The organism is Paenibacillus sp. FSL R5-0486, assembly GCF_037975155.1.
GTDB classification, from domain to species: domain Bacteria; phylum Bacillota; class Bacilli; order Paenibacillales; family Paenibacillaceae; genus Paenibacillus; species Paenibacillus amylolyticus.
In genome coordinates, this window is the sequence record NZ_CP150237.1 from 749,726 (window position 1) to 980,411 (window position 230,686).

Here is a 230,686-nt window from a genome sequence, read left to right on the forward strand (position 1 = left end):
TGGTCGAATCAGGCGCAAACTGGTGAGGTTCAGGGTGCTTTTTGCCCGGGAGATTATGATGTCAGTGTAGGTGGCCTAAAATTCTGTGGTATTGCCCAGCGCAGGCAGGCAAAGGCGTATATCATTACGGCTTTTATCATCGTGGAAGGTCAGGGAGATCAACTGGCAGCGGACGTGCGACAATTCTATCAGCATGCAGCAGGTGGGGCGAGTGAAGGATATCCTGATGTTCAGCCTGGCACGATGGCAAGTCTGAAAGAATTGGCAGGTGTACCTTCAGCCGCGGCATATACTGCGGCTTTGGTTCGAACACTACGGGATCGCTATCCACAGGCGGAGACCAGCAGGGTGCTTAGCGTTGGCTCTGAAGAAGTACGCCTGACAGCTGAGCAGATGAAGCTGCGATACGATTAACACTTTTTACTAGGGCTTGGAATTGGTTAATAGAGATGATATGATGTGATTTCGGAAGGAGAGTGTTAGGATGGACACATTGAGATATACGTATTTATATGAGGTTGTATCAACAGGCGAAAAATCCGAGTTCAGCCAAATGGCAACAAGCAAGGAAGAGGCTGCTGCACTGATCGTTGCACGTATAGCCGATCTGGAGTTTACAGACGAGTCTGATATCAAGCTGGGCGATCTGATCTCCATTAGCAAACAGGTTGGCGACAACTATGTGGCTTGCGAGGGCTGTGCTTCTTAAGTGAACATTTAGAAATAGGAAGTCTCTCAAAATACAAGCAAGTCTCTTTTTACAGGAGGCTTGCTTTTTTGTCTACACCAAAAGAGATATCGTTCAGTCATTCGGCTGGAGATATCTCTTTTTTCTCTAATCCATCTAACCCAAAGCTTAATAAGGCGGCCACAACAACTTGCGTGCTGTTTCGTAACGCTCGGCAACAGCGGGCCAGTAGACAACGTTCCACCAATCCTCGATATACTTTTTGCGTTCATTCTGATGTTTCAGATAGTAGGCATGTTCCCACACATCCAGTGGCAGGAGTGGTACGATATCGGACTGGGACAGGTTCTGGTGTTTTTCCGCCTGCAAAATCTCCAAACGATGTGCTCTCGGGCTCCAGACAAGCATCGCCCAGCCACTGCCTTCCACCTTGTTCGCGGCTTCTGTGAATTGATTCTTAAACGCTTCATAACTTCCGAAATCTCGCTTGATCTGCTCTGCGAGCATACCGGAAGGTTTGCCGCCGCCAGCAGGGTTCATAATTGTCCAGAAGATCGTATGCAGGTAGTGGCCTGCCCCGTTGAAGGCAAGTTCACGTTCCCAATGTTTGATGAGTTCAAAGTTATTCTTTTTTCTCGATTCCGCCAGCTTCTTCTCTGCTACATTCAGTCCGTCCACATAAGATTGATGGTGTTTATCATGATGGATACGCATCGTCAGCTCATCAATATGTGGCTCCAGCGCATTGTACGCATAGGGGAGAGGCGGCAGTGTGTGTCCTCCAATGGGAACCGGCTTTTCTTTTACAGGAGGTGCTGTAGAGCTGGGTGTGGCTTGTGTTGTTCCGGTAGAAGGCGTTTGAATGGTTGCGGATTGGATCTGAGCTGAAGCCGCAGGTGCATTTATATTTCCCTCTGGAGAAGTTGGAGCTTCTGAAGCTTGGCGATGGACGCTTCCTGACTCTGACGTATGCAACGCATTTTCCAGAAAAAGTGATGGCTCCGAATCCGTTTCACGCAAGATGCCCGGTTGGCCAAGCGTATCCAAAACGCCCAGAAAATACTCCGATTCGCGGATAAAATGCAGAATGAGTACTTTGGCAAGCGGTACAGCTTGCACAGCAGCACTTTGCTCCAGAAGAACATACAGCTGTTTGATGAACTCCCTCGATTGCTTACGAGCTGCCGCCACAAGTTGATCGATACAACGAACGATGTAGGGGGCTGGTGGATGGGTTGCGGGCAATAGCTGTTTTAAAAGCTGATTGGCTACTCGCTCACTGTTTGCAAAGGTAACCTCCCATTCCTCCAGTAGCTTGACGTATGGGGGCTCCAGATCAGGAACCAGGGCACGAATGACGAGTGTATGTTCTTTCTCCTGCTCTTTCCAGAAACGGATTTCCTCCAATGTCCGCAGAGGCAGCAGGTGACCATATTCATACCAGTTCATCTATGTTGAACCTCCTTCAGATGAAATTCATTGCATGCAGACCCTCTGTTCATGCGTCCCAAGAGTATATTCTCCGAGCTTGTTGTCCTATGAGTGAAAAAAAAAGAGCCCCTGAGGGCTCTGGAATCAACGAAAAGTTCGGTGATTGAAATTTGGTTATTCTCCATTATTCGTGTTTTGCACATCGTCACTGCTTGTTTTCGTTACATGACTGAGGAAAGTTGAGACACGGCGCAGATATTCCTTTGGATGCTCCCGGAAGATCAACTCATGATGCGCATCCTGGACAATCCATACATCCGAGTACGGATTGGTCTGGTTGGCGGCGAGTTGCTCCGCAATTGGATAAGGCGCCTTCTCGTCCTCTGTACCATGGATGAAGAAAATCGGGAACGGATAATCTTCCTTTTTCACTTCCTGGTATGGAATCTGTTGTAATCCGGTACCATTCAGAACAGGGAACAACAGTTTCATGATCTCCAGTGTAGGCTGACGTGGCAGATCGATCTGGTTGTGAATGTTGTGGTACAGCGTATCTGGCTCCAGCAGGAACGCACTGTCCAGAATCATTGCATCCACTTCCTTCGTAATCAGTCCGGTTTGTAACGCTGTACCGGCACCCATCGAGAAGCCCCAGACAACCAGTTCCTGCGCACCACGTTGCTTGGCGAACTGGATCGCACCGAGCAGTTGCTGTGACTCAGCTTTGCCACCTGTGGCTACAGCTTTGTTCACCTGTGAGGCGAAGCCATAATCGAACATGACCACGTTAAACCCAAGTTGATGGGCATAATGTGCCAGGTCATACATGGGTACCCATGTTTCTTCACGATTGGCACCATAGCCGTGACTGAAAATAATCGTTTTGCTTGCAGCATTGTCAGCAGGTATATACCATCCCTGCATCGTGCGGCTGCCATCCGCTGCCGGGAACGTGATGTCTTCATACTTCATGTTCTTGGCTTGCATCGGATTGGAGAAGACAGGCGCTACCGTTGGATTGGATAATACCCATGCGATATAACCATGCAGTGCAATAAAACAAAACAGTAGAAAAAATACAACGGAGAGCAGCAACGCTACGATAATATGTTTGAACCGAATCAGCCTCGGTGATAGGGAAGAGGGCAGATCGGACACTTTTGTTTGCAGCGGGGCTTCGCTCTGGGATGATTGATACATGAATGCCCCTCCTTTGAAGTTCAGTTGAAGATAACAACGACATGAAAAGAGAATTGCGTCGATTTCAGAGCCTGCTTCAGAGCGATATCTTAATGTAATATATCTTTATCGTATGTTCCAATATAGTCAAAGTCAATTGATTGAGGGCATTTGTTACGCAATTGTTATATAGTTCTTAAGATATATGGGTAACATTACCTTAGTGTGTAAATTACAGGGGATTAAGTCTTATAAAAAGGAAAAATTTACACGTTGGCCTATTTTGATTTTGGCTCTTTTTGGTTTACAGATGAGACCGTTTCTCATATAATTTATGTAACCAAGTTTCATGTGATGAAACATGAGGAGGGCATTATGCCATGGAAGATCGCAAGTTAACCGTCCGGGCTGTGGAACGGGCGCTGGATATATTATTATGTTTTACCACACGCAGTGATCTGGGACTCACCGAAATTGCCAGCCAGATTGGCCTGCACAAAAGTACAGTGCACCGTTTGATGGCTACGCTGGAGGATCGAGGGTTCGTGATCCGCGATGCAGCAACAGAGAAGTACCGACTTGGCATCCGAATCTGGGAGCTGTCAGCTCATATGTCCCGCAGTGATGATCCCGCTATTCTGCTGTTGCCTGCGATGGAGCGACTGAGAGATCGATTGGGTGAGACCGTGAGTCTGTACCTGCGTGATGGGAGTGAACGGATTCGGATTCAGGCGGTGCAAAGTGATCAGGCGATCCGCCGAGTTGCTCCCGTTGGTGTTAGACTCCCGCTGTCTGTGGGGGCTTCCAGCAAAGTCCTGATGGCGTTTGCCACGGACGAGGATCGTGAAGAACTGATGAACGGGCCGGAATGGCCGGTGTTTATTGATCCCGCGGTGTATTTAGCGCAGATGGGAGATATCCGGGATAACGGATATGCCACAAGTTACGAGGAACGTGAGCCGGGAGCTGCCGCGGTATCTGTACCTATTATGGATCGCAGAGGCAATATTGCAGCTGCGCTCTCGGTCTCAGGACCTGTCAGCCGACTTTCGCAGGAGACATTGCATGAATACGCACCTGTGTTGAAGGATGCTGCTACGCAAATGGGGCTCATGTTATCCTGATGTTGAGGTAAGTTTTTTCTCCAATAGAGTTTGATCATTTGGAATATAAAGGTTGTTTTTATGTTCCGGTTGCGCTACTCTGTAATGGACGGCCCAGCGGGGCCAGCTTCATTGAATATGAACGGCGGCTTATGTAAGCCGCAACTTATTAACGTTACTGGGGGAGTCCGAATTGTCCGGACTGAGACGGAATCGCATGAGATTCCGGACCCTTTGCACCTGATCTGGATCATACCAGCGTAGGGAAGTAATCGGCGATATGACCACAACCACCACATGATGTGACCCTTGTAGGGCTCCGTTAAGGAGCTGCGTAAAGGTGCATTATTGGTGATGGACATAAAAGTCGGTTCCTTCGGGGACCGGCTTTTTTATATACAGGGAACGGGCGATATAGCGCGGATTTTATGGGCTTCTTTTTCAATAACCTGCGAAAGTGGGCTTGGATAAGGAGAGGAGTCACCATAGATTCATGATTTGTGGCAGCCTCCGTCTGTTGTTAACTGTACATGAAAAGTGTCTCCCCTGGTCTGGTGTAGGATCGCTCTTTCTTCTCTGCATTGCGCATGATTTGGACAGGTACGTAAGCGACCTAATGATGAAACCAACCAAACAAGCGACGAACACTGAGGAGGAGACAAGCGAACATGAGTACAGGAAATCAAACGGGACAACAAGCGATGGAACAGGAACATAACGGTCAGCAGGTGGAAAAGGAAACAGGGGCGGCCGGACGGGTTCAGCCCTTTCCGGGCAGCCGCAAAGTCTACATTCAGGGCTCACGGCCGGACATTGCTGTACCGGAACGTGAGATAGCCCTTCATGACACGAATACTCCCCAAGGGGTGGAGCATAACGAACCGCTGCGTGTCTACGATACGAGCGGCCCGATGACCGATCCCGCATTTCACGCCGATATCCGTGCAGGTCTGCCAGCTCTGCGCACACGTTGGATCACAGAGCGTGGCGATGTCGAAGCTTACCAAGGCCGTACAGTTAAACCGGAGGATAACGGACTGAAGCCCGGAGGGAAGAGAGCTGGCGCTGAAGAGTACCCCGGATTGCGTGGCAAACCGCTGCGAGCACAGCCAGGACGCTGCGTGACTCAGATGCATTATGCGAGGCAGGGAGTCATTACGGCTGAGATGGAATTCGCCGCCATTCGTGAAGGCGTGGAGCCGGAATTTGTGCGGCAGGAGCTGGCGAGTGGACGGGCCATTCTGCCATCCAACATCAATCACCCGGAGAGTGAGCCGATGTTGATCGGTCGTCATTTTCACGTGAAGATCAATGCCAACATAGGTAACTCTGCCGTATCTTCCTCCATCGAGGAAGAGGTCGAGAAGATGACTTGGGCGGTACGATGGGGATCGGATACGGTGATGGATCTGTCCACAGGCAAAAACATTCATACCACCCGGGAATGGATCATCCGTAATTCACCTGTGCCGATTGGTACGGTACCGCTGTATCAGGCGCTGGAGAAGGTGAATGGCGAAGCGGAAGCGCTGACCTGGGAGTTGTACCGTGACACACTCATTGAGCAGGCAGAGCAGGGCGTGGACTACTTTACGATTCATGCAGGTGTACTGTTGCGTTATATCCCCATGACCGCCAAGCGGATGACAGGCATTGTGTCTCGAGGTGGGTCCATTATGGCAGCATGGTGCCTTGCGCATCATCAGGAGAATTTTTTGTACACCCATTTTGAAGAAATCTGCGAGATTATGAAAAGGTATGATGTGGCGTTTTCGCTGGGAGATGGACTTCGTCCAGGCAGTATCTACGATGCGAATGACGAAGCTCAGATGGCGGAACTGGCTACGCTTGGGGAACTGACGCAGATCGCATGGAAGCATGATGTGCAGGTGATGATCGAAGGCCCGGGTCACGTGCCGATGCATAAAATCAAGGAGAATGTGGACTTGCAGATGGAAATCTGTAAAGAAGCACCGTTCTACACACTTGGGCCGCTAACGACCGACATTGCGCCAGGATATGATCACATCACGTCCGCCATTGGGGCAGCCATGATTGGCTGGTTCGGCACGTCCATGCTCTGTTATGTTACGCCAAAAGAACATCTGGGCCTGCCCAACAAGGATGATGTGCGGGAAGGGGTCATCGCCTACAAGATCGCAGCTCACGCCGCCGATCTGGCGAAGGGACATCCGCGTGCTCAGCGCCGGGATGACGCATTGTCCAAAGCACGGTTCGAGTTCCGCTGGAGGGACCAGTTCAACCTGTCACTGGACCCGGAACGGGCATTATCCTACCATGACGAGACGCTGCCAGCAGAAGGGGCCAAGGAAGCTCATTTCTGCTCCATGTGCGGACCAAAGTTCTGTAGCATGCGCATTACGCAGGACATTCGTGCCTTTGCCGCAGATAAAGGATTGTCCGAGAATGAGGCTGTAGCTGCCGGGATGCAGGAAAAGGCCGAAGAATATCGGACACGTTCCTAGGCGCCGGTACAGCGCAAGCTGGGCAGTCTGAAATAGAGATAAAGCCGTTTCTCTCTGTCATTGCAGAGAAGAACGGCTTTTTTTAGTGTTATGTCATGTATGTATTCTTAACCATACTCAGCCTTTATCAGAATTAGCTTTGTGATTAAGTGTGGTCCATATCTTATACAGAATTCCTGCGATAACGAATAAAAGAGCATCACTGAGTTTTGGTGCTCCTCCGTATAGAAATGCGGAACAGGAAAAACCTACTATAAACAGTAAAACAATATAGAGGAATCGCATATTAGTTCACCTCGTTAATTTGTGGTGTTACTAAGTAAGTGAGTTCATAGTTGCATAGTTTCAGATAGAACTTGTTACTTCACTCCAAATCAGCAGCTACTGTCGAGCCAAGCCCAAATCCTTCTCCAAATACGCCGCAAGCAATGCCAGCGGGCTATGGATTGGAATACCGCGATCTATTGTAACCTGTGCAGCAGCGGGAGCCATAGACAGTTGGGCCGCCACTACCGCTTTACCCGGGTACTGCTCAGCAATCTGCTGTAAGCCTTCTCGTACCGCTTCGAGATACCCTTGCTGATCTCCACGCATAATCAACTCAAATGTCCCAGGGATGCACACCGCTTCCGTCTGAGATGTCTTGGCAACGTGTAGTTGCCCATTCTCATCCTCTTGCTGTAATACCCGATTCAACCGTGCCATCGTTCCTTCAATAGTTGCCGGGTTGGTGAATGTTATTATGTAATCTCCTGCTACTCGCCGCATCTCCTGCAATAACGGATCATCTATGCCGATCACAGGCACAGGGACCTGTATGGCTTCCTGCTCCAATGCTGTCGCAAACAGGGTACACGTGACCAGAATGGCATCGGCATGACACTCAGCGATCCATTGGAGCGTCTGGGCTACCTTCTCGTGAATGACAACCTCGGAAAAGTCAGCGTCATGTTTAAGACGGTCCAGACCTGGATCGACGTAATGGACCAATTCAACTTCATAAGGAGCAAGCGTCTCTTCAATTAAGGCGATGTTGGAATAATGAGCGTGAAAACAACCAATGGTGATCATGTGCTAAGTCCCCTTTTACAGTTCGTATATGTCATGGATCTTTTAGATATTTAAACCATTATAGAAACATGCCTGAGAACTGTACAGTCGTTTATTGCTCAACGCCAATAACCGCCCTTCCGCCAAGCTGCGGAAAGACGGTTGATAACCTGACTCGACTAGGGTCGGTCCGGTGTCCATTTTTATCTAAGGGAAGGAGAAGCATTTTTCTTCGCCATTTTTTGTTGCAGAATTTCATGAAAGGATAGACCTTGAGTGTTCTCATTCTCCTTTTTAGGAGCAGTGGTCGCCGTGTTGCGCGGATATTGGTGATGGTACGGGATCATTTGCTGAATAGGCATGCGGATCATCTTGGTTCCTCCTTTGATGCGTTTTTTTGAATTATGTATTTCGACTGGTTACCATGCCAGGTGCGCATATAGGTACATGTGACTTGTTAGACGAAATAGAAGAGTTTAAAGCGTAATTCCAATTGGATTGTAGTGATTTTACCCGGTTTTAAGGAGATGTAAACGTTTTTAGGGAAATTCAGGAGAAAAGGACCTGATATGAAAGGTTTGATATGGGAGGATCGAATCGGTTGTTATGTGAATAGTCCCAATTTTAAGGAAGTCAATGGTACCCGCATATGAGGCATATTATCTGGTTAAATGATGCAAAGCATGCTAACTAACTTGGTACCATGGTCGGGTTGTTTAGGGAGTAATGTAGTTCCGGATATAACAAAAAAACTGCCGAGTGTACTCGGCAGCTTGCATGATATGAAGAAGGATGCGATGAAACTTGTATTCTGTCTGAGGTGGTATCGTGTTGGCTTTATCTACTTTGGCGAACAGCGATGTATATATCCACTTGTACACTTTCGGGATTCAGGCTGCGTTCATCATATAATTCAAAATCCCCGGTGAACGTACGATCGCTTTGTTTGTCCCATGCCCACACGGCTCCCCAGGCTTCGCCAACAACCTCTGCCATCGGTCCTTTTCTGGAAGTGAATATGGCGTAAGTTGCAGGAGGGAGTAAAATGTCGTCCAATCCCTCAGGCAACGATTCGTTCGGACTGACCTCATGCCCTACCAGTATGGTGTATTCTCCGGTTATCCCATCGGTGTAATCCGTGTAACAACCATAGCGAACAACTTCAGGTGCAGGTAGGTGCTCTGAGGTAAAATAATTGTTCCAGAGTCCCTGAATACAACCTTTGCCACTGATTTCAATGGCGTTGGTTGTGCGGGCGGATAAGCCGGCAAGACGTTTGCCGGGGAGCGTGACATAACGAACGGGCTGGGCAGAGAACGAATGCTCTGTTGTTACCTGACCAGGATTAGCGGAAGCAGTAGAGTTTTCAGCCAGAGATTCTGTGTGTTGATCCGTTGTATTCGTGCGCCAACGCTTCAAAAAAGGAAGCTGGTTGCGCAGCATCGAACGAGCGGATTCCTCATCCATGCCTTCGTCCTTCAGAATGGCAGTGCACATCTCCGTCATGCCTTCTAGTGACATACCGGGCTGCTCAAACTTGCCCTCTTTGTAACAATAAATACAGTACTCACGGGTTGTGCTTCCATCTGCTTCCGTTCCGAATTGGGCAGGGGTTGTGAGCGGCATGCCGCAGCTTTGACATACAGTGACGTTCATGATTAATTCCTCCTCATATATGTACAGATTGAATATATCTGAAGTATACGGGTAGGAACTGGACAGCTGTCTGTCAGGTTTGAGTCGGAGGTATATAATTTTGTACAATTTGCTCCGCGATACGGCAGATTTCATCCCGAATATGCTGAGGTTCCAATACTTCAACGTCCGCGCCGAAGCCTAGAATGAATCCATATAACCAGCCATCCTCGGGAAAAGCAACCTGGCTGATATAATACCCAGTCCCATCAGGCATGACGTTCTCGATCCCAAACCATTCTTCCGCAATATGACGGACGCGAGCATGGAATTTCAAGGTTAACCTAGCTTGATTATCCGGACGGCTCCATTCCTGTTGCCAGGGTCTGTCCTGTGGGTTAATGACTTTACGCTCGAAGTGCTCATTAGCAAGTGTAACATCTTGCATGCGCACAAGCTTGAACATGCGAAATTGATTCCGCTCGTGACAAAAAGCATACAGGTACCAGGAATGTTTCTTGAGTACGATGGTATGAGGGTCGGCAGTTCGGTGAGTATGAATACCTTCCGCACTGCAGTAGGTAAAGGTTACGGGGCGTAATTGATCCATACCCTGTTCGATAAGTTCAAGCTTGATTTTCAGCGCTTCGGGATGCGTCCAGGTTGAGTAATCCACGATGAATCGATTGGTATTGGCCTGAAAATCGTCATTTTTGGATTCAGGTACGATACTGCTGAGTTTTTCGACCAGAAGCTCACGCGCCGCATTAGCATGGGAAGTGGATACACTACGCAGTGCAGTGACGATGGAGGCGAGGTCCTTGTCTGTTAATACGTTTCGATCCAGACGGTAGCCTTCTGCCAGACCAATCCCGCCGCTTGCCCCCTGATACGTCACCACAGGGATACCTGCTTGACCCAATGTATCGATGTCCCGATAGATGGTGCGGATTGATACTTCGAACATATCTGCCAAGTCTTTGGCTTGTACCCGTCCACGATTGATTAGCAACACCACGATGGCTAATAAACGCTCCAGTTTCATATGTATGGATTCCTTTCATTGGTTTATCTGTTGGATTCAAATATGTTATATTGTTGAGCATCACACATAGGAGTGGAATAAGCAATGAAGCGAATTACGATTCTGATCGCAGACGATGAAGTTGAGATCGCTGATCTGGTTGCTTTACATTTACAAAAAGAAGGATATCACACCATCAAGGCCTTTGATGGGAAGGCGGCGGTTCAAGCTGTTCAGACCCAAGCGATAGATTTGGCGATTCTGGACATTATGATGCCTGGTATGGACGGGTATGAGGTGACCCGTAAAATTCGGGAGCAGCATCATTTACCGATCATTTTCCTAAGTGCCAAAACGTCAGATATGGATAAAATTACGGGACTCGTAATGGGTGCGGACGATTATATGACCAAACCGTTTAATCCGATGGAGCTTGTTGCCCGGGTTAACTCCCAGTTACGTCGTTCTCTGCAATTCAGCCAGTCTGCGCCTGTGCAGAGGTCCATTCTGGAGAAAGGTGGGCTCATCATCACGCCAGATCAACATCGCGTTACACTCTACGGCAAACCAGTGGAACTAACACCGAAGGAGTTTGACATTTTGTATCTGCTCGCGAGCCACCCCAAGCAGGTGTTCAGTGCAGAAAACATTTTTGAACAGGTCTGGGGAGAAGCCTATTACGAGAGTGGGAATACCGTGATGGTCCACATTCGGACCCTGCGCAAAAAACTGGGGGAAGATGTGAACAAGAACAAGTTTATCAAAACCATCTGGGGTGTGGGGTACACGTTTAATGACTAAACGAAGAAGTTTTCGTACAACCATGATTATGTTGCTAGGGTTAAGCATGCTTGCCTCTGGTGCAATTACCTATGGGATTTATAAGCTTATGCAAGCCTATTATTCGGGTGTCCGTGCAGAAGATCAGCTCGCTGAATATCGTCATTTTATGAGAAGTATCGGGGATATCTATTTCTTCCTGATTTTATTTATCCCACTCGCCATTCTATTTTTCTTCTGGTTTACCAAGCCCTACGCGACGTATTTCAAGGATATTTCTACAGGGATCAGGCATTTGGCCAACGGTGACTTTCAGCATCGTGTGCAGATCTCCTCGAAGGACGAGTTAGGTACGATTGCGGAGGATGTGAATTTGGCAAGTGAGAAGCTAAAGGAAGCAGTAGAACGAGGGGATTTTGCTGAAAATAGTAAGGACCAGCTTGTTGTCAATCTGGCGCATGACCTGCGAACACCGCTGACGTCTGTGCTTGGATATTTGGATCTGCTCATGAAGGATGATCAGTTAACGGAGGAGCAGGTACGGCACTTTACGTCGATTGCATTCACCAAATCACAGCGCCTGGAGAAGTTGATTGATGATTTGTTCGAAATTACCCGTATGAATTATGGCATGTTGCCTATAAACAAGACACAGCTGGATCTTAGCGAACTGCTGAAGCAGATGAACGAAGAGCTCTATCCTGTATTTGAAAAGAACCAACTAGTCGCCCGACTAAAAATAGAGACTGACCTTACGGTCTCCGGTGATGGCGAGCTGCTGGCTCGTGTGTTCGAGAATCTGCTAATTAACGCTGCACGGCATGGCAAGGATGGCATGTACGTAGATATTAATGGATATCGGGATGCAGAACAGGTCATCATTCAGGTAATTAACTATGGTGGACATATTCGTCCAGAGGAATTGCCACATATCTTCGATATGTATTACACCGGAGATCGTGCCAGGACCCCTCAGGAGGGTGGGACAGGTCTTGGACTGTTTATCGCTCGTAATATTGTGGAGCAGCATGACGGTACGATCTCGGCTCAGAGCGACGTGGTACGGACGTTATTCGAAGTTCGTTTACCCGTCTTCCAATAAGATTGACGTCAAATTTAAGAAAAACTTTAAAATTGCCCTGCTTTTTCTTTAACTTGTGTTGTCTATCCTTGATGTATGAGGTAAAAGGAGGAACAAGCATGAAAAAGTGGGGCTTTTTGATATGTATCATTTTGATCGGATATATTGTTACGCAATCACCGGGATGGATTCAGCAGAAGGATGAGTTGCCCATCGAGATTCAGAATACGCGTGAAAATCTCGCAGGTTATACCGTATCCGTCACCGGAAACATTCAGGATCAGATACATAAGGGCAATTTGTTACTGGTTGATAAGCAATACCCCGTACACCCGGAAGGAGTTAAATCCGATATTGTATATGTGGCACATGAGGATGATCTGCTTCGTGGATATGGGATACTGGATCAGAAAATCATGTTATCACGACAGGTGGCGCAGGAGTTTCAGAGGATGGTTGAAGTAGCAGGCGAAGAGGGAGTCAGATATTTTCTCGTCAGTAGCGGTTACAGGGACTTTGCGAAGCAGGACGAGTTATATCGGGAAAAGGGTTCAGACTATGCGCTTCCTGCGGGACACAGTGAGCACAATCTTGGGTTATCCCTGGATATCGGCTCGAGCTTGGCTGCGATGAATGAAGCACCAGAGGGTGCCTGGCTGGAGAAGAATGCATGGAAATACGGATTTATTTTACGTTACCCAAAGGATAAAGTGCGCATCACCGGTATTCAGTATGAACCATGGCACTTTCGATATGTAGGGCTGCCGCACAGTGCTGTCATGTATAAGAATAATCTGGTGCTGGAAGAGTATCTCGATATGCTTAAAGAGAAAGAGAACATTACTGTGGAAGTAGAGGAAGAGCAGTATCATATCCGCTATTATCGGGCCACCCGAGATACAACTGTTTACATACCTGAGCAAGGCCAAACTGAAATATCGGGTGATAACATGGATGGCGTCATCGTCACTGTAAAGAAATAACAGGGCAACACAAAGGAGGAGGAGTAGCATGAAGCACAACAACCAGAAGAAAAGCAAACATTACATCCTTTGGATTGCCGTTTTCATTATCTATGTATATCTACTTACGAAGCTGATCCTGTTTAAAGGAAGCCCGGTCGATTTTGGCATCGTGAAGGATCGACTGATGGCGTTCTTGCAACAACCGGATCTGGTCCATAACCGAACCGTCAACCTGACACCATTTCAGGAAATCTCACGAGACTGGAACAGCCTGTCATTGCATCGTCCGGGTACCGCAATCCATCTAGTAGGCAATATATTGGCCTTTATTCCACTGGGCATCTTCATCCCTGTGTTGACGGGCAACAAGTTATTCTCTGGAGTAAAGGTGCTCCTGCTGTCCCTGCTGCTCAGTCTGGGCTATGAAGTGACACAGTTAGTGACTGGCATGGGCATATTCGATGTGGATGATCTGATGCTTAATACACTCGGCGGCTTGATTGGATATATTGTTTTCACTATGGCTATGGGTCTGAAAAAGGTGTTGGTGGGAGGAGAATCCCACGTGACGACGAAAAAGTTGAATTCTAAGGAAAGTCACGTGTAAGGAGGGGAAGAACTTGATTATAATGGCTGTACTGTTCATTAGCGCAGGGCTAATATTTCTCGTGTATCCACACAAGGTAACGGATGCTTCGGAAAAACAGATTACGGAGCGAGTAATCATGTCTAGATGGGTTGGAGGCTCGTTAATTGCTCTGTCGTGTTTGTTTCTGATCATGGGCACAATTCAACTGTTAGATCAAGCCACACATCACATTGGGCATTAAAAGGCAGTTGGCCTTGAAGCAACGGAGGACACACACATACTGAAACCACAGCTCCCCGTAACGTGCAGAGTGCACTTTACGAGGAGTTTTTTAGTGTTTCATAAGGTCTCAAATTCAGGAGAGGATCAGTGAACTTTGCGAGTAACATCGTAAATGAGGTAGAGTAGAGATGATGCGTTAGTACCTATTTCTTACAAAAAAAGGAGGACATACATTGTATTCATTAGCTATACAACTAGCAGGAACAATGAAAGCCATTATGCAAATTGAAACTGAAATTGCTGAAGCTAAGATTGATCAACAGGCTGAAGAGATCATACTTGGTATGGAACAGAGAAGATCGGCTTTAATAAATAATGTCACACGTGATGAATTAATGGTCATCCAAACAGTGATAAACGTAGGAAGGTCAGAAAGAGGGTATCGTTATCATTTTAATTCGGAAGACGTTGAGATTATTAACCTTCCCATTGAGTTAAACGAGCATGAGTTGATGCAGAAATATTCCTATTATCTTATACATAAAACCAAAGAGGAATTAGCATATGGAATTGAATATCATACGCTTGTCTCATCATTTCTAAAAGAAGGTATAGAGATCTTAAAACTCTAGACCGTTACACGACATACTAATAGGAGGTCTGCAAGATGATAATGAAAATTTCGTATTATACGCCAGATGGATTCTACTATTATGTCCCCGATCAATATGCAGAGAAGATGGAAGAGTGGAGAATTGAATTTTCAGATTTTTTGCAGAGTATAGAGGGGAAACATCCATTCACAGAATACATAGAGTCCATTAATTATGAGGGTGAGCTGGAATATGCCGTTTTTGTAAGATGCTACGGAGGAGATGAGTTTGTAGACTGGATTAACGTAGAGAAATTAAAATGCAGAGGTATATATCGTATAGCTGAGCCACCTGATGATTCGGAAGTTGGCTTGAAGATTGATTTTTAAACATATCCCGAGTATAAAAAGCAAAGCAAAAAAAAGCTCCCCGCCACGTGCTGATTGCACGTGGCAGGGAGCTTTTCTGTATAACTTCATCACATTAATGATTTATATCATTAAGCTTTTTTCATCATTTGACGCAATACAGTTTGCAGGATACCGCCGTTATGGTAGTAATCCACGTCAACCATGCTGTCCAGACGAGCGATGACAGGGAATTCGAACTGTGTACCGTCTTCACGAGTTACGGTAACTTTCAACTCTTGTCCTGGCTTCACATCATTGCTGAGGCCAGTAATGTCATACGTTTCACGTCCGTTCAGACCAAGGCTGGACCAGCCGTGACCTTCCTGGAATTGCAATGGCATTACGCCCATGCCGACCAGGTTACTACGGTGAATACGCTCGAAGCTTTCTGCGATAACGGCTTTGACGCCGAGCAAGAATGTTCCTTTTGCCGCCCAGTCACGGGAGCTTCCTGTACCATACTCTTTACCTGCGATAACGATCAGGTTCTGTCCTTCATCCTGATACTTCATGGAAGCATCGTAGATGGACATTTCCTCGTCCGTTGGCAGGTACTTCGTGATACCGCCTTCTGTACCAGGAGCCACCTGGTTACGAATACGAATGTTGGCAAACGTACCACGCATCATGACTTCATGGTTACCACGGCGTGAACCGTAGGAGTTGAAGTCTTTGCGCTCTACGCCATGTTCTTTCAGGTACAGTCCAGCCGGGCTGGATGGTGCAATATTACCTGCTGGCGAGATGTGATCCGTTGTTACGGAATCCGCAAGCAATGCCATAACGCGTGCAGAACGGATATCTGCGATATCGTTCAACTTGTCGCCAAGCTCCTGGAAGAACGGAGGATTCTGAATGTACGTGGAGTTCGGATCCCACTCGTACAGTTCACCTTCCGGTACAGAAATTGAATTCCAACGCTCATTGGCTGTAAATACATTCTCGTACTTGTTGCGGAACATCTGAGCGTTCAGGGAACTAGCGATGGTATCCTTGATTTCCTCGGAGGTAGGCCAGAGGTCTTTCAGGAATACAGGCTCATTGTTCGTATCATAACCGATTGGATCGGTTTCAAAGTCAATATTTACGGTACCCGCAAGTGCATATGCCACAACGAGTGGTGGTGATGCCAGGTAGTTGGCTTTAACCTGTGCGTGTACACGGCCTTCGAAGTTACGGTTACCGGACAATACAGCCGCTACGGTCATATCGTTCTCAGCAATAGCTTCGCTCACTTCGTCCGGCAGTGGGCCGGAGTTACCGATACATGTTGCACAACCGTAGCCCGCAACGTTGAATCCCAGTTTGTCGAGATACGTGATCAGACCTGCTTTTTCCAGGTACTCGGTAACCACAAGGGAACCTGGTGTCAGACTGCTTTTCACATATCCTGGTTTGGTCAGGCCTCGTTCAACTGCTTTTTTCGCCAGTAGTCCCGCTCCAACCATAACACTTGGATTCGAAGTGTTCGTACAACTTGTGATCGCCGCGATCACAACAGCGCCTGCCTTCAGTTCACTGTTGGAACCGTCCGGATGCTTCACAGGTACGGATTGTTCGATTTTCTCATCGCTCAGACCGTAGCCGCCTTTATCTACAGGTGTGCGAATGATGCTGTTGAAGCTTTCTTTCATTTGTGTCAGCTCGATGCGATCTTGTGGACGTTTTGGTCCTGCAAGACTTGGTACAACAGAGCCGAGATCCAGTTCAATCACATCTGTGAATTCAGGATCAACGGTGCTTGAAGTACGGAACATGCCTTGAGCTTTGTAATAAGCTTCAACCAATTCTACCTGCTCGTCAGGACGGCCAGTGTTACGCAAATAGTTCAACGTCTCACTATCAACAGGGAAGAAACCGATCGTTGCGCCATATTCTGGTGCCATGTTGGCTACTGTTGCACGGTCAGCCAGACCGATGTTGGCAAGACCTGGTCCGTAGAATTCTACGAATTTACCAACAACGCCTTTTTTACGAAGCAATTGGGTAACAGTCAGTGCCAGATCCGTTGCTGTTGCGCCTTCGCTCAGGCTGCCTGTCAGTTTGAAACCGATAACGTCCGGTGTTACAAAATAAAGCGGTTGGCCCAGCATACCTGCTTCAGCCTCAATACCACCAACACCCCAACCAACAACGCCAAGTCCGTTGATCATGGTGGTGTGGGAGTCTGTACCTACGAGGGAGTCCGGGAATACAACGGTTTCGCCGTCCACGGTTTTTGTTGCTGCCACGGAAGCCAGATACTCCAGGTTAACCTGGTGAACGATCCCTGTGGATGGTGGAACTGCACGGAAATTGTTGAATGCCGTTTGCGCCCAACGCAAGAAGCGGTAACGCTCTTCATTACGCTCAAACTCAACTTTGATATTGTAATCAAGTGCATCGTTGGTACCAAAAGCATCAACCATAACGGAGTGGTCGATAACGAGATCGACTGGTACGAGCGGGTTGATCTGTTTTGGATCGCCGCCTGCTTTTTTCACAGTATCACGCATTGCAGCGAGGTCAACGACAACCGGTACACCGGTGAAATCCTGCAGAACGATACGTGCAGGGATGAATGGAATTTCCTTGTTATTGTCACGGCCATCTGCCCAGCCGGTCAGTTGTTTTACGTGTTCTTCGGTGATAGCACGTCCGTCGAATTGACGAATTGCTGCTTCAAGCAACACTTTAATGGAGAAAGGAAGCCTGGAAAGATCGCCGTGGCCGTTTTCCTGAAGAGCATCGAGACTGTAGTAGCGGTAAGACTTGCCTCCAACCTCAAGACTGCGAGCGGCGGAGAAATGATTCTTTGCTGACATACATGTACCTCCTTGGGATGTGTCGGTGAGATGAAGAAAACGTTCATTTAGGTGAAGAACAGGCCTTCATCGTTCCGTGTTCTTGTTCGTTAGTTTCATCAGATGAAACGTAATTTCATAATCATAACTTTAGTTTTAAGTATACCGTTTTCACCTCCGTACGTAAAGGTCTTTTTGCCTGATCAAGCAAGCTTTTGGACCGATGAAGGCGTTTTCGTGAAGCGAGCAGGAATAAGATATCTTGTGTACCTGTATTTGCCGAATTTCGGATCTCTCTCCTGAGCCGTGTACATACAACCGAAGACCCTTTCATATGAATAGTAGGAGTTTATATACGCAATGAAATATTCCAGACAGAACTCATGCCAAAGGGGGACATAGGCTTGGAACGGGAATGGAAGAGTGCCTTATATACTTACGTGAACCAGTACAATCGCTGTGAGATCGACTACCGTCCACAGACCAGCGAACGGATCGTTACCGATCCTGACTTCGTGGTGGAACGGGGAGAGCGTATGGCAAGGCTGGACGAATGGTATCGTAAGCGGCGCGCCGTGCCTCTTCGCAGCGAGACCAGCGCCAAGCTTGTGCGCACGCTTATGGATGGCCAGGAAGAAGCGGTGGTGGATGTACAATTGTATAGCAGACTGTTCTACGAGAAGAGCGGGATCACCCACCGGGAGGACCGGATTGAGCGGGAGCGGTTAACCTTTCTGCGGCAGAGTGGTGGATGGATCATTGGACGGGTCGAGCGAGAAGTGCCGGAGCGTCGCCCTGCTGGGGAAGGACGTCCGTTTCAACAAGCTGATTTTGTACAGGCGATGAATCGGCCGTTGCTGAATCGGGAAGTGTTGGGTCAAGGAAGAAGCTCACGGCAACAGTCATATCGCAGAGATCTGGCGGTTGCCTATGCAGATCGGTGGTGGAATGCGGGGAATCCGGCATTTGAGGAATTTGATGTGGATTGTACCAATTACGTGTCCCAATGTCTCTTTGCAGGGGGCGCACCCATCCACTATACTGGTAGAAGAGAAGCCGGCTGGTGGTATAAAGGGTATGTGAACGGCTCCGAAATGTGGAGTTACAGTTGGGCAGTTTCCAACAGTCTGGAGCGTTATTTGTCAGGCAGCAGCTGGGGTCTGACCGCGACAGAAGTGGAGCGTCCTGAGCAGCTGATGCTCGGCGATGTTATTCTCTACGATTGGGATGGAGATGGACGATTTCAGCACAGCACCGTTGTGACCGCGTTTGATGCAGGCGGTATGCCGCTTGTTAACGCACATACGGTTAGCAGCCGTCACCGCTTTTGGGATTACCGGGATTCTTACGCTTGGACGGAGCGGACGGTATACCGGCTTTTTCATATTGCAGATGAGTTTTGATGACGAAAGATTTTCGGGATGCGGTGACGCAGACATCCAGTTCCGTGTAAAATAAGACCAGATAATGCAAGCAGAATAACAAGGGTGCTGAGCATGCAAGCATGACAGCATCAGGCACAGATAATCGGAGGGTACACATGAGTATGGATAAATTAAAAGTAGGCGTCGTGTACGGCGGAAAATCGGGCGAGCATGAGGTGTCGCTGCAAACGGCGTTTGCTGTAACAAACGCATTTGATTATGAAAAGTATGAACTGGTTCCTTTTTATATCTCCAAGCAGGGTACGTGGAAAAAAGGACCTGTCATGCATGCGCCGTTCGCGCAGATTGAAGACTTGAAGCTGGAGCAATCGGCAGGCGGAACGCAGGATGCGCTGAACGCACTGTTTGGCCGTTTGTATGGCGGAGCAGAAGCGCTGGACGTGATGTTCCCTCTGCTGCATGGTACGTTTGGAGAGGATGGCACCATTCAGGGCATGTTTGAGATGGCGGATATGCCATATGTAGGTGCAGGTGTACTCGCTTCGGCTGGCGGCATGGACAAAGTGGTCATGAAAAAGCTGTTTGCACAGGCTGGCATTGACCAATGTGCCTTTACGTATTTTAACGCGACACAATGGAAGCAGACAGAGCACGAAATGATCGTACAGGTCGAAGATCAGCTGGGGTATCCTTGTTTTATCAAACCGGCAAATCTGGGCTCCAGTGTAGGCATCTCCAAAGCACGTAACCGCGATGAGTTGAAGACAGCTGTCGAGTTTGCACTTCGGTATGACACGAAGGTTGTCATTGAGGAGTTCGTTGAAGCACGCGAGGTTGAAGTCAGCGTCCTCGGCAATGACGAGCCCATGGCTTCCGTTCCAGGTGAGATCGTATCCTCCGGTGAGTATTATGACTATGCAGCCAAGTATATTGATGGTCAATCACAGATGCTGATTCCAGCTCCACTGGACCCAGAGGCCGCAGATCGCATTCGCGAGGCAGCATTGCAGGCGTTCCGTGCGATTGAAGGTAACGGTATTTCACGTGCGGACTTCTTCATTCGGAAAAATGACGGCGCTTTGCTTATTAATGAAGTCAACACCATGCCTGGTTTCACACCATACAGCATGTATCCACTTCTTTGGCGTGAGACAGGTGTATCGTATGCCGAACTGCTGGATCGCATGATTGAACTGGCACTGGAGCGTTACAACCGCAAGCAGGCACTGAATTACGAGAACGGCGTACAGGCGTAGCCTGCGACCACAAGATCAGGAGGGATATGCATGGGATTTCAGACTGAATTCAATTCCGTATGCAAGTTCAAGAATGAGCAGGAGCTGTTCGAACTGCTTGAATACGGACGCGGCAAAATGGTCAAACAGGGCTTCCGGGTATTTCCTACCGGCCAGAAAGTGATTGCATACACACCGGATAACGTGGCTGTAGCCATCGTCAAGATCGTGGTTTCCATTGCGGAGATCAACTTCCAGGGGCAAGAGGTAACTGAGGTGGAGATGCAACTCATCCGCAAATTGACTGAGGAAGAATCACGCATTCAGACTGCCCTTGCAGATGAGATGTTCTTTGGAGAGCAAGCACAGGAATAGTTGTTGACTGTAAGTGCGGGTCGGAAGGACGGATTTGCCAGAATACGATTATGGTCACTCTTTTAGGGTAAAACTTGGTTATATACAGTGACGGTACATCCTGACGGCTGAATATGCCGTGTGGGTTCTCCGCCCTAATAGAGAGGAAGAGATTCATGCTCGTACGCTTTGGTTACGTGGCAATGTCCGTGCTTATAGAGAACGCCTCGCCTTCCCGGACCATGACCATGTCGAGTTTTAACAAAATCGATGACAGGGAAGCGGCGATCCGCAAGCTCGAACGGATTGCAGCCGAGAACCTGCACAATACATTACGTTTGCTCAGGCACAACAAGGGTAGCCATATTCATGTATATCGCTTCTCTTCCAAATTGATTCCACTGGCAACACACGAGGACCTGAATGACTGGGACCCGTTCCCGGCGCTGAAGCAGGACTTTGCGGCCATTGGTGATTTTGTGAAGGAAAATCATATGCGTGTGTCCTTTCATCCGGATCATTTTACCGTACTTAGTACCCCCCGCGAGCAAGTTCTGCGCAACTCGATTCGCGACCTTCGTCATCATGTTCGGATGCTGGATGCCATGGGGCTGAATGCCACTGCCAAGAACAATATACATATTGGTGGTGCATACGGGGACAAGCCTTCGGCGGCGCTTCGTTTTGAAGAAAACTTTTTGAAGCTGGATCGGGACATTCAGGAGCGGCTCACACTCGAAAATGATGATAAAACGTTCAATGCGCCTGAGACACTTGCCGTGTGCCAGCGCTTGGGATTGCCCATGGTACTGGATATCCATCACCATTGGGTGAACAACGAAGGAGAACAGGCATGGGATCTGTGGCCTGATATTCTAAAGACCTGGCAGTCACCGCTTGCCCAGGCAGATTCACCGGCTGATCAGCCATTGCCACCCAAAATCCATGTCTCCAGTCCAAAGAGTGAGAAGGATCTGCGAGGTCATGCCGATGGTGTGGAGGTAGAGCCTATGCTCGATTTCTTGCGTCATATCGCAGCAGACACCCCAAGACTTGACGTGATGATTGAGGCCAAACGGAAGGATGAGGCTCTTGTGCAACTGATGCAGAAGCTGGCATTCTATCACGAAGAGGGTGTGGAGTGGGTGGACGAGTCTACCGTCATCATTCATCCGTAGTGCCAAAAGGGGCCTGGGCAACGAGAAACTTTATGACCTGTGGGGCGTATACTTTTAACAAGTATTTCAACTTTTCGTAGATTGATATAGAAAGTAGAGTGAACGCTTTGAATGAGAAGGAAAAGACACCTTATGTCGTGACAAGCAAAAGCTATACTGCCGTTGCCATTAATGCAGCTTCCAAAGCTGGCGAATGGATCAAAAGCCGTCTTGGGACGGTAGCTGAACTTGGTACCAAATATTCACCCCAAGATCTGGTGACCGAAGTGGATAAAGGAGCGGAGCAGATGATCCGCCGCCTGATTCTCACGCATTTTCCCCACCATGCCATTCTGGGTGAAGAGGGCGTTGAACCGGGACCGGAAGCTTCGGCAAAAGCACTGAAAGAGGCTGAGGAAGAAGAGTTCCTGTGGATTGTTGATCCTGTGGATGGAACGACGAACTTTGTACACGGATTTCCGTTTTATTCGGTGTCCATCGCATTGGCTCACAATGGTGAAGTCATTGTCGGCGTGATCTACGACCCTTCCCGTGATGAGATGTTTGTTGCGGAAAAAGGGAAAGGGGCATATGTTCACGGAAACCGGATGCTTGTATCTGGTGAACAAGAACTGGCTCAGAGCCTGATTGCGGTTGGATTCCCGGCAGACACAACCTTTGCGTTGCCACTGAATATGGCGGCTGTGCAGGCGCTTGCTCCGCAAGTTCGTAACTTGCGTGCAGGCGGATCTGCCGCCCTCCATCTGGCATATGTTGCCGCAGGACGCCTCAGCGCCTACACCGAAGTTGGATTGAAACCGTGGGATATTGCCGCAGGTGCACTGTTGGTTGAAGAATCAGGTGGCAAGGTGACCGATACCATCGGAACGCCTTACCAACTGTCTGTAAACCATGTTGTTGCTAGCAATGGCAAAATCCATGATGCGCTGACGGATGTGCTGAAGGAAGCGAAAGCAACCGGCTTGGAATGAAATTCATTATAAGGAGCGAAAACAATGGATGAATCCAAAGAACTGGAACGACGGCTCAGTGATATGCTGACGGAAGGGGACATGGAAGAGTCCGGCGACACCAATCAGCGTGAACGCCAGCTGATTCCTCCCAAATATGAAGTGCGAATCCAGACAGAACGTGATCCAATTGTCGAGGAAACGTTAAAGTACCGGAAGATGGCACGTGAAGTGGATGATCGTTATGATCGATATCTGGAGCGAGCTACCGGGAACAAACCGGAGAGCGACAAGGGTCATTTGATTGCTGAAGACTCAAATAAGCCGCAATCTTAACTAATCACTGAACGTCATAGCTGAGCTTAACCAGTAACAGACTCCCCTTCAGGGAGTCTGTTATTTCATGTGTGCTCTCAGTGGAGAGGACAACGCCTACTTTAAAATGATAGAATAGAGTAACACCAACCTATGTCATTGGAATGACCAATGTACTATATATTAGTGAGGTTGTTCAAAAAGTCCGCTTTTGATTACGAAGGATGCCTAACGGCATCATCAGCATCGAATATGGAATTCAGCCGAAATAAGTGGGAGGCTTACGAAGTATGTTTCCGAAGGAAACATTTTGGTTGCTCACGTAGTTTTCCTACGCTCCGCTACTCCATTTCTAGCTTCATCCCATCTTCTCGGTACTGAAAACCGCCCTTTTTGAACACGTATATTAGTGTAAATTATTATAGATTTGCGAGAAGGAGTGTTACCTGAATGAAGCGTAAACGTATATGGGAAAATACAGCTGCCGGTTTAACGGTAAGCATGTTGGCAGGAATGCTGCTCTTTACATCATCTGCATTGCCTGCACACGCGGCTGACACCAAAACCGGTGTATTGCCAGCGGGTACAAACGAGACTTCGCTGACAGCGAAGAAAGATGCAGTAGCCGTAACTAAGGAGTTCCGCATCGTCACATTGGGAGATTCCATAACGGTAGGTTATGAGCCCAACACAAAAGAATTGCCTTATGGTTATGTAGAACGTCTCCAGGAGCAAGGTTTGCTGCATGGACGTACACAGGTGGACAACTACGGGATTGCCGGATTGAAAACCAGTGGTCTGAAAAACTTTACTACTGCAATTAAGGATGGCAAAACGCTGACTTCTGAAGCCATTCAACCAAGTCTTCCTGATCCAAGAGCGGGACAGATCGGAGCCAATACTGCTGCAATCCGTGAGAGTGTAGCACAGGCCAATCTGGTTGCAATTACCATTGGGGGAAATGATGTATCTGAGCTTCTCGGTACAGCAGACAAACTGAGTGATCAGGATCTGCAAGCGAAGGTAAAAGAATTACTCGCAACATATACAGCCAATGTAAGTGCAACGATTAATGATATCCATGAAATTAATCCGACAGCTACAATTGTCATCGCCGATCAGTATCAACCGATGCCAGAAGTAGCAGGCAAGGCACTCTATGCTAAACTGATGGAGGCATCCCAAGGTTTCACACAGACCATTGATGGCATTGCAGCACAATTCACTGCTCAGGGTACCGATGTCAAAGTCGCACACGTGGCCAAGGAGTTTGTTGGTGGTGAAGGCACGATGACACATATGATCAAAGATCGTGATTTCCACCCGAACCAATTTGGATATGCGGCCATTGCCGAAGTATTTGCCAAAACGATCTGGGGCGACTACACGAAGCTGACTACACCTGCGACAGGTGAGCCGATGAACATTATTGTGAGTGGCAAAACATTAAATACTCCGTACAAACCGATTATCCGTAACGGCAAAAACTTTGTGGCGATTCAAGACATCGTGAATGCGGTCGGTGCTACTACGGTGTGGGATAACAAAACTTCAACCGCAACCATTACATATGGAGACCGGAAAGTTGCGGTGAAGATTGGTGCCAATGCTGTGAAGGTAAATGGAGCATCGGTTACTGTGGATACACCTGCATTCCTGAATAAGGTAGGCAAAGAGTCCAAAACATATGTACCACTTGCCATGGTGGCTGAAGGTCTTGGCTTTGATGTGCAGTATGTAGCGAAGCTGAAAACTGTTTTTGTGAATCCGTAAATTGTATTTCATACTTTAACATGATGTTATTCAACAGCCAGAATACCTTGATCTGTTCAAGGTATTCTGGCTGTTTTGTGTTCTTTTTGAGTTGCTGACACAGATGTATACCTTCTCTAATGACCTAAAATGTTGCATAAATATATCTTGTCAGATGACCAATGGATGTGTAAATATGAAAATAACTTACAATAAAACCACTAATGCATAGTATGACAGGCACCCCTCGCAAGCCAAAGGAGCGCTTAGGATGAACAAAATTAAGAACGCTTTCACAACACTGCCGATTCATCACAAAACGATTCTTCTCATCGGACTTTTGATGTTGATCAGCTTTACGTTTTATGCGTCCGTACTCCGATATGTGTTCAGCATCTATGACCGTCAGATCTATGAGAAATCCTCGCAGGTCCTCAATATGTCTTCGGTAGGTATTGAGAATCAACTTCGTGAAATTTCTAATCTCTCCTTCAAGGTGATGTCGGACGAGCCGCTTCAGCAATATCTGCTCCAACTGAAAAAGGCCGAAACGGGTTACGAGAAAAATGGATTGCGTAAAAAAATTACCAACAGGTTAGTCGCATATGCCGGTTCCGAAAAATACGTCTATTCCATGCTATTTATCGATAATGATAATAACGTTATGGCCGCAGGCAATCGGGAGGGAATTTCGGAGTCGAAGCAAAAGGAACTGGTTGCACTGGGACAGCAATACTCGGGCTCCAATGCATGGCATACCAGTGGGGATAAACAGTCCCGACTCTTGTCGGTTCGACAGGTGAAATCCTTTATTGGCGGAGCATTTACATTGGAGGACCTCGGCACACTGATCATCCGTGTCCGGCTGGACCGAATTGTACAGGACCAGATGCAAGAACCGGCTGAGGACTCCCAATTACTCATTACGGATGGAAAAGAAGTGATCTATCCAACAGAATCGTCGGTCAGTGAAGCCGAGATTGAGTCTGAACTGAAGCGTACCCAGCCCTATGGAATTGCCATGTTGGAACAGGGGAGACACTTTGTAGCTCGTGCTCATTCTTCCTATACGGATTGGACCTATCTGTACACAACCCCGTTTGACCAGATGTTTAAAAAGATCCAGTTTGTCAAACAGTTGGTTACGGTGATCTTCATCATGATCTTTCTGGCGGCGCTTATCATTGGAGCGAGATTCTCTCGCAGTATTACCCATCCGATTGCGCAGTTGATCAAAAAGATGCGTAATATCGAAAAAGGTGATCTGGATAAGCTGGAGGAGGCAGCCCTTGGCAATGTTCCGATATCTCCACAGAATGAGGTTGGGCTGCTGCATCGCACATTCAAGATGATGCTTCAACGAATACGTGAATTGATTGATGAGAATTATGCCAAGCAACTGGTGATTCGTGAGACCGAGTTGAAAGCGCTTCAGGCGCAGATTAATCCACATTTTCTATACAACACGCTTGAATCCATTAACTGGCTGGCTAAAGTACAGAAGCAACGACAGATCTCGGAAATGGTTGAGGCTCTCGGATTTCTGTTGCGTAGCTCTGTGAACATGTCCGAGAAGTGGATTACGCTGGAAAGAGAGCTGGACATTGTCCGCAGTTACGTGACGATTCAGCGCACGCGTTTTGAGGAAAGACTGGATTTCGACATGGAAATTGCCCCGGAGGTAGGAACGGCACGGATACCGAAGTTAACATTACAGCCGTTGGTGGAGAACGCGATACATTATGCACTCGAACCAAGCATTGACCCTTGCCGGATTCGTATCCGGGCGAGAGCAGAGGGAGATAAGGTGATTATTGAAGTTGAGGACGACGGTCCGGGGATGACACCGGAATTCCTGGAACAGCTACACGAAGGACGTATTCAGACAAGAGGACAGGGCATTGGGTTATCTAACATCCAGGAACGAATCAGACTGACCTTCGGTGATGAAGGTGGAATGGTGATGAGCAGCAAGCCCGGATCAGGAACTGTAGTATCGATCAGCATACCTTGGATCAGAGAGGACGATGACGATGTACAAAGTGATGCTCGTAGATGATGAACGTGTCATTCTGGAGGGGATTTCCCAAGTGGTCGATTGGGCCGCGGCAGGAACGGAATTGGTGGATACGGCGAGGAACGGGATTGAAGCATTGGACAAAATTGGGCAGTCGCGACCCGATATTATTATTACGGATATTTCCATGCCGGGTCTGGATGGTCTCGGACTCATAGAGAAGGCATCTGAAGCATACCCGGGAGTACGTTTTATTATGTTATCCGGCTACAAGGAGTTCGAATATGCCCGCAGAGCGATGCAATATGGTGTGAAGCATTATTTGCTCAAGCCCTGCAACGAGAATCAGATCCATGATGCGTTAACTGAACTGTTGCAGGAACATCAGGATGCCCAGGTGAAGGAGCATGTTGCAGGTGAGATGAAACAGCGATTGCAGCGAGTCCTTCCGCATGTGAAGGAGCAATTTCTGCTGGAGTTCATGACCAACCGCACCTATGGTCCGGTTGATCTGGAGTATTATCAGGAGTTGTTTGATCTGGAGCTTGAAGAGAACGCAGTTCGGTTACTGTTGTTCCGAATTGTAGATGAACATGATTACAGTCACTTATTTGCGATCAAAAACATTGCCAGTGACCTGCTCCCACATGTCCTGTTAAGCACAACCATTGAAGGCAAACTCCTCATTCTGCTCGCGGATTCAGCTGATCCGGCTGGACTGAAAGAAAGTATTGAAGAGGTTAGGGCTGCATTCACCAGACTATATAAATTGGAAGTGACCGCTGCGCTGAGTGAAGCAGATCGAATGATTCAGTCCCGGCGGTTGTTTCGTGAGGCGTTGCAGTATCTGAACCATCGCTTTTTTATCGGTGAAGGCAAGCTGATTACGAAGAATGATCTGGTACTGGCCGGAGAATGCGACGGATTGCATGTAGAACAGGATGCCGAGCAACTGTGTCAGTTGATCAAATCGGGCAATACCGAGGAAACAGCGGTAGAGGTGGATCGTCTGTTTGATCTATTATCGCGTCAGCAACTGGAAATTGAAGTGACCCGCTCTTACGTAGTGCAGCTGTACTCAGCTATGGTTCATGTCTGTCCGCCTGAGGAGGCAACGGAATTCACCCAGCGTATGGCAGAACTGCCGCATATCGATACGTTATCTGGTTTGAAGTCTTTTGTTTCAAGCAGTGCAGCCCGATTAACTTCCGGTTATTACAAAAACCATATCAGTCGCCAGTCTTCTGCCGTGGAGAAGATGATGGATATCGTGGATCGTCATTATGGAGAGGCGGATCTCTCTCTCAATGGAGTTGCCCATCAGATGCTGTATATGAATCCCGATTACCTGGGCAAGATTTTCAAAAAAGTCACAGGTGAGAATTTCTCCAACTACGTGAATCGCCTGCGCATTGAACGCGCATGTGACCATATTCGCAGAGGCGGGGATGTGAAAGTATTTGAGCTTGCTGAATTGTTCGGATTCGGCGGGAATTCACAATATTTCAGTCAGGTGTTCAAAAAGTGGACCGGGATGACACCTACGGAATTCCGCAGGATCGGCATATAACAATGGACTACCAATCATGTGATTCATGTCTGGGGAGGACGAACAGCGCCGAGAGGGGGACTGTTGTCCTCCTCTGTTTTTTGAACCAACAAGACGGTTTTGTGTATTCAACTATGGTCGTACATTTGCGAAAATGACATTAACAAGTTTGTGAAAGCGTTATCAGAAACGAGAAGATAACTCTTTCATACAACCATATCAACATAAAAGGGGAGATTGGCATGGTGAAAAAGGCAATATTCCTGATGATGGCTGCTTTGCTCGTGTTTACAGCGGCATGTAGCTCAGGTGGAGGAACTGAAGGAGCATCTGGAGATGACTCAGTTACCCTGCGGATCGCTTGGTGGGGCTCGGATGCAAGGCATGAATATACACAGAAGGTCATCGACCTGTACAAATCGAAAAACCCGAATGTCAAAATCGACGTGGAATATGCTTCATTTGATGACTACTGGAAAAAGCTCGCACCACAAGCAGCGGCAAATCAGTTGCCTGACATCGTTCAGATGGATATTTCCTACATCAGCCAATATGCACAGAATGGTCAGCTTGAGGATCTAGCGCCTTATCTGGGCAACCAGATCAAAGTGGACGATGTGTCCGAGAATGTTATCAGCACAGGTGTAATTAACGGTAAACAATACGGTGTACCTGCCGGTGTTAACGTTCTGGGCTTCCAATATGATCCGGCATTGCTTAAAAAAGCAGGAGTGGATGCAATCCCTGACAATATGACTTGGGAATCGTACGAAGCACTGGGTAAACAAACCGCAGATAAAGGTCTGTATTTGGATGGAGGGATAGCTCCGGATATTTTCTTCCACTACTTCCTGCGTACCAAAGGATTGTCGCTTTACAATGCGGAAGGAACAGGTCTTGGTTATGATGATGATCAATTGTTTGTGGAGTTCTTCGGACTTATGCGCCGCATGATCGAGCAAGGTGCAGCACCTACGCCGGATGTAGCCAACCAAACCAAAGGCATTATTGAGGAATCAGATCTCGTGAAGGAAAAAGGAATTGGCGTGTGGCAATGGTCCAACCAGTTCGTAGCCTTACAACAGGTAGCGAACCGTCAACTCGAAATCGCCCCAATGCCAGGACCAGATATGGAAAAAGGACTATATATGCAGCCAAGTATGTACTGGGGTGTGACGTCCAACTCCAAAGTGAAGGAAGAAGCGGCTAAATTCATTGATTTCTGGGTGAATGACGTGGAAGCCAACAAACTGATCAAAGGTGAGCGCGGTGTGCCAATTTCAGGAGCAATCAAAGAAGCTATCGCACCTGAGCTGAGTGACGCAACGAAACAAGTCTTTGAATTCGTAGCAGCCATGGAGCCTAAGGCTTCACCAATGAGTTCTCCGCCACCGGTTGGTTCACCTGAAGTAATCTCTTCCCTAGCAGATGTGGTTGAAGAATTGAACTTTGGCAAAATTACACCTGAACAAGCAGCAGAGACATTCCGCAAGAACGCCGAATCTGTACTTGCGAACAATAAATAACAGTTGAATGATGGCTTGCTCGTCCCACTTCAGGGATGGTCGGGAATGGGGCTACTCGCAAATGCGAGGGCCTTTCCCCGTCCAGATGACCGAAGCCAGGATGAGGGAGCAAGCTGATCCATGAAGGAGGTTCGTTCCATTGAGGCAGTATTCGTCGTTACGTAGAAACTTAACTGGATATGCGTTCATAAGCCCGTTTATTATTGGTTTCCTGGGCTTCACACTCATCCCCATGTTTGTGTCCTTATATATGTCGTTCACGAGTTATAACTTGTTCACTTCTCCGCGGTGGATTGGGCTTGATAACTACACCAAAATGTTTTTTGATGACCCGAAATATTGGAACTCGGTCAAAGTGACGTTTCTGTATGTATTCATTGGGGTACCGTTAAGGTTGATCTTTGCCCTCTTCGTAGCGATGGTCCTAAACACTGGCTCTCGTATGATTGGAACGTACCGGACGCTGTATTACCTGCCATCCATAATCGGTGGTAGTGTAGCCGTATCCATTATGTGGCGTAACCTCTTCAGTAATGAGGGTGTTATCAACAGTGCTCTAACGGCAATCGGGATCGGACCTATAAGCTGGTTTGGTGACCCGAATGCGTCCCTCGTTATGCTCATCTCACTGTCTGTGTGGCAGTTTGGTTCGTCCATGCTGATCTTCCTGGCTGGTCTCAAAAATATCCCTACTGAGATGTATGAGGCAGCAGGTGTGGATGGCGCGAATCCTATACGGAAATTTTTCAGCATTACCTTGCCACTGCTTAGCCCGATCGTCCTGTTCAATATGATTATGCAGACGATTGGAGCATTCATGACGTTTGTACCTGCCTATATAATCTCCAAAGGCGAAGGTGGTCCAATGGACGGTACGATGCTGTACTCTCTATATCTGTTCCGTCAGGCATTTATGTTTAACAACATGGGTTATGCTTCGGCCATGGCTTGGATCATGCTGATCATGATCGGTATACTCACGGTAGCTGTGTTCCTGACATCCAAGTACTGGGTGTTCTACGAATCTGAAGGAGGGAAGTAACGATGGTTTGGAGAAATGTGAAATGGCCCATTTATCACCTGTTCGTTGCAGCTCTTGCCCTCCTGATGCTCTATCCCGTCCTATGGATGCTCTTCAGTTCATTCAAGGAAAGCCGTACGATATTCGTCACAGCGGATACCCTGTTTCCTGCGGAGTGGATCTGGAGCAACTATGTAGATGGCTGGAAAGGCACAGCGGGAAGACCGTTCATGGATTACATCACGAACTCACTTGTAATCGTAGTGATATCTACCATCGGTGCTGTGATATCGTCATCGCTGATCGCTTTTGGTTTTGCCAGACTGAATTTCAAGGGACGTACATTCTGGTTCTCCTTGATGATGTTAACGCTGATGCTGCCACATGACGTGGTATTGGTTCCTCAGTACATCATTTTCACGAAGCTCGGCTGGTTGAACACTATCTTGCCAATCGTTGTACCTACATTCTTCGGAATGCCATTCTTCATCTTCCTGATGGTACAGTTCATTCGAACGATTCCGAAGGAGCTGGATGAGGCTGCAACCATCGATGGATGTAACAAATTCAGACTGTATATCCAGATTATTATGCCGCTGATCAAGTCTTCTCTGGCGACTGCAGCCATCTTCTCCTTCTACTGGAGATGGGAGGATCTGCTCGGTCCGGTATTGTACCTAAACTCGCCTGATAAATACACCGTGTCGATGGCGCTGAAAATGTTCCTCGATAGCGAATCTGCTTCCAACTGGGGCGCAATGTTCGCCATGTCCATCGTCAGTCTGGTTCCGGTTGTAGCTGTGTTCTTCATCTTCCAAAAACAAATTGTTCAAGGGATGAGCACCAGCGGATTGAAAGGATAAGCCAGATTACTGTATCTTCGTATCTTCGCCCGAATGAACGTTTACGAAAGTTAACCAAGGAGGTTATCGCTTTTGAATAAAGCTCAGGGTAGTCAGGCCGTTGCCATGGAGGCAGCGGCAGAGGGCCAGGCAGTGTCCGTGACCAGCTGGAAGTTTAACTTTGGACCGGACTCGGGAAGAGCAGATGAGACAGGGGATTATCTGAAAGTAACTGCAACAACCGCATATGAGGAACGCGGAGGGTACGGATTCGAGGCAGGATCTCTGGTGTATGAGAAACAACGCATTCGTGATGACGATGTGTCGGATCCCACGAAACAACATCATAACAATCCGGGGCAGACAACCATGTCTGCCCGATTGCATTCAGGCTTCTGTATTCCGCTCAAAGCATCGTTTATCATGGATGTTCCCGACGGAACCTACCAAGTATTACTTGTTGCAGGGGATGAATTGGCTGAGACAGTGACTCGCGTGAAAGCTGGTGAAGGCAGGCTTGTACTGCCAACCATTCGCACACTTCCCGGACAATACGCAGAGGTTAGATTCTCGGTTGTTGTTCGCGGCGGCAGACTTCGTCTGTCATTCTCCGGTCCTGCACCGAGAATTAATGCTTTGGAGATTACTCTTGCGGATCAGACCATGACCGTATTTCTTGCCGGGGATTCAACCGTAACGGATCAGCCGGAAAGTGGATATCCGTATTGCGGTTGGGGCCAGCTGCTGCCTGCACAGTTCAAACATGATGTGGCAGTAGATAATCACGCCCAGTCAGGGCGCAGTTCCCGCAGCTTTATTAATGAAGGCAGATTAAGCGCCATTCTGGAGCGAATCAAGCCTGAAGATTTTCTGTTTATTCAATTTGGACATAACGATGAGAAGCCGGACCCTGAACGTGGGACGGACCCATTCACAACATATAAGGAATATTTGAAAAAGTATATCGATGCTGCACGCGAAGCCAAGGCTCGTCCGGTGCTCATCACCCCGGTGCATCGTCGCTATTTTGCGGATGATGGCACATTGACCGATACGCACGGCGATTATATCATCGCCGTGCGTGAGCTGGCGGAAGAGGAAGATGTTCCGCTGATCGATCTGGCTGAGCGCAGCCGTCTTCTGTTCGAGCAAGCGGGTGTTGAAGGCACTAAGGACGACTTTATGTGGGTACTGCCAGGCGAGTATGTGAACTTCCCATCAGGCGTGGAGGATAACACGCATTTTCAGGAACGAGGCGCCCGCCGCCTTGCCCAGCAGGTAGCAGAAGCCATCCGCGAGTTGCAATTGCAACCGTTGCAGATGTATCTGCGGTAGGTTCATGCCCTTAATAATTAAGCGAGTTAATTAAATAACGAGCCAGCAAAAGTTGCCCAGCGAATAGCGAAGGCAATAATCTTTTAAAAAACAGCGAGCGTAGCAGCGAAGAAGGGCGGAATCGGGTAGAGGGAGCGAAGCGTCCGCCTTTGGAGCGGGATTTCCCCTGCTGAGGGGGAATTGAATAGAAATCCCGAGCCAACAGCGGCCCACAGCCCGATCCGCCCGCCAAAGCGGCTGCCTTGCGAGCTATTCAGGGTTTAAAAGCTGTAGCGAGTTAAACGAAGTAACGAGCCAGCAAAAGTTGCCCAGCGAATAGCGAAGGCAATAAACTTTTTAAAAATAGGCGAGCGTAGCAGCGGAGGAGGGCGGAATCAGGTAGAGGGAGCGAAGCGTCCGCCTTTGGAGCGGGATTTCCCCTGCTGAGGGGGAATTGAATAGAAATCCCGAGCCAACAGCGGCCCACAGCCCGATCCGCCCTTCGAAGCGACTGCCCCGCGAGCCCGCAGATTTTTAACTTAATATTGCACTCGCAAAAAAAAGGAGGAGGTATTTCAATGACACCTGACCAGACAGAATCAGGCACATCTGCCCGTAAGAATGTTTCAGCAGCTACAGGTCACACCTACTGGGTTATTCCGGATGGTTACATTCCGCCGGAGAGCCGGGGCACATTGGAGAGTCATGAGAGCATCTGTGTACTGAACACCAGTGCCACGGATGCGGAGCTGCACATCACGATTTACTTTGAAGACAGAGAACCACTCGAAGGAATTGTCACCGAAGTGCCAGCAAGAAGAACGAAGCATATTCGCACTGCATCGCTACGAACCGGGGAGCTGTCTATTCCGCCGGGCGTGCCTTATGCGATTACGGTTTCGAGCAATATCCCCATTATCGTCCAGTACAGTCGTTTGGACACGACCCAGCCTGAATTGGCTTTGATGAGTGTCATGGCGTATCCATTAGGATAACTTTCCCAATCGACAGCATGGCTGGAGATGGTAAGAAGCCCCGTAACCTTGCATTCAATGCAGGTACGGGGCTTCTATTTCTTCATTTATTCGCTGTATTTATACGTGCTCGCATTCAGGATATCCACGTGAACCTCCACTTTTCCAAGCTTAAAACGTTGGAGTGGATCCGCCCGGTTATAGACTTCCTGTTTCCATAAGGGAAGGTTGTGACGATATAAGTGTTCCACAAGACCGTATGAATCGATCTTGCGTTCCTTGGTTTTTTCGAACGTATCTCGGATTTGGGATTCGATCTGTTTCTCGGCTTCTTGTTCCATGGCATCTGGAGACCGAGGAGCCCCATGATCTTCGGTGATGGCGCTTTTGACCGTGGTAACCAGATCAAAGGTGATGCCATCACCTTGCTTCTTCGCCTTGATTTTTGTCTTGGGATGATGAAGCAACAAGGTTAAATCAGGAGTTTTTCCACCATTCCCATATACATATAGTGGGTACTGATGTACCCGCTCATAATTTACGTATCGTGTACCATCTGCGTCTGCGCCTGCAACTCTACCCTGACTTGTGCCTTTGGATATCACATAAAATCCATCCATTCTAACAAGGGGGGGCGTTTTATCGCCGTTGAACCAAGTCTCGTTCCTCGTTGACACCGAGGGTAAAAGAACGACAGAAGCGGGTTCCCGTAATCCATCGAGAAGCTGATGGAGCCGGATAGGTTCGTAACCGGAATGCTGTTTATACAACCTCATGGGTTCAAACAGTTCGATTGTTTGAGCAGATTGGTTTAACAATGCAGAGGGAGAGAGTACATCCGGAATGTTATGCTCTGTAGCGTAGATCCAGGGTGTATATCTCAATTGGCCTGAATGAAGAAGTGTATTAAAGATATCCTCCAGTCGACCATCCAAGACTCTTTTGGATAAAACAATAGCTTTAACATGAGTCCAGAGCGTTAGCTGCTGTGACGTTTCATACAAGTCGTTAATAGCCATGTTCAGTGTTGTACCCTCGCCCCGTCCAGTCCAGATATCCCTTGTCTCCCGGGAAGTTGGTGTTTCCTGTTTTGCAATACTGGAGAAGTCAATCAGTTGGGCATAAGCAATATACTGGTTGTCTACATAGTCAATTCCTATCGCCGTAATGAAGTTTATACTTTGCACCTCTTTGGAATCCCAGCACCCCGTTAGCAGGATCAAGCAGCTTATAAGAAGGCCACTTATGGATACCCATCGTTTCACGGACGTTTCCTCCGGCGGGTAGAATCCTGTGTATGAAGTGCTTCTGGGCGCTTGGTTCTTTTCATGGAAGGTGGCATGGATACGGCCTGAGTGAAGTCTCCGGGAATGTAGGGAGATACAGGTGACAGATAGGATACGCCATAACATTCCAAGGATACGAGATGCACCAACAGGGCCAATAGTCCGATCATAAAACCGAATAATCCAAGAATGGAAGAGATGAGTAACATCCCGATCCGGATATGGGCAGTAGCCCCGCTTAGCACAGTGTTCACGAGAATATAGCTAGAGATGACCGAGATCGCTACCGTGACAATAATCGTAGGGGACGTAATCCCGGCTCTAATGGCAGCATCCCCAATAATAAGCCCGCCAACAACGCTGACCGTTTGCCCCAACGCACGTGGCAACCTACGCCCAGCTTCGTTGAATAGCTCGAACATAAAAATCATCAGGAACGCTTCCAGTGTCACCGGCATGGGCAGGCCCATTCGAGTGCCAGCAATCGTTGCCAGAAGAGGCAGGGGAATCTGTTCCACATTGAAGCTGGTCAGGCCAATATAAAAGCCTGGGAAGAAACAGGCGATCAGCAATCCTGAAATACGTAATATCCGTTCAAAAGTAACGATAAAAAAGGGTGTACTTTCGTCCTCCGGAGACTTCAATTGATTGAAAAGTGTAGTTGGTGCGATGACCGCTACAGGAGAACCTTCGATCAAAACGGCAAAACGACCGTTTAACAGGGAATCAACGACAAAATCAGGACGTTCGGTATTATCTGTGAGTGGAAAGATACTCCGAATCCCTCCCATGACAGCTCGCTCCATGATTGAGGTACCCAGAATGCCGTCAATCTCAATCTGATCCAGATTGTGCCGAGCTTCTTTCAGAATGTCTGGATTGATAATATCTTTTACATATAGAAGTCCAATGGCTGTCTGGGTACGACCGCCTTTGACATATTTCTCATAACACATCGAAGATGTTTTCATTCGTTTGCGTATAAGGGCTACGTTAGTAGTGAGTTCTTCGGTGAATCCGTCGCGCGGGCCTTTAACTGATGTTTCAATGGCTGATTCTTCTGGACTGCGTCCAGGGATATCAGCAATATCCACACTGCAGGACTGCACACCGTTACCAAAAATGATCAGTAGTTGTCCACTAAATATCAACATATTAAGCTTGTTAGTATCGGTGAGGTCATCCAACGGATTCAATGTTAATCCCAGTTCTTTAGGATGTGATTCCTCAATGATCAGGGAGTGCTGCTCCAGACGTGGAATAATAAATTGGTTAATTTGTTTACCGTCGACGAGACCGTCGCAATAAAGCAGAATTACGGGTTGATCAGATTCATCTTTGACAGGAAAGGTCTGAATAACGACATCTGCACATGGATTGAACTGCTCTTTCAAAGAGGCAAGCAGTGTTTCATGGGACGTAGTGTCAATCGCTTGATGCTCCATGATGTTTCCTCCTCTGATGGCGTGAATGGATAAAGGCAACCGTCGTCGCGATAATCGCAAGTCCGCTCAGATATACGAGATTGAACGGAAATATGTATTCGACCAGAAGCTTTTCGAAGGTCATATCATCCAGAGGATACAACATGGTTAGAATAAAGAAGACACCTAACGAGATACAACTGATAAGCCTTCTGGTAGAGCTCTTAATATTCCATATTTCTACTACAATATACATGGCGAGACTAATCCGGGTGAACGAGCCTGCGAGCCACTGGTAAATGGAAAAGAAGTCGGTCTGGGCGATATATTTGCCCAAGGAGGCAATTCGCCATTCTTCAAAGGCGGGATATCGCATTTTGGCAGCCTCAAAAGGATCAAATTCCACAATCGCCCCGATGAGCGGGCCGACTGTTAGTCCCACCAGAATGAGTGCGAGCATCAGATACTGCCATACACGTATACGTTTGGTGAGATGAGGCTGGATATACCAGATGAACAGCAGTTCAAACATGCCTGCAAGACTGTAAATCATGCCATTCAGCACCGGATGCCAGCCATGTTCTAACACAGGCAGTAGACGACTGTAATCCTTGTATTGAGTGTTCACAATTGCAACATAGAAGCCCAGCAGTACCACCAGTGGAAGGATCAATCCTGCCGTAAATGCCAGTGAGCGGATACCTTTATATGCCCCATAGGCACAGAGAGACATGAGGGCAATACTGGTTACCAGAATTGGCGTTTCTGTCAGGTAATTTGTTTTGGCCCAAGTCGTGGTTTCGTGCAGGGTGAAATAGATTGCGCTCAGAAAAAAGAGACTGTTACCAACTCGAAATAACATGCCAATAGGCTTGCCGAGACGGGATGTTAACCATTCATGCAGAGTTTGATGCTTGAGGAAACGAGAGACATAAGCGAGCATTAGCGCAAATATCAAAAATGGTCCGGCTGATAGCAGGACGGAAATCCAAGAATCCCTTTTGGCCGCAGCCAAAAGGGCAGGAATAATCAGAACATGGCTGATCAAGCCAACGGACAACATGATCAACATCATAGCTTGTAAAAAAGAAGGCTGTGTTCGTTTCATGCTGAGGGGTCTCCTTTTCCCAATAGACTGTCCTCAGCAGTGTTAACGTGATTGGAGCGCTTCATACCGTCAGTCGAAATAACGAATATCCATGGCTTCTCTTACCTCTAACATCGTTTCCCGGGCCGCTCTCCAGTCAAAATGCAGGGTTTGGGAGGATGGGAGCGTATAACTCGCTGAATCGGGGAACCAACTTCCGCGCTGTCTCAATATGGGGAATCTGACTTGATTCCACTGATCAACCTATGTTTGCGACCGCTCATATTGGTGCCAAGCACACCGGCGATAATCAACAATGCACCAATATAGTGATGGCTACCCACTGGTTCATGCAATATCCATGCACCTCCTACGATGGAGATGAGCGTGGACAGATTGCTGAATACACTCATTTGCGAAGCCTCCAGATGAGTAAGGGCATAGCTCGCAAGCAGGGTAGAGATCATGGTGGAGAGAATTGCCAGATAAGCGAGTGCACCCAGATAGGATGTATCTCCAAGTGGTTTGATATAGTCCATCATGGAGCCGTTGGACGCATGTCGGATCAGGGAAGCGGCGTTAAATACAATACAGCCAACCATCAGTGTGACCCAGGTTAATTCCATCGGTTTATACTTCTGGGTTAATGGTCTTGCAAGCACACCATACCCTGCAAAACAGACCGTGGAGAGTAGCAATAATGCAATACCCTTCAGGTTACTCATAGATACGCCGCTTCCTTGCATCATGAAAATAAAGACCACTCCAGCAACAGATAGAAGCAGGAATAGCTTCTGCATCGTGGATGTACGTTCCTTCAGGAAAACTGAAGCGAGAACGAGTGTGAATACAGGGGCCATGGCCTGAATAATTCCGGCTTCCGATGAGTTGGAAGAGACAAGTCCAAAGGCTTGAAAGGCAAAAAATAAGACGGGAGATAAAAGCCCCAGTGGAATGATGCGCCACAGATCACGAAGGCTCAGTCGGATTTTGATCCAGCCAAAAATGACAGGAATGCTGACAACGATCAGCGACAGCGCGAATCGGTGGGCAAGCACATCAATTGGATGTGCAACAGTGACGGTCATTTTAACAAATAAAAAAGATAGACCGATAATAGCTGCGTACAATACAGCTGCGATATAGGCGTATCCCCGAGTGTGTGTTGTGTTCATGAATGCTCCTCCAATACAGTAGTCATAGCGCTTTATCTTTCATTATCCTGAATTATGTCAGGTTCGAGGCATGTGCTGGCCTTATTCAATATACTGCCAGGTGCATCGTGCTACAATAGATAAAAGGTTAAACTGTATCGGTACAGTTGTTGGAGAGGGATGGGTGCATTGAGAAAATACGAAGTGATTGCCGAAGCGTTAAAGCAATGGATTCAGGAACAGATGCAGAAGCAGGATCGTCGCCAGTGGGCAGATAAGGGCATTCGACTGCCAGCCGTTCGAGTTGTAGCAGAACAATATCAATGCAGTGTAAGCACGGCTATTCGTGCATATGAGTGGCTGGAACAGCGGCATTTGGTGTATGCCATACCTCAATCCGGTTATTATGCCATACAGAACGGGACAGGTGCTCAGGACATGGACTGGCAGGGAGCGTTGGACTTCGCTTCGGCTGCTCCTGATCCACGGGTCTTCCCTTATGCAGACTTTCGTCATTGTGTGGATCAGGCGATGGAGAAGAAGCAAGCAGAGTTATTTATGTATGGCACGGATCAGGGATTACCTTCGCTTATTCTGCTGTTGCAGAAGCAGTTTGCGGATTATCAGGTGTTTGCGAGAACAGAGCAGTTCTTTATCACGTCAGGTGTGCAACAGGCCCTGGCTGTACTTGCATTGATGCCTTTTCCCAATGGAAAGAGAAAAGTACTGCTTGAACTACCTACCTATCACAATATGCCCTCGCTACTGAGTGGATTAAATGTGCCGATTGCCGGTGTGAGACGTGCCCTGGATGGGCTGGACTGGGCATCGCTTGAACGTCAGTTCGCTGAGGAAGATGTCAAGTTTTTCTATGTCATGCCACGCTTTCACAATCCAATTGGCACATCGTTGACTGTTGCTGACAAGAAGAGACTGATCCGGCTTGCACAGCGGTACGATGTCTATCTGGTGGAGGACGATTATCTGGCCGATCTGGAGGACAATACGAAACAGGACCCGCTATGGTCCTATGATACCGAAGGCCGGGTCATCTATCTGAAGAGTTACTCCAAAATTTTGTTTCCAGGTCTGCGCATTGGTGTAGCTGTTCTGCCCTCACCCCTAATTCAATCTTTTGGGGCTTACAAAAAAATGCTCGATATCGACACTTCTGTTCTGTCTCAAGCTGCTCTGGAGATCTATGTCCACAGCGGAATGTTTGCTCATCACAGGAAAGTGATTCGTAACCGCTACGCTGCCCGGATGAACACGGTGCATGAGCAATTGGACACGTATCCAGACTTTGCTCCATTTATGGACGCTCCTCGAACAGGAGGGGAGCATACCGTATTACCTTTGGCGGGTGATATGCCGCTTCGTGTTCTGCTATCCCGGCTTCAAAAGCGCGGAGTCATCGTTGATACGACTGAACGGTATTATCCGGAGGGAACATATCAGGCGCATCAGGATCAGATGCTGCGCTTGAACATCTCCAATGTGCCGAAGCAGCGAATAGAGGAAGGGATACAGAAGATCCGCGAGGAAATTTTGAAACTGCAGATCAGGCAGAGATAAAGACAAAGCTATAACAGCAAGGCCATTACAATAAAACGCATATAGTTGTTACACTCAGCATCTATCTAGTCGTATTGGCCACTCACCACGGTCTGTATATAACAAAAGGCGTCCACACAAGTTGATCACTTGTTGGACGCCTTTTCCTTGAGTTGCTATCTATCAACGAGGCAGCTTGTACGCTACATTGTGAATGGAAATAATTTAATTTATTCCTGAGCCATCGCTTTGAAGGAATCTTCTGCGGCTTCCAATGTAGCCTGAACATCCTCGTCTGTATGAGCCGTGGTCAGGAACCACGCCTCATATTTGGATGGAGCCAGGTTAATGCCACGGTCCAACATGTGACGGAAGAAGGAAGCAAACAGCTCTCCATCCGTGTCTTGGGCATGATCATAATTCGTAACCGGATGGTCACAGAAATGGGTGGAGAATGCACCGCGAATCCTGTTGATCGTCAGAGCAATCCCATGACGGTCAGCAGAAGCTTGCAGACCTGCCGTCAGGTCGATAGCAAGGCGTTCCATCTCTTCGTATACACCCGCGCCTTGCAGGACCTCCAGACATGCGATACCAGCCGAGATGGATGCAGGGTTACCAGCCATCGTTCCCGCCTGATAAGCCGGCCCAAGCGGAGCAACCTGCTCCATAACGTGTTTGCGTCCGCCGTAAGCACCGATTGGCAGGCCGCCACCAATAATTTTACCAAGAGCCGTCAGATCCGGTTCAATCTCCGCATGGTTATCGAGTCCGGCATATGTCTGTGTAGAACCGTAATGGAAACGGAAAGCCGTAATGACTTCGTCATAGATAACCAGGGAGCCGTTGGCCCGTGTCATGGCACAGAGACCTTCCAGGAAGCCAGGCTCCGGCATAACCATACCGAAGTTCCCAACGATCGGCTCAACCATGACCGCGGCAACATCATCACCCCAGCGCTCCAAAGCATCCTTCAGGGCTTCCAGATCATTGTAGGGCACAGTAATGACTTCTTGTGCAATACTGGCTGGAACTCCCGCACTGTCAGGAATTCCGAGCGTGGACGGGCCTGAACCGGCAGCTACAAGCACCAGATCGGAATGACCATGGTAACATCCGGCGAATTTTACGATCTTGTTGCGTTTGGTGTAGGCACGAGCGACCCGAATCGTAGTCATGACCGCCTCCGTACCGGAGTTTACAAAACGAACTTTATCCATGGAAGGGATAGCTTCCTTCAACATTTTGGCGAGCTTGATCTCAAGTTCAGTCGGGGTACCGTACAGCACGCCATTTGCCGCTGCTTCCGTAATGGCCTGTGTAATATGCGGGTGGGCATGTCCTGTAACAATTGGACCGTAAGCGGCCAGATAATCAATATAACGGTTGTCATCGACATCCCAGAAGTGGGCCCCTTGGGCTTTTTTCATAAATACAGGTGCACCGCCACCAACGGCTTTGAACGAGCGTGAAGGGCTGTTAACACCTCCTACAATATGTTCAAGTGCTTCTGCGTATAGAAGTTCGGAACGGGAACGTGATGTATTCATAAGATAACTTCCTTTCGTAATTCAAAATATGATAAAGAAACAAACCACAGAAAGATATGATGATTTTCTCATAATAGTATAGCCGGGCACAACGAGAGGGCAGCGAATGGCTGCCCTCTGCATGTGTAGATTACTGAGCCGGTTGCTCTGACTTCTGATCGTCACCACTGGCTGTTTTATCTTCGGTGCTGGTTGTACTATCATCCGTTGTAGCAGGCGGGTGAATAATATCCTGAATATGCTGCTTCAATTTCTCTTCATTGGTAACCGTCAATACTTGCGCACCGCCTGCTGTACGTTCTTCTTTCAGCAGGTTCATTGGCGGAATCTGCTCACTGCCGTTCATGCTGCTCTGGTATCCGAGTCCACCCAGCTTCCACATATCGGAAAGCGTGAGATTTGTATCTACGTAAGGATTAACCTGTTCCAGAATGGCAGGCAGTTTGGCAATGGTAGTTGTTGACTGCATTTTCGCTGTTACAGCTTTCAGCAACTCACGCTGACGTTCGGACCGAGCGAAATCCGACATGGCATCATGACGGAAACGAACGTACATGAGCGCTGTCTCGCCATCTAGGTGCTGATATCCTTTTTTGAGATCAATATCGTATTCGTTATTGTCTGCTTTACTTGTATAGTGCATGTCTTTCTCCACATCAAAATCAACACCGCCAACGGCATCCACCAATTTGATGAATCCCTGGAAATCCGTATACACATAATACTGTACAGGAATGCCGAGCAGGTCGCCGGCAGCTTGCATCGCTGCATTAGGGCCATGGGTGATAGCGGTGTTGATCCGCTCCTTGCCATATCCGTCAATATTGACGTAAGTGTCGCGCAGAATGGAGAACAGATTGATTTTTTTGGTCAGTGGGTCGAGCGATACAACCATCATGCTGTCGGAGCGAGGAACTTCACCTTTTTTCAATCCACGTGCATCGACACCCATAACGAGAATATTTACCGTTTCTGAGCCTTCCCATTTTGGTGGGTCAGGCGTATTTACTTTCTCCACATTTTCGATGCCTGCGAATGGTGAATCGTCGCCGTCCTTTGCCAAACCGTCCAACTGATTGAGAATAGAACCGAAATAATATGCCGCTGCTCCTCCAATAATTAACACGAAGGCGGCAAGAGAAATCCATATGGTTCTCTTCGTCTTTCTGGGCATGCTAGCTCTCCTTTGTATTTGAGATGAAATAAAAAAACGAGTTCGAGTATTCAAGTAAGAACTAGTCGGAGCTTTCCGAACACGTCTTTTCCCAACATAAGGGCAGGACGCGGCTCCAGACTATTTTAAAGCTTGCTGAATTTTGACTGATACCATTATAATTTCTTTTTGGGCTACAAGCAATTTCAACAAAATCCAAGTGAGGTATAATCATGCTGGCGATTGATGTCAAAGATTTGCGCAAGTCGTTTAGCGTCCAGAAAAGCCGAGGTGGGCTGAAGGGCGCGTTCCAGGACCTGTTTGCACGTCAATACCAAGAGGTATTGGCTGTAAATGATATTTCGTTTCAGATTCCGCAGGGTGAAATATGCGGATATATTGGGGAGAACGGTGCCGGTAAATCAACAACGATCAAGATGTTGACCGGCATTTTGGTGCCTACTTCAGGGAAAATATCGGTTGGTGGATATGTTCCGTATCAGGAACGGGAGAAGTTTGTACAGAATATCGGTGTTGTTTTTGGTCAGCGCAGTCAATTGTGGTGGGATATTGGCGTTATCGAATCCTTCCATTTATTGCGCAAAGTATATCGTGTCGGAGAGGTCGATTTCCGCAAACGGCTGGATGAACTGGTTGAGCGGTTGCAGCTTCAGGACCTGCTAAGCCGTCCGGTACGGAAGCTCAGTCTCGGTCAGCGCATGCGCTGTGAGTTAGTTGCAGCATTATTGCATAACCCGAGTATTGTTTTTCTGGACGAGCCAACTATTGGTTTGGATATTGTGGTGAAGTCGGAAATTCGGGATTTCTTGAAAGACATGAACAAGGAGCATGGAACGACCATTCTGCTCACAACCCACGATTTGCAGGACATTGAGGCACTGTGTTCCCGGGTCATCATGCTTGATGCAGGCAACATCATTTATGATGGAGGTCTGGATCATCTCAAGTCCCAGTGGGGTAAGGAGCGGGAGATCCGCTTCAAGTTTGGTTCAGCTCACAACATCAGTCAGATGCAGGAATGGACTGCTGCGTTGCCTGTACGTTGGACGGTTGAGAATGAATTGTCCGCATCCGTATGGATTCCGCTTGAACTGAATGTTTCGGATGTACTCGGACGTGTCGTTGGACAAGCTGATATTACCGATATTCAGATTATTGAGATTAACACGGATGAGATTGTGCGCAGTATTTACCAATCCGGTTCCGCCGAGCGTCCCGAGATTGTGGGAGCAGGGAAAGAAGCGGTGGGTGTATCCTGAGATGAATAGTGCATTTATTGATTTTATGCGCATCCGTTTTCTAACGATGCTGGCATACCGGGTGAATTATTACTCCGGCATTTTGATATATACGCTGAATATCGGCGTGTATTACTTTACCTGGCAAGCCATTTACGGTAGCAGTGGTGAACTCGGCGGCTTCACGGCAGCGCAGATGACCACTTACATCGCTGTATCCTGGATGGCACGTGCCTTTTACTTTAACAACCTGGACCGGGAGATTGCCGCAGATATACGGGATGGCTCCATTGCGATTCAATTCATCAGGCCGATCAATTACGTTATGGTCAAAATGATGCAGGGTCTTGGGGAAGGTATTTTCCGCTTCCTGCTGCTCATGATTCCGGGGATGCTCATTGCCATTCTGCTGTTCCCGGTTGAATTGCCTACGGCGCCATCGGCGTGGATTGGCTTTCTTGTCATGCTGTTCTTCAGTTTCCTCATTAATTCCCAGATTAATGTGATAACGGGACTGGCGGCATTCTTTGTGGAAAACAATGAAGGCATGATGCGTATGAAACGCGTCGTGGTTGATTTGTTCTCCGGTCTAATCATCCCGATCAGTCTGTATCCAGGCTGGATGTCTGCGGTGATGAAAGTATTGCCTTTTCAGGCCATTACGTATCTGCCCGGTTCCGTGTTCACTGGAAGAGTGGAAGGTACCGCCATCTGGAGTGTACTCGGTATTCAGGTGTTCTGGTTTGCCGTACTGCTGCTTCCGATGGTATTGATCTGGCGTAAGGCGCGCAAGCGTCTGTTCGTGCAAGGGGGATAACAGATATGTACTATATGGGTCTGATCTGGGAATATTTGAAGAATTACATGAAAACACGACTCACGTACCGTGCTGATTTCTGGGTGGAGATCTTGTCGGATCTGCTGTTCCAGGCAACCAACCTGATCTTTATCTTTGTGGTCTTTCGCCATACGGATAACCTTGGCGGCTGGAGTGAGAGTGAAGTGCTCTTTGTTTATGGCTATTTTATGGTGCCCTATGGCATCTTCAGTTGTTTTATCAACCTGTGGGGATTCAGTGAGCGGTACATCGTCAAAGGTGAGATGGATCGGATCCTGACACGTCCAGCACATAACCTGTTCCAGATATTGCTTGAAAATGTGGACCCGCCTGCACTCGTGGGCTCATTTATCGGCTTGATCATCATGATCTTCAGCGGAGCAGAGATGGGTCTGATGCTGGAGTGGTGGCATATCCCTGCCTTAATTATTTTGGCACTCAGCTCAGTCATGATCTATGCCGGCATCTATACCACCCTGACTTCGTTGTCCTTTTATTCGGACGCGCCAACAGGTATCCTGCCGTTGATGTATAACATTCAAGGATATGGACGCTACCCGGTAACGATCTATAACCGTGCTATTCAGGTGCTGTTAACCTGGATCATTCCGTTTGCCTTTGTGGGGATCTATCCCGCAGCGTTGTTCCTGGAGAGGTCCGAGATGCATCGCATGGCGCTGCTTACACCTGTGATGGGATTGGTGTTTGGCTCGATGGGCTTGCTGTTGTGGAATTTTGGCGTGAAGCGGTATCGCGGAGCAGGTTCATAATAACGCCCTATAGCATTTCATGGGGGAGATTAGGGAGGAACTGACATGACGTTAAATGTAGGCGAATTGGCACCGGATTTTGAGCTTCCGTCCAGTACGGGAGAATCAGTAAAGCTTTCGGATTACCGCGGACAGCGGGTACTGCTTTATTTTTACCCCAAGGATATGACCTCGTCCTGTACGCAACAAGCTTGTGATTTCCGGGATCGACATGCTGAATTTGAAGGGCTGAACACGGTCATTCTCGGAATCAGCACCGATCCGATGAAACAACATGACAAGTTTATCGCCAAATATGGACTGCCGTTCACCTTGTTGTCGGATGAAGAGCACGTTGTAGCCGAGCAATACGGTGTATGGCAGCTGAAGAAAATGTATGGCAAGGAGTACATGGGTATGGTTCGCTCCACTTTTCTGATTGATGAAGAGGGGAAATTGATCAAGGACTGGTCCAAAGTTCGGGTCAAAGGACATATCGAGGCTGCGCTTGAGGCTTTGAAGACATTGTAATTAATGAACTAGACATGTGTGAATAAATACATCTTAACCGTTTCATCATTAAAGGCTGTGCTTCGCGGAATTTACCGTGAACACAGCCTTTTTAGGTGGGCAATCGTTTATGATTGGTTGAATTGTTCTTGCTCTTGCCCGAACGAAGCCGATGCACAAGCAGTAGGAATAGCGGAATAATAAAGCTTACCGTGATATCCCAATCCACCCAAGCGGGCATGATCGTATTGGTGTAGAAAATGACATTGGGAGAAATTAGTACAGCTAACGCAAATAATAACATGGCTGATGGCAGGATTAGAGGTTTATATGTCTTTAACCGAAATAGCTGAGCTGTTCCAACGACAAAGGAGAACATATACAGCAGACTCTTGAAATAGGTAGCAATTAACCAAGCGGTTGCCATGAACGCCTCAATTCGCTCGAAAAAATTCCCGATATTAATTTTCTGGGACAGGGTATAGGAGATGTAGATGTCATGTTGGGTCAGAAAGGGGCCAAATATCATCAGTGAAATGACCAACAGTGTGGTTAGCAACAGCCCTCCGCATAAAGTAGCGAGTAACATGTCCCGTTTGATGTGAGGCCCGGACATCACATAAGGAAGAACCATGGTGATCACGATGAGTTCACCAAAGGAAGTGAATGCTCCTCTAATGATAGACTGCATCAGATGAAGCCAAGGGGTGTTCAAGTAAGGCTGTAGATTTGAACTGTCTACTTTGGGCATCAGCCCCATAAATAATAGAATCATAAATGCAACAACGATTGGGGTCAGCATTTCACTGCTTCCTCCTATTGTATGCAAACCATGCATAAGCCCCCAGACCAGAGCGCACATAAGGATAATTAGAATGACTCGGATGGGGGTCTGAAGGTAGATCTGTGTGGTCATAAAGTCACCGACTTCACGGATACATATGACAGCGCCTATGGCGAAATAAAATAGATATGCAGCTGCCAAAACAGACCCTGCCCACCGGCCAAGTATTTTTTGGCAGATTTCAATAAGAGAAAGATCAGGATGCGTCTGATGAAGTTTGTATAGCACCCACATGATGAGCATGCCGATCGGTTGACCGATAAGAGAACAGATCCACGCATCCTGTTGACCCGAAGCAGTAACCACGGAGGGGTAGAGTAGAATCATGTCCCCAATCATGACGAGAAAGGTAAGGACTGCAAATTGCCTAATGGTGATTTTCTCCTTAATTAACATAGACACCGTTCTCCTTCTCTATATTCAGCATGGATGACTTTCATGGAGGAACTCCATTTTTCCATCTATACCAGGCTCCTTCCCTCAAAAAAAGCACTCATTCCTGTGAGGAATTGTTTGGAGTAACCGATGATGTTCTGTAAGACTTAAGCAATTGTATCAGCAGGAGACAACCCGGCAGAATGATCCCCAGTGTGGTATCCCAATCTACCCAATATGGAACAATGGTGATCACGATAAAAGTAATGCTTGGTGAGATCAGATTGGCTAATCCGAACACAAGTATGGACGCAGGGAGTACCAGTATCTGATACTGCTTAAGCTTGAACAGTTCCGCACAACCAACAATAAAGGCGTATAAGTATATCATCGCTTTGAAGTACGTAGAGATCAGCCAAGAAGAGGCCATAATGGCTTCAATACGTTCAAAAAAGTTCCCAATACTGATTTTCTGGGACAAAATAAACGAAGCATATATGTTATGTTGCGTAAGAAAGGCACCCAAGACCAGCAACGATATGGTAACGAGTGTTGCCAATACCAAACTACCTAGGCCAGCTGCAATAATTACGTCCCGTGTTCGATGAGCCTGCTTGGCAACATAGGGCAGTATCATCATGATGGGAACGACTTCACCGATTGGATATATAATGCTTACCAGAATGCCTTGCGAGATAGAGACAACACCCGTATCACTTACTGGCTTCAAATTTCTGATATCAATCTGAGGAAGCAGGCAGACTGCAAGAACGACAATAAACACAATAACGACGGGCATCAGTAGTTCACTACTTCGCCCCATCGCCTCTAATCCATGAGACACTCCCCAGGCAATCACGATGACGAACATCAGAATGATGATGCGAAGGGGAGTGTACGGGAAGATTTGAGTGGTCATGAAATCGCCGACTTCTCTCGTATGTGTGGAAGCGCCAATAATGAAAAAGAACAGGTAGAGGCAGGAAAAGAAAGTACCTGGCCAGAACCCTAGAATGCTTCGTGCCATCTGCACCAGATTTTTTTCTGGGTGCATGCTACATAGCTTCAGGAACATGGCCATCAGTGCCATCCCCAGAGGAACGCCTATAAAAGCGCAAATCCAGGAGTCTTGTTTGGCATAGGACGTGATGACCGAGGGGTAGATCAGCATCATATCCCCGACCACCATCATAAAGATGAGCGTGGTCAATTGTCTTGTTCCAAGGCGCCCCTGTTCCAGCATAATGGTCCTCTCCTTTTTCTAGGTTCCCGTCAGATGTGCCAGGAATTGATTAACAGGTTCATAGATCCACATGATGATATAGAGCGGACTGGGGAAATCCCACAGGTTGGCTGCAATCACACTGAACCCTGTGGCTATGACGAGCATTCCGCTGTACACAACTGTTTCCCTCCATTCCTTACGGCGGATGAGACCTGGAAGATCAACCATACCTACGAGGCCCCCTATGACAATGACAGTAATTGTAATTAACATCCGGTCTCACTCCTTCAAATCCTCCTTGAATGAATCATCCAGTGTACCTACACGTTTGATCTGTGCATTGGCTTCATATTTAACATCCAGATTCTCAAAATATTGATCCCAATCCTTCTCAATTTTTTTGAAAAATTTAGGATCGGCATGATAAACTTCCTGACCGAATCCAAAAATGTCAATATGGAACTTTCGCCGCACTGAATTCACGGATTTTTCCATCAGTTCTATCAATCGCTCCTCACTGTCCTTTTCCAACTCTTTGAGTGTTTTCATCGAACCAATTTTGATTCCACACTCTACTGCACCAATGGAAGATACATTTTTAATTTTGATGTGGATCACAGGTTGGTCATCAATGACCTTTGCTTTTCGTTGAGTCTTGGTGCGAAGGGTTTTAAAAGTCACATTTCCTCCTTTTCGGCAAGGCAGGTGACCTATGGTAGATACGACATTGTCGCGGATATAGTTGTACCCTTTGGATTCATCTTCCGTTAACCAGCCAATCAGTTTGTCTTTTTTGAATACACTCAATCCTGTTGAAACTAGACGAGCTTTGGACTTAATCGTCGCAATATTGTCTTTGCTTCCGCTTCTCTCTGAATTGCCAAAAACCTCTACACCAGTGATTACGGGTTGTATTCCGGAAGTAAGCATATATTCCATCAACTGATCACCGGTTACAGTCGTTGTAGGAGACCAGGTCTTGGCAGACACGTCCAGAGAATTAAATAACTTCTCTGCAGGTAAATTCTCTAATGGAGTAAGTGTGTCCAATACCTTGGAAGCTGTAGTATTTCGAGCAACCATGACGTAATAATCGGGCCGGACAGTAGGTTCTCGCATTAATGCTTCCATAACATCGTAGATGCCCTCTTTACGGGCATATTCTTCACTGAACACCAGTACACGGATATGTGCCATGAATATACGGCGTGGGCTTGTCTCGGTCAGCTTTTGAATTGCTTCAAACAGCGTGGGCGCGGACGCTTCGTACAGCGTGACAGGAGTGCCATTGCCTCCCCCTGACTTGGAGGAAACTTCATTTGGCACAACGACCTGAGCGCTCACTTTAATCAAATCGCCATCCTTGTCTACACCAAGACCCAGCATAATACCAAGTTCATTCAGCTCCTGGCGATCCCAGCATCCGGTAAGGAGAGGGAGTAGGAATGCAATGCATACAATTAATCGGAAGCACTTGTTCATACGTTGTTCTCCTTACCGAATTAACGCTTCGTTTTTTTTGTGGTTTGTCTGGTTTTGTTCGGTGTACCCGTAGAGAGTGGCCGTGTTTTCATACGGGACCAGGGCACACGAAACAGCGTATCCTTCAGATCTTTCTGAATTAGAGGTGCAAAGGGGGACATATATGGTACGCCAAAAGAACGCAAGCTGCACAGGTGTGTAACCGTAATGAGCAGAACAATTAGAATACCGTAGAATCCAAAAGCTGCCGCGAGTATCATCAATACAAATCGCAAAATTCGGACAGAGATAGACAGTCCATTCTCTGGAATGACATAACTGGATATGGCCGTTATGGAAACGATAATAACCATTGCTGCGGAGACAACTCCTGCATCTACGGCGGCTTGGCCAATGACCAGTGTTCCGACAATGGAAACGGCCTGACCGACCGTTTTTGGAATACGTATACCTGCTTCTCGCAAAATTTCATAGGTCAGTTCCATCAGTATGGCTTCAATGAAGGCGGGGAAAGGAACGCCTTCACGCTGGGCTGCCAGACTGATGAGCAGGTTGGTCGGCAGCATTTCCTGGTGAAAGGTGGAAATGGCAATATAGAAGGATGGGGCTAGTAAAGCGATAAAAAAGGACAGATAACGAATCAAGCGAATCAATGTGCTGATATCGGCCCGTTGATAGTAATCCTCCGGCGATTGGAAGAAATGCACGAACAAGGCGGGAACCAGCAACACAAAAGGCGTACCGTCCACGATGATGGCTACTCTACCCTCAAGCAAAGCAGCACAAACCGTATCTGGACGTTCACTATTGTAAACCGTGGGGAATAAAGTTCTGGTTTCGTCTTGTACAAGTTCCTCGATATATCCACTCTCAAGGATACTGTCGATATCGATCTCATCGAGTCTTCGACGCAGTTCTTTTACAATCTCCTGATCCACGATATGTTCCAGATAGAGCACAGCCACTCGGGTTTTGGTAACCTGACCTATTTCTCTTTCTTCGATCCAAAGATGAGGATTACGGATTCGTTTGCGGATCAATGATGTGTTGGTACGCAGGTTTTCGTTGAAGCCCTCCATAGGCCCCCTAACGACGGTTTGGGAGACAGGTTCTCCAACGGATCGATCTTCCCAGCCTGCTGCACCAATCTTCAATCCTCGTACAGATCCTTCAAGCAGTAAGATAGCTGATCCCGAAAGAAGTGCATTCATTACTTCATCCATATCATCAACCAGCAATACATCACTGGCGATCAAGATATCATTCTGGAGGTAGCTGAGATGTTCATCGTCTGCAGAGAATTCAGGGAGATCACGCTTTTGCAATAATGATTCCATAATGGAGTGATTCAGGATCTGCACATCCACTAATCCATCAATGTACAACATGACTGCAGGCCATTTATGTAAACACTGGAGAGGGCGCATCATCAAGTCGTTGCTGTTCCCCATCACTTGCTTGCAGTATTCCATATTTTCGCTTAGATCCGGAGAGATTTGCCTCTGATCTTGGCGTTCCAGCGACGATTCACTCATGCCTTCACCTCCCTATACACCCTATATTTTCAAGTTAGTATGACCTGGATGAATTCGGATTATCACAAAAAAAAGGAGCTGCGATTATTCGCAACTCCTTGCCTGCTTATTATAGATGGACTTTTGTCCGAATTTACTTTTGTCTTTGTCGAACAGGGGCTGGCTTGGATACGGTGGATCTTGCTGCCCATGCTTTGCGGTAACGATAGAACACGGCTGCGATGAGCAATAGGCCGATTCCTCCCACGATATATGCTGCATATTGATGAGCCAGATGGAATACAGCGTTCCACTGAGGGCCAAATATTTTGCCAATGCCCAGAAACAATACAACCCAGAACAGTGCGCCTGAATAGGCGTAGAGAGCGAATTTGCGAAAGGGAACAGCGGCTATGCCCGCGAAATACCCGGTGAAATGCCTTACACCCGGAATGAAATAACCGATGAAGATTAAGGCATTACCATACTTGGCGAACCACTTTTGCGTTTTATCGAGCTTGTCCTGCTTCATCAGAAACCATTTTCCGTATCGTGTTATAAAGGGCAGTCCTGCTTTGGCTCCAATAAAATAAGTGATGGTCATGCCAATCGTTGTTCCCAAAAAAGCCAGTATGGTGAGGATTCCGAAGTCCAGATGCCCCTTGTAGGAGAGAAACCCTGCGTAAGCCATCGTTGTTTCACCAGGAAAGGGAAGTGCGATGAATTCAAGCAACAAGCCAAAAAACAATACGCTGTATCCGTAGGACCCAAACAGATGTTGGATCTTCTCAAGCAATTCCAATAGATTTCACTCTCCTGAATACGGGTGGGAGCATGAATACTCTCCAAGGTGTTTTAATGTGTTCTGCCTGTTCATTATGCTACCTAATCTGAAGCGAAGAATCAATCAGGCTACATAGCAAATTGTGAAAAAATATTAAACAAAATCACGTCTTTTTTCAATGTAGCCTCCATATAATTCTAACAAATCTGCTGAAGTCTATCAGCAAATTACTAGAGACGGTGGAGGTCGATTCATAAATGGTACAGAGACCGGAATTGAGAATCAAGGAAAATGGGGGAAACTCTGCAACAACCATACATATGTTTTTATCTGGACAATGGCATGTCATTCTCATGCGGATTGCGATATTGTTATGTGCATTTGCTGTATATGCAGGCACGGCTTATGCATCTGCTGCTTCCGGCTCAGGTGATCCAATCCCGGAAGATAAGAATACTCAAGACAAGGTAGTTTATCTGAGTTTTGACGATGGACCGGGGAACCATACCCGTGAAGTATTGGATATTTTGCGTAAGGAGAAGGTTTTGGCTACATTTTTTGTACTGGGTGAGCAGGCAGAACGTTATCCCGAGTTAATCCGGGGGCTTGTGGAGGATGGACATGCTTTGGGCAATCATACGTTTAATCATCAATACGAACAGCTGTACAGTGATTTTAAAGTGTTCTGGAAACAGATCAAGCAGACAGAGGAAGTGCTGGAGCGTATTACCGGGTTCCGTCCGAATCTGGTGCGAGCACCAGGCGGTACTTACGGGCATTTTGACCAGAGTTATTTTGATTTGCTCCAACTGGGTGGATACACCGTCATGGACTGGAACGTCGACAGTGGGGATTCCAAGCGTAGAGGTGTTCCGGCCAAAGAGATCCTCAGCAATTCGACCAAAGTACCTGCGGGAGCACGTTCGGTCATTGTCCTGATGCATGACGGTGGTGCACATGCTGAAACGGTAAAAGCACTTCCGGGTATTATCAAATATTATCGTGATCATGGATATCGTTTTGACACCATAAAGAGTACGGATCAACCAGTTCAATTCCGTGTACATCCAGATGGTAAGTATAAGGCCCGCAAGGCGCCAGGAAAGGCCTGGATCGCAGAGCATGTAGAAGCGAACGCGACGTTATGGCTTCCAAGCAAGAAGCTGAAGGTAGAGGTGGGCTTGGCTGCAGCTACCTTGCAACCGGGCGAGTTCCGCATGGAGGGGCAGCGAATCATGGTGCCATTGCGTACTTTCATGAAAAAATTCGGGGGCAGCACTCGCTGGGACTCTGAAACAAGGACGGCCATAGCAGTATGGAAGGAAAGAACGATTCATGCAGACAGTGTGAGCGGAACACTGACAACAACCGGGGCAATTGAAACGGGAGCAGTACAGAGTCAAGGTGGAACCATCTGGGTTCCGTTACGTGAGCTACTGGAGCAGATGGGGTTGAGGGTGAATTCCTTAACCAGTAATGAAGCAGAGTGGACGGTAAAGGCGGGCACTTCCAGATCCATTTCGGCAATGAACAACATATTTATGTATAAAATGATCTGAAGAAAGTCATTCTTGCAGGACTATTCTCTCTACTTCCGGGCAACACTGAATCATAGATTACTATGGTTCAGGAATGCTGATGAACGGAAGGAGATCAGAGAAATGTCTTATATCCGAATGGAACATGAACATGCTGTTGAATTGTTAAACAGGGTCATGAAGCGTGTTGAGAGTGTGATTATTGGCAAAAAAACAGAGATTCGTTATGTCCTTACCGCAATGCTCAGTGGAGGTCATGTACTTCTGGAAGATGTGCCGGGTACCGGGAAAACGATGCTGGTTCGTGCCGTTGCTTCTGCACTGGACTGCTCCATGGGCCGGATTCAATTCACGTCCGATGTCATGCCGGCAGATGTTACGGGCACTTCAATCTATCATCCACATACAGCTGAATTCAAGTTTCGGCCCGGACCCGTCATGTCCAACGTTGTCCTGGCTGATGAAATAAATCGCGCTTCACCACGCACTCAGTCTGCCCTGCTGGAGGCAATGGAGGAACGACGTATTACGGTTGATGGCACAACCTATGCCTTGCCACGCCCGTTCTTTCTGCTGGCGACACAGAACCCGTTACAGTTCGAAGGTACGTACCGTCTGCCTGAAGCGCAGCTGGATCGATTTATCATGAGAATTGGACTGGGGTATCCCGATCCGGAACAGGAATTGGAATTGTTAACCCGCATGCAAGGTAGAGAAGCGATTGATGAACTTCGCCCTGTCCTGCTTGCTGAAGAGGTCGTAGCCATGCAGCGTGAAGTCAAACAGGTACATGTTGATCCGGTCGTCAAACAGTATCTGGTGGCCGTTGCTGTAGCCTCTCGTAGCCTTCCGGCGGTCAGATTGGGCATCAGTCCGCGTGGAACACTGGCCTGGATGGCTGCGGCGCAGTCATTTGCCTATCTTCAAGGGCGCAGTTATGTCATTCCGGATGATGTGAAAGAGGTAGCTGTGCCTGTCCTTTCCCACCGTATTCAATTGAAGGCCCAGAACAGAGCGGAGGTTTGGGGGCAAGTACAAGTCATTGAAGAAGCTTTGTCATCGGTCCCGGTACCTGTACAGATGGCATCACAGGGAAGGGGACGGAGGCAATGACTGCGCTGGGACATCGGATTGTGAGTGCTGTCTTGGTGGTGGGTTTTGCTTCCTTGTATCAGTGGCATGGGGGCAAAGCGGCGTTGTTTCTATCTGTCATAGCTTTCTTGATGTTCACAGGAGGTCTGCTTCTCCATTGGTTCGGACCCCGGCGTATTCACATCCGTCGGAAAATACACACGAACCGGATTGAGGCAGGCGAGCAGGTACGGGTTCTGGTCGAACTGGAATTCAATTGCCGTATTCCATTGTTATGGATCGTTCTGTGTGAGAACACACCTGCAGGTGTTCATCGCAAATTGATTTTCCCGGGAACACGGCGACAATTTTCCTATCAATATGAATGTTCCGGGTTACGCAGAGGAGTCTACAGTTGGGATACGGGCAGATTGTATTGGGGTGATATGTTTGGCTGGAATACCCTCTCCGCAGAGACCGCGGGAGGTACCCCCTTGATTGTTGTTCCTCAAGCAATAGCTTGGGGGAAGGGTGATTCGGTAGAATTCGCAGCGATGATCGAAGGGACTCTGTCAGAGCGAAGAAATAGCCAGGGTAACCGTAGCCCTGAGTTCCGTGAATATCAGCAGGGTGACCCACTGGGACGAGTTCATTGGAAAAGTACAGCCAAAACGGGAAAACTTCAGACCTTTCTGCCTGATACCACGGATCTGGCTTCGCTCGGCATCCTTGTGTATGAAGGCGCGTCAGGTTATGACGTAAAACAACAGGAGAACATGGATGCACCTGCTTTTGAACGAGTGGTTCGTGCAGCTGCCCGCTGGATTCATACCGCTGAACGGGATGACATTCCTTATCATCTGTGGATGGAAGGCGGCGATAAGAACTATGATGCACAAGATCAATGGAAACATGGGCCGTTCCATGCAGATGATGAGAATCATGGACTGGACAAGTTAGCGGGGGCACGAATATCCAAAGCACAATCAGGCTCTGTTTCGCTTCGAACGGAGATGCTGGATGGACTAACGAGCGGGTCGCGAATTGTGGTTCTCACAGGTAAGATGGATCAGGTTCTGGCCGAATGGATCATAACTGCAATCGGGTCGGGTTATCGTGTAGAGGTGCAATTGACTGAAGCAAACCAGGACCAATTAGGATCAACGGATAGATTGATGAATGGATTGGGATATGACAGCTTAAGTTTGGAGCGGCTTCGTCACAGCGGGGTGCCGATCCACGCGGTTACAGACGTTGCGTTATCTTCATTGGGAAAGGTGGAGGTAACGGATGTGGGAGCGTAATGGTAACCAGCAACCCAATTCCACTGTGGCCGACTTAGAGTCAACGGACCGTACGAGAATAGAATCGGCCTATTCTGTATATAAAACTGTGAACCAGAATTCTGTGACGGACATAAAGGATGAGGGATGTGTTAGCGTACCTGTCCTGTACAAAATTTTTATTTCGGCCATTTTACTTATACTGTCTCTGGAGTGGATATATCCTGTTACATCAACAGATCAGCAGGGCAGTGAACGGTTCTTGTCTGTAATGGCGGGATTAACGGGAGCATTGTTGCTCGCGGGGTTAATTCGTACAGGATGGATCACCGGAGTACTGATCCGATTATTCATTGCACTCGCTGCTTTATGTCTGATGTACGGAGGAAGTGATCCTGTCCGTTGGGCGGTTGCATACCCGGGAATACTTTCAGCGGATATGGACACGTTTATAAATAACTGGCGATTCCACTCGATTAGTACAGAAACGAGAGGTTTGTTCATGATGTGCGGCTGGAGCATGCTCATGGCTTCTGTGCAATCCCTTGTATTGTTACGTCGAAGCGTTATGCTGTTTGGCAGTGCAACACTGCTCTATTTGCTTTTGCTTGAATCCTTTGCGGGGCTGGAAGTGTATGCTTCTGTAATACGGTCTGTCCTATGGACTTTTCTTATTCAGGCTCTGCTCCAGCTACTACGTCTCAATGGAGGAGTCACGACTCCGAGTTATCGCGGCAGCCCCTATGGCCGTTGGAGTGCAGTAACTATCGTTGCTTCCGCAGGTATGGTGTTTCTCTCAGCGTTACCTGGCCAGTTTGCTTCCATTCCTCAACCGGAACGCATATCTTTGGAGCAGATGGGTGAACGCCTAGCTCGCTGGGCAGGTTATACACAGCACAGTAGTATCCCTGCTGCAACGGCAGTCACGGGATATAGCACAGCGGACGCGCCTATGGGAGCACCGTTGGTGCAGGGCAACTCCATCTTTTTTATAGCAAAGAGTCCAAAAGTGACGTATTGGCGAGGGGAGACCCGTTCATATTATAACGGTAGTACTTGGAGTGATCCGGGTCAAAGCTTCGAAACGGCAAGTCCATCCGGAATGCTGCGTGCTGATGGTTGGGAGAATCCAACCTATTGGAGTCGTATTCGCCAAACTGTCATGATGCAGCGAGAGTGGAAAGGACCAAATCCTCTCTTTACCGGGGGCATACCGGTTAACGTATCGTTCCAGGATAAGAACAAGGATAATCAGGAAAACATGTTTTCTTTGCTGTCTAATCGCGATTCGGCAACATTGTGGCTCGCGAGCTCAGGGAACGATAAGATGGTTAAACATTATTCGGCAGACGTCATGGTTCCTGTCGCAACACCTGAACAGTTACGTCTTCTTGAGGAAACGAATAAAGGGAAAGATCCGGCAGCCATTCGGAGGGACTATCTGCAATTGCCTGCATCACTCCCTGGTCGAGTGCAGACGCTTGCCAAGGAAATCATTCAAGGCAGTGAGACCCGGTATGACGCTGTGCAGGCCGTCAAGACTTATCTGGCTGCTCATGCCGAGTATACGTTGGATACCCGTATGCCACCGCGTGGAACAGATTTTGTGGACGATTTTTTATTCGTCACCCGGCAGGGGTATTGCAATCATTTCTCCACAGCCATGATTGTGTTGCTGCGTGCAGAGGGCATCCCCGCACGCTGGGTTAAAGGTTTTGGCCCCGGAGTTGCTGACCCGAATGTGCCCAGTCAGTATGTGATTTCACAGGGAGATGCACATTCCTGGGTAGAGGTATATTTTCCAGGTGCAGGCTGGATGCCGTTTGAGGCCACGCCAGGCTTCACCATGGCGCAAGGCGCGGGCGAAAGTGTCGCAGCGCTCGCCGGGCCGCAGTCTGTTGCGGAGACTCCGCCGTATATGAGCGGCGGATTGGCTAACGCGGGCGCATGGCTGCTCGCCCGCGCACGGGCCATTGCCGCGGAGCCATGGCTCGCGGCAGCCCTTGTGACAGCGGCCCTGCTGGGCGCCGCTGCTCTGGTCCGCATGCGGCGGCTACGCCCCGCGCTGCGGTTAGGGCTGCTGCTGGCGTGGCCACGCAGCAGCTTTCCAGACCGCGAGCGGTTGCTGCGCGCCGCCGCTCCGGTCTGGGCCGCGCTCGCGCGCCGGTACGGCCCGCGGCCGCCGGGTATGACGCTGCGTGAATATGCAGCGTCACCGGCTTTGGCCGCAGGCGCGGACGGCGCGGACATCGCGCGGTTTGCAGCCGACTGGGAACGGCTGCTGTACGGGCCAGACCGTCCGCTGCGCGCGGACAGTCTGAACTTCCTGCGCCGGGCACTTCGTTTGGCCCGGCGGTTGCAGGCGTTGTAACACCAGGATGTTACAACGTTACACCAAAGATGCGAAGCAGCTGCCATACAATCGCTATCGCTTTCCAATAGAGCTTGGCCACTTGTGGGCAGATGAAGATCGCCATTGCTGGCGCACTGTTATCTAAATGCAGCGTTTGGTTCATCGCTGAATGCCATACATAAGACGCCTTTCGCGCTGCGCTGCGAATGAGGCGTCTTTCCACGATCATACACTTGAACCAGCATCTTGCTACCAAGCTTTTCTATTCGAAATTTCATATTTAGAGGCATTTGGTAATCCTGTTTTGATATGTCGAAAAAAGGAGTTTCGCCTTTCCTTGACGGTATGTTTTGTCGTTGCGTATAATTAGTTTCATTGAATTGAGGGAGGCACGGTTATGAATAAACAGAATGAAATTGTAGTTGTCCTTGACTTCGGGGGTCAATACAATCAGTTAATCGCCAGAAGAATCCGGGATCTTGGCGTATACAGCGAGCTTTTGCCGTATAACACACCGGCGGAAAAGATCGCAGAAATAGCACCAAAAGGAATCGTATTTTCAGGTGGTCCGTCCAGCGTATACGCTGAGAATGCTCCACACGTGGACCCAGGTGTCTATGACCTGGGCTTGCCAATCTTCGGTATCTGCTACGGAATGCAGCTTATGGCCCAGCAACTCGAAGGTAAAGTAGAGCGTTCCGAGAAGCGAGAGTACGGTAAAGCAGACCTTGAGTTTGCCGCTGGATCTACATTGGCAAAAGGCATTGAAGGCGAACATACGGTATGGATGAGTCACGGTGACCACGTGGTTACACTTCCTCCAGGTTTCAAACTGGATGCAGGCACGGAAAGTGCGCCAATCGCTGCCATGAGCGACGATGAGCGTAAATTGTATGCTGTTCAGTTCCATCCGGAAGTACGTCACTCTGTTCGCGGTAACGACATGATTCGTAACTTCCTGTTCGAAGTTTGTGGTTGCGAAGGCAACTGGACGATGGAGACATTCATCGATGACACGATCAAAGACATTCGTGAAAAAGTTGGCGACAGTAAAGTACTGTGTGCGCTTAGCGGCGGTGTAGATTCTTCCGTTGTAGCTGCATTGCTTCACAAAGCCATTGGTGATCAACTGACATGTATGTTTATCGACCATGGTCTGTTGCGTAAAGGCGAAGCAGAAAGTGTAATGGAGACGTTTGTCGGCAAATTCGACATGAAAGTTGTCAAAATTGATGCTCAGGAGCGCTTCATGTCCAAACTGGCTGGCGTGGATGATCCAGAACAAAAACGTAAAATCATCGGTAACGAGTTTATTTACGTATTTGATGAAGAGTCCAAGCAGTTCGATGATTTTGCATTCCTGGCGCAAGGTACACTGTATACGGACATCGTAGAAAGTGGTACAGCGACTGCACAGACCATCAAATCCCACCACAACGTGGGCGGTCTGCCTGAGGACATGAACTTCAAACTGATCGAGCCACTGAGCACGTTGTTCAAGGATGAAGTACGTAAAGTCGGTACCGAGTGTGGCTTGCCGGACGAAATTGTACACCGTCAGCCGTTCCCTGGTCCAGGTCTTGCAATTCGTGTGCTTGGTGAGGTTACTGAAGAGAAACTTACCATCGTTCGTGATTCAGACTACATCCTGCGTGAAGAGATTGCCAAAGCCGGTCTCGACCGCGAAATCTGGCAGTACTTCACAGCCCTGCCTAACATGAAGAGTGTCGGCGTTATGGGTGATGCGCGTACGTATTCCTACACAGTAGGTATCCGTGCTGTAACATCCATCGACGGTATGACTGCGGACTGGGCACGTATTCCTTGGGATGTGCTGGAGAAAATCTCCGTACGGATCGTTAACGAAGTTGATAACGTAAACCGTATCGTCTATGACGTAACTTCCAAACCACCTGCAACAATCGAGTGGGAATAGGGTATAGACTCTTAACGATAGATTATAAAAAATGCTCTTTTATCTGCGGTATTTCGCAAATAAAAGGGCGTTTTTTTATTAAAAAGAATATTGTGATCAAATTTTTGTAGGGCTACTTTTTTTACAAGTAATAAACTTTCAAAATTAATCCCATTTTAAAGTTGACTTCATGATCCTTTCAGGTCGGGCCTGTACAATAAGTACATACTAAGAGCTATATGGCTACTGAAAGGAGAATTGAATGTATGCGTAAAACCGACTATATGAGCAAATGGAAGATGGGCATTGGAAGTGCGTTTCTGATGGTGATGCTGGCAGGATGCGGTTCAGGTATGCAAGATCTGGCTTCCGGTTCGGGGGACTTTCCATTTGTGAATTTAGAGGCAGCGGATGCTTCTTCCGATCAGACCAGCAACCAGGAGTTATCCTCTGACACAACAACGAACACAAATCAGGAACAACAAGATATACAGGATACTCCGCAGACAGAGATTTAATTAACATAGGACTGATCCGGTAAAAAGTAGTTCCGGCGTATGTCGCAAGTTGCTCCATATACCTAATGAGTATAAGTCTTCGGAATACGAGATATCGTTATTCCTTGATCATCATTCACCTGATTGCTAAAACGCATCAGAAATATAAGCTAGCCTGATTAGAGCGCTTCTCGCCCACTGATCAGGCTAGCTTTTTATGTTATCCTGCGGAACTTTCAGTCTGAAAGAATGGACATATCCCATTGAGATTACACCGAAAAAAGCGTATTCAATTGGGTTGTAAACCGCTGAACTGGTTCAATCTGTTAAATAATACGAACGATATTATAAAAGGGGGATATTAATATTCGTTTTTCTCATTGACAAAAACATACTGCCCTCCTAAAATAGTGATGGGAAACAAACAAATAGCGCATACTTATTCGTATAATCCTGGGGATTGGCCCGGGAGTCTCTACGAGATCACCCTAATGATCTGGCTACGAAGAGGAGAAGGCTAAGCACATGAATTCTACATGATTGCGGGGACATCACGCACATTAGAATTTTTTTTGTTCTTAGTAAAGGCATCGTGCCACTCCTTGTCAGCTGAACCCTGGGTGAAGAATCTTCATCAGGGTCATTTGTCGTTTTTCAATATGGCTTCAACATCTCTAAGGGGGAGTTAGTAATTATGGATCGTTTCTTTAAATTAAAAGAAAACGGAACAAACGTTAGAACGGAGATTGTTGCAGGTCTCACTACGTTTATGACAATGGCTTACATTCTTTTTGTAAATACGTTGTTCTTGGGTCAAGCCGGTGCGGGGATGTCAGATAATGCAGTATTCTTTGCAACAGCCGTCGGCGCCGGATTAATGACTATTATTATGGGATTGTTCGTGAATATTCCGATCGCACTTGCACCAGGTATGGGGCTGAATGCGTACTTCATGACTGTCGTTCTAAGTTCGAATGGAGCGATTACTTGGCAAGCAGCTCTCGGAGCGGTATTCCTTTCCGGTATCGTGTTCATTATTTTGACCGTGACGAAGATTCGTCAAATGTTGCTGGTTGCGGTTCCGCAGTCAATCAAAATGGCCATTACGGTGGGTATCGGTCTCTTTATTACCATTATTGGTTTCAAACTTGCTAATCTCGTTGCTGTAACAGTCAATGTTGCACCAGACGCAGATCTGAGTCAGCCGATTCCAGGTAGTAGTTTTAATCTGTCATTGGGTAACTTTATAACACATCACGATGCGTTGCTGGCCCTGATTGGTTTGCTCCTTATTGCTATTCTGATGGTTATGCGCGTCAAAGGCGCTCTGCTGATCGGGATCGTAGCAACAACGCTGATTGGTATTCCGATGGGCGTTACAAATCTGAGTGGTCTTTCAGGCGCAAGCTGGTTGCCTAATTTCAGTGATCTGGCGGTTGGACAGCTGGATTTGAAAGGTGCCATCAGTCTCGGATTGTTCGAGATCATCTTCATCTTTACCTTCGTTGAATTGTTCGACACGTTTGGTACGATGGTAGGTACTGCAACACGTATGGGGATTATGAAGGATAAGAAAAAAGGCGAGAAAACGATCGGTAAAGCTATGCTCGTCGATGCAGTTGGTGTCAGCGCAGGTGCTGCACTAGGTACAAGTACCATTACGGCATACGTTGAAAGTGCTTCAGGTGTTGAGGCAGGTGGACGTACAGGACTGACTTCGGTAACAACAGGTTTGTTGTTCATTTTGGCCCTGTTTATCGCACCGCTTGCGCTGGTTGTTCCATCCGCTGCGACGGCTCCGGCATTGATCATCGTGGGTGTACTTATGATGAGTCAAGTGCGCAGCATTGAGTGGGATGATTTCCTGCAAGCTTTCCCTGCATTCCTTACCATTGTATTGATGCCTTTCACAGGTGGAATCGCAAACGGGATCTCCGCAGGTATCGTATCTTATGTGATTCTGGCGGTGTTCAGTAACTTGGTTACAGAGCGTAAAGTGAAAATTCACTGGCTTATGTGGATTTTGGCGCTCATTGTAGTTTGCAGATACGTATTTATTGGCGGGGAGTAAGCGTACATTAGGTTTAATGAAGAATACGGAGATAAGTTTGTTACCTTATATATGAAAGAAGCGGAAGCCACGGGATTAGACCCGGAGCTTTCGCTTTTTTTGTATTCTTTTCTTGAGCAAAATGAATTTCAAAAATGTTTTCCTTCTATATAGAAGGAATGAGTATAATGTTCTATGATCTGTTGGTTGTTTAACCGATGAAATCATCGGTTAATAGATTCTATAACGCGATGAGTCTGTACTGTATACAACTTGATTTCTCTATAATTGGATTAGGAATTATATGAAAAACCTTTTTTAATTACTCCGATCATTAAAGTTAGTGCGCAGATGTATCATTTAGCCGGCTATAAGGAGATACTTGTTAAAAGGACTACAGGGTGCTCATTTTATAAGAATTTAATGTTTATCGAAAAAAGACTTGCGTTCCATAACTGTACATGGTATATTCTATTTCCGGCCAAAAAAACACGAGATACACGGTGCGGCAAGTGATTGAAATAAGCTTCGAAAGAAACTTAAAAAAAGAGCTTGCAAAGTTGGTTCGGACATGATATTATATAAGAGTTGCTGAAGAGAACAACATTCGGTAACAAAACGAGTTTGATCTTTGAAAACTGAACAACGAGTGAGTAAACATTCTGCTTGCAGAATGAACGCGAAAGTTTGAGACAAGCCTTGGCTTGAATCGACTGGAGCACAAATGAGATTTTTAATCTCGTCAGATTCAAAATGAGCTTATCGCTCTTTTCAATACTTTATTGGAGAGTTTGATCCTGGCTCAGGACGAACGCTGGCGGCATGCCTAATACATGCAAGTCGAGCGGAGTTGATAGGAAGCTTGCTTTCTTGATACTTAGCGGCGGACGGGTGAGTAACACGTAGGCAACCTGCCCTCAAGTTTGGGACAACTACCGGAAACGGTAGCTAATACCGAATAATTGTTTTCTTCGCCTGAAGGAAACTGGAAAGACGGAGCAATCTGTCACTTGGGGATGGGCCTGCGGCGCATTAGCTAGTTGGTGAGGTAACGGCTCACCAAGGCGACGATGCGTAGCCGACCTGAGAGGGTGATCGGCCACACTGGGACTGAGACACGGCCCAGACTCCTACGGGAGGCAGCAGTAGGGAATCTTCCGCAATGGGCGAAAGCCTGACGGAGCAATGCCGCGTGAGTGATGAAGGTTTTCGGATCGTAAAGCTCTGTTGCCAGGGAAGAACGCTTGGGAGAGTAACTGCTCTCAAGGTGACGGTACCTGAGAAGAAAGCCCCGGCTAACTACGTGCCAGCAGCCGCGGTAATACGTAGGGGGCAAGCGTTGTCCGGAATTATTGGGCGTAAAGCGCGCGCAGGCGGTCATTTAAGTCTGGTGTTTAATCCCGGGGCTCAACCCCGGATCGCACTGGAAACTGGGTGACTTGAGTGCAGAAGAGGAGAGTGGAATTCCACGTGTAGCGGTGAAATGCGTAGATATGTGGAGGAACACCAGTGGCGAAGGCGACTCTCTGGGCTGTAACTGACGCTGAGGCGCGAAAGCGTGGGGAGCAAACAGGATTAGATACCCTGGTAGTCCACGCCGTAAACGATGAGTGCTAGGTGTTAGGGGTTTCGATACCCTTGGTGCCGAAGTTAACACATTAAGCACTCCGCCTGGGGAGTACGGTCGCAAGACTGAAACTCAAAGGAATTGACGGGGACCCGCACAAGCAGTGGAGTATGTGGTTTAATTCGAAGCAACGCGAAGAACCTTACCAGGTCTTGACATCTGAATGACCGGTGCAGAGATGTACCTTTTCTTCGGAACATTCAAGACAGGTGGTGCATGGTTGTCGTCAGCTCGTGTCGTGAGATGTTGGGTTAAGTCCCGCAACGAGCGCAACCCTTATATTTAGTTGCCAGCATTTCGGATGGGCACTCTAGATAGACTGCCGGTGACAAACCGGAGGAAGGTGGGGATGACGTCAAATCATCATGCCCCTTATGACCTGGGCTACACACGTACTACAATGGCCGGTACAACGGGCTGCGAAATCGCGAGATGGAGCCAATCCCAACAAAGCCGGTCTCAGTTCGGATTGCAGGCTGCAACTCGCCTGCATGAAGTCGGAATTGCTAGTAATCGCGGATCAGCATGCCGCGGTGAATACGTTCCCGGGTCTTGTACACACCGCCCGTCACACCACGAGAGTTTATAACACCCGAAGTCGGTGGGGTAACCGCAAGGAGCCAGCCGCCGAAGGTGGGATAGATGATTGGGGTGAAGTCGTAACAAGGTAGCCGTATCGGAAGGTGCGGCTGGATCACCTCCTTTCTATGGAGAATCGTTTCCTGCAACGGAAACATTCAAATACGCAGCTTAGCTGCAAAACACTCACTCGTTGTTCGGTTTTGAGAGCTCAAACTCTCAAAACAGCTTGCTTTTGCATGGAGCTTGTTCTTTGAAAACTAGATATCGAAACGAAACAAACGCGAATTAGAACATTCCTTTTTAGCTGAACTTGTGTTAAACAAGTTTCAATAAAAACGGTAGATTGCACGTACGATGGTATCGAATGGGAGCGACTTTTGGCTTTGCGTAAGCAAAACAAGGGAAGCGAGCAGTCGAAACCGGAGCACGAGGTTAAGCTACTAAGAGCACACGGAGGATGCCTAGGCGCTAGGAGCCGATGAAGGACGTGGCGAACAACGAAACTGCCTCGGGGAGCTGTAAGCAAGCTTTGATCCGGGGGTGTCCGAATGGGGAAACCCAGCTGGGGTAATTTCCAGTTACTCATAACTGAATACATAGGTTATGCAGAGGCATACCAGGGGAACTGAAACATCTAAGTACCCTGAGGAAGAGAAAACAATAGTGATTCCGTCAGTAGCGGCGAGCGAACGCGGAGAAGCCCAAACCAAAGAGCTTGCTCTTTGGGGTTGTGGGACGTCTCACATGGAGTTACAAAGGAACCGGTTAAGCGAAGAGGTCTGGAAAGGCCCGCCAAAGAAGGTAAAAGCCCTGTAGTTGAAAGTCTGTTCCCTCCGAGACGGATCCCGAGTAGTGCGGGGCACGTGAAACCCCGTATGAATCCGGCAGGACCATCTGCCAAGGCTAAATACTTCCTAGCGACCGATAGTGAAGCAGTACCGTGAGGGAAAGGTGAAAAGCACCCCGGAAGGGGAGTGAAATAGAACCTGAAACCGTGTGCTTACAAAAAGTCAGAGCCCGTTTTAGGGGTGATGGCGTGCCTTTTGTAGAATGAACCGGCGAGTTACGTTCCCGTGCAAGGTTAAGGTGAAGAGCCGGAGCCGCAGCGAAAGCGAGTCTGAATAGGGCGACTTAGTACGTGGACGTAGACCCGAAACCGGGTGATCTACCCCTGTCCAGGGTGAAGGTGCGGTAACACGCACTGGAGGCCCGAACCCACGCATGTTGAAAAATGCGGGGATGAGGTGGGGGTAGCGGAGAAATTCCAATCGAACTCGGAGATAGCTGGTTCTCCCCGAAATAGCTTTAGGGCTAGCCTCGGAAAACAGAGTCGTGGAGGTAGAGCACTGATTGGGTGCGGGGCCCGCAAGGGTTACCAAGCTCAGTCAAACTCCGAATGCCATAGACTTACTTCCGGGAGTCAGACAGTGAGTGCTAAGATCCATTGTCAAAAGGGAAACAGCCCAGACCATCAGCTAAGGTCCCCAAGTGTGTGTTAAGTGGGAAAGGATGTGGAGTTGCACAGACAACCAGGATGTTGGCTTAGAAGCAGCCATCATTGAAAGAGTGCGTAATAGCTCACTGGTCGAGTGACTCTGCGCCGAAAATGTAACGGGGCTAAACACACCACCGAAGCTATGGCTTGATGCTTTGCATCAGGGGTAGGGGAGCGTTGTATAAGGGTTGAAGGTGTACCGTAAGGAGCGCTGGACATTATACAAGTGAGAATGCCGGTATGAGTAACGAAAAGATCAGTGAGAATCTGATCCGCCGAAAGCCTAAGGGTTCCTGAGGAAGGCTCGTCCGCTCAGGGTAAGTCGGGACCTAAGGCGAGGCCGAAAGGCGTAGTCGAAGGACAACAGGTCGAAATTCCTGTACCACCGTAAGCCGTTATGAGCAATGGGGGGACGCAGTAGGGTAGTGACGCGGACTGATGGATGTCCGTCTAAGCAGTAAGGCTGATGTGTAGGCAAATCCGCACATTGTAAGGCTGAGCTGTGATGGGGAGCGAAAATTATAGTAGCGAAGGTCATGATCTCACACTGCCAAGAAAAGCCTCTAGCCAGGTGATGGTGCCCGTACCGCAAACCGACACAGGTAGGCGAGAAGAGTATTCTAAGGCGCGCGGAAGAACTCTCGTTAAGGAACTCGGCAAAATGACCCCGTAACTTCGGGAGAAGGGGTGCCCCGGTAGTGTGAATAGCACGAGGGGGCCGCAGTGAAAAGGCCCAAGCGACTGTTTAGCAAAAACACAGGTCTGTGCGAAGCCGTAAGGCGAAGTATACGGGCTGACGCCTGCCCGGTGCTGGAAGGTTAAGGGGAGTGGTTAGGGAGCAATCCCGAAGCTGTGAACCGAAGCCCCAGTAAACGGCGGCCGTAACTATAACGGTCCTAAGGTAGCGAAATTCCTTGTCAGGTAAATTCTGACCCGCACGAATGGCGTAACGACTTGGGCGCTGTCTCAACGAGAGATCCGGTGAAATTTTAATACCTGTGAAGATGCAGGTTACCCGCGACAAGACGGAAAGACCCCATGGAGCTTTACTGCAGCTTGATATTGAATTTGGGTACGATCTGTACAGGATAGGTGGGAGCCTTTGAAGTGTGAGCGCCAGCTTGCATGGAGGCAACGTTGGGATACCACCCTGATCGTATCTAGGTTCTAACCTGGTACCGTAATCCGGTGCGGGGACAGTGTCAGGTGGGCAGTTTGACTGGGGCGGTCGCCTCCTAAAGAGTAACGGAGGCGCCCAAAGGTTCCCTCAGAATGGTTGGAAATCATTCGAAGAGTGCAAAGGCATAAGGGAGCTTGACTGCGAGACCTACAAGTCGAGCAGGGACGAAAGTCGGGCTTAGTGATCCGGTGGTACCGCATGGAAGGGCCATCGCTCAACGGATAAAAGCTACCCTGGGGATAACAGGCTTATCTCCCCCAAGAGTCCACATCGACGGGGAGGTTTGGCACCTCGATGTCGGCTCATCGCATCCTGGGGCTGAAGTAGGTCCCAAGGGTTGGGCTGTTCGCCCATTAAAGCGGTACGCGAGCTGGGTTCAGAACGTCGTGAGACAGTTCGGTCCCTATCTGTCGTGGGCGTAGGAAATTTGAGAGGAGCTGTCCTTAGTACGAGAGGACCGGGATGGACGTACCGCTGGTGTACCAGTTGTTCCGCCAGGAGCACCGCTGGGTAGCTATGTACGGACGGGATAAACGCTGAAAGCATCTAAGCGTGAAGCCCCCCTCAAGATGAGATTTCCCAGTATGTAAGACCCCTTGAAGACGACGAGGTAGATAGGCTGGGGGTGGAAGTGCAGCAATGCATGGAGCTGACCAGTACTAATCGGTCGAGGGCTTATCCAATAGCAAGTGATAATTCGCATGTTTCGTTTCGAATCTAGTTTTCAGAGAGCAACAACTCTGAAATGTAAGCTACGCGTTTGGTGGCGATGGCGGAGGGGTTCCACACGTACCCATCCCGAACACGACCGTTAAGCCCTCTAGCGCCGATGGTACTTGGACCGCAGGGTCCTGGGAGAGTAGGACGCCGCCAAGCAATCTAAAGACACACTTGATGATATCGAGTGTGTCTTTTTTATTTTAATCCTAAATACTTATATAAATCTTAACAGCCCTGGTAAATAACCAAGGCTGTTTACTATTTCAATATTTATGAGAATGTTAAATAACTTTAAAAGGATCATTTCTTCTCTATCATCGATTTAAGTACAACATCTGTCTATACTTTCATTTGGTTGCAAGCCTCCCCAAGGATTGTAAGGGAGTTCTGCAATGCATGCTGGGTTTCCGAATCAATGATGACGCCTTGTTTGTTCATTTTCAATGTAATATGAGGAATGGTTAAACAGCCCTCCTGTAGAACTTGTGCATTAATCATGTTTAGTGTGAGCAATAAGGAAGCATGGGCTTTGTCACCTCCCATGGGGCTTGGGGAAGCAGCAATGACAATGGTGGGTTTATTGAGCCATTCTCCAGAAGATACAACCCAATCTAGTGCGTTTTTTAAGACCCCAGGAACGCCGTTTCCATACTCTGGCGTGCAGATAAGGACACCGTCCGAATGCTTAAGTTGGGCTCTCAAGTTCTGTACGGACACTGGACCCTCCTCGACATCGAGGTCAGGGTTAAAATGTGGCAGATCATTTAATCCATCATATACTTCAAACTTAAGGTTAGTGTGAGCCAGTTTAATCATGGCGTGCATTAGTAACGTATTGGAGGACTGATTGCGCAGACTTCCGGAAATGGCAAGGATATTTAATTCTTTTTTCATGGATATAGATCAACTCTATTCTTTAGTAATGTAGGGCAATTTGTTTATTTTCCTCCTGTTTGAATGAGCTGTCTATAAAAAACGCATATAATTAAGGCATTCTTCATGTTAGTCAGGGAATATCCACAATTCTTCATCGAAAATGCATGCCATCGTTTGTATTACTCTGGGTAATAGAATGAAGAGATCACTTTAAAATAAACAACTAACGAAAGAATCATAATAAATATTTTATAAAATTAGTACCAAGTACTAAGACTTAGTGCTATAATGGTAAAAAACAAGTGAGGTGACTACCGGTATGAAGCATCAATCAAAGGCAACCATCACGGCAATGGGGACATATGTACCGGATCGAATATTAACGAATGCTGATCTGGAGAAATTGGTCGAGACAAGTGACGAATGGATTGTACAGCGTACTGGTATGAGAGAACGGCGAATTGCAGCTGAAGATCAATTTGTATCTGACCTGGCTACGAAGGCTGTAGAAGATATGATACATCGTTATGATGTAAGTGTAGAAGATGTGGATATGATCCTTGTGGCTACAAGTACACCTGAATATGCTTTCCCAAGTACGGCATCCAGAGTACAGGCTAATCTTAAGATCCCACACACGGGTGTACTGGATTTAAATGCTGCATGCGCAGGTTTTACCTACGGATTACAGCTAGCCGACAGTCTGGTGACCAGTGGAATGTACCGCAAAGTACTGGTAGTTGGAGCAGAGACATTATCCAAAATTACGGATTACACAGACCGCACGACTTGTGTACTGTTTGGTGATGGAGCGGGGGCCTTCTTGGTGGAGAGATCATCGGGTGCTGAAGGTGACTTTATGGCAGCCATATCAGGTACACATGGAGAAGGCGGTGTACATCTCTATAAGAGTGGTCTGTCTTCGGAGATGAATGGTGTGCCTTTACAGGGCGAAGGTTGTTTAGTTCAGAATGGGCGAGAGATTTATAAGTGGGCTGTACGGACGATTCCAGAGCAATTGGGTAAACTTATAACGAAAGCTGAATTAAGCCCTGACCAGATTGACTGGTTTGTCCCGCATAGTGCCAACATGAGAATGATTGAAGCTGTTTGCGAACGTGGTCCGGTTCCTTTGGAACGTACTTTAACCAGTGTCGAGTATCGGGGGAACACATCTGCCGCTTCCATTCCGCTGGCGCTACAGCTTGCAGTGGATGAAGGGAAATTGAAAGAAGGACAGAACGTAGCTCTCTTTGGCTTTGGCGGTGGTCTGACGTACGCAGGTCTGGTGCTGAAATGGGGCGTGCCAGACAAGGTTCAGGAATGAGTAACATCCGACGGTATGCAACATAAAAATAAATAGAGAACATAAAAGAGACCACCCAAACTTCATGCTGTCATGAAGAAGGTGGTCTCTTTAGTGGGTTAACTCGTTTCAAAAAAGTGATATGATTGCATCTATTTTTTGTGTTAACCGGAATTGCTTAATCCCATAAATATTTTACGGCGTAAGCTTAGGTGCTTGGCGGTGATGTGTACCTTGTTCGTAGCTGTAAGCCAGCTTGATCAAGGTTCCTTCATCAAAGGCACGACCAAGGAATTCCATGCCTACTGGCAAACCATCAGTTGTGAAACCAGCAGGGACCGTAATCGCCGGGAAGCCGGAGAAAGGACTCAATCGGTTGTTACCACCGGAGTTTTGTCCTTCCCCAATAACACCAGCGGCTTGTGTGGACGTAGGATAGATGATGGCGTCCAGGTTGTTGTCTGCCATAACTTTCAGCAGGGACTCACGTGTAACTTGGGTGCGTTTCAGGACGATGTCCTTGTATTCGGTAGTCTCCAACGTTTGGCGTGCATCCCGAGTCTTCATGGATTGTTCTTGTGACTTATCAAACTCTCCGGAAGCGATGATCTCGGACAGACTGTGATATGGAGCGTCTGCACCCAATGAGTCCAGATAGTCATTCAGTTGGAACTTGAATTCATATCCGCTGAGACTTGGGTATTTGTTGATCTCAGTCAAGTTCGGGATGGAAATGGGAACTGCGGTAGCGCCCAGTGACTTCAATTCTTCCACAGCGGTGTTGATCACGTCAGCAACGGCTTTTTCTTCAGCTTTGGTACTTGGGATGAGTTCTGTGGCCACACCGATGCGTGCACCTTTCAGTCCGTTTACATCCAAGAAGTCTGTATAGCTGGATGGAATTTTGCCAACCGCGTAGGCTGTAGCGACATCCTTTTTATCATAGCCGGCTGTAGCATCCAACATGATTGCAGCGTCACTAACCGTACGAGTCATAGGTCCACCTACATCCTGTGTCAAAGCCAATGGGATAATGCCTTCACGGCTGGACAGTCCGATGGTTGGGCGGATACCCACAAGGCTGTTGAAGCTGGATGGGATTCGGATCGAACCGCCAGTGTCTGTACCCATGCCGGCTGCAGCAAAGTTTGATGCAATGGCTGCACCTGTTCCACCGCTTGATCCACCTGGATAGTGATCCAGGGCGTAAGGGTTCAGTGTTTGTCCACCCAATGAGCTGGATGTCGTTATGCCAAATGCGAATTCATGCAGGTTCGTTTTGCCCAAAATAATGGCGCCAGCTGCTTTGAGTTTCTTCACTTGTTCAGCATCGTGAGCAGGAATGGAATCTTTCAGACAGATACAGCCTGCGGTTGTCGGCATGTCATTGGTATCGAAATTGTCTTTTACCAAAACCGGAACGCCATGCAGAGGCCCGCGGGCACCTTGGGCTGCACGTTCTTCATCCAATTGCTCCGCAATTTGGAGTGCATCCGGGTTCAGCGTTAATACGGCGTTGATGCTTACACCTTGATCATCGTATTTTTCAATGCGGTCCAGATATTTTTGAACCAGTTCTTTTGATGTCAGTTTTCCTTGCGTCATTGCAGTCTGGAGATCCATGATGGTTGCTTCCTCCAGGACAAACGGTTTTATGTAGTTATAAATGCGGTCTTTCAGTATGGAGAGGTCATTCTCGGTAAGTACAGCGTTTGGAAGGAAGAGGGAATCGGTATAACCTTTCATTAGCCCTGCCGTATTCAATGCACCAACAGCACCTGCGAAAGTGGCTTCATCCGGGACATCTTTGAATGATACGGTAGTCGAATCCAGCTTGAGCCATTGTTGCAAGGCGACCGCAGCATCTTTACGTTGTACGGTTGTGCCAGAGAGCTTGTCCATGGTAAAAGGAACACCTGCAAGTGTAGCCGCTTCTTCCATAGCCTGAACAAATGCTACCGGAGTTGCTGGCGCTTTTCCTTTGGATACAGCTGCTACTGTTGTTTTACTCGTAGGCGTTGCCGTTGCGGCTGATGCCGAAGGTACCGTTCCTCCCCATGTTGTGGCAACAACAGCACCTGCCAGTAACAAAGCCCCACTTTTTTTCAATACAGATCCATGATAAGTCATGCATCCACGCTCCCTTCCTGTGTCTCATTGATGTGTGTAGCAGCGATTCTGTTTCTATGCTTTTGACACATTGTATAGTTATGTCAGGTAATCTTACAAGGTTTATATTTATCCAAAAAAACGTATACATCAATACTTTACAGTGTTAATACTTACTGATGCTTCTGATTCCGTGTACTCAGGAAAACTATCAAACGAATTAATGTAATTAAAAGTGACATGAATACGACATATTGTTTAAACATGAGGTTACAGGAGGCGAGTAGTTAGGAAGTAGAGATGACAGAGCATACCTTTAGTGTGAAATGATATAATGAAAAGATAGGGATAAAAGAGACATAACGTTCTACCAGAGAGGAAGAGATATGAAGTGAAGACATTGGTACTCGCAGAAAAACCATCTGTAGCACGCGAAATAGCCAGAGTCATGGGTGCGCGTGATAAACATAAAAGTTATATGGAAGGCCCGAAATATATCGTTACCTGGGCGCTTGGACATTTGGTTGGATTAGCTGAACCCGAGGATTACGACAAAAAGTATGCAACATGGAATCTGGAGGACCTACCCATTCTGCCAGATCGTACGAAATTGAAAGTACTTAAAGAGACCAACCATCAATATAAAGCCGTGCAGCAGTTGATGAAACGTCAGGATGTAGGCGAACTGGTCATTGCGACCGATGCAGCACGTGAGGGAGAATTGCTGGCTCGTTGGATCATGCAGATGGCGGGGTGGAAAAAAACTTTTAAACGCCTGTGGATTTCATCCCAGACAGATAAGGCGATCAAAGACGGATTTGCTTCGCTGAAGCCAGGCAGTCAGTTCGACCGCCTCTATGAATCTGCACGTTGCCGGGCGGAGGCTGACTGGATGATCGGACTTAACGTGACCCGTGCATTAACCGTTCGTTTCAATGCCCAGTTGTCTGCTGGACGTGTACAAACTCCGACCTTGGGCATGATTATGGACAGGGAAAATGAAATTAACGGTTTCCGCTCGCAGGAGTATGAGACGTTAACGGCAGACATGGGAGGTTTTCAGGCTGTGTGGCGGGCAGCTGGAGGAGATTCACGAATTTTCGACCCTCAAGAAACACAAGAATTGAAGAAACGGGTGGATGGGCGCAAGGGCACGATTGCCCAAGTGAAGAAAAGCGAGAAGGTTGAGCCGCATCCACTGGCATATGATCTGACGGAACTACAACGGGATGCCAACCGGAAGTATGGTTTCTCTGCAAAGCAAACATCAAATGTCCTGCAACGTCTGTATGAACAGCACAAGCTTGTGACGTATCCGCGTACGGACAGTCGATACCTCACTTCGGATATGACAGCTACGTTGAAAGAACGGCTGGATAGTGTAGCTATTGGACCTTATGCGTCTTTGGCACGTCCTTTGCTGCGCAAAAATCTGAATATCACCAAACGTATTGTGGATGACAGCAAAGTTACGGATCACCATGCGATTATCCCAACGGAGCAGACGGTACTTTTGAATCAATTGAATCCAGAGGAACGCAAACTGTACGATCTGATCGTACGTCGTTTTATCAGCCTATTCTATCCGGCAGCGAAGTACGATTCGGTTGCGATCACGGTTCAGGTGGGGAATGACTCCTTCCATGTTAAAGGTACAACGGTGAAAGAAAGTGGATGGCGTGAAGTATACGGCGGCGATTACAGCGATGATGACGATGACCGTACTGATGATGCAGCAGACCATGAGCGTGCGCTTTTGCCAGATGTGCAGCAAGGGCAGTCCGTGACGGTTCAGCGTTGCCATATTAAAAGTGGACGGACGATGCCGCCCAAACGGTATACCGAAGCTGCTTTGCTTTCCCAGATGGAAAAGCATGGACTCGGCACTCCAGCTACACGTGCGGATATTATCGAGAAGCTGGTCAGTTCCGATACAATAGATCGTCAAGGCAACAGCATGCATCCAACCGGTAAAGGAAAACAGTTGATTGAACTGGCTGCCCCGCAGCTTCGTTCACCGGATCTGACTGCCCGCTGGGAAGCTGAACTGGAACGCATCGCTCGTGGGCAAGGGAAACCAGGGCCGTTTCTGGATAGTATCCGATCCATGGCGAAAGAGCTGGTGTCTACGGTAAAAGGCAGCAAAGCAGAGTACAAGCCGCATAATGTGTCCAATAGCCATTGCCCGGACTGTAACGCACGGTTGTTGGAGAAGAAAGGCAAGCGCGGCAAGTTTCTTGTATGTCCTACCGAGGACTGCGGGTATCGTCGTTCGGCAGAAAAGAGACTCTCCAATCGTCGTTGTGCGCAGTGCCACAAAAAGATGGAAATCAAAGAAGGTAAGGCGGGGTTATACGTACAATGTCTACCTTGTGGTATTACAGAAACGTTGGATAAGGACAAACAGCATGTGAACAAACGCGATCAGCAAAAGCTGGTGAAACAATATGCTAAGCAGGAGTCCATTGGGTCTAACCTTGGAGATCTGCTGAAGGCGGCTATGGAGAAAAAGGGAGAGTAACACGCTTGAGGGTAGTTGAAGTCGTATAAGATCCTCCGTTTTCAGGCAACGTAAGCCAAGGAGGTGATACCTACATGCCGCATAACAAACCAGAGAAGATCCATAACCAGCAAAACAAAGACAGTATTCGGGAAGAGAGTATCGCTGTGCGCCCGGACAAAGCAGCCAAAAGAGCACCAAGCCTGAACGGTATTCCAAAGCAGGAGTCCTAGGTTAGAGCGAGGTTAGCGTTATTACACAAAATTGCGGTTCCCTATCCGGTGCGTTGAACATGTCTCTGATGAGGACTATAATGGAGACAGGGAGATGTCCCGGGACAGGGGGATCGCTAGAATTATATGCAAACCGGACTTATATTGTGGTTTTTATTTATTAATGTAGTTGGTTATCTGGTGATGTCGGATGATAAGAGGCGTGCGCAACAGCGTCGTGACCGTACACCCGAACGGACGTTATTCTTATTAGCATTTATAGGCGGTGCTTTGGGAGTCTGGATCGCGATGTATCGGAAAAGGCATAAGACTAAACATCCCAGCTTCACCATTGGCATTCCATTGTTGTTATTCTTGAATGCGGTAATCTATGGTTACTTTATTCAATGAACACATGGAACACATGCGTAACCATTCGAACAAGACTTACGCTGAAGTGAAAGGTGTATCATTCATTCGTCTGATATGTAAATTCATTCGTATAAATGGTTCATTGTGGTTCCGGAACGTTTAAGGAGTTATATGGTTCTGTTAGTTTATTACATGTCAGACCGAAGCTTGCTTCGCGTGCTCTACATATAAAGGAAGGGACGGGATTCACATGTTATTTTCCAAAATATTAGTGGCTTATGATGGTTCCAAAGCTTCAAATAAAGCACTTGATCGTGCGATTGAGCTAGCTAAAGTGTCCCCAAATGCAGTACTGGATGTCATTCATGCTTTTGATTTCCCGCGTGTATTCATCGGTGAGGGGTTGGCTCCATTGCCACCTTCACTTAATAATGACTATTACAATCTGGCGGTACAGACAACAGATGAAGCGAAAGAACGAATTCAGGCTGCGGGTGTAACGGCCAATGTGGACCTGATTCAAGGAGCAGCTGCGGAAGTATTGCTTGATTTTGCCAAAGAAAATGATTCTGATATCATTATTATTGGTAGCCGTGGACTGGGTGGTATTCGGGAATTTGTCCTGGGTAGTGTCAGTCACAATGTGGTGCAGCATGCGCGGGTTCCAGTACTGATCGTAAAATAATGGATGAAGTGTGTACGCACTGAAAAGCAGGAAGCCGGTTGTCTTCGAGAGATTGAAGAGGAGCCGGCTTTCTTTTATGGGATGAAATGGATGGTTAAGCGAATTTAAAGAAGCAATTCCCGAACATTATATTTGTCAATATGTTAAATGTTCGTCTTTAAGTTGACATTAGCTGTAGGGGATTGTTAGAATGTTAGATGTGTCGATCAGGTAAGAATAAGGTCGAGTAGGAACGAAATGTGTAATAAGAGATTACAAAAATGAACGATGATAGTTTGATAGATATTTGCTCGTATAACGCCGGGAATAGGGCCCGGAAGTATCTACCCGGGAACCGTAAATTTCCGGACTACGAGGAGATACGGCTGAGAGTCGCATGCAACCAGATGCGGACAGCAAGCCCCCTTTGGCATGCCCAAATGAGGGATACGTATTTCTTGGAGTCCGGTGTCCGGAGAAAATGTGATGTTTTCGCGGGTAGCGGATTTTTTCATTTCACACGTAATAAGAGTCCCTTAATAGTCAGATGTAATCAAAAAAGCTCAGACGGGAGTTGGATGTATTCATGTCACTGCAAGTCGCTGTAATTATGGGCAGCAAGTCGGATTGGGAAACGATGAAACATGCGTGCGAGGTGCTGGACGAACTGGAGATTGGGTATGAGAAAAAGGTGGTCTCCGCCCATCGTACACCGGATCTGATGTTTGAATACGCAGAGCAAGCAATTGATCGAGGATTCAAGGTGATCATTGCAGGGGCGGGCGGGGCAGCACATCTACCCGGTATGGTTGCCGCCAAAACGATGCTTCCAGTCATTGGCGTACCGGTTCAATCCAAAGCGTTGAACGGTCTCGATTCCTTGTTGTCCATTGTTCAGATGCCTGGTGGTATTCCCGTCGCAACTGTGGCGATTGGCAAGGCAGGGGCAACGAATGCAGGATTGCTGGCAGCTCAAATGATCGGTGCTTTTGACCCGGATGTCCAACGTCGCTCTGAAGCTCGCCGAGAGCGCATCAAACAAGAAGTACTCGAAAGTAGTGAAGAACTATGAATAGAGTCGGGGACCAATCCGGTATAACAGGAGAGCTAAAAAAAGTCCTGTTGCCCGGGAAAACAACCATCGGCATTCTTGGAGGCGGACAGCTCGGACGTATGATGACGCTCGCAGGAACGGCAATGGGGTATCGATTCGTTACTCTTGATCCCGCTGCGGATGCGCCTTGTGGTCAAGTTGCTCGTCAGATTGAAGCTGGTTATGACGATGCCAAAGCTGCACTTGAACTGGCTCGGCAATGCGATGTCATTACGTATGAATTCGAAAATGTGGATGCAGAAGTCGCTGGGCTGCTCGAGCGTGAGTCTTACGTTCCACAAGGAAGTGCGTTACTGTACACCACACAACATCGGTTGCGTGAAAAACGTGCGATCGAAGCCGCCGGAGTGAGAGTCGCGCCTTATCGGGAAATCATAAGTGCGGATACGATGCTTGCTGCTGTTAGCGAACTTGGAGTGCCCTGTGTACTGAAGACGGTGACTGGAGGCTACGATGGCAAAGGTCAACGGGTCATCCGGGAAGCAAGTCAGGCTGTTGCGGCATACGAAGAACTTGCGGCTACTGGTGCGGAACTGGTGTTGGAACAATTCATCAAGTTTGAATGCGAAATATCGGTCGTTGTAGCGCGTAGTACAAATGGGGAGATCAAAACGTTCCCGCCAGCGGAGAACATTCATGTGAACAACATTTTGCATGCTTCAATTGTACCGGCTAGAGTTGCCGCAGATATCCAGATTGAAGCGCAAAAGCTGGCAGCAGCGGTGGCAGAATCGATGAAGGCTGTTGGACTGCTGGCTGTGGAACTGTTTGTAGCGGCGGATGGAAGACTGTACGTCAATGAGCTGGCACCAAGACCGCATAATTCTGGTCACTATACGATGGAAGCTTGTGCGACTTCTCAGTTCGAACAACATATCCGTGCCATCTGCGGGTTACCACTTGGGGACACTTCGTTATTGAGTCCGGTTGTTATGGTCAATGTGCTTGGAGAACATCTGGAAGGCATTATCGCCAGAACAGGGCAACCTGATGTAGAAGCGATAGAGCTCGGTGTGATTCCCAAGCTTCACATATATGGTAAAACCGAAGCAAAAACAGGACGTAAGATGGGGCATGTGAATCTGCTCTGTCAGGATGTTGAAGAAGGATTGCAATGGATTGAACAAACTAATCTCTGGAGGAATACAAATTCATGATTGAACGTTATAGCAGACCCGAAATGAGAGCCATCTGGACCGAAGAGAACAAATTCCAATCGTGGCTGGAAGTTGAAATTTGTGCATGTGAGGCGTGGGCCGAACTGGGTGTTATCCCTAAGGAAGAAGCAGCATTGCTTCGTCAGAACGCATCTTTTGACATCGATCGCATCTATGAGATTGAAAAAGAAACACGTCATGACGTTATCGCATTTACACGTACGGTATCTGAAAGTCTGGGTGCGGAGCGGAAATGGGTGCACTACGGACTGACTTCCACGGATGTCGTAGATACGGCTCTAGGTTATGTATTGCGTCAAGCGAATGAGATTCTGGAAAAGGATATCGTGAATTTCATTGAAATTCTTCGTGAAAAAGCATTGGCTTATCAGCACACACCAATGATGGGACGTACGCACGGTGTGCATGCGGAACCAACTACATTTGGACTGAAAATGGCATTGTGGCATGAAGAGATGAAACGGAACCTGGAGCGTTTCCGCCATGCAGCAGACAATGTACAATACGGCAAAATCTCAGGCGCAGTTGGAACATACGCGAACATCGATCCGTTTGTTGAAGAGTTTGTCTGCGAGAAGCTGGGCACGAAACCTGCGCCGATCTCGACTCAAACATTGCAACGTGACCGTCACGCAGAATATATGGCTACACTGGCGTTGATCGCAACGTCCCTGGACAAGTTTGCTACAGAGGTACGTGCGCTACAGAAGAGTGAGTTCCGTGAAGTGGAAGAAGCTTTTGCTAAAGGTCAAAAAGGATCTTCTGCGATGCCACACAAACGTAACCCGATCGGTAGTGAAAACATCTCCGGTCTGTCCCGCGTCATTCGCGGACATATGGTATCCGCATACGAGAACGTAACGCTCTGGCATGAGCGCGACATCTCACATTCTTCTGTAGAACGTATCATTCTACCGGATGCAACGATGCTGCTGAACTACATGCTGAACCGTTTTGGTAACATCGTGAAGAACCTGACGGTATTCCCTGAAAACATGAAACGCAACATGGAGCGCACCTACGGGGTACCATTCTCCGGTCGCATCATGACAAAGCTGATCGACAAAGGTTTCAGCCGCGAGCAAGCATACGATACCGTTCAACCACGTGCGATGCAAGCATGGGAAGAACAACGCCAGTTCCAGGATATCGTGAAATCCACACCGGAAATCACGGAAGTGCTGAACGAAGAAGAAATCGCAGATGCTTTCAACCCATCATGGCACCTGAAGCACGTAGACACCATCTTCAAAAAACTCGGTTTGAACGATTAATATATAAGTCCCATAAGGCTATAGCGCAGAATGATGGTTCAGCAGGGAACGCAGAGGACAGAAATAAGCTGAAGAAGCAAAGCTAAAAACATTATGAAAGAAAGCTACTTCGGAAGCATACGCTGCGCCTTTATCCCCGGATTTTCACTTTGCAAAAGTGGAATCAAAAAATCTGGGGATAACAGCGATCGGAAGGTTGTTCTGCATTCGGAGTGGCCCCGCGTGAAGAGGGGAATTGGACGTATACTTTACATCTCCTGAAAGAAGGTGAGCCCATGGCACTGTCCACTGCGGCAGATCTCGTTAAAGCACCTCTGTTATATAAAGGAAAAGTACGTGAATTGTACGATCTGGGTGAACATTTTCTGATCGTGGTTACGGACCGTATATCGGCATTTGATTACGTGCTGGACCCGGCGGTTCCCGAGAAAGGAAACGTACTGAATAAACTCAGCAGCTTTTGGTTCGAACTGACGGGTGACATGATGGAGAATCACGTCGTTCATACCGATGTGAATCAACTGGGTGATCTCATCACAGACCCTGAATTGCTCAAAGACCGCATCATGGTAACCCGCAAAGCAGAACGCATTGATATTGAATGTGTCGTGCGTGGATACATCACGGGTGGGGGATGGAGACAATACGAGACGAGTGGTGAAGTGAATGGCATTAAACTGCCTGATGGACTTCGCAAAAACGCCAAGCTCGAAGTTCCTATTTTCACACCGGCAGCCAAAAACGATGTTGGTCACGATGAGGACATCCCAATGGATCGCATGAAAGAACTGGTGGGAGACGCACTCGCAGTTGAGCTTCAGGAAAAAAGCTTGCGCCTGTACGAATTCGCCCGTGATTACTGTGATCAGCGTGGCATCATTCTGGCAGATTGCAAATTCGAGTTCGGCATCGTGGATGGCAAGGTCATCCTGATTGACGAAATCTTCACCCCAGATGCTTCACGCTTCTGGGCCAAAGAGAATTATGAACTCGACATCGAGATCGACAGCATGGATAAAGAGCCAGTGCGCACCTATCTCGCCGGAACCGATTGGGACAAGAACAGCAAACCTGATCCACTTCCACAAGAGGTAGTAAAGACAACAACCGCAAGATACGTCGATATTTATAACCGTTTAACGAAATAATAAAGTTTAACGTTTGAGCGAGAGGCTATGGGAAAGTTTGGCTTTCGATCGCTGTTGCCCCCGGAATGTTTTGATTGGAATCCTTTTTTCAAAAGGAAACATTCCGGTTGCAAAGGCGAGCACTTCGTTTCTCTAGCTCAAATCTTTCCCTCCGCCAGTGTTCAAACTGGTGGGTGAGGCAATTAAGAGCGGTGGCTTCCCACAGGTAGGGGAAGCCTGAAAAATTAAGAGAATTAAATTCACTAATTACTAAAGTAACTTAAAGACCATTCGCCATTCACTGTTTTGAAGGAATGGTCAGGCTAGACCATTACACACCGTGCAACGTAAAAGGTTTAGGCCTTTAAAAAACGTCGCATGGACTAGCGGAGGGGCGGAATTGTTCTTAAATGAGCGATAGCGTTCGCCTTTGTCCCCGGGTTTTGACCGCGCAGCGGGCCAAAACAATCAAAAAACCTGGGGACAACAAGCGACCGGAAAGAACAATCCGCCCCGGAGCAAGCTCCACACCCCATTTTTAACAGCATAAAGCATTTATCCCGTTCATTACTGAGGAGGAACATAAGGATCATGATCAAAGCAACCGTATATGTCACTATTAAGCAAAGCGTACTCGACCCGCAAGGCGTAGCTGTTCAAGGAGCCCTGCATTCTATGGGATTCAACGAAGTGGAAAGTGTACGGATCGGTAAAGTCATGGAATTGAACCTGGATACAACAGATCGTGCGGAAGCGGAGAAACGATTGAAAGTCATGTGTGAAAAGTTGCTGGCCAACACCGTTGTTGAAGATTACCGCTACGAATTGGAGGGTTAATCTCATGAAATTTGCAGTTCTTGTGTTCCCTGGCTCCAACTGCGACATCGACTGTTACAAGGCAGTGGAAGATGCGATCGGACAAGAGGTTGATTATGTATGGCACACGGCTACAGATCTTTCGGCTTATGATTGTATTTTAGTTCCGGGTGGTTTCTCTTATGGTGACTACTTGCGTTGCGGAGCGATTTCCCGCTTTGCACCGGTAATGAACGAGGTAGCGAAAGCTGCTGAACAAGGTAAATATATTTTGGGTATTTGCAACGGATTCCAGATCCTGACGGAAGCGGGATTGCTTCCAGGTGCATTGATCCGTAACACTTCCCTGAAATTCCGTTGTCACGATACGGTATTGAAAGTGGCAAACGCAGATACACCATTTACACGTGACTATGCACCCGGCGAAGAGATTATCATCCCGATTGCTCACGGTGAAGGCAACTATTATTGCGATGAGGAGACGCTGGCGAGTCTGCAAGCGAACAACCAGATCGTATTTACGTATGGTACCAACCCGAACGGTTCCCTGGGTGATATTGCAGGAGTCTGTAACGAGGCTGGAAACGTGGTCGGCATGATGCCGCATCCAGAGCGTGCAGTGGATTCACTGTTTGGTTCGGAAGACGGCAAACGTATGTTTACATCTATTTTGAAAGCATGGAGGGATCGGCATGACGCAGCAGCTATCCGCTAAGGAACCGACAGCAGAACAGGTCGCAGAACATAAACTTTACGCACAAATGGGCGTATCTGACAGCGAGTATAAGCTGATCTGTGAGTTCATGGGGCGCAAGCCAAACTACACGGAAATTGGTGTGTTCAGTGTAATGTGGTCCGAGCACTGTGCTTATAAAAACTCCAAGCCATTGCTGCGCCGTTTCCCAACGACTGGACCACGTGTCCTGATGGGACCTGGTGAAGGTGCCGGTATCGTGGATATCGGTGATAATCAGGCCGTTGTATTCAAAATTGAAAGCCATAACCATCCTTCCGCAGTTGAGCCTTATCAAGGTGCGGCAACAGGTGTGGGCGGTATTATCCGTGATATTTTCTCCATGGGTGCAAGACCGGTAGCCATACTGAACTCCCTTCGTTTCGGTAAGCTGGAGAGTGATCGCGTTAAATATTTGTTCGAACATGTGGTAGCGGGTATTGCTGGATACGGTAACTGTATCGGTATTCCTACCGTTGGTGGCGAAGTGATGTTTGATGAGAGCTATGAAGGCAATCCGCTGGTTAACGCGATGTGTGTGGGTCTGATTGATCATGACAAGATTCAGCGCGGCGTAGCTAAAGGTGTAGGAAACCCCGTGTATTATGTTGGGCCACCAACAGGGCGGGATGGTATTCATGGAGCAACCTTTGCATCGGTTGAATTGACGGAAGAATCCGAGTCACAACGGACAGCTGTTCAGGTTGGTGATCCATTTATGGAGAAACTGGTGATGGAATCCTGTCTGGAATTGATCGACACGGGCATCGTGCTCGGAATTCAGGATATGGGTGCTGCGGGTCTGACATGTTCGAGTGCAGAGATGGCAAGTAAAGCGGGTAACGGTCTGGAACTGTATCTGGATCAGGTGCCACAGCGTGAAGAAGGCATGACGCCTTACGAGATGATGTTGTCAGAGTCCCAGGAACGGATGTTGTTCGTTGTTGAGCCGAAGGATGAGGCGCAGGCGATGGAAATCTTTGAACGTTGGGGCGTAATCTGTGCCAAAGTTGGTAAAGTAACGGATGATGGTCGTCTGAAATTGATCCACCACGGCGAAGTGGTCGGAGATATGCCGGTAACGGCTTTGGTTGACGAATGTCCAGTGTATGACAAACCTTCTTCTGTACCTGCCTACTACGAGCAAAGTGCTTCCATCGACACGCTTCGTTATGACGAAGTGTCGGATCTCGGCGGAGCACTGAAACAAGTGCTGGCATCACCAACAGTAGCAAGTAAAAAATGGATTTATGATCAATATGACTACATGGTGCGTACAAGCACTGCCGTTCGCCCGGGTTCGGATGCGGCTGTAGTTACGATTCGTGGCACACGCAAAGGTCTCGCAATGACAACGGACTGTAATGGACGTTATGTGTACCTTGATCCTGAAGTTGGCGGACGGATTGCCGTAAGTGAAGCAGCGCGTAACATTGTATGTTCCGGTGCTGAGCCGCTGGCGATTACGGACAACCTGAACTTCGGTAATCCGGAGAAACCGGATATTTTCTGGCAAATGGAAAAAGCGGTAGACGGTATGGCGGAAGCTTGTCGTGTGCTGGATACACCGGTCATCGGTGGTAACGTAAGTCTGTATAACGAAAACGCCAAAGGCTCCATCTATCCAACGCCAGTTGTCGGTATGGTAGGTCTCGTTCATGACACGGATCATATCACGACGCAAGCATTCAAATCCGAAGGTGATGTTATCATCCTCCTCGGTGAAACAAAAGCTGAACTGGGTGGCAGCGAGCTGCAATACGCGGTTCATGGTCAGACGGAAGGTCGTCCACCAGAACTGAACTTGCAAACAGAAAAAGCGCTGCTCAGCACGGTGCTGGAAGCGATCCAATCCGGACTCGTTCGCTCTGCACATGACTTGTCTGAAGGTGGCTTGGCTGTAGCACTCGCAGAGTCTTGTATCAGTGGTAACGTAGGAGCACAGGTGAATGTGGAGACTGCACTTCGTGCAGATCACGCCCTGTTCAGTGAGAGCCAATCCCGTATCTTGTTGTCGGCTACGCCAGAGCAAGCGGGTAAACTTGAAGCATTTGTACGTGAGCGTGGTGTACCCGTAGCTGTGATTGGACGTGTAGAAGGAAGTAACCTGACGATTGAATTGAACGGAACATCAGCCGTGAGCGAACCTGTAGGAGGTTTGGCTCAGGTCTGGGAGGATGCGATTCCATGTCTCATGAACTGACGACAGGACCGTTGTGGACAGGCGATTATTATAATGAAGGGTCCGGCAAGGAAGGACTCGACAAATTGAAGGAAGAATGCGGCGTGTTTGGGGTGTTCAGACACCCTGACGCGGCTTCACTCTCCTATTATGGTCTGCATGCGCTGCAACATCGGGGCGAAGAAAGTGCAGGCATGTGTGTGAGTGATGGCAGCCAGTTTAACTATCATCGCGGCATGGGTCTGGTGAAGGAAGTATTCACCAAAGACCTGATGCAGACGCTGACCGGGGATATTTCCATTGGACATGTCCGTTATTCAACGAGTGGTGACAGTAAACTGACAAACGCACAGCCATTGGTATTTAAATACCGTGATGGCGATTTGGCGGTAGCGACCAACGGGAACATTGTGAATGCACCAACGATCCGGCGCGAGCTGGAGCAGAGCGGGTCCATTTTCCAAACAACAAGTGATACCGAGGTCATTGCGCATCTAATTGCACGATCCTCCAAAGGGCTTGTGGAAGCGGCAAAAGAGGCGTTCCAGCGCATTGTGGGTGGTTATGCATTTCTGATCATGACCAACGACAAGTTGCTGGTTGCTTCCGATCCGCACGGACTTCGTCCGCTGACGATGGGTAAGCTGGGAGATGCGTATTTGTTTGCATCTGAGACGTGTGCACTGGAAACAATCGGCGCAGAGCTAATCCGTGACATTGAACCGGGTGAACTGCTTGTGCTGGATGCAGATGGTCTGCACGAGGATCGCTTTGATCATCACAAACACCGCAAGGCATTATGCGCGATGGAATATATTTATTTTGCTCGTCCGGATAGTGATATGAATGGTACGAACCAGCATGCGGCCCGTAAACGGATGGGAAGCCGGATGGCGATTGAGTCGTTTGTGGATGCGGACTTGGTTACGGGGGTACCAGATTCCAGCATCTCGGCAGCAATTGGATACGCTGAACAGACAGGTATTCCGTATGAGATGGGTATGATCAAGAACAAATACACCGGACGTACGTTTATCCAGCCAAGCCAGGAATTGCGGGAGCAGGGCGTGAAGATGAAGCTGAGCGCTGTGCGTCGCGTTGTGGAAGGCAAACGTGTGGTCATGATTGACGACTCCATCGTACGGGGAACAACTTCCCGACGGATCGTGAACATGCTGCGTGATGCAGGAGCAACGGAAGTACATGTACGGATTACATCACCGCCGTTTAAAAACCCGTGTTTCTATGGCATTGATACGCCTGACAGCCGTGAATTAATTGCTTCACAGTTGTCGGTGGAAGAAATTTGCCGTGAAATTAATGCGGACTCCCTGGAGTTCCTCAGTCCCGATGGACTGATTGCATCGATTCAGGGAGATAATCAGGATGATCCTAAAGGCGGACTATGTCTCGCATGTTTTGATCATGATTACCCAACCCGCCTCGATTTTGGCGGCGAGGAAAAATTCGGCTGCAGCTGTTAGCCCTTAAGCCCCGCCTTGCGGAGCAATAGGGGCTAGGGTAGCCAAGCGAAGCAGCTGCCCCGGGCCAAGCCCGCGCCCTTAAGCCCCGCCTTGCGGAGCAACAGGGGCTAGGCAGCCAGGCGAAGCAGCTGCCCCCGGGCCAAGCCCGCGCCCTTAAGCCCCGCTTTGCGGAGCAACAGGGGCCAGGCAGCCGAGCGAAGCAGCTGCCCAGCGGGCTTGCCCGCAGCGTAGCTGAGCGGGGCTCGCCGACCGATGGCTTGCAGCCAACGGAATCGGCGAACAATCCCGCGAGATCACGCACGAACCAACCATAGCAAGATCACACCAGCCACCTCTGCACCGCTTTTTTGGCGGGTGTCCAGAGGGCCTGCCAAGGTCCTATGGGGTCCTCCCGGGCGGGAGGATTTAGGTGGGGCGAAAAAAAAGGAGATGATTCCACTTGTCCGAAGCATATAAAAAGGCCGGCGTTGATATCGCGGCAGGTAATGAAGCGGTTGAACGGATGAAAAAACACGTGAAGCGTACCTTCCGTCCGGAAGTGATGACAGATCTGGGTGGATTCGGTGCCCTGTTCGGTTTGAACAAAGATAAATACGATGAGCCGGTGCTTGTATCTGGTACGGATGGCGTAGGCACCAAGCTGAAAATTGCATTTGCCATGGACCGTCACGATACCATCGGAATCGACGCGGTAGCGATGTGTGTGAACGACATTGTGGTACAGGGTGCAGAACCACTCTTCTTCCTTGACTATCTGGCATGTGACAAAGTCATTCCTGAGAAAATTGAAGCTATTGTTGCGGGTATCGCTGAAGGGTGTCATCAGTCAGGCTGTGCGCTGATCGGTGGCGAGACGGCGGAGATGCCGGGCATGTACAGTGAAGGCGAATACGATATTGCCGGATTCACGGTGGGGATCGTGGACAAAGCGAAGATCATCAATGGTACAACCATCGCCCCTGGCGACACAGTGATTGGACTTGCTTCCAGCGGTGTGCATAGTAACGGATTCTCGCTGGTACGCAGACTTTTGTTGGAAGATGCGGGACTTGATCTGCATGATGAAGTAGCGGAACTGGGTGGTAAGCTGGGAGATTCACTGTTGGAACCTACAAAGATCTATGTAAAACCCCTGTTGTCCTTGCTGGAAAAGGTAAAAGTAAAAGGTATGGCTCACATTACAGGTGGTGGTTTCATCGAGAATATCCCACGTATGTTGCCGAGCAACGTGAATGTGGATATTGACTACGGTTCTTGGCCGATCCTGCCGATCTTCAACCTGTTACAGGAAAAGGGTGCTGTCTCGAACCGTGACATGTTCACCACATTTAACATGGGTGTCGGGCTTGTACTGGTCGTTAATGAAGCAGATGCATCGGAAGCGCTGCAACAACTGAAAACATCTGGTGAAGAAGCGTACATCATTGGCCGTGTTACTGAAGGAGATGCGCGAGTAACCTTCACGGGAGCGGATGTTTAATGGCGAACTACCGCATAGCTGTATTTGCCTCGGGTGAAGGGACTAACTTTCAGTCATTGGTCGATGCAGTACGGAATGGTGGGCTGAATGCATCCGTTGATCTGCTCGTGTGTGATAAACCATCTGCACGTGTTGTGCAGCGGGCACAGGACGCAGGCGTGGAATGTCATCTGTTTACTCCGAAAAATTATGCTTCCCGTGAAGCCTATGAGTCAGAGATCGTGGAAGTGCTCGAATCCAAAAAGATCGACCTGGTCGTTCTTGCCGGATATATGAGATTGCTGACTTCCGTTGTGGTGGATCGTTACGCAGGGCGGTTGATTAACATTCATCCGTCCTTGCTACCGGCATTTGCAGGCAAGGATGCGATTGGACAAGCTCTCGAATATGGCGTGAAAGTAACGGGCGTGACCGTGCATTTTGTGGACGGAGGCATGGATACCGGACCGATTATTGCCCAACATCCCGTTCCCATTTTGCCAGAGGATACGCCTGAGTCAATCAGCCGTTCCATTCATGCGGCTGAACAACAGTTATACCCTGAAGTGGTTTCCTGGTTCGCGCAAGGTCTGGTTCAATTAGACGGACGTCACGTGACTGTTAACAAACCGGTTTGATATAAGTTGAAATTTTTTTACACATTAACGGAGAGGACAGAATAAACCTGAAAAAGCGAAGCGTTCGCCTTTATCACCGGATTTTCCCTTTAAGAAAAGGGAATCAAAAAATCTGGGGATAACAGCGATTGGAAGGTTGTTTTGTCATCGGAGTGTCCCGTGTAAACATCTTGGTTCAACTTCTATAACAGAAGTCGAATATTGGTACGCATTTTGTGATATTTCTCGGGAAATAAATCGGCTGTGTTTCGTCAGGAAACGCGAAGCCATGGGACATTAAAGGAGGAGCATATTGTGAGTATCAAAAGAGCGCTGGTTAGCGTATCGGATAAAACGGGCATCGTGGACTTTTGCCGCGAGCTGTCGCAAATGGGTGTGGAGATTATTTCGACAGGAGGTACAAGCAGCCTGTTGTCGAAGGAAGGCGTACCTGTCATCGGAATTTCGGATGTGACCGGATTTCCGGAAATCATGGACGGACGTGTCAAAACATTGCATCCGGCAGTTCATAGTGGGTTGTTGGCTGTGCGTGATAACGAAGAGCACACACGCCAGATGGAAGAACTCGGTCTCGGCTATATCGATCTGGTTGTCGTGAACCTGTATCCATTCCAAGAGACTATTGCGAAACCGGACGTAGCATACGAAGATGCCATCGAGAACATCGATATTGGTGGTCCAACGATGCTTCGCTCGGCAGCCAAAAACCATGCCTTTGTCAGTGTCGTTGTAGACGCATCTGATTACAGCCAAGTGTTGGAGGAAGTGCGCAACGATGGAGATACCACTCTCGAAACTCGCAAACGGCTTGCGGCAAAAGTGTTCCGTCATACGGCGGCTTACGATGCACTCATCTCCGACTACCTGTCCAACGTAAATGGCGATCCACTGCCAGAGCGTCTGACGGTTACTTACGAAAAACTCCAAGATTTGCGTTACGGCGAAAATCCACACCAGCAGGCGGCATTCTACCGCAAACCGCTGGCTGCTCAAGATACGTTGACAACAGCCGAGCAATTGCACGGCAAAGAGTTGTCTTATAATAACATCAACGATGCTAACGCAGCATTGCAGATTGTCAAAGAGTTTGAAGAACCAGCCGTTGTCGCGGTTAAACATATGAACCCATGTGGCGTAGGTATTGGCGCAAGTATCTATGAAGCTTACGGCAAAGCATATGCTGCAGATCCAACGTCTATCTTTGGTGGCATTGTGGCAGCGAACCGCATTATCGACAGCGATACAGCAGGCAAATTAAGCGAGATTTTCCTGGAGATCGTACTTGCTCCTGACTTTACGCAAGAAGCTCTCGATATCCTGACGAAGAAGAAAAACATTCGTTTGCTCAAAACGGGTGAACTGAATGCTGCTCGTAAACGGGAGAGCCAATTCGTGGTAACGTCCATCGACGGTGGTATGATCGTGCAACAGTCCGATGTACACTCCATCGAAGCGAGCGAGCTGAACGTGGTAACCGATCGGGCGCCATCGGAAGAAGAATTGAAACAGCTGTTGTTTGGCTGGAAAGTAGTTAAACACGTGAAATCCAACGCGATTGTACTTGCTGCGAATGACATGACGGTGGGTGTGGGCGCTGGACAAATGAATCGTGTGGGTGCAGCCAAAATTGCGATTGAACAAGCGGGCGAGCAAGCAAAAGGTGCTATTCTGGCATCTGATGCGTTCTTCCCAATGGGTGATACGCTGGAACTGGCAGCAAAAGCCGGAATTACAGCGGTAATTCAACCGGGTGGTTCGATCAAAGATGAAGAATCCATCAAAGTAGCGAATGAATACGGAATTGCCATGGTCTTCACAGGCGTTCGTCACTTCAAACACTAGAACGAAAAAGGTTTAATAAGGGGTGTCGCCTGTCATGCTAATGACTTATGGTACACCCCCTATTTTTTAGTTTTTTCAACACGCAATAGCGTAACAAATTCAGTTATGCACGGAGGGGAACAGAGCGAATGGATATTCTGGTAGTAGGCGGCGGTGGCCGGGAACATGCAATCATCTGGGCACTGGCGAAGAGTCCAAAGGTAGACAAGATTCACTGTGCACCGGGAAATGCAGGCATTGCTCAGCTGGCTGAGTGTCATGCCATTGCGGTGAATGAATTCGATAAACTAACGGCTCTTGCTGTAGAGCTTAAAGTAGGTCTGGTGGTTATTGGTCCGGATGATCCGCTTGCGGATGGGATTGTGGATGCATTTGATTCGACAGGTATTCCGGTATTCGGACCCCGTCGTAATGCAGCAGAGATCGAAGGAAGTAAAACGTTCATGAAGGATCTGCTGCACAAATATAACATTCCAACCGCAGCCTATGAAAAATTCGACAACTACGAACAAGCTCAAGCATACCTGAATGAGCAAGCAATCCCGGTTGTCATCAAGGCAGATGGATTGGCTGCGGGCAAAGGTGTGACGGTAGCTTATTCTCGTGATGAGGCTGATCAGGCTCTGCGTAGCATCATGGTGGAGAAGGTATTTGGTGAAGCGGGAGCCAAAGTAATCATCGAGGAATTCCTCGCAGGGCAGGAAATGTCCATTCTGGCCTTTGTCGATGGAGAGACGGTTCGTCCGATGGCCGCAGCACAGGATCACAAACCTGTATTCGACAATGACCAAGGGCCAAACACAGGCGGTATGGGTACATACTCACCTTTGCCACATATCCCTGTTTCTATTATTGAGGAAGCCGTGGAGACGATCATCAAACCAACTGCCAAAGCGATGGTTTCCGAGGGACGCCCATTCCAGGGTGTATTGTTTGCCGGGCTGATGATTTCACCAGATGGCAAACCCAAAACGATTGAGTTCAACGCACGTTTTGGTGATCCGGAAACACAGGTTGTATTGCCACGTCTGAAAAGCGACTTGTTTGATATCTTCTGGGCAACCGTTCATGGCAAGCTGGCTGATATTGAGATTGAATGGAGTGATGAAGCCGCAGTATGTGTGGTGCTTGCTTCAGGAGGTTATCCGGGTCCTTATGCCAAAGGTGTAGTCATAGAAGGACTGGATCAAGTGCAAGATGCCGTGGTATTCCACGCAGGTACAGCACGTAGTGAAGCAGGAGACTGGGTTACGAATGGTGGACGGATCCTGGGTGTAGTTGGCCTTGGTGCGGATATTGCCGAAGCTAGAAACAAAGCTTATGAACAGGTGGAGCGTATCCATTTTGATGGTAAACATCAGCGAACGGATATTGCTGCCAAAGCACTCGTATAGAATGAATATAAGAGCCCGTAAAGATGTATACCGGAAAGGTATTTGCATCTTGCGGGCTCTTTGCTACGTATATAGATGTATCTTGTGCATACGGCCGGACTTGTTTTATACGGGAAAGAATATGGGGAAGATTCAAAACGGGATTAAATCAGGGAGATCCGGCATGTTTAATGCCCTAAAGTAAGGGGTAGTATTTTTATAAATTGAACTATACTAAACATGTGAACAATATCACATTATGAGGTAATATCAATCATATTATATAAAGTACGTAACATACATAGAGACTAATTTGAGAACATTAAACTGTAAGCTTGTGGCAAACCATAACGTGCAACTGGATGGTTGAGCGGGAAACATGGTATACTTTTCGGAAACAGGAATGAGTACGAGGGGAGGTGGATATCTATTGGGTAGGCGATATTGTAAATTGTCCAAATGGCGAATCTAGGTGGAGTTAAGCGAGGAACAATTGACAGCATGAGGGGTAACCCGATTTGAATGAAGAAGTTTCTGCAAGTCATTGACTTCATCTTGAATTCCTGTTTTGTAATTTTACAAGGTCAAACGTAAGACTTATACAAAAGATATCATTGAAATCAATTTTATATAAGGCAGACGTCGTGTTGAAAGACTAACAGTTGATGAATGGTTAACACAGTTAACGGATCACGCTGTAACTATCTCTGGAGGTGAATCCCTGAGAACCGGGGAAATCATTGGACATAATTACCATATTGAATATCGTTTTACTTATTATCTTGATTGCATTGACTGCATTTTTCGTAGCATCGGAATTTGCTGTAGTCAAAATTCGTACATCAAGAGTGGATCAACTGGTCGCGGAGGGCAATAAAAAGGCTGTACTCGCCAAAAAAGTTGTCTCGGACCTGGATTATTATCTGTCAGCCTGTCAGCTCGGTATTACGGTCACTGCACTGGGACTGGGAGCGCTCGGAAAACCGACGGTTGAGAGATTGTTATATCCGGTATTCAATTATTTAGATGTACCTGCTTCAATCTCGTCGATTGCTTCCTATGCGATCGCCTTTATCCTCGTCACGTTCTTGCACGTGGTAGTTGGTGAGATGGCACCGAAAACGTTGGCGATTCAATTTTCAGAAAAACTGACATTAATGCTCGCCCCATCGCTATACTGGTTTGGTAAAATCATGTATCCGTTCATCTGGGCGCTTAATGGAACATCACGTGTTCTTCTGCGCGGATTCGGTGTGAAGCCTGCCAAACATGATCAAGCCTACTCGGAGGATGAGATCAAAATCATCATGAACCAGAGTTACGAAGGTGACGAGAACAACAGGACCAAGCTTTCATATCTGGAAAATGTATTTGTGTTCGACGAACGTGATGCCAAAGACATCATGGTACCTCGTACAGAACTGGTGACATTAGATCAGGATATGACCTATGACGATATTATTCCTATATTGGATGAACATAACTACTCACGTTACCCTGTCATCGAGGATGGGGACAAGGACCGCATTATCGGCGTTGTGAATGTGAAAAAGATTTTGCCTGACATGGTAGCCGCAAGATCGTATCAACTAAGCGAGTTCGTTCGTGAGATCCCATTTGTTTCCGAAGTTACAAGTATCCAGGATGCGATGATTAAAATGCAACAGGAACGTGTACACATGGCCGTGGTCGTGGATGAATACGGCGGTACCTCGGGTATCATTACGATGGAGGATATTCTGGAGGAACTTGTCGGTGAGATTCGCGATGAATTCGATGCCGATGAGGTGGCCGATATTCAGGAGACCGGAGAGAATCAATATCTCATTAATGGTCGGGTACTTTTGGATGAAGTGGAGCGGCAGTTCGGGCTTAGCTTTGAAGGTAATGAAGAGATGGATACCGTTGCCGGATGGATTCAGTACCAGAAGGGTGTAGGTGTGGAAAAAGGAGACACGGTAGAACACGGCGATTATGTCTGGACCGTTGTGGATACCGAAAATTATCACATCAAACAAGTTCTTCTGGAACGAGTGAGCGGCGCGCAGGTTGAGGAAGCTACTAGCGACCTGGCGTGATGTTGTTTGGTTCGATCTGACTGTAATCTAGGGTTTGACTGCCTATTTGGCTACTGCCCTCAGAATTTAAAACGTTTTGGCAACGTAGCAGTGTAGGGGACGGAATCGATCCTGAAGAAGCGTAGCGTTCGCGTTTGCAAACCAATTTTAAACCTTTGAAAACAATAATCAGGAAAATTTGGAGGCAATGGCGATCGGAAGAACGAGCCGTCACCGGAACGTCACTCGTGCAAACCTTATTTCAAAATTTAATGGAGGTGAATCCCTCAAACCTGAGGGAAATCATTGGACGAAATAATAGCCTTGAATTTATTTTTAGTAGCCGTATTTATAGGTCTGACAGCCTTTTTCGTTGGAGCCGAATTTGCAATTCTTAAAGTACGGATGTCCCGAATCGATCAATTGATCTCGGAAGGGAACAAAAAGGCAGTACTGGCCAAAAAAGTGGCTCACAACCTGGATTATTATCTGTCGGCGTGTCAATTGGGGATTACCATCACGGCGCTGGTATTGGGAGCCTTGGGTGAACCTACTGTTGAGAAAATGCTGCATCCGCTCTTTGAACGAATGGAAGTGCCGGCGGCTTTATCTACCGTACTTTCCTACGGTATCGCTCTGGCGATCATTACGTTCCTGCACGTGGTTATTGGTGAATTGGCACCGAAAACCCTGGCGATTCAGTTTGCAGAGAGAATGACGCTGTTGCTGGCACCACCACTGTACTGGTTCGGTAAAATCATGAATCCATTCATCTACGCGCTAAATGGAGCTGCTCGTCTGTTGCTTGGCATATTTGGTGTAAAACCTGCCGGGCATGATACCGTTCACTCCGAAGAAGAGCTGAAGCTGATTATGGCACAGAGCTACGAGAGTGGCGAGATCAACCAGACGGAGCTGGACTATCTCAAAAACATTTTTGCTTTTGATGAGCGTCTGCTTCAGGAGATTATGATTCCACGAGATAAAATTGTTACTCTGAATAAGGAAATGCCGATTGATCAGATCATTGAGACGCTAAATCGACATGAATACACGCGATACCCTGTTATTGCAAATGGGGATCAGGCTCATTTTGTTGGCTTTATTAATACAAAAGAAATGCTGACGAGTGTGGCTGCGGGTAGAGATTTCAATATGGAGACATTTGTTCACAATACGCCGAGTTTCTCCGAGCGTTCTCCAATCAAGGATGTACTGATCCAGATGCAACAAAGCCGTGTACACATTGCAACCGTGAAAAACGAGGCAGGTGCTACGGTAGGTATGGTTACGATGGAGGATATCCTTGAAGAGATTGTCGGAGATATCAAGGATGAATACGAGCATAAAGATTTGGTGAATCCACCAAAAAGAATGAAACTGGTTTAAGAAGCAGTAATACAAAAGTAATACAGGAATAAGAAGCAACCTAATCAATCGTTATAACGCTAAGCAGGTTCCCGGAGTGTATGGGGGCCTGCTTTTTGTATTAAATCTTAATTTTAAAATAAAAGCTTGCATAATGTAGTCCAATGGATTAATATAAATTTAAAGAATCTTAACTTAAAGATAAATAACAGAAACCAATAAATAAAAGAAGCAAAATAAGTCGAACTAATAACTTACACGTAACGAAGAGGACAGAAAAAACCTGAAAAAGCGAAGCGTTCGCCTTTATCCCCGGATTTTCCCTTAGGAAAAGAAATCAAAAAAATCTGGGGATAACAGCGATTGGAAGGTTATTCTGTCATCGTAGTGTCTGTGTAAATAAACCAAGGGAGTGGAGATTATGTTCAGAACTTCAGGAATTCATCATATTACAGCTTTTGTTGACGATGCGCAGAAAAACGTTGATTTTTATGCAGGTGTGTTGGCGCTCAGACTGGTGAAAAAAACAATAAACTTTGATGCACCGGACGTGTATCACTTGTATTACGGGAATGAGCAGGGTGCACCGGGCACAATCATTACCTTTTTCCCACAGCAGAATTCAAGAAGAGGTGTCATTGGGTCAGGTCAGACTGGAGTTACCGTATATGCGGTTCCTGTAGGAAGCCTGCCTTTCTGGAAAGAACGTCTTACTTCCTTCGATATTCCATATGAAAATAAAACCAGATTTGGTGAGCAGTACATTCGTTTCTTCGACAAAGGCGGTCTGTTGCTTGAACTGGTTGAGCGTGAAGGCGGTCAGCCAAGCAACTGGAGTTTCAACGGTGTGACACCGGAGCATGCCATCAAAGGATTTGGCGGAGCCGTATTGTTCAGCCACGTTCCTGAGAAAACCATGGACGTCTTGGTGAGCAAACTGGGTCTGGAGCAAGTCGGTGAAGAGAACGGACTCCTTCGTCTTCAGGCAAGCGGCGATATTGGTCAGATCATCGATATTCAGTCCACAGGTATCCAGCGCGGGATTGGTGGAGCCGGAACGGTTCACCATATTGCATGGCGTGCCAAAGATTACGTGGAACATGAACAAATTCAGCAGGATCTTGAACAATCCGGATATCATCCAACGCCAGTCATTGACCGTCAATACTTCAACGCTGTGTATTTCCGGGAGCCGGGTGGTATACTGTTCGAACTGGCTACGGATCCTCCGGGATTTGCACGGGATGAACCAGCAGAGAGCATGGGTGAGAAACTGATGTTGCCTGAATGGTATGAACCACAGCGTGAGCAGATTGAACAATTGTTGCCACGAATTGAAGTACGTGAATGGAAAGGAGAGTCCAAATCATGACCACAACCAATACAATGAAACATATCTATAAAGCAGGTGCTCAGCCGGATGCGCCAACAATCCTGTTGCTTCATGGCACAGGCGGAACCGAGAATGATCTGATCGGTCTGGCGGAGATGATCGCACCAGGAGCTGGCATACTTGGGGTGCGGGGTAATATATCGGAGAACGGGATGCCCCGTTTCTTCCGCCGCCTGGCCGAAGGCATTTTTGATGAAGAAGATCTGATTGCTCGTACGGCAGAGCTGGGATCTTTTGTCGATGTAGCTGCGGTGGAATATGGTTTTGATCGGTCCAACGTGTATGCACTGGGTTACTCTAACGGTGCCAACATTGCGGCAAGCTTGATCTTCCATCAAGCAGATGTATTCAAAGGTGCAATTCTGCATCACCCGATGGTACCGTTGCGCGGACTGGAACTGCCGGATCTGAAAGGTCTGCCTGTGTTCATTGGTGCGGGCGAGAACGATCCGATTGTACCAAGACGTGAAACCGAGGAACTTGCTTCGCTGCTCAGCGGTGCAGGTGCCGATGTAAACACGCATTGGGAGCGTCAGGGTCATCAGTTGACTCGTACTGAGGCAGAAGTTGCGGCAGCTTGGTTTAAGACTCAGGCGTAAATTGGGTGGATAGACGGTTATGAAACGTATAGAGACAGCCTGATCGTGAAGATCGGGCTGTTTTTCCTTTTTATTTTGATCATCTTCAGGAAGAAGAAATGATTGACTGGTGTTATGTAACCGTTACTAACCGGGTAAACATTTGAATGTGTGGTAGATAACCTTGTATGCTTAGTGATATAGCTATGTATCAACATCATGAACTGGAGGGGTTAATGTGGAACGTAACATCAAGGAACTGGTACAGCGGATGACACTGGAAGAAAAAGCGGGCATGTGCTCGGGACTGGACTTTTGGCATCTGAAAGGGGTGGAGCGTCTTGGCATTCCATCCATCATGGTGACGGACGGACCTCACGGACTACGCAAGCAGGATGGGAGTGCGGATCATCTTGGACTAACGTCGAGTGTGCCTGCAACCTGTTTCCCGTCCGCGGCAGGATTGGCTAGTTCATGGGACAAGGAGCTGGCGCGTCAGGTCGGGGTGGCTTTGGGAGAGGAATGTCAGGCCGAGGATGTAGCGGTATTACTTGGACCGGGTGTAAATATTAAACGTTCCCCATTGGGTGGACGTAATTTTGAATACTTTTCCGAAGATCCGTTGTTATCTACGCAGATGGCTACCGGTCATATTCAAGGTGTGCAGAGCCAGGGTGTGGGTACGTCTCTCAAACACTTTGCAGTTAATAATCAGGAAGAACGGCGTATGTCGATTGATGCGGTGGTGGATGAACGGACACTGCATGAGATCTATCTGGCAAGCTTCGAAGGTGCGGTGAAGGATGGACAGCCGTGGACGGTGATGTGTTCTTACAATAAGGTGAATGGTACGTATGCAGGTGAGAATGAATGGTTGCTTACGGATATTCTGAAAGACGAATGGGGTCACGAAGGTCTTGTGGTATCAGACTGGGGTGCGGTCAATGAACGTGCAGACGCTCTTGCAGCAGGACTGGAACTGGAGATGCCAACAAGCGGTGGAATCGGTGAGCGTAAAGTGATTGATGCCGTAGAGAGCGGACAACTGCCGCTGGACAAGCTGGATCGGGCGGTGGAGCGTCTGCTTACGCTGATCTTTAATGCTGTTGATCAAAAGCAAGATGGGGCTACATATAACAAGGATGAGCATCACCAACTTGCGCGTAAGGTGGCAGCCGAGAGTATGGTTTTGCTGAAAAATGAAGAAGGTATCCTGCCGCTTGGGCGTGAAGGCGATGTGGCGATAATCGGGGCATTTGCGCGTAAACCTCGCTTCCAGGGCGGGGGAAGTTCCCATATTAATCCGACCAAAGTGGATGATATTGTGGAAGAGATGACACAGGTGGCTGGCGAAAGTGTAACCTTCTCGTATGCCCCAGGTTATCGGATTGAAGCGGATGATGTGGATGAGACATTGATGCATGAGGCTGTTCAGGCAGCACAGTCAGCGGATACCGCTGTTGTGTTTGTTGGATTGCCGGATCGTTATGAATCCGAAGGGTATGATCGTGCCCATTTGCGTCTGCCTGACAATCATATTCGTCTGATTGAAGAGATTGCAAAAGTACAATCACGTGTGGTTGTGGTGCTGAGCAACGGATCTCCAGTGGAGATGCCTTGGTTGCCGCAGGTGCAAGCGGTGCTTGAAGCTTATCTTGGTGGACAGGCCGTTGGTGGAGCGATAGCTGATCTGCTGTATGGAGAGGTGAATCCGTCCGGTAAACTGGCAGAGACATTCCCTGCCAAACTCAGCCATAATCCATCTTATCTGAATTTCCCGGGTGAAGGGGATCGAGTTGATTACCGGGAAGGCATCTTTGTTGGTTACCGCTATTATGATAAAAAAGAGCTGGAGCCACTGTTTCCGTTCGGTTATGGACTAAGTTATACGACATTTGAATATGCTGACCTGAAGGTAGATCGCACAGAATTGACCGATCAGGATGAGGTGAATGTGCAAGTAAGGGTCACCAATACCGGTGACAGAGCGGGCAAGGAGATTGTACAGTTGTATGTCAGTGATGTAGAGAGCACAGTTATTCGTCCTGTAAGAGAATTGAAAGGATTTGCGAAGGTGGCCCTTGAACCTGGAGAGTCCAAAGTGGTGAGCTTCACACTAAACAAACGTTCATTCGCCTATTACAACGTAGATATGAAGGACTGGCATGTGGAGACCGGAGAGTTCGAGATTCAGGTAGGCAGTTCCTCACGGGACATTCATGTGCACACACGTGTGAATGTAGAGTCTACAGCGACATTCCTTCCAACCTATACGCGTAATAGTACATTGGGTGATATCCAGCGTGATCCGGCCCATAAACAGCTACTGGACCAGGCTTTGCAACAATTCCAGGAAGCCAGTGGGTTCGGCGGTGATGATGCCGGGGATCATGCAGATATGATGGATGCGATGATGAAATATATGCCGCTACGAGCACTGGTTGCGTTTAGCGGTGGGGCCATGACGGAAGAAGCGATGAATGAACTTCTGGAGCAGCTGAACAACAAGAATCATGGTATTCGGGGATAAGGGGCTGTGCTCTTAAACCGAGTATTCGTCCATCCTTGGATTAAGTAATTATGCAATATGTGCAGGAACTGCGCACGAAGCAACAAGAAGGTGTATGTGAGGTCCAGCGACACAGTGGCTGGGACAGTTACCCGATCCGATCATGGATCGGGTTTTCTTTTTGCATAAGGAAAAAGGAGGGGGGAAAGGAACGGTGTATGGAGGATGATCCTTGCAACGTGACAGAGGTGACAGGAATGCTGTAACTTGCTGAAGCAACATGGTTGTCGTAAAGCATGGATTATTCTATAATGAAGTAATTGATAATCATTTTCAATTAGATTCGGTGATAGATGATTATGCACGTAATCAGGAGGGGAATATGAATCCTAACCCTAGCTCACATACGTTTGGTTCAAGTGCGTTTGTTCGGACCCGTGATGGTCGCAAACTACATTATATGTCCAGGGGAACAGGAGAGCTGACGGTTGTATTTGAGTCCGGTATGGGCGTCTCCAGATCAAACTGGGGACTGGTTGCACCAGCCATTGCTGAGCATGCACGTGCAGTTGTGTATGACAGGGCAGGGGCGGGACGAAGTGATGTCGACTCGGCTCCCCGCAGCCTTGAACGCATTGCAGGGGATCTTGGAGAACTGCTGACAGCTCTGGGCCCAGGCCCATTCATTCTGGTTGGACATAGCTGGGGTGGTCCGATTGTACGGGCTGCGGCAGCTGCACATCTATCTCGATTACGTGGCATTATTCTGGTAGATCCATCAGACGAGCATTGCGAAATGTATTTTTCCAAGCTTACTAAAAAGAGCTTTGCCATCAATGGTTTCATTATTCCAATCATGGCGCGGACTGGCTTATATAAGATGTTTGGCAGCAAAGCTGGAAGTGTTCAGCCTGACGATGTGGCAGCGGATCACCTCAAGGAGGATTTCACTGTACGGGCAGCCAGCACGATGCTTGCAGAAGGCAAAACATTTCTGGATGACATGGCAGCGCTGCTGGAACATCCTCCGGCTCTGGGTGATCTGGAAGTTAGCGTGATCTCGGGTACGAAACCGGGCAAGGGAGAGGGGAAAATAAGACCTGCCCTCATTACGGCGCATCGTCAGACGGTGAGCCAGCTGTCCAATGCGAGATGGATTGGGGCCGATCAATCGGGACATATGGTTATGTATACAGACCCTCAGGTCATTATTGATGAAATTGTACGAATGATAAATGACGTGAGCTCAGGCGCAAGAACAGAGCAAAAGTGATACAATACAAAGAAAAGCAGTGCGCGACATTGCTAGACAATAAAAGCGGAGTGTGGAGACAACATGAAACCAGTTGAACAAGAACCAACGGGAACCACAAGTCCCGGTCGTGCCAGTGTTGGCATGGAAGATATCGTACGCGCACATCATGTGCTGCGTGAGGTCATTGTAAGAACGCCGTTACAGCGGGATGCTGTATTGTCGGCCAAATATAACTGTAATGTGTATCTGAAAAGGGAAGACCTTCAAGTGGTGCGTTCGTTCAAAATTCGGGGCGCCTATAATATGATTCGCAGTCTGACACCAGCCGAGATGGAGAAGGGTATTGTCTGTGCAAGTGCGGGCAACCATGCTCAGGGTGTTGCTTTTAGCTGTAATGCCCTTGGAATTAACGGCAAAATCTTCATGCCGAGTACAACACCGAACCAGAAGGTGAAGCAGGTGCGTCGCTTTGGTGGAAACAACGTTGAAGTGGTGCTGATCGGGGATACGTATGATGACGCTTATGCTGAAGCGATGCGTGCATGTGACGAACAGGGCATGACGTTTATCCATCCTTTTGATCAACCGAAGATAATTGCAGGTAATGGTACGGTAGCGATGGAAATCATGGAAAGTCTCGATGAGAATGCCGACTATGTGTTCGTGACAATTGGTGGCGGAGGGTTGGCAGCCGGCGTGGGAACCTACATGAAGACCGTGAGTCCAGAGACACGCATCATTGGAGTTGAGCCACTTGGGGCAGCTTCCATGAGTGAGGCGATGTTCCGCAAACAGGTTGTGACGTTGGATGATATTGATAAATTCGTGGATGGTGCAGCGGTGAAACGGGTTGGCGATCTCACCTTTGATATCTGCAACAGTATACTTGATGACATTGTGAAAGTGCCAGAAGGCAAAGCCTGCACAACTATTCTGGAACTCTATAATGAAAATGCGATCGTTGTCGAGCCTGCCGGTTCCTTGGCTGTTGCGGCGCTTGAGCAATATCGTGAGCAAATCGTGGGCAAGACGGTGGTCTGTGTTATTAGTGGCGGGAACAACGATATCGACCGGATGCAGGAGATCAAGGAACGTTCCCTGATCTATGAAGGTCTGAAGTATTATTTCATGGTTAATTTCCCGCAGCGTGCAGGAGCTTTACGTGAATTCCTGGAGGAAGTTCTAGGGAAGAATGATGATATCACCCGGTTTGAATATACGAAAAAGCATGATAAGGAAAATGGCCCTGCCTTGGTGGGCATCGAGCTGATGTACAAGGAAGATTACCACCCGCTCATTGAACGTATGAACCGCAAAGGTATCGCCTATACCGAACTGAACAAAAATCTAAATCTGTTCAACATGTTAATCTGATGAATGATTCCAAGATGCAATTAGATCACCAAGAAACATCTCCTCTGATCAGACCTGCGCGCATAGAAGATGCTGATCAGGTCATTCCTTTGCTGTATCAGGCGATAGGAGACATTGCATACGCGCTTGCGGGTGAGGCGGATCATGAGAAGGCGATGCAGATTTTGCAGGAGTTCTATGTACAGGAAAACAACCGGATTAGCTATCGTCATGTGACAGTGATGGAGCGGGATGGGCTGATTGCGGGGATTCTGGTAGCCTATGATGGCGGAGAAGCAGATCGTCTGGACCAGCCGATTCTGGATCGACCTGGACGAAGCCGGGATGAGAAGTATGCATTGGTCAAAGAGACCCGTCCGGGGGAGTATTATCTGGATACTCTCTCGGTAAGTGAAGCTTATCAGGGGCAGGGCATCGGCCGGGCACTGATGGCTGCTTTTGAGCAGCAGGGCAGAGATCTGGGTCACTCGCAGGTATCCTTGATTGTAGAACGGGACAACGGCCGTGCGCTAATGCTGTACGAACGGCAGGGATATGTCAAAGACGATGTGATTGTCATCGCAGGACATGAGTATAATCATATGGTCAAACCGATTCAATAGTGCAGGGAGCTGACCGGTTGAGTTAGTTTTGATGATAAAAGCATGAAGAAAACCGCCACAGGAGCGAATCCTGTGGCGGTTTTTGTTGTGGTTATCTGTTGGGATTTAGCCTGAATTCGAACAGGATATTAACCATGGAAGCGGATTAACTCAATAATTCGCGTAGTCGCTGACCGGCACATTCTGCTCCAACCATTTCTCGACAGCAGTCGTTTTTTCATACTTAGATTCCTTAACCACGTCCATAAAGGCATCCAGCTTGGTGAGGAATTCACTATCGACGGATGCAAGACGCTGCAAGACGCCGTTGTAGCCTCTTTGGGCGTTCGCAACCATTTTGTTCGTGTCATAATCAAACAGCGGTGTATTGTTCAGTCCATAAAAGGTATACAGGGTATAACTGTTTAACAGATTCTGCACCTGCTTGGCCCGATTTGATTTTGGATGCAGCTCCAGGAATCTTTCCTGGCTCAGTGCTCGAAGGAGAATTTCCTGATAGCCAATGACCAGAGCACCGTCATCCGCAGGCAAGTTTTTTGTTTCCTTTGTCATGATACTGATGTAGCTAGAGATGTCCTCTTTAATTACAGAGGTATATTTCACGAATGCCGCATAATTCATTATGGGATAGAGGGAGCCTTCGAGCATGACGAGGCGGTAGCCGCTGTCACGGGCTTCTTTTAACAGTGCACGCAGATCGGAGTCCTGGGTACGCTCCATGAGTTTGGTGAAGCTATCATTCAACTTGTAAGCCTTGATCATCTTGTCCTGAACGTTAGGAACGAGCAGGCGGTCTGTCATGGCGCTTAGCGCCTTCAGGCGAGCATTCTCCAATTGAAGCACCATCAGGGTGGCGTGATGCTTTGTTACTTTTTTGATATGAGATTCGAGATAAATATCCGCGGCAGGCAAGCCGTTCTTTTTGTAGAGCATAGACTGAAATGTTTTATATATCGTTGTTGAACCGGCAGTTGTGACTTTGGTATCTGTACTGGAAGAAGCGGCAGCAGCGACTCCGGATAAGGGAGCGACAGCTGTTTGGAGCAGCATGAGGATGGCGGTGGCTGTAATGAAGGTGCGCATGCCTTTACGTTTGGCAGATTGGAACGATGATGTCATAGATATGAACCTCCCGTAGTTGAGAAAATGATAGGTGTTGTTCACTAGTCACTATACATTAACCCAATTGGTGCAGGATGTGGTTGCGGAATGGTGACAAATTCTTCTGTTATTTTTAACTTTTGGAGGGTGGAAGATAGAGGAAGATTTCTGAGAAAATATTTTTTGTACAACTGGAAACTTTTGAGCCGATCGGAACGTCTTAGTTGTGCATAGGTAAATACAGGAATTAATGAAAAGAACAGCGAATCTATTTCGATGTTAACTAAATGTGAGAATGGGGATATGGGATATGAGGAAAGCGGGAGGAAAACAAGTGAAGAAGGTAATGTCAGCGCTGGCTGTATCGGCCATGCTGATGTCCGCACTTCCAACGTCGGTTATGGATGCAGCCGCGAGAATCAGCATATACATCAATGATGCAGAGTTATCATCTGCTCAGGCACCTGTCATGAAAGGTGGACGCGTACTCGTTCCGCTTCGGTCGATTTTTGAAGGATTGGATGCGAAGGTACAATACACGAACAGAACCAAAACGATTGTTGCAACTCGCGATGATCAGGAAGTTACTTTGAAACTTGGTTCCAAAACGGCATACATCAACGGGGAAGCGATATCGCTGGATGTACCTGCAAACACGATTAAGGGCAACACGATGGTTCCAATTCGTTTTGTCAGTGAAGCTTTTGGAGAAAAAGTATTCTGGAACTCACGCAATCAGCGTGTAGATATCAAGACAACAGCAACACCTCCAGTAGATGAGACACAATATGCTGCATGGAACATCTATGGTTCGGTATCCGGAAGTAACGGAGATGGTCGTGACTTGACCGTGAGCTTCACACGTCCAACTTCAGAGAAGGCGGTATCTGCTTACCGGATTATGCTGGTAAAAACTCGCGATGTGAATAGCTTCACGGAGTCCTCAGCAACTGCCGTACCTTCTGCGAACTATACATCTGTTACACCAAATGGCAGCAACCCGAAACTGACACTTAACGCGCAGACACGTGACGTGAACGGGGATTTGCTCAATAGTAATGAAACGTATCGTCTGTACGTACTGACTGTTGGTAACAGCAGCAATAATTATAAAAATGCACTGAACTGGTCTTCCCAAGCATTGAAGCTCAATAATGTGAAATCCACAGTACAGGCGGTTGCAAGTCTGCGTGCCGCAGATATTAGTGACTATGGCGATGGCCGCGATCTGGAGATTAACTTCACGCAGCCGAGCACAACATCGAACATTACGTATTATCGTGCTTTTGTAGTCAAAGCGAAGGACTCTTCTGCGTTCAATCTGGCTGCAGCGAATAAAGTGTCCAGTGCAAACTCCACGATCATATACAAAGGAAACAGTACCGCAGTGAAAAGCCAGCTGACTTCTTCGACACGGGATACGTCTGGCGAAATGATTAAAAGTGGCACAGCGTATGTGGTCTACATCTTGTCGGTAAGCACTAATACAACAACAGACAGCAAGCTGTCCGCAGCATCATCTTCACTTACGTTGTCCGTGAACACAGCAACGTCTCCAGTAATTACGCAGGTGAAGGATAACTCGGATTATGGAGATGGTCGTGACATTCAGGTGAGTTTCAACCGTTCATCAGATGAGTCCAAGGTGGCGAATTATCGCGTCTTTGTGGTGCGTAACTCGGTTGCCAGCAGCTTTAATCTGACAACGGCGAGTAACCTGTCCTCCAGTCTGTACTATACGGTGAACAAAACAGGTAACAACATTACAACGACTTTGCCTTCATCCATGAAGGACACAAGTGGTTATAATGTAACGAATCTGCAAGATTATCGCATCTTTGTGATGGCGGTGGGCAATCAGCAAAATGGATACACGAATGCGCTGTCAGCTTCCTCCACAGCTCTGAGACTGACAACGACCGGTAACGCGGGAGTCATTAGCAACTTGGCTGTTGCGGATATTGGTGACAACGGTGATGGGCGTGATCTACGGGTGTCTTTCAACAAGGCCGCGGATGAATCCAGAATCTCTGGATATCGAGTATACGTTGTTCGCTCCGGTAATGCGGGCAACTTCACACTAAGTGCAGCTAATGCGTCGAACTACTATACGCAGGTGAACAAAACGGGTGGTAACTTGTCAGTTACGCTTCCTAATGCAAATGATACAAGCGGTTCCCTTATTTCCAATAACGTTTCCTATCGTGTATTCGTTATGTCAGTAAGCAATAGCGGAAACTCAAGTCAAAATGCGTTGTCTTCATATTCTTCTCAGATCACACTGACTGCGAACACGGCTGTTACCGCTCCCACCAGTGTGACTGCGAAGGACATCGCGGATAACGGAGATGGACGTGATTTGCGTGTGACATTTAATCGATCGTCGAATGAGACGAACGTGTACCATTACCGTGTATTTGTAGTCAAAACTTCCAACTTGAGTGGATTTGATTTGTCGGAAGCTAATCGGAACTCCAACTTTAAGGTGGTAAATAAAGCTGGAGGAAGCGGAGATTACACGGTGACTTTAGACGATACCAAGGCAACAGATAGTACAACTATTCGCAATGATGAGAACTATCGCATATTTGTACTTGCGGTAAGTAATACAGGTAATTCATCCAATGTGCTGTCAACGGCCTATGCAGATGTTAAATTGTCCGTAACTATTGCAGTAGGAGTAGTTACAATTACTAACGTTGAAGTTAAGAAAGAAGAGCAAGCAGCTGGTGATGTAACGGATGTGACTTTGAGATATACGGAACCAGCTTCCAAAGCAGGCATTGGACGTTATGTTGTTATGGTTGCTCCGACAGGAAGCGCATTTGGGCTCAATGTAGCGAAGAATATAGCGAAAGAAAACAATTCCACTACAATAAAATACGTGGAAACATCTGGTGGAAATGCCATACTTCCGGGTGTACTGTCTGATATCAATGGTCAAAAAATTGAAGCAGGCAAATCATACACGGTGTATATTTTATCTGAATCAAACGACAATAATCGTGAATCAAGTTTGGCTTCATCTACATTCACTATTAATGCGAAGAAACAGACAGTAACACCAGTGCAAACGGTAACTGCTTTAGAAGCAAAAGTAACTGATAATTTAATCAATGTAAGTTTCGATAAGCCAAATGAATTAGGGATTACTCGTTACGATGTGTACATTGTTAAAGAAGGAAGCGGTTCAGGAACTGCTGGGAGAGCTTTAAAAACTGTTGATACGGGTGGTACTTCTTCAGGGACAGCAATAGTGGATATTGGAAATTCCGCCAATGATTCAAATAATATGGCTTTTGGAGCGGGTAAATACAAAGTTTTGGTAGTCTCAGTGGTGAGTGAATCGACGAAATATACATCTGTCAGTGCAGAAAGAACATTTGATATTCCGCCAGCTTCTTCTGGCAATGGTCAGGGAACTGACAATAAGGGCGCGGGAACTTCAGGTGGTAATGGCACTCAAGCATCTGCTACAAACGAGCTATCCACTACGCAGGGTTCATGATTTTAAGATAGACAAATGCGGTTGAAACGCATACTGGGTAATTGAATTTTAGGAATTCGAATCCATTAACTCCCTTTCCATACGGAAAGGGAGTCTTTATCATTCCCTCGTAGATAACGTTTAACGTTATCGCGGCAACTTCCATTTTGAAAATCTTGTCGCCAAAAAGGTTCCTTAGACCATTGCTGGAACAGGACAAACGGATGGATAATAGAAGGAATAAGCTAGAAGCCTATGAGCCGAAAGGAATGATGGAATGCTTGCATTTCGTTTGACGGGCCTGCCGGATTCCCGGTTGCCGCTGTACCTGTATTGTGTGGGCACGCAGGAAGAGAAAGTTCTGCATAGACCGGATGGATTTCCGGTGTATCAGTTGTTTTTGTCACGCGGTGGTGAAGGGCAGTTCAAGATAACGGGAAAAGGGACATGGACGATAGGCGCAGGGCAGTTATTCATCGTGGAACCCGAGGTTGCGCATGAGTATGTGCCTCATTCCAAATCCAAAGGGGAACTGGGTTATATCGGTATTGGCGGTGCATCGGCTGGATCGGTACTACAATCCGCGGGTTTGCTTCAGAACGAACCGTGCCATATCTCTGGTTTTGAAATCATCTGGTCACGGATGACCAATCTCTGGCATGCGCTGGATCAAGGAGCAACGGAGATGTGGAACACATCAACCCTGATTTACCAGCTCATTTTGGATATAGCACAATCGAAAATACCATCTGATGTCGGCATAGGAGGTATTGGATCATCTAGGGCACAGGATGGCACTGTAAAACACTCTAATCGGGAGCCCGATCCGAGCAAGGATGCACTCATCCGAGCAGTAGCATTGATGCATACGCACTATCAGGACGATCTGTTATTGAAGCATGTCGCTGACGCAGTGGGCTATTCGGTTCAGCATCTCAATCGATTATTTCATCATCATTATGGCGTGACAGGACATCAATATATGCAACGATTACGTTTGCAGAAGGCTTCGGACTGGATGGACAAGCATCCAGGAGCAAGTGTACGAGAGGCGGCAGAGACCATAGGGATGGAAGTGAACTATTTTATCCGGATGTTCAAGCGGGAGTTTGGAGAGACACCGGGCAAAGGAATCAAACATCGGAACCAGCTCCAAATGGAAAAAGACCTCACGAATTCGTGAGGCCCCTTTATCGCTTATATACGTGTTATACTGTTTTCTTTTGTCCAAATAAAGGTCTTACCGTTGCAAGTCCCACAACTCCGATCACGGCACTCACCCACGGAGCCAGTGCAAATACCGGAAGTTTATCACGTAGTGGATACCCTACAAACAGCACAAGGACCACGATGACGATGTAAATGATGATTCCCTTAAGGTTAACCTTAGGTACGGTGTTCTTGTCCGCTCCTTCATCGTCCGGTCGCTCAGCAAGGCGGCGAAGCATCTCCACCAATGCAATACCGCCAACTGCCGCAACGATCAGAGAGAACAGACTGATGTGTTGGAACGGCTCCGTATCTCCGCCAGTCCAACCCACGAACAATCCCACACATCCTTGAATCAACATGACAAAAGACAAAGCCGCCCAAGCGATCATGGCATACCACTTTGGTGTCCGTTTCACAGGTTCTGGATTCTCAGTTGGCTGTGGTTCTACAGCGTTGGCATTCTTTTTCGATGAAGCTGTTGAACTATTATCACGGGTTGGGCTGGATTTACCCACCTCAACGGCAGTCGTCTTCTCCGGTGCTGTATTTGTAATCCCTAGCTGTGCATGGATGTCTTGTTCCAGATCAGGTCCGTATAACTCGCGAGCGGGTTTGTTATCCCGCTGAGCCTGTACGATTGCTTTTCCTGCGGAGAGTATCCACTCTTCCTGTGTTCTCTCGTCCGCTGGCGCATGACGCGCAATTGTGCTGATCTCGTCATACAGTTTCACATGTTCAGGTGTCATTCGACTCATCTCAGTTATTTGCCGATTCTGTATTTCTTTAAGCTTCTTATAGGAAATCCCCAATGATTGCTCCCCCTGTCTACACACGTTCTGATCTTCCAATGGACTGAAGACCCTGACGGTATTTTAGTATACGGGAAGGGCTCTCGTTTCGCAAAGTCATTCCTTATAAAAAAGTTGCTCATGGTGGACCCATATCCATACACAGGCCAGTATAACACAGGTGCATAACAGCACCAGTTTACCGTGATGTTGAATCCATTCCAGTAGATGTTCCATGAATTCATTCCTTTCGGCCGAAGGATTCCGAGGCATATGCTGCCTATGTTTGTTCGTTTATTTTCCCCTGTTCATGTGAAAAAATACCCTCACGCCTCACAGATCTAACGATTGTGTGAAGTATGCATAAAGAGCAGCCAATTCCATCACAATAGTAGCATTTCCAACAGAAATCCAAGATTGGAGTGTGCTTGTTATGGATAAACAAACAGAATTGACGCGGAAGCTGCTACTGAACAGCAACTCCCGTGGAGTCGTGGACGAGGTTGTATCCTTTGAAGAGAACCTGGAGGATACGGAGTATGCAGAAGAACTGACAGATGGCAATTTGAAGGGAAGAAGTTTCTGGGACAATAGTGATTCGGGTCATGAGCATGAGTGGAATGGACGGGTGGAGACCCACGAGATGTTCCGTAGAAGCTACGAATAACGATCCTGTAACACTTGATTTGAATTCTAAATGATATCCGGGCCAGCTGTCATCAGCGTGGCTCATTTTTTTGTGCTTATTATCCGATAAAATGTAGATTGGTAGTCGACGTAGAAAGGGTTCTTACTTACGTTGACTTGCAGGGTACGGGATGATAATATATGAATAACATCTTAATACACACTAAACTTATCGGATTATATATATTTAATAAATGGAAGTTAACAGGCTAAGGGTGGAAAGGGGAAATCGGTATGGAACGTCAGATCAGTATCCGTCATGGACAGGAAGAATTAACAGCCACGATTCATTATCCGGTCGTGAAAGATATCAAGGAGGAGAAGAGTCAGCAACGGGTCCCTCTGGCGGTCATCTGCCACGGCTTCGTTGGTAGCCGGATCGGCGTGGATCGTTTGTTTGTAAAGACTGCACGGGAGCTGGCTGAAGACGGTTATCTGGTCTTGCGTTTCGATTATATCGGTTGCGGAGAGAGCAGTGGGGAGTACGGAGCAGAGGGACTGGAGTCCATGGTGCTGCAGACCCGTTCGGTGCTGGATTACGCGGTGAATTGCAGTGATGTAGATCCTACGCGTGTTACACTAATTGGTCATAGTCTGGGTGGTGCCGTTGCATTACTAACTGCTGTGCGCGACAAACGTGTCAAGAATCTGGTTATGTGGTCCTCTGTAGGTTATCCATTCAATGATATCGTGAAGATTACGGGGCGGGAAGTATACGATGAAGGCGTGAAACTGGGTGCGGCTGATTATCTGGGATACAAATTCACACCGACCTTTTTCGAATCTCTCGCTGAACAACAGCCATTCCAGGAAGCAGTCAAGTTTAGCGGCGATGTTCTAGTCGTGCACGGCACGTCAGATGAGATTATCCCTGTAGACTATGCATTCCTGTATCAAAAGGTATTCTGGATGCGCCAGGAAGGCCGTTGCGACAAGGAGATCATCTTCCAGGGTGATCACACCTTCTCTTCAGGTAAAGAGCGGGAACAGCTGATTACGCGTACCAGAGAGTGGCTGGGTGAACGTCAGAAGATCGAGCAGGATTGGCAACACTGGATGATATAAGTGGCAGGATTACAACTGTTTGGGGATGTCAGCTTGGAAAAGCGCCTTCTTAAGGGTAAAATAGAGGAGTAAGCATTCTATCCGTGTCTGGAGGTTGGCAGCAATGACATTACCCGCACTTTTCATTGCGCATGGTTCTCCCGCTCTGGCGGTGGAGAGCAATGACTACACTCACTTCTTGAACCAGCTTGGAGACAGGCTGCCGGCTCCGAAAGCCATTGTCGTATTTACGGCGCATTGGGATTGTCCTGAACCGTCCGTGACGATGGATGATACACATCAGACCTTGCATGATTTTTACGGATTTCCTTCTACGATGTATACGATGGAATACCCTGCATCTGGGCAGCCGGATTTAGCGAACGAGATATGTGCTTTGTTCACCCGTAGCAATCTGGCACATCAGCCGATTCGAGGCCGAGGGCTGGATCATGGCGTATGGGTACCGTTGCTCCATATGTATCCCGAGGCTAACATTCCTGTGATTGCTGTATCTGTAGACTCGCTGCGTACGCCGCAGGAACAGTATGATATTGGCCGAATGCTGGAACAGCTACGTCATGATGATGTGTTAATCATTGGCAGCGGTGGAACGGTTCACAATTTGCGATTGCTGGGCAATACGGATGAACCGCAAGAGTGGGCGGTGGAATTTGATAACTGGATCGGGGAGCGCTTGCAGCAGTGGAACACAAGAGAACTGTTTCAATATGAGAAAAAAGCCCCTCATGCACGTACGGCGGTTCCGTCGTATGGTACAGAACACATTGCACCTTTGTTCTACGCCATGGGTACAGCGGATATGTCCCGATCAGCGAAGCGTCTATTCCAGTCTTACCCTTACGGAACGCTCAGTTTGAACTGCTGGCAGTTTGGAGACGGCGTGTAACTTGGAACAGACAACAGCCTGATTATGGTTGAAGCCAGTTTGGTACGGATAACATAACGTGTATTAATGCATATAATTACAATATATAAACAAAAAAAGGTTACTGTACACCCTTGAAGGGCTACAGTAACCTTTTTTCAATATGAGGACTTATTCATGCAATAGATCTTTATTTGCGGATTTCGAACAATTCACAGTCTGTACGCGAATGATAAGCGAGCTCACTGACACTGGATTGTACTACTACGGTGTTGCTGTCAAAACGGATAATGATGCCACCGGAGTCAATCTGGTGATTATCTTTGAAAACTCGAACCTTATACTTCATATTCATGGCTTCCTGGAAGTCCGCATCGGTCTCGAGACGTCGCTGGGTCGGCATATCGTGTACTCCTTTGAAGTTCAACTTTATTTCATCATAATACGATTTTCTGTGGATGGGCAAGTCAGTCAGGCATTCAGGCTGATTTTGAAAAGTAAAAAGCCCTGCTCTCCAGGGGGATTGGGAGCAGGACCGAGAATTCTATGAATGATTGCTTAAGCTGTTTTTTGAGTAGGGCTAATCGTTGGTGTGTCTTTAGGAAGATTTCCTTTGTTGTTACGAGTGAACAATCCGCGAAGGTAAGGCAGTACCCAGTGATCCAGACCGATTTTACCTGCATTTGCACCAGCAACGACAAGGAAGATTTCCATTACAACCAGTTGAGCATTCGTGCTTACTGTTCCCGAGAAGAGGAACGCGAAGTTCATGACCATAGCCATCAGTGCTGCTAGTGTAGTGAAGCAACCGAGGATGAGACCCAAACCTACAAGGAATTCACCCAATGGGATAACGAAGTCGAACAGTCCTGCGTTTGGTACTGCGAATTTCTCAAGGAACGTTCCCCACCATGCTTGAACTGCTGGATGATCACCCGTTGTTTTTTCCAATGCCCCTGCAAGGAACCCGCCAGCTTCGAATCCGCCAGTCAATTTGCTCCATCCATGAGTCATCCAATCATAACCGATATACACCCGAAGTACTGTCAAAATCCACATTGCTACTTTGTTTTCTCTAAGCCATTGGTTTGTGCTGAACATATGAACCACTCCTTCATGGAATCTAGTGTGTGTTGTTTTTGTTTTTCTAAGTGATCACCTTTGATGTCTTTATTGTATAGTTCAAAAGTTGTTTTGTTTGTGATTAAAATCACAATCTAGTTCAAATTTTAAGTAAGGTTTGAGAAGTTCACATTTAGGACATATTTTTCTGGCTATATGCTGTTTCAAATGTGAATTTCAAGCTGTATCAAGGCCTTCTAGGCGCAGACAAATCGGATGGGGTGTGATTAAATGGAAAGAAATACGTGAAATGGTTGCCCACATGAGACATATATCACAACTTAGAACCAGGCCATATCGTTCAGGAGGTCCTCTATTGAAGCTTTTTAAATGGAACAAAGCAGCATCGACTGCATCTCTGTTTATTCTCTCATTAAGTCTTGTTGCCTGCCAAAACCAGGAGGTGGCGCAGATGCCAGTTCAGCCAGAACCGACACCTGCACCTGTACAAGAAGAACACGTGGAGGAAACCAACACGTCTCTCTATACAGCACCTCTGACGGGTCTGCCTGTAGATGAAGCGATTACGCGTCGACCACTCGCCGTAATGATTAATAATGCACCCGCAGCTCGGCCCCAATCGGGTCTAAGTTCAGCCGATATCATTCTTGAAGTTCTCGCTGAGGGAGGCATTACCCGTTTCATAGCCATCTTCCAGAGTGGAGGCGGTGCTGAGACGGTTGGACCCGTTCGCAGTATACGTCCATATCTAATTGAGCTCGGCGAGAGTTATGATGGGGTACTTGTTCACGCCGGAGGCAGTCCGGAGGCGTATTCCATTTTGCAAAGGCAGCAGAAACAGCATATGGATGAAATCTCGAATGGTGGACCTTACTTCTGGCGTTCCTCAGATCGTAAAGCCCCACATAATCTGTATACTTCAGCGGACAAGCTGAGAGAAGGGTCAGACATCAAGGGTTACAGCCATGATTTCAAGTCGCCGGTATACAATTACAACGAAGAAGGCGCGACATCCGTAGGAGAGGCAGTGAAGCAATTTAATATCCATTATTTATTGGATAGTTACCGGGTGACGTATGATTATGATGAAGTTAGCGGACGATATATGAGAATGGTGAATGGCAAGGCAGATCAGGATCTGGATAATGGGACTCAACTTGGTGCAGCAAACATCATTGTGGCAGGTGCAGATCACAAGGTGCTCGATAATGTAGGTCGGTTGTCCGTTAATTTGGAACAGGGCGGGGAAGCCATGCTTTTTCAGAAGGGCAAGATGATTCGTGGGCAGTGGGTGAAGAAGCAGGGGGATATTATACGGTTTGTTCAAGGTGGCAGTGAAGTTGCTCTTGTACCAGGTAAAACCTTTATCAGCATTGTTCCCAATCAACCGGAATTTTCCAGTCATGTGAAGCTGGCTGCGCAGCAATAAAAGGATGTAATGAAAGAAAACAATGAAACTTGTATTCATTTTGTCGTCGAAAAGGCATTATATTTGTCCTAAGCGTGAAAAGTAGAATCGTGTCGATTTTGAATTTTGATGTCGAATTGTAAACGCAGTGTAAAATCTTGACTTGAATTTACCATTATTCCAAATAATTAAGATTCATTTCAGATTAATGTGATAAGAATATAAAAAAGGATCACACCTTTTGTACAAACCATGAAACAAATATGATAAGATATCAAAGGTTGTCATTTCATGTTTCATCGGTTGTCGGCAATTTTTCTCGTAAAGGGGATAGAGCTATGAAGCTTAAGAAGAAGAAGGATATATTTTTTGAGACACTGGAGAATATGGCAGATACGGTTGTTCAAGCGGCAGATTATTTCTCCCAGCATGTTTCCAACCTTCAGGATGTGACTCTTTTTGCTAATGAAATGAAGAAGTACGAGTCGAAATGTGATGATTACGTGCATACGATCATTACAGAACTCAACAAAACATTTATCACGCCGATCGAACGCGATGATATTATGGAGCTGACAACAACACTTGATGACGTATTGGACGGACTCGAAGCAACGGCTTCCCGTTTCTATATGTACCAACTGACAGATCCAGATGATGAGTTCGTCATACAGTTTGCTGAAATTTTGCGCCAATCTGCTTACGAAATTCAGAAGGCGATCCATTTACTGTCCCAGAAAAAATTGCTCGCGATCCGTGAGTACACCATTCGTTTGAATGATCTGGAAAACCAAGGCGACGAAGTGCTGCGCATGTGTATCAAACATCTCTTCGCTACCGTGTCTGATCCGATTGAACTGATCAAGCGTAAGGAAATTTACGAACGTCTTGAGACAACAACGGATGCTTGTGAAGACGTGGCGAACGTGCTTGAATCCATCATTATGCGTAATTCTTAAGGAGCCAGAGAATAATGGAAACAACGATTTGGGTATTGGGTATAGTCGTCTTCCTTGCACTGGCGTTTGACTTCATCAACGGTTTTCACGACACGGCCAATGCCATTGCGACTTCGGTCTCAACCCGAGCACTGACGCCGCGTCGAGCTATTCTTATGGCGGCGGTGATGAACTTTGTCGGTGCGATGATGTTCACAGGTGTTGCGAAGACGATTGGGGGGAGTGTGACCGACCCCACCACGCTGGATAACGGGATAGAGGTCGTCATAGTCACCTTGATATCAGCGATTATCTGGAACCTGGTTACATGGTGGTTTGGTATTCCGTCTTCTTCCTCACATGCACTTATTGGAGCACTTGCAGGTGCCGTGCTCGTTGGCGCAGGTTCTGATAAAGTGAAGTGGAGCGGATTCATTGATATCGTCGGAGGTTTGTTATTATCACCTCTGATCGCGTTTGCCATCGGTTATGTGGTCATGACGATTCTCAAATATATTTTCGCCAAACGCAGTCCGCATAACGTGAACAAAGGTTTCCGTACGGTACAGATTTTCACGGCAGCACTGCAAGCATTCACGCATGGTACGAATGATGCACAGAAAGCGATGGGGATTATTACGTTTGCTTTGGTTGCAGCAGGTGTGCAGGATAATCTGGATGTTCCGCTGTGGGTTAAAATTTCAGCGGCAACTGCGATGGCTCTGGGTACATCCATTGGTGGTTGGAAAATCATCAAAACGATGGGTACCAAAATCTTTAAAATTGAACCGATTAACGGATTTGCCGCGGATCTGTCAGCTGCATCCGTTATTTTCACAGCAACGTTGCTTCACCTTCCAGTGAGTACAACGCATGCGATCACATCAGCTATTCTGGGTGTGGGCTCCGCGAAACGTTTCTCTGCGGTGAAATGGGGACTTGCTGGACGTATCATTATTACGTGGTTCATTACGATTCCGATTACTGGGGCACTGGCAGGATTATTGTACTGGATTATTTTCTAAAAAGAGAAGTTATCCCGAACAAATTCGGAGTTACCAGACAATCTGTTCATAACTGTGTGAATATCGGGATATGTGGATAAATATACAACCAAAATCAAGAGACGCCTGTGCATGAACGTGTGGACAGGCTGGATATGTGGATAGCCATCCGTGGAATGATAAACCAAAAGAAGATATTCCTGTGGATACAGGGAACTGTGGATAGGGAAATGAGAGAAGCCAACAGGGTTGGCTTTTTTTGTTGTCGAGTTTGAAGATACCTGTGTACAATAACGTAAAGATACAGGACAAGGACGTGGTCTAATTTATGATTCGTACACTCGCCATTACACGAGAACATCAAGTCTCCGTTAACGTACCACTTACACAGCTGGATCTGAACGATTACGCCTGGGTATGGGCCGATTTTAACCAGCCAACGGAAGAGGAAAGCCGTTGGCTGGATACATATTTTCATTTTCACCCTTTAGCTATTGAGGACTGTCTGCATGTGTTGCAGCGGCCCAAGCTCGATTATTATGATAATCTGCAGTTTCTTGTGCTGCATGCACTGAACCCGTCCACACTGGAAGCCGAGGAGGTTGACTTGTTTCTCGGATCAAACTTCCTAGTGTCTTTTCATCATGGCGTATTGGAGGAAGTGGATGAAGCGTGGGAACGCTTGTTGCACCATGCTCATGAACGAACCATTTGGGCGCGAGGTCCGGTGGCAGCAGCCTATACGGTGATGGACAAGCTGGTCGATCATTATTTTCCGTCTCTATTTGCGATTGAGGATGAACTGGCCGAACTGGAGAACCGGGGTGGACAGGAGTCAGTTGAAGACTTGATGAACCAGGTGTTTGATCTGCGGACTCGATTGCTGAAGCTCAGACGAACGGTAGTACCGATGCGGGATCTGCTCTATCGGGTGGTCAATTCCCAGCATGTACAACGAACAGGCGAACATACGGCATATTTTACCGATATCTATGACCATTTATTGAAGCTGACGGATATGATTGAAGCCGATCGGGAGATGACCGCTGACCTGCGCGATAGTTATATTTCCCTGAACTCCAACCGGATGAATCAGATCATGAAGACACTCACGGTGATTACGACTGTATTTATGCCGCTCACACTGATCGCGGGCATTTATGGCATGAACTTTGCCTATATGCCTGAGCTTCAATGGAAGTTTGGGTATGGTGCGGTGTTACTGTTGATGTTTGTGCTTGGCGGAAGCATGGTGGCCTGGTTTGTAAAACGGGGCTGGTTTAAGTGAGAACCAGTGTAATCAGATGTTAGTAACATAAACTTGTAATAACGTGTATCCACAGGTAAAATATAACGATATGTGAATAGATTCTGGATGAATTATCCATACATATCATTGTGGAAGGATGGGATACGATGAGATTGGCAGAGGCTCTTGTACTGCGTGCAGATGAGCAGAAGAAGATAGCTCAGCTTAAGCAACGTCTGGAACGCGTAGTTAAAGTTCAGGAAGGTGAACAGCCAGCAGAGGACCCACAGTTGCTTATGATTGACCTGGAGAATACGATCCGGAGCCTGACGGTATTGGTTAAGAAAATTAATAAGACCAATGCACAGACTGACTTCACAGCTGGAGTTACGCTTGCAGATGCCCTTGCAGAGCGGGATGGAATCATGCAAGAAAGAGCATCGTTTAACGAAGTTTTGCAGAATGCGTCCATTCGCCAGGATCGGTACAGTCGTTCTGAAGTGAAGTATGAGCGAACCGTGAACATAGCAGATATTCAACATAAAGTGGATAGCCTTTCGAAATCCTACCGGGAACTGGATTTTAAAATTCAGGAGAAGAACTGGACCATAGACTTAATCGAGGAATAAAACTGCGTCGGTAACCCTATCCAAATGAAGCGAGCATAACCCACCAACGGGAAGTTGGAAACCTGGTAGACGCTGGGCCATGTCTAACCCACATCATTATTTAGCCCAATATTGTTACAAGAATGCGCAGCATGGATGTATCGTGTATCTTTCTAATTGTTACGACCATATGCAGGTCTTTGGATAGCGGTGAGGGTGGGTAAGGGGAATTGCAGTTTGAACTACATATGAAGAAGGCCACTGGGCCATGATCTCGGGCAGTAATAAATGTCGGGAGATGATGTTTGCCAGGTGGCCTTTCTGATTCTTCTATTAGAAGTTTTGAAAAAATGTATCCACATGTGAATAACTATTCCGCTTCAACAAGCTGTGTATAACTTATGATGACTTCCTTTTACTCCATTTCAAGAACAAAAGAAGTTGTAGCTGCTTCTTTGCCATTCACAAGAATGGTAAGCGTATGCAGACCGGCATAATATTTTCTCGTTGTGATGACTTTGAAGGATTGTTTGGTGGCTACCTTGGTTCTGCCTGTCGGGTACATTTTATCGGAGCATTTGAACCGTTTGGGGGCCTGCTTGCCGTTTGCCTTCATATAACCCATCTCATATTCAATTCGCAGCATCTGGGACTCGCCGCTCTCATTAACGACATCGAACGAAAAATGGAGATCCTCGCCAATGCTAATCGTATCCTGGACAAGCTGAAGCTGCTCAATGTGAATCGAATCCTGCTCGTTATAACCAAAAAGACTCAGTGCTTTGTTATGTCCTTTCTTCAGTAATGACCTGCTGGCATGCCGGACAATCCAGTCTGTGTGTGCATGTTGTCCGTACCAGGTCGTGGCCAGATCCATAACCAGTTCAGGGTGGTCCTTGGAGATGTCATTCAGATGATTGGCGACACTTTTGCGAACATAGAGGGACTCGTCCTGTTTCAATGCATGCAGAATCGGAAGTACAGGTGTTGGATCAGTGATAAAGTTCTGGAGTTTCGCACCCCATGGCAAACGTGGCCGGCTGCCCTCACTGGCAAGTCTGCGGATATGCTCGTTGTTGCTCTCTGCCCACGCCATCATATGTTTCATCGTTTGGATTGGATAAAGTTCAATAAACGGGCGTACCGCGAACTCCGAGCTGGAATAAGGTGTGAAGAGGGTCAGATACTTCATGGATAACTCGTAATCCTCTGGGTCAAGTCCGTTCACTTCGATAAAATCCGGTACAAACAGATATTCAACGCCTCTCATCGTAGGGGCGGCTTGTTCGATAATATGTAATGCTTCCTCATAATTGTCCGGCAGTACCTGGGTCAAAGCCAGTGTGATTCTGCGAATGCGCGCTTTGAATTCCAACTGTTCCCAGCCTTCGGCGAAAACCAATTCATGAAATTGCTGTGTATCCAGCTTAGGGTAGAATTGACGCATCTGTTCGCCGGTCCGATCGATTAATGCGGGAGTGTATTTGTCTTTGATAAGTTCCATGGTCCGCCTCCTTTAGTTACTATCCAGTATACCTCAAATTACAGAAATAAGAACGTAAGTTCCTGAAATTTATTTGTATACGGATGAACGGTGTTAAGGCACCCGCCTTCTGTAAGGGGGTGCCTGAATTTTTTTTAACCTTTGCGACTTTTGGGACGGCGCTTTGTGGAATTGGATTTGCGACGGACTGGAGTTGGATTGCGGCGACGTGTAGCATTCGTTGTTTTGTTCCGACGTTTGTTTTTGCGTTTGCGGGACGGCTTATATTCTTCATAGTCTGCATCGGCCGCGCTGCTATCCGTTTTTCCTTTTCCAAAAGGCAGAATGCCCATAACGAGTTTCATCATCGGAGCCATCTGCTGGATCCCACCGACGACCTTTTGCATTTTGCCTATTCCACTCATGATTCCATCAATACCGCCGAAGCGGTCGATCATTCCTTTTAACTCACCGATGTTGGCTAATGAAAAGCCGGAACTGCCAGTAGCAGGCGCCGTTACCGGGGCTGGGGGAACAACCTGAGCTGCACCTCCATAAAAGTTCCCGCCAGCCACACCCTGCCCATAGGGTACGACTGCAGAAGCTTCGACTTCACCAAAGCCCGGGTAGTGTGGTTCTACGCCAGGATACATCGGTTGAATCTGAGTTTCATTTAAAGACCGTGGAACCACACCGGGCGGCATATAGGCAGAAGTATGCGCCTGCCGATGAGCATGAGAAGACGGACGCTGCCTTGGTGCTGGCTGGCGGTGATAATAATGCTGTGGCATGAACGATCACGTTCCTTCTATGTTGGATTTCGGAATTGCGTTCCATGAGTTGCATGACAGATGTACATCATAGACCCTTGTGGAACTCCCTTTTGTTATACTGTATGTCATTCGCGGAGAGACGGCGTAGGCGGGTATCCCGGAAAACGGGATATTTGCGGATTTGGGCGCATGTAAGATGGCAGGTTCACGAAGAGTAAAATGCAGTTTAGACACAAAATTGTAACATTTAGGAGGATTGAAATCCTACATAAGTAATCGGATATATACAGGTGAAAACTGGGAAAAAGCGCGGAAATTTCGCCCGATGTACGCGAGGGGAGGACAATAGTACCTTTTGTAAGCGGTAACATGTATTTTTATTCTGTAGTGCGTGAAATCGGTAACGCTTGAAATACCAACTCAGGGTGAGTACAATGTAGGTACACAGTAACCGCTAGGGGATGATGATGAAATGCAGCTGAAAAAGCTAAATGATAAAAGCATTGAACAACTATTCGAGGCTATTTTGACGCTAAAAGATATTGAAGAGTGTTATGTTTTCTTTGATGACCTCTGCACAGTTAACGAGATCCAATCCATGTCCCAGCGGCTGGAAGTGGCTCGTATGTTGGGTAAAGGCAATACGTATAACCAGATTGAAGCAGAGACAGGTGCGAGTACAGCTACAATTTCACGTGTGAAACGCTGCCTGAATTACGGTAATGATGGTTATAAAATGACGCTGGAACGCCTGGGACGCTAACATGAAGAAGCCGGGTGTACTCATCATCAGTCACGGTTCACAGGAGCAGACCTGGGTGGAATCCGTCGATGACGCGATCTCCCGGTTGAATCTGCCTGTTCCATTACCGGTTGAAGCCGGTTTTCTTGAACTTGTGGAAGGACGCCTGATCCAGGACGGTATCGACCGACTGGAAGCACAAGGCGTAACCGATATTCTGGTCGTACCTCTATTTGTTTCGTCCGGCAGTACACATGTGGATGAAATTGAATATGCCATTGGTGCAAAGGAAACACCTGATCGCGAAACGGATCTGGAACCGTTCGATGTGAAGGCTCGGGTTCACTTCGGTTATCCGGTGGATAACGATCCGGATATTGCCGTGATGGTGTGGGACAAAGTCCGAGTACTGTCGCAGCAACCGGAGGAAGAAACGATTCTGCTGGTTGGCCATGGGAGTATTCATGATGGTTTTCGCGAGCGTTGGGAAGCCGGAATTTCTTCCCTTGCAGAGCGTGTGCAGGAAGTTAGTGATGTAGCCCATACGGATTATGCATTGCTGAATCCGGAGAGTGTGTACGACAAAGTGAAGTATTGGAGCGAAGAGCGGGGGAACCGAGTCATTGTGGCGCCGCTGTTTTTGAGTGCCGGTTATTTCACGAGGAACGTTATCCCGGGTCGGTTGCAAGAACTGAACTATGTGTACAGCGGTGAGACACTGTTGCCACATCCATTGCTTGGGCAGTGGCTGGAGCGCCAGATCCAGATTTTGCTGGAGAGATGTAATGAAGTTAAAGCTTCTTCTTGAAGTGATCGCTTTGGCATAGGTGTGTGATCGCATCGCTCGTAGTAATGCAGTATCAATTGATTTGAACTCCATAGCTTCATAAACAATCAAACCACGTCGAAGGACGTGGTTTTTGTTTGTTGTAGATCACTTGAAAGAGATTGGGTTATCCATTAATGGGTGCGTGCAATTGCAGATGTAGCTCCAGTAAATTTATTAATTGGTCAACGATCTCCTCGGCCGGATAAGGCATGGAATTCATAATCCACCACTCCAGGAGGCCCACAGCAGCGGAAGCAAGAAACTGTATGGTGATCTCTTTTTTCATACCTTCCTGGATGCCACAGGCATCCATCTGTTCCTCCACTCCCTGGACCAACAATGTCATCAACTTACTACGGAACGCTGGAATACCTTTTTTAGTTAGAAGTGTGGTATAGGTAGAGGCATGCTGTTCCAGATAACTGAAGGTTCGGAGCAACGCATCCTTGGCCGTAACGGGTGTTGTAGTAGGGCTTTCGATCATACAGGCATCCAACAACCGCTGCAAATAGGTCTCAATGCATTGATCCAACAGGTCGAACTTGTCAGCGTAATGCAAATAGATGGTTCCTCGGTTTACATTAGCCCGATCAGCAATATCGTTTATCGTAATTTGCTCGAATTCCTGTTCCTCCAGTAACCCCACAAAAGCTTCGATTATCGCCTTTCGTGTCTTAAGTACTCGTCTGTCCATGGCCCCTCCTATGATGGTTTTCAACAATAAGGAATCATTCGTTGATTATTCAACAAAAACGGATATTTTAACGATTGAAGCACAGTAGGTGCTTTGTTACTCTTATTTTATCAACAAATGTTCATAAAACAACGATTATTTATAAACTATGAAATTGAGGGATAACCAATGAAAGTATTAGTGTATGGTGCAGGTGTTTTGGGCAGTCAACTGGCACAGGTTCTGGTGCGCGGCGGCAATGATGTTACTATTCTGGCTAGAGGGAAGCGGGCAGAGGAGCTGGAGAAGGATGGAATCGTCATCCGGCATATTTTTCAATTCAAAACGACAGTTGATCAGGTTCGGGTAGCCAGAACGTTGGAAGTGGATGACCAATATGATCTGATTTTTGTTGTCATGAAATATAACGATTTTCCTTCAGTGTTACCTGTCCTGGCAGACAATCAGAGCAGCAATATTGTGATTGTGGGAAACAACGCAGATGCAAGAAGCATGCAAAACTTTTTGGAGGAAAACAGCAGGGTAGCAAAACAGGTCGCGTTTGGATTCCATGTGAGTGCAGGGAAGCGGGAAAAGGACCGCATGTTATCGGTCGGTGGAGGCAACGGACAAATGGTAATCGGTAGTCTGGACGGAGAGATAGGCTTTAAACCTTTGCTGGACCAAGCTTTCCAACATGTGAAATACAAGTTAAATGTTCTGAGCGATATTGATGCCTGGCTGAAAAGCCATATCATCCCCATTCTGATGCTTAATGCGGTGAGCTTTAATGAGGAGCGTGAGTTGATCAAGTTGGACGGGAATAGAAAGCAAATCCAACATATGATTGGGGCGATGGATGAAGGCTTTAGCGTACTTGAGGCTATGGGCATAACGATTATACCGGAGATTCAGGCTAAAATGATCCGCAAGCATCAACGGATGTTGTACCTTCTGTTGAAGATCTATAGCATGCTTCCGGTTCATAAGCTGGTCGCGGGTTCTTTTGGAGAGATTGAGGCGTTAAATAATGCATTTAACGATTGGAAAAAGACAACAGGCACCCCGACTCCCCATTGGGACGTGCTGAAAAGAGATTTTACTCCCCTTAAATGAAGTGTTGCTCATTAACCCAATACCGACTACAATAAAACCAACTAATAAAATGGGGATAAGGAGATATACAGATGCGGGAAGTACCTATGCGCTATGTGAAAGCAAATCAGGTTGGTATTGTATTGTTTGTTTTGCTCTCGTTTGTGTTCAATCCTCTGGTAGTTCTGGGCGTGCTGTGGGTCATTCAGGTGGTTGGTCTGGCTTCCAGTGGCAAGCTTAATCTGTTTGTGCAGATTGGGAAAGCTGTGTTGACTGCTAAAGGTACAGAGACGCAGGCGGTGGAGCTACAGCGATTCAACAATATTCTGGCCGTGCTCTTCCTGTCTCTGGCACTCATCTCGTTCTCGCTTGGCTGGGTAGCCACAGGTTATGTATTCTCCGTCATGCTTCTCGCGGCTGCAAGCGCGGCGCTGCTGGGTTATTGTGTAGGCTGCACCGTCTATTTCTGGTATAAACAGCTGCGTGCAGGTAGAAAAATTGGATTTTGAAGTTGGCTGAAGAAGTGATACAGGTATCCGGGATACTACGATAACTTCATAACGAAATCCCCCTCAAGTGAGCTGCCACTTGAAGGGGATTTTTTTTATCTGAACCAGGCCTTATTTAAATTGTTGGTAAAATTGTTATCGTTGAAAGGCACGTTGGCGCTACCGAAGTTTGTTGTGTTGAGTGCATTTCGTGCCGCAGAAGTCAGATCGTCCCATCCGATTAATGGTTGTGTTCCCCCAACAGCGTTGGTGACGCCGAGCTCATGGTTCAGCGGCCAGGTACTATTATAGGAAATCAACGGATGGTTACCTTGTGTATTGTTATTGCTCGGTGTAACTTTTGTAAACTGGCCGTGACCGGAATATGCGATAGAGAGGATTTTGGAATTGGCAGCTGCCGGATTATCGACCCACACGACGATTCCTTCCCAATCATGACGATGGCCGAGTCCAGAGGAAGGGGAGTCTTTGGGGAAATACCACGAATACATGATAGCCCAAACCCCATTGTGCCATGCGGAGCGGGAGTAGATCTGCCCTGTATTTGAGCTACAGTTCCCGTTCGATGACCCGGACGTATTCAAGCCAGCGCTGGTATTGCCCTGTTGATCCACTGCGGGAAAAGGGACACAACCATGATAGACCTTCAAAAACGGCTGAAAACGCTTGGCTGCTTGTTGCATCACGGTGACTGGTGAGACTTCCTGGAATCCGACAACCTGATCATGATTGATTTCTGCTGCTTCAACAACGGTGACCCAAGGAATACATGCCATAAGTGAGACCAGGAGCATTAACACGATTTTTTTCATTTACACATCTCCTTCAAGGGTATGATGTAGTGCTAAGTCGAGGGTTCACTAAAACTATATTGGAAAAAGGTTTATGTTATTTATCTTTTCATCTTAAGATTTGTAAATTTGTAGCATATCTATGTCATAATCATATGAAGATCATCGAAATCGAAGACTAATTCCTGTCCAAGCGGGCAGAATGGTTGATTAATGAGACTATTTTACATAAAAGGTAGTGGGGAAGATTCAGGATCGGTGCGTGAGGTTTATTGGGTAATGGATGGTTTAGTAGGTACGTATATGAAAAAATATACTTATAGATTACAGAATTCCCGAACGAGAAAGCCCAATTCTTTAGATGTGGGATGAAAGTGAGGTCGGATACGGAGTATCACTATTGTGATGCTTCAAGTATCCGAAATGTCTGCCTTCTTAATTTTTTTAGTTTGTTTCAATTCATCTATTAAACTGATACAATATAGATATGAATGAATATAGAAGAACAAACACAACCGTATCTTTGTTGAACTATCATTTTGTGTTCTGCCCACGATACAGAAGAAAGATATTTCTCAAATTAGAGGTAGAACAGCGCTTCAAGGAACTGGTGCATGAGGTATGTGCAGAGCTTAAAATTGTGATTGTTGCCATGGAGTGCGACAAAGACCATACACATATGTTTCTCAATGCACTTCCAACATTAAGCCCTGCTGATATCATGGCAAAAATAAAAGGAGTCACATCAAAAAAACTACGAGAAGAGTTTCCACACCTTCTGCATTTGCCCAGTTTGTGGACACGTTCCTATTTTGTTTCTACCGCTGGAAATGTATCAAGTGAGACCATCAAGCGTTATGTTGAACAACAAAAGACAAGGGGGTGAAGTAACTGTCTCAGACCCTAACGGTTAAGGTAAAGCTGCTGCCGACTAAAGAGCAGATCCAACTATTGCAACAAAGTAGTCATGAATATATCCGAGTTGTTAATACACTCGTGGCCGAGATGGTAGAAGAAAAGAAAAGGTTGAAGAAGACAACAAAAGACATTCCTGCTAATCTACCAAGTGCAGTAAAAAATCAAGCGATTAAAGATGCGAATAGTGTCTTCTCTAACAAAGTTAAGAAAAGTAAATACGCAATCATACCGATCCTAAAGAAACCGATTTGCGTATGGAATAACCAAAACTATTCTCTTGACTTCACGCACATTTCCATTCCATTCATGGTAGAAGGAAAATCTAAGCGTTTAAAAATTCGTGCATTGTTCATCGACAAGGACCATCGAAACGTTGACCTTTTGAAGCATAAACTTGGTACGCTCCGTGTCACGAAAAGCTCAGGTAAGTGGATAGCCCAAATTGCTGTCACCATGCCAATAACTGAAAAAACGGGTATGCGGATTTTGGGCATTGATTTAGGGCTGAAAGTCCCTGCCGTAGCCATCACAGATAATGATCACGCTCGATTCTTTGGGAATGGGCGAGAAAACAAATACAAGAAACGGAAGTTTCGTAGTGTTCGTCAAAAACTAGGAAAACAAAAGAAAGTGAACGCTATTCGCAAGTTAGATGATAAAGAACAACGATGGATGAAAGACAAAGACCACAAAGTCAGTCGTGAAATCGTTAATTTCGCAGTCGAAAATAAGACTTCTGTCATTCGCTTAGAGCAACTAACGAATATTAGGCAGACGACAAGAACAAGTCGTAAAAACGAAAAGAATCTACACACATGGTCATTCTACCGTTTGGCACAATTCATTGAATACAAAGCAAACATGGCAGGGATCAAAGTGGAATATGTGAACCCTGCATATTCAAGTCAAACCTGTCCAGAGTGTTCAAAAAAGAACAAGGCGCAAGATAGAAGATATACGTGCCCATGTGGATTCAAGAGACATCGTGATATCGTTGGGGCGATGAATATTCGCTACGCAACTGTGATTGGCGGTAACAGTCAATCAGCCTAAGATGCTATATGCACTGTCTTAGGAGGGGTAATGGCATACCCTAATCTTAGCATCTGTCCAAAGCAGAAATGAAATGAGGACGTTAAGCTTAGCTAAGAATCCCAATCACTTTAGTGATCTTGCCCCTTTAGGGGTGGGAGTGTCAAAGGCTAGGACATCTTTACATTTGATGATATGATAGGAGTTAAAGGCTTTGGCATGAGACGGAATTCCTGATGCATAGATATAGGTAAGACGAAAGATTAGAGCAACATTAACGGAAGTTCATTATTGTGTAAAAAATATGCCCTTTTGTGGACTGATGCAACGTAAGAATATGAGGTCGTTTAGACTCATGGATAATGTGGAATAGGTGGCGTATGAGATGAAAAAAGCTCGCTTAATATATAATCCGACCTCAGGCCGGGAAGAAATGAAGAAACGTCTGGCTGACATTTTGCAGCGTTTGGATCAAGGTGGTATTGAAGCTTCATGTCACGCAACAACGGGCGAAGGTGACGCAACCCGGGAAGCCGAACTCGCGATTGAGCGCGGATATGACATGATTATTGCTGCTGGTGGCGATGGCACGTTGTACGAAGTGATTAATGGTATGGCGGAGCGGGAGAACCGTCCTCCGCTGGGTGTGTTTCCTTTGGGAACGACAAATGATTTTGCACGTGCACTCGGCATTCCGAGACAGTGGGAAGATTACGTGGATCTGGTCATTAACCAGCAGCTTCGTCCGCTCGATCTGGGCAAAGCAAATGATAAATATTTTATCAACATCGCCGGCGGTGGATCACTGACTGAACTGACCTATGAAGTACCGAGTCGTCTGAAAACGATGATTGGGCAACTGGCCTATTATATGAAGGGTATTGAGAAAATGGCGAGCCTGTCTCCCCAGGAGCTGATTATTCGCGCCGACGGTCAGGAAGAAATCCATGATGAATTCATGTTATTCCTCATCGCCAATACCAATTCGGTCGGGGGATTTGAGAAGTTGGCTCCAGGTGCAACCATTGATGATGGTCTGTTCGATGTCATTTGCGTGAGGAAATGTAATTTGGCTGATATGATCCGCCTCGTAACGCTTGCGCTGCGTGGGGAACATCTGAACGACAAGAAAGTGGTTCATTTCCAGACGAGTCATATGGAAGTTACGTCCCCGGGATATGTACAATTGAACCTCGATGGAGAGTTGGGCGGCACGCTGCCTGCTACGTTTACGAATTTGCGTCATCATCTGATGTTGTATCGTTAAACTTGGCACTTGGCGGAGAATGTGGTCGCTTGCGGAAAGCGTTAATGCCGCAGTGGTTGTTGTATAGCATCGCACAAGTGGTGAGGAGAGTTGGATTCAGCTCTGCCGTAAGGCGTGATGGAAGTGCATTTTCCAGTTGCTGTGTACGGTGGGATCGCGTATAATCTCATGTGGTCACTGTGTGTTGAGCTTAACGAACTCAGAAAGCCTTAATGTGGCGAAATCGCTTAAGTTGCGAATCTAACGAATCTCAGCGTTGTTATTTTGGAGAAAATGAACGAAAAAGGTCGGAAAACACCATTCGAAATGATATAACGTTTCTGAAATTCATTAGAAATTCGGAACGTTATTTTTTGATGTGATACCATATAAGAAGAAAGAAGTGAATGTACGTTGTCTAATACGAACCGCAGCGGTCGTGGAAAAAACCGCCGGAATTCGGCTGCCTCTCAGGGGCAAGGGAACGCTTCAGCGTCCCGTCAGCCAAGTCAATCATCTCGTCCATCTACACGTCAGCAGGGAAAAGAGGTGCGGCCACAAGGCGCATCTCTTTCTGCCGTTCGTCCAAAGGGAAGAACGCGTGAATCTGCACCAATCGAAGGACTGCCCGTTAGCAAAAATGAAGAGACCGTCATCGACATCATTGGCATGAACCATGACGGTGAGGGTGTAGGTCGTGCGAATGGATACACGCTCTTTGTGCAGGGTGCGCTTCCAGGTGAAACCGTGCGTGTGCGTGTGATGAAAACCAAGAAGCAGTACGGCTACGCCAAACTGCTGGAAATCGTGAAAGCAAGCCCAGATCGAGTGTCAGCGCCTTGCCCAATCTACGATCAGTGCGGCGGCTGCCAGATCCAGCATATGAGTTATGCCGGACAGCTTGCGTGGAAACGCCAGTTGGTGATCGATAATTTGCAACGGATTGGCAAATTGAACGTGATGGTGGAGGATGCAAAAAATACGGAACAGGGTATTCGCGTCCTTCCTACGATGGGTATGGACGAGCCGTGGCGATATCGGAACAAGGCACAGGTGCCCATTGGTGTGACCGAGGGTGGTCTGGTAGGTGGTTTTTACGCCAAAGGAAGCCATCGCATCATCGATATGGAGAGTTGCCTCATTCAGCATGAGCACAATGACGAAGTGGTCGCAAAGGTTAAAGAGATCGGCAATCATTTTGGAATTAGCGCCTACAACGAAGAGACAGGTCGCGGCTTATTGCGCCATGTGGTTGTGAAGAAGGCATTCCGTACTGGCGAGATGATGCTCGTACTGGTCACGAATGGTCGAGACATTCCGTACAAAGACGAATGGATTGGCAGTATCCGTGAAGCGATTCCGCATGTGGCAAGCATCTGCCAGAACGTGAACAAGAAACAGACCAACGTCATCTTTGGCGATGAGACCCGCGTCCTGTGGGGCCGTGATGTAATCTATGATTATATCGGTGATGTGCAGTTTGCGATCTCTGCGCGTTCGTTCTATCAGGTGAATCCGGTGCAAACGGAAGTACTGTATGGCAAAACGGTAGAGTACGCTGGACTGAGCGGCAAAGAGACAGTAATTGATGCCTATTGCGGCATCGGAACGATTTCTCTTTTTCTCGCGCAACATGCGGATCAGGTGTATGGGGTAGAGATCGTGCCTGAAGCGATCGAGGATGCGCGGAGCAATGCTCTATTGAACGAGATGCGCAACGTCAAGTTCGAAGTTGGTGCCTCTGAGGACGTCATCCCGCGTTGGAAAGAACAAGGCATCGAAGCTGACGTCATCGTTGTCGACCCACCACGAAAAGGCTGCGACCCGCGTTTGCTCGATACCATCCTGGAGATGAAGCCGGAACGCGTGGTTTACGTGAGTTGTAATCCGAGTACGCTGGCACGTGATCTTCGTGTGTTGGAAGATGGCGGCTATCGCACCGTGGAGGTAACGCCGGTGGATATGTTCCCGCATACGGTGCACGTTGAATGCTGTGCGTTGATAGTTAGAAGTAAAGAATAAGCAGAAGGGTTCGAGAATCTGTAAAAGATTCTCGGACTCCCGTCTGCTTTAATTTCGATACGATCGATCAATCTATGAAGGATTTCTGGCGTAAGCTCCTTGAAAGATAGGAACTCCTCAAGGGTTTTCTTCAATTCCGAAAAAGCTAAAGTATCATCTTGAATTTGAAGCGATTCATCGTATTGGCATTTTTTCTGCATCAGTTCGTCTATTTCCAGATTTATAGAAGTAACGTATTCATCATATTCTCTTTTTGGCATATCTCCATCAAAATGCTTATCATGAGCTTGTTTCTTCCGATTTCTCAACTTTTCCATTTGAGTATCTAATGTTCTGAGCACTTTTTCATTCTGTTGCTTTTGCTTTCTTAACTGGTTCTCAAGCTTTTTAATCACAGCATCATTACTTAAATTGGAAACAAGCATTTGAATATCATGTAGAATAACAGAGATCAATTCGGTTTCACGAACGAGATGATCGGTACATTTTTTACTTCCATATTTATTATAACTACCGCACAAGTAGCCTTTGACATTCTTCTTAAAGTGCATGCCACGTCCACAATCGGCACAATATGCGGTATTTGTAAATAGATGTGCCTCTGATTGCGGTCTCGTCCGTTTTCTACTTTCAAGTAATTGCTGAACAACTTCAAAGTCTTTTCTTGTAACAATTGGTTCGTGGGTATCTTGGACGATGATGAAGTCCTTCGGGTCTTTATAGTTCCTATTTTTGTTTGTTACACTTTTAGTTGTTGATCGGCATTGTACCAGATCGCCCACATAATGGGGATTCGTAAGAATTCCACGAACCGTAGATCCTCCCCACATTTCAGAAGCGTTTTTCTTTCCAGCAATTTGTGACGGTGTAGGAATGCCTTCTTCGTACAACTCACGAGCGATACAATCATGTCCTTTTCCCGCCAAATAGCCTCTATATATCCGCCTAACAATATCGGGAGTTGGGTCATTACGAACATATAATCGACCGTCTTTTAGTCCATAACCAAGCGGCGGAATTGAACCTTTAAATTCACCACGTTGGGCTTTAAGTTTGAAAGTCGTTTTTACACGATCACTAATTCGTTGGGACTCCTGTTCATACATCCAAGCATAAAGCCCGAACATATGAACATTACCTTCGGGAGTATTAATGGCATTGTCTAACGTAATAATATCAAGGTTATGATTTAGGATAACATCTCGAATCTCGTAAGATAAACCTCCGTTTCTTGCAAGCCTCGAAAGCTCTTTTGCCAAAATCATATCGAACTTTTTCGCCTTTGCATCGGTTATAAGTCGTTGTAAAACTGGGCGTTTAGAAGTTGTTCCCGATTCAATTTCGACATAAAAGTCGAATACAGTCCAACCTCTTTCCGAAACGTATTTGAGAAATAGATTCTTTTGATTTTCAAGCGAAGTTTTCTGTTCTTCTTTGTCAGTTGAAACTCGTACATATATTGCACATCTCATGCGGCATTCTTCCTTTCGTCATGAGATGTGACCGTATTCACCTGATTATGATCGTAATAGGACCTGATTAAACTGTCAACTTTCTCGTCAATCAAGGTTTGCATGATGTCCTCGAAAGACATTTTGTGTTCAATATTGAAAATTCGCTCAACTTGCATATTAATTCCTCCTCCGATTATTTAGTTTGAGTGCATGCTGGATAGTCGGAAGGATTCGATACACATTTCTTCCACAAACGAGTATGAATCGTATTTCTATCACTTCACCGATGAAATCTGCAGTATTTCGTTTCAGTGATTTGAGTATATGAAAAAAACAAGCCTTTGAGTTTGAAAAACGGTTCGACTAATGTCTTAGCTTTAGTGATATAAAGCGTTTAAGTAATAAACATTAACGCAACCTACTGTTTTAGTCTTATATTATTGGGCTTTTTTTGTTTTATGCTTTAGAGCACTCTTAATCCTTTTTGACATATCTTCACGCATTTTTTGAGTAATATATTCAAGTAATCTGAGTTGAATCTGATCATATTCCCCATGAGTTACTGTTACAAATGGGACATTTGCTTCATTTAATTTATTGGTTAGATTGTATAGATCTCTAACAGATCTGCTTATAGTTTTAATGTCATAGGCTACAACAGCTTGAACATTTCCATTATTAATTTCGCATAAAAGTTGTTGCAATCTATTTCTATTTAAAGACGTTCCACTTACATCGTTATCAATGAATAACTCCACTTCGGCATCTTTTCCAAATTGTTCTTCTACAAAGTTTAAGCATATTGCTCGTTGATGCTCTACTGATTGATATTCACCTTTATTTTGAGCGGCTCTTGCAGTTCGGACATAAATTGCAATTTTTTGATGTTTATTCATTTTCCTCATTCCTCCATTGTTTCGTATTTTTTGAGAACCTATGTTCTAAATTATAATACGTTGATGATCTTGTCTACGGCTTATGTGTTCGAGGTTTTTTGATTTAAAGCGTTAAAGCGAGATATGCTTATATAGAAATATCGCTACCTGCCAATGCATGGAGCCTTTTTTTGTTTTCCTTCGTCAATTGAGTTATATCGCCAACTGAGGAGTCTATAATACAAAAATACGGGAAGAGGGGCTTCGCTCGTCGAGAGACTTCCAACTTCACCTTCTCCCTATGGGAGTATCGGTTCAGTAGGAATCTCTATCACTTCGTTGCATTCGCCTGTGGCGACCGTTCACCCTTCGGGATTCACTATGAAACGAAGTGCGACTCGCTCGCCCCTTGGGAAAACCAGTTGCGCATTCTGGGCAAGCATCTCTTTACGAGACGCACATGTGACCCTATATCCCGCTTGAAGCTTCAAAGGAGGGATACTGTTATGCCGAGAAAAAGCAAGCCTTGTATTACGCAATTTTTTGAGCGTGATCGTTTAGCTTTTACCGCCCTATTCCGTACAGGGCATGTTAGTCTTGAGCACCTACGCCAATGTGGATTGGCTGATTCAAGAATCAAGAATTTGATACGGGATGGTCATTACGAAAAGGTAGTCTATAAGCATTCTGGTAAGATCAAGGAATGTTACAAACTCACTAAATTAGGACGTGCAATGGGATGTCGACTCTGGGGGTTAGAAAGAGCATATCATGCTCAGAATCCAACTCATGATATAGCGATTGCAGAAAAATATTTTAGTATTTCAGTAGAATGTCGTGATCAGTGGGCTACGGAAAGTCAGATTCGTGACAAGTTTCAGGAGAAATTAAATGATCTGCGAAATCAGGGGAAAGAAGAAGTTGCAAAGGTTTACGAGGATATGCTTAACAGAGGTTTAATATCGATGCCTGATGCCTTGTATGTCGACATAAACGGTATGGAGATTGCATTTGAAGTAGTTACAAATACCTACGGACAGGATGAGATGAGGGCGAAAGAGGCACTCGTGGAAATTATGAATTATCGTTACGAAACAACCAGAGTATAGGAGGTGAAATAATGGGGAATTCCAATTCAAATAAGCAGTTTGTTTGTGAACGGTATAGTGAATATTTATATATCATCTACCATTTCGGTAACAAGGTCATCCTAATTAAACAGCTCTATCGATATGCTCAAGAATTCGGCTTAGCAAATAGTTATTCAGCTTTCTACGGACATATTAAGCAACTGATTAATGCTGAAATCATACGAAAAGAAGCGTTTCTTGCTTATGGCAGGAAAACACAGCTTCACATGCTAACCTTAAAAAAATTCGGAATTCGGTTTGTTGAAGGGAAGGTTAGTAGTCAATACGTTGCGGCTGTTCCAAAGGCGAATTCAAATGAGCGTATTCTCGTTTCAATATTCAAGAATTGTTATATTTTAAATAAGATTATTCCTCGAATTTGCAAACGAGGCAGAAATGTTACTTTTGAGCAAATGATCGCCTTGGTTAATCAATACAATAGCAACATATTGAATGCCAGAAACCAAGGCATTGAACTGTTGTACAAAATCCAAGATAGTTCAGCAGCACTGCATCCTTTTTTTAACATCAATGAGATCAATTACGAAATTAACAAATTGAAAGAGATTATGCAGAAGCGTTCGATGGGGTTAAGAAAGGGGTCTATGGCATCGGAAGGTAAAGGTGTTGGGAAAGTATATTCAACTCCTGAGAGGGCTTTAGCGGAGTTTGTAGGTGGTAAAGAAATAAAAATTGAGATGGATAGCCAAATGTATGCTTCATTAAAGTCTCGAAAATTGGATTGCTACTCAATTGATAGCATGTTAAATGCACATATGTATGTTGCTCAAGTGAAAATCATCCAGGGCAGACCTCTAATTACTCTGTTAATGTTCGATATTCACAATAAACAAAATGTTTACAGCATGGCTACAAAAATTGCATGTGCTTATCGTATGTTTGACCGTTATTTCAATGATTTTTCATTGAAAATAGGGATTGTTGGTGTTGATGAAGTAGCTTGCAGGGTATTGGAATCAGATTCAAAAGCGATAGTCAGAAATTTTTATACGAAAGAAATAAAGGGATCAAAATTATCGCAAATATTAACAGACTGGCAGGTTAATTATGTGGGGCAGGAGCGAATCCATTTTCACTTTACGCATCATGACATTACAAATCAGTATTTAGATGGCGTTAAATATGCCAATTTATTGAGAAAATAGAAAGGGCAGATCCATCAAATTGTGGTGGATTTGTCCTTTTATAATTTCGTTACAGTTATCAACTCGACTTGTCTTGTGTATGATATGAGATCTTTCAAAGGATGTGAAAGACAATGTATTACAGATGCACAGATTCAGCTAATAGAATAGTCCGTTTAAGAGATTTCGGATGTGAAAATAAAAAGATCGGCGTTGAAGGTATGATCGCCTAAAAATATAACCGAGGAACTAACTCTTCCTGGCAGTGCCGTTGATGGTGGGCGTTTTTGCCTTGAAAGTTCGGTAAGGCATAGCCTGCCATAGCCGAACTTATAAAGATTTCCTTCTTATATAAAGGATGTGACTGTCCTGGTTCCCGAAAGGGATTGGGGGGCAAACAATAATCGTGGTGATTACGGAGCGTTTGATACCAGACCTTGGCTCCGCTGAGTTTGTCGCTATTTGCGAGGCTGATGATACGGATACCTCGGCGATTATACGCCATATTTCTATCACAGCTCACCCTTGCTATGCCAAAAAATAACTATTTGGTGTAGCAGGGGGGGCATCGAGCCGTTTGCCTAACTCAAACCGCCATATTAAAAATAAACCGATGTTGATGCATCTCCTCAGCGGTTGCATACATAAACATACGGAGGGCGAGATGGTCGGGGAGTCAAAAAATATTACTTATTATGAATATATCAGAATGAATTGCATATAACATAAAATCAATAAATCAGGGGTGTTCTTCAGCACAGTTTAACAGGTGAGAAAATAAAGGCGTAAGAACCATGTAGACCTCTCTACATGGTTCTTATTGTGTACTTACTAATCTTAGATTAATAGCGTTCTACAGTGTAAGAAATTTTATTCCCAATAAGGTATACCATTGAAGAGAAACGATTCATTCTTTACATAGGAATTAATTTCTCTATTGGCTAATTTTCCAATATGCTCTGGTAGCCATTCATTAGAGTCTGGTAGACCCAACCAAAAATTCATTGTTTCAAGTTGTCCAGCAATAAAAAAACCTTCTAATAAGTCAATATGGTTTTCTGGTAACGTGTACTGTTTTGTGTATGATTTAAGTAACTGGTTTCTGAATGAAGGATGAATATATGAAAAAGTCCAGCCAAGATCAAATAAATAAAAACCAAAGCCACAAGCACCAAAATCGATAGGTCTCGCTTCTTTGCCATGAAACACAAAATTACTTGGAATCAAATCCGCATGAATCATCCCCCAATTGCTGGATGTTCTCTCGATAGAGTTCATCATTTTAATTACACGTTGACCTGCATTCTGAAGAATCTCTATATCACCTGCTTTAAGCAATCCTGCGTTAGATTGCTCTTTAAGCTTTTCGAGTGATTGCAATATACGAGAGCCATCAAATGTAGGACGTTCAAATAAACTTGGGGTTTTCCAATCCGATGATTGTCTATGTAATTTACCTATCATTTCGCCTACGTATCCAGCATCATCTAATGTAGTAATGAATGGCTTCTGCTCACCTTCCACCCATTTTACTAAAGTGCATTTTGTGCTGTTTACGTCTGTAATGAATTCCCCGTGGATATTCTTAAATGGTGAAGGTAGGGTTAAATCTGTATCTAAGGCTAAGGAGTGAAGCCATACCATTTCTGAACGAATCACTTCTTGTTCAGTCCAAATACTTTCAAGGGCTTCGCTTTTTGATATATGTAAGCGGAGACTATAGCAGTTGTTTTCCAGGTCAGTTATTTTATAGATAGTATTTGCACTCTGTCCAATAAAGTCAATCGATTTACATGTTATTGAGTAGTTATTTAATGCTTCCTTAGCAATACTCAAATTATTATTCAATCCCCAATCCCACCTTTTACAATTGTATATAGTTATAATAACACACCTATATGTTGAAAATATGTAATGTTTGATTAAATTGGTTTTTAACCGTTTGGTTCTTGTTTAAAAGGTGGATACAGCCACATCTTAGTTTATTCTACCGTCAGCACTCATCCCACGTGGAATCGGTGGCGATGTTAAAATGGAAGGGGCAGGATTAATTCCTACGCCTCTCGTTGTTCCAACTTCCTTATGGATTGATGACGGAAAATATATAATGTATGGCTTTGATTGAACCGTCTTTAATAACTTCAATTTTTTGAATAAGTCTTTGAAGTGCCTGCTTAAAGACTTGTTGACCTTCAATTTGAAGTTCGGTGAAGCGGGATAATTGCTTTATATAGGCACGGAGTTGTTCTTCCGTGTCTTTTTTTGTACCTGTAATAATGAAGTAATTACTGATTTTGTACACACCCTAAACCTAATACAGATAGAGGTGAAATTTCTTGAACTATAGGGGCATCGATCTCATCAAGTAGAAGCTTCTTATCATCACGCTTATAGCCAAATGTGGGTAGAGAAGCCTTGTAGGGCGGTTCGTGAAAATATCATCTTCATGTGGCTCGCCGCTGGCCAGCAGCCAGACTGATTCCAGTTTGAAGTCGAGCCGCTCTCCTTAAATGATTGACGTTCGTTCTTGACAGCCCCACAGCATGCGTTAAATATCTCCTTGGCATCAACGGGCTTTTTCAAAACTGTTGACAATTGGAATATATGTAATTATATTTAATATATCAGGCGCTTGGTGCTGTAAATCTACGTGTAAACGTTACCAAGCAAAACTTTATGCAGTATAATTCGATCCCCTCGAGGAAGAAAATGGAGAGTTGATTGCGGACTTACTCCCAGTTTTATATACACTCTGTCCATTTACGAGTGACATTCATCGTAGTTTTGTAGAGCATTTTCAGCAACGCTTCATTGCTTGGGAAAATGCTTTTTTCTTTGGATTTGAGATGTTGACGATGGTAACCCTCAATTATTTCCGTCGTTGTACTCTTCGCGTCAAGCTTTTTATGTCCTACATCGTGTCATACTCCGCCTCCAGCATGAATTGCAGAATCTCTGCATACAACTATGCAAACAACTCTTTCAGTGCAAATTCACCTTGTACATCGTTATGAACTTATTCTTCTTCACAATACTCTCACTTGCTTATCACATATAGTATCCTCTTTAATCGGCCTTTTTATAAAGATTATCTAACGGGGGAAACATGATGTCTAATTCAATAGAATTGATCTTGAGAAACGAAATTTTTGCTGAGCTGGACATCGAGTATCCGGAAGATCACGATACCCGTTTGTTGGACCAAGGGATCGATTCAGTAGGCTTCGTCAAGCTTATTGTTTTAGTGGAATCGAAGTTTAACATCTCGATCCCTGATGAAGATCTGTTATTTGAGAAGTTCTCCACGGCTGGATTAATCCTTAATTATTTGACTGAGAAAACGCTATGATGACTATCATTCAGCGTCTATTTCTGGAGGCCTCTGATCGCCAAGATCATATTATCCTTGAAGATTTACAGCAGCAATGGAGTTACGCAGAGGTGATGACGGAAGCTTACTTAATTGCTTTATATATCCATAAGAATTTTGAGCTTGAGTCCGGAAGTCATCTTGCATTATACACAAATAATGAGCCCTTATTCATTTTTGCGGCGCTTGGCATTCAATTCTGCGGTTATGTGTTAGTACCGGTTCCTTATTCGGCATCTAATACTGAAATTGAAAATATTTTAAATGCCAGTGACGCCAAATTGGTTATCAGCAAATCTGCACAGCCAGCGCATATCAATTGCGACATTCCTTGGGTTACCGCTCAGGATTTAGCGCAAGAACCAATGCCTTCGTTCGAATCGATCTCGTTAACCAATCAGTCCGATCCCAATCAATGTGCGATTCTCCTTCCTACATCGGGCACAACCGGAAAATCTAAAATCGTTATGTTATCCCATTGGAATGTATTAACGAATGCCTTGGCACATGGCGGAAAGGTGGGGTATACGGATCAAGATTCGTTTCTTGTAACGATGCCCGTTCATTTCAGTTCTACGATTGTCACGCAATTGATTTCTTGTATGTTATATGGAACCCGAATTAAACTTATCAGCTTGCCCTTGCTGCCGCGCACAGCGTTTAAAATGTTTCAGAATAAGGTGGTCACGGCATTCTCAGCGGTGCCTACGCAATTGATGCAATTTGTTTCTGATTTCCATCAGACAAAAAACTGGAGTGCCTTTGATTCAATTGAATTGATTGTAATTAGCGGTGCGGCGATTCCCGCGAGATTAATAGACCATCTTCAGACTGTATTCCCTCACGCGGACATTATCCAAACCTATGGATTGACCGAGGCTTCTCCGCGGGTGAGCATGATGGAACGGGGAGATCGCTGCTTATCCTGTGGATCACCCATAAATGACGTTTCTATTCGTCTTGTTGACGAAGAAGAGAATGAGGTAGAAGGAGTAGCTATTGGAGAAATTTGGGTAAAGGGCCCGAATGTAATGCTCGGTTATTACAAAAACCCGGAGTTAACGAACGCTACCATTGTTGAGGGCTGGTTGAAGACAGGAGATTTGGGATATTGGAATGAATCAGGGTGTCTTATACTCACAGGCCGAAAGAAGAATATCATTATATCCGGCGGTATCAATATCTATCCGGAAGAAATCGAGGAATTTTTGTACGGCTTGAAAGAAGTGGAGGAGGTCATGGTTATTGGTGTACACGATGATCTGTTAGGCGAAGTGCCCATCGCATTTCTGAAAGTCTTTAAAGATTGCCTGGTTGATATAGATGCGCTGACACGACATTGCAAATTGCATTTGTCATCGTATAAAGTGCCTAGACAATGGAGGATTATCGATAACATTCCAAAAACAAAAACAGGAAAACTGGACAGGGCAAGTACAAAGCGCTTATTGCTAAATGAGATATACTGATTCGGAATCCTTAAGCCAATTAACCAGATAACCAGGGGTGAACGAAAGGTTGAAGAATTCAACTCAAACGTTAGGCAGAAAAATATTGCCGGTCAGTTATCCGATGATTACAACCTATACGCAACATGCTCATCTCTTGTCCATACTTACCCATTACGAGTGCGCACACCCATGGATATTTAGCAATTATATCCAATTGTTTATTAACAAAGATTATAAACATCATTGGGGAGATTTTTATTTTCCTGTGACTTATGAGCTACGGCCTTCGGATGCGTGCAAATGGATTACTACTCAAAAGATACATAGAGATACTGTAACAACTAAATGGGACTCTGTTATTCATTTTATTGTAGAAAATATTAATGCTAATAACTATGTCCACACCATGATCAATTATTTCTACGTGCCCCTAAGCGATCGCTACAATAAACTTCAATTGCATCATGACATATTTGTTTACGGCTATGATTTGGATAGAGAGATGTTGTATGTTTCCGATTTTTTTAAGAACGGGGTGTATAGTCAGGCTGAGATATCTTTTAATGATTTCAATCTTGCGTTCGATACAAATCATCTAACAACCAATCATGATTACCTTAGAGAAATGGTTTATCTGTATACATTCAATGATCAAAATCAGGATAAATTCAGTGCAGATACCCTAGTGAATTCGATAAGTAATTATTTCACTAACAAAACGCCGGAGTATTGGGAGATGTTTAACTACGGGGGCGACAGGCATAATCTTGACTTCGGCATGCAAATATACACAACTCTATATAATTATGTGAAAGAGACATCGGAACATAAGGCTATGCTTGATATAAGACCCTTTCATTTACTTTATGATCATAAGAAGATGATGACGCTAAGACTCAAGTACTTGTACGATAATCGGCATTTAATTGAATTAAATCAAGAGCATATAGATGAATTCACAGCCATAGAACTTCAGGCAAGGATACTTGTGAATGTAGCGATTAAATATAATTTGACTAGGGATACGAGTATTTCCGAAAGCTTACAAACGCTGATTACGAATATAGAAAATGAAGAATCCATATTCCTTGAACGATGGCTGAAGAAGGTAGGCATTCAGTAATGTTGAGGGAGCAGATGATGTCAGTTGTGGATATCTCTTCTTGTACCTGAATAGAAGCCTTAGCCCGAAGCCGGTGGTGATCCGGGCATATTTATGGAGGGAGTGATGCCGGGATTATAATCGTTGCGATACAGCGTGTTGATTAAGCCAAACCGTTGCTCTTGTCTTAAAGATCCGTTTGCTGACATCCTATTGCCTTCTTGTCTTTCAACGATCCGCATTGCTTCAAGCGCTTTTTCCGGCACAACCACAGCGAATCCACTCACCTCAAGAATCTCTCCTGTTATTTGACCCGACATCTTGTGATTCATGCATAGAACCATACCTGTTCGATTGAATTAATAGTGGTTTCACAAACCTTAAGTAAGGGTGGGGATCATAATATTCATTGTATTAACAGGAGTCGCAGGCTTCATCGGTTCCAACCTTGCCGAGAGGCTGCTGCGGGAAGGCCATACCGTTATCGGCGTCGATAATTTTCTGACCGGGTCTACTGTCAACATAGACAATCTCTTGCGGTCGCCCAATTTCAAGTTTATCGAGCATGACGTCATTTATCCGCTCGCAATTGAAGGCCCTGTCGATTGGGTGATGCATTTTGCAAGTCCTGCCAGTCCGCCTAAATATTTGTCCTATCCGATCGAAACGATGAGGGTCAACAGCGAAGGGACGATGCATCTGCTGTATCTGGCCAAAGAAAAGCAGGCTGCTTTCTTCTTGGCTTCAACAAGCGAGATCTACGGTAACCCAACTGTTCACCCTCAGCCGGAGACCTACTATGGCAACGTAAATTCGGTTGGAGCAAGAAGCTGCTACAACGAAGCGAAGCGGTATGCAGAGGCGATCACCTACTGGATGAACAGGAAATACGGTATACCGGTAAGGGTCATTCGGATCTTCAATACATTCGGCCCGAAGATGGATTTAAATGACGGACGCGTCATTACCAATTTCATTAATGAAATCATGTCCAAGCAAAACCTTACGATTTATGGCGACGGCAGACAGACGAGAAGCTTTCAGTATATCGACGATTTGCTGGAAGGGATTGTGAGACTGCTGAGCACCACGTATGAACAGCCAGTCAATTTGGGGAATCCGGAGGAAGTCACCATACTTGAAGTCGCCCAAATATTGAAGGAGCTAATGAAGTCCAACGCGCAGTTAGAGTTTCTCCCGCTGCCGGAAGACGATCCAAGGAGAAGGAAGCCAGATATTACCATTTCAAGGACGATTATGGACTGGGAACCGGCGATCAGTTTGCATGATGCACTCGCTAGAACGATCCATTATTACCAGGGTCAATATATCCATTAAACGGGAGGTACCTATGCAAGAACAGATCATAGCGTTGATATGCGAAATCAAGGAAGACGCCCAACTGGCAAACAGTTTGAACGAGCATTCGAACATCATGGAAGACGGGGGATTGGACTCTTTACAGCTAATTACTTTTGTACTACAGGTGGAAGAGCGTTTCGGTATTGAAATCGATTTTGAACAATTCGACTTCAATCTTATGGAGTCGGTCACGACCTTCTGCAATTATATCTCGGAGCTGCAGAAAACAGCGCCTGTATGAACGATAGACGCAAGTTCGAGCTCATTATCGGGACATTTGACGCGGAACGCTTCTGGCGCGACCCTAATCTAGCCAAACTGCCGTCGTTTCACGATCCTGAAATGGAGAATATCGTGATGGCCATGGATGAGCTGCTCTTCCCATTTTGCGAGGCGCAGGATAAGCTCATTACTCGCTATCGAATGAACGTTTGCCATAAAGAGTATTTGCATGAGATCGGATTTAAATTTCTTTCCAATTCAACCGATCTCGAGAGTCCTGATGTAGGAAGCGTAGGCAGAACCGCCAATATATTCGACCTGCTCACATCAGCCGATCGAATAGGTGACATGGATCTCTACTTGCTGGACGGCGCCCGGTTGTCGCCCTTTGCCGTCATTCCGGGGGCGGATCGTACTGCAGCGCGTTACGGGCTGGAACAGGATTTTCCAGCTATCGAAACGGTTCAGACTGTCAATTCGAAGCTGTATTCAACCGAATTGAACCGTCGCCTTGATCTTCGGTGTGACAGCCAGACGGTCTATTCTCCCGAAGAGCTGCTGGCAAGCGGCTTGACTTTGCTGAATCAAGGACCCTTCCTGATCAAAGATGAGTTTGGGGTATCGGGGAAAGGCAATTTGCTGATCGAGTCGGAAGCGATTTTGCGGCGAGTCACATCCTATGTCGCCGATCAGTGCAGCAAGGGAAAAACGGTTCGGTTTATTATTGAGCCGTTCCTCCGCAAGGAATTGGATTTTTCTTGCCAATTCCACATCGATCCGGACGGCACTTACCGACATATCTCAGTGCAGCAGTTGGTCAATCACAATTTCGCTTACCAAGGCTCCTATACAGCAGACGATAGGTTGCTTCATATGCTGCAGGAAGCGAAGTATTTTGATGTAATGAAACGGGCGGCTCGCGAGCTTTATCGGTCGGGTTATCACGGCGACGTATGCGTCGATTCTATGCTGTTGACAGACGGCCGCATCGTTCCGATTGTTGAGGTGAATGCAAGAAGATCGATGAGTCTGATCAAGCATTACGTTGACCGCTACCTGAAGAAGCACGACACGGCCGGGAGCATGACACATGCGACTTTACAGTTTGCATGCGATGTATCATTCGATCAATTGCTTGAATCGCTGGACCGCGAGGGTGTTCTATATAAGCCTGATCGAGGATTCGGTATTTTACCTTTAAGCGCGAATACGCTCTTTATTAACAAAGTCGTCAGCGAGTGCAAGGGGATCCGGAATAAGCAGGTGAAAGGCAGATTATATTATTCGTTGATCGAAGGGGAATGGGATAACGAACGATTGACCACTAAGGTTAATGAGGTGCTGTCGTCGTTATCCTTCAAGATCGCCCGCTGATGCAGTCCGAAGCGCTTGAAGCCATGAATGGAGGAAGAAATTTTATGGGTGAGCGGAAAGTGACGATTCTATGCTCGGGTTTCGGTCTGGGTTTCTATATTCCCGGCCTGTTAGCTGCAAGTGATTTCGAGAAAAGGGATATCGCGACGGAAGTGCTCGTGTTCGAAAGCTATTTGGAGCAAGACAAGATGGATCATATTGTAGACAGCAGAAAGGCTTACCACAATAATTTCGCACTTGCCAATTTATCGGCCCGAATGCCGATGGATATCCGGGGCAGCATTGATTATGCCCAGGTCGAGCTATTGCTGGAGGCGTGGAAAGCGGAAGAGCGGTACGAATTCATATCGTTATCCGGACACTGGATCTATATTCTGGATTTGTATAGGGAGAAGATGCTGCCGAATCAAATTCATGTAGACCTGCTCTACGTCGATTCAGATCTGGCCCCGTCTTGGAAGAGCTTGAAGAAGTTTCATCCTAGCTATGACGAGTATTATTACAATGCTTGTCTCTATGACACCGACAAGATGGAGATTCGATGCGAAATCCCGGTTCTTCATCGTACGGCACTGCCCTTCGACTCAAGGAAGCGGCGGCTTGTTGTTCATGGCGGCGGCTGGGGGATGGGCACTTATCAAAGTACAATTCCAGAGCTTGCCTCCCATAACTATGGGCTTGATATCGTAGCTTACGATTGGAAGGAAGCGAAGCCCGATCCCGATCACCGATATTGGATGAATGATCCGGAATGGTGTGCATGGGTGAAGAGTGCGAACGGCCTGCACGAGTTTCCGCCATACATCGAAATAACGGGAGAAGACACGAAGTCATACGCCGCTGAGGTTGATCATCATTGGTTATTCGATATCGCTTCGGAGGCGATGGCTATCGTGGCCAAGCCGGGAGCGGGCACATTAATCGACTCGCTTGCATCCGAAACCCCTCTTATTCTGCTGGAGCCGTTCGGAAGTCACGAGCTTAGCAATTTGGAATTGTGGGAATCACTGGGGTTCGGAATACGCTACGAGAAGTGGCGGGAGATGGATTTTTCCGTAGAGGTCCTTAGGGAGATGCATCAAGCGATCATGAACAGACCCAGAGAACGGACGAATTATGTGGATCATTATTGTGCGAGAGTCGCGTTAACGAAGGGGTAAGATTTCAATGGCAGAAGGGGTTATGCGATGAGCGTAAACAAATTGAGTATCGCCCAAGATAAGACAAAGACAAGCTATCCGAGATGGATCGTCATGCAGCTGTTGGAGGAGTGTAATTTACGATGCAAGATGTGCTATGAGTGGGGACTCGAAGGTCCCTACAAAAGCAAAAAAACGTTAGCGCATCTGGATCCGGATCTCATTAAAAAGATCATCGTCGAGTGCAGCCCGGGCAAGCCGTATTACGATTTCTTCGGCGGCGAGCCGCTGATGTACCCTTGGCTGAGCGACATTCTCGCCATGATCAATCACTATGGAAGTAAAGCGGACTTCCCCACGAACGGCACATTGCTTGAGCAGCATGCCGAGATGCTTGTCGAGACTGCTCCAAATAAGATCTGGATGTCGCTCGACGGCCCTGAGGAAATCAACGATAAGCAGAGAGGCAAAGGCGTATTCAAGAAAGTAATCAAGGGGATCGAGAAGCTTTATGAGCTTCGGGAAAGCAAGGGCAAGCAATTTCCGAAAATGGGTGTATCCTTTATCATTACGCCCTTGAACTATATGTACGTTGAGGAATTTTTCTTTAAGCATATCGACTTGTCAATGTTGGACCATATCAGCATGGAAGTGCAACTCTATGCAACGGAAGAGCAGTATGCCCAATATGTGGAGGTTCTTAGTGACAAATTCGACGTTCATGAAGCTCCTTATGCCAAGGGGATGGTGTGGCGTGACACCAGTTCGTTCAGCCAGATCGATATTCCGGAATTGACGAGACAGCTCAATAATGTTAAAGCGTATTGCTTGAAAAACAGCATCCATGTGATCACCTATCCGAAGACGATAGATGAACAAAATTTGAGCAACTATTTCTCGGGGCAATTCCATCAGATGGCTGATAAACGGAATCGGTGCTCCCTTCCATGGGTTTATGCGGAGATTACGGCAAGGGGCGACGTTTCTCCCTGCCATGCCTTCTATGATCTGACCTTTGGCAACGTGAACGAAGAGAGTTTGCTGGATATCTGGAGTAGTGACAAGTACAAAGATTATCGCGCGTATATGAAAAAAAATATGCTTCCGATTTGTACGGCTTGTTCAAGGTATTATATCTATTGATTCATGTGAATGACCTAATAGGTTTAAGAAGGGTGGTGTTGATATGAATCCGAAATCAGAGATTAAACGTTCCCCAAAGGATTTGCAAATATTGAAACGTACTATCAAGAATACGGTGGAAACCAAGCGGAACATGGAGAAAATAGCGGGTTACGCGACACCGTTGCCAGAGTCGGTCGGGATTAAACTGACGAACCAATGCAACTTGCGCTGCAAGCATTGCTATCAATGGAACGACACCGGCTATCATCACTTTATGACACCGGAGCAGCAGCGGGAACAGCTCGACTACGGGCTGCTGGAGAAGCTGATCCTCGAGACGGAACCAGCCAAGTCGAGACTCTATATCTGGGGCGGCGAGCCGCTCGTATACAGCCATTTCGACCGTTTGGCCGATTTGCTTGAAGCCCATCCTCGCGAGACGACGATCTGCACGAACGCGATGCTGATCGAGCGAAAGCTGGACGCCTTGCTGAGAATCTCCGACAACCTGGAGCTGCTCATTGCACTTGATGGATTCGAAGAAGAGAATGATGCGCTTCGCGGCAAAGGGGTATTCAACAAGGCGATAGATGCTATTCGGATGCTAGTCGAGCTGCGCAAGGAAAACCGATTCAAGGGCAAAATTACGATCCATACCGTCGTTAACGATGCTATGACCGACAAGCTGTACGATCTGTTGGACTTTCTGGAGGACGTCGGTGTAGATATGGTCATGGTCTGTTTCCCGTGGTACATCTCGGACGAGTGCACGCAGGGAATGGACGATTACTTTGACCAGAAGTTCGACTTCCTTGCGGCGAGCGAGCACAAGGGCGAACGAAGCTGGCACGCCTTTAACTACAAGCTCGATCCGGAGCGTATCCCTGCTTTGATGAGCGAGTTGGACCGGGTGAATAATCGGGTCTGGAAAATGCGTTTACGCTACCAGCCGAATCTGGATTATGACCAGATCGAAGATTTCGTGCTCGGCAAAGAGGTGAAGAGTAAAGGCACGATGAACAAGAAGTGCCTGGCTCTCTCGAACCGGATGGATATTACGCCCGATGGAACGATTGTTGCGTGCAAATTTTTCAAAGAGTTCGAGATCGGCAAATTAAATGAAGCGTCCGTACAGGAATTATGGCACGGCATGACCTACAGAAGGATAAGGGAAATGATGGATGAACGACTGACACCGGCATGTTCCAAGTGCAGTGTCTTGCATTTGCACGGTGTTTAACTATTCTACATGAGCATAAATGAGGTGAATCAGTGAGTATTATCCAAGTGGAACGCTTATCCAAAAGCTTCAATTACTACGAAAAAGAATTGGGGTTCAAAAAATCGCTAAAAAATTTAGTGAAGCGGAAATCACTGATCAAAGAAGCGGTTAGCGAGATATCACTTGTAATCGAGCAAGGCGAGATGGTCGGGTTCTTAGGCCCGAACGGTTCTGGCAAAACAACTACGCTTAAGATGCTGTCCGGCATCTTGTATCCGACAAGCGGGCAAGCGACGGTATTAGGCTATGTCCCTTGGGAGCGAAAAAAAGAATTCAAGATGCAGTTCTCGATCGTGATGGGGCAGAAATCGCAGTTGTGGTGGGATTTACCGGCGAACGAATCGTTGTACCTGAACAAATGCATTTATGAGGTCGAGGATAAGCCCTACAACCTTGTCCTGGATGAGCTTACGGAGATGCTTGATGTTAAAGATCTGCTCAATATTCAGGTACGTAGGCTTTCACTGGGGGAACGGATGAAGATGGAGCTAATTGCGTCGCTCATCCACCGGCCTAAGGTGATTTTTCTGGATGAGCCTACAATCGGACTCGATCTGATTTCGCAGAAGCGCATTCGGGAGTTCCTGAAGTATTATAACCAGCAGACGAAAGCAACGGTCATTCTGACAAGCCACTATATGGCAGATATTGAGGATTTATGCAAACGAACGATCATCATCAATCAAGGGAAGATCGTATACGACGGCGATCTTCGGCGTGTGAACGAGCTGTTTCATGCAAAAAAGATCATCAAGCTGCAATTTACGGACGAAGTGCCGAGGCAAGCGCTAAGCGACTATGGCGCTATCATGCAACATGACGGTATGAATGCCGTCATGGAGATCGATAAGCATGACCTTCAGCGGCTTTCCAAGATGATGCTGGACCGGTTCCCGATCCTTGATTTCACAGTTGAAGATATACCTGTCGAGCGAGGCATCGAAAGCTTGTATCAGAAAGATGGGGTCAGACATGAAAGCCTTACAGAAGTATAAAAGGACGTACATCCTTGCGCTTCAGAATGCGATGGAGTATCGGACCGATTTCTTTATGAGTATCATCAGCGGCGGCTTCATCATTCTCGTCCAATGCTTCCTCTGGACGGCCGTGTTTCGCAGTTCGCCGCAAGAGATTATTAATGGCTATACTTATTCACAGATCATCATTTATTCCGTGTTGTCCGGCGTCGTCTCCAAGCTGGTTTCTGCCGGCTTCGAAGGGGAAATCGCGAATGATATCAAGACGGGTGGACTGAGCAAATTTATCGCTCAGCCCATTCATTATTTCAGCTATCGGATATGCAATTTTTTCGGTGGGAAAACGGTTCAGATCGGGATCGTCCTTGTCTTATTCGTCATACTGATGATCGTTTTTACTCAGATTTGGGGGTTTCAGCTTAGAGGGGTGCAGATCGTTATGTTCCTGGTCAGCATTCTGTTCGGACTGCTCATCAACTTCCTGCTTTTTTATTCGATTAGTGCTCTCGCGTTCATCATTACCGAGGTTTGGGGCGTTTATATCGCGTTCAACCAAGGCGTCTATCTGCTAAGTGGTGCCATCTTTCCGCTTAATATTTTCGGAGATACGTTTGCCAGAATCTCCAGCTATTTACCGTTTCAATATGTCGTATTCTTCCCGGTTAACATCATCAATGGGAGCATGGCGATTCATGAAATCGTACGCGGACTCCTCTTACAAGCGGTCTGGGTAATTGTGCTTATGATGATTTCGAAGTTGTCGTGGGATTCCGGGATGAGGAAATATGTAGCCGTTGGAGGTTAGATCTGTGAGTATCAGCTTGACGGAGTTTCGGAAGCATGTACGTATGTTCTTTATTTTCGCAAAGAACAGCTTGGTCGGTTACATGGAATACAAAGCGAATTTCTACTCCGGTTTGATCATGGAGACCGTATTTCTGTTTTCCAAGCTGATCTATATCTTGTTCGTTTTCCAGCTCGGGATCGAAATCAATGGCATTTCTCCTGACCAGATGTTGATCTTCACGGGGACCTATACGATTATGATCGCAATCTATACAGGACTGTTTATGGATAACTTTTATAGATTCGCCGGCCATATCCGCAACGGGACGCTGGACTTGTATATGACGAAGCCGCTTTCGCTGCAGTTCATGATTTCATTCCGGCATGTTAACTTCGCGTTTCCGATCCCGAACCTGATCGCCGGGATCACGATGATCGTACTGGCCTGGCGGCGTCTTGACATCGAGCCAAGCTTGATCCACGTGGCCGGATATATCGGCGTGATCTTGAGTAGCACAATCGTGACCTATTCGGTACTTCTACTTCCTCAAATCCTTGCCTTCTGGACGGTGAAATCCGGTTCGATCTTCGAAATACTCGACAAATGTTGGGATTTGAACAATATGCCGATGTACATATACCCCAAATGGCTGCGGAGAATTGGGCTGTATGTTGTGCCGATCTTGTTCATCACCAACATGCCGTCGGTTTATTTGATCGATCGATTGGACTTGTTCCTTGGGATATGGATTTTTGTAGCTCCCGTTATATCGCTTCTAGTGGTCAGGCTGTTCTGGAAGCTGGCCGTCAAACGCTATGAAAGCGCCAGCAGTTAGAGAAATGCCCTACAAACAAATTGTTGAGAAGGTGAATTGAATGAGCAAGACGGAGCATGAGCGTCATCCATTGCAGACAGACGCCATTACAAAGAAACGGCTGCACAACGGGATTGAAATCTATCAAAACAACGAAGGAGAGACCGAGTTTCTCTACAACGAGATTTTCCACAAGGAGATGTATTTCAAGCACGGGATTACGCTTCCGGATCATGGCACGGTCCTGGACGTCGGGGCTAATATCGGCATGTTTAGCCTATATGTCAGCAGCAAGAGCGACTGCAGGGTGTATGCCTTTGAGCCACTGCCTCCGACGTTTAAACTCTTGAAGATGAATACGAGCTCGCTGCCTCGCGTAACGACGGTTAACGTCGGGCTTTCCAATGAGATCAAGGAAGCGGAGTTTGCCTATTTTCCTACGATGTCCACGGACTCTGTCCAGATCAAATACAGGGAGAACCACGATCAAGATCTCCGATACGGGTTAATCAACCATTACGAAGATAATTTCGCTGACCGGCGAATGCTAAACCGCTTTGTCGATCATCTTATGTCGCCGAAGCTTCTGAATGAACAAATCTATCGTTGCAAGCTAACTACGATCTCCGAAATGATCCGTTTTTATGATCTGAACCAAATTGATCTTCTCAAAATCGACGTGGAAAAAAGTGAGTTCGAGGTGCTGGAAGGAATCGAACCGGAAGATTGGGGCAAAATCAGGCAAATTGTAATGGAGGTACACGGACTGGACGGAGAGCAGATCAGCAGGCTCGAGAACATCTTTCAAACCAACGGTTTCTATGCCGTGATCGATTACTACGAAGATTTGAATATCCCAAATTACTATAATGTGTACGCGTTGAATCAAATGCATACGTCGGCTGGGTGATAGTCATGCTACAACATCTACCTGCAAGGTTGGTATGCTCCAGCTGCAAGGGCGTGCTGGTCCAGTCGGAGGCATTGCTACAATGCTGTAGCTGCGATGCGGTATATACGAACGATGACCGTTATGTATCGATGCTCGACCGGCGTGAGCAGTTTGTCCACCCTTCCGAATGGAACCGGAAAGAGGCTGAAATTCGAGATTATAGCGAGATTTCGCACTCCCTTGCACTGTCCGGTATAGGACGATTCGCCACCTTTTTAAATTATGGTTACGTCCCGCACGGGAATGAGCAACATGCGGTGATCGAGCCCGACGATGCATGGAATAGAAACTCGGTCAAGCTGCTGCTTGAGACAGTGGGCAGGACGGTGATTCGGGAGCGACAGGTGATCGACATCGGATGCGGCAGGGGAGGGAACATAGCAGCTCTGTCTAAATATTTCAAGCCGCTGTCTATTGTCGGTCTCGACATCTGCCCGGCGAATATTGCCTATTGCAATGCCAAATCCCGAGGGGGTGAATCTTTGTATCTCGTCGGCGATGCGGAGAATATACCGTTTGCAGACGAGAGCTTCGATGTGGTGTTAAATATAGAATCCGCACATGCCTATCCGAACCGATCACGATTCTATGAAGAAGTGTACCGGATAATGAGAGTTGGCGGCGTATTTCTGTATACGGAGCTGATGCTGGGAGATCAGGTAGCGCATAACATCAGGCTGTTAGAGGAAGCAGGCCTGTCTGTAATCCGCAATCAGGATGTGACTTCGAATGTTCTTCTGTCATGTGATGAGAGTGCGAAGCAGCGTACTGGCACACAAGGGATTGCGAGCAACGCCAAAGCGAGCACGAATATTGGAGATATCAATGAATTCATCGCATTGCCCGGCTCGAAGAAATATGAAGAGATGAAGGCTGGAACGCTGCAATACCGTATGATGAACCTTGTTAAGAGGTAATATAGCCGTAATATCAACAATAATTTTAGTATAGGAGAAATATTTTATGGAAGAAATTATTTCCCTGGACACCTTTCAGCCCTTCGACGGCATGACAAAAATGTATCCTCATCATAATTTTCCTTATTTTAATTGCGGCTACAATTTGTTGTTAACGCTTGCCAGATATTTTAAAAAAGATGAGTTGCCGATTTTGAATAATGTTATTAGCATTTATAGATTTGATAAACAAAAAATACAAACAAGAGGATATTTCAAGTTAGAGGTGTTGGATCTTGAGGAGGGAGATCAGATCCTTGAGGAAATGGGGATCTCTATTCGTAAAAAATCCCCTGAACTAGATACGTTACAAGATGAGATCATAAACTCTATTTCAAGTGGTCATCCGATTTCCATATTTATTGATTTATTTTATCAACGCGGGAGAGACTTTTACTATAACAAAAAACATGGACTGCACCCTGTTTTTGTCTATGGCTTCAATCTTACGAACGAGGAAATATATACGGTTGATGATATTACAGAATACAGACAATATTCTCTGCCATTTTCAGAATTTAAATGGTCATGTATGACTTCGGAACACGTAAAGATGCCGGACTACTTTTGGGAATATGCGCTAGTGCCCCCCGGTAATCATGAGAACTTGAACAATAAGAATTTAGCGCACACAACCATCAATACATTCGTAGAAAATATGTGCAGGTATCAAAATGAAATAACGGAAAGTTTGAATAATATACTGTTGTTGGCAGAAAATTACGAGCTCATTATAAAAAATGAAACGATTATCGAAACATTGAGCAGTACTATTTATAGAAAATGTTCTGAGAAATACAGGTTAAATACTCTCTATAAGTACAACATTGATCATATCAATGCAAAACATACGCTTGACCCGTTATTGGACCAAATTATTCATGACTGGAAGACAGTACGGATTTATTCGAATAAAGCCATCATGTCCCAAAAGTTCACTGGGGAAATCATAGACAAGTGCATTGGTCTATTTACAAAAATATATACGAATGAAGTACATTTTAATAATCAATTATTTTTAATGTTAAAGGCTTTCAGGTAAAATCACATCTAATATTGCTAGAAATGAGCCGCATCAACAGGCATACTGTGCCATGTGTCTTTTCATCGTATGAAAATCGCCGCTGTCTGCATCAACACTAGTCATGTGGAGTGTTACTCACTGTTGGTCAGGAAAGACTAATAGTTGAGATGTATTGGCGGAAATAATAAGAGGAGCGAGAGCCCCTCTTTTTTATTATTGTAGTAAAAGAATAAAACCCTCTCGCACCTTTTCCTTTACATGATTACGGAAAAAATAATAAGGAGTTTCATGAGAGTTTTAAATTACCCTTATTATCCTCGACCAGCAAGGATAGTACGTTTGAATACATGGATGTTTTTATCAACACACCGTACAGATTGGTGACAGCACATTCATATAATCAATATATACAGTACGATAAGACGGCATCTATTGATGAAGTTATGAGCTTGATCAACGATGATTCTATTTCATTTACTGCTTATGTGCTGAGAGGAACGGCTAGTATGCTAGCTACCGAATTGATACAGGACGGAAAAGTAATTGAATCATATAAGATTGATAATAATGTGAAAGGAGATATGAAGACTATCTATTTTTCCGTAGATGCTATTGATTTCCGGGAACCCGCTATTCTGAAAATACTCGAAAAAAGCAATCCTTCAAATTACTCTGAATATCAGATTTCTTTTGAGAATTATATTAAATAGAGTTTTATTGGAATAGTATAAACCACTAGTCACTGAGGACGGGAAATGTTGTAATGCATGGCTTTAATTGAAATTTATTACCTTCAATTTTTTGAATAAGTCTTTGAAGTACCTGCTTCAAGACTTGTTCATCGTGGATGTCGTCAAGTTCGGTAAAGTAAGATATTTGTTTTCTAAAGGCACGGAGTTTTTCTTCCGTGTCTTTTTTTGTTTCAAGTAGGCTTTCAATCGTTGCCTATGCTTATCACTGATCGTAGAATGTTCCCAAGTTTGGATATATTATAAATTCTCTTTGAATGTTCATCGTCACCAACTCATTACTATCTATGGCCGTTCTATGGATTTATAAAGGTACGCTCGAAAGATAAAGGGTTTTGGAAGGTTTTGTCGAATAGTTCTACATGCTTACAAACATTCATTGAGGAGGGAATCAAACGAAGTGCAACGTGATAATAGAACTACATACAATCAGCCTAATAGATCATCCGTACAAACTAACAGGGCTGTTAGCGGTCAATCTAGGACGACTAGTCCCCAAGCAAGCAGTACAAAGAGCGTAAATGCAGTTATTTGTCGTAAGTGCAAGTCACAACAAGTGGTAGCCAATAAAAGAGGTTACAGCTTCGCAAACTTGTTCACAACTCTTAGTATTATGATTCTTTTTGGCATACTGACTATTGTATCGAACTACCTTATCAATTTGTATAGAGTGAGCTATGCTTTAGAAAGCTTTATGATATTATTCATGGGATTAGGAGCAATCTCCTTGTTTCTAGCGCTACCAGTAAGTATATTAGTCGGGTTCGTTGGGAGAAGTGAAATTGTTAACGGCTGTATGAACTGTGGTTTCAAATGGAGACCAGCTAAGAGGAAGTGAAATTGATGGGGCAAGTGTAGATCTACCTGAGCTATAAGGGAGTTACAATACTCTTAGGAAATGCAGACTATTCTGTATAATGAATTTTTGAGTGGTTCAGAAGGCTAAAGGTGTTCAAATGTTAGTTAGTGGCCGGCTCACTGTATCAGTACGTATTTTTATACATAATATGTTAATTTTTAGGCGTTTATGAACCCCTAGTTTCTGGTATTGGTGATATGTCTCACATTAGTTATATCGAGACATCAGCAAAAGTGTTCAGCAGTGAACTGATATTACCGGTGAGAAAATAAGGACAGCTGCTGTCAGTTGCCCCTGATTGAGCAAATGCTAATCCTGTAACTTGTTTTAAGTGTCCACACGCACATGTGGAGAGTGTAGCCATATTAGTGAGAAAAGATTAAACTAAATGTTACGGTTTCAGAACCCTTCCAACACGACGGAAGGGTTCTATTTTATATGGGTAATTACGGTGATAGCGATTCATATTAAAAATTGAGCAGTATTTACTTTCCAAACTTCAGGAAGATGTGATTTTAGTGTAGAGAACACAAAAAAGAATATTGAATGTATTAAGCAAAGGGTATATAAGAATGATCCAATAAATTTGAGTGGTATATGTATTACAATTTTTAATGTGAGGGTTGGGCATGTTTGGGTAAGCGAGATGAAAAGGAGTAGCTAATATGAACAGATTTAATTGTCCCTGTTGTGGCTATCCCACACTGGAGGAAAGACAGGGTTGGGAAATTTGTTGTTTATGTAATTGGGAAGATGATCCGCACGCAGATGAAGTTTGGGACGGACCCAATCAAGACTATTCACTTACTGAGGCTCGTGAGAACTTCAAAAAACACTACATCATGTATAGAGATAGACGAACAATCTTAAAACAAACGAATAAAGAAGTACAAACAAAGAAAAGATTAATTCATGCATTTGAAAAGCTTAGAACCGCCGCAAATAATGAATCTGACCAACAAATATGGCAAGAAATCAACTCCTTCGAAAAGGAACTAGATGATATAGTTCACGAAAGAGTAGAACGTTACAGCAACAACATAGAAAAGAATCAAGAGATTATAAACCTGATCAATTCCGATAATCCTGACACAATCGTAAATGGCTTGCTATCTCTAACATTAAATGCGGATGATGGAGAGTTTATACAAGAACTGATGGTCCGATACACTCAGCATAAAAATGAAAATATAAGAGGAATAGCCGTTCTTTGTTTTGGCCATATCGCAAGAATACATGGAGCAGTGAATAAACAGTTGATTCTTCCACTTATCCATGATGCATTAAAAGATGAAAGTTCATTTGTTAGAGGGCATGCTGATTCAGCATTGAATGATATAAATATGTTTTGTGGGTAGTAACTTGAATAGTAGAGAGGGGGGACGAATCCCTATTTTTTTGTTGGGTCTGCTATCGTGCTATGTCGATGTTAGATCAAAAGCCGATTGCCCTGAAATCAGTGCAGTCGGCTTTTCGTATCATGTAATGACTAATCATTGAGATTCATTAGGTGAAAAACTAAAAGAGAGACTTTCGCCTCTCTTAAGTTCATTAATCACAGGAGTTTAAGAATCTCCATTGATCTGTATACTGGCTAATATACGTGCACACCCGCACCAAGCACGGACTTGTTTTGCACGGAATTACCGGATAGATATACCTTTTGCAGATTAGGCAGCTGGCTTAGGGTCTCGATATTGGAAATGGCATTGTTCTCGAGATGAAGCTCTTCTATGGCCTGCCAGTTACTCATGAATTCTAAAGAATCCAAATTGCTATCCTGCATGGTGAAGGAACGTAGAGCGGACATGTTGGCAAAGTAAGGCATCATTTGATCAATTTCAGTAACAGAGGTATTGTTCATGCTAAAATATGACTGGTTTAAGGTCAAATGTTCAAGTACGCTGTTCTCCGCGGCCGCCTTTTGTTCAAAGTTCAGCCTGCACTCGGAGCAAACCAAAGATTTCACCTGCTTCAAACGAAATAAGGCGTCGCTTTCCTTGAACAGTGACGAGTCGTAAATGTTTAAAGTCTCTAGGCGGGACAAGCCGTCCAGGGCGGCAAGACGGGTTATTTCACTGATCTCCCAGAGGGAAAGCTGCTTCAGCTTCGGAAATTTCCCCAGCGCAGCCAAGTTCAATTCCCCACTTCCGCCACGGAGCGTCAGACTGGTTGTAGTCGGGGCCTTTAGCCCGGGGAGAAAGGAGCTTGGAATTTCCACTCGCTCTACTTTAGGCAGTGTCAGCGCTTCTGCATTCTCGTAGTAGCCGGACAACGTTAATTCCCGCAAAGAGGGCAGACTGTTTATGGCCTTTACGGAGCCAAGCTCACTTAGAGAAGCCAGGCGTAGTGTGGTAATAGAGTTTTTGCCGGTCAAGCGCTCCAGACTGGAGAAGTTTACATTTTCAATATCTAACTTTTGTAGAGCAGGCATATTTTGCACAAAGTCGATGGACTTTACATTCGTTAAATAGGACAACTGAAGCTCCTGAAGCTGGGTCAAGGCATATAGCGGCTGCAGGTCTGTGGTTTCACTGTACTGTATAGACAAGGATGATAACCCGGTCATGGACGACAACCATCCGAGTTCATCGACAAAGGTGAGCGACAGGGACTTGATTGGCAATTGGTTTAACAAGTGAAAATTTGTTACGGACTCATCCACATAGGTAATGGATAAAGAGTTCAGATTGGGGAATTCCAGCAACATAGCCAATTCCTGATTGCTACGAAGCTGAGTGGTAAGCTCCGTAATTTTAGACTTGTCGCCAAAGTAGCCCGAAAATGTACTAAAGGATTCGTTAAAAGCGCCACCATAACTTTTTAATCCGGGCATATGGGCCAAAGTGGTTTGGTCCGTCTGGGATATTTCATAGGTATTCGTCAGGTCCAATGCCGTCAGTCCCTTAAAAGCTTCAAAATCTCGCTGATCAATCCGCTGGCTATTCAGTTTCTTGTCCTGAGTAATATAAGTGATCTTCTCGGCCTGTTCGTCGCTGAAGGGATCGGAGAGGCTATATGTAAACTTCCACTGATCATTCTCCGAATGCTCTACGGTTAAATAGCGAATACGAGCCAATTCCTCCTCTGTTGGCAAGGCGGCCCCTTTATCAAAGATATCTCGCAAAAATGAGAGCAGAACCTCGCTTTCAGGCATCTTTCGTACAGGCAGATTGGCTTCTGTTTTTGGATAGGTGGAGCTATTGCTATAATAAAAATATGTACCGATCGCGCCAGTTAGGACTAACATCAGTATCAGCATTACCTTTACGGAGGCAGTCTGCTTCGGTGGTACTTTAGGGGGCGTTCCATGGTAATGATTAATAGTCTGGTCTACGTAATAGACATGATTTTGCTTCAATAAAAGTTCTGTTTCACAATAGGGACACTTTAAAACCTCATCCTTCTTGTATTCAATTCTTCCGTTGCAATTGGGGCAGTTTAGCGGGATAAACGCCACGAATGTCCCCTCCTTCATTATGATGGTCATAAGATCATGCTGAACGGTCATCTGATTTCATTATACCTTTTGAATTTACGTTTGATGAGAGAAAGAAGTTTCACATAACGAAGGAGCAGGGAATCCTGCTCCTTTTTGATCTTTTTTAAGTATGGTCTGGTGGTAGGTCTTATTAAATAAATCATCAAGCAATAGATGTAATCGGGTGTTTAACGTGCAGAGGGTAGAGATGTTCACCATGGGTTCTTACAAATAAACCTTCATTGGTGATCGAACTTTTTAGAACGATATCATCTGTTGCATCTGGAGTGAAATGAAAGGTTACTTTCTCTGTATCTTCATCTGCAATCTTATCCAAGATATCTTTCATATTCATTTCGTTTAAGCTAACAACGTCGAAGAGCTCAATATGATTGTCTTCTTTCTGATAAATAACAATGACGTTTTCGTTTTCCAAGTAATAAATATCATCACTAAAGACATTCAGGCAATAAAACATGAGTATTCCTTGAGCATGATGGGTTGCGAAATGCTGAGAAACAGGCAATCTTTCCGATGCCAATTTTTGAATAAGACGTAAATCCTCCGCGTTAGTTACATTTAGTTTTCGGATGTTCGCAGGCTCGGGTGATTTTTTTGCCGTATAATTTATTGAAAAAAGATGTTCTTCCACAGGTTTAAACCCAAACTTGGGGTAAAAATCGAGCACAGATTCATTGGCAAAAAGGTACATATAATCGTACTTGTTCTCGTATTCCTCTAAAACTTTGTTCATTAAACGTGTAGAGAGTCCTTTCCCCCGATAATCAGGATGTGTCATCACCGTGCCGATTTGAATCGCTTTTTTCTTCTCACCGTGAATGATGAGCTCAAGGATGTTAACAGAAACGTTGGCAATAACCTGGTCTCCATCGACATATGAATAAGGAATGTAACGCTCGCCCCAGTATCCTTGTTGATACCAATCTTCAAAATTGATCTCAAACGTGTTGACAGCAAGCTCGAAAAAACTCTTGCGCAGTACTTCATTGTTTTTATAATTCTTCATAAATATTAATTCTTGCATGGTATTCTCCCCTTAATCCTCAAAAGTGACTGTTTGTAAAGTGGTACGATCCCGTATTTAACTATGTAAAATATGATTACAGGTGACAAAAATCCTCTTTTAACACCGCGTTTTAAACAAACTTGGCGATGTTATTTAAGCAGGAGTTTTAATAAGAGAAAATGGAGTTTGATATGGAAAGAGACGCGAGCGAATTCGCGTCTTCTTTTTTGCATGCTTTATAGGATATGCTTAAATGCAATTGCGTCAGTGAACTGTTTTTCACTATTGAAAATCTTGGTCCATTAATTTACGGCAAAATGCACGATTGCACTATATAACATCTTGTTGCGAAAAGGGTCAAACGTTACTTGATGCTGAACTTGCTTCACGCGTAGCATTAATGCTTTGTTCATTCCGATTCGTTCTTCGATCGCTCGTTCCAGTTCACGGAAGTCATAAGCCTGCAAGCATTCGACTTTGTCTTTGATCATATCCAGTGAAATTTCCATATATCATTCAGGCCTCCTTAAAATCTTGATTTGCAGGTTAAAAGCCTGTCGAGCTTCATTTTAGAGGAGCTTTTCCAGTTCGGCAAGAGCAATCGGGCTGAAAATCTAATAAAGACGTGATAAAATCGGGAAAGGGCAATTTTGAGATCATCGAACTTCCGTTAATCTGAAGATCTAATGGAAGTAATAACAGATACTGCTGTTTGAACGAAGTTACATTTGCATGGTATAAGTGAAGAAGCAAGGACAGCATAATGTGAATTGCAACGAAAACTGTTAATGTTAATTCTAATGTAGATGATAGGCAGGCAGATGCAAAGAGTTACGTTTTATGATTATTAATGAGGACGGAGACTGTCCTGGAATGTATAGAGGAGCTTTTGAGATGACAAAGGAAAACTTTTGGCGTGAATTGCCACGACCATTTTTTATACTGGCACCCATGGAAGATGTGACGGATGTTGTGTTTCGGCATGTCGTAGGTGAGGCAGGCAGACCGGATGTGTTTTTTACCGAATTTGCGAACACAGAGAGTTATTGTCACCCTGAGGGGCACCATAGTGTGCGCGGGCGTTTGACGTTTACAGCGGATGAACAGCCGATTGTGGCTCATATTTGGGGAGATAAACCGGAATTCTTTCGTGAGATGAGTATCGGTATGGCGAAAGAAGGCTTTAAAGGCATCGATATCAATATGGGTTGTCCGGTAGCGAATGTAGCCGAGAATGGAAAAGGAAGCGGCTTGATCTGCCGACCAGGCCTTGCGGCGGAGATTATTCAGGCGGCGAAAGCCGGGGGGCTGCCGGTCAGTGTAAAAACGCGTCTTGGATTTACTGAGGTAGACGAATGGCGTGACTGGTTAACCCATATCTTGCAACAGGACATTGTGAATCTGTCCATTCACCTGCGGACGAGAGAAGAAATGAGCAAAGTAGACGCTCACTGGGAACTGATTCCGGAGATTAAGAAGCTTCGTGATGAGATAGCGCCCAATACTCTTCTGACGATTAACGGGGATATTCCTGACCGTGAGACAGGCCTTAGACTCGTGGAGCAATATGGTGTAGATGGCATTATGATTGGACGCGGTATCTTCCAGAATCCGTTTGCTTTTGAGAAGGAGCCGAGGGAACACAGTAGTGAGGAATTGCTTGATTTACTGCGTCTGCATCTGGATTTGCATGATCAATATTCCGAGCTTGAACCACGTTCGTTCAGTGCGCTTGCCCGTTTCTTTAAAGTCTATGTCCGTGGCTTCCGCGGGGCTAGTGAGCTGAGAAACAGCTTGATGAACGCCAAGTCGACAAGTGAAGTTCGTACGTTGCTTGATGAATATATTACATTTTAGTCTATTCTATATTCTATAACAGGTTGGTTTTGCTTGCGAGGGCCTTTCAGTTAGGGTATTATTGTAAAGAGATAGGTATTTTTTACCTTGTTTTAGATTATGATAATAAAGATACGGAGTTCTCAATGACTGAAAATTTTGAGTTTGAAGGTTATCATGGTACAAGTGAGTCAGCAGCTGTTAAAATTGAAAAGGGTAACTTCAACATTGATTATAACAGAATCGGATGGTTGGGTAACGGAGTATATTTTTTTCAAGAAGATATCGAAATGGCAAATTATTGGGCGACTCGAAAGTTTAAAAATAAAGGGATTTCCGTAGGTCTTTTTAGAGTTGAACTTGCTATGCTTAAAAGACAGGTTTTTGATGTAACAGATCCACTTGGTGAACACAATAAATATTACCAAGGTATAAGAAAGAGATTTGTGGAAAATGAGATTAAAAAGCATGGGATTAACGTTAAGGCTAAAAATCAGGATGATTTAGATGGTAAGGTTTATAATATGATCTGTATAAAAGATCGTTATAAGTTAGTAAGAGGATGCACAATTACACCTGATGATAATGATAGAGAACACAAGTTAATACCTCATACTCCAAATGGAGTAGAATTATGTCTCAGAGATGTACAATTGATTACACTAAAAGAAAAAATAAGTTTTGATGGGAGTGTTTGAAATGTCAGACATTCAAAAAAGTATTGATAATTTCTTTGATGAGATGGATCGGGATGAATTTGTAAACTTGCTCAAAGAAGCTGGGTTTGAAGTTGAAAACGGTGAGGGTCATGTAATCTTTAGTGAAGCCGAGAGTTACTCCTATGAGAATAAAACAACATTTACAATTGGTGGAACATATAAATCAAAATATAGTCCAAAGACAAATCATGTGGCGGGAAGTTTTCCGCTCGCGAGTTAATCTACTAAAATTACAAAAAAATTGATAGAGGGTTATTATGGAAGATGAAATTATAAGTACACTTCGATTTAATGATTATAAAATTGATAGAATGATATTTTCACGCAATCATAATTTCAATGATATCGAGAATGAAGAATTAGAGATTGAATTTAAATTCTCGTCTGAAGTTCATGTTTCTACAGATAAATCCAAAGCAATTGTTGTTTTAACTTGCAGATTATTTGATGAAGATTTTAACGAGAATAACTTTCCATTTTTTTTAGAACTTACTATGCGAGGGTATTTTGATTGTGAAAATGTTGATTTTGAGAATTTTGAGTTGAATTCAATGGCAATATTACTTCCTTATTTGAGGTCGACTATTACAAGTTTTACTGCTCAAGCGGGTATTTCTCCCGTTATCATTCCTACAATTAACGTTTATAATTTATTCCACGAACATGATAGTGACGATTAAAAGTAACCTTATAAAAAAGCTACTGAAAAAACTATTGTAGTTGTGGAAGAAGAGGGCATCCTCTCATGGTGGACAGTGATAAAGAAGTTCATGTTTGAATGAACCTAACACTGAAAACCGGAGGGGATCTTTGTTATGCTTGGCTATTACTGTATAGGGGAATAGCACGATACAATATATCCATTTGCAAGGGTGCTAAAGTCATTAGATAACTGTTCAAGAAGTCTTTTAATAAGACATTTACCTATCACCATATGTAGAATGTTTCAAACCATATATTTCCTAATATACATACATTAATCTAAAGCAAGCATTTCATAATAAAAATGAGGTGAAAGATAATGATACAAATTGAGTGTTCCTTTTTTCTAGCATCGCAGCCTAAATTGGCAATAAATCGTTCACATATCTATAATGTAACTAAATCTGAAATAGGCATTTACGGTAATCTCTATACAGGAAATTTGATTCGTTCGCTTGGTGTTCATTATGATGACTACGTAAACGCAAGTGGAGCTCCGATATGGACGATTAATAATCGATATCAGGGACATTCCATTGGCAGAATCAAACTCCACTCAGAGAAACACAAATCTCAAGCAGTTACAGGGAATATTGGTGAAGCTGTTGTTATGCTAGCTCTGGAATCTTCAATGGGAGTCCGAAATTTACCATTCCATAGGATGAAAGCCCATCAGATTAAATGTCCGGATTTCCGGTTTTACTGTAATTGGTCTAACATAGATGCCTTATGGGGAACAAGCCTCTCTTCTTTAAGCACATTACCAGACAATTTACCACTTGAAGTGAAGACTCATTTAAAAAAAGATAGTGGTTATCTGCTGGATGCATTGGAACAGTTGTTAAAGTATTGGACAGAATGTGATCGCGAGGGCATTTTAAATGCAGTTGGCTATGGCGTAATTGCAAGAATTGATCTAGATGTGGCAAGAAATCCGGGCTCCAACCGACATTTTATACGCTATTTTTTGTTTGTTAAGAAAGCCAACTTCACGTTGAGGAAACTAGAAAGAGTTTTGAAAATACTGAAAAATAAACAGTTTAAGCAAAGGGATAAAGCCACTCGCCAATTACTTCAAGACAAATGGATTGGCAGGTACATGCTATGAATAAGATGGTGCTCATAAAATTGCAGGAAATTAACTCGTTGTTATGGGTTCTAGATCTTGACAAGGCAAAGCCTGTATTGGAAGATTTGGTGATAATGTCAAAAAAAAGTGAAGATCCCTTTTTCAGTAAAATGACTAGAAAATATAAGCGAACATATGATGAACTTAATGCCCAATTAAATCAGGAAAAATTAAATTTCGTTGGTGTTCAAGAGTTGGATCACAGCACTGAGCAGGAATATGGTCACCTCTCACATAGTGATGAGTTTGCATCCTCTTTATTAATAATTAAGAATAGATTTGAATTAGAGATTAGAGTAGTTATGGGAGCTTTAAAGAAGCTTGAGTATGCTAAAGAGAGCATCGTGGTCACGAATTTCCTTAATGCCCGTAAGGTAGAAGAAAGCAAAACAGCTCTTGTCTATTCCATATCATTTACTGATGAGGTTCAAAGGTTCGGAGAAATTACATTCACTCAATCTGGAATCGCTATCGGGAGAGTGTTTTCCAATGAATACCCAATACTAAATGATGAATCTATAGTTACCTATGAGGGTATAACCGTTGCAATAATTGAGTTGGCTAAGAAAATTTATAGCAGAAATGAATTTATTCGAGATTAGTTAAGTTCTCTATGTGTACGAAGTAGGATATTATTTACAAAGCGTGATATTCAAAATGAACTTTTCGCTTTCTTTTCATTTGGCGAATTGTAATACGAAGTGTAAGATAGCTCCCCCCGTTACTTTAAAATGCTCTATAGGTGAAGACGAAACAAGGACAGGAACAGTTTTTTTACTTTCAAAACATCGTGAATCTGTCCATTCATCTGCGGACGAGAGAAGAAATGAGCAAAGTAGACGCTCACTGGGAACTGATTCCTGAGATTAAAAAACTTCGTGACGAGATAGCGCCCAATACTCTTCTGACGATTAACGGGGATATTCCTGACCGTGAGACAGGCCTTAGACTCGTGGAGCAATATGGTGTAGATGGCATTATGATTGGACGCGGTATCTTCCAGAATCTGTTTGCTTTTGAGAAGGAGCCGAGGGAACACACCAGCACGGAATTGCTTGATTTGCTACGGCTGCATTTGGATCTCCATGATCAATATTCAGAGCTTGAAACACGTTCGTTCAGCCCGCTGGCCCGTTTTTTCAAAATATATGTTCGTGGCTTCCGCGGTGCTAGTGAGCTGAGAAACAGCTTGATGAACGCCAAGACCACTTCTAAAGTACGCGAATTGCTCAATGAGTTTGAAAGCAATGAACAGGTAGAGTAGAGTAAGACGTAATCATGGATACGGAGTATGATTCAGGTAGAATAATAGCAAAAAAAGAAGCGGTAACTCTTCCGCTTCTTTTTTTTGCTTTGCTGTTTAACGCGTATACGCAGGCTTTTCCATAGCCACCGGCTGAGGATTGGCAAGCACCCATAACACAGCCAACTCAGATAATCTGGCGGGCGCATCAAAATCGTATCCATTGCGAAGCCTGCTGACTAAGTCTGCTGCCTCTTGGAGAAGTGCGGGGGCGAGTGGCGTACCAGAGCCCAGGTGACGAATCAGTGCATCCAGCATCTTGCGATACTCCGCATCCCAGTTTCCACCGCCATTATCCAATACTTCATGGGACACACGTCCTGTGATGCGGATGACCTCTCCCTGCACCGTTTGAGCGTGGCCTTTGGCTGGAATGAGATATTCCCACAGCTCTTGGTGCTGTTTGGTCCAGGTGGTTGCCTTTACCTGAATGGGAGTAGTCCCATCGTGCATGATCCGATTCGCTACCGGCTCGACATCAAATAACTGGTACAGTTTGATCAGCGCATCTGAAACTTCATCGACCTTGTCCTTATTGAACTTCTCACGGACGAATTCAAAATCCTTACCGATCCGCTTCACCGATTCTTTCATATCGGGGGTGACCGATGCTCCGGCATTCAGCAGAATTGCGGCAATCTCTGCCAGACTGACTATATCGCTATTCCTGCAATTGGCTAACCCCTTAGCTAATGGCGTATTTCCCTGTTTATTTTCTACGTTAATCGTAGCGCCCTGGGTTACCAACTCTTGAACCACTTTGGTTCGATACCCATTGACCGCTGCATGTAACGGTGTTTCATTTTGGTAATCCACAGCGTCCAGATCCGCACCTAATTCAAGGAACAGGGGTACATTTCCTGACCAGTGTGAGGCATGGGCATGTAAAGGCGTGCGTTGATATTTGTCGCGTGCATTAATGTCTGCTCCTTGCGCTACCAGCCAGCGGACCAATTCATCCGAAATATGCCGAAAGCTGAGGGCCGTACCTTTGCTATAACCCCCACGTGCATCCCATTCGCATTGCTCGAAAATTTCTTTTACAGTAGCGATATCATTATCTTTAACGAGTTTTTCCATATGAGCAGGTAAGGTTGCTTCCTTCGTAGCCATTACACTCTTCCTCTCCTTTGTGAATAACAACGTATGTTCCAATGGTAGGCTATGACGATTTAATAGTAAGTAGATAATTTTCTGCAATTTTATCACATAGGGGATTTTAAAACCAATAACTGGGTTTCTTCCATCATCAATTTGGTTTGCTATGTTATAATTTAGATGAATGTTGATACTGGAGACGGATTGAAAAATATTTGAAATGATCGCCGCAATTCATGCGGTAGGCTTTTGATAATAGGAGGATCTATGTCCTGGAGTAAATTGAAGCAACAACTGGAGAGTTTTCTTAGTCCTGCGTTAGTTGGAAGGGTGGAGTACCGTGCCACCAGCTATCGCTATTCACCTGATAAATCAGGCAATTGTTATATTACTGTAGATAAAAAGAATGTACTCAACATGAGTGATACTACAACCCCAATTCGATGGTATCAGTCAGAGCAGGAGATCAAGAGCGACCCGGAAATCATGATTCCTGTGAGCGATGAAGAGATTGAAGCTATCAGAAAAGATTCCAAAGGACCCATTCCCGAGGATCGTCTTCAAGTCATGGCAAGAAGTAGAAAAATCTCCGTACTTGCCAAAGAGCTTTTGTTGGCTCAGACCGCACTTAGTAAATCGAATTTTACCGTTGCAGCTACGACGTATTTATCCACTTCTATAGAGGATAATCTGGAGAGCAAGGATATCTTGTTTAATATTCTGGCTTTAATGGACAGACGAGTTGGCAAAAAGAGAATTCTAAATATGTCGGAGCAGGTCAAATTAAAGCATCCAGCCGTTCAGTATTTTTATGAACTGCGTCGTCGTACGGTGTGAAATTGAATAACTTTTGATATAGCTTTTAACTATAACCAGTTATGGTTTTTTAGTATCCCTTCTAACTGCTCTCAGCGTGATATGATCATTGTATACAACGAGGGGGTTTTTTACATGACTGATAAGTTCCAGATCGTAGGAAGTTTATTGCGGCCGGATGAGCTGCTGAAATATAAAACGCAAATTGAACATAATGATGATATCCAATATCCGTTCTATGAAAACTACGAAGGATATGAGAAGTGTGAGACAGAGGCAATCAAACAAGTTGTCGCAAAGGAAATCGAACATAACTTGTCCGTGGTTACCGATGGCGAATTCTCCAAATCGATGTGGCATCTGGACTTTGTATGGGGATTTGGCGGCGTGAAGCGTTACATCGCGGATCATGGCTATTTTTTCAGAGATGTGGACGGAACTTCGAAGTATGAAACACGCAAAGATATTGGACTGCGCATCACTGATAAATTGAGTGGAAAGAACCATCATTTCATTCAACTGTTCCAACAACTGCAAGACACGGCTGGCGAGCAACAAACGAAACTTTGCGTACCGTCTCCTTCCCATATTTTCGGTGAGCTTTCCTGGTCGGATAACATTGGTGGAACGGATGCTGTATATCAAAACATACAGGAGCTCAAAGAGGGTCTTGTGATCGCGTATAAGGAATTCGTGGAGGAATTCGCTGCAGTGGGCGGTAAAATTTTGCAATTCGATGATTGCTTGTGGGAACTGTTTGCAGACGACAACCCGAACTCTCCGTTTACAGGGGAAAATATTAATCAAGATGAAGTAAAGGGTCTCGCTACCGAATTCATTGATATTAATAATACCGTGATTGACTTTGGTCATAGCCTGGGCTTGAAAATGTGGACACATAACTGCCGCGGCAATTATGATTCCCGCAACATGGGCGGTGGATCGTATGCCAAAATTGCGAATCTATTCCTGAAGCAATTGAAGTATGACCGTTTCTTCCTGGAGTGGGATGATGATCGTGCGGGTTCAATTGAAGCTCTGGAAGTGTTCAAGGACAGACCTGAAACGGAAATTGTACTGGGTCTGTTGTCATCCAAAACGAGTACACTTGATGATGAAGCACGTGTTGTCCGTCTGCTGGACGAAGCTTCCAAAATCATCGATAAGGATCGGCTGTTGTTGTCTCACCAATGCGGCTTTGCATCTTGTGATGGTGGTAACGAATTAAGCGAAGCTCAGCAATGGGCGAAGATTGATCAGGGGCAGAAAATTGCAAAGCAATATTGGGGCAGCACCGTCTAGTATTCAAGTTGAATGTATTGTGACCTTATAAACACATTGCTCGATCAATAGTGTTCTGCACGATAATGAAACGGCGACTTTTCCTCTGGAATCTATCCAGGGAGAAGCCGCCGTATTTGTTGTGGAACGAACGTATGGGTACGTACTCATTTCTATAACTTTTTTTAACTAATGATGAGGCAGGCATGTCTTTCTTTATTTCTGCGATTCACGCTGTGCCAGCCATTCCTTTTTCAACAAAGCATATTGATACGTATTCTCATATTTCGGTGTGCCGTCCTCATTTTTGACAAATGAAATGAACTCCAAAAAAAGACCTTCCCGGCGCATGCCCAGCTTCTCACACAGTTTCTGAGAACGGAAGTTATCATCCTCGACATAGGCGTACAGTCTTCTTATTCCCTGTTCCATAAAGAGATTTTCGATAAAAGCATTGGCGCTCTCACTGGCGTACCCTTTCCCTTCAAATCTGCCATTAAAATTCCAACCAATACTATAGGTATCTGAATTTGAATCTTTATCCGTATCGGAATCCCGATCTTCCCTCATACCAAACAGCTCACCGATCAACTCGTTACTGTCTTTCAGGCAGACCGCGATGTGGGAATCGTCACTGCTTCTTTTTGCGACCTCTGCCGCCGCGTCTTCCAACGTTGAAATTCGTTGATCCATAAAACAATTCACTCTGGGATTTGCTGTGTATTCTAACAGTCCGGCTGCGTCCGTTACGGTGAAATTTCGCAGGATTAATCGATTGGTTTTAAGTATTTGCATAAGATGATATACCTCCGGTTTTCATATCAATAGATTGGCTTTGTTCATGTTGTATCTCTTTTTATTTTACGAGACTCCCTATTCTTACTATAACTTGGTATAGCCTTGGGTTTGGCTTTGGTACTGTCTGACCGGGAGAACAATCCCACCAATTTCTCTCTGTAGATATAGCCAAGAACGAATCCGATCACAGCGATAACAGAAATGATAATGGCGATCGTGTATTGTTGCATATGAATTGTGGACCCCACAGCAGCAGATGCAATAATCCACGGCAGACGACCGACGATAAGGATCGTGAAGAATCTAAACGAACTAATCGATGTAAGTGCGGCGACAAATACAAGCATGTCTTTGGGCAAGCCGGGAATCACGAAAAAGATGAATAAAAAAGCGGAGAACTTCTTCTCATCATGAATTAACGACATCCACTTATTATTTTTCTTTTGCATTAGCCGTGAAATATAAGCGCGACCGATAAAACGAGTGAAATAAAAAGCAATCGCTGAGCCTATAATCAAACCTATTGTAGTATACAAGGACCCAAGTGTAACCCCATAGATATAACCGCCTGCAATCTGTACCACTTCTCCTGGAATGGGTGCAACCACGATCTGAAGAATCTGGAATAAAATAAACATGACCGGACCCCAATGGCCTGTTGAATGAATATACGCTCTGAAGTTGTCCATGGAAGACATGATTTTAATAAGGGCAGGAGAATAATACACCAGTAGACCAATGGACAACATGATGAACAGACCCAACAAGATGTTAATCATTACTTTTTTCGAAGTTTGTGGCATACCTGACGACCCCTTTGTCTAATAACTTCTACATATTTACAGTATAAGACGAAATTATTAAGAGATACCTACATAACTTCTGAAGAATTCTTAAGTCGATTGTATTTGCTGGTAGTCGCTAATAACGCATATTATACTGAAATTAGACGGAGGGATCAGATGAGCAAGAAAATTCTAATTGCTGATGATAACAGTGAAATTCGTGAAATTGTAAGGATTTTGTTAGAGAGTGAGAATTATGAAGTGATTGAAGCGATAGATGGTCAAGATGCGATTGATAAAGTGAACGAAGAGACGGATCTCATTATTTTGGATATGATGATGCCCAATAAATCGGGGCTGAAGGCGTGTCTGGAGATTCGTGAAAAAACAAGCGCACCGATCCTGTTTCTCACAGCGAAAACGCAGGATTCTGACAAACAATTGGCATTTTCCTCAGGCAGTGATGACTTTTTGTCCAAACCCTTTTCCTATACAGAACTTGTTTCGCGGGTGAAGGCCTTACTGCGGAGGTATTATGTTTATCGGGGCAAGGAGAAGACCGAAGAACAGGACCAAATTATCGTTAAGGATCTTACCGTCCATCAGGATTCAAAAACCGTGTTTGTTGGAGACAAGGAGATTGCTCTAACTGAAATTGAATACCAGATTTTGCTGCTGTTGGCTAAGAAGCGACGAAAGGTGTTCTCGGCAGAAAATATATATGAGAGTGTTTGGGGGCAACCCTACTTTTATACGTGTAATAACACAGTGATGGTTCATATTCGTAACTTGAGAGGCAAACTGGAGGATGACCCGCAGAACCCTAAATATGTGAAGACCGTTTGGGGGAAGGGGTACAAAATTGAATAGATTATTAATCGGAAAAAAGCTGAAGATTAAACTGGTTCTGGCGGTTGTCATTTCTTTGGTCATTTCCATAAGTGCACTCGTTATTTTACAAGTTGTTGGCGAGACTGTATTGGATAGTTATTTAAGCAAATCCACTTTTGTAGAGAACAGGCAGCAAGATGCGCTTGATCGATTCGAAGCATTTGTGGATAGCCAGAACGTGTCAACCCGTGATCATGAGCAATTGTCTGCTTGGATAAGACATGAGCGCTACTTAAATCTGTATATTTTTGCAAAAGACAAATTGATATTTTCCTCCAACACGGAGATTGATCCTGCCATTAATGAAGAGCTGTTAACTCAAATCGTGCCATCGAAAATACCCATCACCACCATCCATTTTGCGGATCAGGATGCCCAGATATACTTGGTTAGCTTTTATGAGTATCAATACTACAACCTCATTCTGATTATTGGTGTTTTCATAGCAGCCATTGTGTTCATTGTTTCCTTTCTACTGATGATTAATAAGAAAACATCTTATATTGGCGTGCTTGAACAAGAGATCAAAATACTCGAAGGTGGAAATTTGGACTATTCGATTACGATATCGGGAAAGGATGAACTGTCATCTCTGGCTCAGAGTATTGATGAGATGAGGAAATCATTTGTGGAGCGGCTGGACAGCGAGGAGAGGGTCAGGATGGCTAACCGTGAATTGATCACGGCGATTTCTCATGATTTGCGAACACCACTCACGATTCTATTAGGATATATGGATATCATAGAGCTCAACAAATATAAGACACATGAGGATCTATTGCAGTATATTCATAATAGCCGGGAGAAGGCTTATCAGATCAAAGTGTTGTCGGACAAACTATTTGAATATTTTACGGTATCCTCGGCCGCTGAAGAAGAGGAAGTAGAATTTGAAATGTATGAGGGCAGAGCGCTTATCGATCAACTCATAGATGAGCAATTAGTGGTTTTGGACGATATAGACGTGCAGGTTCAGACAGATGCACATCATGAGGAGTTTTTGCTGGAAATCAATCTGGTCGCCATGCGTCGCGTAATGGATAATATATTTTCAAATATTCGAAAATACGCCGATCCAGGGCATCCCGTTCATATCCAGATTTCTTTGAGGCAACAATGGGTTATTCTTGAGGTGGAGAATAAGATTAAACGTGTTGGCAAAAAGAAAGATAGCAACGAAATTGGACTCGTTAGTTGTCAGAAAATGATCCAGCAGCACAACGGGACGTTGACGGTGTTGCAGGAAAAGGATATCTTTTCACTACAGATTATGCTACCTGTCATCATCAACAAACCAACACAGACTCATATATAACGGATCTCTTGAAATGATGCTGAGTGTTCGTGGGATTCCTTTGGCTGCCTATTCTGTAGTGGGGTAACTTGCTAAATAGGCATGGGCGAATGAACATCGCTCTACCATTCACACTATACAAAAAGAGCCATGCGACAGCATGGCTCTTACATATATCGTGAGAGGGGAAGCCTTATGTTTTAAACAACAGGTGCATTCTGTTTCTTGAAATATTGTTCAATTAAAAACGCGAGCATTGGTCCGGACTCGGCCTTCTGTAATTGAGCTTGATCGCCAAATTCCATGAGATACGGCTGTTCTGTAGTACAAGGAGTCCAATGAGGCATCAGCTTTCCGGTGGAGTCCGAACCGTTTGGGTCACCTGTAGCAATAAAGTTGGATAAGTAATTACACATCTGGCGAGCCAGATCATAATGCTTGCCTGTGAAAGGCCGCCAGCATTTGGCAAGTGTTTCGAAGAATAACCACAGATCAACGGAGTGAAAAGTACCTGGCTGATCCCAGCCCGGAATCTCGGCGTCGAAGTTATAATAGTAGAGAGGCGTTTCAGACGGATGACCGCTGTTCGCGCGGATGGCGAGCAGAATGGCATGTTGGATCATGCGGACCGATGCTTGTTGCAGAGCATGTTCGATTTGGCCGGAATCAGCCTCACATAGCTGCAAAAAGGCAGGAGCATCCTCGCCAAACAGCTCCACAGCCATCTGCTTCAGTTCTTCCAGATTGGCTGCGGCGGGACGGGTCCAAAATTCGGAAGACGTATGCCCCAGCATTACGGGGATCGCCTCGCGCTCCTGCTGAACAAAACGAGTAAACGGATCGCCTGCGCAGAATTGTTCGTCGATGACGGTTCCCCAGAAGCTTTTGTATTCGAGTGCTTTGTCACGGAGATATTCAGCATCCAGTTGTCTCGCCTCAGCCAGGGAAGATACGCCCAGGAAGCCGAAAAATTCAACCCCTGCTTGCTCTGCATCCCTTAGTGTGGAGCGGACAGAAGGCACGCGGACCTTCGGGTACAACTCGGTAGCTATACCGCTCATGATGACGGCTCGCTGGAACAAGCCTTTATTTTGCGGAGAGGTCATCTGGCTGAGTACACTTCCTCCGCCTGCCGACTGTCCGCCGATGGTGATCTGGTCTGGATCACCGCCAAAGGCGGCAATGTTGCGTTTGACCCACTGGGTACCTGCTTGTTGATCAAGATGACCAAAGTTGGCGGGTGCATGTGGGGATTCGGCACTAATCTCAGGATGGCACAGGAAGCCAAAGGCATTCAGTCGATAATTAATCGTCACAACGACAATACCTCTACGAGCGATTCGCTCGCCATCAAATTCCATTTCGGCCGTATGGCCGACTTGCAGGCCCCCGCCAAAATACCAGACAAAAACAGGCAACTTCTCGTCCGTACGCTTGGCGGGTGTCCAGACATTCAGATACAGACAATCCTCGTCCATGGGCAGGTCGGGATCAACGGCCCATTCGCGGGTATAGATATTGTTATCATCGATGACTGTTGGGGCTTGCATGGAGATGGGGGCAAAATCAAAAGCTTGCAGTACACCTTCCCAGTTCGACTGCGGTTGCGGAGCGCGCCAGCGGTTCTCACCTACAGGAGGTGCGGCAAAAGGAATTCCCTTGAAGCTGGTAATCCGCGGGTCCGCCGCGGGCAGTCCTTGCACTTGTCCATGTTCTACCGTAACCATTCTAAGCATACAACATTCTCCTCTCTGGATTTAGCATGTAAGCGTTACCGAGCATCTGATCAACGATATATAAGATAAACCTAACGCCAGAACAGGGCGTCTTAGAAAGGGGGAATCGTGGTTGAATCCGATTTGGCATGAGAGCAGTAGAGCCAGTAATTTGTATTTTATCAGCGGTGGTCACAAGCCGGCCAACGCTCATCAATGGGGGCCAGGTGTACGTGACGTTTATGCGCTGCACTATATTATCCGCGGCCAAGGGACGCTGGAGACGGGCGGCCGCGTTTTTCGGCTCGTTACGGGGGAAAGCTTTATCATATTTCCGCAAAAGGAGATTTACTATTATCCGGACCCGCAAGATCCATGGGAGTACGTCTGGGTGGAGTTTAGTGGTGAGGATGCCGGGCGGTTGCTGGGGCTGACACAGCTCTCAGAGGTACAACCCGTGGTGACGGTCTCGCCGGAGACATTGCAGCCTTTTTTCCACCTTGCCTGGAACGCGGGTGCATCATCCTATGAATTAATGCGGGCGGATGCCCGTTTGCGTCTGCTGCTCTCCTACTATATGGAGCATTATCCGAAAGAGCCGCAGGTGGACGCCAAGGATTATGTCTGGCTGGCGAGAAAGTACATCGAGCAGAACTACTGGAAGCCAACATTGACCGTCACAGAGATCGTAAAGGCAGTGAATCTGGAGCGCAGTTATTTGTTTCGTCTGTTTAAGGCAGCAACCGGCAAGTCTGTTTTGGAGTACATTACATCCTGCCGTATCGGGCGCGCCTGTGAACTGCTGAAGACGTCGGGTCTACCGATTCAATCGGTAGCCTATTCTGTCGGCTATAATGACCCGTTATATTTTTCCAAAGTATTCAAGAAAGCCACTTCACACACGCCAACAGCGTACATGACGCTCCACCGGACGAAGGTATAAAGTTAACGGAACAGGGCGCAGTTCCCGGACTCTCGGAAATAACGGATCAGCTTCTCAATAGGGTCGCGTCCACAGTTCAGCTTCACTCCTATACAATCGATGCACAGAAATTGCTGGGCAGAGCGCGAGATCAATTTGAGGTAGATGCCCACATCGTCTGAAGAGAGCGGAACCTGACAGGAGGTGCACAGGCGATGTTGAGCCATCTATTTCACCAGTTTGGCCCGGACGACGAGGCAATCATGTGCTGCGACAACGGGAGCGAAGCGTTCACGGAACACGCCAAGCTCTTTATGTTCCCAGCAGTCATACAGGGACAGGGCATAACCGGCAGCGTAAGGCAGACCCATATCCCAAAATTGCAAAGACAATTCCCGCTGGCTGTCGCTCAGGTTGAAGAAACCAATAGCTAGATCACCATCTGTGAGTACCTTCACCAGCATAAATACATCGTCTGTATGAAACCATTGTGGTTCTGGTTTGATGCGGTAAGCTCCGCGCGCTTCTACATCCTGATTGATAGCGATCAGGTCAGGATTCAGGAGAATATCCTTTGTGATCTGGTTAGCCTTGCGCACGTCACATCCGATCATTAATGGGGAACCCATGATGGACCAGAGAGAGAAGTGGGTTTTATATTCGATGTCGTTGCATCCGCCGATGCTGCCAATATAATCATTGTTGCTTCCACCGTACATACCTACAATCAGCATATCCATGTCGTTATGGCAGAAGGAGCCGGTGTAGCTTTGTTTGCCCAATTGAGACAGGGCAAGTTCCTTCACTGAATCCCAATTGTCACGGATATCGCCAGTGGAGCGGTACATATGAGCGCCCGATTCCCTAATCCAATCGTATACGTCGTCGGCTCCCCAGTTGCAGGCGGAGAACAGGATATCGCGTCCGCAGTTTTTGAGCGCAAGGCTCATCCGTTTGTACAGCAGCTCTCCTGAGATATGGCGCGGTTTGAAGCAGTAATCATACTTCAAATAATCAACGCCCCATTCGGCAAAAAGGGCAGCATCCTGGAATTCATGCTCGAAGCTGCCTGGATACCCGGCACATGTATGTGTACCTACGCATGAATACATGCCGAACTTTAATCCTTTGCTATGGATATAATCAGAAAGCGCTCTCATTCCACTCGGGAATTTATCCGGGTCAGCCACCAGATTACCGCTCGCATCCCTTTCCTTCAGGCTCCAGCAATCATCAATGACAATATACTCGTAACCAGCAGCCAGATAACCTTCCGATACAAACACATCAGCGACATCCCGAATTAATTGTTCGTTAATATCCCATGTAAAGGTATTCCACGAATTCCAGCCCAGGGCAGGGGCAAAGCCTAACACTTGATTGTTGCTCATGCTCTCGCATCCTTCCTCATCTCGGTTTTGTTAACAACACTAAACTGAACATAAACGATGAGCGACGTATCCCGCCATAGCTTAACGTTGCTTGGACATGGACATATGTTGCTCCGCTTGTGCTGGTGGAATTAGCTCTTTCAATCCGGCTCTCGGCAGGTATTCAGAAGTTACCGGTAGAAACATAAGAAAGGAAAAATGTCTGTCTGCGAAGAAGTTATATCTATCTTTTCAGGGATCTGTGCGAAACAATGGTATAGATGTTATGATCGATGATAATGCTCGAACAGGTTGTCAGAGCCATAGGGAAATTTGAATAGTATTCAGTTTTTTTAGGAAAAATACCCCAGTGGGAAATGTCTCATACGTAAGGTAGTAATCTCGCCGGAATGATTATGCATATGGCAGAATGGTTCGCATTGGATAATGTGCGATTTTCCATCGGTTTTTCGTTAAACATAAGTGTCCGTTTCATTTGATCAGATATATAATTTATAGGATGGGGAGTGTCGCGAAATGAATCTAGATGAAGTGATGCAAGAGCTAGAAGCGCTGGGTAAAGAACGAACGAAAAAAATCTATATCTCCAACGGTGCGCATGAACCGCTATTTGGCGTGGCAACCGGGGCGATGAAACCAATGGCGAAGCGGATCAAAAAGGATCAGCCTTTGGCGGAGGAACTATATGCAACGGGGAATTATGATGCGATGTACTTTGCTGGCGTGATTGCCGATCCTCAAGCGATGACGGAAGCAGATTTTGATCGTTGGATTGACGCTGCTTATTTTTACATGATCTCTGACTTTATCGTTGCTGTGACGTTAGCCGAGACGGATATTGCTCAAGAAGTTTCGGATAAGTGGATCGCCAGCGGAGATGAGCTGAAAATGTCAGCAGGATGGAGCTGTTACTGTTGGTTACTCGGCAGTCGAAAGGATGCTGAATTTTCGGAGAATAAACTAATGGAGATGCTGGAACAGGTGAAAAAGACGATTCACGAATCTCCGGAACGAACAAAATATTCGATGAACAACTTCCTGTATACCGTTGCAACATCCTATCAACCGTTGCACGATCAGGCAGTGGAGATAGCCAAGGCTGTGGGACCTGTCGAAGTGAACAAGGACAAGCCCAAGAGTAAGCTGCTGAATGCCTCTGAGAATATCCAAAAGGCAGTGGGAAAAGGGCGGACGGGCTTCAAGCGTAAATATGTAAGATGTTAATGGGAATCGCTGTAATAGACTAGAACATCAGGAGATATAACACATGCAGGAGGTGCTCGTATGAACGTAGAGAGTGTCTCCCTTTTTGTGTTGTTGTGAATAACACGTACTTGGGTAACTGAAATCTAGTAACCGTCAAGCTACAACTTAGTCAACAAATTTTCTGTCGATCCTTTATACTAATAAAGCCAGAAACATATCTAAGGAGTTGCCAAATACAATATGAATAAAAAAGAAGTCGCGCATATACGCAAGCAGTTTAAACTCGATCACGATCTACTGAATATTTACGATATTCTCAACGTGTATATTACGAAGGAAACGAATGAGGTCTATCACTGGGAGCGTCACCCGTTCGAACTGGTGGACAGAGAGAAGCAGGAGCTGTACATGGGCAATTTCAAAAAATTGCTGACAGGTGATTTGGATCAGAAGTTGTTTGAGTTGAAGTTCCAGGAAGCGGCGGAGGATCCAGCACAAGTATTGCTTCACCAGGCGCTGGTAACAGGTGATCCGGATGAATGGCAGGATCTGATGTTGCTGCTCGTGGATCGAATGTTGGTGGATACGAAGTTTGAGCGGGATATGGTAGCTACGTTCGTGCGTGGACAGTATTATCTGCCGACCAAGGCTAGAAACGAAGCTACGGAAGAGAGTGAGAAGAATGAGGTGTTCGCTCATCCGTTCATTCTGTGCAGCGTAAATTCCACGGAGAAACAGCGGAAGACACTCTTGTTTGATTACGTGGAGAGAGAATTTAAATACAACATTATTGTAGATCCGATTATCAAATTAAGCACGCCAGAGCAAGGATTCTTGTACCCTAGCGTGACGGACAACTACTCCGATGTGAATCGTGTACTGTATTGTACAGGGAAATCCAATTTCCCGGATCCGCATTTTGTTGAAAATGTATTGAATGGAGAAAGATCCGTTACCGCACTGGAAGAACGGGCGATCTTCGAAGATATCGTCAAGGAAGTGGCCGGTGAACAGTTCGATTCAGCCACCATTGCACATGTATACGAGGAGATCAACCGAGTCATCGAAATTAACGAAGAGTCCCATGAGGAAGAACCTCCAAAGCTGGATTATAAAGATCTGGAACGTGTACTGACCGCAAGCGGTATAGAGGATCTGACAACGGAGAAAGTAGAACGTGCCTTCGAAACCATCGTTGATAACAAGAACTATGAGATGAAGGCGACCAGTGTTATGCCGAAGTTTACATCCAAGTCTATTAAGATTGAGACCAAGGTTGCTACGATTTCGGTTAGCCCGCAAGACCTGAGATATGTGAAGCAGGTGAATTATCAAGGCAGACGTTGCATCATGATTGAAGTGGACGAAGATGTTGTGATTGAAGGCTTTACCCTTAATACAGAAAAACTTATAAATGAGTAATTGATTCTAGACAATGGTGATATAAAATAATCCTGCAAGGACGAATGAACGTCCATATATTGCAAAAAGCCCAAGCCAAAAGCAACACTGAACTGCTCCTGTCATAGTAGACCGTAGAAGACTACGATGGGAGCAGTTCATTATCGCCAAGGCATGGGCTTTTTTGCTGTTTCATGACTGTCGCAGCAGTTGTTTGATATCCGCTGCCGGACTGGAGCCAAGCTCCTCTTTGAGCAATTCCTCCAGCACCAGATACTGTCGCTGCGCTTCGGTTCTTCGTCCAAGCGACAGATACAACAGGATGATCTCGCGATGAATATCTTCCCGAATCGAATCAATCTGGAGGATACGTTCAAAATAATACAGCGCCCGTAACGGCTCGCCTGCCTTCGCGTGATAGTGGGCCGCAGTTTCCATCGTCATGATGAAATCCAGTTCCAGCTGTCTGGACCACGCAAAAGCCCACTCATAATGCCTTCCTTTCAGAAGTTCACCCGTATACAACGTATCCATCCGCTCGAAGAGCTCGGGGCGATGTGCCGAGGCCTGACGCATCTGCCGGAACAAAGTCTCGAACTCGTACAGATCACAGTTAATCGCTTCCCGGTCGATACGGATACCGTTTCTGTCCTTGAGAATGATCGGCACGTCACTGTTATCACCGATGGCACGTCGCACGTAGTACAGTGTGGAATTGATGTTGGTCCAGGCTTTCTGCGGACTGAGGTCCTTCCACAACGTATCGGCCAAGGCATCGCGGGTGGTTGATTTGGTATACAGCAAGAATGCAAGTAACTCTTCGGTTTTGGGCGTTCTAAGCTTGATGGGACTGTCTGCTCCGGCACCGCCAAACACGGTGAATTCACCGAACAGACGAACGTTCAGTTTGGGTCCAGGCACCGCTGGTTCAGGTGTTGTCACGGACTTGTGAAGCTTTTCCTGCAACCGTTTGATGCTGCGGTTCAGTCGCTCAGCCGTGACCGGCTTGATGACGTAATCGATGACCTCTTTGTCGAAGGCCTGCACCGCATATTCCTCATAACCGGTCACCAGCACGATTGGAAGCGAAGGATGATGTTTACGCAGTTCACCAATGAGTTGCATACCCGAGATGCGAGGCATCGTAATGTCCAGAAATGCCGCATCGAAGCTATTCTCTGCCGCATATTCACAGGCTTCCTCCGGGTCATGAAACGCACGAGATACCTTGACTTCTCCGCTTTCTGTCAAAATGCGATTCAGTCGCTTCAGCGACAAATCCTCATCGTCCACGATGATGACTTTCATCTTCATGTTTCATAACCTCCGTTCCCATCTGTGCTTAGACGTTGATTTGGAAGATCAAATGTAATCCGCGTTCCCTCGCCGTCCAGACTTTCCATCTGAAGGTGTCTGCCATACAGCAAGTTCAACCGGCTGGAAATATTCCATAGTCCAACGCCGTTACTGCCGTCCGTGGATTGCCGAATTTCGTCCATCCGTTGCTTGGTTATGCCGATTCCGTTGTCCTCGATGGTGAACCGTGTTTCCGTATCATTCAGATTGCGGATAGACAACATGACCCGACCACCGCGAATGCTGGACATCAGCCCATGCCGAATCGCGTTTTCGATCAGGGGCTGTAACGTGAGCGGTGGAATGTCCATATTCCGGTTCACGTCCGCATCCACATCGATAATGACCTCCAACCTTGAGCCAAAACGGGCTTGCTCTATGGCTACATATGCCTCGATCATCTCCAGTTCGTTCATCAGGCTAGTTTTTGAGTCGAGATGTTTAAAGTGCACACTCCGCCGTAAGTAACTCGATAATTGCAAAATCAATTGTTCTGCCCGATTCGGCGCATCCACACACAATTCGGCAATGGCGTTCAGGGCGTTATACAGAAAGTGTGGGTTCATCTGTGATCGCAAAAAAGATATTTCCGCATCTCGCGCAGCTTGCACGGATGTTTTCATCCGAGTCAAACCGCCGATCCGTGCCAGCAGTTCCTCCGATTCGAACGGCTTGGATACAAAATCATTGGCGCCTTTCTCCAAGGCCAGCTTCAATTGATTAGCTTTATTACTCGCCGTCAGCATGAGTACAGGCAACTCGGAAGGAGAGAAGCGCTCCCTGATTCGTTCCAGCAATTCGTAACCGGACATGTCGGGCATCATGATATCAGCAATGACGAGATGTACGGCGGGAAGCTGGTCGAGCAGTTCCAGTACGGAAGGGGAACGTGCAGTTACCGCGTAACTGTATCCTTCCAGCTTCAAGAGATTCACTATTGTCTGCAAATTAGCCGAGTCGTCATCCACAACGATGATCCATTCGTCTTTATTCCCTTGTACAATCGTTGGTTCTGGTAATCGGAGTAGCCGATTACCAGAACCTGTAGGAGCGATGGTAAGTGGCATGACGTTAGATCGTTTCTCACCTTTGCCATCTGCCAGTGGAAAAGTCAGGATGAACGTGGCACCCATGCCGGGTGCTGATTCCGCATGAATGGTTCCCCCATGCAGCTCGACCAGCTTGCGCGTAATGCTTAGTCCCAGACCGGTGCCTCCAGCAACGACTGGTCCCGTATCCGCTTCCTGCTCGAACGGCAGGAAGATGTGCTCCAGTTTGTCCGTACCGATACCACGACCGGTATCCACAATGCGTATTTCCGCTTTGCCTTGCACAACCGCAGCTTTGATGCTTACCGTGCCACGTTCCGTGAACTTAACGGCATTGCCGATCAGATTATGCAAAATCTGAATCAGTCGGTTGCCGTCTGCATAGATCGGCGGGAAATGCGCCGGGATGCGGTTGATAAGCTCCACCTTTTTCGCGCCAAGCAGGAAGGAGTGCATACGCATGACCGATTCGACAAACGAGTACAGATCGGTCGAAGACCGGTGGAGCGGGATGTCGCCATGTTTCATTTTCGAATAATCCAGTAATTCATCGACCAGATAGGTTAATCGTCTGCCACTTCCCGTCACGATCGCCAGATTGTGCGCTTGCTCATCGGTAAGGGGACCTTCTGCGCCTTTAAGCAGGCTTTCACTGATGTTAACAATCGCGTTCAGCGGTGTTTTGAGCTCATGCGAAGTATTGGACAGGAAGTCGTCCTTCACCTTGTCCAGCAAGAGCAACTGATCTTTGAGTGTGCGGACCGTACGATAGGCCTCGAAGAATCGAAGCACCGCTAGAAACAGCATCAGGATGCTGAACAGGACAATGGAAGCCTGCCCGATATTCATATTTTCCTTGAGCGAGATCGAGAAGAGATTAATGTCCAGACAGTACAACATGATGCTTAAGAGAGCTGCGTACCACAGAAAAGTAGACAGCCGTTCGCCTTTCTCACTGGTTAGGAACTGTTTTGCACATTGATACAGCAACCAGAGCAACATCAACGTGTACATAACGACGACGTAAGGCGCAGCCAGCCCGTAGATGGAAATAGGCAGGAGCGTGACCATACATAAGTAAGCTCCGAAGATGATCAGGATCAACGCCGTGAGCATACCGGACAGGATGCCTGTTTTGAATCGGTAGAAGTAAAAGGTTAACAGACCCAGACATGCCACAGAGCAGAAATCTTTTAATTTATAGAGTGTGCTAAAGGAGATTTCCGTGCCCGCCATCGATAACACACGTTCGCTGATCATGCCGTTATAGAGTGCATACAGCAGACAGATTAGACCAATCAGCAGCAGGGAGTCGTCTCTGTTTCGGTAGAGTGCAGACCCCAGGTAACTGATGAGGAATATGATCGAAATGGTACCCAGTACAGCAAGCGTGCCAAATTCGATAGCTGTGTTGAGTTGATGTTTTTTCAGCATGGCTGCTTGTTCGCCGAAAAAGAGTGGACCCGGAATGCCAGAGTCCGTGTAATCGTAATTAGCCACCCGGATCAAAATCTCAATGTCACCGCCATGATAGGGGAAAAAGCCAATCTGGGGGGAGTTGCCTGGTCGGTAACCTGCGGATTTTGCCACGGCATGCCCGTCTTCCAGCAGCTTGTTGCCATTAATGTAGATCTCGCTGGCAAAACGGATGTTCATTTTTTTGATCGCCAGTGTTCCCTCAACAGGTGCATTACGCAGTACCAGTCGATACGTGGCGAAGCCGTGGGTTGGCAGTCGTTCACCATCCACTTTAAGTCGATTCCAGGAGCCGGGAACGGTTGCATAGGTGTCGGGTGCTTTCGTTGGACCAGCCTGATTCGATGTTGCAGATTCGTCAGGAAGCAATCGCTCCCAGTAAAATTCCCACTCCCCGTCCAGCTTGATCCGCTCGTCTTGTTCAGGGTCCCAGGCCGAGAGGTCCAGAACACCTTGACGGGCATGAAGCGCAGCAGATTGTGGTTCTCTGATCGTTGACAGCAGCAGTACTGTAATAGCGAGTAAAACAGTCAGGACAACGCCTGAAATTTTTAATAACACGAAATGCTGCTCCTTTAGAGATTGTTCAATCCTTTGGTAGCTTCGGACAAAATCTCTTGTATTCTATCGGCATTGTAGCGAATATCTCTGGGGGGCGCAATCATATTTCGACAAATTTTTTTCTGTTTATTGCTTGTTTATTGTGATCCATTATAATGCGGAAGCAAGATATGTCGAACGGACGCAGAAAAAGCATCGAAAGACCTATCTTTGCACGACTATGGGCTGATGGAGTTGAGAGAAATGAAGAGGAGCATCACATCATGGGGTTTGCGGCGTCAGATGATTGGCTTGCTGGCTGTACTGATTGCTGTGGCATGTCTGAATGGATATACAGGTGTATCCGTTGCCAAAGCCGCTGGAACCGGACAAGTGGCCGTATCGGGAGCTGAAAAAGTGTATCAGTCCGCGGCGCAAGCTGTCTTTTACTTGAAAGCGTATCGCAAGGACGGAACGCTCAAAACGGTAGGTACCGGTTTTCTCATCGGTAATGGTAGAGCACTTACAGCAGCCCATGTTGTGAAGGACGGGGTTTCTTTCGAAGCTGTATTTGAAGATGGTTCCATTGAAAAGATAACGGTTCTGAGCGCTGACATGGATACCGATGTGGCTATGCTGTCTGTGCAGAATAGTAAAAAACGTCCGGTCCTTACCCTCTCAGCGGACAAGCAGTCTGCAAGATATGGGCAACGATCGTTTGCAATCGGATACCCGCTAAAGGATGGCAAGATCATTACGGAGGGCATCGTGAATGCACCAACCGCCGAGGTGAACGATGTCATTCGCTTGCTGACTTCCGCGCAGGTGTCTGCGGGCATGTCGGGTGGTCCTTTGTTAAATGAAGAGGGTCGCGTGATCGGATTAATCTCCGGTTCGTTTCGGACAATGACTGGCATTCATATCTGTGTAACGATCGAAGATATTCGCAAGCTGATGAAGAAGTCGAATACATAACGGGGAAAAAGGGGAATCTCGCATGTTCAAAAAGTTATCAATCTGCCTGCTTGCTGCCTTGCTGACGTTGACGTCTGTGAGCTGGCCACACCTGCCGACCGTTTCCGCAGCTGCGGAGTACACGGATATTCTTATTCCGAATGGCGGCGGCAAAATCATCAATCGGGAAGACATGTCTTCCTGGAACAACAACGTGAAGAAGGACGAAGCGAACAGCTTTGGAATATTTGCTGGCAAGGCACAGGGCGTATCCACTGATTTGAAGAATGTGAAATCATTGGGACCGAGTTACATGACTTTTGAAAAGGGTTTTGCAATGGATACCCAATTCGTCGGAACGATTAACGTTCAGTCCAATCCTGTTCTAAAGCGATTGGCTGAAAGCGGCCAGGCCAGAATGCTGTTGAAAATCAAACGTCTTACAGGACCCTGGACGATGGCAGCTAGTTTGGATGTTTCCGTTAATGGAGGTTCCAAATATAGGCAAGGTGCAATGCAATCAGGGGCCTCCGCAAATTCGTCATGGATTTCATTTGGCGCTAATGATACCATTCAAATTTCGATTACGGGGTTTACGATAGAGAACATCGACGACATTGAACTCTATTTCGCGGATATCACACCCCCTACATACAACGGCAATACACTGACCCATACCGGGGCAGTTCGATTCAATGCCGATCCTGCGGTACAAAAGAATGAATTATTCCTGAAGCAAGGAAGTAACCTCAACCTGGCGCTGAACTTCAGCGAACCGGTGTTTCCAGATTCTGCAGAGAATGCCTCTGACCGGATTGATAGCAAATTCAGCTTCATGCGTACCGAACTGTTCAGTAATCCGGGTGGAGACGGCTTCGATCCTTCCGTTTATTATCTAACAAGCGCAGATAGCGGATACAGTGACTTTTCGCAGGGTGGACTAGATCGGAACATTCATGCACGCTCCACTTTTAACCTCCGGTATCAGGCTGCGTTAAATGATAGCACAGGCAACATTCCTATTGATCCGAAGCGCCTGATCGCGCCCTCCGAGGAGGACCGTCCAACATTGCTGGAACGGATGAATGCAGCGGGCTTTATTGATGGCGCGGGTAATCCCGTTGCAGCTTTTAACGGCATTGGAACAGTTCCTTTTGCCGATAACGCGAACCCGAGTGGTACGTTCCGTACCATAATCGACGCGCGAGTACCGCAGTACTCAGCATCTCGCAACGGCGTACAGCCTGAAGTACTTACGGGACTTGTGCTGAACAAGGGCGACGTTGTTGATTTTACCGTGTACCTTAACGAACAGGTGATCAGCGCGTTTACTCCGACCGAGGATACACGACTCAAGTTTACCAACGGCTTGACCGCCGCATATGTTGGCGGGCAGAACACAAATACATGGACGTTCCGTATGATGGTGCCAGACGGCAAGAGCATCGAAACGTCATTGCTGGAGACGGCAGCCTTGGAGCATGCCAGTAATCCTGGCGACGGGAAGGCTCTGACGGACTACGCTGGTAACGTGCTTACTGAGCCAGTCAAAAAGATTGATTGGGCTGGATTGTCTGTGGACAACACGGCACCTGAAGTGAATTTTGTTTATGAGAATCAGGACGGAGAAGTCATTCCCGAAGGGCAATACGTGGGAAATGGATCATTCACGATTAATGCGTTCGATCCCGACTTAAACGGCCAGACGAGCAAAGGATTGTTTCGTCCAGGCAGTGGTTCAGGGCTCGTGTATTATGTGCTGAACCAGAGTCCGAATGATCCCTTCGCTGGGCAAAACGACAACTTTGCCGCTGTGAAACGGTATTCCCTGACACAGAAGCAGCCTTCCGATGAACTGTATACATCTGGTTTCCAGGATGTTGTATTGTCTACCGGACAGAATGGCGTGACAGTAGAACTACCTGATGACGGCAAAGATTTGAACGGGAACTGGTACTTGCATACATGGACTGCGGATATGAGTTGGGACTCGGCACGTCAGCGGATGCAATACGACAAAGGTAGCAGTGAACGTGCGGCTTACCTTGTCCAACATCCGGATGCGACACCTGCTGAGCTGGAGGATTATTATCGCTCAAGCATTCTGCCGAATCTGTCCGATTATGGCAATACGACGCAGTGGCCTTTGGCCGATTTCGAACAGGATGATTCCAATTGGTCGTACCATGTCGGCCTGTTGAAAATTGATAATGACGATCCAACCGTCGAAGTTGCAAACATCGTGGACAATAACTCCGACAATGTGAAGATTACGGTTAAGGCCGCTGATCCGACTTCTTCTATTAAAAATAACAAGGTGCAATACCAGTTCGTGGCAACGGGCAAGAGCCCTGTCGCTTCCGGGTGGCAGGATGCCGAGCTGAACGCACAAGGTGAAGCTGAGATATCAACATTGAATGATCCGGCGATCTCCAAAGGCGGACAATACGAGCTGCATGCCAAAGCCGAGGATGTGGCGGGCCATTCAGCCACCGCCGATCCCAAAGCGGTCGATGTGCTTGTTATCTCAACCAAGTTCAAAGCCTATCCGGGTACCTATGCGATTAATGACGGACCCGACTTCACCGTAGCCGGTGTTCCGGTCGATACGATTGAATATCAATACAGTGAAAGCTCTGAACGTCCTGTGGGCAACAGCAAATGGGTTGCTTTTGAGAATGCACCGAAGGAAACAAAGCTTGGGGAAGTACCCGCCGAGCGCTACAGCTTCCCTGCCGACAAAACGTTGAACGGGACCTGGTACGCCCATGTGCGCATCAAGCAGCAGGATACCGGACGTTTTTACTACTATTATCAGGAGTACAAATTCGACCATCTGCCACCTGTTACGAAATTTGGTTCGCAGGGATACTTGTATCCGATGCCAGAGCAGACGGTACAGATTGATGTGTCTGACACGTTGGTGGACTTTAACGGTGTAGCAGCCAAGAACATTCGTTACCAATGGATCAAAGTGGTTGACGGGCAAGACGAGAAGGAACCAGATCCGGAAGGCAAGGGCTGGAGCGTGTCCCCTGCGGATCGTTTGATCACATTGCAGGTAGACAACAAAAAGGACAACGGTAATTACCGTCTGTACGTCCAGGCCAGCGATAGCCTGGGTAACAGTAAGCTTTACCACACAAGTGGTCTGTTCTCCGTGTTTTATCTGAGCAGTGAACCACCTGTTGGTAGCGCGCGTTTGATTCGGACAGAAGGTCCAGGAGATGACGGGTACACCGCCATTATGGAACTGACGGTTGATGTGCCAGCACAGGAAGGGTACTTCTATTCCGTTTCCACCAACGGCGGAGACAATTGGAGCACTTGGCTGCCGTATACGAACTATGTCGGCGTTCCTGTTGATACGAACGATTCGGGACAACTCAAGTCACAGGTTCGTGTTAAATTCAAAGGTTACTACGACAACATCAGCGATATCGTAACACCTGAGATCGAGCTTCAGGATGCCCCTGCATATGGGCTTGCTTCATTGGAGCAGATCATGCCGGTTCGCGGAGGCGAGAAGTTGCAGGATGGTGGGCAGAACGAAGGACAAGAGATCCTGTTCGACCTCGTTGATGGCAAAACCGTGAAGCCAACAAACAGCAACCCGGAAATGCCGGAAACGCTGGAGGCGAATAAACGGTTCAAAATATACCGCAACGGAAGCTACTCCTTCACCGTGAAGGATGGCAACAATACAGCAACCGTGTTCATCGTGGTCTCCAACTTCGATGATACTCCGCCAATGGTGAATGCGAAGTATTCCACGATTGCGGCAACGAATAGCACAGTTAAAGTAAGTCTGCAATCGAGTGAACCGATCCGCATCACGAATCTGCCAACGTCGTCCAAAACGTTCCGCGAGAACGGAGAATTCACGTTTGAGTACGAAGATGCGGTTGGCTTTACAGGCAGTGTGACAGCAACGGTGAGCAACATTGATACCACGCCGCCGGAAGCAGATATTGTCATGCACTACAATCATCCCGATCTCAAAGCGTTGATTCGTTACGGTAGTGGTACTGCTGTCGTGGATAGCGCGGGTGATGGATACAACGCAAACGGAGAATTTACTCATTTCGCAGCACCGACAACAAGTAATGTGATCGTGTCTAATCTGATTGTGGCGCAAGTGCTGCCGAAACAGGGACAAGTTCAGGATTACCAGGTGGTGTCCAATAGCTCGGGGACGAACCAATCTTCATTGGTCATGACTTCGGGCAGTAAAGCACGCTTCTCAATGGCAGATGCCGCAGGGAACAATGCAAAGCTGGAGTCCGATGCGATTACAACACTCGTTGGATCGATCCCGGCTGTAGAAGAGATTACGATGGTTCGAGTAGACAATGACGGACAGACCATCGATGACAGCAAGCTGGTGCAGATCGGCGATCAAGCCTACTCCAAAGGCAAAGTGCGTGTAGGTCTTGTGATGCCATCATCTGTAGTGGAAGGCAATACGATCTATGCGGGGGCAACCCCGGTAGCAAACTTTAGCGCCGACTACGCCAGCAATGGCGAGCATTCGATTTTACTTTCAGACGTACTTGGTAACAAGAAACAGGTCAACTTTACGATTGCGGGTCTGGATAACACGGCACCAACGATCCGTCTGAACAAAGCTTCCACAACGGTTCTGCAAAACAAATCAGGCTTCGATCTGGTCACCGATCTGGGTGGATACACAGTGAGTGACAATCTCACATCTGCGGAGCAGATTCAGGTGACGGCTGCGGAATATGTTCTGGAAGGCGGACAATACGTGGAGAAACCTCTGAACCTGACGGTGACGGGTAAACACACCATTCGTTACACCGCGAAGGACCAGCTCGGCAATGCAGGCTACGCGCTCCAAACGGTGTTTGTTCGTTCGACAGATGGCATGTTTGTTACGGCCAATGGCATTCCGTTGTCGGATACCGAATCCGAAACAGCAATCGTGAATACAGGTACAGTCACGTTCAATGTGAACAACTTCCGTACGATCGAGACCGCTGGCGGAACCAAGCTGGAGAACGAACTCGGCACGTACGACATTTATTATTTCCCGGGTCTGGTGCGCGAAGGACAGATGAAATACATCGCCACCCGAGTGACCTATAAAGAACTGATCAGCAAAGACTTCAAGGTTACACTGCCCAAAGCAGGATGGTACACCATCATTGTGCAAAATCAGGAGCGCGAACGCGTATACTCCACGCTGCTTGTTAATCGGGCCAATTAGAGAAACGGAAGGGGTTCACCCATGCGACGGAACAAAATCATTCGGATAATCGCAACGTTGATGGCCATGGTCATGCTGATCAGCGTCTTGCCGCTTCACATCGCGGTAGCGGCCGTTTCCTCAGCGGGAACGACATCCATTAAGAACGGGTTTATCAAGGTAACAGTGGACAATGCAAGTGGGCGCTTTAGTATTCGTACAGAAGATGGCCAGCCAATCCGCAAAAAGGATAACGGTGTGGATATGATCTTTGGTGGAGATAACCCGGAGACGTCGTTCACGACGTTCCGCATTAACGGAACGGATCTGATCTTTGGTAATCCGTACAAAATGGCACCGAACTGGACCTCGGAGGTTACACCTCCGAAGGTCGTAACGGGTAATGACGGTACTCAAAGTCTCTTGACCGTATGGACCGTTCAAGGTATTCGCATTAGCCAAGTCATCACTTTGCTGTTGAAGGAAGACAAGGATCAGGGCGGAAATGCCCGTGTTCAATATGTGGTGGAGAATACGACAAATGCCAAGGTAGAGATCGGGTCACGTGTATTACTGGACACGTCGGTCGGTGGCAATGACGGCCCGGCCTTCCAGATCGGGCAGAATTATTCCGTTCCACTTACGGTGGAGCGCAAACTGGTTCACGAGCCAGAGAAACTCGGTTACGACAAAAACGTGGACGAGCAGGCATACAATCTGCATAAACTGCCACCTTACTGGGTGATGCGGGACAAGCTTGATCTAAGCAATCCGCTGGCGACAAATGTCATTGCTTATGGATTTAACAACTTGTTCGAGGGCGGTATTAACATCGTTGATGAAATGGTGGTAGGCCATTGGGCCAATCTTGCCGGAACGAAATGGGAATATGAACCGGACGAGAATCTTGATTTTACGCAGGATACAAATGATTACGGTACAGCCGATACGGCCGTGGCTTTCTATTGGGAGCCTGATACGGTTCAGGCTGGCGCCCAACACTCGTATGAACTGGTGTACGGTTTGGGCGAGATTGTATCCCCGGAGAAGGTATTCGATGTTCGTTTCCTGGATCCAACGCAGAAGCTGGAGACCAATGAGGAAGAGACGGGTTACGTGAATGACGGCGTGTTCGAAGTGAACACGGAGATCGAGAACCTGGAGATGTTCAACACAAACCATAGCCAGATTGATGTGACTCTGACACTGGAGAAAGGTCTGAGCTTTGTGGATGAGAATGGGAAGGAACTCAATGCAACAAGCCAGAAGCTTACCTTCCGCAAGGATGTTCCGCCGGAACAAGCTGCACAGGGCATTGAATTCATTCCGTATAAACCGGGCGAGGTCGTCGCAGCCAAATGGCGAGTGAAGGGTACAGGCAAAGCCTGGCCTTCAACGCGCCAGTATATGGTGACGGTGAGCAGCCCGGAGACAGAGAAAAAGCTGGAGACAGCTGCTCAAGAGAGTGAGGGACTTCCGGAATCGGAAATTCGTGCAATCTATGAATCGTCAAGAGCAGGTTTTATTTTCCTGCCACCAGTCGGTGAATTAAGAGAGACGTTGGTCTACGCCATGTCACCGGAGGAAGCGTACAGCAAGGACGAGAAGTACATCACGCTGAACGTGTCCAATATCGCTGCCTACAATGTTGGCAATGAAGCAACGTCAACCGCTGCCAACTTTGACATGTATCTGGTGAACGTGAAGAACGGGGATCGTTACAAAGTGCCGGTGACCCGATCTGTAACATCCCAGCCGCTTGGAAACGGGTTCGCGGGAGATTTGAAGCTGGTATATCGTGGCGGGGAAAAGGTGAATGCGGATGGCACAACGCTCGAAGTGCTGAACGACGCGATCTTGCCACTTGGTGAATATGCCGTGCAAGTGGACTATCGGGACAAGTCAATTCCCGAGATGGCTGAAGCGCTGAGCTTCAAGACAGACCAGACCTTTGCCATAACTGAGAACGAAGAGAACCGGGTTCGCAAAGCCGGCATTCTCGCTGTATATAAAACCAAACTGGACCTAAATGCAGGTGCTAGTGAGAAAGCGACGTTTGCCAGCGTGCTGCCATGGACGTACGGTAACCTGACGGACGCGCAGTTTAAAACGAAGTTGGATCAGGATCGGGCGAGACTAACTGCTGCCAAGCAGGAAATGGTAGCAGCATCACGCAAACTGGACCCTGCTCTGGATGTAGCTGGAGCCATCGATGCATCGGCTTCGCCGGTATATGCGGTCCAGACGTTCGAAAATGAAGCGGCATTCGAAACGTTCAAAAAAGGACTTGATGATGATACCGAGCAGGAGGTTGTTCTGGAAGTGCGCGGTAAGATCGTGCAGTCCGGTACGGGGGCAAACGCCCAGTACACGGTTCAATCGGATACAGAACCTGCGATTCTCAACAAGAGTGTAGCTTACAGCGGGAAAGACCTCACCATTTCAACAGGGAACTTCCCGCTCGCCAAAGATTTGAGAGCCAATACGGACACGCCGTTCTTGCAAACCCTCTTTGTGGGTGGCGACGGTACCCTAAGTGTGGCGAACAGCGGGTTCGTATTCCATTCCGGCGAATGGACCGTTGATTTCTACAACGGATTCGATAAGTCACTCGGAACGGAATCAAAGCTGACGGATGAAGAGCAGGCATGGGAGGAAGGACGCAATCCGGAAGACCCTACCCTGAACGGAACCCTGACTTGGGCTAACGGTATGCTGGGCGATGCGCTCAATCCATATCGCAATCTGCTTGTCTCCTATGTGTACTTTAATAAACACACATTGTTTTCAACACCTACCTTCTCGCTGAATGGCTTTGGGTTGAAACTCAATGACTTTGTGCTGCGGCAGGATGGGGTGTCCTTCGGTGGTGCAATGAAGATGTTTATTGTAAACGGGGAAGTAAGCAACGTTATGTTCAACCAATCGGGCTTTGTAGGTATTGATTCCTCACTGGCGTTTGAACTGGATAATAGAATTGGTTTGTTCAAACCAGACTCTGAGGATAGCGTAAAAGGTGGTATCAATGTTACGCACTATAAAGACCCGAACAAGTACGGCGTCATGAATTCGTACGGCGTTAACTTTGAGGCAAAACTGGAAAACTTGTTCTCCATTAGTGCGGAACTTGCCTTTAAACGCGTTCCCGACGGACGGATTATTCCAGACGTCATTGCTTTTGGATCGGACCTTCCTGATCCGGGCATCATGATCAATCCAGCTACCAAAATCTCAAGTATTCGCGGCGCAATCCGTGAACTTGCGATGACGATTGCGGGTGGTACCGAGCGCTTGCCACTGACGCTGGAGGCAGGCATCGATATGGAGCTGGGACAGAAGCCAGCTGTTTTCTCAGGAAGTGTAGACCTGACACTCAAAGCTACCGGATTCAAAGTGGTGGGCAAACTCGGCTTCGGTGAAGGCAGCAAAGTCATTCCGATGCTGACCGAAGCACTGGTTCAAACCCAATGGGCCAGTCCAATGTTTATCCGTGCGCGGGCACAGATTGATGTTGGTGGTTGGGATATCATTGTGGGCAGTGCCAGCCTGTTTATCGGCGAGAATCTGGAGAAGGGCCGAGTCGATTTTGAAGGCATGGTCAGCTCCAAAATACAAATTCCAAGTTCAGTGCCGGTTGTCGGTGGTTTGGGATTTGGAACCCGTGCAGGCGTTAATAACGATGAACTGTGGGCAGGAATCTCCTTGTTATTCCTCACCCTGGGCATCAAATATTACTGGGGCGGCGGCATCTCATTCTTGACGGATGGATCGGCATTGGACGATGAGGCGCTCGCACATCTGGCAATTAATGATCCGGAGCAGGGACCGCGCCTGTTACAGATCGGAACAGGTATAGAGACGCTTGCGACATCATGGGAAAATGAGGAGCCTGAGCGTTACGAGATTAGATATACCGCCGTTGGGGACGGTATCGATATGATCGAGGATAGTTCGCAAAATCTCGGCATTGGCGGCATTCGCACGTCCAATGGAGGGAAAACACATGTGATCCCGATGAGTGGAGTGACAGGGGATGCGCTCCTTGAATTGGAGTATTTCACAACAACCAGACCTACTCTGACGCTGAAACGTGACGACGGAAGCACGTATGATATCGTGTACGGAGAAGCAACGGATCGTAACGCAACGGCGTTTGAACAGATTATCAAAGCACCTAAAGAGGGTGATCTGAAGAGCGACGGTACAACAGTGACCCAAAAAGAAGAGCTTCAGGGCACCGATATTCGTCGGATCTATGTCGCGATTCCACAGGAAGACGCAAAAACGGGAAGTTGGACGCTGACGTCCAGTCAATCGGTCAAGTCCAAGCTGATGAACATTCCGGTACTTCCGGAACTGTCTTCGACGGAACTTGCGATAGATACACAGGATGCGGACCAATTCACAGCAACCTGGACCGTGGATAACGCTTCGCCTGGAGATACGGTTGATCTGTATCTGTCTTCGGACCGTTTGCAGGCCACACCTACACCGGACGAATCCATTGATCCAGGGATCATGATTGCCAAAGGCATTGAGATCGAAAGTGCCGATATTGGTGCGGACGGTCGTGCATCCGGCGAGATGACCTTTGACGTGAAACAGATTGCGTACCTCGGCGGAGCAGATCTTCGTGGTTTGCTGCAACAAGGCACATATTATCTGCGTACGGAACTGAAAACGGATATGGCATTCTCTGTCTTATCTTCACAGGAAGGTTATACGCTCGTAGATCCGTTTGCTCCGAACGCCGTGCCAGAAGTGGAAACGAGAAGCATAGGTAACGGGCAGTTCGAGGTGGCCTTCCCGGCGATCACCAAAACAGCTGAAGAAGAAGCAGAAGAATTCACTTATATCCTGACCGCATCGGATGAGCAAGGACATCTGTATGATCCGTTCGGCGAAGAAGGATACAGTGAATCCGACTTGAAAGCTACGCTCAAGGATGGCAAGTATCATGTGACTGTAGGTGGATGGAATGCACTAGGAACACCTAAGCTGGGTGCTGACGGCAAAGTGCAGCGCAATGCAGACGGCACCATTGCCATGGAGGATAAAGAGGTACGCCATTCCGGACTGGAGCCGGGCAAATCGTATCGCATCGGCGTTACGGTCGCACGTCAACCGGCTTCCGATGAGCAAGCAAATCTTCGTTTATCCACAACAACGTATAGCGGGTCGAAGCTGCTTCCTGCCCCTACAGGGCCAGTGCTTTCACTCGATAACAAACAAGTGGTCAACAACAAATACGAGGTTGTTACAAGTTCGAATCAGGTGACCGTGAACGTGGCTTCGAATCAGCCAAACGTGGTTGTAGAGGCTTCGACGGACGATGGTTCGCTCGGCACCACTAACCTTGCAACAACAGACAAGCTGAAGTTCAACTTTGAGGTAGATGGTGTATACGCAGTCCAGCTCAAAGCTCGTAATACCAGCACAGGGGATACGTCAGTCACAATGCTGTACGTGACGATGGATACGACGGCTCCGATGATCTATCTGGATTCACCTTCACAAGGCGAACGGGCACAGGGAGGCGTTGCGCTCGTACAGGGTACAACGATGACCGACGCCCAAGTGACGGTAACGGATGCCGATAGTGATCAAGAATTGGCACAGTTCAAACCGGACGAGAACGGAGTCTTTAAACATGAGGTGCCGATTGATGCAAACCGCATGAAGACCCGTCTCCGAATTAAAACCGAGGACGCGGCAGGCAATGTGAACTCTGCCGTTGTTGAGGTGCTGAACGGCGACTTCAAGCTGCCGCGCAGACTGAAACTGGTTATGCCGGAAGAACTTGTTGCTGGTGGAGAACAAGCTGCGGTTCAGACTTATGTGGAGTATACGGATGGAACTCGTGAACTCGCAGACAACGACAGCATCACCTACAGTGTGGTTATGGGTGAAGCGAACGCAGCCGTTCAAGATGATGGCCTTCTCGACGGAAAACGTGTTGGAGTTGCTCTAATCCAGGCCGATTATACATGGCAAGGTACGGAACTCAGCACAACGGATATTGTATCCGTTGTTGCACCGAAGACGGGAGCTGCACCACCGGATTACATGGATACGATTAAAGCATCCACAATCGGGACGGGCAAAAAGGGAGAGACACGTGTCTCGATCAGTGCTGCCGGACACAAAGGCAACATGGTTGGCAGTGAACTGGCATACCGGATTTTCACGGAACAATTGCAAGTGATGCTGCCAACATTTGAACAGGATATCAGTGGATGGAACACGCTGCCTTCCGATAAAGTCATCAAAGCAAAACCAGGCGAGTGGGTTGTTATCGCCAAACGAACAACGAGTGAGCCAAAACTCACGACAGCATCCTCTGCTGCGGTGAAGGTGAATGAGCGGATCTCTTCAAGCGTGGAACCAAGCGAGCCAAGCTCGGGCGTCAGCAAACCACCGGCATCGAATGTGCCTGTTGGTCCGTTGACGGTGGGTGGCGTAGCCATGGATAGTGCCGTTGGAGGTAAAGACATGAAGGTACCTCTGGAACTGGATGCAGTGCAGAAGGATGGATTGTTGCTGGTCGATGTTACGCCAGGCGTAAGTGGCCCAACCGTGGTTGCTCATCCTGTGCGAGAAGCGCTGCTGGATGCAGTCAAGCAAGGTCAGCGAATTCGTTTGCACGTTGCAGGCCAACTGGAGCAACTACGCTTCGAACTGGATGCGGATCTGATTAAACAACTCGCTGCCAAAGACATTTCGATGGATCTGGAAAGCGATTGGGGCAGCTACCGTTTGGATTGGAATGCCATCGATCTGAACGCACTTGAAGCAGCTTTCCCGACGCAAAAGGCCGAGGATATCAAAGTAAGCTTAAATGTAGGTAAACCGGATCAGGCATACGAACGGCTTGCTGCGAAGCTTGCCAGTGAGGGACGTACGATTCCAAGAGGAACCCCGGTTGCCTTCAACATGACGGCAAGTGACGGTACCAAGTCAATCGAGATTGATAAACTTTTGAAAATGACAACCAAAGAACTGTACCTGCCGGTCGGAGAGGACGAGCGCTCCGTATCGACCGTGGTCGTTCTTGAGTCTGACGGCAGCTTGCGGCATGTGCCTACTCGCTTCGAAGTGCGGGAAGGCCGGATGGTTGCCATCGCAAGCAGTCTGACCAACAGCGTATACTTGCCGATTCGATATGACACTGCGTTTAGCGACATGAAGGGCCACTGGGCAAGCGAAGCAGTTCATGATCTGGCATCACGTCTGGTTGTGAATGGCGTGTCGTCTGCTCGTTATGAGCCTTCGCGTAGTATGACTCGGGCAGAGCTTGCTGCACTGATGGTGAGGTCCTTTGGCCTGAAACCAGACACAGGCGTAAGTTCACCATTCGCAGACGTTAAGGCAGCAGATTGGTACAACGATGTGGTGCAAACGGCAACTGACTATGGCCTCATGACGGGCTACAGTGGTAATCGTTTCGGTCCGCAGGATGCCATGACACGTGAGCAAGTGATGGTCATGCTGATCCGTGCATACGAGATGGCAGGACATACTGCACCAGCTGCGAGTAGTACAGCTAGTAGTCTTGACAGCTATACTGATGCATCAACGTTGTCTGATTGGGCCAAAGACAGTGCCGCACAAGCGGTGAAACTGGGTCTGATTCAAGGTAAATCGGCAACGACACTTGAGCCAAAAGCTCCGGTAACTCGTGCCGAGATGGCAACTCTTGTCCGCAGATTACTTGTGGAACTGGATTTGCTGTAAACATGAAGTTGTTGATTTGAACTGGAAAATCCCGAGAGTCATCATGACTTTCGGGATTTTTTGTATCTTTTTTATGAGCAGGGTTATCTCAATATACAAACGTGAATTCATAACCACCCCGTGAATTCCAATATTGAGGCTTTTGCAGACTGTGCTTCTGTATGAGCGCCTTTGCGCCAGGCTTTAGGCGATTCGCCCATCAGTTTGGCGAAGCAGCGGTTAAAGCTGGAGATGGATCGGAAGCCGACCTGCTCAGAGATGGACAGAATGGAGGCCTCGGTGCTTTTTAATCGTTTGCATGCCTCTTCAATCCGGGTACTGTTCAGAAAATCAAGCGGCGTGGTTCCCATAATTTCATGGAACTTGCGGCGAAAATGCGTTGTACTCAGATGACACAGATCAGCGAGGTAATCTATGGTCACAGGCATCATATAGTTTTTGGTGATAAACTCCAGCACGGGTGAGATGACCAAGTCACCTTGGAGGTCTCTTTCCCGTTCGTGATCCTGAGATGACAAGCGTTCGCTGCTCGCATGAATTCGAAGCAGTTCGATATATAGAGACATCAACAAGCCGTACGCGCTCTCCCGATAGTAGGGGGACTGCTGCTTCATTTCTTCAACGATTGAAGTTGCGAGCATATGAATTTTGGGATGCTGTTCCTTATTCAGAATGCAATTGGTTCCCTGAATCGCCCATAGATTCGGTTCAATGTGAGTTTGTGCTGTTTTGAGCGAATGACGGAAGAGTTCTTCCGGTGAAAAAAAGATATAAGCCCACAGGCTGGCGTTATTAGGTGAACTGTATGTGGTATGCGGAAGATATCGGGGAATGAACGAGATGTCGCCTGCTCGAAAAGGCACAGATTCTCCCTTAATCTCCATGATGCCTCCATCTGAATAACAGATGCCAATCTCCATGTGGTTATGGAAATGAAGATGCTCACTCTTGATATCGGATATTCTCCAGCGGTCTCCACTGAGTAACAGGACAGGGAAATCAATGGGCAGGCTATAGTGACGATATTCAATGACAGGTTTCTTCGGTTTGGGCATTTTCGAGGACTCCTATGTATAAATGATTGAAATTGCGCAGTTTTGTTATGAATATGCTTAGATTGAGACTATTTTACTGCGTACAATGGAATAAGTAAAGCGTTTACAAAAATGGACGGACACCTCTCAGGGCGCACTTGGGGGCGTGTGCACAGGGAGAGGGGAATAACAATGCTTCAAGTGAAATATGACAGGGATCAGATTCTACACGTAATCGAGAACGTTACCAAGAAAACACTGGATATGGATCTGACATGGGATTGGCCCGGTGGAGTGGCTTATTATGGTGTATCCAGAGCCTATCAAACGACAGGCAACCAAGAGATTCTGGACAGGCTGGTGAAATGGGCAGACGAATATATCGAGCTGGGTCTGCCAAGTTGGACGGTGAATACATGTGCCATGGGCCATGTGCTCATCACTTTATATGAAGAAACCGGGGATCAGAAATATTGGGACATTGTCCTCAGCAAGGTTGATTATCTCCAGAATCATGCGCTTCGTTTTGGAGACAATGTGCTTCAGCATACGGTATCGGTTTCCAATGATTTTCCGGAACAGGCTTGGGCAGATACCTTGTTTATGGCGGCATTTTTCCTGCTTCGCGTAGGTAGCAAATTAAAAGACGAAGCCATGATTCAGGATGCGCTGAATCAGTATTACTGGCATATCAAATACCTGCAAGATCCGAGCAGCAGTCTGTGGTATCACGGTTATAACAATATCAACAAGGACCACATGTCCGGATTTTATTGGGGCAGAGCGAACGCTTGGGGAGCCTATACGATGTCTCAAGTGAAACCGCAATTGAACGACTGGTACTTGTATCCGCAATGTATGGATGTAGAGTGTGCCCTTCGTGATCAATTGGCGGCTCTCAAGCTGGTACAGACCGAGAATGGCTTGTGGCGTACGGTTCTGGATGACGAAGAATCGTATGAAGAGGTGTCAGCTTCCGCGGGTATTGCAGCAGCGATGATCAACAACGGCAATCCACTGCATACCAAATACGTGCAAAAGGCATTGGAAGGCATCCTGAACAACATTAGCGAAGATGGGCGCGTGCTTGGTGTATCTGGCGGTACGGCGGTAATGAAGGATCGGGATGGCTATCGCAATATTCCAAAAGACTGGATTCAGGGCTGGGGTCAGGGCCTGGCACTCGCTTTTCTGTCCGATATGTTGAGATAGGGAGGGAACCCAAATGTCCAAATTAACCAAAGGCTCCTTTACACTACCGGGAGAATCCGGTTATGAAGCACTGACGCTTGAACTTGCCAACCGCTGGGGTGCCGATGTGATCCGTGACAGTGACGGTACAAAGTTGTCCGATGAGATTATCAATGCCGGATACGGCATCTATTCAACCATTTGCATTATTCGGGATCATAATGAGTGGGCATCCCGTAATCTGGATAAGTTGCAGCAATGTTTTCTCATTACGAATCCGAAGGTTGCTGTGCAAGATTATGTATCCATCTATCTGATGGAGGACTTCTTCGCTGAACAATTCAGGGTGAATGATTCGAAAGAAGCGTTTAAGTATTGGCAGGTGTACGACCGAACGACTGGGGAAGAAGTTCCTAGAGGACAGTGGAATTATGAAAGGGAATCTGGCAATGTTGTCATTACCGGCGTTGCTCCTTGGCATAAATACACGGTGAGTTTCATGGTTTATCGGATATGGGAAGAGATTTCCATGTACAATCACACGACGAATAATTGGGACAAAGAGCATCTGATGCAGATTGACCCGATCTATACAGACACCCAAACCTATTTGCTGGATTGGATGGAAAAGTGGTGCCAAGGCCACCCGGAAACAACCGTTGTACGTTTTACGTCCCTATTTTATAACTTCGCCTGGATCTGGGGCAGTGATGAGCGGAATCGCCATCTGTTCTCGGATTGGGGTTCATACGATTTCACGGTAAGTTCGAGAGCGCTGGATCTGTTTGCTCAAAAATATGGGTATTCACTCTCCGCCGAGGACTTTGTAAATGGCGGTAAATATCAGGTCACTCATATGCCTGCGGATCAGCGCAAACTGGACTGGATGGCATTTATCAATGATTTTGTCATTGAATTCGGTAAAAAGTTAATTGATATTGTACACAAACATGACAAGCTGGCGTATGTCTTTTATGATGACAGCTGGGTGGGCATGGAGCCGTATAATGATCGCTTTGAGGAATTTGGATTCGACGGCATGATCAAATGTGTGTTCTCCGGTTACGAGGCAAGAATGTGCTCCGGCGTTAAGGCTGATACCCATGAGATTCGCTTGCATCCCTACTTGTTCCCAGTTGGCTTAGGCGGGCTTCCTACCTTCAAAGAGGGAGGAGATCCTACCCTGGATGCGAAGAAATACTGGATTAATATCCGGCGTGCGCTGCTGCGTGAGTCGATTGACCGGATTGGACTGGGTGGATATTTGCATCTGGTTGAGCCTTACCCGGACTTTGTGGATTATATCGAGAAAATTGCCCATGAATTCAGAGAAATGAAAGAGCTACATCAGGCTGGAAAGCCTTATCAGATCAAGACAAAGGTAGCCGTGCTGCATAGCTGGGGCAAGTTAAGATCGTGGACCTTGTCTGGTCATTTTCATGAAACGCATATGCATGATCTGATTCATGTGAATGAGGCATTAGCCGGGTTGCCTGTTGACGTGCAGTTTATTGATTTTGATGATATTCGTCAGGGCGCATTGAAGGATATAGATGTCGTCATCAATGCCGGCTCTGCAGGTTCAGCATGGAGCGGTGGAGCGCAATGGAGTGACCACAAGTCTGTGGACTTATTGACACAATGGGTGTATGAGGGTGGTACCTTTATTGGCATTAACCAGCCTTCGGCAATGGACGGGTACGACAGCTATTTTAGAATGGCTCATGTGCTTGGGGTAGATGAGGATACAGGTGCAAGGGTTGTTCATGGAAAATGGTCGTATGAAGTTAATGATGAGTATGGTTTGGTGCCTGAGGGGGCCAGCATACTTCCGAAAGATAACATTTATCTTACTGATGGATCAGCAGCTGTAGTGAATGAAACGGATGGTCAGATCACACTGTCCACACATGCTTTTGGAAAAGGAAAAGGGATCTACCTGCCTTCCTTCGAATTCAGCTGGGAAAATACAAGACTACTTCTGAATTTGATTCGATTTGCGGGCAATGAATTCCATGAAACAAAGTACATCACGGATAACTTGTATACCGAGTGCGCTTACTATCCTGAAAGCAACATATTGGTTGTGATCAATAATAGCGATCAGGTTCAGTCCACGACGATCAATACAGAGCATGGAAAACAGACCGTGGAATTGGACCCGTACGATACGGTGATCACCAAAATTGGTTTAACAAAATCGGTATCCCCATAGAATAATGACTCGATAGACCGTATTCCTTAACCAGGGAGCGGTCTATTTTAGTTATTAGGACGTGTCTGAAAACTCTGAAGAAAGCAGATTTTATCGTACGGATATTACTTTATAGTGTTAACACTATTTAGTAGAATATTTAAATAAGGATAGGGATCATGAGCCCTAATATATTATTGTTTTCATCTTTTTAAAGGAGAGAGTGCCCTAATGTACAGTTATAAATTGTTGGACACAATAAGCATGGAGACACTTCACGAGGCGTTTGTGGATGCGTTCTCCGACTACCAGGTTAAAATGGATTTGCCTTTTTGGAAGTTTCAACAAATGCTCCAACGAAGGGGCTATCACCCCGAAATATCTATGGGAGCCTTTAAAGATGAGAGAATGGTCGGATTTGTTATCAATGGACTTCGAAGCTGGAATGGAAAGAAAACTGCATATGACCTTGGTACAGGCGTTGTAAAAGATTGCAGGCGGCAAGGCATTACAAGCGATCTGCTCTTGAATATTCAAAAGCTGTTAAAAGAAAAAAATGTAGAGCAATATTTGCTGGAAGTCATCCAATCCAACGAATCTGCAGTTCAGCTGTACAGTAAACAAAACTTTAAAATTCAAAGGGAATTTTCATGTTTCCAGTTGCAAAAAGATCAATTCATACCGCAATCAACCTGCACGGTGGAATGTGTGGAGAGAATCGATGTAGAGCAGTTTAAGGAATTTTGGGATGTGGAGCCCTCCTGGCAAAATTCAATTGATTCCATCTACGCTGTACCGGAGGCTTTTATCTATGTGGTAGCACGTCAGGATCACAGCATTGTTGGTTATGGCATTATAGATCAAAAAACAGGTGATGTTCCACAGCTTGCAGTGAACCAAAATTACCGGGGCAAAGGTATTGCAAGCAGCATCCTGACAGAGATGGTCCAACGCACAGAATCGCCTAGAATCAGTGTCCTCAATGTGGAGTCTCATCTGAAACCGATGCAAGATTTCCTCCTGGTCAAATCAGGTTTTGCATATCATGTGGGCCAGTACGAAATGCTCTTGAAATTATAACGAGATACCCGTTTCGACTTAAGATCAGATCGGGTTCATACGAAAATATGTGGGGTGTTAGTGTCTGTCTTGTTGGGCCAGTTGAACGGGAGGTTGATTAAAGGCTTCCCGGAAATCCTGGATTGCAGTATCCAACCCATCCTGTACTCGTTATAATAATGTTGATATATGACATGGTTAGAGGAGACAAAGACATAACATGAGCCGCAAGAAATACTGTAAGCGTATTCAGTTTCTGGATGATTGGAGTCTCAAAACCAAGTTGTACATATTGTTCATTTTTTGTGTGCTGGTCCCGGTCCTGGTCACAAATACCGTGTTTTACCAAAGCATCAAAGGTAACATTGAAGAGAAGGAGCATAGCCGATTCAATGAAATGCAGCAAAGGATCAAGTTTAACCTGCGGAACAGTATAGACAATAGCTTGTATGTGTCCAATTTTCTCTATACCGATGGAACGCTGAACCGGTTCATGGAGTTCAAGTATCGCGATCAGGAAGACTATTACTCTGCCTACTATGATATGCTTAGCAACAACAATCTGGTCAGGTACTATTACAGCTACCAGCAGGTGAATCAAATTACGTTTTATGTTGGCAATGATACCTTCGTCAATGGAGGAAACTTTATTAAGCTGGATGAAGAGGTGAAGAAAAGTGATTGGTATCAAGCGCTGATGAAAACGAGCGACCATATCATGATCTATTCGTATTTTGACAAACAGCAGGCGGAGATGTCGCAAAGTCAGGGAGGACGCAAAGTAAGCATTATTCGTAAGCTGGATTACTTTGGGGAGCAACAGGTTGAAAAGGTGTTAAAAGTTGATCTGGACTACGCTTTCATCAACAAATCGCTTAAAAATGAGGGAGCAAATGGGAAGGTGTATGTCGTTTCGGATGGCAGGGTCATTTTCTCGAACGATTCAAAAATGAATCAGATGCGCAAGCCATTTAATCTGATTGCAAACAGTTCAATTGATCCTGTTCAATCCATGCAATCGATTCCCGTCGTATCCGAGGATTGGCAGATTGTCGTCAGCACGGAGAAATTGGACGTTCTGTCGGAGATTGTTAATTCCAAGCTTAATTTGACTTTACTAATCATTCTTAATCTGTTGGTGCCGACACTGCTAATCTGGTTGATATCCAGATCACTGGTCATCAGAGTTGATCGGATAGCGAAGCACCTGGATCAAGTGAAGCATGAGAAATTTGAGGTGATATCGGGACCTGTGGGCAAAGACGAGATCGGCAGCCTGACCCATAGTTATAACATGATGGTCATCAAGATCAAGAACCTGATTGAGATTGTGTTTAAGGGCCAGGTGGAGCGGCACGCCCTTGAGCTCTCCAAAAAGCAGGCGGAGCTGAAAGCCCTTCAGAGTCAGGTGAATCCCCATTTCATGTTCAACACGCTTGAAACGATCCGTATGCGGAGTTTGATCAAGGACGAGCTTGAAACCTCCGATGTCATTCATAAACTGGCACTGCTGTTACGTCAGACGATCAATTGGGGCGATGATCTGATTACAATTGCAGAGGAAATCAATTTTGTGGAGAGTTATCTGAGTATCCAGCAGTATCGCTTTGGTGAAAAGTTGCAATTTGCAATCCGGATCACAGACGAATCCATTGCTGCCATGATGATACCCAAGCTAACCGTTCTCACCTTTGTGGAGAATGCTTGTATCCATGGTATTGAGGGGACGTCGAATGATGGGGTCGTGGAGGTATTATTCGAAATTCGAAGTAATGAGCTGTACATTTCCATTCGAGATACCGGAGTCGGTATGGATCAGGACAAGCTGGCCTCGCTCCACAAAATGATGCAAGACCCGAGTATGGATCGGATGAGCGAGCTTAGCAGCATTGGTATGATGAATGCATATATTCGGTTGCGGATGTATTTTGATGATTTCGTTCAGGTGCACATATTCAGTGAAAAGGGGAAGGGAACAACGATTGACATTCAAATTCCTCTTATGCAGGCATCTCAAGAATAAGGAGCGAGGATATGATCAACGTGCTGATTGTGGACGATGAGCCATTTATTCGCCAAGGACTTCTATTGTTAATTGATTGGGAGTCATACGGATTTCAGATTTGCGGTCAGGCCTCCAATGGTATGCAGGCATTGGAGTGCATACGCGCTATGCAGCCCGATCTGGTGATTTCCGACATTAAGATGCCGGAAATGGACGGAATGCAGCTTGCCAAAACCTTGTACGAGCAATATAACGGTGACATCAAGCTGATTCTTCTAAGTGGATTCTATGAGTTCGGATATGCCAAGCAGGCGATTAAATACCAGGTGGATGACTACATTCTCAAGCCTATTGTGAAGACCGAACTGGTTCAGGTGCTTGAGGAGTTCAGGGTCGCATTTAATGCGCGGACGGAAGAGAAGCGATATCAGCAAAAAAAAGATCGAATTATTATGGCTCAGCATATGCAGTCAATCTTGCTTGGGGTGGCTGAGGAGGATGCTGTTACGAGTCTGCAGTCCCACTATCAAGATGTCGGCATACTGCGTTGCGTCCTGATTGAGGCGGAAGCCGGTCCAGAACAGGGAACGGATTGGTGCGCTCGGGTTGAGGCATGGGTGGGCAAGCCCTTGCCGGGACAAATTTTGAAGCCCTTCACAGGTGATAAAAATGCGGTTCTGCTTATGGTTACGGACCTGATGGTGAACCGTGAGGCAGTGACCTTGGAGCAATATTTGACCCGATTACATACCGATCTGAGCCATGGTCAAGAGGCGGCTATTGCTTGTTATGTCGGGAAGGAAGTACATGAGTTGGAGGCGCTGCACGAGTCTTATCAATCCTGCGGCATAATGAAAAGCTTACGTTTCTTCACCACTTGCAGGCCCATTTATTATTTCGAACTTATGGATACGACCTTATTTGTTAATCGGCCGGGACAGTTCGAAAAACAATTATTTGATGGGCTAGTCAAGTCTATTGAGGAACAGCAGACGGATGAGTTATACAGTCATGCAAAGGCCATTTTTCAATTTTTTCTGGATGAGCGAATCGAGCCTGGTATTGTCCGCATCCACTTGCATTATTTGGCATACACATTGCTGGATCTCGTGAATAACGATACGGTTACTCCAGATTCGGGGTTGATGGGATCGACTTTTCTGAAGGTGAACTACGCGATGTTATCCATGGAGGAAAACATTGAACATTTATGCGAATTCTCGCTCATATGCGCAGAGAAACTGAAGGAGCAGCAAAAGTCAAATGCGATGGGCGTATTAGCCAAAATTGAGGCCTTCATTCACGAGCATTACAGAGAAAATATCAGCCTGAAATTGCTCGGGGAGCAGTTTTACATGAATAGTGCATATCTGGGTCAGATTTTCAAAAAGCATTTCTCGATCAGCTTCAGTGATTATTTGAATCAATTGCGTATTGAGGAAGCCGCCCGGCTGTTGCGCAGAACAGATCAAAGAGTATACGAAATCGCAACAATGGTGGGATATCGGGATTCCGATTACTTTATTAGCCGGTTCGAGAAACTCATGGGGGAGACTCCTGCACAATATCGTAAAAGTGCCCATGCTGCGTACTCTCTTGATTAACATCCTGCACTCCTTGACGGAGCGGCGGGATATTTTTTTTCGCAGATGCTGGAATTAGTGGGATTCCATCTATAGTTTATCCCGTTGAGAGGGGCATGGAAGCATGATAATTTTAAGTCAGCCTTTGGAAAGCGCTTTCCAAAAAGCTTCTGTCAATATAATCGATGGAGGGGTCATGATGAAAAAGGATGTTAGAAAAAGAATCAAGTATAGTGCTCTGCTCGCTTTAATACTGGTCATCGCACTCACTGGATGTACACCGGGATCGTCCTCGAAAGGGGAAAAGACAGCAGATGGAAGGGAATTGAAACAATTTTCCGCATTTTTTGCCGTACCGGGAAAAATTGCGCCTGACGATAATCGGGTGTTAAAGGCTATTGAGGAGAAAACAGGCGCCAGAGTCACGATGGACTGGCTTACGGGCCAAACAGCCAAAGAGCGGATTGGTGTACTCATTGCAGGCGGCGAATATCCCGATTTTATCGATGGGAGTGATGGTACTCAGCAACTGGTAGCAGCAGGAGCGTTAGTACCTCTTGAGGATTACATCGATAAATATCCAAACATCAAAAATTACCTGGGCGAAGACTGGAAGAAGATGAAAAATACGACGGATGGACATATCTACTTCATTCCTCAATTCGGCAATATACAAGAAAAGTCGATGAAAGTATCCCATGACGGAGAAGCATTCTGGATTCAGAAGGCCGTACTGGAGTGGGATAATTATCCGACAATCAAAACGCTTGACCAATACTTCGACTTGATTGAACGGTATAAAGCAGCTCACCCGACCATTGATGGTCAGCCAACAATTGGATTTGAAATTATCTCCTATGACTGGCGTTATTTCGCACTGGAGAACCCTCCGCTCTTCATGGCTGGTTATCCTAACGAAGGCGCAGCCATCGTTGATAAAGAAACGCTGACGGCCAAAAACTATAATACCATTCCGGAAGCGAAGGCATATTTCAAGAAGATCAATGAGGTATATCATCAAGGTTTGGTCGATAACGAAACCTTTACAGCAAACTATGATCAGTATATCTCCAAAATTTCAACCGGACGTGTGCTGGGCATGGTGGATCAAGGATGGCAATTCCTTGACGCCGAGGCATCACTCGTGAAGCAAAAATTGTATGACAAAACCTATGTACCGTTGTCCATTACACTCTCCGAGGATGTTAAAGGGCGCTATCAGAACAATCCAATCCTTAACGTGAATGGTGGTTTGGCCATTACAAAGAGCTGCGAGGATATCGAGGGAGCACTTCAATATATTAATGATTTGTTGGACCCTGAGATGGAGGTATTGAGAACCTGGGGACAGGAAGGCGTGGATTACCAAGTCGATGACAAAGGTGTGTTCTTCAGGAATGAAGAACAACGTGCGAATTCCAAAGATCCGGACTGGGTGCTGGCAAACACGGGAAGCCCGTTGGTCTATTTCCCGCATCATGAAGGCATGACCGCTGACGGGAAGAATGCCCTTGACCCTAAGGAGCAGCCGGAGGAGTACCTTGCCACATTGAATGACATCGACAAAAAAGTGCTGAAGGCTTATGGATATACGAAGTTTACTGACTTCCTTGAGCCTGCGGAGGAAAATGAACCGTGGTTCCCAATCTATACCTATAATTTTGAACCGAATAAACCGGAGACCATCGCCAGACAGAAAATGGACGATGTAAAACGCAAATGGCTACCCAAAGTGATTATGACCTCACCAGCCGAATTTGATAAGGCTTGGGAAGAATATCAAGCCACGCTCAAGGAAAGTGCAGATATTAAAGCGTATGAAGATGCGCTGACGGAAGAAGTCCGTAGACGTATGGAACTGTGGGGATAAAGGCCTGTCACACAGAAAGGCTATGGGGAACCCCGTAGCCTTTCTTACACGCTAGATTGGGAGATTGAATAGGAATGGAATCGATTCACCCAGACTGGGTGATATAGATAAACTCGTAAGCAAGGAGAGAAAAAACATGGCCAAAAAGGAGTTGCAGCCTTCGTTAAAAACCAGCCATATCCCGGCGGGAACAAGCTGGATCGGGTACAACCTGTCCAGAATGAAAAGTCAGCGACAATTAATGTGGATGTCATTTCCGTTTATTGCGTTTATCGCTATTTTTGCGTATGGACCATTATGGGGCTGGTTGATGGCGTTTCAGAATTATAGACCGGGCATTGGTTTTATGGAGCAGGATTGGGTGGGGGTGGATCATTTTCGAACGTTATTCACGGACCCTACATTTTTACGTGTCATTCGCAATACGCTGGCGATGAGCCTGATCAGTCTGTTTCTGGGATTTGTCGGCTCAATTGGTCTGGCGCTCTTATTGAATGAACTGCGAATGGTATTGTTCAAACGCGTGGTACAGACGGTTTCCTACCTTCCGCATTTCCTGTCGTGGATCATCGTAACAGGTATTGTTGCGAATGTATTATCAACGGAAACAGGAATAGTGAATGTGCTGTTGACGAAATTGGGCCTGATTGATGCACCGATCAATTTTTTTGCCGAACCAAAGTACTTCTGGGGGATTGTAGGTCTGTCCAGCATGTGGAAGGAAATTGGCTGGGGCACGATTATTTATCTGGCGGCCATGGCGTCGATTAATCCGAGCTTGTACGAGGCAGCTTCCATCGACGGAGCCGGACGGTTTCGTAAAATGTTCAATGTCACGCTTCCAAGCATCAAACCAACGATTATTATCCTGCTTATCATCAACGTTGGTAACGTACTGAACGCGGGTTTTGAGATTCAATACTTGCTGGGGAACGGACTTGTGCAGGATGTATCCGAGACGATCGACATTTTTGTTTTGAAATACGGGATTAATCTCGGCAACTACTCACTTGCCACCGCAGCAGGCATTTTCAAAAGTGTGGTCAGTCTGGTGCTCATATTTATCGCCAACGGGATTGCCAAGTCTCTTGGTGAAGAGCGATTGATATGATAAGGGGGCAGAGCTGTGAAACGATTTAGTAGAAACCGAAGCTTGGGAGACTCTATTTTTTCTATCACCAATGGCATATTTATGTTGCTTGTCATGGTTGTTACGTTATATCCTTTTTTAAACACCATTGCCGTATCTTTCAATAACGGGCTGGATACGATCCGTGGGGGCATCTATCTCTGGCCGAGGGAATGGACGCTGCAAAATTACGTCTCCGTATTCCAAAACCCGAATCTGACACAAGCCGCATTTGTTTCGGTCGCCAGAACCGTGGTGGGAACGGTTGTACAGCTGTTCTGTACAGCCATGCTGGCCTATGTGCTGAGCCGCAAGGAGTATATGTTCAACAAATTGGTCACAACGCTGTTTGTCATGACGATGTATTTCAGCGGCGGCTTAATTCCGGGATACATGCTGATCAAACAAGTGGGGCTGCTGAACAGCTTCTGGGTATACATTATTCCCGGGTTGATCGGGGTGTTCAACATGATCGTCATTCGTACCTACATTCAGGGACTGTCTGAGGGATTGATTGAATCCGCGAAGATGGATGGAGCCGGAGATTTTCGGATTTTCATGCGTATCGTGCTTCCCCTATCCAAGCCGGTTCTGGCTACGGTTGCACTGTTTATTGCTGTAGGTCAGTGGAACTCCTGGTTTGACTCCATGTTGTACACGGCAGGAAATCGGAATTTGACCACCTTGCAGTATGAACTGATGAAATTGTTATCCTCTGCAACCTCACAGGGGGGAACCGTCAACGTGGATTCATTCAAAAATGTAACCAACATGGTGACGCCTGTGTCTATTCGGGCAGCAATCACGGTTGTGACGGCAATGCCGATCGTTTTACTGTATCCGTTCTTGCAAAAATACTTTGTGACTGGACTAACCATTGGAGGGGTAAAAGAATGAAAAATTCAAATCAAGTCGAACAATGCACGTTTAATAATCCGATTATGCCCGGGTTTTATCCAGATCCATCCGTCTGCCGGGTGGGTGAAGATTTTTATCTGGTGACATCAACATTTGCCTATTTTCCTGGCGTTCCGATCTTTCAGAGCCGTGATCTAGTGAATTGGAAACAGATTGGAAATGTGCTGGACCGCCCTTCGCAATTAAATCTTCAGGGAGCAGGCCATTCACAGGGGATATTCGCTCCAACGCTTCGGTATCATGAAGGCACCTTCTATATGATTACAACTAATGTATCACATGGCGGCAATTTTGTTGTAACCGCTACCGACCCGGCTGGGCCATGGTCTGATCCTTATTTTATTGAAGGCGCAGAAGGCATAGACCCTACAATTTTCTTCGATGACGGCAAAGCGTATTACCTTGGTACACGTCCTTGCTCTGAGGGAGTTCGTTACAATGGGAACTGGGAAGTTTGGCTGAGAGAGCTTGATCTGGGCAGTATGAAGCTGGTGGGAGACAGTTACGTTCTGTGGCGCGGGGCGATGGTGGATGTCATCTGGCCGGAAGGCCCGCATCTGTATAAGATCGATGAATATTACTATTTATTGATTGCAGAGGGAGGCACAGGGCCAAACCACGCCGTGACCATTGCTCGTAGTAAAAGTTTGACCGAAGGATACGTCGGGAATCCGAATAATCCAATCATTACACATCGCCATTTGGGTAAACGTTACCCTGTTGTTAATGTAGGACATGCCGACTTGGTGCAGGCTGCGAACGGTCAATGGTTCATGGTCATGCTTGCTTCGCGTCCATATGGAGGGAGCTATAGCAACCTGGGGCGGGAGACGTTCCTTGCTTCTGTTGTTTGGGAGGACGGATGGCCTGTTGTCAATGAGGGCCGCGGAATCCTGGAGGAGCAGGGCACGTTGGATTTGAAGCCTGTTCCGGTAGAGCCGCAACTGCGTTTTGACCATTTTGACAGTGATAAACTGGGCTTGCAATGGATGTTCCTGCGCAATCCTCAGGAGGATCTCTATTCATTAACCGAACGAAAAGGATACTTGCGACTGAAGCTGAAACCGCAAACATTGAAGGAAAAAGAAAATTCCAGCTTTGTATGTCTGCGTCAAAGGCATATGGATTATGTCGCAGCTACAGCGATGGAATTTGTGCCCGGGAATGCCAACGAAACGGCTGGTCTTGTCGTCATTCAGAACGATCTGTATCACGTACGGATTGAGCGTGCTCTGGCGGATAAACAGCAGGTGCTACGTGTGGTGACCGTTATAGATGGTCAGGATAGCCACATTGCGCAAATCGCGCTGGAGGGTGATGTATCGCGGGTGTATATCAAACTGGCCGCAACAGGTCAGCAACTAAACTTCTATTACAGCACAGATGGAAGTCAGTATCATCTGGTCGCGGAACAGGTTGATACAAGTAGCTTGAGCACCGAAGTAGCCGGCGGCTTTGTTGGCTGTTGTATCGGAATGTTTAGCAGCAGCAACGGTACTTCTTCCGATCAGGTAGCGGACTTTGACTGGTTTGAATACGGCTCCATCTAGTAGATTCATCCACATCTGAAATGACTAAAGGCTGAATAGAGTGAATTGACGATTCGGCAGTTGTGGTGACTATGCTACAGATCATATAGAGAAAGCTCAACCATGCAGTTACAAGCGGATGGTTGAGCTTTTTCTATGATGGATATATATTTTCCGATTCCAATAACTCCCTTTCTGCTATATATTAAGAATGATATTCTTATAGAAAGAAGGAGATGTTTTGATTTTCAGAAAACTTGTGAGGTGGACTTTAGTTCTAATGTTTCTACTACCTTCCATCGTCAATAGCCAGCATCAAACCGTGTATGCGGATGAGGGGCCTATTGTGGATTTGAGGTATGAACCTAACGAGGACGGCACTATTTTCATTGAAGGAGTGGCAACAGACTCAGCATATGAGAACGTGAGATTGCAGATTAGTACACTTGACGTTAATACAAGTGGTAAAAGTGAACATGTTAGCTTGTATGAGGCACAAGTAATGACGAATAAAAATGGTTATTTTAGTGTAACCACTTTGAGCATTGACCCCTCTAAAGTAAAGAATGATTATATTTCAATCTCTTTTTATAATGAGAGAGGGAAAGAGTCAACTGTATCACCGGGATATCCTCTAGCTATGCCTAATCTTGACACGAGTCACTTATATGAAGATCCGGATTACATTAAAGTTGGTCCATTTGACAAGTTTAAAGACGGGTACACTCCACCGGTTAAGAATGAAATAGATTATACACAATATGGTGTAGGTGCAGCAGCACCGACAGTAACTACAGCAAAACAGATTAAACAAATCGTTAAACCTGTATCCGTAGCAGCAAGCAACACACATGTCATTGTCTTGACTGCAGATGGAACGATATATGGTTGGGGAGATAATTTACATAACGAAATTAAGGATAGTGTTCATCCAGTACTGCCTGTAACAAAAATTAATAAGCTCTCTAATGTAGTGAAAGTAGGGGCAGGAGAACGTTTTTCACTGTATCTAACCAAGCAAGGCGAACTTTATGGCTGGGGAGACTTGAACTATTTAGGAATCAAAACAATGACGGGAACACCCCAAAAAATCACGCTGATCCCTGAGACGATAAAGGATTTAAGTGTTTACGGGAAGGGTGTCGTATTGTTAACGAATTCGGGGAATGTCTATCAGCTTGGAGGAGCCGGTGGCACAGGTATGAAACTCTTGAAGAATCATCATCGAAAAATCAATATTCGAGATGTTGTGGACGTAACCATTGGCGATCTTGATCGTGCTTACGCCGTTAAGAAGGATGGTACAGTGTGGTATTGGAACACCAATATGAAGGACAAAGAAACTACAGCTACACCAATGCAAGGATTCAAAAATATCAAAAAAATCTCATCGGCTGGAGATAACGGGCCCTATTTGATAGCACTGGATAAAAAGGGGAATCTATGGGCTTGGGGTGATAACACTTCACGTCGGTTGGGTTTCAATGTTACCCAGAAGTTGTACAAGCCTCTGATGATTAACAGAGGACCAATTCGATTGAATGGTGTAGAGATGACGTATCCTCGAGTCGATCTTGCATACAAGGCTATTTCCGCTGGGGATGAGGGAGCATTGGTAGTCACTGTTCAAAATGAAATGTTATTTATGGGATATGGTGCAGGTACAGTTAATTTTGCAAGTACTGAGGAAGCGAGAAATTCCTATAAAAACGTATCACTAATCGAAACAAGTTATAAAAATATGTATTGGGTATCCAATGGGAAGTTATGGGTCGCGGGTTATCGGAATGAATATGGACAGTTGGGATTTGGGGTTAAATTGTAGTGTGTTGTTCGTTTAACAAACCTATTAATAGATAACAACCGTCTGTTCTTATAATGGCTTAGGATAACATCTATGTTATGATATTTGCATCTTCAAAAGTTCGATTGAAGGGGCATAGCCTATGAATCAGAGCATACAACAGTTTAAAGCGGATTTTTTCAAAGCGTTGGCACACCCGATGCGGATTCAGATTCTGGAGCTGCTGAGTGAAGGAGCCAAGAACGTGAATGAACTGCAAAGCATTCTGGGATCGGAAGGCTCTGCCGTTTCACAGCAACTGGCTGTATTGCGCAGCAAAAATGTTGTCCACGGAATCAAAGAAGGGACAACCGTTACCTATTCGCTGCGTGATCCGCTGATTAAGGACCTGCTGGCAGTCACCAAACAGATTTTTGACAATCATCTGGTTGATGCCATTTCCATGCTGGAAGATATTCGTAAAGAGTCCTGACACAATAAACAAGAGCAACTGGGTGTAAGCTCCGGAGGTTCTTGTTTTTTTGTGTTAGGTTCCTGCTGGGATTGTGCGTAATCCGATTGACAGGACGTATGCAGGGGAGTAGTCTTTTAAATATATTCAAATATTCAAATATATGAAGAAAAGAAGGTTTTGGTACATGAAATGGATGGGGAGATATGCAGGGTACAATGCTGCCGCTTTTCGCAAGGATCTGTTATCAGGACTGATTGTAGGTATCATTGCGATTCCACTCGGTATGGCCTTTGCCATCGCTTCCGGGGTCAAACCGGAGTATGGATTGTATACCACAGTCATCGCAGGGATTCTCATTTCCTTGCTGGGTGGGTCCAAGTTCCAGATTGGCGGGCCAACGGGGGCATTCATTCCGATCCTATTTGCCATTGTGATGCAGTATGGATATGAGAATCTGCTGATCGCCGGAATGATGGCCGGTTTGATGCTTGTACTTATGGGCGTATTCAAGCTTGGGGCATTAATTAAGTTTATTCCAAAGCCGGTGACTATCGGTTTTACGGCAGGGATCGCCGTCATTATTTTTAGCGGACAAATAACGAACTTTCTGGGACTTCGAGGCATCGAGAAACACGAGGATTTCTGGTCCAATATGAAAGAAATCGGGATGCATATCTCGACGATTAATATATACAGTGTGCTTACAGCTGGAATCTGTCTGGCTGTTCTTCTGCTTGTGCCCAAGTTTGCACCAAAGGTGCCTGCATCACTGGTGGGGCTAGTTCTTTCGACGGTAGTCGCGGCGTTCTTTTTTGAAGGGCAGGTGGCTACAATTGGTTCGTCCTTTGGCGCGATACCTAACTCATTGCCTCAGTTTCATGTGCCTGAGATCACTTGGGGACGTATCGTGAACTTGCTGCAACCCGCTTTTGTCATCGCCATGCTGGGTGGAATTGAATCGCTGCTATCCGCAGTTGTTGCCGATGGCATGACCGGAAGTCGGCATAACAGCAATCGAGAGTTGATTGGGCAGGGGATTGCTAATATGGTGACGCCGTTATTTGGTGGTATTCCGGCAACAGGAGCGATTGCACGTACAGCAACAAATATCAAATCCGGCGCAGTATCGCCATGGTCTGGCGTGATTCACGGTGTGGTGGTTTTGCTGGTACTTGTTCTCTTTGCGCCATATGCATCGCACATTCCTCTTGCCAGTATGGCTCCCGTTCTCATGCTGGTTGCCTGGAATATGAGTGAACGGAGATCCTTCATACATGTCATGAAAACCAAAACGAGTGATTCACTCGTTCTGCTGATTACCTTTTTGCTGACCGTATTTACAAGTTTAACAACGGCTGTAGAGGTTGGGTTGATTCTGGCTGTCCTTTTATTTGTTAAACGGATGAGTGAGATGTTGAAGGTTGCCAAAGTACTGCCCGATCCTGATCATAAACATGAGAAAGTCATGGCCCACATGGTTCGAGAAGGACATGACTGTCCGCAAATAAGCCTATACACAATTGAAGGGCCACTGTTTTTCGGCGCAGCGGATATGTTCGAGAAGTCGGTCATGGATTCGATTCATCGTCGACCAGGCACTCTGCTGTTGCGCATGGGCAAGGTGCCTTTTATGGATACAACAGGTGAATCCAATCTGGCCCGTGTTGTCAAACATATGGAGAGATCCGGGGGCAGGATTTTACTTTCAGGCATTCAGGCGCAACCGTTGGAAATGTTGAAGAGAACAGGTTTGATTGAACGGATTGGTCCGGATCATATGTTTGAGCACACGGGTGAAGCCATCAATTATGCATTAGTGCATCTGGATGTTCAGAAATGCAGGGGGTGCAAACATTTTGCCTTTCGTGAATGTGCTGCATTGTCGAGTGCTGGCACCGACCCAGAGTGTAATAACCTGCTGAAACCTGGAAAGCGAGTCAATGTAAATAGCCCTATCTAACCTGCTGATGAGAGAGATGGAGCTATAGGAGTCTAAAGAGTATTTGTTTATCAAAATATATATTCTGGAAAATAAACGAAAAATATACTATGTTATAGGTTGATAGGTGAAAGGATTACATCGTCTATTAGATTAGAAATAATCATATTAAACCGAAGGAGCAACCATATGTCCATTCAACCGACTGCTTTACGTTCAGTGCTTAACCCCAGGTACCTGGAGTCTGCATTGAGGAATCACTATGACATTGGAACATGGGAAGAATGTTTGTTTTGGCTTAGAGGATTGAATGATACTTACCGGGTTCGCACGTCCAGTGGCATGTACATTCTCCGTATCTACCGCACTGAAATCACGGAGGCAGATGTTCAGTATGAGCTTTCATTATTGTCTCAACTGAAGAACGTTCTAGGTTCTGCGGAACATACCGACATTGGAGAATACATCGAGAAGAAAGATCATACGGGATATACGGTGTTGGAGGCTGCGGAAGGCAAGCGGGTTGCTGTAATGTTTCGGTATATTGAGGGTACGGAGAACAACCTGGAGGATGAGGAGTCTTGTTACGTTTTTGGTCAATCTGCCGCTGAATTGCATGAGGCTATGGATCAGGTGAACATGGAGCTGCCACGATATGAGCTGGATCTGAAGTTACTTATTGACGAACCCCTTGAGCGAATTATCCACTATATCGGTGAGAACAATGAAGCAGCAGCATTTCTCCATACGTTTGCCACAACGTTAAAAGAACGCATCGTTGCCACTTCCAGACAAGAGCTGGACTTTGGTCTGTGCCATGGCGATATGCATGGAAATAACAATGTGTTTCAACAGGAACATCAGTTCATCCATTATGACTTCGAGTGGGCAGCCAAAGGCTGGCGTGCCTATGATTTAGCTCAAGTGAAATTTCGAAAAAGGCAGTCTGATGAGCGAAAAGCAGCATTATGGGATGCGCTCATGGCAGGATATCGTTCAGTCAGAAGTTTCTCTGCCGAAGATGAGCAGGCGGTTGATCTCTTTATTGTTGCTCGCCGATTCTGGGTGATGGGACTAGATGTTGCTTTTATTGAGAGTGATATGGGTGCGCTGGACTATGGTTCGGATTGGCTGGATAGTTTCGTGGAAGAATTCCGGGATACGGGGATTATATCCTAGCGAATGATGAACATTATTAGGTGTAGGTTTGAATGCTTTAAGACCCTTCCGAGTAAACTTGAACTCGGGAGGGTCTTTTTCATCTTATATTGAAGGTAACAGGGTCACTCATTAATTCGATGATGATGAAGCGGCAGCAGCCGATGCTGCGGCAGTTGCGGCCATGGCCGCTTGTTGAGCGATGATAATATTTGTGATACTGGTTGAGATTGCTGTCGTAAGCACACCGTTCCGCAGATTCTCCACATGTTGAATGGCTACCAGAGCAGACGAGAACAGGAGCAACTCCTGTTTGTCGATTGACCAGGCACCGAAGCCTTTTTGAGTCCGTAACCAGTCATTTGTTTCCGCGACTTCATCCACTAATGACTCTCTGTCCGAAGGCAGTAGAGAAAGTATTCCGAGAGAGGGTAACGTATACGTTTTATCCATTCGGAGATTCCTTTTGCGAAAAGCTTCATTTAAAGCAATCACACGAGCACCTGCATCCGGGGGATCATCTCCAAGAACCAGGACCTGTGTTAACGCCTGCACACTGTTTCTGGAAGAGAACTCTGGTTTTAATTCCCCGTAGAGTTGTTCCATACGTGCCACACCAGTAACCACCTCGAGATCGGAAAGGGCTAACATGGCAGCGAAAATGTAGTCATCCTGTCCAGTGAGGAAACGATGCTCTGATTTCATGCCGTCATAAAATAATTTAGCCCGCTCCACCGTAGGTTGAAACTGGTCAGGTGATGTCTGATTAGCGATCTGATAGGCGGCAATAACCAGATAATCGGAGTTGCGAAATTTAATCTCTTTCATCAAGTCATAGACATGCAAGGTGTCTGCCAGTCTTGTCTCTGCATCCGTTGTAAGGGAGAGCATGGCAGCAATGCTAATGGCCGAATTACCTCTGAATGCAGAGAAAAGTTTTGTGTTTTGCTTAATCAACTCATGGCTTTGACCAATAGCTTCCCCATCCGCTGTTTTATTCTCCGTTGCATAGAGCAGGGCAACCAGACGTTGCATCATCGCGTGTTGCCATTTGAACGACTTCTTGATGATCTGGGTATTGGAAACAAATAATTCAACTCGTTCTGCATGATGCTGCTGCATGGGTACACCTCCATATTCACTGTTATTCTACAGTACTCTATTTCATGATTAGATTACCTTCACGCTGTAACATGACCTCTTCCAATGCCTTGAAGCTGCTGGATTCGGGGTCTCGTCTACGATGGCATATTTTGATTTGGCGTAATCCACTTTATTATCTCCATTTAAGAAAATATAGAATAGACTATCAATCTATTATTACCCTTTTATTTAAGGGGTGCCACTTCCATAAATAAGAGAGTCTAGTTGTTGAATATAAAAAAGACCGCAATCAGCGGTCGTAGGTTAGATTGATCGGTGATATAGGACTAATCTAATTGAAAGAAATTGTGTAGGCTACGTTAGGGTATGCCGTCGTCGATCCTGGAACACGTTCTACGACAGTGATCAGCGTACCCGGATTGTAGTAGGCTGACCCGCCATTGTAAGTATTGTTGCTTACGATAACTGTACCGAGGTCGAGTGTCGTATTATTGTAGTTCCAGTAGTAGCGCAGTTGAAGGGTATTGGCTGCATTTGTCGTAATTTTCACGCTGGTACCAGTCGTTTTAGCGTTAGGAAGAATATAGGCGTATCCTTGCCCGGCCGAGAGCGCATGGGAATAGGTACTTCCATAACTTACGATGGCGGGATTAGCGGAAGCGGTCAGGCTAAACAGAAGGGAGATACCTAGAATAAGTGCAAAAAATGTGCTAATGCGTCTTTTCATAGAATGCCCATCCTCTCAAAATAAAGTGTTTTTATAGTTTAACTCAATGTAAACCAAAAACCTTTTCGAAACGGATTGGAGCCCCTCCTTATTCAGTTTATGTTAGCGCTGACATTCCTAACGACTATACTATATACCAATAAATTACAGATGTAAATAGTGGATCAGATTAGATGATTAGGAATATCAAATGAATTAAAGCGATTATTCCCATAGGGTAGATCAATGATCTGGAGAACCCGTTTTTAAATTCATTTCGAGGATGTTTTTCGAAAAAGAAGTGTAATACGGTATGTATGATGAAAAAGATATCCAGCACCCAAAATGTAATGGTCTGATATGAGCTAAAAAGAAGAGAGAGGATGATGGTATACATTGGCAGGTGAATCCAAGTGAAATACCTATAGGCTTTATCATCTTCCATATCTTTTAACACCATAAACAATTTCCACTCGGACCGCCTGATGGCATCCATTTCGTGAAGCAGAAAGAGAGACAGGTTAAACAAAAATAAAACCAGTAAAAAGTCAGGCATGCAAAGTCTCCTTTTCCTATTCAATCTGTTCCTATCTTACTAAAGGTCATTTGATTTGGCAAAATATGAAAAAAAGGTTCACGCTCCGTTCATACGTGCTTGATATGCTCTCGAAAGAAAGCGTAAGGAACAGGTATTAAAAAATATGCGGAGTGGTGGGGGCAAGTCATGTCATCGTTGATAAGAAAGATTTTTGGGAAAATGATTTTACTGGTGTTATTGTTAGGCATGATATTAGGGGCAACTGGATTAGGGACCATGCCACTATCGGCAGCAGTATCCAATCCGGGATTAAATTCGGGCAAATTGGAGCAAGGAGTCGTAGCGAATCTGGATGATTCAGATCAGTTAACGGCATTCATGGATGGGATGATGGATGTGCAAATGCGATCTTTACAGATTCCAGGCGCAGTCATTTCGATTGTGAAGGATGGGAAGATCCTGCTCTCCAAAGGGTACGGACATTCGAACATCGAAGAAAATAAACCCGTGGATCCCCAAACCAGCTTATTTCGAATTGCTTCAACAACAAAGCTGTTCACATGGACCGCCGTGATGCAATTGGTTGAGGCGGGCAAGCTTGATCTTGATACAGACGTCAACACTTATCTGAAAACGGTGAAAATACCGAAAACCTATGAGGAACCGATTACGTTGCGCCATCTCATGACCCATACCGCAGGATTCGAGGAGGGCGGTGTAGGTTACCAGATCACTACCGATCCGGGGAAACTTCCCGTCTCTATTGCTGAAACGATGGCAAAACATATGCCTGCAAGGGTTAAGCCACCAGGCGAGATGCTGTCGTATTCCAATTATGGCGCCTCACTCGCGGGACTTATCGTCGAAGAGGTCAGTGGTGTTGCCTATAATGACTATATACAGAAAAATATATTTGATCCGCTGGGCATGAATTATGCTACGGTAGAGGAGCCTGTTCCAGCGTCTCTGGAACCTTATGCCGCCCTTGGATACGCCCGAGCTAACGGCGAGTTTGTAACCAAACGGCCAACGTATGAGGGCGGATTCCGTCCTGCGGGATCAGGGAGCGTGTCGGCAAACGATATGGCTCATTTCATGATCGCCCATCTTCAAGACGGGCGATATGAAGATAAACAAATACTCAAGCCGGAAACAGCCAAGCTCATGCATTCTCCGGCATTCCAGTTTGATGAACGTTTACCCGCCATGGATCTGGGCTTTTACGAGTTGAATATGAATGGACTGCGTGTGATCTCTCATGGAGGGGCCGATGAGCTGTTTAATACAGCGCTTTATCTTGTACCGGACAAAAAAGTGGGCATCTTTGTTTCCTATAGTGGAGGGGAAGGCGGAACGGCAGCAGAAGGGTTGGCGCAAGCCTTTTTTGACCGATACTATCCTGTACATGCAACTAAGCAGCCTAATGAAACTTCTATCGAATTAGGGGAGTCTCTGGAAAAATATGCAGGCTCTTATCAATTTACCCGTCGCAATCACACGAAGATCGATAAGTTTTTCAGTTTTCTGACTCAAATCAATGTTGAGTTTTCGGATAACCGACTGTTTATTGGAAGTGGTGCAGATCAGCAAGTGTATACTCCGATTGGCGTGAATTTATTCCAGGAGGTCGGAGGGACACATCAGATGGGGTTCCGCACCGATGCAGAGGGCAAGGTCACGTATCTGTTTCTGGATATATTAAACCCAATGCCGCTGGAACCTGCACCGTTAATGAACCAATCGAAGTTCTGGCTCCTCTTGCTCGGCATTTCGGTTGTTCTGTTCATCACTGTATTGCATGGATTTGTTTATCGCAGACGCGAAATCAGAGTGATGCCAAAAGCACAGAAATGGGCAGTTCGACTGTCAGCTATTACGTCTATATGGGGATTATTAACCTTGGGCGCAACACTTCTGGTGTTGAACATGAATCTGATTGATCGGCTTAGCCATATTCCACTATCTTTACGTCTCTATCTGTTGATGCCGGTTATCCTTGTAGGGTTGACTGCGGCAATATTCATCATGGGCGTTCTGGTATGGAAAAACCAATATTGGACGTTACTGAAGCGTGTGCGCTATACATTTGTAACGGTAGCAGCAGTGATCTTGAGTTTATTTTTCTATCATTGGAACCTGCTGGGCTGGCATTTTGGTTGAAGGCCTCCTCTTAAGTGGAAGAAAAAAGATAGATATCGGAGGCATACATTTGATATGACCAAAATCCTAGTTGTGGATGACGATGTGCATATTCGTGAGCTGATCACCTTGTTTTTACGTAATGAAGGATTCGAGATTGTGGTAGCTAAGGACGGAGCGGAAGCACTGGAGATTGTGGGGAAATCCCAAATCGATCTGGTAATCCTTGATATTATGATGCCGCGATTGGATGGTTGGGAATTATGCAAGGAGATCCGGCGTATGGATCTGAATATGCCATTGCTAATGGTCACGGTAAAAGGGGAATCGGCCCAGAAAGTAAAGGGATTTCAGTTGGGAACAGATGATTATTTAACGAAGCCCTTTGATCCGCTGGAACTTGTGATGAGAGTAAAAGCATTGCTGAAACGTTACCTGATTGCCTCCTCCCAGACCATTCAACTAGGGGGCATTATGCTGAATCGACGTAGCTTTCAAGTGATTCGTGGAGAGGAAACAATCAATTTGCCTCTAAAAGAGTTCGAGTTGCTGTTCATGCTGGCAAACCAGCCTGGGCAGATTTTTACCCGGGAACAGTTAATCATCAAGATCTGGGGGAGTGATTATGAAGGGGATGACCGGACAGTTGATGTTCATATCAAGCGACTAAGGGAAAAATTCGCTGGTGATGCACACCATTTTCAGATTGAAACGGCTCGCAGTTTGGGCTACCGGTTAGTCATCACATGATCAAAACCTTATATGTTCGTATTATTTGCACGTTTCTGGTCGTCATTGTTTTCAGCTTGCTGACCTCTTTTTTCATGGGGGTCTTCCTCTTCAAAAAAGAAGTAAATCATATCGGTCAGAATGACATGATTTCTGTAGGGGAGGAACTGATCCGTCTATATGAGCAAACGCAACCTGAGGACAGGGATGCTTTCATCAAAAGTATGGTGAAGGTGTCCACCTATCCCATTCATCTATATGACGTTTCGGGTAACGTAACCTTTTATGACTTAGACCATACAGAGACCGTTGAAATTGCACCAGAAGTGGTTCAAAAGGTGTTGCAGGGTCAGGTCTATCGTTCTCCCGGAGAAGTGGAGCAGACGTTCATAGGTCTTCCTTTTCCATACAAAGGGGAACCACAAGCCATGTTTATGCAGTATTCTCCGCAGAACGAAAATATCATTAATCGGATGATTTTACTGGTGTTATTGCTTGCACTGTTGATCGGAAGTTTTTGTATCCTTATTGCTGCAAGGTATTTGGTGAAGCCGATTCAGGTGTTGACGCGGGCAACCAAACGACTGGCGAAGGGTGATTTTAATGTGGAAATCCAAACAAAGCGCGTGGACGAAATGGGAGCATTGACGCAGAGTTTTAATGAAATGGCGAGTGAGCTTAAACAGCTGGAACAGATGAGACAGGATTTTGTTTCCAATGTATCTCACGAGATTCAAACGCCGCTGACCTCTATTTCCGGTTTTGCCATGGCTTTGAAAAACAGCAGCCTGGTCGCTGAGGCCGATCGTAACTATTACCTCGATATCATTATTACAGAGAGTGGACGACTATCCAGACTAAGTGATAATCTGCTGGAGCTTGCGTCTCTGGATTCCGATCATCATCCGTTCGAGACAACCACCTATAATCTTGATGAGCAAATCAGGCAAGTGGTGGTGACTTGCGAGCCTCAATGGTCAGCCAAAGGCATTCGAATTCACTTAGAATTGGCGGACGGTATCAAAATCAGGGCAGATCAGGATCAGCTTAACCAAGTGTGGATGAATTTACTAGGCAACAGCATTAAGTTTACTCCCGTGGGCGGACGTATCGAAATACGCACGAACCAGTCTGTGGATGGAATCTTTTTCACGATAACCGATTCGGGCATTGGAATAGCGCCGGAGCAACTGGATTATGTTTTCGAACGGTTTTATAAAACAGACCTGTCACGCGATCGTAGCATTAGTGGTAACGGTCTGGGCCTCGCCATCGTCAAAAAAATCGTGATGCTCCATCACGGAACTGTTGAAATGAGAAGCCAGGTGGGCGTGGGGACAACGGTGATGGTTCATTTGCCTTCCGGATGATTACAAAAATGGATGTAGAGCTGCCAAAGATATTTTTCTGGTAGCTCTTTTTTTATGAGTTTTCAGATCCCTATTCCAGTAGGGATAAAAATCAGGATTAATCTGATTGCAATAAATCATCAAGGGTTATCCTAATCATGTCAGGTGAGGGCATGAGGAAGAGGCACCTTTTTCATGTAAAAGCCCTGTTTAGCTAAACTTCCTCACATTCCTTGTTGTATTTCTGCGGCACATCTCGTACAATTTGGTGGAGTAATTCTGCATTGCGTTAATGTGAATGTGAAAATTAAAGATTACATCAGGAAGCTGTACACAAGAAAAGGGGAGAATCGTTTGGAATCAAAGCAACTATCTAGAGGGCTAAAGCCCCGCCATGTAGAGCTGATTGCACTCGGAGGTACAATCGGCGTTGGTTTGTTCATGGGATCGGCAAGTACGATCAAATGGGCAGGTCCATCCGTGCTGCTGGCTTATTTATTGGCTGGTATCGTTATCTTTTTTGTCATGCGCATTATGGGGGAAATGTTGATTCAGGAGCCGGTCACGGGTTCGTTTGCAACATTTGCTCACAAATATATTAGTCCGCTTGCCGGATTTCTGACCGCCTGGAGCTACTGGTTCCTATGGGTTACGGTTGGTATGGCGGAAGTTACGGCGATTGGTATCTATGTCGGGTATTGGTTCCCGGATATTCCACAGTGGCTGCCTGCACTTGCTGGGGTGCTCATCATTGCGGCGGCAAATCTGGCGGCGGTGAAGTTCTATGGGGAATTTGAATTCTGGTTTGCGATGATCAAGGTGACGGCTATTGTGGCGATGATCGTGATCGGAACCGGGCTCATCTTCTTCGGCTTGGGGAACGGGGGAGAGCCAATCGGACTGTCGAATCTGTTCAGTCATGGTGGCTTCTTCCCTGGAGGCATCAAAGGTTTCCTCTTCGCATTGTGTATCGTAACGGCTGCGTATCAAGGGGTGGAGATGGTCGGTATTACAGCAGGCGAAGCGGAGAATCCGAAACACACTTTGCGTAAAGCGATCAAAAATATCGTGTGGCGTATTCTTATTTTCTACGTTGGTGCCATATTTGTTATCGTAACCTTGTACCCTTGGAACGAAGTAGGCGAGACGGGCAGCCCGTTTGTGCTCACCTTTGCCAAAGTTGGTATTGTTGCTGCAGCGGGGATCATTAACTTTGTGGTGCTCACGGCGGCCATGTCGGGATGTAACAGCGGGATCTACAGTGCGGGACGGATGTTATACACGCTGGCTGAGAATGGGCAGGCACCTGCCTTTTTCAAAAAGCTGTCCAAAGGTGGGGTTCCCCGCAACAGTATCGTCATTACAATCTCCTTGCTGCTGATTGGGGTTGTGCTGAACTACCTGATGCCGGACTCCAAGCTGTTCCTGTACATCTACAGTGCAAGTGTTCTTCCGGGCATGGTTCCATGGTTCGCGCTGGCGTTCAGCCAGTTCCGATTCAGAAGGCGTTGGGGCAACGAGATGGCGGATCATAACTTCAAGTCCAAATGGTTCCCGATCAGCAATTACATTATTATTGTGTATCTGATCCTCGTCATTATCGGTATGGCGTTTAACCCGGATACGCGCTTGCCTCTGGTTGTTGGAGCTACGTTTATGGCAATCGTGGTGGCAGGATATTTCGCATTTGGCATTGGCAAAAGACAACAGATAGATGGCGGCGAAGATCGCTAGTCTAATATTCAAAAATCAACTTATATCGTAATTTCATACGTGCATTCCTTGAATACAATGGAGAACCTGCGGGTGATTCAGCGTCATTCAGGGAGTGCATTTTTTTATCCGCAAAATTCATGCTTGAATCTCCTGTAACTGGAGGTTTTAAGATTGGAGGTAGAAAGGGAGGCTTTAAGCATATGAGGACAGTAGAATGGATTTATCTTATTTTTAACTTGCTTATGTTCGTGGGGGTAATCGGGATCGGGAGACAGAGTCAACATTTTCGGAAAATGGTATGGGGTGGATTCGTCATATCGGGTGTGCTGTTGATCGTCCATAGTGTGGTCGAAGGACTTCGTTGGCCGATGATTCCGGCGTATCTGCTCACGTTGGTTCCACTGGTTGTGTTAGTTACACAGGCAAGACGCCAGCAAAAGTCAGGTGCAACTTCGCTGAATAGTAAATGTTCCGAGGCGCCATCTTCGACATCACCTGTAGCGGGGAAATTCGGACGTGTTCGAATCATCGCAACGTCTCTCTTGGTGGTGGTATACGCTATTGTGAGCATTGGCTTGCCACTGCTGTTCCCGGTGTTTTCGTTTGCCAAGCCAGCAGGTCCCTATGGAATCGGAACGGTATCCTACGATTGGACAGATAACAGCCGTGAGGAGTTGCTGACGAGTTCTGCCGGTGATCAACGGGAGCTGATGGTACAGATCTGGTACCCAACGAATTCAGACGCAGAGGGCGCAACAGCTCCTTATGTTAATAAGCCGGATATCTATGCGACAGCCTTCAATGAAGTGCTGAAACTGCCAAAGCTTTTATTTTCCAGTCTGAGTCAGGTCAAAACACATGCGATACAGGAAGCTCAGTTGTCTGAGGCCGAAGCCAAGTATCCGGTTGTTCTCTTCTCTCATGGTCTGCATGGGTATGAAAATCAGAATACGTTCCAGGTCGAGCAGCTAGTGAGTCAAGGATACATCGTTGTGGGCATTAATCACACGTATAGCAGTCTGGTGTCCGTATTCCCGGATGGACGTGTGGCGCAGTTTGAATCGGAAGGGAAAGAAGGTTTTGAGCAGCTACAATTCAGTTACATGGACAAGTTAAATGAGACATGGGTGAAGGATGCACAGTTTGTGCTGGATGAGGTAGAGAAGTTGGGTGCGGAAGATCCGAGCGGACGCTTTACCGGACGTATGGATCTGGACAATATCGGCATGTTTGGGCATTCATTTGGCGGAGCAACGACAGTACAGATGTTAATGGATGATCCACGTGTGAAAGCAGGCATGAATATGGACGGTGTATTGTTTGGCGAGAAACGTATCCCTGCGGAAGGCGTGGGCAAGCCGTTCCTGATGATGAGTGCAGACTCAACCGTTGCAGGTACAAGTGTGATGAGTGACGAGGAAATTGCTGCGATGGGCACGACCCGTCCGGAAGCCGAGAAATATTACGAGGAAGTGTACGAGCGCTATGAGCCGGTAACCGCAGGAGGGAACTTCTGGATGGAGCTGACCAACACCAAACATCTGAGTTTCTCCGACCTCTACCTGATCTCTCCACTGCTCGAATGGACGCAGGGTGTAGATGCGAGGGGGACACAACAGTTGGTTAACGATACAACGATTGATTTTTTCAACCACTACTTGAAAGGGCAATCGCTTCATTTGGACACGGAAGTGGGAGAACATGAATCCTATTCGTTGAAAAAAGGCTAAACGTATAAATGGAAGGAGACTGGAGTTCAGTCTTCTTCCATTTGTTTTAATCGTAACCGCATGCCCTCCTGCAACAGGTTAATGCCATCTACAATCTGGCTCCATTCGGGATTCATCACCTTGCACAGCTTGTTAAAACGCAGAATGCGATCGGTCACAGAGTCCAGCATATATCGGGCCTGTTTACTAAAAAATACTTCAGGTGTTTCGGCATGCTCGACACTTGCATACATCAACACAAAGTCCCACACCATGCTTTGCACAGCAGGGCTATCGATTGCCCAACGCTTGTCCAGCGCTTCGGTAGTGCGAATGCGAATAGCCTCCATTTTTTTCACCCAGACGTCCGCTTCGACTTGTGGTTGATTCACCATAATGAAGAATGGAACCTCCAGCCGAGCTAGATCAGCCCAATAGGCCGGATCATTGATCAGTTCCTGAATTTCCTTCCAGGCCAGTGTTTGCTGAGCCGTCAGTTTGGTATCTTTCATCATGTATTTATCAAAAAAGTGCAGAAACGACACTCTCCACTCCTGCGGAATGCTGTCCAGCAGATGGGATTCATCCACCTTGGCAGCAACAGATTGTTTTCGCCTGCTCGCATTGGCCGTTAGCGATTCTACCAGACTGGAGATGTAGGTAAGAGACTGCTCCGAGCGCAGTGAAGTTTCTTCTTCATGCTGCCTCGCTTGCTGCAAAACGGAGAGCATGGAATTCATCGTGCCGATCTGGGTTTCCAACGCTTCAATCTGCAGATCCAGTGCCTGTGCTACCGCCAGTTCACCGGACATGAGCTTTCGAATATCCGGTATGCTGAAATTCAGATAACGAAGTGTTGTAATGAGTTCGAGTTGCCACAGGTCTTGCGTTGTATAGAGTCGATGCCCACCTTCCGTATGACTGGAGGGTTGTAACAGTTCAATCTCATCGTAATAACGGATCGTTTTCACCGTGGAGCCGATCAGTTTGGCTGCTTCACCGATGGAATAGGGTTCTTTGTTTGCATTCAACGAGATCACCTCATGATTCATTATACAACCTCCTGTCACTGGAGATTCAATGTTAGACGACTGTCATGGAATTCTGGCGGGCTTAGTTTAAATTCCACCCATCTCGGTTACAAAGGAAAGAGTGCAACTTTTACGCAAATTAAATTCACAACAAATAAAAAATACGTTTATACGATGGGTATCGTGTAAATAACCAAGGAGGAAATTGAACATGGCTAATCAAGATCAGCACACCATGCAAGATCCAACGACCCAATATCCAAAGGCGACACCGGAGTGGAAACAGCAACAGGATGAGCCGGGGCTCCAGCGTGAGATGACCCCTGTTCCCGATGCGGGTGAGAAAAGTTATAAAGGCAGCGGACGTTTAACAGGACGTAAAGCGGTTGTGACCGGAGCCGACAGCGGAATAGGCCGGGCGGCAGCGATTGCGTTTGCTCGTGAAGGCGCGGATGTCGTTCTTGCCTATCTGCCGGAAGAGGAAGCAGATGCGCAGGAAGTTGTGAAGCTGATTGAGGAAGCCGGTCGCAAAGCAATTACGATGCCAGGTGACCTGAAGGATGAGAAATACTGTGAAGAACTCATTGAATCTGCGGTAAAAGAGCTTGGCGGGATTGATATCCTTGCTAACGTGGCAGGTAAACAGCAGTTTGTGGAGCAGATTGCGGATCTGACCACCGAGCAGTTCGATGCAACGTTCAAAACAAATGTCTATTCCATGTTCTGGCTCTGCAAAGCAGCTGTGAAACACATGAAGCCGGGCAGCTCCATTATCAACACATCATCGATTCAGGCATACAAACCTTCGCCAATCCTGCTGGATTATGCGACAACGAAGGCATCCATTAACACGTTCAGCAAAGCGCTGGCGCAACAGGTGGGTAGCAAAGGAATTCGTGTCAACGTTGTTGCACCAGGCCCGGTATGGACACCACTTCAGGTCGTGGGTGGACAACCAGTCGAGAAGCTGGCCGATTTTGGCTCCAATACACCGCTTGGTAGAGCAGGACAACCTGCCGAGATGGCTCCGGCATTTGTGTTCCTGGCAAGCCAGGAATCCAGCTATGTGAGCGGAGAGACACTGAATGCAAATGGCGGTACGGTTAGTCCGTAAACGTTGGATATAAAAGGCCTATAAATCCTAGGTCAGTACTCATAGGAAATTTAAGCAAAACACTCCATTCCCGATGAAGGTGAATGGAGTGTTTTATTGTTATGTTATTTTTTATGAAAATAAAATTACTTCTGCTCTGGTTTCGGGTCCAGAATGGCATAACTGCCTAGCGTGGCTAATTGTGCTGTATTCAGAAGGGCTTCATCCACTGCAGCGAGGGCTTCGCCGGCAGCTGTCATCAGCTCATCAGAGTCAACAGGTGAGGCGAAACGGAGAATGACCCGGTTCTCTCCTTTTTTGAGTTCACTCTCAGCCTTGGTTTTGTACTCATTAATGGACGCGACTTCGAGATCATTCTGCACATAATAATCATTGGCATCGCTCTCGCCATTAAACATCGTGAGCTCGGAATCAAGCCAATAATCTTGATCCGCTATCGTTTTCTGACTTGCAGCAGTCTCATCATTGGCATTGTACAGGAAATACGGGATGCCGGAGTTCGTCAGGTTGTTGGTGGCATCGACATGGAACCATTCGTTCCCGATTTTGACCTTGTTCCATGCATGTGGAACGCCGCTGGAAGCGCCCGTTACAACGATGCTTTCCAATCCCGAGAGATCGGAGAGCAATTTGTAAACGGAAGCATAGCTGGCACATACCCCAACTCCTTTGACCAGAATACCGTATGTGGTAAACGAGTCATTAAACTGTGGATCGACATTTTTGAAGTTGTTTTGCTCCGCATTTTCCAGCGCTGCATCATCATACTTTGCGTTATCGTTCAGATAATCGTAGATGGCTTTCCGTTTCTCGTCTTCGTTCATACCATTCTTGATAATGGAAGCCACCACTTCGTTTGCTTTGGCAATAATCTCATCTTGCTTCT

186 protein-coding genes, 3 rRNA genes, 2 pseudogenes and 3 riboswitches (2 of these 194 cut by a window edge) are annotated in these 230,686 nt (G+C 46.4%); of the genes and pseudogenes, 138 read left to right on the forward strand and 53 right to left on the reverse strand.

The genetic code is table 11. From position 1 onward, the window contains the following. Positions 1-414 carry the final stretch of a lipoate--protein ligase family protein gene (locus tag MKY01_RS03480; protein WP_339285372.1) on the forward strand. It extends 441 nt beyond the left edge of the window, so the window shows 414 of its 855 coding nt (coding positions 442-855); its start codon lies off the left edge, out of view; it ends in the stop codon at positions 412-414. A gap of 70 nt (positions 415-484) precedes the next feature. After that, positions 485-709, forward strand: coding sequence for a hypothetical protein (locus MKY01_RS03485; RefSeq protein WP_036614132.1), 225 nt, complete (start codon positions 485-487; stop codon positions 707-709). A gap of 147 nt (positions 710-856) precedes the next feature. Here MKY01_RS03485 and MKY01_RS03490 read toward each other — a convergent pair whose 3' ends face one another. Both MKY01_RS03490 and MKY01_RS03495 read right to left on the reverse strand, forming a co-directional pair. Next, entirely contained in the window at positions 857-2,137 is a 1,281-nt protein-coding gene (locus MKY01_RS03490; protein ID WP_036614131.1) for a Fe-Mn family superoxide dismutase, read from the reverse strand. A gap of 156 nt (positions 2,138-2,293) precedes the next feature. After that, positions 2,294-3,319: an alpha/beta hydrolase gene (locus MKY01_RS03495; protein WP_036614129.1), complete on the reverse strand. Its 1,026-nt coding sequence runs from the start codon at positions 3,317-3,319 to the stop codon at positions 2,294-2,296. Positions 3,320-3,678: 359 nt separating this feature from the next. Here MKY01_RS03495 and MKY01_RS03500 point away from each other — a divergent pair, with 359 nt between their 5' ends. Continuing rightward, on the forward strand, positions 3,679-4,422 hold the full coding sequence (locus MKY01_RS03500; protein ID WP_017690772.1) for an IclR family transcriptional regulator: 744 nt from the start codon (positions 3,679-3,681) through the stop codon (positions 4,420-4,422). A gap of 149 nt (positions 4,423-4,571) precedes the next feature. Next, positions 4,572-4,685: riboswitch (TPP riboswitch) on the forward strand. Positions 4,686-5,102: 417 nt separating this feature from the next. Next, positions 5,103-6,887, forward strand: a complete 1,785-nt coding sequence (gene thiC / locus MKY01_RS03505) for a phosphomethylpyrimidine synthase ThiC (RefSeq protein WP_339287078.1) — start codon at positions 5,103-5,105, stop codon at positions 6,885-6,887. 381 nt (positions 6,888-7,268) lie between these two features. Here thiC and MKY01_RS03510 read toward each other — a convergent pair whose 3' ends face one another. The 4 genes from MKY01_RS03510 to MKY01_RS03525 form a co-directional block, all read right to left on the reverse strand. After that, positions 7,269-7,958 carry a hypothetical protein gene (locus MKY01_RS03510; RefSeq protein ID WP_339285375.1) on the reverse strand — a complete coding sequence of 230 codons (690 nt, stop codon included), beginning with the start codon at positions 7,956-7,958 and terminating at the stop codon, positions 7,269-7,271. Between the two features lie 182 nt (positions 7,959-8,140). Beyond that, positions 8,141-8,308 carry a hypothetical protein gene (locus MKY01_RS03515; RefSeq protein WP_017690769.1) on the reverse strand — a complete coding sequence of 56 codons (168 nt, stop codon included), beginning with the start codon at positions 8,306-8,308 and terminating at the stop codon, positions 8,141-8,143. A gap of 466 nt (positions 8,309-8,774) precedes the next feature. After that, the gene (locus MKY01_RS03520; RefSeq protein WP_339285376.1) at positions 8,775-9,593 is read right to left on the reverse strand and encodes a zinc ribbon domain-containing protein; all 819 of its coding nucleotides are present in this window, start codon (positions 9,591-9,593) and stop codon (positions 8,775-8,777) included. A gap of 73 nt (positions 9,594-9,666) precedes the next feature. Then, a complete protein-coding gene (locus tag MKY01_RS03525; protein WP_036614123.1) occupies positions 9,667-10,617 on the reverse strand; it encodes a YafY family protein in 951 nt (316 codons plus the stop codon). 84 nt (positions 10,618-10,701) lie between these two features. Between MKY01_RS03525 and MKY01_RS03530 the strand changes: the two genes are divergently transcribed. The 7 genes from MKY01_RS03530 (at position 10,702) to MKY01_RS03560 (ending at position 15,215) form a co-directional block, all read left to right on the forward strand. Further along, positions 10,702-11,397 carry a response regulator transcription factor gene (locus MKY01_RS03530; RefSeq protein WP_036614121.1) on the forward strand — a complete coding sequence of 232 codons (696 nt, stop codon included), beginning with the start codon at positions 10,702-10,704 and terminating at the stop codon, positions 11,395-11,397. Continuing rightward, positions 11,390-12,478 carry a HAMP domain-containing sensor histidine kinase gene (locus MKY01_RS03535; RefSeq protein ID WP_339285378.1) on the forward strand — a complete coding sequence of 363 codons (1,089 nt, stop codon included), beginning with the start codon at positions 11,390-11,392 and terminating at the stop codon, positions 12,476-12,478. Before MKY01_RS03530 ends, MKY01_RS03535 begins: the two co-directional genes overlap by 8 nt. A gap of 98 nt (positions 12,479-12,576) precedes the next feature. Next, positions 12,577-13,440: a M15 family metallopeptidase gene (locus MKY01_RS03540; RefSeq protein WP_339285380.1), complete on the forward strand. Its 864-nt coding sequence runs from the start codon at positions 12,577-12,579 to the stop codon at positions 13,438-13,440. Positions 13,441-13,468: 28 nt separating this feature from the next. After that, on the forward strand, positions 13,469-14,029 hold the full coding sequence (locus MKY01_RS03545) for a VanZ family protein (RefSeq protein ID WP_339285382.1): 561 nt from the start codon (positions 13,469-13,471) through the stop codon (positions 14,027-14,029). 13 nt (positions 14,030-14,042) lie between these two features. Continuing rightward, the gene (locus MKY01_RS03550; RefSeq protein ID WP_339285384.1) at positions 14,043-14,252 is read left to right on the forward strand and encodes a hypothetical protein; all 210 of its coding nucleotides are present in this window, start codon (positions 14,043-14,045) and stop codon (positions 14,250-14,252) included. A 214-nt stretch (positions 14,253-14,466) separates the two neighbouring features. Then, positions 14,467-14,865, forward strand: coding sequence for a hypothetical protein (locus MKY01_RS03555; RefSeq protein WP_253505535.1), 399 nt, complete (start codon positions 14,467-14,469; stop codon positions 14,863-14,865). A 35-nt stretch (positions 14,866-14,900) separates the two neighbouring features. Beyond that, positions 14,901-15,215 carry a hypothetical protein gene (locus tag MKY01_RS03560; protein WP_339285386.1) on the forward strand — a complete coding sequence of 105 codons (315 nt, stop codon included), beginning with the start codon at positions 14,901-14,903 and terminating at the stop codon, positions 15,213-15,215. A gap of 110 nt (positions 15,216-15,325) precedes the next feature. Here MKY01_RS03560 and acnA read toward each other — a convergent pair whose 3' ends face one another. Then, complete coding sequence (gene acnA / locus MKY01_RS03565; protein WP_036614112.1) at positions 15,326-18,040, reverse strand: aconitate hydratase AcnA; 2,715 nt, start codon at positions 18,038-18,040, stop codon at positions 15,326-15,328. A 377-nt stretch (positions 18,041-18,417) separates the two neighbouring features. On the opposite strand from acnA, the gene MKY01_RS03570 reads away from it, so the two are divergent. The 14 genes from MKY01_RS03570 (at position 18,418) to MKY01_RS03635 (ending at position 34,452) form a co-directional block, all read left to right on the forward strand. Beyond that, positions 18,418-19,422 carry an amidase domain-containing protein gene (locus MKY01_RS03570; protein ID WP_036614248.1) on the forward strand — a complete coding sequence of 335 codons (1,005 nt, stop codon included), beginning with the start codon at positions 18,418-18,420 and terminating at the stop codon, positions 19,420-19,422. Positions 19,423-19,559: 137 nt separating this feature from the next. After that, entirely contained in the window at positions 19,560-20,660 is a 1,101-nt protein-coding gene (locus MKY01_RS03575) for a D-alanine--D-alanine ligase (protein ID WP_036614110.1), read from the forward strand. A gap of 30 nt (positions 20,661-20,690) precedes the next feature. Continuing rightward, on the forward strand, positions 20,691-21,014 hold the full coding sequence (locus MKY01_RS03580; protein WP_036614107.1) for a hypothetical protein: 324 nt from the start codon (positions 20,691-20,693) through the stop codon (positions 21,012-21,014). 155 nt (positions 21,015-21,169) lie between these two features. After that, a complete protein-coding gene (uvsE, locus tag MKY01_RS03585; protein ID WP_339285388.1) occupies positions 21,170-22,171 on the forward strand; it encodes a UV DNA damage repair endonuclease UvsE in 1,002 nt (333 codons plus the stop codon). 98 nt (positions 22,172-22,269) lie between these two features. Then, on the forward strand, positions 22,270-23,142 hold the full coding sequence (locus MKY01_RS03590) for an inositol monophosphatase family protein (RefSeq protein WP_036614103.1): 873 nt from the start codon (positions 22,270-22,272) through the stop codon (positions 23,140-23,142). A gap of 24 nt (positions 23,143-23,166) precedes the next feature. Next, positions 23,167-23,457 carry a hypothetical protein gene (locus MKY01_RS03595; protein WP_101315103.1) on the forward strand — a complete coding sequence of 97 codons (291 nt, stop codon included), beginning with the start codon at positions 23,167-23,169 and terminating at the stop codon, positions 23,455-23,457. Positions 23,458-23,886: 429 nt separating this feature from the next. Further along, positions 23,887-25,209 (forward strand): stalk domain-containing protein, encoded by a 1,323-nt coding sequence (locus MKY01_RS03600; protein ID WP_339189919.1) that lies wholly within the window; start codon positions 23,887-23,889, stop codon positions 25,207-25,209. Between the two features lie 250 nt (positions 25,210-25,459). Then, complete coding sequence (locus MKY01_RS03605; RefSeq protein ID WP_076254942.1) at positions 25,460-27,247, forward strand: histidine kinase; 1,788 nt, start codon at positions 25,460-25,462, stop codon at positions 27,245-27,247. Next, positions 27,222-28,775 (forward strand): response regulator, encoded by a 1,554-nt coding sequence (locus tag MKY01_RS03610; protein WP_076254939.1) that lies wholly within the window; start codon positions 27,222-27,224, stop codon positions 28,773-28,775. The genes MKY01_RS03605 and MKY01_RS03610 overlap by 26 nt, the downstream gene beginning before the upstream one ends. Before the next feature lie 221 nt (positions 28,776-28,996). Next, positions 28,997-30,280, forward strand: a complete 1,284-nt coding sequence (locus MKY01_RS03615; protein ID WP_076254936.1) for a sugar ABC transporter substrate-binding protein — start codon at positions 28,997-28,999, stop codon at positions 30,278-30,280. A 139-nt stretch (positions 30,281-30,419) separates the two neighbouring features. Further along, positions 30,420-31,322, forward strand: a complete 903-nt coding sequence (locus tag MKY01_RS03620) for a sugar ABC transporter permease (protein ID WP_047841423.1) — start codon at positions 30,420-30,422, stop codon at positions 31,320-31,322. Between the two features lie 2 nt (positions 31,323-31,324). Continuing rightward, on the forward strand, positions 31,325-32,164 hold the full coding sequence (locus tag MKY01_RS03625; protein WP_017690747.1) for a carbohydrate ABC transporter permease: 840 nt from the start codon (positions 31,325-31,327) through the stop codon (positions 32,162-32,164). Between the two features lie 72 nt (positions 32,165-32,236). After that, positions 32,237-33,478 (forward strand): rhamnogalacturonan acetylesterase, encoded by a 1,242-nt coding sequence (locus MKY01_RS03630; RefSeq protein WP_339285391.1) that lies wholly within the window; start codon positions 32,237-32,239, stop codon positions 33,476-33,478. 557 nt (positions 33,479-34,035) lie between these two features. Next, a complete protein-coding gene (locus tag MKY01_RS03635) occupies positions 34,036-34,452 on the forward strand; it encodes a sensory rhodopsin transducer (protein WP_339285393.1) in 417 nt (138 codons plus the stop codon). Positions 34,453-34,538: 86 nt separating this feature from the next. On the opposite strand, the gene MKY01_RS03640 is transcribed toward MKY01_RS03635, so the two are convergent. From MKY01_RS03640 to MKY01_RS03655, 4 genes are all read right to left on the reverse strand, one after another. Then, on the reverse strand, positions 34,539-35,696 hold the full coding sequence (locus tag MKY01_RS03640) for a Ger(x)C family spore germination protein (RefSeq protein ID WP_339285394.1): 1,158 nt from the start codon (positions 35,694-35,696) through the stop codon (positions 34,539-34,541). Beyond that, positions 35,693-37,162 carry a spore germination protein gene (locus MKY01_RS03645; RefSeq protein WP_339285396.1) on the reverse strand — a complete coding sequence of 490 codons (1,470 nt, stop codon included), beginning with the start codon at positions 37,160-37,162 and terminating at the stop codon, positions 35,693-35,695. The genes MKY01_RS03640 and MKY01_RS03645 overlap by 4 nt, the downstream gene beginning before the upstream one ends. Further along, positions 37,143-38,249, reverse strand: a complete 1,107-nt coding sequence (locus MKY01_RS03650) for an endospore germination permease (protein ID WP_339285398.1) — start codon at positions 38,247-38,249, stop codon at positions 37,143-37,145. The genes MKY01_RS03645 and MKY01_RS03650 overlap by 20 nt, the downstream gene beginning before the upstream one ends. 206 nt (positions 38,250-38,455) lie before the next feature. Beyond that, positions 38,456-39,403, reverse strand: a complete 948-nt coding sequence (locus MKY01_RS03655) for a DMT family transporter (RefSeq protein ID WP_339285400.1) — start codon at positions 39,401-39,403, stop codon at positions 38,456-38,458. Between the two features lie 159 nt (positions 39,404-39,562). Between MKY01_RS03655 and MKY01_RS03660 the strand changes: the two genes are divergently transcribed. Next, positions 39,563-40,957 (forward strand): PLP-dependent aminotransferase family protein, encoded by a 1,395-nt coding sequence (locus MKY01_RS03660; protein ID WP_339285402.1) that lies wholly within the window; start codon positions 39,563-39,565, stop codon positions 40,955-40,957. A 209-nt stretch (positions 40,958-41,166) separates the two neighbouring features. On the opposite strand, the gene MKY01_RS03665 is transcribed toward MKY01_RS03660, so the two are convergent. Both MKY01_RS03665 and MKY01_RS03670 read right to left on the reverse strand, forming a co-directional pair. Further along, complete coding sequence (locus MKY01_RS03665; RefSeq protein WP_339285403.1) at positions 41,167-42,486, reverse strand: glutamate-1-semialdehyde 2,1-aminomutase; 1,320 nt, start codon at positions 42,484-42,486, stop codon at positions 41,167-41,169. 130 nt (positions 42,487-42,616) lie between these two features. After that, positions 42,617-43,660, reverse strand: coding sequence for an LCP family protein (locus MKY01_RS03670; RefSeq protein WP_339285405.1), 1,044 nt, complete (start codon positions 43,658-43,660; stop codon positions 42,617-42,619). A 212-nt stretch (positions 43,661-43,872) separates the two neighbouring features. Between MKY01_RS03670 and MKY01_RS03675 the strand changes: the two genes are divergently transcribed. From MKY01_RS03675 to bcp, 4 genes are read left to right on the forward strand one after another with little or no spacing between them, the layout of a single operon-like run. Next, positions 43,873-44,919 (forward strand): ATP-binding cassette domain-containing protein, encoded by a 1,047-nt coding sequence (locus MKY01_RS03675; RefSeq protein WP_339285407.1) that lies wholly within the window; start codon positions 43,873-43,875, stop codon positions 44,917-44,919. 1 nt (position 44,920) lies between these two features. Continuing rightward, positions 44,921-45,715 (forward strand): ABC-2 family transporter protein, encoded by a 795-nt coding sequence (locus tag MKY01_RS03680; RefSeq protein ID WP_036614077.1) that lies wholly within the window; start codon positions 44,921-44,923, stop codon positions 45,713-45,715. 5 nt (positions 45,716-45,720) lie between these two features. Next, a complete protein-coding gene (locus MKY01_RS03685) occupies positions 45,721-46,506 on the forward strand; it encodes an ABC-2 family transporter protein (RefSeq protein ID WP_036614076.1) in 786 nt (261 codons plus the stop codon). Between the two features lie 45 nt (positions 46,507-46,551). Further along, positions 46,552-47,016, forward strand: coding sequence for a thioredoxin-dependent thiol peroxidase (gene bcp / locus MKY01_RS03690; protein WP_036668208.1), 465 nt, complete (start codon positions 46,552-46,554; stop codon positions 47,014-47,016). A 91-nt stretch (positions 47,017-47,107) separates the two neighbouring features. Here the strand turns inward: bcp and MKY01_RS03695 are convergent, their stop codons facing one another. The 6 genes from MKY01_RS03695 to MKY01_RS03720 all read right to left on the reverse strand — a co-directional run bounded on the left by MKY01_RS03695 (position 47,108) and on the right by MKY01_RS03720 (position 53,237). After that, positions 47,108-48,235, reverse strand: coding sequence for an endospore germination permease (locus MKY01_RS03695; RefSeq protein ID WP_076320364.1), 1,128 nt, complete (start codon positions 48,233-48,235; stop codon positions 47,108-47,110). A 97-nt stretch (positions 48,236-48,332) separates the two neighbouring features. After that, complete coding sequence (locus tag MKY01_RS03700) at positions 48,333-49,457, reverse strand: endospore germination permease (RefSeq protein WP_127550912.1); 1,125 nt, start codon at positions 49,455-49,457, stop codon at positions 48,333-48,335. A gap of 18 nt (positions 49,458-49,475) precedes the next feature. Continuing rightward, on the reverse strand, positions 49,476-49,712 hold the full coding sequence (locus tag MKY01_RS03705) for a hypothetical protein (RefSeq protein WP_047841432.1): 237 nt from the start codon (positions 49,710-49,712) through the stop codon (positions 49,476-49,478). A 6-nt stretch (positions 49,713-49,718) separates the two neighbouring features. Further along, positions 49,719-50,921 carry a Ger(x)C family spore germination protein gene (locus tag MKY01_RS03710; protein WP_127550914.1) on the reverse strand — a complete coding sequence of 401 codons (1,203 nt, stop codon included), beginning with the start codon at positions 50,919-50,921 and terminating at the stop codon, positions 49,719-49,721. Positions 50,922-50,941: 20 nt separating this feature from the next. Further along, on the reverse strand, positions 50,942-52,456 hold the full coding sequence (locus MKY01_RS03715; protein WP_051447346.1) for a spore germination protein: 1,515 nt from the start codon (positions 52,454-52,456) through the stop codon (positions 50,942-50,944). 133 nt (positions 52,457-52,589) lie between these two features. After that, positions 52,590-53,237, reverse strand: a complete 648-nt coding sequence (locus tag MKY01_RS03720) for a DedA family protein (protein ID WP_100526765.1) — start codon at positions 53,235-53,237, stop codon at positions 52,590-52,592. Positions 53,238-53,476: 239 nt separating this feature from the next. Between MKY01_RS03720 and MKY01_RS03725 the strand changes: the two genes are divergently transcribed. The 4 genes from MKY01_RS03725 to MKY01_RS03740 all read left to right on the forward strand — a co-directional run bounded on the left by MKY01_RS03725 (position 53,477) and on the right by MKY01_RS03740 (position 59,482). Then, positions 53,477-54,778: a polysaccharide deacetylase gene (locus tag MKY01_RS03725; protein WP_339285412.1), complete on the forward strand. Its 1,302-nt coding sequence runs from the start codon at positions 53,477-53,479 to the stop codon at positions 54,776-54,778. 102 nt (positions 54,779-54,880) lie between these two features. Further along, entirely contained in the window at positions 54,881-55,870 is a 990-nt protein-coding gene (locus tag MKY01_RS03730; protein ID WP_076320367.1) for a MoxR family ATPase, read from the forward strand. After that, positions 55,867-57,132: a DUF58 domain-containing protein gene (locus MKY01_RS03735; RefSeq protein WP_339285414.1), complete on the forward strand. Its 1,266-nt coding sequence runs from the start codon at positions 55,867-55,869 to the stop codon at positions 57,130-57,132. Before MKY01_RS03730 ends, MKY01_RS03735 begins: the two co-directional genes overlap by 4 nt. Continuing rightward, positions 57,119-59,482, forward strand: coding sequence for a transglutaminase-like domain-containing protein (locus MKY01_RS03740; protein WP_339285416.1), 2,364 nt, complete (start codon positions 57,119-57,121; stop codon positions 59,480-59,482). The genes MKY01_RS03735 and MKY01_RS03740 overlap by 14 nt, the downstream gene beginning before the upstream one ends. Before the next feature lie 10 nt (positions 59,483-59,492). Here the strand turns inward: MKY01_RS03740 and MKY01_RS03745 are convergent, their stop codons facing one another. After that, positions 59,493-59,687 (reverse strand): hypothetical protein, encoded by a 195-nt coding sequence (locus MKY01_RS03745; protein WP_339285417.1) that lies wholly within the window; start codon positions 59,685-59,687, stop codon positions 59,493-59,495. Between the two features lie 174 nt (positions 59,688-59,861). On the opposite strand from MKY01_RS03745, the gene guaA reads away from it, so the two are divergent. The 6 genes from guaA to rrf all read left to right on the forward strand — a co-directional run bounded on the left by guaA (position 59,862) and on the right by rrf (position 69,686). Then, on the forward strand, positions 59,862-61,400 hold the full coding sequence (guaA, locus tag MKY01_RS03750; RefSeq protein ID WP_036668199.1) for a glutamine-hydrolyzing GMP synthase: 1,539 nt from the start codon (positions 59,862-59,864) through the stop codon (positions 61,398-61,400). Between the two features lie 245 nt (positions 61,401-61,645). Then, a complete protein-coding gene (locus MKY01_RS03755) occupies positions 61,646-61,897 on the forward strand; it encodes a hypothetical protein (RefSeq protein ID WP_315372375.1) in 252 nt (83 codons plus the stop codon). Between the two features lie 402 nt (positions 61,898-62,299). Then, positions 62,300-62,399: riboswitch (purine riboswitch) on the forward strand. 171 nt (positions 62,400-62,570) lie between these two features. Then, positions 62,571-63,947, forward strand: a complete 1,377-nt coding sequence (locus tag MKY01_RS03760) for an NCS2 family permease (protein WP_076320372.1) — start codon at positions 62,571-62,573, stop codon at positions 63,945-63,947. A gap of 758 nt (positions 63,948-64,705) precedes the next feature. After that, a 16S ribosomal RNA gene (locus tag MKY01_RS03765) occupies positions 64,706-66,258 on the forward strand. A gap of 307 nt (positions 66,259-66,565) precedes the next feature. Beyond that, positions 66,566-69,493: ribosomal RNA gene (locus MKY01_RS03770) — 23S ribosomal RNA — on the forward strand. A 76-nt stretch (positions 69,494-69,569) separates the two neighbouring features. Beyond that, positions 69,570-69,686: ribosomal RNA gene (gene rrf, locus MKY01_RS03775) — 5S ribosomal RNA — on the forward strand. The 16S, 23S and 5S rRNA genes sit together here, the layout of an rRNA operon. 183 nt (positions 69,687-69,869) lie before the next feature. Here the strand turns inward: rrf and MKY01_RS03780 are convergent. Further along, entirely contained in the window at positions 69,870-70,424 is a 555-nt protein-coding gene (locus tag MKY01_RS03780; RefSeq protein ID WP_036668406.1) for an NADPH-dependent FMN reductase, read from the reverse strand. A gap of 301 nt (positions 70,425-70,725) precedes the next feature. Between MKY01_RS03780 and MKY01_RS03785 the strand changes: the two genes are divergently transcribed. After that, positions 70,726-71,733: a ketoacyl-ACP synthase III gene (locus MKY01_RS03785; protein WP_339285419.1), complete on the forward strand. Its 1,008-nt coding sequence runs from the start codon at positions 70,726-70,728 to the stop codon at positions 71,731-71,733. 174 nt (positions 71,734-71,907) lie between these two features. Here the strand turns inward: MKY01_RS03785 and MKY01_RS03790 are convergent, their stop codons facing one another. Next, positions 71,908-73,842 carry an amidase family protein gene (locus tag MKY01_RS03790; RefSeq protein ID WP_339285420.1) on the reverse strand — a complete coding sequence of 645 codons (1,935 nt, stop codon included), beginning with the start codon at positions 73,840-73,842 and terminating at the stop codon, positions 71,908-71,910. Between the two features lie 370 nt (positions 73,843-74,212). Here MKY01_RS03790 and MKY01_RS03795 point away from each other — a divergent pair, with 370 nt between their 5' ends. The 24 genes from MKY01_RS03795 to MKY01_RS03910 all read left to right on the forward strand — a co-directional run bounded on the left by MKY01_RS03795 (position 74,213) and on the right by MKY01_RS03910 (position 103,925). Beyond that, positions 74,213-76,342: a DNA topoisomerase III gene (locus MKY01_RS03795; protein ID WP_253505575.1), complete on the forward strand. Its 2,130-nt coding sequence runs from the start codon at positions 74,213-74,215 to the stop codon at positions 76,340-76,342. A 74-nt stretch (positions 76,343-76,416) separates the two neighbouring features. Further along, complete coding sequence (locus tag MKY01_RS03800; RefSeq protein ID WP_017690703.1) at positions 76,417-76,554, forward strand: hypothetical protein; 138 nt, start codon at positions 76,417-76,419, stop codon at positions 76,552-76,554. Positions 76,555-76,680: 126 nt separating this feature from the next. Next, on the forward strand, positions 76,681-76,944 hold the full coding sequence (locus MKY01_RS03805; RefSeq protein ID WP_017690702.1) for a DUF1294 domain-containing protein: 264 nt from the start codon (positions 76,681-76,683) through the stop codon (positions 76,942-76,944). A 211-nt stretch (positions 76,945-77,155) separates the two neighbouring features. Beyond that, on the forward strand, positions 77,156-77,590 hold the full coding sequence (locus tag MKY01_RS03810; RefSeq protein WP_017690701.1) for a universal stress protein: 435 nt from the start codon (positions 77,156-77,158) through the stop codon (positions 77,588-77,590). Positions 77,591-77,860: 270 nt separating this feature from the next. Beyond that, positions 77,861-77,962: riboswitch (purine riboswitch) on the forward strand. A 193-nt stretch (positions 77,963-78,155) separates the two neighbouring features. Beyond that, a complete protein-coding gene (gene purE, locus MKY01_RS03815) occupies positions 78,156-78,641 on the forward strand; it encodes a 5-(carboxyamino)imidazole ribonucleotide mutase (protein WP_017690699.1) in 486 nt (161 codons plus the stop codon). Beyond that, positions 78,638-79,840, forward strand: a complete 1,203-nt coding sequence (purK, locus tag MKY01_RS03820; RefSeq protein ID WP_339285422.1) for a 5-(carboxyamino)imidazole ribonucleotide synthase — start codon at positions 78,638-78,640, stop codon at positions 79,838-79,840. Before purE ends, purK begins: the two co-directional genes overlap by 4 nt. Next, on the forward strand, positions 79,837-81,135 hold the full coding sequence (gene purB / locus MKY01_RS03825) for an adenylosuccinate lyase (RefSeq protein ID WP_036668399.1): 1,299 nt from the start codon (positions 79,837-79,839) through the stop codon (positions 81,133-81,135). Before purK ends, purB begins: the two co-directional genes overlap by 4 nt. Positions 81,136-81,410: 275 nt before the next feature. After that, positions 81,411-82,283, forward strand: a complete 873-nt coding sequence (locus tag MKY01_RS03830; protein WP_036668396.1) for a phosphoribosylaminoimidazolesuccinocarboxamide synthase — start codon at positions 81,411-81,413, stop codon at positions 82,281-82,283. A gap of 570 nt (positions 82,284-82,853) precedes the next feature. Beyond that, positions 82,854-83,099, forward strand: a complete 246-nt coding sequence (purS, locus tag MKY01_RS03835; RefSeq protein WP_017690695.1) for a phosphoribosylformylglycinamidine synthase subunit PurS — start codon at positions 82,854-82,856, stop codon at positions 83,097-83,099. A gap of 4 nt (positions 83,100-83,103) precedes the next feature. Further along, the gene (gene purQ, locus MKY01_RS03840; protein ID WP_036606071.1) at positions 83,104-83,793 is read left to right on the forward strand and encodes a phosphoribosylformylglycinamidine synthase subunit PurQ; all 690 of its coding nucleotides are present in this window, start codon (positions 83,104-83,106) and stop codon (positions 83,791-83,793) included. Then, positions 83,771-86,014, forward strand: coding sequence for a phosphoribosylformylglycinamidine synthase subunit PurL (gene purL, locus MKY01_RS03845; RefSeq protein ID WP_127551762.1), 2,244 nt, complete (start codon positions 83,771-83,773; stop codon positions 86,012-86,014). The genes purQ and purL overlap by 23 nt, the downstream gene beginning before the upstream one ends. Beyond that, a complete protein-coding gene (purF, locus tag MKY01_RS03850; RefSeq protein ID WP_036606069.1) occupies positions 85,999-87,477 on the forward strand; it encodes an amidophosphoribosyltransferase in 1,479 nt (492 codons plus the stop codon). Before purL ends, purF begins: the two co-directional genes overlap by 16 nt. 439 nt (positions 87,478-87,916) lie before the next feature. Continuing rightward, positions 87,917-88,957: a phosphoribosylformylglycinamidine cyclo-ligase gene (purM, locus tag MKY01_RS03855; protein ID WP_100526313.1), complete on the forward strand. Its 1,041-nt coding sequence runs from the start codon at positions 87,917-87,919 to the stop codon at positions 88,955-88,957. Continuing rightward, the gene (gene purN, locus MKY01_RS03860) at positions 88,957-89,574 is read left to right on the forward strand and encodes a phosphoribosylglycinamide formyltransferase (RefSeq protein ID WP_036606067.1); all 618 of its coding nucleotides are present in this window, start codon (positions 88,957-88,959) and stop codon (positions 89,572-89,574) included. Before purM ends, purN begins: the two co-directional genes overlap by 1 nt. Positions 89,575-89,868: 294 nt before the next feature. Next, complete coding sequence (gene purH, locus MKY01_RS03865) at positions 89,869-91,416, forward strand: bifunctional phosphoribosylaminoimidazolecarboxamide formyltransferase/IMP cyclohydrolase (RefSeq protein ID WP_036606066.1); 1,548 nt, start codon at positions 89,869-89,871, stop codon at positions 91,414-91,416. Positions 91,417-91,544: 128 nt separating this feature from the next. Further along, positions 91,545-92,810, forward strand: coding sequence for a phosphoribosylamine--glycine ligase (gene purD, locus MKY01_RS03870; protein WP_339285427.1), 1,266 nt, complete (start codon positions 91,545-91,547; stop codon positions 92,808-92,810). A 719-nt stretch (positions 92,811-93,529) separates the two neighbouring features. After that, positions 93,530-94,867, forward strand: a complete 1,338-nt coding sequence (locus tag MKY01_RS03875; RefSeq protein WP_339285428.1) for a hemolysin family protein — start codon at positions 93,530-93,532, stop codon at positions 94,865-94,867. Positions 94,868-95,152: 285 nt separating this feature from the next. Further along, entirely contained in the window at positions 95,153-96,235 is a 1,083-nt protein-coding gene (locus tag MKY01_RS03880) for a hemolysin family protein (RefSeq protein WP_339285429.1), read from the forward strand. A gap of 397 nt (positions 96,236-96,632) precedes the next feature. Then, the gene (locus MKY01_RS03885) at positions 96,633-97,586 is read left to right on the forward strand and encodes a ring-cleaving dioxygenase (RefSeq protein WP_339287080.1); all 954 of its coding nucleotides are present in this window, start codon (positions 96,633-96,635) and stop codon (positions 97,584-97,586) included. Between the two features lie 14 nt (positions 97,587-97,600). Then, entirely contained in the window at positions 97,601-98,206 is a 606-nt protein-coding gene (locus MKY01_RS03890) for an alpha/beta hydrolase (protein ID WP_339287082.1), read from the forward strand. A gap of 217 nt (positions 98,207-98,423) precedes the next feature. Next, the gene (locus tag MKY01_RS03895) at positions 98,424-100,715 is read left to right on the forward strand and encodes a glycoside hydrolase family 3 C-terminal domain-containing protein (RefSeq protein WP_339285431.1); all 2,292 of its coding nucleotides are present in this window, start codon (positions 98,424-98,426) and stop codon (positions 100,713-100,715) included. Positions 100,716-101,076: 361 nt separating this feature from the next. Then, positions 101,077-101,967, forward strand: a complete 891-nt coding sequence (locus MKY01_RS03900) for an alpha/beta hydrolase (RefSeq protein ID WP_339285433.1) — start codon at positions 101,077-101,079, stop codon at positions 101,965-101,967. Positions 101,968-102,030: 63 nt separating this feature from the next. Further along, on the forward strand, positions 102,031-103,323 hold the full coding sequence (ilvA, locus tag MKY01_RS03905; RefSeq protein ID WP_036606060.1) for a threonine ammonia-lyase IlvA: 1,293 nt from the start codon (positions 102,031-102,033) through the stop codon (positions 103,321-103,323). A 14-nt stretch (positions 103,324-103,337) separates the two neighbouring features. Further along, positions 103,338-103,925 carry a GNAT family N-acetyltransferase gene (locus MKY01_RS03910; protein WP_339285435.1) on the forward strand — a complete coding sequence of 196 codons (588 nt, stop codon included), beginning with the start codon at positions 103,338-103,340 and terminating at the stop codon, positions 103,923-103,925. Positions 103,926-104,075: 150 nt separating this feature from the next. Here MKY01_RS03910 and MKY01_RS03915 read toward each other — a convergent pair whose 3' ends face one another. Next, positions 104,076-105,044, reverse strand: coding sequence for a hypothetical protein (locus tag MKY01_RS03915; RefSeq protein ID WP_339285437.1), 969 nt, complete (start codon positions 105,042-105,044; stop codon positions 104,076-104,078). 316 nt (positions 105,045-105,360) lie between these two features. Between MKY01_RS03915 and MKY01_RS03920 the strand changes: the two genes are divergently transcribed. Continuing rightward, entirely contained in the window at positions 105,361-108,534 is a 3,174-nt protein-coding gene (locus MKY01_RS03920) for a copper amine oxidase N-terminal domain-containing protein (RefSeq protein WP_339285439.1), read from the forward strand. Positions 108,535-108,790: 256 nt separating this feature from the next. Further along, the gene (locus MKY01_RS03925) at positions 108,791-109,696 is read left to right on the forward strand and encodes an AraC family transcriptional regulator (RefSeq protein WP_339285441.1); all 906 of its coding nucleotides are present in this window, start codon (positions 108,791-108,793) and stop codon (positions 109,694-109,696) included. A 25-nt stretch (positions 109,697-109,721) separates the two neighbouring features. On the opposite strand, the gene MKY01_RS03930 is transcribed toward MKY01_RS03925, so the two are convergent. Continuing rightward, complete coding sequence (locus MKY01_RS03930; protein WP_282319436.1) at positions 109,722-110,534, reverse strand: DUF1129 family protein; 813 nt, start codon at positions 110,532-110,534, stop codon at positions 109,722-109,724. Between the two features lie 412 nt (positions 110,535-110,946). On the opposite strand from MKY01_RS03930, the gene MKY01_RS03935 reads away from it, so the two are divergent. The 3 genes from MKY01_RS03935 (at position 110,947) to MKY01_RS03945 (ending at position 113,154) form a co-directional block, all read left to right on the forward strand. After that, positions 110,947-111,180 (forward strand): hypothetical protein, encoded by a 234-nt coding sequence (locus MKY01_RS03935; RefSeq protein ID WP_047840502.1) that lies wholly within the window; start codon positions 110,947-110,949, stop codon positions 111,178-111,180. 254 nt (positions 111,181-111,434) lie between these two features. Further along, positions 111,435-112,265 carry an alpha/beta fold hydrolase gene (locus MKY01_RS03940; protein ID WP_036606057.1) on the forward strand — a complete coding sequence of 277 codons (831 nt, stop codon included), beginning with the start codon at positions 111,435-111,437 and terminating at the stop codon, positions 112,263-112,265. 103 nt (positions 112,266-112,368) lie between these two features. Next, entirely contained in the window at positions 112,369-113,154 is a 786-nt protein-coding gene (locus MKY01_RS03945) for a class III extradiol ring-cleavage dioxygenase (RefSeq protein ID WP_017690674.1), read from the forward strand. A gap of 169 nt (positions 113,155-113,323) precedes the next feature. Here MKY01_RS03945 and MKY01_RS03950 read toward each other — a convergent pair whose 3' ends face one another. Continuing rightward, positions 113,324-113,536, reverse strand: coding sequence for a hypothetical protein (locus MKY01_RS03950; RefSeq protein ID WP_017690673.1), 213 nt, complete (start codon positions 113,534-113,536; stop codon positions 113,324-113,326). Positions 113,537-113,691: 155 nt separating this feature from the next. Next, complete coding sequence (locus tag MKY01_RS03955) at positions 113,692-114,234, reverse strand: DoxX family protein (RefSeq protein WP_017690672.1); 543 nt, start codon at positions 114,232-114,234, stop codon at positions 113,692-113,694. Positions 114,235-114,571: 337 nt separating this feature from the next. Between MKY01_RS03955 and MKY01_RS03960 the strand changes: the two genes are divergently transcribed. The 5 genes from MKY01_RS03960 to MKY01_RS03980 all read left to right on the forward strand — a co-directional run bounded on the left by MKY01_RS03960 (position 114,572) and on the right by MKY01_RS03980 (position 119,444). Further along, positions 114,572-115,645 (forward strand): DUF3048 domain-containing protein, encoded by a 1,074-nt coding sequence (locus tag MKY01_RS03960; RefSeq protein WP_339285444.1) that lies wholly within the window; start codon positions 114,572-114,574, stop codon positions 115,643-115,645. A 317-nt stretch (positions 115,646-115,962) separates the two neighbouring features. Further along, positions 115,963-116,583, forward strand: a complete 621-nt coding sequence (locus MKY01_RS03965) for a DUF47 family protein (RefSeq protein ID WP_017690670.1) — start codon at positions 115,963-115,965, stop codon at positions 116,581-116,583. A gap of 14 nt (positions 116,584-116,597) precedes the next feature. Then, entirely contained in the window at positions 116,598-117,587 is a 990-nt protein-coding gene (locus MKY01_RS03970; protein ID WP_036668387.1) for an inorganic phosphate transporter, read from the forward strand. 307 nt (positions 117,588-117,894) lie between these two features. After that, complete coding sequence (corA, locus tag MKY01_RS03975) at positions 117,895-118,854, forward strand: magnesium/cobalt transporter CorA (protein WP_339285447.1); 960 nt, start codon at positions 117,895-117,897, stop codon at positions 118,852-118,854. 128 nt (positions 118,855-118,982) lie between these two features. Further along, the gene (locus MKY01_RS03980; protein ID WP_036606052.1) at positions 118,983-119,444 is read left to right on the forward strand and encodes a DIP1984 family protein; all 462 of its coding nucleotides are present in this window, start codon (positions 118,983-118,985) and stop codon (positions 119,442-119,444) included. 394 nt (positions 119,445-119,838) lie between these two features. Here the strand turns inward: MKY01_RS03980 and MKY01_RS03985 are convergent, their stop codons facing one another. Further along, a complete protein-coding gene (locus MKY01_RS03985) occupies positions 119,839-120,927 on the reverse strand; it encodes a DNA alkylation repair protein (protein WP_339285448.1) in 1,089 nt (362 codons plus the stop codon). Positions 120,928-121,061: 134 nt separating this feature from the next. Continuing rightward, a complete protein-coding gene (locus MKY01_RS03990; protein WP_339196971.1) occupies positions 121,062-121,697 on the reverse strand; it encodes a hypothetical protein in 636 nt (211 codons plus the stop codon). Positions 121,698-122,151: 454 nt separating this feature from the next. Here MKY01_RS03990 and MKY01_RS03995 point away from each other — a divergent pair, with 454 nt between their 5' ends. Continuing rightward, entirely contained in the window at positions 122,152-122,442 is a 291-nt protein-coding gene (locus MKY01_RS03995; protein WP_017690665.1) for a YerC/YecD family TrpR-related protein, read from the forward strand. 1 nt (position 122,443) lies between these two features. Beyond that, on the forward strand, positions 122,444-123,229 hold the full coding sequence (locus MKY01_RS04000) for a CbiX/SirB N-terminal domain-containing protein (RefSeq protein ID WP_036606050.1): 786 nt from the start codon (positions 122,444-122,446) through the stop codon (positions 123,227-123,229). 145 nt (positions 123,230-123,374) lie between these two features. On the opposite strand, the gene MKY01_RS04005 is transcribed toward MKY01_RS04000, so the two are convergent. Further along, positions 123,375-123,944 carry a TetR/AcrR family transcriptional regulator C-terminal domain-containing protein gene (locus MKY01_RS04005; protein ID WP_100526328.1) on the reverse strand — a complete coding sequence of 190 codons (570 nt, stop codon included), beginning with the start codon at positions 123,942-123,944 and terminating at the stop codon, positions 123,375-123,377. A gap of 168 nt (positions 123,945-124,112) precedes the next feature. Between MKY01_RS04005 and MKY01_RS04010 the strand changes: the two genes are divergently transcribed. Together MKY01_RS04010 and MKY01_RS04015 are read left to right on the forward strand one after the other, a co-directional pair. After that, the gene (locus MKY01_RS04010) at positions 124,113-125,039 is read left to right on the forward strand and encodes a 2-dehydropantoate 2-reductase N-terminal domain-containing protein (protein ID WP_339285451.1); all 927 of its coding nucleotides are present in this window, start codon (positions 124,113-124,115) and stop codon (positions 125,037-125,039) included. Positions 125,040-125,110: 71 nt separating this feature from the next. Beyond that, entirely contained in the window at positions 125,111-125,527 is a 417-nt protein-coding gene (locus MKY01_RS04015; protein ID WP_339285453.1) for a DUF4395 domain-containing protein, read from the forward strand. A 95-nt stretch (positions 125,528-125,622) separates the two neighbouring features. Here the strand turns inward: MKY01_RS04015 and MKY01_RS04020 are convergent, their stop codons facing one another. Further along, positions 125,623-126,339 (reverse strand): NPP1 family protein, encoded by a 717-nt coding sequence (locus tag MKY01_RS04020; protein ID WP_339285455.1) that lies wholly within the window; start codon positions 126,337-126,339, stop codon positions 125,623-125,625. A gap of 466 nt (positions 126,340-126,805) precedes the next feature. On the opposite strand from MKY01_RS04020, the gene tnpA reads away from it, so the two are divergent. The 4 genes from tnpA to rlmD all read left to right on the forward strand — a co-directional run bounded on the left by tnpA (position 126,806) and on the right by rlmD (position 131,536). After that, a complete protein-coding gene (tnpA, locus tag MKY01_RS04025) occupies positions 126,806-127,204 on the forward strand; it encodes an IS200/IS605 family transposase (RefSeq protein WP_047840510.1) in 399 nt (132 codons plus the stop codon). A gap of 5 nt (positions 127,205-127,209) precedes the next feature. Continuing rightward, positions 127,210-128,289 (forward strand): RNA-guided endonuclease TnpB family protein, encoded by a 1,080-nt coding sequence (locus MKY01_RS04030; RefSeq protein ID WP_047840511.1) that lies wholly within the window; start codon positions 127,210-127,212, stop codon positions 128,287-128,289. Between the two features lie 364 nt (positions 128,290-128,653). Then, positions 128,654-129,535: a diacylglycerol kinase gene (locus MKY01_RS04035; protein ID WP_047840512.1), complete on the forward strand. Its 882-nt coding sequence runs from the start codon at positions 128,654-128,656 to the stop codon at positions 129,533-129,535. A 393-nt stretch (positions 129,536-129,928) separates the two neighbouring features. Beyond that, positions 129,929-131,536: a 23S rRNA (uracil(1939)-C(5))-methyltransferase RlmD gene (gene rlmD / locus MKY01_RS04040; protein ID WP_339285457.1), complete on the forward strand. Its 1,608-nt coding sequence runs from the start codon at positions 129,929-129,931 to the stop codon at positions 131,534-131,536. On the opposite strand, the gene MKY01_RS04045 is transcribed toward rlmD, so the two are convergent. The 3 genes from MKY01_RS04045 to MKY01_RS04055 all read right to left on the reverse strand — a co-directional run bounded on the left by MKY01_RS04045 (position 131,446) and on the right by MKY01_RS04055 (position 133,886). Next, entirely contained in the window at positions 131,446-133,008 is a 1,563-nt protein-coding gene (locus tag MKY01_RS04045) for a recombinase family protein (RefSeq protein ID WP_082218804.1), read from the reverse strand. The two genes, rlmD and MKY01_RS04045, sit on opposite strands and share 91 nt — an antisense overlap. After that, positions 133,005-133,166: a hypothetical protein gene (locus MKY01_RS04050; RefSeq protein ID WP_161799400.1), complete on the reverse strand. Its 162-nt coding sequence runs from the start codon at positions 133,164-133,166 to the stop codon at positions 133,005-133,007. The genes MKY01_RS04045 and MKY01_RS04050 overlap by 4 nt, the downstream gene beginning before the upstream one ends. A 261-nt stretch (positions 133,167-133,427) precedes the next feature. Beyond that, entirely contained in the window at positions 133,428-133,886 is a 459-nt protein-coding gene (locus MKY01_RS04055; protein WP_047840513.1) for a recombinase family protein, read from the reverse strand. Positions 133,887-134,371: 485 nt separating this feature from the next. Between MKY01_RS04055 and MKY01_RS04060 the strand changes: the two genes are divergently transcribed. Together MKY01_RS04060 and MKY01_RS04065 are read left to right on the forward strand one after the other, a co-directional pair. Then, a complete protein-coding gene (locus MKY01_RS04060; protein WP_047840514.1) occupies positions 134,372-134,974 on the forward strand; it encodes a hypothetical protein in 603 nt (200 codons plus the stop codon). An 11-nt stretch (positions 134,975-134,985) separates the two neighbouring features. After that, positions 134,986-136,161, forward strand: coding sequence for a hypothetical protein (locus tag MKY01_RS04065; RefSeq protein ID WP_339285461.1), 1,176 nt, complete (start codon positions 134,986-134,988; stop codon positions 136,159-136,161). Positions 136,162-137,010: 849 nt separating this feature from the next. Here MKY01_RS04065 and MKY01_RS04070 read toward each other — a convergent pair. Next, a complete protein-coding gene (locus MKY01_RS04070; RefSeq protein ID WP_047840517.1) occupies positions 137,011-137,988 on the reverse strand; it encodes a phosphotransferase in 978 nt (325 codons plus the stop codon). An 893-nt stretch (positions 137,989-138,881) separates the two neighbouring features. Then, a pseudogene (locus tag MKY01_RS04075) lies at positions 138,882-139,022 on the reverse strand (IS256 family transposase); the annotation flags it as partial. Between the two features lie 224 nt (positions 139,023-139,246). Between MKY01_RS04075 and MKY01_RS04080 the strand changes: the two are divergent. The 3 genes from MKY01_RS04080 to MKY01_RS04090 are packed head-to-tail and all read left to right on the forward strand — an operon-like array spanning position 139,247 to position 142,084. After that, the gene (locus MKY01_RS04080; protein ID WP_253430127.1) at positions 139,247-139,489 is read left to right on the forward strand and encodes a phosphopantetheine-binding protein; all 243 of its coding nucleotides are present in this window, start codon (positions 139,247-139,249) and stop codon (positions 139,487-139,489) included. Continuing rightward, positions 139,486-140,979 (forward strand): class I adenylate-forming enzyme family protein, encoded by a 1,494-nt coding sequence (locus MKY01_RS04085; RefSeq protein WP_339285463.1) that lies wholly within the window; start codon positions 139,486-139,488, stop codon positions 140,977-140,979. Before MKY01_RS04080 ends, MKY01_RS04085 begins: the two co-directional genes overlap by 4 nt. 49 nt (positions 140,980-141,028) lie before the next feature. After that, on the forward strand, positions 141,029-142,084 hold the full coding sequence (locus tag MKY01_RS04090) for a hypothetical protein (protein ID WP_339285464.1): 1,056 nt from the start codon (positions 141,029-141,031) through the stop codon (positions 142,082-142,084). Between the two features lie 59 nt (positions 142,085-142,143). On the opposite strand, the gene MKY01_RS04095 is transcribed toward MKY01_RS04090, so the two are convergent. Continuing rightward, the gene (locus tag MKY01_RS04095) at positions 142,144-142,395 is read right to left on the reverse strand and encodes a hypothetical protein (protein ID WP_339285466.1); all 252 of its coding nucleotides are present in this window, start codon (positions 142,393-142,395) and stop codon (positions 142,144-142,146) included. A 58-nt stretch (positions 142,396-142,453) separates the two neighbouring features. Between MKY01_RS04095 and MKY01_RS04100 the strand changes: the two genes are divergently transcribed. The 14 genes from MKY01_RS04100 (at position 142,454) to MKY01_RS04165 (ending at position 157,043) form a co-directional block, all read left to right on the forward strand. Next, positions 142,454-143,401: an NAD-dependent epimerase/dehydratase family protein gene (locus MKY01_RS04100; RefSeq protein WP_244898284.1), complete on the forward strand. Its 948-nt coding sequence runs from the start codon at positions 142,454-142,456 to the stop codon at positions 143,399-143,401. Between the two features lie 13 nt (positions 143,402-143,414). Further along, positions 143,415-143,666: an acyl carrier protein gene (locus MKY01_RS04105; RefSeq protein ID WP_017690652.1), complete on the forward strand. Its 252-nt coding sequence runs from the start codon at positions 143,415-143,417 to the stop codon at positions 143,664-143,666. Then, positions 143,663-145,021 (forward strand): hypothetical protein, encoded by a 1,359-nt coding sequence (locus MKY01_RS04110; RefSeq protein ID WP_339285469.1) that lies wholly within the window; start codon positions 143,663-143,665, stop codon positions 145,019-145,021. The genes MKY01_RS04105 and MKY01_RS04110 overlap by 4 nt, the downstream gene beginning before the upstream one ends. Positions 145,022-145,065: 44 nt before the next feature. Then, positions 145,066-146,181 (forward strand): UDP-glucuronosyltransferase, encoded by a 1,116-nt coding sequence (locus tag MKY01_RS04115; RefSeq protein WP_339285470.1) that lies wholly within the window; start codon positions 145,066-145,068, stop codon positions 146,179-146,181. 27 nt (positions 146,182-146,208) lie between these two features. Then, entirely contained in the window at positions 146,209-147,303 is a 1,095-nt protein-coding gene (locus MKY01_RS04120; protein WP_339285472.1) for a radical SAM protein, read from the forward strand. 43 nt (positions 147,304-147,346) lie between these two features. Next, positions 147,347-148,525, forward strand: coding sequence for a radical SAM protein (locus MKY01_RS04125; protein ID WP_339285474.1), 1,179 nt, complete (start codon positions 147,347-147,349; stop codon positions 148,523-148,525). A 32-nt stretch (positions 148,526-148,557) separates the two neighbouring features. After that, a complete protein-coding gene (locus MKY01_RS04130; RefSeq protein ID WP_074093526.1) occupies positions 148,558-149,562 on the forward strand; it encodes an ATP-binding cassette domain-containing protein in 1,005 nt (334 codons plus the stop codon). Next, positions 149,540-150,349: an ABC-2 family transporter protein gene (locus MKY01_RS04135; protein ID WP_339285477.1), complete on the forward strand. Its 810-nt coding sequence runs from the start codon at positions 149,540-149,542 to the stop codon at positions 150,347-150,349. The genes MKY01_RS04130 and MKY01_RS04135 overlap by 23 nt, the downstream gene beginning before the upstream one ends. A 4-nt stretch (positions 150,350-150,353) precedes the next feature. Then, positions 150,354-151,166: an ABC-2 family transporter protein gene (locus MKY01_RS04140; RefSeq protein WP_017690645.1), complete on the forward strand. Its 813-nt coding sequence runs from the start codon at positions 150,354-150,356 to the stop codon at positions 151,164-151,166. Positions 151,167-151,206: 40 nt separating this feature from the next. Continuing rightward, complete coding sequence (locus MKY01_RS04145; RefSeq protein ID WP_127546847.1) at positions 151,207-152,055, forward strand: FkbM family methyltransferase; 849 nt, start codon at positions 151,207-151,209, stop codon at positions 152,053-152,055. 5 nt (positions 152,056-152,060) lie between these two features. Continuing rightward, entirely contained in the window at positions 152,061-153,014 is a 954-nt protein-coding gene (locus tag MKY01_RS04150; protein ID WP_339285479.1) for a class I SAM-dependent methyltransferase, read from the forward strand. A 46-nt stretch (positions 153,015-153,060) separates the two neighbouring features. Next, complete coding sequence (locus MKY01_RS04155) at positions 153,061-154,095, forward strand: hypothetical protein (protein WP_282319418.1); 1,035 nt, start codon at positions 153,061-153,063, stop codon at positions 154,093-154,095. Positions 154,096-154,424: 329 nt separating this feature from the next. After that, on the forward strand, positions 154,425-154,787 hold the full coding sequence (locus tag MKY01_RS04160; RefSeq protein ID WP_339285481.1) for a hypothetical protein: 363 nt from the start codon (positions 154,425-154,427) through the stop codon (positions 154,785-154,787). A 1,563-nt stretch (positions 154,788-156,350) separates the two neighbouring features. Next, positions 156,351-157,043: a CPCC family cysteine-rich protein gene (locus MKY01_RS04165; RefSeq protein ID WP_339285482.1), complete on the forward strand. Its 693-nt coding sequence runs from the start codon at positions 156,351-156,353 to the stop codon at positions 157,041-157,043. A 236-nt stretch (positions 157,044-157,279) separates the two neighbouring features. Here the strand turns inward: MKY01_RS04165 and MKY01_RS04170 are convergent, their stop codons facing one another. The 3 genes from MKY01_RS04170 to MKY01_RS04180 form a co-directional block, all read right to left on the reverse strand. Next, positions 157,280-158,935: a leucine-rich repeat domain-containing protein gene (locus tag MKY01_RS04170; RefSeq protein ID WP_339285484.1), complete on the reverse strand. Its 1,656-nt coding sequence runs from the start codon at positions 158,933-158,935 to the stop codon at positions 157,280-157,282. 394 nt (positions 158,936-159,329) lie between these two features. Further along, positions 159,330-160,211: a GNAT family N-acetyltransferase gene (locus tag MKY01_RS04175; protein ID WP_076253804.1), complete on the reverse strand. Its 882-nt coding sequence runs from the start codon at positions 160,209-160,211 to the stop codon at positions 159,330-159,332. 284 nt (positions 160,212-160,495) lie between these two features. Further along, on the reverse strand, positions 160,496-160,702 hold the full coding sequence (locus tag MKY01_RS04180; RefSeq protein WP_076329555.1) for a DUF2536 family protein: 207 nt from the start codon (positions 160,700-160,702) through the stop codon (positions 160,496-160,498). A gap of 385 nt (positions 160,703-161,087) precedes the next feature. Between MKY01_RS04180 and MKY01_RS04185 the strand changes: the two genes are divergently transcribed. From MKY01_RS04185 to MKY01_RS04215, 7 genes and pseudogenes are all read left to right on the forward strand, one after another. Beyond that, complete coding sequence (locus MKY01_RS04185; protein WP_339285486.1) at positions 161,088-162,050, forward strand: tRNA-dihydrouridine synthase; 963 nt, start codon at positions 161,088-161,090, stop codon at positions 162,048-162,050. A gap of 125 nt (positions 162,051-162,175) precedes the next feature. Then, the gene (locus tag MKY01_RS04190; protein WP_339285488.1) at positions 162,176-162,727 is read left to right on the forward strand and encodes a hypothetical protein; all 552 of its coding nucleotides are present in this window, start codon (positions 162,176-162,178) and stop codon (positions 162,725-162,727) included. A 1-nt stretch (position 162,728) separates the two neighbouring features. Continuing rightward, positions 162,729-162,968, forward strand: a complete 240-nt coding sequence (locus MKY01_RS04195) for a hypothetical protein (protein ID WP_339285490.1) — start codon at positions 162,729-162,731, stop codon at positions 162,966-162,968. Between the two features lie 37 nt (positions 162,969-163,005). Continuing rightward, positions 163,006-163,428, forward strand: coding sequence for a protein-export chaperone SecB (locus MKY01_RS04200; RefSeq protein ID WP_339285491.1), 423 nt, complete (start codon positions 163,006-163,008; stop codon positions 163,426-163,428). Positions 163,429-163,769: 341 nt separating this feature from the next. Then, entirely contained in the window at positions 163,770-164,558 is a 789-nt protein-coding gene (locus MKY01_RS04205; protein ID WP_339285492.1) for a hypothetical protein, read from the forward strand. Beyond that, on the forward strand, positions 164,555-165,181 hold the full coding sequence (locus MKY01_RS04210) for a hypothetical protein (RefSeq protein ID WP_339285494.1): 627 nt from the start codon (positions 164,555-164,557) through the stop codon (positions 165,179-165,181). The genes MKY01_RS04205 and MKY01_RS04210 overlap by 4 nt, the downstream gene beginning before the upstream one ends. Before the next feature lie 172 nt (positions 165,182-165,353). Then, positions 165,354-165,843 (forward strand): annotated as a pseudogene (locus MKY01_RS04215) (tRNA-dihydrouridine synthase); the annotation flags it as partial. 96 nt (positions 165,844-165,939) lie between these two features. Here the strand turns inward: MKY01_RS04215 and MKY01_RS04220 are convergent. After that, a complete protein-coding gene (locus tag MKY01_RS04220) occupies positions 165,940-166,995 on the reverse strand; it encodes an ankyrin repeat domain-containing protein (RefSeq protein WP_339285496.1) in 1,056 nt (351 codons plus the stop codon). Positions 166,996-167,247: 252 nt separating this feature from the next. Here MKY01_RS04220 and MKY01_RS04225 point away from each other — a divergent pair, with 252 nt between their 5' ends. Together MKY01_RS04225 and MKY01_RS04230 are read left to right on the forward strand one after the other, a co-directional pair. After that, on the forward strand, positions 167,248-167,817 hold the full coding sequence (locus tag MKY01_RS04225) for a hypothetical protein (RefSeq protein WP_282319400.1): 570 nt from the start codon (positions 167,248-167,250) through the stop codon (positions 167,815-167,817). 114 nt (positions 167,818-167,931) lie between these two features. Further along, a complete protein-coding gene (locus tag MKY01_RS04230) occupies positions 167,932-169,098 on the forward strand; it encodes a cobalamin-independent methionine synthase II family protein (RefSeq protein WP_076253801.1) in 1,167 nt (388 codons plus the stop codon). 195 nt (positions 169,099-169,293) lie between these two features. Here the strand turns inward: MKY01_RS04230 and MKY01_RS04235 are convergent, their stop codons facing one another. After that, the gene (locus MKY01_RS04235) at positions 169,294-169,872 is read right to left on the reverse strand and encodes a GNAT family N-acetyltransferase (protein ID WP_339285499.1); all 579 of its coding nucleotides are present in this window, start codon (positions 169,870-169,872) and stop codon (positions 169,294-169,296) included. A gap of 44 nt (positions 169,873-169,916) precedes the next feature. Continuing rightward, positions 169,917-170,678, reverse strand: a complete 762-nt coding sequence (locus MKY01_RS04240) for a TVP38/TMEM64 family protein (protein WP_339285501.1) — start codon at positions 170,676-170,678, stop codon at positions 169,917-169,919. A gap of 159 nt (positions 170,679-170,837) precedes the next feature. Here MKY01_RS04240 and MKY01_RS04245 point away from each other — a divergent pair, with 159 nt between their 5' ends. After that, positions 170,838-171,530, forward strand: coding sequence for a response regulator transcription factor (locus MKY01_RS04245; RefSeq protein WP_339285503.1), 693 nt, complete (start codon positions 170,838-170,840; stop codon positions 171,528-171,530). Beyond that, positions 171,523-172,866, forward strand: a complete 1,344-nt coding sequence (locus tag MKY01_RS04250) for a HAMP domain-containing sensor histidine kinase (RefSeq protein WP_339285505.1) — start codon at positions 171,523-171,525, stop codon at positions 172,864-172,866. The genes MKY01_RS04245 and MKY01_RS04250 overlap by 8 nt, the downstream gene beginning before the upstream one ends. A gap of 179 nt (positions 172,867-173,045) precedes the next feature. Here the strand turns inward: MKY01_RS04250 and MKY01_RS04255 are convergent, their stop codons facing one another. Continuing rightward, positions 173,046-174,581, reverse strand: a complete 1,536-nt coding sequence (locus MKY01_RS04255; RefSeq protein WP_339285507.1) for a carboxylesterase family protein — start codon at positions 174,579-174,581, stop codon at positions 173,046-173,048. A gap of 112 nt (positions 174,582-174,693) precedes the next feature. Between MKY01_RS04255 and MKY01_RS04260 the strand changes: the two genes are divergently transcribed. Then, positions 174,694-175,503, forward strand: a complete 810-nt coding sequence (locus MKY01_RS04260) for an AraC family transcriptional regulator (protein ID WP_339285509.1) — start codon at positions 174,694-174,696, stop codon at positions 175,501-175,503. 2 nt (positions 175,504-175,505) lie between these two features. On the opposite strand, the gene MKY01_RS04265 is transcribed toward MKY01_RS04260, so the two are convergent. Together MKY01_RS04265 and MKY01_RS04270 are read right to left on the reverse strand one after the other, a co-directional pair. Beyond that, positions 175,506-175,709 (reverse strand): hypothetical protein, encoded by a 204-nt coding sequence (locus tag MKY01_RS04265; protein ID WP_339285510.1) that lies wholly within the window; start codon positions 175,707-175,709, stop codon positions 175,506-175,508. Continuing rightward, positions 175,710-176,873 (reverse strand): glycoside hydrolase family 27 protein, encoded by a 1,164-nt coding sequence (locus tag MKY01_RS04270; protein WP_339285511.1) that lies wholly within the window; start codon positions 176,871-176,873, stop codon positions 175,710-175,712. It abuts the gene before it with no gap. 516 nt (positions 176,874-177,389) lie between these two features. Between MKY01_RS04270 and MKY01_RS04275 the strand changes: the two genes are divergently transcribed. Together MKY01_RS04275 and MKY01_RS04280 are read left to right on the forward strand one after the other, a co-directional pair. Next, a complete protein-coding gene (locus MKY01_RS04275; protein ID WP_339285513.1) occupies positions 177,390-178,097 on the forward strand; it encodes a DNA alkylation repair protein in 708 nt (235 codons plus the stop codon). 222 nt (positions 178,098-178,319) lie between these two features. Then, positions 178,320-179,501, forward strand: coding sequence for a DUF4317 domain-containing protein (locus MKY01_RS04280; RefSeq protein ID WP_036606014.1), 1,182 nt, complete (start codon positions 178,320-178,322; stop codon positions 179,499-179,501). 171 nt (positions 179,502-179,672) lie between these two features. Here MKY01_RS04280 and MKY01_RS04285 read toward each other — a convergent pair whose 3' ends face one another. Beyond that, positions 179,673-180,794 carry a response regulator gene (locus MKY01_RS04285; RefSeq protein WP_053061355.1) on the reverse strand — a complete coding sequence of 374 codons (1,122 nt, stop codon included), beginning with the start codon at positions 180,792-180,794 and terminating at the stop codon, positions 179,673-179,675. Then, positions 180,791-183,922 (reverse strand): ATP-binding protein, encoded by a 3,132-nt coding sequence (locus MKY01_RS04290; protein WP_339285516.1) that lies wholly within the window; start codon positions 183,920-183,922, stop codon positions 180,791-180,793. Before MKY01_RS04290 ends, MKY01_RS04285 begins: the two co-directional genes overlap by 4 nt. A gap of 243 nt (positions 183,923-184,165) precedes the next feature. Between MKY01_RS04290 and MKY01_RS04295 the strand changes: the two genes are divergently transcribed. Genes MKY01_RS04295 through MKY01_RS04305 form a run of 3 tightly spaced genes read left to right on the forward strand, consistent with a single transcriptional unit; the run spans position 184,166 to position 197,798 of the window. Then, a complete protein-coding gene (locus tag MKY01_RS04295) occupies positions 184,166-184,876 on the forward strand; it encodes a serine protease (RefSeq protein ID WP_339285518.1) in 711 nt (236 codons plus the stop codon). Between the two features lie 22 nt (positions 184,877-184,898). After that, positions 184,899-190,085: a hypothetical protein gene (locus MKY01_RS04300; RefSeq protein ID WP_339285520.1), complete on the forward strand. Its 5,187-nt coding sequence runs from the start codon at positions 184,899-184,901 to the stop codon at positions 190,083-190,085. Between the two features lie 21 nt (positions 190,086-190,106). Then, positions 190,107-197,798, forward strand: a complete 7,692-nt coding sequence (locus MKY01_RS04305) for an S-layer homology domain-containing protein (RefSeq protein ID WP_339285521.1) — start codon at positions 190,107-190,109, stop codon at positions 197,796-197,798. A 107-nt stretch (positions 197,799-197,905) separates the two neighbouring features. Here the strand turns inward: MKY01_RS04305 and MKY01_RS04310 are convergent, their stop codons facing one another. Further along, on the reverse strand, positions 197,906-198,853 hold the full coding sequence (locus MKY01_RS04310; protein WP_339285523.1) for an AraC family transcriptional regulator: 948 nt from the start codon (positions 198,851-198,853) through the stop codon (positions 197,906-197,908). A 171-nt stretch (positions 198,854-199,024) separates the two neighbouring features. Here MKY01_RS04310 and MKY01_RS04315 point away from each other — a divergent pair, with 171 nt between their 5' ends. The 13 genes from MKY01_RS04315 to MKY01_RS04375 all read left to right on the forward strand — a co-directional run bounded on the left by MKY01_RS04315 (position 199,025) and on the right by MKY01_RS04375 (position 217,686). Next, complete coding sequence (locus tag MKY01_RS04315) at positions 199,025-200,044, forward strand: glycoside hydrolase family 88 protein (protein ID WP_101314774.1); 1,020 nt, start codon at positions 199,025-199,027, stop codon at positions 200,042-200,044. A gap of 13 nt (positions 200,045-200,057) precedes the next feature. Next, positions 200,058-202,238 carry a 1,3-beta-galactosyl-N-acetylhexosamine phosphorylase gene (gnpA, locus tag MKY01_RS04320; protein WP_339285526.1) on the forward strand — a complete coding sequence of 727 codons (2,181 nt, stop codon included), beginning with the start codon at positions 200,058-200,060 and terminating at the stop codon, positions 202,236-202,238. A gap of 210 nt (positions 202,239-202,448) precedes the next feature. After that, positions 202,449-203,297 (forward strand): GNAT family N-acetyltransferase, encoded by an 849-nt coding sequence (locus tag MKY01_RS04325; protein WP_339285527.1) that lies wholly within the window; start codon positions 202,449-202,451, stop codon positions 203,295-203,297. Positions 203,298-203,496: 199 nt separating this feature from the next. Next, entirely contained in the window at positions 203,497-205,299 is a 1,803-nt protein-coding gene (locus MKY01_RS04330; RefSeq protein WP_339285529.1) for a sensor histidine kinase, read from the forward strand. Positions 205,300-205,310: 11 nt separating this feature from the next. Then, complete coding sequence (locus MKY01_RS04335) at positions 205,311-206,885, forward strand: response regulator (RefSeq protein WP_339285530.1); 1,575 nt, start codon at positions 205,311-205,313, stop codon at positions 206,883-206,885. A 175-nt stretch (positions 206,886-207,060) separates the two neighbouring features. Next, positions 207,061-208,734, forward strand: a complete 1,674-nt coding sequence (locus tag MKY01_RS04340; RefSeq protein WP_339285532.1) for an extracellular solute-binding protein — start codon at positions 207,061-207,063, stop codon at positions 208,732-208,734. 136 nt (positions 208,735-208,870) lie between these two features. Continuing rightward, positions 208,871-209,845: an ABC transporter permease subunit gene (locus tag MKY01_RS04345; protein WP_036606005.1), complete on the forward strand. Its 975-nt coding sequence runs from the start codon at positions 208,871-208,873 to the stop codon at positions 209,843-209,845. Between the two features lie 15 nt (positions 209,846-209,860). After that, positions 209,861-210,760 carry a carbohydrate ABC transporter permease gene (locus MKY01_RS04350; protein ID WP_036668326.1) on the forward strand — a complete coding sequence of 300 codons (900 nt, stop codon included), beginning with the start codon at positions 209,861-209,863 and terminating at the stop codon, positions 210,758-210,760. After that, a complete protein-coding gene (locus MKY01_RS04355; protein ID WP_339285534.1) occupies positions 210,757-212,331 on the forward strand; it encodes a glycoside hydrolase family 43 protein in 1,575 nt (524 codons plus the stop codon). The genes MKY01_RS04350 and MKY01_RS04355 overlap by 4 nt, the downstream gene beginning before the upstream one ends. A 259-nt stretch (positions 212,332-212,590) precedes the next feature. Then, positions 212,591-214,135, forward strand: a complete 1,545-nt coding sequence (locus MKY01_RS04360) for a hypothetical protein (protein WP_339285535.1) — start codon at positions 212,591-212,593, stop codon at positions 214,133-214,135. 121 nt (positions 214,136-214,256) lie between these two features. Beyond that, a complete protein-coding gene (locus tag MKY01_RS04365) occupies positions 214,257-214,586 on the forward strand; it encodes a metalloregulator ArsR/SmtB family transcription factor (protein WP_017690603.1) in 330 nt (109 codons plus the stop codon). Positions 214,587-214,752: 166 nt separating this feature from the next. Next, positions 214,753-216,528 carry a sulfate permease gene (gene sulP, locus MKY01_RS04370; protein ID WP_339285537.1) on the forward strand — a complete coding sequence of 592 codons (1,776 nt, stop codon included), beginning with the start codon at positions 214,753-214,755 and terminating at the stop codon, positions 216,526-216,528. 168 nt (positions 216,529-216,696) lie between these two features. Next, complete coding sequence (locus MKY01_RS04375) at positions 216,697-217,686, forward strand: phosphotransferase (RefSeq protein WP_339285539.1); 990 nt, start codon at positions 216,697-216,699, stop codon at positions 217,684-217,686. 111 nt (positions 217,687-217,797) lie between these two features. Here the strand turns inward: MKY01_RS04375 and MKY01_RS04380 are convergent, their stop codons facing one another. The 3 genes from MKY01_RS04380 to MKY01_RS04390 all read right to left on the reverse strand — a co-directional run bounded on the left by MKY01_RS04380 (position 217,798) and on the right by MKY01_RS04390 (position 220,031). Then, positions 217,798-218,787, reverse strand: coding sequence for a DUF4003 family protein (locus MKY01_RS04380; RefSeq protein ID WP_339285541.1), 990 nt, complete (start codon positions 218,785-218,787; stop codon positions 217,798-217,800). 313 nt (positions 218,788-219,100) lie between these two features. Then, on the reverse strand, positions 219,101-219,496 hold the full coding sequence (locus tag MKY01_RS04385; RefSeq protein WP_036606000.1) for a hypothetical protein: 396 nt from the start codon (positions 219,494-219,496) through the stop codon (positions 219,101-219,103). 169 nt (positions 219,497-219,665) lie between these two features. Next, positions 219,666-220,031, reverse strand: coding sequence for a DUF6713 family protein (locus MKY01_RS04390; protein ID WP_017690584.1), 366 nt, complete (start codon positions 220,029-220,031; stop codon positions 219,666-219,668). Between the two features lie 168 nt (positions 220,032-220,199). Between MKY01_RS04390 and MKY01_RS04395 the strand changes: the two genes are divergently transcribed. From MKY01_RS04395 to MKY01_RS04415, 5 genes are all read left to right on the forward strand, one after another. Continuing rightward, positions 220,200-222,173: a serine hydrolase domain-containing protein gene (locus MKY01_RS04395; protein WP_339285542.1), complete on the forward strand. Its 1,974-nt coding sequence runs from the start codon at positions 220,200-220,202 to the stop codon at positions 222,171-222,173. A gap of 54 nt (positions 222,174-222,227) precedes the next feature. After that, positions 222,228-222,902, forward strand: a complete 675-nt coding sequence (locus MKY01_RS04400; RefSeq protein WP_339285543.1) for a response regulator transcription factor — start codon at positions 222,228-222,230, stop codon at positions 222,900-222,902. Then, entirely contained in the window at positions 222,899-224,251 is a 1,353-nt protein-coding gene (locus MKY01_RS04405) for an ATP-binding protein (RefSeq protein ID WP_339285544.1), read from the forward strand. Before MKY01_RS04400 ends, MKY01_RS04405 begins: the two co-directional genes overlap by 4 nt. Positions 224,252-224,584: 333 nt before the next feature. Further along, entirely contained in the window at positions 224,585-225,964 is a 1,380-nt protein-coding gene (locus MKY01_RS04410) for an amino acid permease (RefSeq protein WP_339285546.1), read from the forward strand. A 182-nt stretch (positions 225,965-226,146) separates the two neighbouring features. Next, entirely contained in the window at positions 226,147-227,676 is a 1,530-nt protein-coding gene (locus MKY01_RS04415) for an acetylhydrolase (RefSeq protein WP_339285547.1), read from the forward strand. A 26-nt stretch (positions 227,677-227,702) separates the two neighbouring features. On the opposite strand, the gene MKY01_RS04420 is transcribed toward MKY01_RS04415, so the two are convergent. Beyond that, on the reverse strand, positions 227,703-228,707 hold the full coding sequence (locus MKY01_RS04420) for a MerR family transcriptional regulator (protein ID WP_339285548.1): 1,005 nt from the start codon (positions 228,705-228,707) through the stop codon (positions 227,703-227,705). Between the two features lie 190 nt (positions 228,708-228,897). Between MKY01_RS04420 and MKY01_RS04425 the strand changes: the two genes are divergently transcribed. Next, a complete protein-coding gene (locus tag MKY01_RS04425) occupies positions 228,898-229,800 on the forward strand; it encodes an SDR family oxidoreductase (protein WP_017690578.1) in 903 nt (300 codons plus the stop codon). A 125-nt stretch (positions 229,801-229,925) separates the two neighbouring features. On the opposite strand, the gene MKY01_RS04430 is transcribed toward MKY01_RS04425, so the two are convergent. Beyond that, positions 229,926-230,686, reverse strand: the end of a protein-coding gene (locus MKY01_RS04430) for a transglutaminase-like domain-containing protein (protein WP_339285550.1). Its footprint extends 1,762 nt past the window's final position; 761 of the gene's 2,523 nt are visible here — the last part of the coding sequence; its start codon lies beyond the right edge, outside the window; it ends in the stop codon at positions 229,926-229,928.

Excerpts from the sequence above, each read along its gene's own strand:
- MKY01_RS03485 (WP_036614132.1), top strand. The coding sequence starts at position 485 with ATGGACACATTGAGATATACGTATTTATATGAGGTTGTATCAACAGGC.
- MKY01_RS03490 (WP_036614131.1), bottom strand. The coding sequence starts at position 2,137 with ATGAACTGGTATGAATATGGTCACCTGCTGCCTCTGCGGACATTGGAG.
- MKY01_RS03495 (WP_036614129.1), bottom strand. The coding sequence starts at position 3,319 with ATGTATCAATCATCCCAGAGCGAAGCCCCGCTGCAAACAAAAGTGTCC.
- MKY01_RS03500 (WP_017690772.1), top strand. The coding sequence starts at position 3,679 with ATGGAAGATCGCAAGTTAACCGTCCGGGCTGTGGAACGGGCGCTGGAT.
- thiC (WP_339287078.1), top strand. The coding sequence starts at position 5,103 with ATGGAACAGGAACATAACGGTCAGCAGGTGGAAAAGGAAACAGGGGCG.
- MKY01_RS03510 (WP_339285375.1), bottom strand. The coding sequence starts at position 7,958 with ATGATCACCATTGGTTGTTTTCACGCTCATTATTCCAACATCGCCTTA.
- MKY01_RS03515 (WP_017690769.1), bottom strand. The coding sequence starts at position 8,308 with ATGATCCGCATGCCTATTCAGCAAATGATCCCGTACCATCACCAATAT.
- MKY01_RS03520 (WP_339285376.1), bottom strand. The coding sequence starts at position 9,593 with ATGAACGTCACTGTATGTCAAAGCTGCGGCATGCCGCTCACAACCCCT.
- MKY01_RS03525 (WP_036614123.1), bottom strand. The coding sequence starts at position 10,617 with ATGAAACTGGAGCGTTTATTAGCCATCGTGGTGTTGCTAATCAATCGT.
- MKY01_RS03530 (WP_036614121.1), top strand. The coding sequence starts at position 10,702 with ATGAAGCGAATTACGATTCTGATCGCAGACGATGAAGTTGAGATCGCT.
- MKY01_RS03535 (WP_339285378.1), top strand. The coding sequence starts at position 11,390 with ATGACTAAACGAAGAAGTTTTCGTACAACCATGATTATGTTGCTAGGG.
- MKY01_RS03540 (WP_339285380.1), top strand. The coding sequence starts at position 12,577 with ATGAAAAAGTGGGGCTTTTTGATATGTATCATTTTGATCGGATATATT.
- MKY01_RS03545 (WP_339285382.1), top strand. The coding sequence starts at position 13,469 with ATGAAGCACAACAACCAGAAGAAAAGCAAACATTACATCCTTTGGATT.
- MKY01_RS03560 (WP_339285386.1), top strand. The coding sequence starts at position 14,901 with ATGATAATGAAAATTTCGTATTATACGCCAGATGGATTCTACTATTAT.
- acnA (WP_036614112.1), bottom strand. The coding sequence starts at position 18,040 with ATGTCAGCAAAGAATCATTTCTCCGCCGCTCGCAGTCTTGAGGTTGGA.
- MKY01_RS03575 (WP_036614110.1), top strand. The coding sequence starts at position 19,560 with ATGAGTATGGATAAATTAAAAGTAGGCGTCGTGTACGGCGGAAAATCG.
- MKY01_RS03580 (WP_036614107.1), top strand. The coding sequence starts at position 20,691 with ATGGGATTTCAGACTGAATTCAATTCCGTATGCAAGTTCAAGAATGAG.
- uvsE (WP_339285388.1), top strand. The coding sequence starts at position 21,170 with ATGCTCGTACGCTTTGGTTACGTGGCAATGTCCGTGCTTATAGAGAAC.
- MKY01_RS03595 (WP_101315103.1), top strand. The coding sequence starts at position 23,167 with ATGGATGAATCCAAAGAACTGGAACGACGGCTCAGTGATATGCTGACG.
- MKY01_RS03600 (WP_339189919.1), top strand. The coding sequence starts at position 23,887 with ATGAAGCGTAAACGTATATGGGAAAATACAGCTGCCGGTTTAACGGTA.
- MKY01_RS03605 (WP_076254942.1), top strand. The coding sequence starts at position 25,460 with ATGAACAAAATTAAGAACGCTTTCACAACACTGCCGATTCATCACAAA.
- MKY01_RS03610 (WP_076254939.1), top strand. The coding sequence starts at position 27,222 with ATGTACAAAGTGATGCTCGTAGATGATGAACGTGTCATTCTGGAGGGG.
- MKY01_RS03615 (WP_076254936.1), top strand. The coding sequence starts at position 28,997 with ATGGTGAAAAAGGCAATATTCCTGATGATGGCTGCTTTGCTCGTGTTT.
- MKY01_RS03625 (WP_017690747.1), top strand. The coding sequence starts at position 31,325 with ATGGTTTGGAGAAATGTGAAATGGCCCATTTATCACCTGTTCGTTGCA.
- MKY01_RS03635 (WP_339285393.1), top strand. The coding sequence starts at position 34,036 with ATGACACCTGACCAGACAGAATCAGGCACATCTGCCCGTAAGAATGTT.
- MKY01_RS03645 (WP_339285396.1), bottom strand. The coding sequence starts at position 37,162 with ATGGAGCATCAAGCGATTGACACTACGTCCCATGAAACACTGCTTGCC.
- MKY01_RS03650 (WP_339285398.1), bottom strand. The coding sequence starts at position 38,249 with ATGAAACGAACACAGCCTTCTTTTTTACAAGCTATGATGTTGATCATG.
- MKY01_RS03655 (WP_339285400.1), bottom strand. The coding sequence starts at position 39,403 with ATGAACACAACACACACTCGGGGATACGCCTATATCGCAGCTGTATTG.
- MKY01_RS03660 (WP_339285402.1), top strand. The coding sequence starts at position 39,563 with ATGGGTGCATTGAGAAAATACGAAGTGATTGCCGAAGCGTTAAAGCAA.
- MKY01_RS03665 (WP_339285403.1), bottom strand. The coding sequence starts at position 42,486 with ATGAATACATCACGTTCCCGTTCCGAACTTCTATACGCAGAAGCACTT.
- MKY01_RS03670 (WP_339285405.1), bottom strand. The coding sequence starts at position 43,660 with ATGCCCAGAAAGACGAAGAGAACCATATGGATTTCTCTTGCCGCCTTC.
- MKY01_RS03675 (WP_339285407.1), top strand. The coding sequence starts at position 43,873 with ATGCTGGCGATTGATGTCAAAGATTTGCGCAAGTCGTTTAGCGTCCAG.
- MKY01_RS03680 (WP_036614077.1), top strand. The coding sequence starts at position 44,921 with ATGAATAGTGCATTTATTGATTTTATGCGCATCCGTTTTCTAACGATG.
- MKY01_RS03685 (WP_036614076.1), top strand. The coding sequence starts at position 45,721 with ATGTACTATATGGGTCTGATCTGGGAATATTTGAAGAATTACATGAAA.
- bcp (WP_036668208.1), top strand. The coding sequence starts at position 46,552 with ATGACGTTAAATGTAGGCGAATTGGCACCGGATTTTGAGCTTCCGTCC.
- MKY01_RS03695 (WP_076320364.1), bottom strand. The coding sequence starts at position 48,235 with ATGTTAATTAAGGAGAAAATCACCATTAGGCAATTTGCAGTCCTTACC.
- MKY01_RS03700 (WP_127550912.1), bottom strand. The coding sequence starts at position 49,457 with ATGCTGGAACAGGGGCGCCTTGGAACAAGACAATTGACCACGCTCATC.
- MKY01_RS03705 (WP_047841432.1), bottom strand. The coding sequence starts at position 49,712 with ATGTTAATTACAATTACTGTCATTGTCATAGGGGGCCTCGTAGGTATG.
- MKY01_RS03710 (WP_127550914.1), bottom strand. The coding sequence starts at position 50,921 with ATGAACAAGTGCTTCCGATTAATTGTATGCATTGCATTCCTACTCCCT.
- MKY01_RS03715 (WP_051447346.1), bottom strand. The coding sequence starts at position 52,456 with ATGAGTGAATCGTCGCTGGAACGCCAAGATCAGAGGCAAATCTCTCCG.
- MKY01_RS03725 (WP_339285412.1), top strand. The coding sequence starts at position 53,477 with ATGGTACAGAGACCGGAATTGAGAATCAAGGAAAATGGGGGAAACTCT.
- MKY01_RS03730 (WP_076320367.1), top strand. The coding sequence starts at position 54,881 with ATGTCTTATATCCGAATGGAACATGAACATGCTGTTGAATTGTTAAAC.
- MKY01_RS03735 (WP_339285414.1), top strand. The coding sequence starts at position 55,867 with ATGACTGCGCTGGGACATCGGATTGTGAGTGCTGTCTTGGTGGTGGGT.
- MKY01_RS03740 (WP_339285416.1), top strand. The coding sequence starts at position 57,119 with ATGTGGGAGCGTAATGGTAACCAGCAACCCAATTCCACTGTGGCCGAC.
- guaA (WP_036668199.1), top strand. The coding sequence starts at position 59,862 with ATGAATAAACAGAATGAAATTGTAGTTGTCCTTGACTTCGGGGGTCAA.
- MKY01_RS03755 (WP_315372375.1), top strand. The coding sequence starts at position 61,646 with ATGCGTAAAACCGACTATATGAGCAAATGGAAGATGGGCATTGGAAGT.
- MKY01_RS03760 (WP_076320372.1), top strand. The coding sequence starts at position 62,571 with ATGGATCGTTTCTTTAAATTAAAAGAAAACGGAACAAACGTTAGAACG.
- MKY01_RS03780 (WP_036668406.1), bottom strand. The coding sequence starts at position 70,424 with ATGAAAAAAGAATTAAATATCCTTGCCATTTCCGGAAGTCTGCGCAAT.
- MKY01_RS03785 (WP_339285419.1), top strand. The coding sequence starts at position 70,726 with ATGAAGCATCAATCAAAGGCAACCATCACGGCAATGGGGACATATGTA.
- MKY01_RS03790 (WP_339285420.1), bottom strand. The coding sequence starts at position 73,842 with ATGACTTATCATGGATCTGTATTGAAAAAAAGTGGGGCTTTGTTACTG.
- MKY01_RS03800 (WP_017690703.1), top strand. The coding sequence starts at position 76,417 with ATGCCGCATAACAAACCAGAGAAGATCCATAACCAGCAAAACAAAGAC.
- MKY01_RS03805 (WP_017690702.1), top strand. The coding sequence starts at position 76,681 with ATGCAAACCGGACTTATATTGTGGTTTTTATTTATTAATGTAGTTGGT.
- MKY01_RS03810 (WP_017690701.1), top strand. The coding sequence starts at position 77,156 with ATGTTATTTTCCAAAATATTAGTGGCTTATGATGGTTCCAAAGCTTCA.
- purE (WP_017690699.1), top strand. The coding sequence starts at position 78,156 with ATGTCACTGCAAGTCGCTGTAATTATGGGCAGCAAGTCGGATTGGGAA.
- purK (WP_339285422.1), top strand. The coding sequence starts at position 78,638 with ATGAATAGAGTCGGGGACCAATCCGGTATAACAGGAGAGCTAAAAAAA.
- purB (WP_036668399.1), top strand. The coding sequence starts at position 79,837 with ATGATTGAACGTTATAGCAGACCCGAAATGAGAGCCATCTGGACCGAA.
- MKY01_RS03830 (WP_036668396.1), top strand. The coding sequence starts at position 81,411 with ATGGCACTGTCCACTGCGGCAGATCTCGTTAAAGCACCTCTGTTATAT.
- purS (WP_017690695.1), top strand. The coding sequence starts at position 82,854 with ATGATCAAAGCAACCGTATATGTCACTATTAAGCAAAGCGTACTCGAC.
- purQ (WP_036606071.1), top strand. The coding sequence starts at position 83,104 with ATGAAATTTGCAGTTCTTGTGTTCCCTGGCTCCAACTGCGACATCGAC.
- purL (WP_127551762.1), top strand. The coding sequence starts at position 83,771 with ATGACGCAGCAGCTATCCGCTAAGGAACCGACAGCAGAACAGGTCGCA.
- purF (WP_036606069.1), top strand. The coding sequence starts at position 85,999 with ATGTCTCATGAACTGACGACAGGACCGTTGTGGACAGGCGATTATTAT.
- purN (WP_036606067.1), top strand. The coding sequence starts at position 88,957 with ATGGCGAACTACCGCATAGCTGTATTTGCCTCGGGTGAAGGGACTAAC.
- purD (WP_339285427.1), top strand. The coding sequence starts at position 91,545 with ATGGATATTCTGGTAGTAGGCGGCGGTGGCCGGGAACATGCAATCATC.
- MKY01_RS03890 (WP_339287082.1), top strand. The coding sequence starts at position 97,601 with ATGAAACATATCTATAAAGCAGGTGCTCAGCCGGATGCGCCAACAATC.
- MKY01_RS03900 (WP_339285433.1), top strand. The coding sequence starts at position 101,077 with ATGAATCCTAACCCTAGCTCACATACGTTTGGTTCAAGTGCGTTTGTT.
- ilvA (WP_036606060.1), top strand. The coding sequence starts at position 102,031 with ATGAAACCAGTTGAACAAGAACCAACGGGAACCACAAGTCCCGGTCGT.
- MKY01_RS03910 (WP_339285435.1), top strand. The coding sequence starts at position 103,338 with ATGCAATTAGATCACCAAGAAACATCTCCTCTGATCAGACCTGCGCGC.
- MKY01_RS03915 (WP_339285437.1), bottom strand. The coding sequence starts at position 105,044 with ATGACATCATCGTTCCAATCTGCCAAACGTAAAGGCATGCGCACCTTC.
- MKY01_RS03925 (WP_339285441.1), top strand. The coding sequence starts at position 108,791 with ATGCTTGCATTTCGTTTGACGGGCCTGCCGGATTCCCGGTTGCCGCTG.
- MKY01_RS03935 (WP_047840502.1), top strand. The coding sequence starts at position 110,947 with ATGGATAAACAAACAGAATTGACGCGGAAGCTGCTACTGAACAGCAAC.
- MKY01_RS03940 (WP_036606057.1), top strand. The coding sequence starts at position 111,435 with ATGGAACGTCAGATCAGTATCCGTCATGGACAGGAAGAATTAACAGCC.
- MKY01_RS03945 (WP_017690674.1), top strand. The coding sequence starts at position 112,369 with ATGACATTACCCGCACTTTTCATTGCGCATGGTTCTCCCGCTCTGGCG.
- MKY01_RS03950 (WP_017690673.1), bottom strand. The coding sequence starts at position 113,536 with ATGCCGACCCAGCGACGTCTCGAGACCGATGCGGACTTCCAGGAAGCC.
- MKY01_RS03955 (WP_017690672.1), bottom strand. The coding sequence starts at position 114,234 with ATGTTCAGCACAAACCAATGGCTTAGAGAAAACAAAGTAGCAATGTGG.
- MKY01_RS03965 (WP_017690670.1), top strand. The coding sequence starts at position 115,963 with ATGAAGCTTAAGAAGAAGAAGGATATATTTTTTGAGACACTGGAGAAT.
- MKY01_RS03970 (WP_036668387.1), top strand. The coding sequence starts at position 116,598 with ATGGAAACAACGATTTGGGTATTGGGTATAGTCGTCTTCCTTGCACTG.
- corA (WP_339285447.1), top strand. The coding sequence starts at position 117,895 with ATGATTCGTACACTCGCCATTACACGAGAACATCAAGTCTCCGTTAAC.
- MKY01_RS03980 (WP_036606052.1), top strand. The coding sequence starts at position 118,983 with ATGAGATTGGCAGAGGCTCTTGTACTGCGTGCAGATGAGCAGAAGAAG.
- MKY01_RS03985 (WP_339285448.1), bottom strand. The coding sequence starts at position 120,927 with ATGGAACTTATCAAAGACAAATACACTCCCGCATTAATCGATCGGACC.
- MKY01_RS03990 (WP_339196971.1), bottom strand. The coding sequence starts at position 121,697 with ATGCCACAGCATTATTATCACCGCCAGCCAGCACCAAGGCAGCGTCCG.
- MKY01_RS03995 (WP_017690665.1), top strand. The coding sequence starts at position 122,152 with ATGCAGCTGAAAAAGCTAAATGATAAAAGCATTGAACAACTATTCGAG.
- MKY01_RS04000 (WP_036606050.1), top strand. The coding sequence starts at position 122,444 with ATGAAGAAGCCGGGTGTACTCATCATCAGTCACGGTTCACAGGAGCAG.
- MKY01_RS04005 (WP_100526328.1), bottom strand. The coding sequence starts at position 123,944 with ATGGACAGACGAGTACTTAAGACACGAAAGGCGATAATCGAAGCTTTT.
- MKY01_RS04010 (WP_339285451.1), top strand. The coding sequence starts at position 124,113 with ATGAAAGTATTAGTGTATGGTGCAGGTGTTTTGGGCAGTCAACTGGCA.
- MKY01_RS04015 (WP_339285453.1), top strand. The coding sequence starts at position 125,111 with ATGCGGGAAGTACCTATGCGCTATGTGAAAGCAAATCAGGTTGGTATT.
- MKY01_RS04020 (WP_339285455.1), bottom strand. The coding sequence starts at position 126,339 with ATGAAAAAAATCGTGTTAATGCTCCTGGTCTCACTTATGGCATGTATT.
- tnpA (WP_047840510.1), top strand. The coding sequence starts at position 126,806 with ATGAATGAATATAGAAGAACAAACACAACCGTATCTTTGTTGAACTAT.
- MKY01_RS04035 (WP_047840512.1), top strand. The coding sequence starts at position 128,654 with ATGAAAAAAGCTCGCTTAATATATAATCCGACCTCAGGCCGGGAAGAA.
- MKY01_RS04045 (WP_082218804.1), bottom strand. The coding sequence starts at position 133,008 with ATGAGATGTGCAATATATGTACGAGTTTCAACTGACAAAGAAGAACAG.
- MKY01_RS04050 (WP_161799400.1), bottom strand. The coding sequence starts at position 133,166 with ATGCAAGTTGAGCGAATTTTCAATATTGAACACAAAATGTCTTTCGAG.
- MKY01_RS04055 (WP_047840513.1), bottom strand. The coding sequence starts at position 133,886 with ATGAATAAACATCAAAAAATTGCAATTTATGTCCGAACTGCAAGAGCC.
- MKY01_RS04060 (WP_047840514.1), top strand. The coding sequence starts at position 134,372 with ATGCCGAGAAAAAGCAAGCCTTGTATTACGCAATTTTTTGAGCGTGAT.
- MKY01_RS04065 (WP_339285461.1), top strand. The coding sequence starts at position 134,986 with ATGGGGAATTCCAATTCAAATAAGCAGTTTGTTTGTGAACGGTATAGT.
- MKY01_RS04080 (WP_253430127.1), top strand. The coding sequence starts at position 139,247 with ATGATGTCTAATTCAATAGAATTGATCTTGAGAAACGAAATTTTTGCT.
- MKY01_RS04085 (WP_339285463.1), top strand. The coding sequence starts at position 139,486 with ATGATGACTATCATTCAGCGTCTATTTCTGGAGGCCTCTGATCGCCAA.
- MKY01_RS04095 (WP_339285466.1), bottom strand. The coding sequence starts at position 142,395 with ATGAATCACAAGATGTCGGGTCAAATAACAGGAGAGATTCTTGAGGTG.
- MKY01_RS04105 (WP_017690652.1), top strand. The coding sequence starts at position 143,415 with ATGCAAGAACAGATCATAGCGTTGATATGCGAAATCAAGGAAGACGCC.
- MKY01_RS04110 (WP_339285469.1), top strand. The coding sequence starts at position 143,663 with ATGAACGATAGACGCAAGTTCGAGCTCATTATCGGGACATTTGACGCG.
- MKY01_RS04115 (WP_339285470.1), top strand. The coding sequence starts at position 145,066 with ATGGGTGAGCGGAAAGTGACGATTCTATGCTCGGGTTTCGGTCTGGGT.
- MKY01_RS04120 (WP_339285472.1), top strand. The coding sequence starts at position 146,209 with ATGAGCGTAAACAAATTGAGTATCGCCCAAGATAAGACAAAGACAAGC.
- MKY01_RS04125 (WP_339285474.1), top strand. The coding sequence starts at position 147,347 with ATGAATCCGAAATCAGAGATTAAACGTTCCCCAAAGGATTTGCAAATA.
- MKY01_RS04135 (WP_339285477.1), top strand. The coding sequence starts at position 149,540 with ATGAAAGCCTTACAGAAGTATAAAAGGACGTACATCCTTGCGCTTCAG.
- MKY01_RS04145 (WP_127546847.1), top strand. The coding sequence starts at position 151,207 with ATGAGCAAGACGGAGCATGAGCGTCATCCATTGCAGACAGACGCCATT.
- MKY01_RS04150 (WP_339285479.1), top strand. The coding sequence starts at position 152,061 with ATGCTACAACATCTACCTGCAAGGTTGGTATGCTCCAGCTGCAAGGGC.
- MKY01_RS04155 (WP_282319418.1), top strand. The coding sequence starts at position 153,061 with ATGGAAGAAATTATTTCCCTGGACACCTTTCAGCCCTTCGACGGCATG.
- MKY01_RS04160 (WP_339285481.1), top strand. The coding sequence starts at position 154,425 with ATGGATGTTTTTATCAACACACCGTACAGATTGGTGACAGCACATTCA.
- MKY01_RS04165 (WP_339285482.1), top strand. The coding sequence starts at position 156,351 with ATGAACAGATTTAATTGTCCCTGTTGTGGCTATCCCACACTGGAGGAA.
- MKY01_RS04170 (WP_339285484.1), bottom strand. The coding sequence starts at position 158,935 with ATGTTAGTCCTAACTGGCGCGATCGGTACATATTTTTATTATAGCAAT.
- MKY01_RS04175 (WP_076253804.1), bottom strand. The coding sequence starts at position 160,211 with ATGCAAGAATTAATATTTATGAAGAATTATAAAAACAATGAAGTACTG.
- MKY01_RS04180 (WP_076329555.1), bottom strand. The coding sequence starts at position 160,702 with ATGGAAATTTCACTGGATATGATCAAAGACAAAGTCGAATGCTTGCAG.
- MKY01_RS04185 (WP_339285486.1), top strand. The coding sequence starts at position 161,088 with ATGACAAAGGAAAACTTTTGGCGTGAATTGCCACGACCATTTTTTATA.
- MKY01_RS04190 (WP_339285488.1), top strand. The coding sequence starts at position 162,176 with ATGACTGAAAATTTTGAGTTTGAAGGTTATCATGGTACAAGTGAGTCA.
- MKY01_RS04195 (WP_339285490.1), top strand. The coding sequence starts at position 162,729 with ATGTCAGACATTCAAAAAAGTATTGATAATTTCTTTGATGAGATGGAT.
- MKY01_RS04200 (WP_339285491.1), top strand. The coding sequence starts at position 163,006 with ATGGAAGATGAAATTATAAGTACACTTCGATTTAATGATTATAAAATT.
- MKY01_RS04205 (WP_339285492.1), top strand. The coding sequence starts at position 163,770 with ATGATACAAATTGAGTGTTCCTTTTTTCTAGCATCGCAGCCTAAATTG.
- MKY01_RS04210 (WP_339285494.1), top strand. The coding sequence starts at position 164,555 with ATGAATAAGATGGTGCTCATAAAATTGCAGGAAATTAACTCGTTGTTA.
- MKY01_RS04220 (WP_339285496.1), bottom strand. The coding sequence starts at position 166,995 with ATGGCTACGAAGGAAGCAACCTTACCTGCTCATATGGAAAAACTCGTT.
- MKY01_RS04225 (WP_282319400.1), top strand. The coding sequence starts at position 167,248 with ATGTCCTGGAGTAAATTGAAGCAACAACTGGAGAGTTTTCTTAGTCCT.
- MKY01_RS04230 (WP_076253801.1), top strand. The coding sequence starts at position 167,932 with ATGACTGATAAGTTCCAGATCGTAGGAAGTTTATTGCGGCCGGATGAG.
- MKY01_RS04235 (WP_339285499.1), bottom strand. The coding sequence starts at position 169,872 with ATGCAAATACTTAAAACCAATCGATTAATCCTGCGAAATTTCACCGTA.
- MKY01_RS04240 (WP_339285501.1), bottom strand. The coding sequence starts at position 170,678 with ATGCCACAAACTTCGAAAAAAGTAATGATTAACATCTTGTTGGGTCTG.
- MKY01_RS04245 (WP_339285503.1), top strand. The coding sequence starts at position 170,838 with ATGAGCAAGAAAATTCTAATTGCTGATGATAACAGTGAAATTCGTGAA.
- MKY01_RS04255 (WP_339285507.1), bottom strand. The coding sequence starts at position 174,581 with ATGCTTAGAATGGTTACGGTAGAACATGGACAAGTGCAAGGACTGCCC.
- MKY01_RS04265 (WP_339285510.1), bottom strand. The coding sequence starts at position 175,709 with ATGGCTCAACATCGCCTGTGCACCTCCTGTCAGGTTCCGCTCTCTTCA.
- MKY01_RS04270 (WP_339285511.1), bottom strand. The coding sequence starts at position 176,873 with ATGAGCAACAATCAAGTGTTAGGCTTTGCCCCTGCCCTGGGCTGGAAT.
- MKY01_RS04275 (WP_339285513.1), top strand. The coding sequence starts at position 177,390 with ATGAATCTAGATGAAGTGATGCAAGAGCTAGAAGCGCTGGGTAAAGAA.
- MKY01_RS04280 (WP_036606014.1), top strand. The coding sequence starts at position 178,320 with ATGAATAAAAAAGAAGTCGCGCATATACGCAAGCAGTTTAAACTCGAT.
- MKY01_RS04285 (WP_053061355.1), bottom strand. The coding sequence starts at position 180,794 with ATGAAGATGAAAGTCATCATCGTGGACGATGAGGATTTGTCGCTGAAG.
- MKY01_RS04295 (WP_339285518.1), top strand. The coding sequence starts at position 184,166 with ATGAAGAGGAGCATCACATCATGGGGTTTGCGGCGTCAGATGATTGGC.
- MKY01_RS04300 (WP_339285520.1), top strand. The coding sequence starts at position 184,899 with ATGTTCAAAAAGTTATCAATCTGCCTGCTTGCTGCCTTGCTGACGTTG.
- MKY01_RS04305 (WP_339285521.1), top strand. The coding sequence starts at position 190,107 with ATGCGACGGAACAAAATCATTCGGATAATCGCAACGTTGATGGCCATG.
- MKY01_RS04310 (WP_339285523.1), bottom strand. The coding sequence starts at position 198,853 with ATGCCCAAACCGAAGAAACCTGTCATTGAATATCGTCACTATAGCCTG.
- MKY01_RS04315 (WP_101314774.1), top strand. The coding sequence starts at position 199,025 with ATGCTTCAAGTGAAATATGACAGGGATCAGATTCTACACGTAATCGAG.
- gnpA (WP_339285526.1), top strand. The coding sequence starts at position 200,058 with ATGTCCAAATTAACCAAAGGCTCCTTTACACTACCGGGAGAATCCGGT.
- MKY01_RS04325 (WP_339285527.1), top strand. The coding sequence starts at position 202,449 with ATGTACAGTTATAAATTGTTGGACACAATAAGCATGGAGACACTTCAC.
- MKY01_RS04330 (WP_339285529.1), top strand. The coding sequence starts at position 203,497 with ATGAGCCGCAAGAAATACTGTAAGCGTATTCAGTTTCTGGATGATTGG.
- MKY01_RS04335 (WP_339285530.1), top strand. The coding sequence starts at position 205,311 with ATGATCAACGTGCTGATTGTGGACGATGAGCCATTTATTCGCCAAGGA.
- MKY01_RS04340 (WP_339285532.1), top strand. The coding sequence starts at position 207,061 with ATGATGAAAAAGGATGTTAGAAAAAGAATCAAGTATAGTGCTCTGCTC.
- MKY01_RS04345 (WP_036606005.1), top strand. The coding sequence starts at position 208,871 with ATGGCCAAAAAGGAGTTGCAGCCTTCGTTAAAAACCAGCCATATCCCG.
- MKY01_RS04355 (WP_339285534.1), top strand. The coding sequence starts at position 210,757 with ATGAAAAATTCAAATCAAGTCGAACAATGCACGTTTAATAATCCGATT.
- MKY01_RS04360 (WP_339285535.1), top strand. The coding sequence starts at position 212,591 with ATGTTTCTACTACCTTCCATCGTCAATAGCCAGCATCAAACCGTGTAT.
- MKY01_RS04365 (WP_017690603.1), top strand. The coding sequence starts at position 214,257 with ATGAATCAGAGCATACAACAGTTTAAAGCGGATTTTTTCAAAGCGTTG.
- sulP (WP_339285537.1), top strand. The coding sequence starts at position 214,753 with ATGAAATGGATGGGGAGATATGCAGGGTACAATGCTGCCGCTTTTCGC.
- MKY01_RS04375 (WP_339285539.1), top strand. The coding sequence starts at position 216,697 with ATGTCCATTCAACCGACTGCTTTACGTTCAGTGCTTAACCCCAGGTAC.
- MKY01_RS04380 (WP_339285541.1), bottom strand. The coding sequence starts at position 218,787 with ATGCAGCAGCATCATGCAGAACGAGTTGAATTATTTGTTTCCAATACC.
- MKY01_RS04385 (WP_036606000.1), bottom strand. The coding sequence starts at position 219,496 with ATGAAAAGACGCATTAGCACATTTTTTGCACTTATTCTAGGTATCTCC.
- MKY01_RS04390 (WP_017690584.1), bottom strand. The coding sequence starts at position 220,031 with ATGCCTGACTTTTTACTGGTTTTATTTTTGTTTAACCTGTCTCTCTTT.
- MKY01_RS04395 (WP_339285542.1), top strand. The coding sequence starts at position 220,200 with ATGTCATCGTTGATAAGAAAGATTTTTGGGAAAATGATTTTACTGGTG.
- MKY01_RS04400 (WP_339285543.1), top strand. The coding sequence starts at position 222,228 with ATGACCAAAATCCTAGTTGTGGATGACGATGTGCATATTCGTGAGCTG.
- MKY01_RS04405 (WP_339285544.1), top strand. The coding sequence starts at position 222,899 with ATGATCAAAACCTTATATGTTCGTATTATTTGCACGTTTCTGGTCGTC.
- MKY01_RS04415 (WP_339285547.1), top strand. The coding sequence starts at position 226,147 with ATGAGGACAGTAGAATGGATTTATCTTATTTTTAACTTGCTTATGTTC.
- MKY01_RS04420 (WP_339285548.1), bottom strand. The coding sequence starts at position 228,707 with ATGAATCATGAGGTGATCTCGTTGAATGCAAACAAAGAACCCTATTCC.
- MKY01_RS04425 (WP_017690578.1), top strand. The coding sequence starts at position 228,898 with ATGGCTAATCAAGATCAGCACACCATGCAAGATCCAACGACCCAATAT.